The following is a 197584-nucleotide window of genomic DNA, read 5'->3' as shown; positions in this document are numbered from 1 at the left end:
AGCGTCAGATGTGTATAAGAGACAGGAGCTATGGATGCAAATGGCGGTGAGGCGGGGATTCGAACCCCGGATGCAGCTTTTGACCGCATACTCCCTTAGCAGGGGAGCGCCTTCAGCCTCTCGGCCACCTCACCAACACGCCTCTTGCGAGTGCTTCGAGATTCTCGTTAAGAGCTTCTCGTCGCTGCGTGGCGCACATATTACTTTCTGGGACTTATAAGTCAAACAATTTTCCGCAGATTTTTATCGATTGCACATTTCACACGCAATAAGGCGTTAAAAAAGGCAAAACGGGCGTTTTATCAACAGATAAATTGCGATTACCGCCGTAAAACGACATCACGAAAATACGGCACAGAGTGAGATTATAGTGACGAAAACAACGGACAGAGGGAGAGAAGAGAAAGATTGAAGCAGAAAATGGGGAGAGTGGCGTCTCACCCGCTGGGTGAGACGCGAGAACTTAGTAACTGGACTGCTGGGATTTTTCAGCCTGGATACGCTGGTAGATCTCTTCACGGTGAACGGAGACCTCTTTCGGGGCATTTACGCCGATGCGTACCTGGTTACCCTTCACCCCTAAAACTGTCACAGTGACCTCATCTCCGATCATGAGGGTTTCACCAACTCGACGAGTCAGAATCAGCATTCTTTGCTCCTTGAAAGATTAAATGAGTCGGGTCTCTCTGTATCCCGGCATTCTCCATCATATAACGCCAAAAGGTCAGCGATGACAAACACCTTATGTGTAAGCAGTCACGGCATCACATTCTGTTAAATGTAAGTCTAGCCGATTTACATGACTTCAACCTGACTTTATCGTTATCAGTACCGCATATGCAAGGCGCCTTAACGTAGAACGTTAAGGCGCCCGCATGCGATTATCGTTATTACAATTTAGCGCTTACCCAGCCTTTCACGCTGGCCAGTGCAGCAGGGAGAGCAGACGCGTCGGTACCACCAGCTTGCGCCATATCCGGACGACCGCCCCCTTTACCGCCCACCTGCTGGGCGACCATACCAATCAGTTCACCTGCTTTCACACGGTCGGTCACATCTTTAGACACACCAGCAATCAGAGAAACCTTACCTTCTTCGACTGTCGCCAGCACGATGATGGCAGAACCCAGCTGGTTCTTCAGATCGTCGACCATGGTACGGAGCATTTTAGGCTCAACGCCCGCCAGCTCGCTTACCAGTAGACTAACACCATTGATCGTCTCCGCTTTGCTGGAAAGGTTTGCGCTTTCCTGTGCAGCCGCTTGCTCTTTCAGCTGCTGCAGCTCTTTTTCCAGCTGACGGGTACGTTCAATGACGGTACGTACTTTTTCAGTGACGTTGTGGCTATCACCCTTCAGCAACTGAGCGATATCGCTTAAACGATCGCTTTGTGCGTGCAGAGTCGCAATTGCACCTTCACCGGTTACCGCTTCAATACGACGCACGCCTGCCGCCGTACCGGATTCGGAAACGATACGGAACAGACCGATATCACCGGTACGTGAAGCGTGAGTACCACCACACAGTTCGGTAGAGAAGTCACCCATGCTCAGCACGCGCACGTGGTCATCGTATTTCTCACCGAACAGCGCCATTGCGCCCTTCGCTTTCGCCGCTTCGAGATCCATGATGTTGGTTTCGATAGGCAGGTTGCGACGAATCTGAGCGTTGACCAGATCTTCAACCTCACGAATTTCTTCCGGTTTCATGGCTTCGTTATGCGAGAAGTCGAAGCGCAGAATTTTGTCGTTAACCAACGAGCCTTTCTGCGCCACGTGGGTACCCAGAACCTGACGCAGCGCTGCGTGCATTAGGTGGGTTGCTGAGTGGTTCAGACGGATACGTGCACGACGAGCGTCATCCACGTCAGCCTGTACCGCATCGCCCACTTTCAGCGCGCCGTTAGACAGCTTACCGAGATGGCCAATCGCCTGACCGTATTTCTGGGTGTCGCTGACCGCAAAGCTAAAGCCCGCGCCTTTCAGCTCGCCCTTATCGCCAACCTGGCCGCCGGATTCTGCATAGAATGGAGTCTGGTCGAGAACAACAACCGCTTCCTGACCGGCAGCGATAGACTCGACGGCTTTACCATCAACAAACAGCGCGGTGACTTTGCCGTTCAACTCCAGATGGTCGTAGCCTTTAAATTCAGATGCACCGTCAACGCGTATCATCGCGTTGTAGTCTGCACCGAAACCGCTGGACTCACGCGCACGACGGCGCTGTTCTTCCATTGCCGCTTCAAAGCCCGCTTCGTCAACCTTGATGTTGCGCTCACGACAAACGTCTGCAGTCAGGTCAACCGGGAAGCCATAGGTGTCGTACAGACGGAATGCCGTTTCGCCGTCCAGCGTATCGCCGGAAAGCTTAGACAGTTCTTCATCAAGCAGTGCCAGGCCGCGTTCCAGAGTACGAGCAAACTGCTCTTCTTCCGTTTTCAGAACCTGCTCAACCTGTGCCTGCTGGCGTTTCAACTCTTCGCCTGCGGAACCCATCACTTCAATCAGTGGGCCAACCAGCTTGTAGAAGAAGGTCTCTTTCGCGCCGAGCATGTTGCCATGACGGATTGCACGACGAATGATGCGGCGCAGCACGTAGCCACGGCTTTCGTTTGATGGCATCACGCCGTCGGCAATCAGGAACGCACAGGAACGGATATGGTCAGCGATAACGCGCAGAGATTTATTCCCAAGATCAGTCGCGCCGGTCACTTTAGCAACGGCGTCAATCAGCTTACGGAACAGATCGATTTCATAGTTAGAGTTAACATGCTGCAGAACAGCAGTAATACGCTCTAAGCCCATGCCGGTATCGACGGATGGCTTCGGCAGCGGTTCCATCGTGCCGTCAGCTTGACGGTTGAACTGCATGAAGACGATGTTCCAGATCTCAATGTAGCGATCGCCATCTTCTTCAGGGGTTCCTGGAGGGCCACCCCAGATGTGGTCGCCGTGATCATAGAAAATCTCGGTGCACGGGCCGCATGGGCCAGTGTCACCCATCTGCCAGAAGTTATCAGAAGCAAACGGCGCGCCTTTGTTGTCGCCGATGCGGATAATGCGCTCACGAGGGATGCCGACTTCTTTTTCCCAAATTTCGTAAGCTTCATCATCGGTTTCGTATACGGTAACCCACAGACGCTCTTTCGGCAGGGCGAACCAGTTTTCACCGGTCAACAGTTCCCATGCGAACTGGATTGCATCGTGTTTGAAGTAGTCACCGAAGCTGAAGTTACCCAGCATTTCGAAGAAGGTGTGGTGGCGCGCGGTATAACCGACGTTTTCCAGGTCATTGTGCTTACCGCCTGCACGTACGCAACGCTGCGCGGTGGTCGCGCGCGAATAATTACGCTTGTCGAGGCCAAGGAACACGTCCTTGAACTGGTTCATCCCGGCATTGGTAAACAGCAGAGTAGGGTCGTTATTCGGCACCAGGGAGCTGCTATCGACTACCTGATGGCCTTTACTTTGGAAAAAGTCGAGAAACGCCTGACGGATCTCAGCGGTGCTCTTGCTCATAATTATCCTGAAATCAAGCTAAGGGATATTCGTCGCAGAGGCGAGTCGTTGCAAAAACAACCCGCCCCGGACGGAAAAAGTGGGAATAAGATAAGTTTTCTTTAAAGGGAAGTAAAATCCCCAGTGCAGTCAATCAGCAAAATTTCGCCATATTTCCTGGATATCTTCCATCTGATAGCCGCGGTAGAGCAAAAAGCGCTGGATTTTAACCTTTTCAGGAAAAGTGGTTGGCAGCGGGTCACCGTATTTTCGTATCGCCTGGTCACGCGCCAGTAGCATCCAGTCAATCTCGCATTCGCGCATCGCGTGCTCAATGGCCTCGCGGGCAATGCCTTTTTGCCCCAGTTCCTGACGGATTCGCGCGGGGCCATATCCTTTGCGGCTGCGTCCGGCCATAAACTGCTGCACAAAACGGCTATCGTCGAGATAGCGGTTTTCAAAGCACCAGGCAACCACCTTTTCAACCTCCTCTGGCGGTGCGTCGATGGGCTCTGGACCATTCTTCCCCATCACCGGGGCAGTCAGTTTACGTCGCAGTTCCTGTTCGCTGTGGTCGCGCATCGCCAGAATACGAATAGCGCGATCTAACAGACGCGCATAGGCAGAACGGCGCGGGGTATTTTCAGTCATTCTCTTCCTGCCGTAGTGATAAATGCAAAAGGGCTGCATAAGCAGCCCTTCGTTTTATTCTGAATTCCGAGGTTATCAGAAGTCTTCTTTGGTTTCTTCCACGCTGTCGTTATCAACAGCAAAGTCTGGCGTAGAGTCCTGGTTATTGAGCAGCAGTTCACGCACTTTCTTCTCAATTTCTTTTGCCGCAGCCGGGTTCTCTTTAAGCCAGGAGATAGCATTTGCTTTACCTTGACCAATCTTGTCGCCGTTGTAGCTGTACCAGGCGCCCGCTTTTTCAATCAGCTTCTCTTTGACGCCCAGATCAACCAGTTCACCGAAGAAGTTGATGCCTTCGCCGTAGAGGATCTGGAACTCAGCCTGTTTAAACGGAGCCGCAATTTTGTTCTTCACAACCTTCACGCGAGTTTCGCTGCCGACGACGTTGTCGCCCTCTTTCACCGCGCCAATACGACGGATATCCAGACGAACGGATGCATAGAATTTCAGCGCATTACCACCGGTAGTCGTTTCCGGGTTACCGAACATCACACCAATTTTCATACGAATCTGGTTAATGAAGATCAGCAGCGTATTGGACTGTTTCAGGTTACCGGCCAGCTTACGCATTGCCTGGCTCATCATACGTGCCGCAAGGCCCATGTGAGAGTCGCCGATTTCGCCTTCAATTTCCGCTTTTGGCGTCAGCGCCGCAACGGAGTCAACCACGATAACGTCTACTGCGCCGGAACGCGCCAGCGCGTCACAGATTTCCAGAGCCTGTTCGCCGGTATCTGGCTGAGAGCACAGCAGGTTGTCGATATCAACGCCCAGTTTGCGCGCATAAACCGGATCCAACGCGTGTTCAGCATCGATAAACGCACAGGTTTTACCTTCACGCTGCGCCGCGGCGATAACCTGCAGCGTCAGGGTGGTTTTACCGGAGGATTCTGGCCCGTAGATTTCGACGATACGACCCATTGGCAGGCCGCCTGCGCCCAGCGCGATATCCAGTGAAAGCGAACCGGTGGAGATAGTTTCCACATCCATGGAGCGGTCTTCACCCAGACGCATGATGGAGCCTTTACCGAATTGCTTTTCGATCTGGCCCAGCGCTGCCGCCAACGCTTTCTGTTTGTTTTCGTCGATAGCCATTATTACTCCTGTCATACCGGGTGTTACCGGATAGTGAATTCTGTTCTGTTGAGGCAATTATACTGTATGGTCATACAGTATCAAGTGTTTTGTAGAAATTGTTGCCAGAGAAGATTGAGCGCATAAGCCGTTGCCTGTCGGCGCACCGATTCGCGGTCACCGGAGAAACATTCACGCTGGGTAACGCCCTGTCCGTTGGCGCTGGCGACGCCAAACCATACGGTTCCTACCGGTTTTTCTGCGCTGCCGCCATCAGGCCCGGCAATACCACTGACCGATACCGCGAAGTCAGCACGGGCTGCGCGTAATGCGCCAATCGCCATCTCCACCACCACCGGTTCACTGACCGCGCCATGTTGCTCAAGCGTGACTTCCCGCACGCCAATCATCTGCGATTTAGCTTCATTGCTGTAGGTCACAAATCCGCGTTCAAACCACGCAGAGCTACCGGCAATATCGGTGATTGTTTTGGCAATCCAGCCGCCGGTGCAGGACTCTGCTGTGGTCATCGTTGCGCCGCGCGCCTTAAGCGCCAGGCCAATCTGTTCGCTCAGCTGCATTAATTCGGAATCCGTCATTATCACTCCGCAGTCGCCAAATAAAGAGGCCATCAAAGATAGCACTTTCAGGGGATATATGGGGACGGGATAACAATTTTACGAGGGGGATTCAGAAAATGATCGAGATGCGGAAAGCCCCGCTTTCGGATAGCTGCCCAAGCGCGCGGGTGGCACAATCGAGCGACACAAGGAAGGCTCCTTAGCGAGGTTATCAGGAATGGTTAATACAGTGTTCAACTCAAACGAACTCAAAAAAGCGATCCGGCTACGCAGCATTTTAATCGCCTGCGGTATTTGCATATTACTGACCGTCGTTCTGCATCTATTCACTCGCCCCTTTGACATATTGTTTGAAGGTATTGAGACGCTACTCGGCGTGAGCAGTCTGGTGATGGGGATTAAGCAGAACAAAACCGTCCAGGCGTTGCGGGAAAAGCAGCCCATACCATAGAAAAACCGGCCCAATGGACTAACACAGTGAGTTTAAGAATGAGATATCAGGGCGATCACCAGGTTTGGCGTCCCTCCGGAGACCCAATCCCGGCATTTTCCCTAATCGCTTCGCTTAAATAAACGGTGCTAGCCCATTGGGCCGGTTGACTTTAGCGCATACTGGCAGCAATCAGCTCCACATTATGGCGCAGCATCTTCACATAGCTATCCGCTACGCCGCCCGGTTTTGATAGTGCTTCCGGGTACAGTTCACCGCCTGGCTGAGAGCCCGTGGCTGTCGCAATTTGCTTCACCAGACGCGGATCGAGCTGGTTCTCCATAAACCAGGTGTGCACGCCATCGGCTTTAATTTGCGTAATAAGTGCGGCCACCTGCGCGGCGCTAGCTTCGCTTTCCGATGATAGCCCCTGCGGCGCCAGGAAGGTCACCCCGTAGGCATGAGAAAAATAGCCAAAAGCATCGTGGCTGGTTAACACTTTACGCTTAGCTGCTGGGATACCGTCGAACTGTTTTTTAGCCCAACCGTCAATTTCATTAAGCTGGCCGATGTAGCGTTCACCGGATGCTTTCAGCGCCGCGCTATCCTGCGGGTCCGCCTTCACCAGTCCATTAAGGATATTCTGTGCGTACAGCGCTCCATTTGCCGCACTGTTCCAGGCGTGTGGATCGGTGACCGTTTTCCCCTCTTCATCCAACGTATGGGTCTTCACGCCGGTTGAAGCCACCACCAGTTCACCTTTAAAACCGGACGCTTTAATAAGTCTATCCAACCATCCTTCCAGCCCCAGTCCATTCACCACCACCACATCGGCCTTACTGAGCAGTGCGCTATCTTTCGGCGATGGTTCAAAGGTGTGCGGATCGCCGTCCGGGCCAACCAGCGTATCCACATGCACATGTTCACCACCAACCTGTTGCACCATGTCCCCCAACACCGAAAAACTGCTGACAACGTTAAGCGTTTTCGCCATCGCCCCCTGTGCGGCAAGGCTTAATGCCAACGCCAGAAAAATTCCACTACGTTTCATCTCTTTTCCCTCATCCCATTAATTTTCGCCAGCCAACGGTCAACCGGCTATGCGTGCCAAAAAACACAGAAACAAAAAAGACGCCGCTGGCGGTGAGGACGATGGACGGTCCTGCGGGCAGATTCGCCGCCCACGACAGACTCAGCCCCAGCCATGCACAGACGCTGCCCATGCCAGCGGCCAACAGCAGAATGACGGGCAACGTTCGCGCCCAGCAGCGCGCCGCGATGGCAGGCAGCATCATCACCCCCACCGCCATCAACGTGCCGAGCACCTGGAATCCTGCCACCAGATTAAGCACCAGCAGCGCCAGAAACAGACCATGCAGCGCCACCGGTAGCCAGCGAGCATTAACCTGCAGCCAGTCGCTGTCGAAAGCCTCGCTCACTAAACCGCGATAAAACAGCGCAATGCAGATGAGCGTCAGGCTCGCGACGCCGACCACAAACAGCGCAGCATCGTTGTCCACCGCCAGAATTGAGCCAAACAGCAGATGCAGGAGATCGACGTTTGAGCCACGCAGTGAAACCAGCGTGACGCCCAACGCTAGCGAGCCCAGATAGAAACCGGCAAAGCTGGCATCCTCTTTTAGCGGTGTACGTCGACTCACCCATCCCGCAACCAGCGCAACGATAATACCGGCGATAAACCCGCCAATGGTCATCGCCAGTAGCGACATCCCGCTCACCAGATAGCCTACCGCCACGCCGGGTAATATCGCGTGCGACAGCGCATCGCCCATCAGGCTCATCCGCCGTAGCAGTAAAAAGACGCCGAGGATCGTGGTACTTAATGACAGTGCCAGGCAGACCACCAGTGCACGGCGCATAAAGCCAAACTCAATAAACGGTTGAAAAAAGGTATGCCAGATCATGCCAACCTCGCGGTTTGAAAGGCTGGGAGAACATCGGAAGTATGCCCCCAGCAGGCATTGTTCGGCGTCAGCAGCAGTGTTTCCGGGAAGTAATCCGCCACGCGTTGATTGTCGTGCAACACCGCCAGCACCGTTTGCCCCTGCCGGTGCATCTCCTGAATCACCCCCATCAGGTCATGGCTGGTCGCTTCATCGATACCGGTGAAAGGCTCATCAAGCATCACCAACGGCGCCCGCTGTACCAACACGCGAGCGAAAAGCATCCGCTGAAACTGACCACCAGAGAGTGCCTCTATCGGCGCTTTGGCCAGCGCTGCCAGCCCCACTCTCACCAGCGCGGTATGAATACGTTCACGCACCTCACTGCGCAGGCCTCGTAGCAGCGAAACCCGCGGCCACGCGCCCTGGCTCACCACGTCCAGCACCGTCAGCGGAAACTGCGACTCCAGCGAGTGACGCTGCGCCAGCCAGCCGATAACAGGCCGCGATGGCGTCCAGCGAACAACGCCGCTAACGGGAGGAATAAAACCGGCCAGCGTTTTTAGTAACGTGGATTTGCCACAGCCATTCAGACCAACAATCGCCGTCATGCTGCCTTTGGGAATTGTGCCGCTCAGCGATGGCGTAATCGCCATGCCTTCATAGCCCGCTACCAGATTGTCCAGTTCGATCATGGCAGCGCTACCGCCCACCAAACCGCAAGCCACAACAGCAATAGCAATGCGCAGGCCAGCGCCAGCCGCGCCATGGCTGACGCCATAAAAACAGAAGTGAACATCTTTGCCTCGTTATTTGATGTTATAACATAACAATATGAGATTGGCGCTTAGATGTAAACGGTAGGAAATGATGCAAAATGTAACAGGCACCTCTCCGGCGGGAGAGATGCCGAAGGAAGGATTTACTGCCCGCGAGCCTGTGCGACCGACAGCCCCAACTGCCAGACAGCCATCGCATAGTGAGTACTATGGTTATAACGGGTGATGGTGTAGAAGTTTGGTAGACCGTACCAGTATTGGTAGCTAGTCCCGACATCCAGACGCAATAGGCTTGCCTGCTGGTGATTACCCAGCGACTGCATCGGTGTTAAGCCCGCCGCTGCCAGCTGTGATACGCTGTATTTGGTTTTAAAGCCATTATCCAGCCCTGGAGCCTGGCCCATCGCCTGCACCGCCACCGTATCGCCGCTCACCCAGCCGTGCTGTTTGAAGTAGTTGGCTACGCTGCCGATAGCATCTTCAGGATCCCACAGGTTGATGTGCCCATCGCCGTTGAAATCAACGGCATACTGTTTATACGAAGACGGCATGAACTGGCCGTAACCCATCGCCCCAGCGAAAGAACCTTTGAGATCCAGCGGGTCATCTTTTTCATCACGCGCCATCAGCAGGAAGGTTTCCAGCTCGCCGGAGAAGTATGCGGCGCGGCGCGGGTAGTTGAAGGAGAGCGTCGCCAGTGCGTCAAGAATACGCGTTTTGCCCATCACGCGGCCCCAGCGGGTTTCAACGCCAATAATCCCAACGATAATTTCCGGCGGCACGCCGTAAACCTGCTGAGCGCGCTGCAGTGCGGCCTGATGCTGGTTCCAGAATGCCACACCGTTTTGCACGTTATCCGGGGTAATAAACTGTTTGCGATAGCGCAGCCAGGCACCGTTCGGGCCGGTTGGCGGCAGGCCGGTCGGTGCCTGTCGGTCCATCAGACGCAAAACATAATCCAGACGTTTGGCCTGCGAGAGGATTTCGTGCAGCTGCTGTCGGTCAAATCCGTGCTTGCTCACCATCTTATCGATGAACTGCTCTGCCGCCGGGTTATTGGCGAAATCACCAGTCGGAATCAACGCATTATGCTGGGGTTCAAGAAGAAAACCGCCGGAGGTAGTTGCCGGTGATTCAGCCGTTTTCGGCTTGCTGCTACAGGCAGCGAGCAGGACACACAGTGGGAGTAAAGCCAGAACGCGACGCTTCAACATGAGACTTCCATTTAACAATATCAGCAAGAGTTAAATATGGTAAAGCATCCGCCGCTACACAAGGAAGCGCTGGAAGGGCTGACTGGAAAAAAAAGTCCAGAGATACACTATCCATGATGCAATCGATACTCTGACACGGTTCAATGCTTTATCATCGCCGCGCAAAACTGGACCGTTTGACGCGCTAATTATCGGAGAAAGTCATGAGTGATTTTTTGTTAGAGGCCGGGCGAAAGGCCCTGTTACTGGAATTACAGGAAGCAAGCCGCCTACCCGACCGTCTTGACGAGACCTTTGTTCAGGCCGCCAACGCCGTACTGAACTGCAAAGGTAAACTGATCGTATCCGGCATGGGCAAATCCGGTCATATTGGCAAGAAACTGGCGGCCACTTTTGCCAGCACCGGCACCCCCGCCTTCTTTGTTCACCCGGCAGAAGCACTGCACGGTGACTTAGGCATGGTGGAAAGCCGCGACGTGATGCTATTTATTTCCTACTCCGGCGGCGCGAAAGAGCTCGACCACATTATTCCTCGTCTGAAAGAAAAATCCGTGGTGTTGCTGGCGATGACCGGCAAAGCCAACTCTCCGCTGGCGCTGGCGGCCGACGCGGTGCTGGATATCGCCGTCGAACGCGAAGCCTGCCCGATGCACCTTGCTCCCACCTCCAGTACCGTCAACACGCTGATGCTGGGCGATGCGCTGGCCATCGCCGTGATGCAGGCACGCGGTTTTAACGAAGAAGATTTTGCCCGTTCACATCCAGCCGGTGCGCTCGGCGCGCGTCTGTTAAATCGCGTACATCACCTAATGCGTCAGGGCGACGATATTCCGCAGGTCACCATCCACGCCAGTATCATGGATGCGATGATGGAGCTGAGCCGTACCGGGATGGGGATGGTTGCCGTCTGTGACGACCAGTCTCGGGTGCAGGGGATCTTTACCGACGGTGACCTGCGCCGCTGGTTGGTTGGTGGCGGCGCGCTGACTGATATCGTCACCGCGGCAATGACCAAAGGCGGCGTAACGCTTAACGATCAAGCACGCGCCATTGATGCCAAAGAGCAACTGATGAAGCTGAAAATCAGCGCCGCTCCGGTGGTGGATGAAAACCACCGTCTGGTCGGCGCCATTAACCTGCAAAACTTCTATCAGGCCGGGATCCTTTAATCCTTGAGCCCCAGACGCTTCGCCAACCGATGCAGGTTGGCGACGTCTGTCTCTAAAGCCCGCGCGCTCGCTGCCCAATTCTGTCGATGCGTCTCCAGCGCATTGCGGATCATCTCCCGCTGAAAATGCTCAGTGGCTTCACGCAGATTGTTGACGGCAACGATGGACGCTGACGCAGGCACTTCGGCAACGGCTGTACTCATCGCCCCTTCCTGAAACGCAAAATGCTGTACTTCCAGCACCACGTCACCGCTGCTGCGCGTCGCCCGCGCCAGTACGACGGCACGATGCACCGCATGTTCCAGCTCGCGCACATTGCCCGGCCAGCCGTAGCGTTGCAGATGAGTCCGCGCGGCAGAACTTAGCACCACGCGCGACAATCCTAAACGCAGCCGACACTGTTCGCAGAAATAACCCGCCAGTAGCACCACATCGTCTCCACGGTCGCGCAGCGGCGGCACAAACAGCGGAAACACGCTGAGACGATGGAACAGGTCGGCGCGGAAATTGCCCGCCAGCACTTCATCACGCAGGTCGCGGTTGGTGGCGGCCAGCACCCGCACATCCACACGCAGGCTGCGATCGTCGCCCACGCGCTGAATATCGCCGTATTGCAAAACGCGCAGCAGCTTGGCCTGCAGCGCCAGCGACAGCTCGCCGATTTCATCAAGGAACAGCGTGCCGTTATCCGCCATTTCAAACTTGCCGCTGCGGTTACTGATAGCGCCGGTAAACGCACCTTTCACGTGGCCAAATAGCTCGCTTTCGGCGACGCTTTCCGGCAGCGCGGCGCAATTCAGGTATACCAGCGGGCTGACCGCACGCGGCGAACCCTCATGAATCGCTTTCGCCACCAGTTCTTTACCGGTGCCGGTTTCACCGCTGATGAGCACGTTCAGATCCGAGGCCGCAACAATTTCGATCTCTTTTTTCAGCTGCATCATGCCCGGCGACAGACCAATCATCTGCGTCTCTTTGACCTGCTCAAAATCGCTCGCCGAGCCGGGCAGCATATTCTGGCTTTCCAGCTGTTCAATCAGTAGCGCATTGCTTAACGCCCCCGCCGCCAGCGCGGCGATCAGCCGCAGCTCTTCATCACTGAACACGTCAAACTGATCTGGCGACATGCCGTCGAGAGTCAGCGCGCCAATTAAATTTTGTCCAGCAAACAGCGGCAGCCCAATGCAAGCGTGAACTTTCAGGCTTTCCTGGCCGGGGATCAGGCCATCGTATGGGTCGGGTAAATCACTGTCGGCGGGAAAACGCACCACGTCACCAGCACGGGCGATGGCCTCCAGACGCGGGTGACCTTCCAGCGTAAAGCGCCTGCCAAGCACGTCTTTGGCCAGCCCATCAATCGCCAGCGGAATAAACTGCCGCGCGTCATAGCGTAGCAGCGCCGACGCATCGCATTCCAGCACCTGGCGTAGCGTGGTAATCAGACGTTGAAATCTGTCCTGATGGCCCACGCCGCGTTGTAATTCAATGGCGATGCCTGCCAGCACGTCTACAGAAAAGCTCATGGAAACCTCACAGTCATTTTGACAACACATGATGTCATATTGACAATATTCAGCATAGTCATTTTGACTAACAATAAAGAAGTATTATTTATTAATTACATATAAATCAACAAATTAAAAAGTTGGCACGCAGCCTGCAATAAGCAAAACATCTTTTTTGAAAAACGCTGAATTAATTATTGAGGTTGCTATGTCTATTCTGGTTAAAAATAACATTCATTGGGTTGGCCAACGTGACTGGGAAGTGCGTGATTTCCACGGCACAGAATATAAAACGCTGCGTGGCAGCAGCTACAACAGCTACCTTATCCGCGAAGAGAAAAACGTTCTGATCGATACCGTCGACCACAAATTCAGCCGCGAATTCGTGCAGAACCTGCGCGGTGAAATCGACCTCGCTGATATCGACTACATCATCATTAACCACGCAGAAGAAGACCACGCGGGTGCGCTGACCGAACTGATGGCGCAGATCCCTGACACCCCAATTTACTGCACCGCTAACGCGATTGACTCCATCAACGGCCACCACCATCACCCTGAATGGAACTTCCATGTGGTAAAAACCGGCGACTCACTGGATATCGGTAACGGCAAACAGCTGATCTTCGTTGAAACGCCAATGCTGCACTGGCCAGACAGCATGATGACCTACATGACCGGCGATGCAGTGCTGTTCAGTAACGACGCCTTCGGCCAGCACTACTGCGACGAACGCCTGTTCAACGACGAAGTTGACCAGACAGAACTGTTTGAACAGTGCCAGCGCTACTACGCTAACATCCTGACGCCGTTCAGCCGCCTGGTGACGCCAAAAATCACCGAAATCCTCGGTTTTAACCTGCCGGTCGATATGATTGCCACCTCCCACGGCGTGGTATGGCGTGAAAACCCAACTCAGATCGTTGAGCTGTACCTGAAATGGGCCGCCGACTATCAGGAAGACCGCATCACCATCTTCTACGACACTATGTCCAACAACACCCGCATGATGGCGGATGCGATTGCTCAGGGCATTAACGAAGTCGACCCGAACGTGGCGGTAAAAATCTTCAACGTCGCCCGCAGCGATAAAAATGAAATTCTGACCAACGTATTCCGCTCAAAAGGCGTGCTGGTCGGCACCTCGACCATGAACAACGTGATGATGCCGAAAATCGCCGGACTGGTGGAGGAGATGACCGGCCTGCGCTTCCGTAATAAACGCGCCAGCGCCTTTGGTTCCCACGGCTGGAGCGGCGGCGCGGTAGACCGTCTGTCCACCCGCCTGCAGGATGCCGGTTTTGAAATGTCCCTGAGCCTGAAAGCCAAATGGCGTCCGGATCTTGATGCGCTGGAAGTGTGTCGCCAGCACGGCCGCGAAATCGCCCGCCAGTGGGCGCTGGCTCCGCTGCCGGAAGCCACTGCGAAAGTAGACACAGCCAAAGAGTCCTGCGCCTGTGCAGCCGCAGCGGCCGCCGACCTCGGTCCAAGCATGCAGTGCAGCGTTTGCCAATGGGTATATGACCCAGCAAAAGGCGAGCCAAACCAGGACGTACAGCCAGGCACGCCGTGGAGTGAAGTCCCGGACAACTTCCTGTGCCCGGAATGTTCATTAGGTAAAGATGTCTTCGACGTGATGGCAACGGAGGCAAAATGAATCATGGCATTGTGATCGTTGGCTCGGGCTTCGCCGCCCGCCAACTGGTGAAAAATATCCGTAAACAGGATACGAGCGTCAAATTGACGCTCATCGCCGCCGACAGTATCGACGAATACAATAAACCGGATTTGAGTCACGTCGTCAGCCGTGGGCAAACCGCAGCCGATCTCACCCTGCAAACCGCCGGTGAGTTCGCCGAACAGTACAACTTGAATCTGTTCCCGCAGACCTGGGTTACTGGAATCGACGCCGAGGCGCACGTGGTAAAAAGCCAAAACCACGAATGGCACTACGACAAATTGGTATTGGCGACCGGTGCGTCAGCCATTGTGCCACCGGTACCGGGCAAAGAGCTGATGCTGACCCTCAACAGCCAGCAGGAGTTCGGTGCCGCGCAAACGACGCTACGCGATGCCAAACGGGTGCTCATTATCGGCGGCGGTTTGATTGGTAGCGAACTGGCCATGGACTTCTGCCGGGCGGGTAAAGCGGTCACCGTGGTGGATAACTCTGCCAGCGTACTGGCTTCGCTCATGCCGCCAGAGGTGAGCAGCCGGCTGCAGCATCGTCTGACCGATATGGGCATTCACCTGCTGTTGAAAAGCCAGCTGCAAGGGCTGGAGCAAACTGCGAGCGGTATTCGCGCCAGCTTTGACCGCGACCGCCACGTGGAAGTCGATGCAGTGGTTGCCGCCACAGGTCTGCGTCCCGAAACGGCGCTGGCGCGGATGGCGGGTCTGGAGATTAACCGTGGCGTAAAAGTCGATAGCACGCTGCAAACCAGCAATCCGGATATTTATGCGCTAGGTGACTGCGCAGAAATCAAAGGCGCGGTGATGCCGTTCCTGCAGCCGATTCTGATGAGCGCTATGTGTCTGGCGAAAAATCTGCTCGGCCAGTCCGGCGAGCTGAAGCTGCCCAATATGCTGGTGAAGGTGAAAACGCCGGATCTGCCGCTGCACCTGGCGGGCGAAACCCGCCGTCAGGATCTGAACTGGGCCATTGAAACCCGCGCCGACGGTATGCTGGCTCAAGGCTATGATGCCAGTCAGCAGCTGCGAGCCTTTGTGGTCAGCGAAGAAAGAATGAAAGAAGCCTTTGGCTTATTGAAGTCGCTGGTCAGTTAATCAGTAAACCCTCAGTCCACTGTTTGACTTAACCTCATGCGCAAGGAAGCGCAAAGTCATATGTTTGCCCCGCTGCCCCGGGGCTTTTTTTTCTGGCGTTCGGTACCGGCTCTGACGCTAATCTTAACGCACCACCAGCGCGTCATAGTTGCGCCAGCGGTAGTTCACCATCGACACCAGCCAGCACAGCGCAAACAGGCCAATCACCACAAAGCCCGCGTTACCGAGGTTATCGCTTAGCAGCGCAACATCGCTCCACAGTCCGCCGGTTAAGTCGAATTTATCCATAATCAACCCCAGCGCTTCCAGCCCGCCGATAAACAGCGCCACCACAACAGAAGCCCCGGTAATAGTCATGTTGTAATAGAGCTTACGCTGCGGTTTATTGAAGGCCCAGCCGTAGGCGCCAACCATCAGAATATTATCGAGGGTATCCACCAGCGCCATGCCGCTAGCGAACAGCGCCGGGAAGACCATAATCGACCACATCGACATCCCACTGGAAGCGCTGGCCGCTGAGATCCCCAGTACGCCGATTTCGGTGGCAGTATCAAAGCCGAGGCCAAACAGAAAACCCACCAGGTACATGTGCCAGCTCTTACCAATCAGGCGGAAAGTGCGGCTAAACAGCGCGCTCATCAGCCCACCGCTCACCGGGGCGTCGGCATCAATCCACTCGCCCTTTTTCAAAGCCTGGAAACTGCGCCACACGCCGCGCAGAATAATCAGGTTCACCAGCGCCATTGCCAGCAGAAATATCGCCGAGACTGCCGTACCGATAATACTGCCGGTATCGTGGAACCAGCTCATCTTATGCTGGAAAGCGGTCGCCGTGGCGGCAATCGCTACCGACGCCAGCACTACAATGGAAGAGTGCCCCAGCGAGAACCAGGCGCCGACGCCGAACGGACGTTTGCCCTGCTGCATCATTTTGCGGGTGACATTATCAATCGCCGCAATGTGGTCAGCATCCACCGCATGACGCAGGCCGTAGCCCCACGCCAGCAGGCTGGCGGCCATCAGCGCGCCGTTATGACCAAACGCCTGCCATGCCCAGCCCCACGCCAATAAATTCGCCAGCAGCAAAACCAGCACCAGCAGCGACGCACGCGGCTGCTGGCGAAGCACATTCAACAACATGAGAACTCCTTACGCCTGACTACGGGCAGCAGCAACCACGGCTTGCCCAAATGAAATCGCCCCATCGCCAGCGGGTAAACGCTTGGGAAAGAGCAGAGTGAAATCGGATAAATAGTGTGAGAGACGGCTACGCAGCAGCGCGTTGTGCAGCACGCCGCCACCAAACGCCAGCGTAGAAATACCGGCCTGCTGCGCCTGCGCCCGCATCATAGCGGCCACGCCGCATGCCAGCGCATCATGAAATGCCCATGCTTTTTCGGCGGGCTCAGCCTGCCAGCACAGCCAGCTGTGCCAGAAAGTCGCCAGACACAGTTGATGGCCCACCACCGGCATCGTCACCGGGTGAACCACGCCAGGGCACGTGGCGGCGAGCGCTTCAAGACGGCAGGCCGCCTCCCCTTCATAACTCTGCGTTTCTGACGTACAGCCGAGCGCACAGGCCACCGCGTCAAACAGACGACCACAGGAAGAGGCCTGCGGACTGTTTATTCCACGCGTGATTGCCTGCGCCAGCAGCGGCCAGTTTTTTTGCTGCACGCTTTGGGTTTCAGCAAACGCCTGCCAATCCGGCACAAAGGCCAGACACTGCGCAAGCCAGTTACGCCATGGCTGACGCGCCGCCAGATCGCCGCCCGGCAGCGCCACCGCAGGCAGCCCGCCGAGATGCTCACAGTGACGATAGCTCACGCGCAGACACTCGCCGCCCCACAGCGCGCCGGATTCGCCCATGCCAATGCCGTCGAGCGCCATCGCAATCACTTCGCCGCCGTCCAGCGGCCAGTCGTGCTCCGCCAGGCAGGCGGCGATATGCGCATGGTGGTGCAGCACGTGCTGAACGGGCAGACCGCTCGCCAGCGCCCATTGCGACGAGCGATAACCGTCATGAAAATCGGCTACCACCGCTTGCGGAGTAAACTCATAAATCGCCTGCATCAGGCGCAGCGCCTGCTGCCATTGGCCTTCTACACCGTCATCGGTCAGGTCGCCGAAGTGCTGGCTAACCACCGCCTGATCGCCACGCGCCAGACAGAAGGTATTTTTCATATCCGCGCCGAGGCACAGCGTCGGCGGCACATCGTGAAAACCCGGCGGCAGCGGCAGCGCATCCGGCACATAGCCACGGGAACGACGCAGCATTTCACCGCTTTGGCGCACTACCGAGTCATCCATGCGCTGGACGATATCGCGATTGTGCAGCAGGAAACCATCAGCGATATCGGCGAGATCGTGCTGCGCCTGCTGATTGGTTAACGCCGGCGGTTTGCCACTCAGATTCCCGGAGGTCATCACCAGCGGACGCCCCAGCGCCTGCATCAATAAATGCTGCAATGGGTTAGCGGGCAGCATCACGCCCACTTCCGCCAGATCCGGCGCAATCCCGGCACACAGGCCAGAGACATTATGTTTCGCCACCAGCACAATCGGTGCGGCAGGCGTGGTTAAAAGCGATACGGCCTCTAGCGGCAGCGCATCGGCATTGGGTACCATCACTGCCAGCGGTTTCGCCGGGCGATGCTTACGAGCACGAAGCGTGGCAACTGCCCGTGAATTTCCTGCGTCGCAGGCCAGATGGAAACCGCCAATGCCTTTCACGGCGACGATACCGCCCGCTGTTAGCATCGCGACAGCGGCCTGTAATGCCGCTTCCTTTTGCAGTTTTTGCTCAGCGCTTTGCCACTTGAGCCACGGGCCGCATTCGGCGCAGGCCACCGGCTGAGCGTGGAAACGTCGGTCGTAAGGGTTGCGGTATTCCACCTCGCACCTCTTGCACAGCGGGAATGCCGACATCACCGTCAGCGGCCGGTCATACGGCATGGCGTTAATGATAGTGAAGCGCGGCCCGCAGTGGGTGCAGTTGATAAACGGATAGCGGTAGCGCCGCTCTCCGGGGTCGTTCATCTCCGCGAGACAGGCAGGGCACGTTGCCGCGTCGGGGACGATCTGCGTACTCATCGCCCCCGCGCCGCTCTCGCGAATGACAAAATCGGTAGGAATCGTCGCCCAGTCATAGGGCTCAACGTGGGTACTGTCAATGCGCGCAAGCGGCGGGCAGTGCTGATAGAGCGCGGTGATAAAGTCCGCGTCATCACCGTACAGACGCAGCAGCACGCCGGCGCTGTCATTACAGACATCGCCCAAGCGCGCACGCAGCTTAGCCTGTTGCCAAACGAAGGGGCGAAAACCGACCCCCTGAACTTTGCCGCAGATACGAATCTGCACTCCGTTTGCACGCATTTGTTTTACCCGAGCACCGCGACTTTCAGTCGCGTTTTCATCAACTGATAGCTTTCCAGCGCATAGTTTTCAGCCCAGTTCTGATCGTCAATCGCTTCCACTTTCACCGCGCAGTACTTGGTTTCCGGCGTTTTCGAAATCGGGTCGAGGTTATCCTGGGTCAGTTCGTTACAGGCGCCAATCCACCACTGGTAGGTCATGTAGACGCTGCCGTGGTTGATGCGTTCGCTGACGTTAGCGCGGCTAATCACCTTGCCGCGGCGTGAAGAGACCCACACCAGCTGCTGGTCGCGGATGTTCAGCAGTTCCGCATCCGTTGGGTTGATCTGTACAAAGCCCGGTTCGTCAGCCAGCGATTGCAACGCCGCGCAGTTGCCGGTCATCGAACGGCAGGAGTAGTGGCCCACTTCGCGCACGGTGCAAAGCACCAGTGGGAAATCGGCATCCGGAATTTCAGCCGGTGCACGCCACGGCGCGGCGAACAGATGGCCTTTGCCGTCCGGCGTCGCGAACTGGTTGTCTTCATACAGATACTGAGTGCCGGGATGGTCGAGCGTCGGGCACGGCCACTGCACGTGGCCCATGTCACCCATTTTTTCATAGGTGACGCCGTAGAACAGCGGGCACAGCTCGCGCATTTCGTCCCAGATTTGCTGGTTGTCGTCGTAATGCATCGGATAGCCCATCTCACTGGCCAGCAGGCTGATGATTTCCCAGTCCCGTTTCACGTTGTAGGTCGGCTCAATAGCTTTTTCAAAGCGCTGGAAGCCGCGATCGGCGCAGGTAAAGACGCCGCCGTGTTCGCCCCATGAAGTGGCGGGCAGCAGCACGTCCGCCTGCTCGGCGGTTTTGGTCATGAAGATGTCCTGCACCACCACAAAGTCGAGCGCCTCAAACCCTTTACGCACGAGGCCTAAATCAGCCTCAGTTTGCAGCGGATCTTCGCCCATGATGTAGTAGGCTTTCACCTTCCCTTCCAGAGCCAGATGCGGTACTTCGGTGATCCGCACGCCAACTTTGTCGTCCATCAAACTCGCGTCAATGCCCCATGCGTTAGCGAATTTCTCACGTACGGCAGGGTCAACCACATCCTGGTAGCCAGGGAACTGGTTTGGCAGTACGCCCATATCACAGGCGCCCTGGACGTTGTTTTGCCCACGAACCGGGCCAACGCCGACGCTTTCACGCCCAAGGTTACCGGTCAGCAGCGCGAGGCTTGCTAGCCCTTTCACCACGTCAACCGCCTGGCCAAACTGAGTCACGCCCATGCCCCACATAATGGTCGCGGACGGTGCGGCGGCGTAGGTTCGCATGGCCTGACGAACCTGCTGCGCCGGGATACCGGTGAGATGTTCCACCGCTTCCGGCGCGTAGTCTTTGACCACTTCACGCATCTCATCAAGCCCGGTGGTAAAGCGCGCCACGTACTCTTTGTCGTAGAGATTCTCTTCCAGCAGTACGTGGGCAAAGGCATTCACCAGCGCCATATTGCTGCCGTTGCGCATTTGCAGATGCTGGTCGGCGATACGCGCGGTTTCAATGCGTCGCGGATCGCAGACGATAATTTTGGCCCCTTTGTCTTTGGCCTTAATGACGCGTCGCGCCACGATCGGGTGCGAATCCGCACAGTTGTAGCCAAAGACCAGCAGGCAGCGCGAGTTTTCGATATCGCCAATACTGTTACTCATCGCGCCGTTGCCCAGCACATCCTGCAACCCTGCCACCGACGGGCCGTGGCACACGCGCGCGCAGCAGTCGACGTTGTTGGTATGCAGCACACCGCGGGCAAACTTTTGCATCACATAGTTGGTTTCATTGCCGGTACCGCGCGATGACCCGGTGGTCATAATCGCGCGCGGCCCGAATTTGGCTTTGATATCGCCAAGACGTTTCGCGGTGTAGCGAATCGCCTCATCCCAGCTCACTGGAGTGAATTTGCCGCCCTTCTCATAGCGGATCATCGGCTGTGTCAATCGTGGCGTCAGCAGCTTGGTATCGTTAAGGAAGTCCCAGCCGTAGTAGCCTTTCAGACACAGTTCGTTTTGGTTCGTTTGGCCGTCAGCGGCCTCGGCACGGATAATTTTACCGTTATCAACAACCAGCTTCAGCTTACAACCCGCGCCACAGTAAGGGCATACACTCGTGATTTTTTTCATCAGTAACAGACCTGTTAAAAGAGAAATTAAGGGATTTTAAAAAGAGATAGACGTCGCGACATCCAGCGCAGTACGGCGGCGTTTCTCCGCGCTCAACTGCTCGAGCTTGTCGCGGTCAACGCAGAACAGCGCGTGGGTCGGGCAGGCTTCCATACAGGCCGGGCCGGCTTCACGGTGGAAGCACAGGTCACACTTGTTGGCCTCGGCTTTTTCCGCACGAATTTTCAGTCCGGAACCGCTGTTACGCACGACAGGGCGCACCACCACTTCCATCGCGCCGTACGGGCACGCCACCACGCAGGTTTTACAGCCGATGCAGCGTTCCTGCATGACGTGAATAAAACCTTTGTCGCGGATGATCGCACCGTTCGGGCAGACGTTGGCGCACGGGGCGTCTTCGCACTGACGACAGGCGGTGGCGGTGGACACATCCATCCCTTTAATAACGTGGATACGCGGCAGGAAAGATTGTGGCGTCAGGGCTGCGCAGTCCTGATCTTCCTGGTGGGAAACCACACATGCGACTTCGCATGTCCGGCAGCCAATACATTTACTCGCATCAGCAATGATGAAACGGTTCATCAACTTCTCCAGCAATGACAATGAATTGTGCGGGAGAATGCATTAATCGAGCCAACTTTTATTAAGCTGATTATTAAGGATATTTTTTAGAAGCGGCTGCTGGAATGGCTGTCATCGTCATTAATGACGATGACAGCTGACGAGATTAGGCGTGAGGGCCAGAAACGATTGAATCGCGCTCAATGAGTTCGCCGGGAAAGGTTTGTTGATACTTAAAGTCACCGCCGTCAAGCATGAAGATAAGCCGGTTGATGGTCTCTTTAATCATCTCCGTCACCGGTATGCGTACGCTCGATAGCGCCGGGATCATATACGGTGCCAGGGTGATGTCATCAAAACCAATCACCGACACCTGCTGGGGAACGCTGACGCCATGGGCGTGAAGCTGTTTGATAGCGCCTACTGCCATATCGTCATTGCTGGCGACCAACGCGCTAAAGCTGACCCGACGTTCGCGCAGCGTATCTACGCCCGCCGCACCGGTCGCCGGAGTCCATTTCCCTTCAACAATCAGCTCATCACGAACCGCAATACCGTGCTTCGTCAGGGCATCTTTATAGCCGGAAAGGCGCTCAATACCAGTAGGCGAATCCAGTGAACCGGTGATAAACGCAATATCGCGATGGCCGCGGGCAATGAGTTTTTCCACCGCCTGTTGGCTAGCCGATTTCTGATCGCAATAGACGCAGTGGCTGCTGTTGCGTCGTAACCGGCGGTTAATTACCAGCACCGGCTGTTGCTGCTGTTGAATAATATCGTCAATCTCGTCGACGCTTAAAAAGCGCGGATAAATAATGATGCCATCGCAGCGTAGATCGAGCAGATACTGAATCGCCTCACGCTCTTCTTGTGCGCTGTGTTTACCATCGGCCAGAATCAGCCGCCGCCCCTGCGCTTCGGTCATGCTCGCGGCATGAAACAAGAGCTCACTAAAGTAGACGCCGTGATACAGCGTGTTAGTCACCACCAGCCCCAGCGTTTGGGTCTTTTTGGTCGCCAGATTACGCGCCAGCAGATTCGGCCGATAGCCGCTCTCTTCTATCGCCAAAAACACCCGGTCTTTGGTTTCCTGGCTTACGTAGCCGTTACCCGATAGCACCCGGGAGACGGTGGCTTTCGAGACGCCCGCCCGTCGCGCCACCTCCAGCATCGTCGTCATGATCGATATCCTTGAAAAATCATTTGGCAGCAGTGTACTTCACCGTTTAGCGATTTTCAGCAACAGCGAAAGCGGTTAGTTTTTAATCACGCCTGTTTTATGTGATCGGTTTCACGAATAAATTAAAAACAAATTTTAGATCTTGAGATCACAAAATAAACACAAGATGATTATGTGGAACCGGTTTCCTATACAACGTTTCCTTCCCGCGCAGCTTCCGGTGATGGACGAAAAGTACCCTACTGATAAAACAGGATAAAATCCGATGTCTAAAAATTATGCGGCCCTGGCGCAGTCCGTCGTCGGCGCGCTTGGCGGCGTGGATAACATCACCGCCGTCACCCACTGTATGACGCGTCTGCGTTTCGTGCTGAAAGACGATACGCGGGTGGATAGCGCGAGCCTCAAAGGCATCAGCGGCGTGATGGGCGTGGTACGTAACGAAAATCAGTGCCAGGTGATTATCGGCAACACCGTGTCACAGGCGTTCCGCGAAGTCGTGAGCCTGCTGCCGGGTGATATGCAGCCTGCCGCGCCGGTTGGGAAACCGAAACTCACGTTAAAACGCATCGGCGCGGGGATCCTCGACGCGCTGATCGGCACCATGTCACCGCTGATCCCCGCCATTATCGGTGGATCAATGGTGAAACTATTGGCGATGATCCTTGAGATGACCGGCGTGCTGCCAAAAGGCGCCCCGACATTAACCATTCTGACGGTAATCGGCGACGGCGCGTTCTTCTTCCTGCCGCTGATGGTTGCCGCCTCTGCGGCCGTTAAATTCAAAACCAACATGTCGCTGGCCATCGCGATCGCCGGGGTACTGGTGCACCCGAGCTTTATCGAATTGATGGCGAAAGCCGCGCAGGGCGAACACGTTGAATTCGCCTATATCCCGGTGACCGCGGTGAAATATACCTACACGGTAATCCCGGCGCTGGTGATGACCTGGTGTCTGTCTTACATCGAGCGCTGGGTTGATAAAATTACCCCGGCGGTGACCAAAAACTTCCTCAAACCGATGCTGATTGTGCTGATTGCCGCGCCGCTGGCGATCCTGCTGATCGGCCCTATCGGCATCTGGATCGGTAGCGCTATCTCCGCGCTGGTATACACCATTCACGGCTATCTCGGCTGGCTGTCCGTCGCTATTATGGGCGCGCTGTGGCCGCTGCTGGTGATGACCGGGATGCACCGCGTCTTTACGCCAACCATCATTCAAACCATTGCCGAAACCGGCAAAGAAGGGATGGTGATGCCATCTGAAATTGGCGCCAACCTGTCGCTCGGCGGTTCATCGCTGGCGGTTGCCTGGAAAACCAAAAACCCGGAACTGCGCCAAACCGCGCTGGCGGCCGCCGCATCCGCCATTCTGGCCGGTATTTCGGAACCTGCGCTTTACGGCGTCGCCATTCGTCTGAAGCGCCCGCTGATTGCCAGTCTGATTAGCGGCTTTATCTGCGGCGGTATCGCAGGAGCCGTTGGCCTTGCCAGCCATTCAATGGCCGCACCGGGTCTCTTCACCAGCGTGCAGTTCTTCGACCCATCAAACCCAATGACCATCGTCTGGGTCTTCGGCGTGATGGCGCTGGCGGTTGTACTGTCCTTCGTGCTGACGCTGATTCTGGGCTTTGAAGATATTCCGGTTGAAGACGCTGCCGCCGAGGCACGCAAGCGTCAGGCCACTCAACCTACTGGCGTCACAGCACCACAAATTTCCTGATTGTTTAAGCGAGGTAACGCATGTCGACATTTCCGCAAGGCTTTCTCTGGGGCGGCGCACTAGCCGCCAACCAGGCCGAAGGGGGCTATCTTGAGGGCGGCAAAGGGCTGACCACCGTGGATATGATCCCCCACGGAAGCAACCGCCTGCCGGTCAAACTCGGCCAGGAAAAGCGCTTTGCGCTGCGTGACGATGAGTTCTACCCGAGCCATCAGGCGATCGATTTCTATCATCGCTACAAAGAGGATATTGCCCTGATGGCTGAGATGGGGTTTAGCGTATTTCGCACCTCCATCGCCTGGAGCCGTCTGTATCCAAATGGCGATGAGCTGACGCCAAACGAAGAGGGTATTGCCTTCTATCGTGACCTGTTCCGCGAATGCAAAAAGTACGGTATCGAACCGCTGGTCACTCTGTGCCACTTCGACGTACCGATGCATCTGGTCACCGAATATGGTTCATGGCGTAACCGCAAAATGGTGGAGTTTTTCACCCGCTATGCGCGCACCTGTTTTGAAGCCTTTGACGGGCTGGTGAAATACTGGTTGACCTTTAACGAAATCAACATCATGTTGCACAGCCCGTTCTCCGGGGCCGGGCTGGTGTTTGAAGCGGGCGAGAATCAGGATCAGGTGAAGTATCAGGCAGCACACCACGAACTGGTGGCGAGCGCGCTGGCGACCCAAATCGCCCATGAGGTGAACCCGCAAAATCAGGTAGGCTGTATGCTGGCCGGCGGGAATTTCTATCCTTATTCCTGCAAACCGGAAGACGTATGGGCCGCGCTGGAAAAAGACCGTGAAAACCTGTTCTTTATCGACGTACAGGCACGCGGTGCTTATCCATCGTACTCGGCACGCGTGTTCCGCGAAAAAGGCGTAACCATCGCCAAAGAGCCTGGAGATGACGAGGCACTGAAGCACACCGTCGATTTCGTGTCGTTTAGCTACTACGCCTCGCGCTGCGCGTCGGCGGAGATGAACGCTAACAATACCAACGCAGCAAATATCGTTAAATCACTGAAAAACCCGTACATTGAGGCCAGCGAATGGGGCTGGGGCATCGACCCGCTTGGCCTGCGTATCACCATGAACATGATGTATGACCGCTACCAGAAGCCGCTGTTTCTGGTGGAAAACGGGCTCGGGGCGAAAGACGTGGTGGAAGCCAACGGCGAGATCAACGACGACTACCGCATCAGCTATCTGCGTGAGCACATCCGCGCCATGGGTGATGCCATTGAAGATGGGATTCCGGTGATCGGCTACACCACCTGGGGCTGTATTGACCTGGTGGCCGCCTCGACCGGCGAAATGAGTAAACGCTACGGGTTTGTCTACGTCGACCGTGACGACGCGGGCAACGGCACGCTGGCGCGTACGCGCAAGAAATCGTTCGGGTGGTATAAGAAGGTGATTGCCAGCAACGGCGAGGATTTGGCTTAAATCCCCATCAACGTAACGCCCGATGTTGTGCATTTAAGATTGAGATACTCGGGGCGACCACCGGGTTTGGCGTCCCTCCGGGAACCCCATCCCGGTATTTCCCCTCATTCATTCGCTTAAGTGGACGATATTGGGTGTGACACAGGGTAAAAATCCGTCTGAATATGGCATCATAACGCGTAGAACATGTTGAATTCAGGGGTAATGAGTGTGAAACCGGTAACGCTATACGATGTTGCAGACCATGCGGGGGTCTCTTATCAGACCGTCTCTCGCGTAGTGAATCAGGCTCGCCATGTTTCCGCCAAAACCCGTGAAAAAGTCGAAGCTGCCATGGCTGAGCTAAATTACATTCCCAACCGTGTTGCCCAACAGCTGGCTGGCAAACAGACGCCGCTTATCGGCGTTGCCACCAGCAATCTTGCGCTACATGCGCCGTCACAGATTGTCGCGGCGATTAAATCCCGTGCCGACAGTTCAGGTGCAAGCGTAGTCATCGCGATGGTGGAACGTAACGGCCTGGAAGCCTGTAAAGCCGCAGTGCATAACCTGCTGACGCAACGGGTAACCGGTTTGATCGTTAACTACCCGCTTGATGAAAATGATGCTCTTGACGTTGCGGCAAGTTGTGGCAACGTGCCGGTACTGTTTCTTGACGTTTCTGACGAATTCCCGATTAACAGCGTGATTTTTTCCCACGATGAGGGGGCGCGTTTGGGAGTTGAGCATCTGGTCGAACATGGGCATCAGCGCATTGCGCTGCTGGCCGGGCCGCACTCATCGGTTTCGGCGCGACTGAGGCTCGCAGGATGGCATAAATACCTGGCGCATTACCAACTACAGCCAGTTGCAGAAACAGAAGGAGACTGGAGCGCAATGTCCGGTTTTCAGCAAACTTTACAGATACTGAATAGCGGCACCCTACCAACCGCGATGCTGGTCGCGAACGATCAGATGGCCCTTGGCGCGATGCGGGCAATCAGCGAGTTCGGTCTGCGCGTAGCGAACGACATCTCAGTAATTGGCTATGATGATACTGAGGACAGCGCCTGCTATATCCCGCCGCTGACTACCATCAGACAGGATTTTTCGCTGCTCGGTAAAACGAGTGTAGACAAACTGCTACAACTCTCTGGCACTGAACCCGCCACTAACAACCAGTTACTGCCCGTTTCACTGATTCAACGTAAAACAGTTTGTCCGCCCAATACCCACGTGGCCTCCCCTGAGGTATTAGCCAGTTCACTCATCCAGCTAGCCCGGCAGATCTCTCAGCTTTCACCCAAAAAGTGATCGCGTAAAATTGTGTGAGTGAGTTCACTTATTACCCATCTCATCCTTTACAGAAATAACACTCCGCCCCTATTTTAACAAAAATTGTGAGCGGATAACAATTTCTATAAGGATACAGATATGTCCCTGAACACCGATTCACTCGCCGCCGTATTGAAACGTCGCGACTGGGAAAACCCTGGCGTAACACAGCTCAACCGTCTGGAAGCACACCCTCCTTTTTATAGCTGGCGAAATGCCGATGATGCTCATTCCAGACGAGAATCGCCACAAAAGCGCAGCCTGAACGGGCAATGGAAATTTAGCTGGTTTGCCGCCCCTGAAGCCGTTCCGGAAAGCTGGCTGTCCCACGACTTGCCTCAGGCAGATACCATCAACGTCCCCTCCAACTGGCAGATGGACGGTTATGATGCCCCTATTTACACCAACGTGACTTATCCCATTCCGGTTAATCCGCCGTTTGTTCCGGCCAGCAACCCCACCGGATGTTACTCGCTCACATTCAATATTGATGAGACCTGGCTTCAAGAAGGCCAGACGCGGATCATTTTTGACGGCGTGAACTCAGCGTTCCATCTTTGGTGTAACGGACGCTGGGTGGGCTACGGACAGGATAGTCGCCTGCCGTCTGAATTCGATCTCAGCCATTATCTGCTTAGCGGTGAAAACCGCCTGGCGGTCATGGTGCTGCGCTGGAGCGATGGCAGCTATCTGGAAGATCAGGATATGTGGCGGATGAGCGGGATTTTCCGCGATGTTGCTTTGCAACATAAACCCGCCACGCATATCAACGACCTGCGAATTAACACCCATTTTAATGACGACTTCAGCCGTGCCGTTCTGGAAACGCAAGTTCGGGTCGCCGGTGAGCTGCACGATGATTTACGCGTGACGGTGCAACTGTGGGATAACGAAACGCTAATCGGTGAAAGCACTGGCCCGTTGGGCAGTGAAATTATTGATGAGCGCGGAGCCTATCACGACCGCATTACCCTGCGTCAGAACGTCAAAGAACCCGCGCTGTGGAGTGCGGAGACGCCAAATCTTTATCGTGCCGTGGTGAAGTTGCATACCGCCGACGGCGCGCTGATAGAAGCGGAAGCCTGTGATGTCGGCTTCCGTCAGGTCCGCATTGATAACGGTCTGCTGCTGTTGAATGGTAAACCATTGCTGATACGCGGCACCAACCGTCATGAGCATCACCCGGTAAATGGTCAGGTGATGGACGAGGCAACGATGGTGCAGGATATCGTGCTGATGAAGCAGAACAACTTCAACGCCGTGCGCTGCTCTCATTATCCCAATCACCCACTGTGGTACACGCTGTGCGATCGTTACGGTCTGTATGTGGTGGATGAAGCGAATATTGAGACCCACGGGATGGTACCCATGAATCGCCTGACCGACGATCCCGACTGGCTGCCTGCCATGAGCCAGCGCGTCACCAGAATGGTACAACGTGACCGTAATCATCCAAGCATTATCATCTGGTCACTGGGTAACGAGTCAGGCCATGGGGCCAACCACGATGCGCTCTATCGCTGGCTGAAGTCAGAAGATCCCTCCCGGCCGGTGCAATACGAAGGCGGCGGAGCAAATACTGCCGCCACCGACATCATCTGTCCGATGTACGCGCGTGTCGATCAAGATCAGCCCTTCCCTGCTGTACCAAAATGGTCAATCAAGAAATGGTTGTCATTACCTGGCGAGCAGCGCCCGCTGATCCTGTGCGAATATGCCCACGCCATGGGAAACAGTTTCGGCGGTTTCGCCAAATACTGGCAGGCATTCCGTCAATATCCACGCCTGCAGGGCGGCTTTGTCTGGGACTGGGTGGATCAGTCGTTAATTAAATATGATGAGAACGGCAATCCTTGGTCAGCCTACGGCGGCGATTTTGGTGATACGCCAAACGACCGCCAGTTCTGCATGAATGGGCTGGTTTTCGCCGACAGGACGCCGCACCCGGCATTGTATGAAGCCAAGCATGAACAGCAGTTTTTCCAGTTTGTATTGTTGCCGGGATCCACATACCAGATTGAAGTCATCAGCGAATACCTGTTCCGCCATAGCGATAACGAAGTGCTGCACTGGGCGCTGACGCTGGACGGTAAACCGCTGGCTTCAGGCACGACGACGCTGGATATCTCGCCACAAGGACGCCAGGTCATCACCCTACCAGAACTCCCGAAACAAGAGGATGCCGGTGAGCTGTGGCTGACAGTCCGCGTCGAGCAACCGCAGGCCACCGCATGGTCAGAGGCGGGACATACTTGCGCCTGGCAACAATGGAAGGTTGGCGAAAAACTCTGCGCGCAGCGGTCAAAACCTGCCGGGCACGCTCCCCAGCTCACCACTCGTGAGGACGGATATAGCATCACCGTCAGCAATAAACGCTGGGAGTTTAGCCGCCAACTGGGCCTGCTCACACAGTACATGATTGGCGAAGAAGCACAGCTGTTGACGCCGCTCGTCGATCAGTTTACCCGCGCACCGCTAGACAACGATATCGGCGTAAGCGAATCAACCCGCATTGACCCTAACGCCTGGGTAGAGCGCTGGAAGGCCGCCGGTCACTATCAGCTTGAGGCGACCTTACAGCAATGCGAGGCGGACGCGCTGGCAAGCGCAGTGCTCATTACCACCACGCATTCGTGGCAGTACCGCGGAGAGACGCTGTTTGTCAGCCGCAAAACGTACCGCATTGACGACCAAGGCGAGATGCAAATCAGCGTGAATGTTGAGGTTGCCAGCGGCACACCGCACCCGGCGCGTATCGGTCTGACCTGCCAGCTTGCGCTGGTGGCGGAGCGGGTCAACTGGCTGGGATTAGGCCCACATGAAAACTATCCGGACCGACTTTCCTCCGCCTGCGTTGATCGTTGGGATCAGCCACTGGAAGCAATGTATACCCCCTATGTTTTCCCATGTGAAAACGGCCTACGTTGTCACACCCGCGAGCTAAGCTATGGCGAGCACTCCTGGCGCGGTGATTTCCAATTCAACATCAGCCGTTATGGTCAGAAGCAACTGATGGAGACCAGCCATCGCCATCTGCTGCAACCGGAAGCGGGGACCTGGCTCAATATTGATGGCTTCCATATGGGTGTAGGTGGCGACGACTCCTGGAGCCCTTCTGTATCACCGGAATATCAACTGAGCGCCGGACGCTACCACTACCAGCTTATCTGGGGTTAAAAGTAATAAGCTGGCAGGTTGCCCCCTGCCAGCATCCTTCGAAAGGAAGTTCATCATGTATTATTTAAAAAATACTAATTTCTGGATGTTTGGCCTTTTCTTCTTCTTTTACTTTTTCATTATGGGTGCCTATTTCCCCTTCTTCCCTATCTGGTTACACGATATAAACCATATCAGTAAAGGGGATACTGGTATTATCTTCGCTTGTATTTCTCTGTTTTCGTTGCTGTTCCAGCCTATTTTCGGTTTGCTTTCTGACAAGCTTGGCCTGCGTAAACATCTACTGTGGGTGATTACCGGAATGCTGGTGATGTTTGCTCCGTTCTTTATTTACGTCTTTGGTCCGTTATTACAAACCAATATTTTACTGGGATCGATTGTCGGCGGTATTTATCTCGGCTTTATTTACAATGCCGGCGCCCCTGCGATTGAAGCCTATATTGAAAAAACCAGTCGCCGGAGTCACTTCGAATTTGGGCGCGCACGTATGTTTGGTTGCGTAGGCTGGGCGCTATGCGCCTCGATTGCCGGAATTATGTTTAACATCAATAACCAGTTTGTCTTCTGGCTGGGCTCTGGCTGTGCGGTCATTCTAGCCTTGTTGTTGTTCTTTTCAAAAACAGAAGCCCCTTCTTCTGCACAGGTCGCGGACGCGGTGGGCGCTAACCATTCTGCCTTCAGCCTTAAGCTGGCTTTGGAACTGTTTAAGCAACCAAAGCTTTGGTTTCTTTCACTCTACGTGGTCGGCGTCTCCTGTACATATGACGTGTTTGACCAACAGTTTGCCAACTTCTTCACCTCGTTCTTTGCCACCGGCGAACAGGGCACCCGCGTGTTTGGCTATGTCACGACCATGGGAGAATTACTCAACGCCTCCATCATGTTCTTTGCGCCATTGATTGTGAATCGCATCGGGGGCAAGAACGCACTACTGCTGGCAGGAACGATTATGTCGGTGCGAATTATCGGTTCCTCATTCGCGACCTCTGCGCTAGAAGTCGTTATCCTGAAAACGCTGCATATGTTTGAGATACCGTTCCTCATCGTCGGCTGCTTCAAATACATCACCAGCCAGTTTGAGGTGCGTTTCTCCGCGACGATTTATCTGGTGTGCTTCTGTTTCTTCAAACAGTTAGCGATGATTTTTATGTCGGTACTGGCTGGCAACATGTATGAAAGCATTGGTTTCCAGGGCGCTTATCTGGTTCTGGGAATGATTGCACTGACCTTCACAGCCATTTCAGTGTTTACCCTTAGTGGCGCAAAACCTTTTTCCCATTACATCATGAAAAGTAGCCAGGAAATTTAAACTTGAATTTAAGGATGAAATAACGCCAATGACAATTTCCATGAGAGATAGAATAAAATCAGGCATGCTGTACACGGATATGTGTGAAGGATTGCCAGAGGAACGATTACGTGGAAAGGAGTTAATGCATGACTTTAATAATACACGGCCATCCGAAGATAAAAAAAGAATTGAACTCATTTACCAAATGTTCGGTAAAGTGGGGAAAAACCCCTGGATTGAACCACCAATACACTTTGCCTACGGCAGTAATATTTTTATTGGTGACTGCTTTTATGCCAACTTCAATTTCACCATTGTTGATGATCATACGGTGACGATTGGCGATAACGTCCTGATTGCTCCTAACGTCACAATTTCCGTCACCGGACACCCAGTCCATCATGAGTTGAGAAAAAATGGCGACATGTTCTCTTTCCCGGTGACAATAGGAAACAACGTGTGGATCGGTAGCAATGTTGTTATCAATCCTGGGGTAACGATTGGCGAGAATACCGTTATCGGTGCGGGCAGCGTAGTTACAAAAGATATCCCCGCAAATGTCGTGGCGGCAGGTGTTCCATGTAAAGTCATCAGAGAGATTACCGACCGGGATAAAGAGTATTACTATAAAGACTTTAAAGTCGAAACGGCGAATTAAATGTATCAGCACCATAGAGATACCATTGATAAAGCCATCAAGAAGCTCAGCAAGGATAAGAAGATTCTCGCTGCCATTCTTGGCGGGTCTGTTGCTCATGGCTTTGCTGCTGAATCTTCCGATATCGACTTAATGCTTGTTTTGTCTGAGGAAGATTACCAGCAGGCAATTCATCATGGAGACCTGCACTATGTCGATAAGGAATCGGCCGACTATCCAGGAGGGTATGTCGAAGGCAAATATATAAGCGAATCGTTTATCAAAGCGGTTGCGGAAAAAGGCAGTGAACCCGCCCGCTTTGCCTTTAAGGATGCCATCCTACTCTATTCTTATTTGGATAATATTAATGGTTTAATTTCTGCGGCATCGGCATATCCCCGTCACAATAAGGCCGATAAATTAGAGAAATTTCATGCCCAGTTTGACGGCTGGAACTGGATGTATCATGAAGGATTAAAAACAAACGATCTTTACGTCATTAATTATGCCGTCACTCATCTTTGTCTTTTTTCCGGACGTCTATTACTGGCGCACAATGAATTACTCTACCCTTATCACAAATGGTTTTTGAAGGTATTGGAAACCGCTCCCGATAGACCCAGAGATATCATTAAAATAATAAACTCAGCCTTAATAACAAAAAGCGAAAGCGATGTGAGTCATTTATACCAATCAGTCAAAAACTTTCATGACTGGCCGCAATATCAACATGGTTGGGTCGCTAAGTTTGTTATAGATAGTGAGATAAACTGGCTCAATGGGCCAGTTCCCATTGCTGATTTATAATGATGATGTCTGTGCTTAATCCTTCGGGCAACCCGGGTATTCACTCGCTGCCCTGCTGCTTGAAGAGTTTTGTGTACAACTCATTTCCCACACGGTCTCTTGAGGCGACAATCAGCTCAAGAGACCATTTATCCTGAGAGGAAGCGCGAAGGAAAACTACTCTTCTTCTTCAACCGCTAACGGTTCAAAACCGCCATTCCCTTCCCAGCCTTCAAGACGCTGGTAAACCACGTCCACCGCATCTTTAATCGCTTGGGTCATCGGGTAATAAAAACCAACAATATCCGGCTGAATGCCGAGGAAAATCACCTCGCCCACATCCTCTTTAAGCTGGTCGATAAGGTAATTCAGCGGCATGTTATGGGTGGTCATCATAAACATCTCGGCGATGTCGTCCGGGTCGATAATCCGTATCTCGCCGGGATTGAGCCCCATATCGGTCGCATCAACCAGCAGCAGACGCGACGGGTTCAGTTCGCGGATAGCGACGATATCATTCTCCGGCGCGCTGCCGCCGTCGATCACAACCCACGCCCCTTTCGGCTGGGCCGCGCACATTTCTGCCAGCAGCGGGCCCGCGCCGTCGTCGCCCATCATGCTATTGCCGACACAGAGTAAAACGTCAGTCATGTTGATTCCTCAATCGTTAAAATTCAGTCGCGCAGGCGACGCACCATCAGATAGATAGCGCTCTCCTGGTGGATGGCGTGCAGCATATTGAGCATCGACTGGCTCCACTCCTGCTGCGCTGGCGTTTGGGACGCACGCGCTTTATCAAACGCGTTCGCCAGCATCGACACATGGTTGCTGTCGATAACAATCTCACCGTATTTCGGCACACCTTCCATTTTACGCCGCGCCGTACTGTCCGCTTCGAGCGTGCCAATCCACGCCAGATACTCATCCCACGGGCAGGTTAGCGCAGCTTCGAGGCAGTCGATGACCCCGAGGTGGTGGCCAATCGCCAGGCTGTAATAGACAACCTGCTGCGCCTCATCAGGCGTGGCATCGTTCTCATCAATAAATTTACGGCTCAGTTGACTGAACACCACCTGTTCGCTCATCGAATACGTGCCTCTTCTACTACGTGACTCAGTTGCGTGACGATTTCCGTCAGACGCGGATCGTTTTCCGTGGCCAGCCATTGCTGTACCTGGGTTTCCCCCTGGTTCAGACGCAGCATATAGTCGTCGGCAATTTGGCGACCATAGCGGTAACCAGCCAGACGACGCGCGGCGCGGTCAATCTGCACGCGCAGCGGCTGGACCATATCCGGATGCAGAATTTCTGCCGGCTGTGCGTCCAGTTCTCCCGGCGCACGGGCATGAATTTTCTGCTCCAGCAGGCCCAGCGCCATGGCGAAACCGTACAGCGTCGCAGCAGGCGTTGGTGGGCAACCAGGAATATACACGTCGACCGGCACTATTTTGTCGGTGCCGCCCCAGACGCAATACAGGTCGTGGAAGATACCGCCGCTGTTACCGCAGGCCCCATAGGAGATGCAGATTTTTGGGTCCGGCGCGGACTGCCAGGCGCGAAGCGCCGGCGAACGCATGGCGCGGGTCACCGCACCGGTGAACAGCAGAATGTCGGCGTGACGCGGCGATGGCACCACTTTGATGCCAAAACGTTCGGCATCGAACAGCGGTGACAGGGTGGCGAAAATTTCAATTTCACAGCCGTTACAGCCCCCGCAGTCGACGCGGTAAACGTAGGCGGAACGCTTAATATTTTGTAGCAGCGACGCTTTCATGCTGGCGATAGACTCATCTACCGTCATCGGCACCGGCATGCCGTTGTCGTCGCGTGGCCCGATTAAGTTGCTCATCAGATAGCCCCTTTCATGTGGCGAGTCAGGTCAATACGGTCGGAAGGCACCAAACATTTCTGACGCTTACATTCCGGGCAGGTCTCAAAGCTCTCGCGGTGATTTTCCGCGCGGCTGTCGCCATTGTGTTTTAACAGCGCAATGGCGTAATCAATCTCTTTTTGCACGGCAAACGGACGCTGGCAGACACGACAGTTGCAGATATCAAAGCGCGACTGCTGGAGGAAATCCTCTTTTTTCCACACCGCCAGCTCATATTCCTGCGACAGCTTGATGGCTGCCGTTGGGCACACTTCTTCACAGCGGCCGCAGAAGATGCAGCGGCCGAGGTTGAACTGCCACGCCAGCTGGTTGGTTACGCGGTCGGTTTCCACCGTCAGCGCATTCGACGGGCAGGCGTTAACGCACGCCGCGCAGCCGATACACTGCTGCGGATTGTGTTCCGGCTTGCCGCGAAAGTTTTTATCAACCGGCATCGGCTCCAGCGGATAGGACGATGTCGTCACGCCGGTTTTTATGGCTTTTTTAATAAAGGTAAACATAGTTGCTCCCAGCTTGTGTGCGGTGCTTTACCCTCACCCTAGCCCTCTCCCTACAAGGGAGAGGGGACAAAACGGCGTGGTCGGTTAACCCGGACGCTGCCTGCCCTTCCCCCTCGCCCCTATGGGGAGAGGGCCGGTGTGAGGGGCCCCTCACACAAAGGCCCAATTATTTCAGCGGCGAGTTCTTACGCTCGATGCTGTAGCGCTCAAGCTCTTTGTACGGCACGACCTTGCTCTTTTTCTTACGTACATCGACCACGGTCATGCGGTCGGTACAGGAGTAACAAGGGTCGAGGCTACCGATAATCAGCGGCGCATCGGAGACGGTGTTGCCGCGCAGCATGTAGCGCAGGGTCGGCCAGTTAGCGTAGGTCGCCGCGCGGCAGCGCCAGCGGTACAGCTTCTGGTTGTCACCGGTCATGCTCCAGTGGATATCGTCACCGCGCGGTGCTTCGGAGAAGCCAAGCGCAAAGCGGTGTGGAATATAGGTGAAACCTTCCACCGCCAGCGGGCCGCCCGGCAGGTTATCAAGACCGTAGTCAATCATGTTCAGCGCGGTGAACACTTCGTTGATACGCACTTTCAGGCGCGAGATAACATCGCAACCCTGCTCGCTATGCACTTCCATTGGCAGCAGACCGTAGCCGACAAACGGGTGATCGGCGCGGGTGTCACGGGCGTGACCGCTGGCGCGAACCATTGGGCCGACGTTACTGAAGTCGCGGGCGATTTGCGGATCCAGGCGGCCGATGCCGACGGTGCGCTGTTCCATGTTTGGCGTGCTAAGCAGAATATCCACCAGATCCTGGACGTCACGACGCATCTGCTGTGCCAGTTGACGGGTCTGAATCATGTCGTCTTTCAGGAAGTCGCGACGGATACCGCCAATCAGATTCAGGCCGTAGGTTTTACGCGCACCGGTGAGGATTTCTGCCATTTTCATGGAGGCTTCACGGACGCGGAAGAACTGCATAAAGCCGGAGTCGAAGCCGGTGAAGTGACAGGCCAGGCCGAGGTTCAGCAGGTGCGAGTGCAGACGTTCAACTTCCAGCAGAATGGCGCGAATCATCTGCGCGCGTTCCGGCACCACGATACCCATCGCGTTCTCGACGGAAGTGGTGTAAGCGGTGCTGTGGGCAAAGCCGCAGATGCCGCACACGCGGTCTGACAGGAAGGTCACTTCGTTGTAACCCATCCGGGTTTCCGCCAGTTTCTCCATGCCGCGGTGGACGTAGAACAGACGGTAGTCGGCGTCGATAATGTTTTCGCCATCGACGAACAGGCGGAAGTGGCCCGGTTCATCAGAGGTCACGTGCAGCGGGCCAATTGGCACTACGTTGTTTTTCTTGGTACCCAGTTCGTTGATGAACTCATAGGTCTCGGCATCGGTGGTCGGCGCCGGGCGCTGACGATAGTCCATGCTGTCTTTACGCAGCGGATACAGCTCGTCCGGCCAATCGTCCGGCAGCACCAGGCGACGCTCGTCCGGCAGGCCGACCGGGATCAGGCCGTACATATCGCGCACTTCACGCTCGCCCCAGACCGCAGCCGGCACGCGCGGCGTGACGGACGGATATTCGAGGGTGTTAGCGTCCACTTCTACGCGCACGGTAATCCAGCATTTGGTGCCACTTTCCATCGACAGCACGTAGTAGACGGCATAGTGACCGTTCAGCTTACGTTCATCGTTGCCGAATAACACCGACAGCCAGCCGCCCTGCTGGTAGTAAAGAAACTCGACGACTTCCGGCAGGTAGTTGACCTTCACGGTAATCGTTAACTGGTCTTTGGTCTGCCAGGCTTCGTCAAGCACTACGCCCGGGAAGGCCTGGTGCAGCGCTGCGAGGTAGTGTTGACCCACTTTTTCTTCAGACATGCTCAAAACTCTCTTATCACGCCACCAGCAAGGAGACGAATGCTAAAAAGGCCAAACCGAATCCGGTCCAGGTGATACGGCCGGTAATATCCAGACGCAGACGCGCCATGCTGTTTTCGAACAGCGCGATAATCAGTACGCCCACCACCAGCTTGACGATGGCGGCAATCACCGCCAGTACCAGACCGCCAACGCTAAAGCTGGTCATCTGGCCCCACGGGATAAAGACGCCGACAAACATCTGCAGCACCACTAGCTGTTTCAGGCTGATGCCCCACTTCAGCACGCCGAAACCGCTACCGCTATACTCGGAAAGCGGGCCTTCCTGCAGTTCCTGCTCTGCTTCCGCCAAATCGAACGGCAGCTTGCCCATTTCGATAAAGGTGGCAAAAGCACAGGCGCAAAACGCCAGCACCAGTGGAATGCTGCGGCTGACAGGCCAGTGATAGATGGCATCAGTGATATTGCTGATATGGGTAGACCCCGCCACCAGCGCCGCAACCCACAGACCGAGCAGCGGCATCGGCTCTACCAGCACACCGAGCATCGCTTCGCGACTCGCACCGATCGCCGTAAACGGGCTACCGGTATCCAGCCCAGCAATGGCGAAGAAGAAACGCGCCACGGCGAACAGGTAGATAAGCGTAATCAAATCGCCCAGGCCCGGCAGCGGCGACGCGACGGTCACCACCGGCAGCGCGGTGGCAATCGTCAGCATCACGCCCACCATCACAAACGGCGTCAGGCGGAAGACCCAGCCGGAAGCGTCCGGGCCAATGCTCTGGCGCCCCAGCAGTTTGATGATGTCGCGATACTCCTGCATCACGCCCGGCCCGCGACGGTTATGTAACCGTGCGCGCAGCACGCGGGTAATGCCAGAAAGCAGCGGCGCGACGGCAAACAGCACCAGCGCCTGCAATAAAGCAAATAAGACCGTCATGTTCAGGCTCCTTGAGAGATGACAATCACGACCAGAACCGCCAGTTCAACCAGCGCCAGACGAGCGAACAGCGGTGCTGCCGCCGCGTTCTGCCAGCCCGGAACCAGGGAGACCGGGTTAAGCCACTGACGCATTTTCAGAACCGGGGCAAAGGCCTGTTTCACCGGCATAGCAAAGCCGTGCGCGGTAATGACCATTGACTGCTCGTGGTCGTAACCACAAACCCAGGCCGCACCGCGAGAACGGCTCGGCAGGCGGTTGCCTTTGAGCAGGGCGAGAATGATGAACGGCAGCAAAGGACAGGCAATCAGCAGCAGCGTAATCATTGGCTGAGAGACCACGGTATGCGCGGTTTCGACTGGCAGCGGTACGGCTGAACCCAACAGCGGCAGCAGCCACGGCGCAGCAACACCACCGACGATGCACAGCAGCGCCATCACCACGGTGCTCACCGCCATCAGCAGCGGCGCGCAGCAGGCGTTTTCCGCCTCTTTAGTCCGCGGCGCGCCAAGGAAGGTCACGCCGTACACTTTCGCCATACACATCACCGCCAGTGCGCCGGTAATGGCTAAGCCAACGGCCAGCAGCGGCCCCAGCAGGCGCCCGACAAACGCGCCGCTATTGCTCAGCTTGAAGAAAGATTGATAGATAACCCACTCACCGGCAAAACCGTTCAGCGGCGGCAATGCGGCCATCGCCATCAGGCCAACCAGCATAGCGAGCGAAATCACCGGCATGCGTTTACCGATACCACCCAGTTTCTCGATATCACGGTGACCGGTACGGAACCAGACCGCACCCGCGCCAAGGAACAGCGTGGTTTTAAACAGGCTGTGGTTGAGCAAATGATACAGCCCCCCCACTAATCCCAGCGCGACCATCACCGGCTGTTGTAATGCCAGACCAGTAATGCCCACACCTAAACCGAGCAGGATGATGCCGATATTTTCCAGAGTGTGATACGCCAGCAGACGCTGGATGTTGTGCTCCATCAGCGCATACAGGCCGCCAACGAAAGCGGTGATCATGCCAAGAACCAGCAGCGCAATACCCCACCACAGCGGCTGCGTATTACCCAGCAGCGACACGGTCAAAATACCAAGTAAGCCCACTTTCATGACCACAGCGGAGAACAACGCCGCCGCCGGTGCGCTCGCATTAGCATGCGCCTGTGGCACCCAACCGTGCAGTGGGATAATCCCGGCCAGCAGGCCAAAGCCCAGTACGCTCAGCACCCAGATATCGGAGCCGAGTGGCAGCATCTGCGCGCGTTCGTTCAGCAGTGGCAGTTCCAGCGTGCCGTAGCGTTGCCACACCAGCAGGCAGGCAATCGCCAGCAAAATGGTGCCCAGGCGACCCAGTGCAAACCACAGTTTGCCGGAAGAGACACAGCCGGTGAGGAAGGCGCCACACAGCGCCATGATTTCCGCCATCACCACCAGCGAGCCAAAGTTGCTCGCAACAATGGCGCAAACGGCAGCCGCCAGCAGAACGTTCACCAACAGACCGTTATTCTTGACGTTGGGATGACGATGCCAGTCGATGTTGTACAGGCTGACAAACAGGCCGCACAGACCCAGCGCAATCAGCCAAACCGCATTCAGCGGCGTGACCAGCACGCTGAAATGAACCAGCGACAATCGGCCAATCACCGGAACAGCGTGAATCAGTACCTGAATCCCGGCAAGAGCGGCGCACAGGCTACCCAGCGCACCGCCAACCCCAGCGATAAAACCACTCAGGGATTTCTTGAATGACAGCAAAAAGGAGATCACGGCGGCAAAGGCAAACCACGCCACTGCGTTATTGATTAAGGTCATCACGCTCATTTCACCTCTCCTTGTTGCGCCTGGAACAGTGACAGATCGCCTAAATCGGTGTGGAAAGTCAGTTCGCGTTTACGGCGGCTGGCGCGGGCGATATCGGTGTTATTAACCAGATGCAGTGCTTTCGTCGGACAGGTGCGAACGCAGGCCGGGCCTTGTTCGTCGAAATGGCACAGGTCACATTTCACCGCGATAGCGCGTACGCCCGGCACCCAATCGAGCAGCGTACTGACGCGTGCAGGCGCCGGAGGTGCCGGCAGCGCTTTCGGTGAGTTGGCATTCGCCGGGATATCCAGCGGGCGGCTGCCGGAAAATTCAATCGCGCCAAACGGGCAAGCGATACCGCAAAGTTTGCAGCTGACGCACAGGCTTTCATTAAGCTGTACGGCACCATCAACGCGGGTAATGGCATTCACCGGGCACACCCCGGCGCACGGCGCGTCTTCGCAGTGGTGGCACATCTGCGGCGCGGATTCTTTTTCATTGAGCATTACTCTAAGCCGCGGCATCGATTGCAGGCCGTGATGGCGATGCGTTTCCGCGCAGGCCGCTTCACAGGTGCGGCAACCGATACAGACGGTAGAGTCAGCAATTACAAAACGATTCACCAGGTCTTCCTCAGGTGATAGTCATTTTTGACGAAATCATGCAGAGCAGGTGTCATTTCGACACCCGTCGACACACCGATAATTCAGGCAAGATTTGCCCGTTGAGGCTCACGTGCCAACTGGCCGAAATTGACCGGGCTGTCGCTCTCTAGCGCGGCATACAAGATGTTGTATACCGGAGAAATTTTATCCAGGTAGTGTTCCAGCACCTGCTCGCGGTCGCGGATATTGACGGTCCCGTCGATAAAACCACTGGCGTTGAGTTCAGCGCGCGCAACGCACTCTTTATTCAGGCCATCACGCGTTTCCACGTAGTACTCAACGGTGTGGCTGTTGAAGCCGTCGGACAGGCTTACGGATACCACGAAGTGCTCAAACAGCACGAAGCTCAGCTCTTTCTCCGGCGCGCAGTTCATGGCGTGATGCAGACGCGCTTTTGACAACGTGATCCCCTGAACCAGAGAGTTGCAGTACACACGCCATTGATCCTGATGGCGGCGGTGACGATCGGCGATAAAGTCGGCCTTTTCGCTAATTTCCCAAATAGTCATGTCGGTTACCCGGTTAATAGAAACAAGCCTCCTAAGCACTTTTCATGCCACATTTTTAACATAATGATTTTTATGATTTTTGTTCAAATGACATGTCTGTTGTGACATGTCATTTCGTCAAAGTGACATCGTCATCGACAGTCTTTGAAGCGGCTTTACTATCTCTGGCATCGTTATTGCATTACGTCTGCGAGAAATGAAAACAGGAGGCGTTATGCACGAAATTACGCTCTGCCAGCGCGCGCTGGAGATTGTCGAACAGCAGGCCATGCAGAATGGCGCCAAACGCGTCACCGGCGTCTGGATTAAAGTCGGCGCGTTTTCTTGCGTAGAGATCAGCGCAATGACCTTTTGTTTTGACCTGGTGTGCCGCGGCACGCTGGCTGAAGGCTGTGAACTCCACGTTGAAGAGCAAGAGGCGGAGTGCTGGTGTGAATCCTGCCAGCAGTACGTCCAGCTGGTATCGGTACACGTGCGGCGTTGCCCGCAGTGCAACAGCGATAACCTGCGTATCGTCGCCGACGACGGGTTACAGATTCAGCGAATTGAAATTGATCAGGAGTAAAGTATGTGTAGCACCTGTGGTTGTGCCGAAGGCAACCTCTATATAGAGGGCGATGAACGTAATCCGCATTCCCTGTTCCGCAGCGCCCCCTTCGCACCGGCAGGCCGTCCAGCTCTGTCGATTACCGGCGTCCGAACCCAAGAATTCCAGCCGCAGGCGGCCGATAACGGCGACCTGCACTACGGCCACGGCGAAGCAGGAACCCATGCGCCAGGCATGAGCCAACGGCGGATGCTGGAAGTGGAAATCGACGTGCTGGATAAAAACAACCAGATTGCCGCCCGCAACCGCGCGCGTTTTGCCGCCCGCGAACAGCTGGTGCTAAACCTGGTTTCCAGCCCCGGCTCCGGTAAAACGACCCTGCTCACCGAAACCCTGATGCGTCTGAAGGATCGCGTGTCCTGCGCGGTTATTGAAGGCGACCAGCAGACGGTCAACGACGCCGCGCGCATTCGCGCCACCGGCACGCCGGCGATTCAAGTCAACACCGGTAAAGGCTGCCATCTTGACGCGCAGATGATTGCCGATGCCGCACCGCGTCTGCCGATGGAAAGCCACGGCATTCTGTTTATCGAAAACGTCGGCAACCTGGTGTGCCCGGCCAGCTTTGATCTCGGCGAACGCCATAAAGTGGCGGTGCTATCGGTCACCGAAGGCGAAGACAAGCCGCTGAAGTATCCGCATATGTTTGCCGCCGCGTCGGTGATGCTGCTGAACAAGGTCGACCTGCTGCCGTATCTGAACTTCAACGTCGAGCAGTGCCTGGCCTGCGCCCGGGAAGTGAACCCAAATATTGAAATCATCCTGATTTCCGCGACCAGCGGTGAAGGGATGGATGAGTGGCTTAACTGGCTGGAGGCGCAGCGATGTGCATAGGCATTCCTGGACAAATCTCCGCCATTGACGGCGTACAGGCCAAAGTCGACGTTTGCGGGATTAAACGTGACGTCGACCTGACGCTGGTGGGTGCGGTGGACGAAAACGGCCAATCGCGCATCGGCCAGTGGGTGCTGGTGCACGTGGGTTTTGCCATGAGCATCATTAACGAAGAAGAAGCGCGCGACACCCTCGCGGCGCTGGAAAATATGTTTGAAGTCGAGCCGGACGTCGGCGCGCTGTTGTTCGGTGAGGAACGGTAATGCGTTTTGTTGATGAGTACCGTGCTCCTGAGCAGGTGATGCAGCTGATTGCTCACCTGAAAACGCGTGCGCAGCAGTTGGCCTATACCGCCGAGCGCCCGCTGCGCATTATGGAAGTGTGCGGCGGCCACACCCACGCGATTTTTAAATTCGGCCTCGACCAACTGCTGCCGGAAAATATCGAGTTTATCCACGGCCCTGGCTGCCCGGTATGCGTGCTGCCGATGGGCCGCATCGACACCTGTATTGAAATCGCCAGCCACCCCGAGGTGATTTTCTGCACCTTTGGCGATGCCATGCGCGTGCCGGGAAAAAACGGTTCACTGATGCAGGCGAAAGCGCGCGGCGCGGATATTCGTATCGTCTATTCGCCGATGGACGCGTTAAAGCTGGCGCAGCAAAACCCAGAACGCAAAGTGGTGTTCTTCGGCCTAGGCTTTGAAACCACCATGCCGACCACCGCCATCACGCTGCAACAGGCGAAGGCGCACAACGTCAGCAACTTCTTCTTTTTCTGTCAGCACATTACGCTTATCCCAACGCTGCGCAGCCTGCTCGACCAGCCGGATAACGGTATCGACGCGTTCCTTGCGCCGGGGCACGTCAGCATGGTTATCGGCACTCACGCTTACGGATTTATCGCCAGCGACTATCATCGTCCGCTGGTGGTCGCGGGCTTTGAGCCGGTCGATCTGCTGCAAGGAGTGAACATGCTGGTGGAGCAAAAAATTGCTGAGCACAGCTGTGTTGAAAACCAATACCGTCGCGTGGTGCCGGACGATGGCAACCTGCTGGCGCAACGAGCGATTGCCGACGTCTTTGCGGTCAAAGGCGACAGCGAGTGGCGCGGCCTGGGGTTAATTAACGACTCCGGCGTGCAGCTGACGCCCGCCTATCAATCCTTTGATGCCGAAGCGCATTTTAAACCGCAGCCACAGCGTGTTTGCGATGATCCGCGCGCCCGCTGCGGCGATGTGCTCACCGGGCGCTGTAAACCACATCAGTGCCCGCTGTTTGGCGCGACCTGCAATCCGCAGAGTGCATTTGGCGCGCTGATGGTCTCCTCTGAAGGAGCCTGCGCCGCCTGGTATCAATATCGCAGTCAGGAAGCAGAAGTATGAAAAGCATTCAGTTAGCCCACGGCAGCGGCGGCCTGGCCATGCAGCAGTTAATCGATGGCCTGTTTATGAAGGCCTTTAGTAACCCGTGGCTGGCAGAGCAAGAAGATCAGGCGAGGATTTCGCTAGCCACCCTCACCGCCCACGGTGACCGGTTGGCCTTCTCCACCGACAGCTACGTGATTGACCCACTGTTCTTTCCCGGCGGCAACATCGGCAAACTGGCCGTGTGCGGCACCGCCAACGATGTGGCGGTGAGCGGCGCGATTCCACGCTACCTCTCCTGCGGTTTTATCATTGAGGAAGGTCTGGACATGGAGACGCTGGAAGCGGTGGTCAACAGCATGGCGGTTACCGCCAAAGCTGCCGATATCGCTATCGTCACCGGCGACACCAAAGTCGTCGGACGCGGCGCGGCGGACAAGCTGTTTATCAATACCGCCGGAATGGGCGCGATTCCGTCAGATATTCATTGGGGCGCGGCGACCTTAACGCCCGGCGATGTGCTGATCGTCAGCGGTACGCTCGGCGATCACGGTGCCACTATTCTTAATTTGCGCGAGCATCTGGGTCTGGATGGCGAACTGCAAAGCGACTGCGCGGTACTCACCCCTCTAATCCAGGCGCTGCGCCCAATTACTGGGGTTAAAGCGCTGCGCGATGCCACCCGCGGCGGCGTTAACGCCGTGGCCCACGAGTTCGCGGCCACCAGCGGATACGGCATCGAAATTCAAGAACAGACGCTTCCACTTAAGGATTCCGTGCGCGGCGTGTGTGAATTATTGGGACTGGACGCGCTTAACTTCGCTAATGAGGGTAAACTGTTGGTCGGCGTCAGCCGGGAAGCAGCCGATGAAGTGCTGGCGGCGATGCGCGCTCACCCATTGGGCCGCGATGCGGCAATCATTGGCGAAGTCACCGAACGCCGTGGCGTCCGCGTTGCCGGGTTGTACGGTGTGAAACGTACTTTAGACCTTCCACACGCGGAGCCGCTTCCCCGAATTTGTTAACAGACCTCTCAAGGTCTGAATTTTATTATTATTATTATACCTTATGGATTTCGCGCAGCAGGGATTCGGGTGAGCAAAAGCCGCCGATACCTACCGCGTGAAAACCGATGGGTTTTATTCTTTATTGCGCCCAGCGTGGCGCATTTATAGGCACGTGACATGTCGTATACACCGATGGGCGATCTCGGGCAGCAGGGGCTGTTTGATATCACCCGGACGCTTCTCCAACAACCCGATCTCGCCGCGCTCAGCGAAACGCTAGCTCAGTTGGCGAAACAATCTGCGCTGGCGGACAGCGCGGCCATCATTCTGCTTCAGCCGGGTAACCAGCGGGCGGGCTATTACGCAACGCGTGAAGATGGCATCACGCTGGCTTACGAAGACGACAACCTGCTGGCTAACGGCCCCGTCAGGCGCTTACTGTCGCGTCCCGATGCGCTGCACTGCAGCTACAGCGAGTTCAGCGAAGCCTGGCCGCAGCTGGCTAAAAGCGAGCTCTACTCCCCGTTTGGTCACTACTGCCTGCTGCCGCTAGCCGCCGAAGGGCGTATTTTTGGCGGCTGCGAGTTTATCCGTCATAACGACCAGCCGTGGACGGAAAAAGAGTATCAGCGCCTGCACACCTTTACGCAGATTATCGCCGTCGTCACCGAGCAGATTCAAAGCCGGGTGACCAATAACGTCGACTACGATCTGCTGTGCCACGAACGCGATAACTTCCGCATTCTGGTGGCAATCACCAACGCCGTGCTGTCGCGTCTGGATATGGACGAATTAGTCAGTGCGGTGGCAAAAGAGATCCACTACTACTTCAATATTGACGCCATCAGCGTGGTGCTACACAGCAACCGTAAAGGCAAGCTGAATATCTACTCGACGCACTATATCGACGTGAACGATCCGGTCCACGATCAGAGCGAAGTGAATGAGTCCGGTACCTTGACCGAACGGGTGTTCAAGAGCCAGGAAATGCTGGTGCTCAATCTGAATGAGCAAGATAAACTCGCCCCGTACGAGCGTCATTTGTTTGAGATGTGGGATGATAAAATCCAGACGCTTTGCCTACTGCCGCTGATGTCAGGCGACAAAATGCTCGGCGTGTTAAAGCTTGCCCAGTGCGACGAAAAAGTCTTTTGCGCGGCTAACCTCAAGCTGCTGAAACAGATTGCTGAACGCGTATCGATTGCCGTCGATAACGCCCTCGCCTATCAGGAAATTCACCGCTTAAAAGAGCGCCTGGTGGACGAAAACCTGGCGCTGACTGAACAGCTGAACAACGTGGACGGCGAGTTTGGTGAAATCATCGGCCGCAGCGAAGCCATGTTCAACGTACTTAAACAAGTTGAGATGGTGGCTCCCAGCGACAGCACGGTGCTGATCCTCGGTGAAACCGGCACAGGGAAAGAGCTGATTGCCCGCGCCATTCATAACCTGAGCGGCCGTAACAGCCGCCGGATGGTGAAAATGAACTGCGCTGCCATGCCAGCGGGCCTGCTGGAAAGCGACCTGTTCGGCCACGAACGCGGCGCGTTCACCGGTGCCAGTACCCAGCGCATTGGCCGCTTTGAGCTGGCGGATAAAAGCTCAATGTTCCTCGATGAAGTCGGCGATATGCCGCTCGAGCTGCAGCCGAAACTGCTGCGCGTGTTGCAGGAGCAGGAATTTGAACGGCTGGGCAGCAATAAGCTGATCCAAACCGACGTGCGCTTGATCGCCGCTACCAACCGCGATCTCAAGCAGATGGTGCTGGATCGCGAATTCCGTAGCGATCTCTACTACCGTCTCAACGTCTTCCCGATCCACCTGCCGCCGCTGCGCGAACGCCCAGAAGATATCCCGCTGCTGGTGAAAGCGTTCACCTTTAAAATCGCCCGTCGTCTGGGGCGCAATATCGACAGTATTCCTGCCGAAACCCTGCGCACCCTCTGCCAGATGGAGTGGCCGGGCAACGTGCGTGAGCTGGAAAACGTCATTGAGCGGGCGGTGCTGCTAACCCGCGGCAGCGTCTTACAGCTGTCGATGCCTGAACTCGCGTTTGCCAGCGAAGAGCCGGAACCGACACCGGTTGCCGAAGCGGCGAAGGATGGTGAGGATGAATATCAGCTGATCGTTCGCGTGCTAAAAGAGACCAATGGCGTCGTCGCCGGAGCCAAAGGTGCAGCGCAACGATTGGGGCTGAAGCGCACAACATTGCTGTCACGAATGAAGCGCCTGGGCATTGATAAAGATGCACTAATGTAACGGCTATGACTATACTGACCGCTGATTCGATAAATCATGAATGGAGGCAGTATCGTATGGCAGTTTCAGCACGTAACCAATTAACCGGTACCATCAGCGCCGTCGCCACCGGCGCGGTCAACGACGAAGTCGAACTCACCCTGCCGGGCGGCGCAAAGCTCGTTGCTATCGTCACTCACAGCAGTAAAGAAGCGCTGGGTCTGGTCAATGGTAAGGAAGCCATTGCCCTGATCAAAGCGCCGTGGGTCACCCTGGCAACCGAAGACTGTGGCCTGAAGTTCTCTGCCCGCAACCAGTTTGCCGGTAAGGTCACCCAGGTGACTGAAGGCGCGGTGAATGCAACAGTGCACATCAAAGCCGATGCCGGTTTTGATATCGTGGCGGTGATCACCAATGAAAGTCAGCATGAGATGAAACTGGCTGTCGGCAGCCGCGCCATTGCCTTAATCAAGGCGTCGGCCATTTTGCTGGCAACCCGCGCGTAATTTTATCTCCGCCGGAGAGGGCATTTTTGTCGTCTCCGGTAAGATGTAGCGCTACTGTTGATGGCGCTGCGCCTGCCTCTCCTGTCTATCTCTTCTCTTGATGTTCCGCATAGAACTCACAGCATTTTGTTTCTCTATTTATGAAACATCGTTTTGTGAATCATTTCGCGTTCTCTCCGGCTAATGGATGATAAATAAGCGTTTTCCCTGGGAGATGCTTATGATTCGCTTACCGCTGGCCGCCACCATGACGTTGCTCTTTTCCGCCCAGACGGCCTTCGCCGCCCTGCCCACATTCACGTTCTGGCCCGGCGGTGAAGCGCCGGGCGCGAAAAACAGCCCGGTCAGCTTCTCGTTGGTAGAACGTAGCCAGGACCCCACGCTGCCTGACCGCGCGGTCACCGGCATTCGCGCCCCGGAAATCACCGTTTATGCTCCTGAACACCCTAACGGCGTCGCGCTGTTGGTTACCCCTGGTGGCTCATATCAGCGAGTGGTGCTTGATAAAGAAGGCAGCGATCTCGCCGCCCCCTTTAATGCTCAAGGTTACACCCTGTTTGTGATGACCTACCGCATGCCAGCCGATGGTCATGCGGAAGGTGCCAACGCGCCGCTGGCGGATGCGCAACGGGCTATTCGTACCCTTCGTGCCCGCGCCGGGGAGTGGAAAATTAACCCGCAGAAAATTGGCGTGATGGGCTTTTCAGCCGGTGGGCACGTGGCGGCAAGTCTTGAGACGCGCTACGACGAATCGGTTTATTCCCCACTGGATGCCGTCGATAAGCAAAGCGCCCGGCCTGATTTCGTTGTGCTCGGCTACCCGGTGATTTCAATGGATAACGCCATCGCCCATCCAGGCTCACGCAAGGCATTGATTGGCGACACGCCGAACGCAGAGCAAATTACGCGCTATTCGCCGGAGCGGAACGTAACCCCACAAACACCGCCGACCTTTATTATGCATGCGGTTGATGACCCGTCGGTGCCGGTAGATAACTCACTGGTGATGTTCAACGCCCTGCGTGCTCATAAGGTGCCAGCGGAGCTGCATCTGTTTGCCGAAGGCAAGCACGGCTTCGGTATTCGTGGAGCGAAAGGATTACCCGCCGCCGAATGGCCGCAGTTGGCGATGAACTGGATTACTTCACTGCCCTAGTTAACGCCCCAAGTGATACCCGGCGAAGCGCAGCGACGCCGGGTTTTACCCAGACAAAACTTAGATCCCACTTTTCAATTTTGATCACAATAATCCAGTAAATCGCCCCATTCTCTTCTGTCTCCCCTCGCCGCATTTACCTAACGTAGAAGCCATAAGAAACGTCGGGTTAATTTCCCAAGGAGCCAGCACAATGACCACTCGAATCCAGCGCCTGAAAGACGCCCTGTTTGCCAAGCCACGTGAAATTTCGCTTGAGCGCGCCGTGTTGTACACCGAAAGCCATCGCCAGACCGAAGGCGAGCCGGTGATTATCCGCCGCGCTAAAGCCACCGCGCATATTCTCGACAACGTCGCCATTAGTATTCGCGACGACGAATTGATTGCCGGTAACCGCACCATCAAACCGCGCGCCGGGATCATGTCGCCGGAGATGGACCCCTACTGGCTGCTAAAAGAGCTCGACCAGTTCCCAACTCGCCCGCAGGATCGTTTTAACATCAGCGATGATGACAAGCGCCTGTACCGCGATGTGCTGTTCCCGTACTGGGAAAAGCGCTCAATGAAAGACTTCATCAACGCGCAGATGACCGATGAGGTCAAAGCTGCCGTCAGTACGCAGATTTTCAGCGTGAATCAGACCGATAAAGGCCAGGGCCACATTATCATCGACTACCCGCGACTGCTGAATAACGGCCTCAATGCGCTGGTTAGCGAGATGCAGACGCATCTGCGTCAGCAGCCGGATAACGTGTTTTATCACGCGGTGTTGATTCTGCTCGAGGCTTCCCAGCGCCATATCCTGCGCTATGCCGCGCTGGCGGAAGAGATGGCGGCCGCGTGTAACGAGCCACAGCGCCGTCAGGAGCTGGAAACCATCGCCCAGGTTTCGCGCCATAACGCAGAGAGGAAGCCGCAGAACTTTTGGCAGGCCTGTCAGCTGTTCTGGTACATAAACATCATTTTGCAATATGAGTCCAACGCCAGTTCCATTTCGCTCGGTCGCTTCGACCAGTACATGCTGCCGTTCTGGCAGACATCGCTGAACCATGGTGAAGACCCGGCGTTTATGCAGGAGCTGCTGGAATCACTGTGGGTGAAATGCAACGACATTGTGCTACTGCGCTCCACCAGCAGCGCGCGCTATTTCGCCGGCTTCCCGACCGGCTATACCGCCCTTTTAGGCGGCCTGACCGAAAACGGGCGCAGCGCGGTCAATATCCTTTCCTTCACCTGTCTCGATGCCTATCAAAACGTCCGCCTGCCGCAGCCTAACCTTGGCGTGCGGGTCAACGAACTGATTGACCGGCCGTTCCTGCGTAAAACGGCAGAAACCGTGCGCTTAGGTACCGGCATTCCGCAGATTTTTAACGATGAAGTGGTGGTGCCCGCATTCCTCAACCGCGGCGTGTCGCTGGAAGATGCCCGCGATTACGCGGTAGTTGGCTGCGTGGAGCTGTCGATCCCCGGCCGTACCTACGGACTGCACGACATTGCGATGTTCAACCTGCTGAAGGTGATGGAAATCGTCATGCTGGAGCACGAAGGCGATGAGCAAATTAGCTACGATAGCCTGCTGGTCAGCATTCGCGACAAAATTCAGCACTACATCAAGCTGATGGTGGTAGGCAGTAATATCTGCGACATCGGCCACCGCGACTGGGCACCAGTGCCGCTGCTCTCCTCATTTGTGGAGGACTGTATTGCCAACGGCAAAGATATTACCGAAGGCGGCGCGCGCTACAACTTCTCAGGCGTACAGGGGATTGGGATTGCCAACCTCAGCGACTCGCTTCACGCGCTGAAAGGCATGGTATTTGACCAGCAGCGCATGAGCTTTGACGAATTACTGGCGGTGCTGAAGGCCAACTTCGCGACACCTGAAGGAGAGAAAGTTCGCGCCCGCTTGATTAACCGCTTCGAGAAGTACGGCAACGACATTGACGATGTTGACAATATCAGCGCCGATCTGCTGCGTTTTTACTGCAAAGAGGTGGAAAAATATCGTAATCCGCGCGGCGGACAATTTACGCCGGGTTCATATACCGTGTCGGCCCACGTGCCGCTCGGTTCGGTCGTGGGTGCAACACCGGATGGGCGCTTTGCCGGCGAACAGCTGGCGGATGGCGGCCTATCGCCGATGGTGGGCCAGGACGGCCAGGGGCCGACGGCGGTGCTGAAATCAGTGAGCAAGCTCGATAACTATCTGCTCTCAAACGGCACGCTGCTCAACGTCAAATTCACCCCCGCAACGCTGGAGGGTGAGAGCGGCCTGAACAAGCTGGCGGATTTCCTCCATGCGTTTACCAAGCTGAAACTACAGCATATCCAGTTTAACGTGGTGAACGCCGAGACGCTTCGCGAAGCCCAGCAGCGGCCGCAGGATTATGCCGGGCTGGTGGTGCGTGTGGCGGGCTACAGTGCCTTCTTTGTCGAGCTGTCGAAGGAGATTCAGGATGACATTATCCGCCGCACCGCGCATCAGCTGTGAGGTGATTGAAACGCGCGCCGACACGGCGCGCATTTTCAACATTCAGCGCTATTCATTAAACGACGGCCACGGCATCCGCACGGTGGTGTTCTTTAAAGGTTGCCCACATCGCTGCCCGTGGTGCGCCAACCCGGAATCCATCTCGCCAAAAATCGAGACCGTGCGGCGGGAGAGTAAGTGTTTGCACTGCGCGACCTGTCTGCGGGATGCCGAAGAGTGTCCTTCCGGCGCATGGGAACACATCGGCCGTGATGTCACGCTGGAATCGCTTGAGCGAGAAGTGCTTAAAGACGAGGTATTTTTCCGCGCTTCGGGCGGCGGCGTCACGCTCTCCGGCGGAGAGGTATTGATGCAGGCTGCATTCGCCAGCCGTTTTTTACAGCGCTTAAAACAGTGGGGCATTCGCACCGCCATCGAAACAGCAGGCGATGCGTCCCCTCAACGCCTGCTGCCGCTGGCGCAAGCCTGTGATGAAGTGCTGTTCGATTTGAAAATCATGGATACAGAGGCGGCCCAGCGTGTGCTTCATATGAATCAACCGCGTGTACTGGAGAACTTTCGTTTGCTGGTCGACAAAGGTATCAATGTGATCCCGCGCCTGCCGCTGATCCCAGGCTTTACCCTCAACGAAGACAACCTCACGCAGATTCTGGATTTTCTGACACCGCTATCGGTGAAAGAGGTCCATCTGCTGCCGTTTCATCAATACGGTGAGCCGAAGTATTCGCTGCTAGGAAGTGAATGGGCAATGGCGGGAATAAAAGCGCCAGAGCCTGAAGAGATTGCGCTCATTCAGGCCAGAATCGAACGGGCGGGATATCGGGTGGTGGTTGGGGGATGAGCCTCGGCGTTCCCCCTCTCCCTAAAAAGGGAGAGGGTTGTCGGTTCCTGAATGTCACTCCACATCCAGCAGCCATTTCTGCGCCGGTGTTAGGCGGCTAGCCGTTTCCGGCGTCAGCCAGCGGCGCTGATCCTGCTGAGCTGTGTCGGCGCGGTCGATATACAAACCATGCAGCACGCGGCGGCGTGAACCTTCACGATTGGTGGTACCGCCATGCCAGGCGTGAGCGTTATATATCATCACGCTGCCCGCAGGGGCTTCAAAGATCACCTCATCTGGATGCGGTAATCCAACATCCTCCAGTACCTCTTCCGGCAGCTCCGGTCGGAGATGGGTGGCCGGAATAATTCTTGGTGCACCGTTAGCGGCGTAGAGATCGTCAATGGCCCAGATGGTGTTAACGAGGTGGACTTTCGGGAAGTCCGGACGCGGTTTTTTCCAGTCAGCGTGCAGCGGTTGATGGCCGCCGTTGTAGAGCGCTTCGCGGGCGTTGAGGCTGGAGATTTTAAACTCGCCCTCAAAGATATAGCGACACGCCGAGAGGATCAGTGGATGCGACCATACCTTTTCCCATACCACGCCTTTATTCACCAGGTTCGCGACGCGGGTGGCGGTCTCCTCCTGATGGTGTTCAACCGCCAGATTCTCCCCTTCTTTTTCGACCAGGAAATCAATGCGTTCACGCATCGCCGCCAGCCAATCGGCATCGACCACGCCGTGCACAATCGTGTAGCCCTGGGTATCCAGTTCGTGTTTCATGATGGCTGACAGTTCGCCGTTGGCGCCCAGTGCCTCCAGCCAGAATGCCGCTTGCTTGTCCATATCGCCTCTCTTTTGTTAACCATTTCACAACATGTATGAAAAGTTACTGCACGCGGCCGCGGCATTCTGTATGAGATAGCTACACAACACTGGATTTTTGTGTACAGCAAAATAAAGTGTGATGAGATTCAAAATCCAGAATAATAACCAGGACATGAGCATGTCAGAGCAATCCCTCGTCCCCGTGCTGGAGCAGCTATTACGCCAGCAGGGAGACCTTGTCGTGCGTTTCCCACAAACCGCCCAGCCGGCACCAGAGCTGGCGATGAGCCTGTCATTTCCCCGTCTGGAAATTGTGCTGGAAGGTGAGCTGACCGATGGCTGCCTTGACGCCCCGCTCGGCCCACTAGAGGCGTTGTATATTCCCGGTGGACGCTGGAATGCCCCGCAATGGAAGGGACCCGCCACGACGCTAAGTATTTTATTCAGCAAGCAGAAACTGGGGTTCAGCCTACAGCGTTTTGATGGCCAAAAATTTGTCGAGATCCGCAAGCAACATGTCGCGCGCTTAGGGCCGCGCGTGGGGTCATATCTTTTGCTGGCGCTAAACGAACTGGCGATTCGTCCGGTGATGCCGACGGCGCAGATTGTGCTCAGCGGGCTGCTCAGCCACTGCATCGATCAGCTCACCCATCTGGCAGATACGGTGAGCAAAAGCAAAGAGCTGTTTATGGCGATTCAGGAGTATATCGACGAGCATGCCGCCGAAGCGCTCAGCAGGGAGACGGTGGCGAGAAAATTCCACATCACCCCGAACTATCTGTCGCACCTGTTTCAGAAATCCAGCACCGTGGGGTTCAACGAATACCTGACCGCCGTGCGTCTGGAGCTGGCGAAGAAATTACTGCGCGGGTATGAGATGAAAATTAAAGAGATTGCCCATCACTGTGGCTTTGAGGACAGCAACTATTTCTGCCGAATTTTCCGTAAGCATACGGCGCGGTCGCCGTCGGAGTACCGCCGCCACTGCCGCACGATGTGAACATTATTTTTTCGGCCGATATTTTTCCGGCAGTTCCGGCACCGGACGCCTGTCGTCAATCAGATGGCGAATCGTGAGGACTGGGTGGCGCCAGAGCATTCGCGGCCCCGCCCAGCGCATGATCTGCTTCATCTCTTCACGCTTCGCGGGCTGATAGCAGTGAACTGGACACTGTTTACAGGCCGGTTTCTCTTCACCAAAGACACATTTATCCAGGCGTTTATCGGCATAGTCGTTTAGCGCCTGATAGTGCGCGGCATCGTTGTGCGCATCCGGGCAGCGACGCTGATACAGCGTAATCATGCTGCGGATAGTCAGTTTTTCACGATCGATGCGTTTGCCAGCCATAGCCTGTTCCTCACCAATAAAGATGCATTAATAATACACTTTTAATAATACCTTCGCAGCCGCTTTATCCGGCGCTTTTATCTACATGCCCTAGTGGTTTTTCCGGGAAGCTGACGTCACGCACCCGGCGCTTAAGCTCTGCAGCATCGGGAAAACCGTCGTCACGTTTACGATCCCAAATCAGTACATCGCCAACGGTAATGGTGAAAATTCCCCCGGTGCCTGGAATCAAGGTGACCGAACCAATATCAGTGTTAAAAGTATGTAACAACTCCTGAGCCATCCAGCTGGCGCGCAGCATCCAGTTACACTGGGAACAGTAGGTAATGGTGATTGCAGGCTTGTTCATCAGCAATTTCTCGTATCAATGCATGAAAGGAAACGATAACAAGATATCGTTTTATAAGGGAAAATTTTGACGACTTCGCGATAATTTTGCTTTAGACACAGATTTACGAAAAAGTTCTTGATGAGAATGATTATCTTAACGATAATCATTACCGATTTTACAAATTGTCATCATTTCACAGCGGATGTACCCAATATGCACGAACCAACGGCAGCCCAAAAAAAAGAAAATGCGCCGCTTTCTCCTTCCCGTTCCAAGCCTATGGTAAAGAGCAAAGATTTACTGGGCGAAGAAGGATGGGTGCTGATCGAACATAACGATCAACACTATCTGCTTCGTCAGACGCAATCCGGCAAGCTCATTCTGACTAAATAAACAAACGAAATTCAATCAATACCGCCAGCCACCCAGGTTATCCCAGGCAGCAAGCGCTTTTCAATTTTCTCACGGAGAGTTGTTATGTTACGCCTGCAATACGCCTCACTGCGCCCTTCACTGTTAGCGCTGGCTATCGGTAGTCTTCTTCCTGCCTCAGCCTTAGCTGAATCAGAAACCCTCACCGTTACCGCGACCGGTAACGCACGCAGCTCCTTCGAAGCGCCAATGATGGTCAGCGTGATCGACGGTTCGGCACCAGAAAGCAAAACCGCCAGCTCGGCGGCAGATCTCCTGCGCAGCGTGCCAGGCATCATGCTTAGCGGCACGGGCCGCACCAATGGCCAGGACATTAGCATGCGCGGTTACGACCGCCGCGGTGTACTGATTCTGGTTGACGGCGTACGCCAGGGAACCGACACCGGCCACCTCAACAGTACCTTCCTCGACCCAGCGCTCATTAAGCGTATTGAAGTGGTACGTGGGCCATCGGCCCAGCTGTACGGCAGCGGCGCATTGGGCGGCGTGATCTCCTACGATACTGTTGATGCGAAAGATCTGCTGGCGGAAGGCCAAAACAGCGGCTTCCGCGTGTTTGGTATGGGCGCAACGGGCGACCACAGTATCGGTATGGGTGCGAGCGCCTTTGGCCGCACCGATAATCTGGATGGTTTGGTTGCATGGTCCAGCCGCGATCGGGGGGATATCAGCCAGAGCGACGGTTCTACTGCACCAAACGATGAAGCTATCAACAACATGTTGGCGAAAGGGACGTGGCAGATGGACGAAGCACAGTCGCTCTCCGGCTCGTTCCGCTACTACAACAACAACGCCCAGGAACCGAAAAACCCACAGGAAATTGAGGCGTCAACCGCCAGCAATCCCATGGTTGATCGTTCCACTATCCAGCGCGATGCGCAGCTCTCCTACAAACTGGCACCACAGGGCAACGACTGGCTGAACGCCGATGCGAAAATCTACTGGTCTGAAGCGCGCATCAACGCGCAAAACCTTGATAACACCAATGAGTACCGCGAGCAGACCACCAAAGGCGGCAAACTTGAAAACCGCACCCGTCTGTTTAGCGATTCATTTGCCTCTAACCTGCTGACCTACGGCGGCGAGTATTATCGCCAGGATCAGAGCCCAAGCGGTGCCACCACTGGCTTCCCGGACGCCAAAATCGACTTCAGCTCCGGCTGGTTACAAGATGAGATCACCCTGCGCGACCTACCGGTCACCCTGCTGGGCGGTACGCGCTTCGATAGCTATCGCGGCAGCAGCGACGGCTACGAAGACGTCAATAAAGATAAATGGTCCTCCCGTGCAGGGATGACGGTCAGCCCGACCGACTGGCTGATGGTATTTGGCTCTTACGCTCAGGCCTTCCGTGCACCGACCATGGGCGAGATGTACAACGACGCCAAGCACTTCTCCATCGGTACTCGCTATACCAACTACTGGGTGCCAAACCCGAACCTGCGCCCGGAAACCAATGAAACGCAGGAATACGGTTTCGGTCTGCGCTTTGACAACCTGGCGCTGGCCAACGATGCGCTGGAGTTCAAGGCCAGCTACTTCGATACCAAAGCGAAAGACTACATTTCGACCACCGTCGACTTCGCCGCAGCGACAACCATGTCCTATAACGTTCCTAACGCCAAAATCTGGGGCTGGGACGTGATGACCAAATATACCGCCGATCTGTTCAGTCTCGATGTGGCCTATAACCGCACCCGCGGTAAAGACACCGAGACCGGAGAGTATATCTCCAGCATCAATCCGGACACCGTCACCAGCAAACTGGATATCCCGCTGGCACAAAGCGGCTTCTCAGTGGGCTGGATTGGAACCTTTGCTGACCGCTCCACGCATATCAGCAGCTCTTACAGCAAGCAGCCGGGCTATGCGGTTAACGACTTCTACGTCAGCTACCAGGGACAACAAGCTCTGAAAGGAATGACCACCACGCTGGTGCTGGGCAACGCCTTCGACAAAGAGTACTGGTCACCGCAGGGGATCCCACAGGACGGCCGTAGCGGCAAAGTTTTCGTCAGTTATCAATGGTAATCACTCGGCCCGGCATTTTGCCGGGCCACTATCTGGAAGGAAGAGACAATGAACCACTACACCCGCTGGCTTGAGTTAAAAGAACAAAATCCAGGAAAGTACGCGCGTGACATCGCAGGTTTAATGAATATCAGTGAAGCCGAACTGACCTCCGCGCGCGTGGGCCACGATGCCAAACGCCTGCAGGGCGAAGTCCGCGATATTTTAGGCGCACTGGAAAGCGTGGGCGAAACCAAGTGCATCTGCCGCAACGAATATGCGGTACATGAGCAGGTTGGCGCATTTACCAATCAGCAGTTGAGCGGCCACGCCGGGCTGGTGCTAAACCCGCGCGCCCTCGATTTACGTCTGTTCCTGCATCAGTGGGCCAGCGTTTTCTTTATCAAAGAAGCCACGGCTCGCGGTGAACGTCAAAGCATTCAGTTCTTCGACCATCATGGCGATGCCCTGCTGAAAGTTTACGCGACTGACAATACCGATACGTCCGCGTGGGCGGACGTGCTACAGCGCTTTATCAGCGAAGAAAACGCGCCGCTGGTACTGAAAGCAAAAGAGACCGCAGCGTCTACCGCTCAGGCTGATGCGCAGATCGTCGATCAAGAGTGGCGCGCCATGACCGACGTGCATCAGTTCTTCATGCTGATGAAACGCCATAACCTGACGCGCCAGCAAACCTTCGAACTGGTGGGCGATGACCTCGCGTGCAAAGTATCGAATGATGCACTGGCTCAGGTGCTAAACGCTGCGCATCAGGAAGGCAACGAAATTATGGTCTTCGTCGGCAACACAGGCTGCGTGCAGATCTTTACCGGCAACATTGAAAAAGTCGTGCCAATGAAAGGCTGGCTGAATATCTTCAACCCACAATTTACTCTGCATTTGATGGAAGAGCACATTGCGGAAACCTGGGTCACCCGTAAACCAACGGTTGACGGTCACGTCACCAGCCTGGAGCTGTTTGCCAAAGATGGCACCCAGATTGCTCAGCTGTTTGGTCAACGTACCGAAGGCCAGCCGGAGCAGACCCAGTGGCGCGCTCAGGTTGACGCTCTGACGGCAGAAGGACAGCCTGCATGAAACGCCTGCTTGCCCTAATTGCTACGCTTCCTCTGATGGCGTTTGCCGCCGCGCAGGAGAGAATTATTACCCTCGGCGGCGATGTCACCGAGATTGTCTACGCACTTGGGGCAAAGTCGGCGCTCGTCGCTCGCGACAGCACCAGCCAGTGGCCGTCGGAGACGGCCGCTCTGCCCGACGTCGGTTATCTGCGTCAGCTCAATGCCGAAGGCATTCTTTCCCTGCGCCCGACCCTGGTTCTCGCCAGCAGCCAGGCACAGCCGTCCCTCGTGCTGCAAAAGGTCCAGGACAGCAAGGTGAAGGTGGTCAACGTGCCGGGTGGCTATGATGCCCACGCGATGGACAGCAAAGTCAGCGTGATTGCCGATGCGCTTGGCAAACAGGCGCAAGGGGAAACGCTTCGCCAGACGCTGCATGCTGAGATGGCGAAAATTCCAGCTAAAAAGCTGAACACGCGCGTGCTGTTTATTCTCAGCCACGGCGGTTCCGGCGCCATGGTCGCTGGCCAGCAAACGGCGGCGGATAGCGCAATTCAGCTTGCCGGTCTGCAGAATGCTATGCAGGGCTTTGACCACTACCGCACGATGTCGCAGGAAGGGGTCATCGCCAGCTTGCCGGACCTGGTGGTTATCTCCGCCGACGGTCTGAAAGGCATGGGCGGCGAGGCCTCATTGTGGAAACTACCGGGCCTGGCGCTGACGCCAGCCGGCCGTAACAAGCAAGTCCTGGTGGTTGATGATATGGCACTGTTGGGCTTTGGCCCTCGCACGCCGCAGGCACTGCTGCAGCTGCGGCAAAAAGCGGAGCAGCTACCCTGATGTTCATGACCGTCTCCCGCCAACTGTGGCTGATGGCCATTGCGTTGATTGGCCTGACGCTATTTGCCACCACGCTCGGCGCTATGCGTCTACCGCTCGCCAATCTGTGGAGCTCAGGCGATGAAGTGCTGCGCCATATCTGGCTCACGATTCGTCTCCCCCGCGTTTTGCTGGCGCTGCTGGTGGGCAGCGCGCTGGCGCTTTCCGGCTGCGTTATGCAGGGGCTGTTTCGCAACCCTCTTGCCGACCCCGGGCTTTTGGGGATCAGCAGCGGCGCGGCTCTTGCGGTGGCGTTTTGGTTGGTCCTGCCGCTAACGGTTCCGGCCATTGTGGCGCTGTATGCCCCGATGCTGGCGGCGTTTATCGGCAGTCTGGCGGTGATGGCGGTTATTTTTGTACTCAGCAAAGCGGGAGATGGTTCACTCTCCCGCCTGCTGCTCGTCGGTATTGCGATTAACGCTCTGTGCGGCGCGCTGGTAGGCATGCTGTCGTGGATAAGCAACGACGCACAGCTGCGTCAGCTTTCGCTATGGGGCATGGGCAGCCTGGGGCAGGCCGAGTGGTCAACGCTCATCGTGGCCGCCACGCTGATCATCCCCGCGTCGCTGGCGGTGTGGTGGTTGGCATCACGCCTCAACCTGCTGCAATTAGGGGATGAAGAAGCCCATTATCTTGGCGTTAACGTGCGTCTGATGCAGCGTATTTTGCTGCTGTGCAGCGCCGTGTTGGTGGCTGCCGCCGTGGCTATCAGCGGTGTGATTGGATTCATCGGCCTGGTCGTTCCGCATCTGATGCGCATGTGGCTGGGGCCAGACCACCGTGGACTGGTACCCGGTTCACTGCTGGCGGGTGCGATTTTACTGCTTATCGCTGACACCCTCGCCCGCACCATTGCCGCGCCGGCAGAAATGCCGGTAGGCCTGTTAACCAGCGTGCTCGGTGCACCGTGGTTCCTGTGGCTCATTTTCCGCCAGCAGAGGTCGTCTCATGGATAACCATTACACCGCACGCTCACTGTCGCTGCGCCTTGGAAAACGCCGGATCATCGACAACGTTTCACTGCAGCTGCGCCGCGGCGAAGTCACCGCGCTGATTGGTCCCAACGGCGCAGGAAAATCCACTTTGCTGCGCCTGCTGACCGGTTTTTTATCCCCTGACAGCGGTGAACGCACTATCGAAGGCCGGCCGCTTACTGAGTGGTCAGCCAACGCCCTCTCCCGCCGACGTGCGGTGATGCTGCAACGTACGCAACTTAACGCCAACTGGCCGGTGGAAACGGTCATCGCCATGGGGCGCGCGCCGTGGGGGAGCGAGGTTGATACTGCGCTTATCCAGCGAGTGATGGCAGAAACGGGCTGTAGTCATCTGGCAGGCCGCCCTTACCCTGCACTCTCCGGTGGTGAACAGCAGCGCGTGCAGCTGGCACGCAGCCTGGCGCAGCTATGGCAGAACGATGGCCCACAGGGCTGGCTGTTTCTTGATGAGCCCACGTCGGCGCTGGATCTGTTCTATCAACAGCACCTGCTGCGGCTGTTGAAAAAGCTCAGCCGCCGTAATGCGCTGCATGTCTGCATTGTGCTACACGACCTCAATCTTGCCGCACTGTGGGCTGATACCATTTTGCTGCTGCACCAGGGCGCGCTGGTTGCCGAGGGCACACCACAGGAAGTGATTCAGCAATCGGTGATTCATCGCTGGTACGGCGCGGACATCAGCATGGGACATCACCCGGAAGCCTCAGTACCGCAAGTCTATCTCGCCCCTTAGCCACCCAGGGCGCTCCCTGCGCCCAATAATTAATACCGCCAGTCATTATTTTTCAAATTATTAAGTGCAGACTAAACAACAATCTATAACTACGTAGAAATAATCAATCGTGACCAATTTCACAATTGACTAAACAGTCAATAGACAAACAAAATAAATATAATAATGTATGGCGTGTCTAATGGAGAACGTACATTATGAACAACTTAAATAGAACGTATAAGATTTCAAAATGGTTTAATATTGACAATGTCATTGTCAATCACCGTCCTTAAGTCCTCAAACGCCTCCGCATTAATATCACATCAGGCAGGTTAACTCTCTGCTGGTGATACCCCATACGAATTTTATGATTCTGAGCTCGCGACAGCAATCGACTTACGCGTGTATTTAACACGTCTACGTTAAATATTGCAGTGGTGACCAGATGTCAGGAAATAGCATTCGTATTGCGCAGAATCAGTGGTTTTCATTACCCATGAATACCCGCGGGACGAGTGCGTCTAAATTTAAGGATTACGCCATGAACAACTTTAAACATCTGCCAGAACCTTTCCGTATTCGCGTTATTGAGCCCGTAAAACGCACCACGCGTGAACACCGCGATAGCGCCATCATCGGCGCTGGCATGAACCCATTCCTGCTTGATAGTGAAGATGTTTTTATTGATTTACTTACCGACTCCGGCACCGGTGCTGTCACGCAAAATATGCAAGCGGCGATGCTGCGGGGTGACGAAGCCTATAGCGGAAGCCGCAGCTATTACGCATTGTGCGATGCGGTAAAAGATATTTTCGGCTATCAATATACTATTCCGACTCACCAGGGACGTGGTGCCGAGCAAATTTACATCCCGGTATTAATTAAAAAACGCGAGCAGGAAAAAGGTCTCGACCGCAGTAAAATGGTCGCTTTCTCCAACTATTTCTTTGATACTACTCAGGGCCATAGCCAAATCAATGGCTGTACCGTGCGTAACGTTTATATTAAAGAAGCCTTTGATACCTCCGCACGTAATGATTTTAAAGGTGACTTTGATCTCCAGGGGTTAGAAAACGGTATTGAAGAAGTCGGCCCCAATAATGTCCCTTATATTGTCGCGACAATTACCTGTAACTCCGCGGGCGGCCAACCGGTTTCTCTGGCCAACCTAAAAGCGATGTATAACATTGCGAAGAAATACGATATTCCGGTGGTCATGGATTCCGCACGCTTTGCTGAGAATGCCTATTTTATTCAGCAAAGAGAGCCGGGATATCAAGACTGGACAATTGAGCAAATCACCCGCGAAACTTACAAATACGCGGATATGCTCGCCATGTCGGCGAAGAAAGATGCCATGGTGCCGATGGGAGGCCTGCTGTGCATCAAGGATGATGGTTTCTTTGACGTCTACACCGAGTGCCGCACCATTTGCGTGGTGCAGGAAGGTTTCCCAACCTACGGTGGTCTGGAAGGAGGCGCGATGGAGCGTCTGGCCGTCGGTCTGTACGATGGGATGAATCAGGATTGGTTGTCCTATCGCATCACGCAGATCCAGTATCTGGTTGATGGCCTGGAAGCGATTGGCGTTACCTGCCAGCAGGCGGGAGGACACGCGGCATTTGTTGATGCCGGCAAACTGTTGCCACACATTCCGGCCGAGCAGTTCCCGGCGCAGGCACTGGCCTGCGAGCTGTACAAAGTCGCTGGGATCCGCGCGGTAGAAATTGGTTCCTTCCTGCTGGGCCGCGACCCGAAAACCGGTAAGCAACTGCCGTGTCCGGCAGAACTGCTGCGTTTAACCATTCCACGTGCCACCTACACCCAAACGCATATGGATTTCATTATCGAAGCGTTTGAGCACGTGAAGAAAAACGCCGCCAACATTAAGGGCCTGACCTTCACCTATGAACCCAAAGTATTGCGCCACTTCACCGCAAAACTAAAAGAAATTTAACTTTCAATAATTCCAATGGCTATATCTCTGATATAGCCATTTTGGATTCTGACACCTGGCATCATTTTTTATTCCTGACGCAGTATCAATTTCGCTGTTATCAATAAGGGAAGGCCATGGACGAAAACTCGAATGCAAAACATTCCTCATTCTGGGGAATTATGGTTATTGCCGGCACCGTTATTGGTGGCGGAATGTTTGCTTTGCCGGTTGACCTCGCCGGCGCCTGGTTTTTTTGGGGTGCATTTATTCTTATCATTGCCTGGTTTTCAATGCTCCATTCCGGATTGCTATTATTAGAAGCCAATCTTAATTATCCGGTGGGTTCAAGTTTTAACACGATTACCAAAGATTTAATCGGTAATAAATGGAATGTGGTTAGCGGTATTACGGTGGCTTTTGTACTGTATATTCTCACCTACGCTTACATCTCTGCTAACGGCGCCATCATCAGCGAGACCATTGCCATCAATACGGGGACGCACGTGAACCCGCGAATTGTCGGCATTGGTAGCGCCATCTTTGTCGCCAGCGTACTGTGGGTGAGTTCACTGGCCGCAAGCCGTATCACCTCTTTATTTCTCGGCATTAAGATTATCGCCTTTATTGTCGTATTTGGTTCTTTCTTCTTCCAGGTCGACTACTCGATTCTCCGTGATATTGCTGCCCCGGAAGATAACAGCCGCTATTTCCCATATATTCTGATGGCAGTTCCCGTTTGCCTGGCCTCGTTTGGTTTCCATGGTAATATTCCCAGCCTGATCATTTGCTACGGGAAACGTAAAGATAAGCTGATTAAAAGCATTGTCTTCGGCTCCATTCTGGCGCTGGTAATTTATCTGTTCTGGCTTTATTGCACCATGGGAAATATTCACCGCAGCAACTTTAAAGACATTATCGCCTCAGGCGGAAATGTCGATTCACTGGTGAAATCGTTCCTCGGAACCAATCAGCACGGCGTAATTGAGTTCTTCTTGCTGATCTTTTCTAACCTCGCGGTCGCAAGCTCATTTTTTGGCGTCACGCTCGGGCTATTCGATTACCTCGCAGATCTATTCAAAATGGACAATACGCCGTGGGGACGATTTAAGACGCTGTTATTGACCTTTTTACCCCCGGCGGCTTTATATCTTATTTTCCCGAACGGGTTTATTTACGCCATCGGCGGTGCCGGGCTATGTGCCACTATCTGGGCAGTCATCGTACCGGCGTTCCTGGCGCTGAAATCACGCGAGCGGTTTCCGGATAAAAGCTTCACCGTTTGGGGTGGCAAAGCCATTCCTGCGGTGGTCATTGCATTTGGCGTGATGGTGATTCTGTGCTGGTTTGGCAGCACGCTGAACCTGTTGCCGCGGTTTGGGTAAAAAAACGTGCTCTCGCCGGGCGGCGAGAGCGACGTCTTATTTCTGAATCAGATAGCGAATGGTTGGCCCATCCTGCTGAATGTCCAGCACCGTGTAACCATGGTTTTTGGCATCCAGCGGGATGTTGTTAATCGACTGCGGACAGTCGCTAACCACTTCCAGTATTTCGCCTTTTTTCAGCTGCGGCATCGCTTCAAGGGTGGCCACGGCAGGATATGGGCAAGGCTCACCCACCATATCCAGACGGTAATCAGGCACTATCGTGTTCATACGCTCTCCTTCGCAGTAACGTTAGCGGTGGCTGTACGGCGGAAGAAACGCTTTTCCCAGCCAATAATCAGCAGCAGTGCAATCAATAATAGACCGTAGGTGACCAACAGGCCGCCAAGTGGACCAAAGGTGTTCAGCAGGTTAACTTTATCCCAGTTGGTCGCCAGCGTAGGTGAGATGTCATCCCAGTAGTAGGCCAAAATTGTTGAACCCACCACGTTACCCAGCCCTACCCACCAGTAGTGCACCTGGCCTTCTACCGCACGGTACATCCAGCCGGTTTCACAACCACCGGCCAGTACGATACCAAAACCAAACAATAATCCACCGATGACGGCATTCGGACCGGCCCACATGATTTTTGGTGCCACGCCCAGCTGGACATAACTGAAGATACCGATGGCGCTGACCGCCATCCCAAAGATAATGGCTTTCGCCATTTGCGTGCGCCCGGTGATCCACAGGTCTCGGAACGCCGAGGTAAAGCAGATTTGCGCACGTTCAATCAGCAGACCGAAGCCCACGCCAAACAGCATCGCCAGACCCAGTTTTGGGCTGCCAACCGCCGTTAACAGCGCCCAACCCACCATACCAACAAAAATCAGCATCCCCAGACGGAAGCGGCGGCGCGCCTGATCCGGACGTTGCGTTAACGGGGAAGCCGCAGAGACTTTGACCATTTTTACCGGGATGCGGAACATCGGCAGCAGCGTAAAGCGGGCACCAAACCATGAACCAATCGCCGTCGCCAGCGCAAAGAACCAGGCGTGAAGCGAGAACTGAGGAATACCGGTAAAGAAGGCCGCGAGGTTACAGCCCATCGCCAGACGTGCGCCAAACCCGGCAATCATCCCACCGATAATCGCCTGGAAAATACGGATACGGCTTTTTGGCAAACGCAGTTTCACGTTGTTTGCCCACAGCGCTGCGGCAAAGCAGCCGCCGAACATACCGATAATCATCATGCCGTCGATACGCGTCAGCGGTGTACCTTCAAGGCCAATCAGTTTGTAATAACCCCAGGTTTCAGCGTGAACGCCCGCCAGTTGCAGCAACTGTCCGCCCCAGCGGGTAAATTCGCCGGTCACGGCCCAGAAGGTCCCGGTGATGCCAAAGTAATAGGTTGCGAGAATACCGGCGGCGATCACGGCCGGCACCGGTGACCAGAATTTGATCAAGAAGGTGTGTTTGAATTGTTGCCAGGTCATAACGATGTGCCTCTGAACTCAGAAGGATGGTAGTGCGGAAAGTTGGGGATTATAGCGGGATTATCAGACGTAATAATGACAACCGCAGCAAAAGATCGCTTAGATCAATTTATCACAGACCAGGATTAACGGCGGCCGAACAGCTTTTCATCGAGATACCTTCTCTGCTGTTTTCCTGACATTCAGACTCCGTTATCATGCAGCCTACGTACTCATGAAAAACGATCCGGATCGGTTGCGATCCTGCAAATCAAATGAGTCTGCAAGAGAACCTTCAAGATTTCTAAGTAAATGGACATCATAAACGGATGAGTACAATCGACAATCTCGACGCCCACACGCCGATGATGCAGCAGTACCTGAAGCTGAAAGCGCAGCATCCTGAAATTCTGCTGTTCTACCGGATGGGTGACTTTTACGAGCTGTTTTATGACGATGCGAAACGCGCATCGCAGCTGCTGGACATCTCCCTCACTAAACGCGGTGCCTCGGCCGGTGAGCCTATCCCGATGGCGGGCATCCCGTATCATGCCGTAGAAAACTACCTTGCCAAGCTGGTCAATCAGGGTGAGTCCGTCGCCATTTGCGAGCAGATCGGCGACCCGGCCACCAGCAAAGGGCCAGTAGAACGTAAAGTCGTGCGTATCGTCACGCCCGGCACCATCAGTGACGAAGCGCTGTTACAAGAGCGTCAGGACAACCTGCTGGCCGCAATCTGGCAGGACAGCAAAGGCTTTGGCTACGCCACGCTGGATATCAGCTCCGGGCGTTTTCGCCTGAGCGAGCCCGCAGACCGCGAAACTATGGCCGCCGAACTGCAGCGCACCAACCCGGCCGAGCTGCTGTATGCCGAAGATTTTGCCGAAACCTCCCTGATTGAAGGCCGTCGAGGCCTCCGTCGTCGCCCCTTGTGGGAGTTTGAAATCGATACCGCGCGCCAGCAGCTGAATATGCAGTTTGGCACCCGCGACCTGATTGGCTTCGGTGTTGAAGGCGCGCCTCGCGGCCTGTGCGCCGCAGGCTGCCTGCTGCAGTACGTGAAAGACACCCAGCGCACCTCGCTGCCGCATATTCGATCTATCACCATGGATCGTCAGCAGGACAGCATCATTATGGATGCTGCCACCCGTCGTAATCTGGAGATTACCCAAAATCTGGCCGGTGGGCTGGATAATACCCTCGCGTCGGTGCTTGATTGTACCGTGACGCCGATGGGCAGCCGTATGTTGAAACGCTGGCTGCATATGCCCGTGCGTGACACCAAGGTGCTGACCGAACGTCAGCAAACCATCGGCGCATTACAGGACGCGACGGCGGATTTGCAGCCGATACTGCGTCAGGTGGGCGATCTGGAACGTATTCTGGCGCGTTTAGCGCTGCGCACCGCCCGCCCACGCGATCTGGCGCGTATGCGTCATGCCTTCCAGCAACTCCCTGAACTGCGGGCACAGCTAGAAAGCGTCGACAGTGCGCCGGTGCAGGTGCTGCGCGAAAAAATGGGTGAATTTGCTGAGCTGCGCGAGCTGCTGGAACGCGCAATCATCGATGCGCCGCCGGTGCTGGTGCGCGATGGTGGCGTGATTGCTCCGGGCTATCATGAAGAGCTGGATGAGTGGCGTGCGCTGGCCGATGGCGCGACCGATTACCTCGATCGTCTGGAGATCCGCGAGCGTGAACGTACCGGCCTTGATACCTTAAAAGTCGGCTTTAACGCGGTACACGGTTACTACATCCAGATCAGCCGTGGGCAAAGCCATCTGGCGCCAATTAACTACGTGCGCCGCCAGACGCTGAAAAATGCCGAACGCTACATTATTCCTGAGCTCAAAGAGTACGAAGACAAAGTTCTGACCTCCAAAGGCAAAGCGCTAGCGCTGGAAAAACAGCTGTACGATGAGCTTTTCGACCTGCTGCTGCCACATCTTGCCGACCTGCAGCAAAGCGCGAGTGCGCTGGCTGAGCTGGACGTGCTGGTCAACCTGGCTGAACGCGCCTATGCCCTGAACTACACCTGCCCTACGTTTAGCGATAAACCGGGGATCCGGATTATTGAAGGCCGACATCCGGTGGTGGAACAGGTGCTGAACGAGCCGTTTATCGCCAACCCGCTCACGCTCTCACCACAGCGTCGTATGCTGATTATTACCGGCCCGAACATGGGCGGTAAAAGTACCTATATGCGTCAAACCGCGCTGATTGCACTGCTGGCCTATATCGGCAGCTATGTCCCGGCGCAGAGCGTAGAGATTGGTCCTATCGATCGTATCTTTACCCGTGTTGGCGCTGCGGATGATCTGGCTTCCGGGCGCTCAACTTTTATGGTGGAGATGACCGAAACTGCCAATATTCTGCACAATGCCACTGAACAGAGCCTGGTGCTGATGGATGAAATTGGCCGCGGCACCTCGACCTATGATGGTCTGTCACTGGCCTGGTCCTGCGCAGAAAACCTGGCAAATAAGATTAAAGCGCTGACTCTGTTCGCGACCCATTATTTCGAACTGACGCAGTTGCCGGAGAAGATGGAGGGCGTGGCCAACGTGCATCTCGATGCGCTTGAGCATGGCGAAACTATCGCCTTCATGCACAGCGTGCAGGATGGCGCGGCCAGCAAGAGCTACGGTCTTGCGGTTGCGGCGCTGGCGGGTGTTCCAAAAGAGGTGATTAAGCGTGCGCGTCAGAAACTGCGCGAGCTGGAAAGCCTGTCGCCTAACGCCGCTGCCACGCAGATTGATGGTACCCAGATGTCGCTGCTATCCGTGCAGGAGGAGGTTTCACCGGCGGTTGAAGCGCTTGAAAATCTGGATCCAGACTCTCTGACTCCACGTCAGGCGCTGGAGTGGATCTATCGTCTAAAAGGCATGGTGTAAATTCCTCCATGTTCAAAGCCGAGCCAGTAAAATGGTTCGGCTTTTATTATCGTTTTCTTTTCATGCATTCTGCTAAAGCCATGTCTCACGTATTAACCCAAACGATTTACGCGTCAACAGAACAACCCTACGTTCAGATAACACCTCGCAGAAGTTCTCTTTTTTACCAGCAGGTCATCCTTTCCCATGGTTCCGTATCAACACAATTAAAACAACCATTATCACAATGAGTTTTAATTTATCAATTTGACACTCCCCATGAAATATTCATTAACAGTTCCCTCGCACGGCCAACATATTTTATATAACGCTCACAATTATTCACTGCCAAATATTCCATTTCACTTAATGGCGTAATTATTGCCTGTTCTTCCTATTGACCAGAGGATACTTATCTTAAGGGGAGTGAAATGGAAGCACGAGAAACGACCGCAGTTGGCGATAGATGCATGCGCGTCGACGCTATTGCCAAGGTCACTGGGAAAGCGCGGTATACCGATGATTATGTAATGGCAGGGATGTGCTATGCGAAGTATGTCCGCAGCCCTATCGCGCATGGCTACGCCGAGAGCATTAACTGTGATGAGGCCAGAAGCCTGCCCGGCGTACTGGCTATTTTTACCTGGGAAGATGTTCCTGATATTACTTTCGCCACGGCGGGTCACGCGTGGATGCTTGATGAAAGCAAACAGGACGTTGCCGATCGCCAACTGCTCACTCGTCACGTCAGGCATCACGGTGACTCAGTCGCCATCGTGGTAGCTCGCGATGAACTCACGGCAGAAAAAGCCGCGCAGTGCGTCAACGTCAACTGGCAGCCGCTGCCGGTGATCACCACGCCCGAAGCCGCGTTAGCACCGGATGCCGTCAACATCCACCCCGGAGGCAATTTGCTTAAACAAAGCGAAATGTCGACCGGCGACGTACAAAAAACTATCGACCAGGCTGACTACAAAATACAGGGCCGCTACCAGACGCCGGTTATTCAGCATTGTCATATGGAGGGCGTGACCTGTTTTGCCTGGATGGAAGAGGATGCCCGCATCACCATCGTATCCAGTACGCAGATTCCACACATTGTGCGGCGCGTGGTGGCACAATCGCTCGGGCTATCGTGGTCGCAGGTGCGTATCATCAAGCCCTATGTTGGCGGCGGTTTTGGCAACAAACAAGATGTTCTCGAAGAACCAATGGCCGCGTTCCTGACCAGCAAACTCGGCGGTATTCCGATTAAAGTCTCTTTGAGCCGCGAAGAGTGCTTTCTGGCCTCACGCACGCGACACGCCTTTACGCTTGACGGTCAACTGGGGCTAAATCGTGATGGAACCTTAACAGGCTTTAGCCTGGACGTGCTTTCCAATACCGGGGCATACGCCTCTCACGGCCATTCCATCGCCTCCGCCGGGGGGAATAAAGTCGCCTACCTTTATCCGCGTAGCGCCTATGCTTACCGGGCAACCACCTGCTACACCAACCTCCCCTCCGCAGGTGCGATGCGCGGATACGGTGCACCGCAGGTTGTCTTTGCTCTTGAAGCCATGCTCGATGATGCGGCCGCTGCCTTAAATCTCGACCCTGTCGAGGTTCGCCTGCGTAATGCCGCACGCGAAGGCGATACCAATCCGTTTAGCGGCAAAACCATCTACAGCGCAGGGCTACCTGAGTGCCTGCAAAAAGGTCGGGCGCTATTCGAATGGGATAAGCGACGCGCGAAGTGCCTCAATCAGCAGGGACGAATTCGTCGCGGCGTCGGTGTCGCCTGCTTCAGCTATACCTCCAACACCTGGCCCGTGGGCGTAGAGATTTCGGGCGCTCGCCTGCTAATGAATCAGGATGGGCGCATTCATGTCCAGAGCGGCGCAACGGAGTTAGGCCAAGGGGCTGACACCGTATTTTCGCAAATGGTGGCTGAAACCGTCGGCGTTCCCGTCAGCTATGTTCATGTGATATCTACCCAGGACACCGACGTTACGCCTTTTGATCCCGGCGCATTTGCCTCACGACAAAGCTACGTCGCCGCCCCGGCGCTGCGCAAAGCTGCACAAATGTTGAGAGCGAAAATCATCGACTATGCGGCGGTGATGCTCCATCAGTCGGCCCTGAATCTGACTCTCATCAACGGTAATATCGTGTTGACCGACGCGCCACAAATACCGCTTCTCACGCTCGCAGATCTGGCGATGGACTCTTTCTATCACCCGGAGCGCGGCGGCCAACTGTCGGCAGAAAGCTCCGTCAAAACCACCACCAATCCTCCAGCTTATGGCTGTACTTTCGTTGATCTGAGCGTCGACATCGACCTGTGTAAGGTCACCATTAATCGCATTCTCAACGTTCATGATTCGGGGCGCATTCTCAATCCACTGCTGGCCGAAGGACAGGTTCATGGCGGGATGGGGATGGGTATCGGCTGGGCGCTGTTTGAAGAGATGATTATTGATGCCGAAAGCGGCCTTGTGCGTAACCCTAACCTGCTGGATTACAAAATGCCGACCATGCCCGACATCCCGGCATTGGAAAGCGCGTTTGTTGAAACGCAGGAACCGCAATCCGCGTATGGCCATAAATCGTTGGGTGAACCGCCGATTATTCCGGTCGCTGCCGCGATCCGTAACGCCGTACGCATGGCGACAGGCGTTGCCATAAACACGCTGCCGCTGACGCCAAAGCGTCTGTTTGAGGCGTTTCACGAGGCCGGTCTGGTTTAAGGATAACACCATGTTTGATATCGCAACTTACCATCGTGCCGCCACGATGGCTGAAGCCGTTAATTTGCTCAGTAACCATCCACAGGCAAAATTGCTCGCTGGGGGAACCGATGTACTGATTCAACTTCATCATCACAACGCCCGCTACCGCCACATAGTCGACATTCATGCCTTGCCTGAACTGCGTGGGATTGCGTTCACGTCTGAAGGGGCATTACGTATTGGTTCAGCAACCACCTTTACTGAATTGATTGAACATCCATTAACGAAGCAGCATCTCCCAGCCCTATGCGCCGCCGCATCGTCCATCGCCGGCCCGCAGATTCGCAACGTCGCCACCTACGGCGGCAATATCTGTAACGGAGCCACCAGCGCTGACTCCGCCACGCCCACGCTGATTTATGAGGCTTTACTCGAAATCCATTCACCAAAGGGCACACGGTTTACTCCTATCCAGGGGTTTCATACCGGCCCCGGTAAGGTTGCGCTGGAACATAATGAGATCGTCGCCGCATTTCATTTTCCTGTGTTTTCGGATGCGCACGTTGGCAGCGCGCATTTTAAATATGCCATGCGCGAAGCGATGGATATCTCAACCATCGGCTGTGCGGCTCGTTGCCATCTGTTGGAGAACACGATGGCGGAACTCCGCCTCGCCTTCGGCGTTGCCGCCCCCACCCCCATCCGCTGCCAACACGCTGAGCAAACCGCGAAAGGGGCTCCATTAACACCAATAACGCTGGATGCAATTTCTGAAGCCATTCTTCTGGACGTTGCACCACGTTCATCCTGGCGAGCCAGCAAAGAATTTCGTCTCCATCTTATTCAAACCATGGCCCGAAAAGTCATTACCGAAGCCGTCATCGCGGCGGGAGGGAAGCTGTTATGAAGTACACCGACAGAATCATGCTTGAATGCACAATTAACGGCAGGGCATTTGAAAGCGATATCATTCCGGGCATGCCGCTGGCAGATCTGCTCCGCGAACAGGGATTACTCAGCGTTAAGCAAGGCTGCTGCGTAGGGGAGTGCGGGGCATGTACCGTTCTGGTTGATGATATTGCGGTGGACAGCTGCCTCTATCTGGCAGTCTGGGCTGCGGGTAAACAGATCCGTACGCTGGAGGGAGAAACACGTGGCGAACAGCTGTCGCCCCTCCAACAAGCCTATGCCAAATCGGGTGCGGTACAGTGTGGTTTCTGTACGCCAGGATTTATCATGGCCACGAAAGCAATGCTGGCGAAACCTCACGATACGCCGCTCACTATTCTTGAAATTCGCCGGGGCCTGGCTGGAAATCTCTGCCGCTGTACGGGCTATCAAACGATAGTGAATACCGTGCAGAGTTATGAGCAAGAGAATAAATAGCAAAATGGAGACAAGGACGTCCCCCCCAGCTTATTGTATTTTCGCCATCGCCACGCATTTATCATTATCATAATGAGATAACACCAGCCAACCCGCTATTCTCAAAAATAATAAAAGGCTATCAATTAGAACAGCAGACGTTTTTTGCTTCCGCCAAAAGTTAAATGATGCCATTCACAAAGTCCCTTCAGAATTAGAACTCCCTCACATAATTCCATCTTTATTCTCCTGACCCGTAAGTGTGGTATGGACGTTGCTGCATATAGCCCAAATTTACTTGCGCTTCGATTTACTCCCGGTCGAAAAGGCCGCTACCGATACAGTCTCTCAGTTATTTCTAAAGAGAGGAGCATAAGGACAGTTTATGATCGAACAATTCTTCAGGCCCGATTCTGTCGAACAGGCTCTTGAGCTTAAACGCCGCTATCAGGGCGAGGCCGTTTGGTTTGCTGGCGGCAGCAAACTCAATGCTACGCCAACGCGCACCCAAAAGCGTATTGCCATCTCGCTTCACGATTTAGAACTGTCGTGGGTTGATTGGGACAACGGGACGCTGCGTATTGGCGCGATGACCTCACTACAAATGCTGCGCGATACCCATTTCATCTCTTCCGCACTGCACGACGCGCTGGGTTTTGTTTACTCCCGGCACCTGCGCAATCAATCAACCCTCGGCGGAGAAATCGCGGCTCGTCAGGAGGAGTCCGTTTTACTCCCCGTCCTGCTCGCGCTCGACGCGTTGTTGCTCTTCGGAGACGGAGAGATGCAATCGCTGGAAGATTATCTGGCCAATCCAGAGGACCGTTTGATAACGGAAATCGTGATTAAAGATCCCTATCGCCGCTGTGCTACGCGCAAAATCAGCCACTCGCAGGCCGGGCTCACCGTGGTCACTGCCGCCGTCGCGCTCACCGAACATGAAGGGATGCGAATTGCACTTGATGGCGTCACGCCTCGCACACAGCGCCTACGCGATGTCGAAGCACAAAACCTGGATGGCGAAGTCCTGGAGCGTGCCGTCGCCGCCGCTATATTCCCGCAGCCAGATCTGCGTGGCAGCGTGGCTTATAAACGCTATATCACCGGCGTCGTCGTGGCTGATCTCTATGCCGACTGCCAGCAAATGGGAGAGGAAATAGCATGATGGTCCACTTTACGCTTAACGGCATTGCTCAGGAAAAAAGAGTAGATGCGGGCGAAAACGTCCAGAAACTCCTGTTTAAGCTCGGCATGCATTCAGTACGCAACAGTGACGACGGTTTTGGCTTTGCCGGCTCTGACGCCATTCTTTTTAACGGCCATATCGTTAACGCATCATTACTTATCGCCGCCCAACTCGAGCAGGCTGAAATTCAAACGGCGGAATCTCTGGGAAAATGGAACGAACCAAGCCTTGTCCAGCAGGCGATGATCGACGTTGGCGTCGTGCAATCCGGTTATAACGATCCCGCCGCGGCGCTGATTATTACCGAACTTCTTAACCGAATTGCAGCCCCAACCCGCGATGAGATTGATGATGCACTTTCTGGTTTGTTCAGCCGTGATGCTGGTTGGCAGCAGTACTATCAGGTTATCGAACTCGCCATTGCCCGCAAAGCCGATCCCCATGCGACTACCCAGGTTGCCCCGACCTTCCGCCCGGATCTTACGGTGATAGGCAAACTGCATCCCAAATCGGATGCCGCCGTAATGGTCCAGGCCAAGCCCTGCTACGTTGAGGATCGTGTTACTGACAATGCCTGCATCATCAAAATGCTGCGCAGCCCGCATGCGCATGCGCTGATTACCCATCTCGACGTCAGCCAAGCGGAGGCTTTGCCCGGCGTGGTGCATGTCATCACCTACCGTAACTGCCCGGATATCTACTACACCCCAGGCGGGCAAAGTGCACCGGAACCCTCACCTTTAGACCGCCGCATGTTTGGCAAGAAATTACGCCACGTTGGCGATCGCGTTGCCGCTGTGGTGGCCGAGAGTGAAGAGATTGCGCTGGCGGCGCTCGCCCTTATCAACGTTGAATACCAGGTGCTTAAACCGGTGTTGTCGATTGATGAAGCCATGGCGGATAACGCGCCCATCGTCCACGACGAGCCCGTCGTCTACGGCGTTGGCGCACCCGACACGCTGGAAGAAGACAACGCGCATGCCACCCAGCGCGACGAGCATATGATCATTAACTTCCCCATCGGTGCTCGCCCACGCAAGAACATTGCCGCCAGCATCCACGGCCATATCGGCAACATGGAGAAAGGATTTGCCGACGCCGACGTGGTGATTGAAAGAACTTATCACTCGACCCAGGCACAACAATGTCCGACGGAACCGCATATTTGCTTCACCCGCATGGATGGCGATCGCTTAGTGATTCACGCCTCCACCCAGGTACCGTGGCACGTCCGTCGCCAGGTCGCGCGCCTGGTTGGCATGAAGCAGCATAAAGTACACGTCATCAAAGAGCGCGTTGGCGGTGGTTTCGGATCGAAACAGGACATTTTGCTCGAGGAGGTCTGCGCCTGGGCAACCTGCGTAACGGGACGGCCGGTCTATTTCCGCTATACCCGTGAAGAGGAGTTTATTGCCAACACCTCTCGTCACGTGGCGAAAGTCACGGTGAAACTGGGGGCCAAAAAAGATGGTCGCCTGACCGCAGTGAAAATGGATTTCCGCGCCAACACCGGGCCATACGGCAACCACGCGTTGACCGTACCCAGCAATGGGCCCGCCCTTTCCCTGCCATTATATCCTTGTGATAACGTCGATTTTCAGGTCACCACTTACTACAGCAATATTTGCCCTACGGGCGCTTACCAAGGCTACGGCGCACCAAAAGGCAACTTCGCCATGACCATGGCGCTTGCGGAGCTGGCCGAGCAGCTACAAATTGATCAGCTAGAGATTATCGAACGCAACCGCGTTCACGAAGGCCAGGAGCTTAAGATCCTTGGCGCAATCGGGGAAGGTAAAGCGCCAACGTCCGTCCCTTCTGCCGCCAGCTGTGCGCTTGAAGAGATCCTGCGCCAGGGCCGGGAAATGATCCAATGGTCGTCGCCTAAGCTGCGCCAAGGCGACTGGCGGATCGGCCGTGGGGTAGCCATTATCATGCAGAAATCAGGCATCCCGGATATCGATCAGGCCAACTGCTTAATCAAGCTGGAATCCGACGGTACCTTCATCGTGCAGTCCGGCGGCGCGGATATCGGTACGGGCCTGGATACGGTGGTCGCCAAACTCACCGCTGAAGTACTGCATTGCCCGCTGTCCGATGTACAGGTCATCTCCGGCGATACGGATAGCGCCCTTTTTGATAAAGGCGCCTACGCCTCCTCGGGCACCTGCTTCTCCGGTAACGCCGCGCGGAAAGCGGCAGAAAACCTGCGCGATAAAATCCTGTTCCACGGTGCAGAGATGCTCAATGAGCCACTAGTCGATGTCACGATTGCGGCACCGGGAGTCGTGCGCGGCAAAACGGGAGAAGTGAGTTTTGGCGACATTGCACATTTGGGCGAAACCGGAATGGGCTTTGGCGCCCTCTCTGCAACCGCCTGCTATATCACGCCTGATTTTGCGTTCCCTTATGGCGCAAACTTTGTCGAACTGGGAGTGAATATCCGAACAGGTGAAGTCCGCCTTGATAAATTTTATGCGCTACTCGACTGCGGCACGCCGGTTAACCCAGAGCTGGCGCTGGGGCAAATCTATGGGGCAACCATGCGCGCCATCGGCCACAGCCTGAGCGAGGAGATTATCTACGATACCAAGGGGAATCCGCTCACCCGCGATCTGCGCAGCTACGGGGCCCCTAAAATCGGCGATATTCCGCGTGATTTCCGTGCAGTGCTGGTTCCAAGCGACGATAAGGTCGGCCCTTTCGGTGCGAAATCAATTTCCGAAATTGGCGTTAACGGTGCCGCACCGGCTATCGCCACCGCCATTCATGATGCCTGCGGCGTTTGGCTGCGCGAATGGCACTTCAGCGCAGAAAAAATTCTGCGTGCTTTAGGAAATATATAACCATCGCGGGCCGCTTTTGCGGCCCGTTGATACCCCTCGCTGTTTATCAGGATGACGTGTTTAGCGAATTGAGATAACGCATTCTCAGGGGCCTCTACGCCTCAAATTCGCCAATGTGTTCCGCGGAATCAGATGATCAAATTTGCTTTAAAAGGAGTAAAGGGATGTCTGATATAACTCGTACGAACTCCGATCTGATATATGAGTTGGAGGATAAGCCCCCGTTTTACCAGGCGATTATTGGCGCAATTACGCACTTATTAGCGATCTTTGTTCCCATGGTCACACCAGCATTAATCGTCAGTGCAGCATTGCAGCTTTCCACCGACACCACCGCTTATCTGGTCTCCATGGCCATGATCGCCTCAGGTATCGGCACATGGCTGCAGGTCAATCGCTATGGCATCGTGGGCTCCGGCCTGCTTTCCATTCAGTCCGTTAATTTCTCTTTTGTCACGGTGATGATTGCGCTCGGCAGCAGCATGAAGATCGATGGTTTTCATGAAGAGTTGATCATGTCATCACTGCTCGGCATCTCGTTTGTGGGCGCATTTTTAGTGGTCGGAGCGTCATTTATCCTGCCTTATTTGCGCCGGGTTATTACCCCCACCGTCAGCGGCATTGTGGTATTGATGATTGGTCTGAGCTTAATCAAAGTCGGCATTATCGATTTCGGCGGCGGCTTTGCGGCGAAAAGCAGCGGTACCTTCGGCAGTTATCAACATATTGGCGTCGGTCTGCTGGTTTTAATGGTGGTCATTGCGTTCAACTGTTGCCGCAGTCCCCTACTACGTATGGGCGGCATTGCGATTGGGCTATTCGTTGGCTATCTCGTTTCATTATGTTTAGGCATGGTCGATTTCAGCGGGCTGAAAAATTTGCCCCTCATCACCATCCCCTCCCCCTTTAAATATGGGTTTCATTTTAGCTTTCACCATTTTCTGGTGGTTGGAACGATTTATTTACTCAGCGTATTAGAAGCCGTTGGTGATATTACGGCAACAGCCATGGTTTCTAATCGCCCGATTCAAGGTGAGGAGTATCAATCTCGTTTAAAAGGCGGTGTGCTGGCCGATGGCATTGTCTCCGTCATTGCTTCCGCCGTTGGCTCACTACCGCTCACGACATTTGCGCAAAATAATGGCGTCATTCAAATGACCGGTGTCGCCTCACGCCATATTGGCCGGATCATCGCCATAATTCTGGTGATTCTGGGGCTATTCCCGATGATTGGCGGCTTCTTCACCACCATCCCCTCTGCGGTATTGGGTGGCGCCATGACGCTAATGTTCTCGATGATCGCCATCGCCGGTATCTGCATCATTATTACTCATGGTCTGAAACGTCGCGATACCTTAATCGTCGCTACCTCCTTAGGTTTGGGACTTGGCGTGTCCTACGACCCTGAGATATTCAAAATTTTACCGGCCTCAATTTACGTGCTGGTGGAAAACCCCATTTGCGCGGGGGGATTAACCGCCATCGTTCTGAATTTAATTTTGCCCGGCGGCTATCGGCCAGAGGAAATATTACCCGCCGTCTCATCCGCGAAGGATACGAATTAAATAATAAAGGAATGCATCATGTCTGAAGAAAAAAAGATAAAAGCGGTTCGTGGAAGCTTTATTGATATCACGCGCACCATTACGCATCCGGAAGAAATCGAGTCGGCGCTGCGCTTTATTGAAGACGGCTTACTGTTAATCCGTAACGGTAAAGTTGAGTGGTTTGGGGAGTGGAAAGAGGGAAAGCACCTGATCCCAGAAACCATCCGCATTCGCGATTATCGCGGCAAACTGGTGGTGCCGGGATTTGTCGATACGCATATCCACTACCCGCAAAGCGAGATGGTCGGCGCCTACGGCGAACAGCTGCTGGAATGGCTCAATAAGCACACATTTCCGACGGAACGACGCTATCAGGATCTCGACTACGCCCGGGAGATGTCGACCTTTTTCCTCAAGCAGCTTCTGCGGAACGGCACCACTACCGCATTGGTCTTTGGCACCGTGCATCCGCAATCGGTCGACGCGCTGTTCGAAGCGGCAAGCCATATTAATATGCGCATGATTGCCGGTAAGGTGATGATGGATCGCAACGCGCCCGATTATCTCCTTGATGATGCGCAGAGCAGCTACCTGCAAAGCAAAGCATTGATCGAACGCTGGCATAAAAATGGTCGCTTACTGTATGCCATTACTCCTCGCTTCGCCCCCACCTCCTCGCCTGAGCAGCTGGCTATGGCGCAGCGGCTGCGTGAAGAATATCCCGACACATGGGTGCATACCCACCTGTGCGAAAACAAAGATGAAATCGCCTGGGTCAAAGAACTGTACCCCGACCACGATGGCTACCTCGATGTCTACCACCAGTTTGGGTTGACCGGTAAGAACTGTGTTTTCGCCCACTGTGTGCACCTGGAAGAAAAGGAGTGGGACCGTCTGAGCGAAACAGATTCCAGCATCGCTTTTTGTCCGACATCCAATCTCTACCTCGGCAGCGGGCTATTCAATCTCCAAAAAGCGTGGCGCAAAAAGGTCAATGTTGGCATGGGAACGGACATCGGCGCGGGGACCACCTTCAACATGCTGCAAACCCTGAACGAAGCCTACAAAGTGGTGCAGCTACAGGGATACCGTCTCTCCGCCTATGAAGCCTTTTACCTCGCCACGCTCGGCGGGGCAAAAGCATTAGGGCTGGACCATCTGATTGGTAACTTCAACGTGGGCAAAGAGGCCGACTTTGTGGTTCTCGAACCGACCGCCACACCGTTGCAACAGCTGCGCTATGACAACTCCGTCACGCTGGCAGACAAGCTGTTTGTGATGATGACGCTGGGTGACGACCGCTCCATCTACCGAACCTATGTTGATGGCCAATTAGTGTATGAACGCAGCTAACTCATTGTAAACCCCTACTCACACTCTTTGAGGGCACCATTATGTCTGGAGAAATGCATCAAACTCCCGCTTCCTCATCATTGCACGGTGCGTTAGATAATTTTTTTCACATCTCCGCACGCGGCAGTAGCGTCCGCCAGGAGATCCTCGCTGGGCTCACCACGTTTTTAGCCATGGTGTATTCCGTCATCGTTGTTCCTAGCATGCTGGGCAAGGCCGGTTTTCCGCCCGGAGCGGTATTTGTCTCCACTTGCCTGGTGGCGGGCTTTGGCTCGCTGTTAATGGGCCTGTGGGCGAACCTGCCTATGGCGATCGGCTGCGCCATCTCACTGACCGCTTTTACCGCGTTTAGCCTGGTCCTTGGACAACACATTAGCGTCCCCGTGGCCCTCGGCGCCGTTTTCCTGATGGGCGTTATCTTTACCGCGATTTCCGTCACCGGCGTGCGTACCTGGATTCTGCGTAATTTGCCGATGGGCATCGCGCATGGTACCGGGATTGGCATTGGGCTGTTTCTCCTGCTGATCGCGGCAAATGGAGTGGGAATGGTGATTAAAAACCCACTGGAGGGATTGCCCGTCGCCCTTGGTGCCTTTGATTCATTCCCCGTCATTATGAGCCTGCTCGGCCTGGCGGTGATTTTTGGTCTGGAGAAGTGCCGGGTCCCCGGTGGAATTCTGCTGGTTATTATTCTTATCTCGATTATCGGCCTTATTTTTGATCCTGAGGTGAAATATCATGGCCTTGTCGCGATTCCGAGCCTCAGCGATGCCGACGGCAACTCCTTAATTTTCAGCCTTGATATCATGGGCGCACTCAATCCAACCATTTTACCGAGCGTACTGGCGCTGGTCATGACCGCAGTCTTTGACGCAACCGGCACTATCCGCGCGGTTGCTGGTCAGGCCAATTTGCTGGATAAGAACAACCAGATAATCAACGGCGGTAAAGCGCTGACCAGTGACTCCATCAGTTCCGTCTTCTCGGGCCTGGTGGGAGCTGCTCCGGCCGCCGTGTACATTGAGTCGGCGGCGGGGACTGCTGCTGGCGGAAAAACCGGGTTAACGGCTACCGTGGTTGGCGGCCTGTTCCTGGTGATTCTCTTCCTCTCACCGCTCTCATTCCTGATCCCAAGTTATGCCACTGCGCCGGCACTGATGTACGTCGGCCTGTTGATGCTGAGCAACGTGTCAAAGCTTGATTTCAATGATTTTATTGATGCGATGTCGGGGTTAGTTTGCGCAGTCTTTATCGTCCTGACCTGCAATATTGTGACCGGGATTATGCTGGGGTTTGTTACCCTGGTGATTGGGCGACTGGCCGCGCGTGAGTGGCAAAAACTCAATATCGGCACGGTGATTATCGCGGTTGCTCTGGTGGCGTTTTACGCGGGGGGATGGGCAATTTAATGCGATGGCCACTCCATACGCTATCGTGTGGAGTGGCTGGTTAACTTAGCGTTTATCCTGCGCTAACAGCGGCGGGATACTCGGCACCATCGGGGCTTCATCGATATCCTTCTGCGTCATGCGGAAAGCTTCCGGATAGTGCTCACGGCTGGTGCGACGCAGCGGCTCGGTATCGCGCCAGGTGTACAGGCAGTGCTGGCACTGATAGACAGTCCAGACATCTTTTACAGGCGATTTCGCCATCACTTCAATATGTTCATCGGCGCAACGTGGACAAATCATCTTTTCCTCCTTACTTACGGTTAGCCAGCATAGCGGTCAGTTTTTCAGCCCAGGCTTTGGTTTCAGGCAGATCCTGTACCGGCTGGCTGTAGTGGCCACGATTGTCCGGCGCAACCGGTGTGGTCGCGTCAATAATCATCTTATCGGTGATCCCCGCAGGGCTTGAGCCAGGGTCCAGTTCCAGCACGGACATATTCGGCAGCTGGACAAGATCGCCCGCCGGGTTAACTTTCGACGACAGCGCCCACATCACCTGCGGCAGGTTGAACGGGTCGACATCTTCATCAACCATAATCACCATTTTCACGTAGCCCAGACCGTGCGGCGTAGTCATGGCGCGCAGCCCAACCGCACGGGCAAAGCCACCATAGCGTTTTTTGGTCGAGATAATTGCCAGCAGGCCGTGGGTGTACATCGCGTTAACCGCCTGTACTTCGGGGAATTCTGCTTTCAGCTGCTGATACAGCGGTACGCAGGTGGCCGGGCCCATCAGGTAGTCAATCTCGGTCCACGGCATCCCCAGATAGAGGGATTCAAAAATAGGTTTAGTACGATAAGAGACTTTATCGATACGGACCACCGTCATGTTACGGCCGCCCGAATAGTGACCAGTGAACTCGCCAAACGGCCCTTCAATCTCACGTTTACGCCCTTCAATCACCCCTTCCAGGATCACTTCTGAACCCCACGGGACATCAAAGCCGGTCAGCGGTGCGGTGGCAATCGGGTACGGGCTTTCACGCAGCGCACCGGCCATCTCATATTCTGACTGGTCGTATTTCAGCGGAGTCGCCCCCATCAAGGTGATGATCGGATCGTTACCGAGGGTGATGGCAATGGGCAAGTCTTCCCCACGTTCTTCAGCTTTATGCAGATGCAGCGCGATATCGTGCATCGGCACGGGCTGCAAGCCGAGCTTACGTTTGCCCTTCACTTCCATCCGGTAAATACCGACGTTCTGTTTGCCGAAGTTATCCGGATCAAGCGGATCGCGTGACACTACGCAGGCCTTATCGAGATAAAAACCACCATCACCGTCGTTCAAGCGAAACAGCGGCAGGATATCAAACAGGTTAATCTCTTCACCATCGACGGTATTCTCAGCCCAGGCCGGGTTGGCACGACGTTCTGGCGCAATCGGGAAATGGTCCCAGCGGCGGATAAATTCATCGATCTGTTTTTTGACCGGCGTGTTCATCGGCAGGCCCATCGAGATCGCATGGTTCTGCCACGATCCAATGGTATTCAGCGCCACGCGCGCATCGGTAAAGCCACGAATATTATCGAACCACAGCGCCGGCGCACCGTCACCAATACGTCCCGTTGCGTTGGCCGCGGCCGCCAGATCCGGCTCCGCATTTACCTCTTCACTGATTTTGAGCAGTTGCCCCTGATCTTCCAGCGCTTGCAAAAAACTGCGTAAATCATCAAAAGCCATTATGCATTCTCCTGTGACAATTTCTCAGCCCGTAACCCGCTCCAGCGCCGTGCCTGACGGTGTTCAAGGCCAAACTGATCCAGCACCCGCGTAACAACGTGATGCGTGACATCATCAATGGTCTGCGGATGGTTGTAATACGCGGGCATAGGCGGCACCATCGCCACCCCCATGCGCGAGAGCGCCAGCATGTTTTCCAAATGAATGGTGCTGAGTGGCATTTCACGCGGCACTAACACCAGCTTGCGCCCTTCTTTGAGCACCACATCGGCTGCGCGCCCTACCAGTCCCTCAGCATATCCAGCACGGATCCCCGCCAGCGTTTTCATGCTGCACGGGATAACAATCATGCCGTCGGTACGAAATGAACCCGATGAGATAATGGCGGCCTGATCGGCGGGGCTGTGGGAAAAATCGGCCAGGTCGGTGACATCGCGGACGCTATACGGGGTCTCAAGCTCAATTGTCGTTTTGGCCCATTTCGACATCACCAGGTGGGTTTCTACATCCGGCATGTCACGCAGTGCCTGGAGTAGAGCCACACCGAGCGGCGCGCCGGTCGCACCGGTCATTCCAACAATCACTCTCATACTTACCTCTAAATTTGTTCGTGTACGAACATTTAAAATGAAAATACGCCTGAATATCGTCGATGGCAATATCGTTCGTACACGATCGCACTTAAAGCTCAAAGATGGAGGATTAAAAAAGATGGCAGGAGCGGCTATCATAAAGAACATGTTTTTGAAGATGGGGTTTTCATGGAGTTAAGAAACGAAGCATTTCACCTGCTACGCCAGCTTTTTCAGCAGCATACGGCGCGCTGGCAGCACGAATTGCCGGAGCTGACCAAACCCCAATATGCGGTTATGCGCTCCATTGCCGAACATCCGGGTATTGAGCAGGTCGAACTCACCGAAGTGGCCGTCAGCACAAAAGCTACCCTGGCAGAGATGCTGAGCCGGATGGAAAGCCGGAATTTGGTCAAGCGCGAGCACGACCCGGCGGACAAACGCCGGCGATTTGTCTTTCTCACTGCGGAAGGTGAAGCGCTGCTCAATGCCAGTAAGCCTATCGGCAACGGCGTTGATGAGGAGTTTCTTGGCAGATTAAGCGATGAAGAACGCGCACAGTTTACGCGGCTGGTTCGAAAAATGATGAGCTAAAAGACCCTGTCTTTCGTCGGCCACCAAGTTATGGGCAATCAGAAATCTCGTGCGACAAAAGAAAAAGGCCAGTCGATGACTGGCCTTTTTGACGAATGTTCACTTACTCGCGGAACAGCGCTTCAATATTAAGCCCCTGACCCTGCAGGATTTCCCGCAGACGGCGCAGACCTTCAACCTGAATCTGACGTACGCGTTCGCGGGTCAGACCGATTTCACGGCCCACATCTTCAAGGGTTGCCGCTTCATAGCCCAGCAGGCCAAAACGACGCGCCAGCACTTCACGCTGCTTGGCGTTCAGTTCGAACAGCCATTTGACGATGCTTTGTTTCATATCATCGTCCTGCGTGGTGTCTTCCGGGCCGTTTTCATTTTCATCGGCCAGGATATCCAGCAGCGCTTTCTCAGAATCCCCGCCCAAAGGCGTATCAACTGAGGTGATGCGTTCATTAAGACGCAGCATCCGGCTAACGTCATCAACGGGCTTATCGAGCTGTTCAGCTATCTCTTCGGCGCTCGGCTCGTGATCCAGTTTATGCGACAGTTCACGCGCGGTACGCAAATAGACGTTCAGTTCTTTAACGATATGGATTGGCAGACGGATTGTACGGGTTTGGTTCATGATAGCCCGTTCAATAGTCTGACGGATCCACCACGTGGCATAGGTCGAAAAGCGGAACCCACGCTCCGGGTCGAACTTCTCTACGGCACGAATCAGCCCCAGGTTGCCCTCTTCGATAAGATCCAGCAGAGCCAGACCACGATTGCCATAGCGGCGAGCAATTTTCACTACCAGACGAAGGTTACTTTCAATCATCCGGCGGCGTGAGGCGACATCGCCACGCAGAGCACGGCGAGCAAAGTAGACTTCTTCTTCTGCGGTTAATAATGGAGAATAACCGATCTCACCCAGATAAAGCTGAGTCGCATCGAGTACACGTTGAGTGGCACCCTGCGAAAGTAGCTCCTCTTCGGCGAGTTCGCTGTCACTGGGTTCCTCTTCATTCAGGACTTTCTCATCGAAAGTCTCTGCTCCATTCTCATCAAACTCCGCATCTTCATTTAAATCATGAACTTTCAGCGTATTCTGACTCATTAAGGTGGCTCCTACCCGTGATCCCCAGGCAATGCACCTTATCATGTCACTTTTCAGGTAGCCCCTGCGGCTGCCGACGCCACCTGAAAGCGTTCATGTGAAGTACTTTGCCGAATTATCGCTGCGGTAAATACTGCAGCGGGTTGACGGATTTCCCCTTGTAACGAATTTCAAAATGCAAACGTGTCGAACTTGTTCCTGTGCTACCCATGGTAGCGATTTTCTGCCCCGCCTTGATATCTTGTTGCTCTTTTACCAGCATCGTATCGTTATGAGCGTAAGCACTCAGGTAATCATCGTTGTGTTTGATGATAATAAGATTACCGTAGCCGCGCAGTGCGTTACCGGCATAGACGACGCGCCCATCGGCGGTTGCGACGATTGCCTGTCCTTTACTGCCCGCAATATCGATACCTTTGTTGCCACCGTCGGTGCCGCTAAAGTTTTCGATAATCTTGCCGTCAGTAGGCCAGCGCCAGGAAGAGATTGGCGAACTGGTTGATGTACTGCTGGCAGTCGCTACGGTTGTGCTCGTGGTTGGGGCCGTTACAGGCGCTGTGACAGTCGTCGCAGGCTTGTTATTAGGCAACATTTTATTAGCACTTTGTTCACCTGAATCCTCAGAATACGTAATTGTCGAAGTCGACGCAACAGCTCCGGTTGAATTTTGTGCAGGTTTTGAGACTAATCCGGAATTTCCGCTACTGGTCTGCGCACTGGCTACAGCCACCGGGTTATTGCCGGTAATCGGCTGGCCGGAGGCATTGCCAACCTGCAGCACCTGGCCGACGTTCAACGCGTAAGGTGCGGCGACATTGTTACGCTGCGCCAGGTCGCGGAAGTCGTTGCCGGTCACCCAGGCAATGTAGAACAGCGTATCACCATGCTTCACCGTATAGGTGCTGCCGCCCGCGTAGCTGCCCTTTGGAATATCACCGTATTTACGGTTATAGACGATATGGCCATTTTCCATTTGTACCGGCTGCTGTGCGACCGGCTGAACAACGCGCTGCTGAGGTTGAATCTGTTGCGTCTGAACCGGCTGTACCGGTTGAATCTGAGGTGTTGACTGCGCCGTGCTGCCCATTTTAGGTGGCGGCGTAATCAGCATGCCGGAACTCGTGCTGCCAGAGCCGTTACTGTTGCTGTTGACGGAGCTAACTGGCGCTGGTGCGTTATTCGATGAAGAACAACCGGCCAGCCAAAGTGAAATCAGTGACAACGCCACTACACGATTAACGGTAAATTTAGGGCTTCCCGCGCTCATTTATCCCCCAGGAATAGGTTAACTGCCAGTGACTTAATACCGCGCAACGCACGTCATGAACACTGGAAAATGTGTTCACCATACGCTGAATCGAGCCGAAAACTCTCAGAAAAATCCGGGTCTCAGGCCAGTTCCCCCTTCACGAGAGGAACGAAGCGAACGGCCTCGACGGTATCAATAATGAATTCGCCTCCCCGCCGATGAACGCGTTTCAAATATTGCTGATCATCGCCCACGGGCAAAACGAGAATGCCGCCTTCATCCAGCTGCGACATCAGTGCAACCGGGATCTCCGGCGGTGCCGCCGTCACGATAATGGCATCAAATGGAGCGCGAGCCTGCCACCCCAGCCAACCATCACCATGACGGGTAGATACATTATGCAAATCAAGCTGCTTCAGGCGACGCCTTGCGTGCCATTGCAGACTTTTAATCCGCTCTACCGAGCAGACGTGGTGAACCAGATGCGCCAGAATCGCCGTTTGATAGCCCGAGCCGGTGCCAATCTCCAGCACTCTCGACTCTGGCGTCAACTCCAGCAGTTCGGTCATACGCGCCACCATATACGGCTGCGAAATGGTCTGTCCCATCCCAATGGGCAGCGCCACGTTATCCCACGCGCTGTGTTCAAACGCTTCATCAATAAACTTTTCACGCGGCACTTGCGCCAATGCATCTAGCACCCGCTCATCGCGGATGCCAAGCTGATGAAGCTGATTCAACAGACTCTGGATGCGTTTGCTAACTACCATTGCGCGTCGACCCTCGCCTGCTCCAGCCAATCGGACACCACCTCATTCGCACTATGGGCGGTAAGATCTACGTGCAGCGGAGTCACGGAAACATATCCCGCATCAACGGCGGCAAAATCCGTATCCGGACCCGCATCGCATTGCGCGCCCGGTGGACCAATCCAGTAGAGCGTATTCCCGCGCGGATCCTGCTGCGGAATCACTTTATCCGCGGGATGGCGGCTGCCACAGCGGGTGACGCGGATACCTTTGATTTGGTCGAGCGGCAAATCGGGAACATTGACGTTCAGAATGCGTCCGGTGCGCAGCGGTTCGCGGGCGAGCGCCCGTAGCAGCGAACAGGTCACGGCGGCTGCCGTCGCATAATGCTGATGACCATTTAGCGAAACGGCAAGTGCGGGAAAACCTAAATGACGGCCTTCCATTGCAGCCGCCACGGTACCGGAATAGATAACATCATCGCCCAGATTTGGCCCGGCGTTAATCCCGGACACCACGACATCCGGACGCGGACGCATGAGCGCATTAACGCCCAGGTAGACGCAGTCCGTCGGCGTGCCCATCTGTACGGCAATGTCACCATTATCAAACGTGAAGGTACGAAGCGAAGACTCCAGGGTCAGCGAATTTGATGCGCCACTGCGGTTACGATCGGGTGCAACAACCTGAACCTCGGCAAACTCCCGTAAGGCTCTGGCCAACGCCTGAATACCTGGCGCATGAATCCCGTCATCGTTACTCAGCAATATTCGCATAATCACCTGTTGTATTGATAAGTTCCCTTACCACGCTGGTTGCAAAGCTGCCGGCGGGGAGCCAGAAACGCAGTTCGACAGTGACATCGTCCCACCAGTTCCAGCTCATTTGCTGCGGATAGAGCAGCATGGCGCGGCGAGCAGCCTCGACTTTTTCACGCTCCAGCAAGGACTGCAGCGCGGTTTCTTCAGCCAGCACGGTTTTTTCAAATTCCAGCGCATCGCGCTGGGTTCCCCAGTCGCCGCTACCCGGCAGCGCTGCGGTAATCATCAATTCACGCGCGTCGACGCGAGCCTGCAGGGTTTCCCGTTCTTCAACGCTTGCGACAAACCAGCTGCCACGCCCGGATAATTGTAGCGCATCGCCGTCAACAACTTGATTAAAGTCCGGTTTTTTTAGGCGTTCACTCACAATCTGATTAAACAACGCGCTACGGGCCGCCGACAACCAAAAACTGCGTTTATTACGATCGCGAACCGGGGCCCCGCTTTCCGCCCAGCGCAGCGCGCCCAACAGGTTACTGCCGCCAATGCCGAAACGCTGAGCGCCAAAGTAGTTAGGTACACCGCGTTCAACAATCGCCTGTAAACGGGCTTCGACATCGTCGCGCCCCCTGACTTCACGCAGCACCAGCGTGAACTGGTTACCTTTCAGCGCACCTAAACGCAGCTTACGCTTATGGCGGGCATATTCCAGTACCTGACAGCCTTCCAGCTGAAACTGGGTTAAATCCGGCATTTCTTTGCCCGGCACTCGCGCACACAGCCACTGTTCAGTGACCGCATGCTTATCTTTTTGCCCAGCAAAGCTCACTTCACGAGCGTGTATTTTAAGGAATTTAGCCAGCGCATCAGCGACAAATCGCGTGTTACAGCCATTTTTCAGAATGCGAACCAGAATATGTTCGCCTTCGCCGTCCGGTTCAAAACCTAAGTCTTCAACCACGAGGAAATCTTCCGGGTTGGCCTTCAACAGACCCGTCCCCTGCGGTTGGCCGTGCAACCAGGTCAATGAATCAAACGCAATCATGACGCCGCCTTATTCAGCAACGCAACAGCTTCACAGGCAATACCTTCCCCACGGCCGGTGAAGCCCAGCTTCTCGGTGGTCGTTGCTTTCACGTTGACATCATCCATATGGCAGCCAAGGTCTTCGGCAATAAACACGCGCATTTGCGGGATATGTGGCAGCATTTTCGGCGCCTGAGCGATGATGGTGACATCAACGTTACCCAGCGTATAACCCTTAGCCTGTACACGCTTCCACGCCTCACGCAGCAGAGCGCGGCTGTCCGCACCTTTAAAGGCCGGATCGGTGTCAGGGAACAGTTTACCGATATCCCCCAGCGCCGCGGCGCCCAGCAGTGCATCGGTCAGAGCATGGAGCGCAACGTCACCGTCAGAGTGTGCCAGTAACCCTTTTTCATAGGGGATACGCACGCCGCCAATAATAATTGGGCCTTCGCCTCCAAAGGCGTGTACATCAAAACCGTGTCCAATTCGCATTATGCTTTCTCCGGGTTACCCGTGCGGGTGAGGTAAAATTCAGCAAGCGCCAGGTCTTCCGGGCGAGTCACTTTAATATTATCAGCACGTCCGGCAATCAACTCGGGGTGAAAGCCGCAATATTCTAAAGCTGACGCTTCGTCGGTTATCGTCGCCCCTTCGTTCAATGCGCGAGTCAGACACTCGAGCAATAATTCACGAGGGAAAAACTGTGGCGTCAGCGCATGCCACAAATCGTTACGATCAACCGTATGGGCGATCGCTGTTTTGCCTGGTTCAGCGCGTTTCATTGTGTCGCGTACGGGGGCGGCAAGAATACCGCCAACACGGCTGGTTTCGCTAAGGCTTAGCAAACGCGCTAAATCATCCTGATGCAGACACGGGCGCGCAGCGTCATGTACGAGCACCCATGGCGCATCGATAGCGGCGCGTAGGCCTGCTAAAACGGAGTCTGCACGTTCAGCGCCGCCGTCAACGACGATAATCTGCGGATGTTGGGCAAGAGAGAGTTGCTGGAAGCGTTCGTCTCCGGGGGAGACGGCGATAATCACTCGCTGAACGCGGGCATTAGCCAGCAGCGCATCCACCGAGTGTTCAAGAATCGTTTTGTTACCGATTGAGAGATATTGTTTTGGGCAATCCGTTTGCATGCGGCGGCCAAATCCGGCTGCCGGCACCACGGCGCATACGCCCGGAAAAGTTACGGCCATGTCGTCATCCTGGAACTGATTATCGATTAGTTTGCGTTTGCCCCGCGCTCTGGTTGCGTCTGGACGCATCCGGCACCAGACGATAAAACGTTTCGCCCGGGCGGGTCATACTCAGTTCATTACGAGCACGTTCTTCGATAGCTTCTTGCCCGCCGTTGAGGTCATCAATTTCGGCGAAAAGCTGATCGTTGCGCGCTTTTAATTTTGCGTTGGTTGCCTGTTGTACAGACACATCGTCGTTGACCCGGCTGAAGTCATGAAGACCATTTTTGCCGAACCATAAGGAATATTGTAGCCAGACCAGCAAAGCCAGTAATAGCAGCGTTAATTTACCCATCCTGCCCCCTGAAAAACGGCACTATCATCCCATAACTTGCCGTCATACTCCACTCCGGCCGCAGGTGATACTGCATATCGCCGGGAATGTACCACATTTCACGTGTGTACAGGCATGTCTTGTGGCAGTCAATCAAGCGGATGACACCTAATGCAATCGCACTAACTCATAATCCACAGAAATAACAAACCGCACAGTACGGCGACCGTCGCCAGAGTTGTCACAATGGTGTAACCCAGCTTACCTTTTACCAGCGAGTGAAAGGCAACACCGATAACGACCGCGACAGGCATCAGCGCCAGGAAGAAAGGCCACGTGTACAGAAAGAAGAATAGCGTGTTATTGCCATAGTGCAGATAGGGGATACCCAGCGCCATTAACCACGCGACAAAGCCGACAAAAGCCCCTGACAGAGACCAGGTGGTCTCGTCATAAGCGGGGGCCAGTGACTCGGTGTGGGTCACGTTGAGGTTCTGAGTATTACGCATAAATAATCCTGTTAGGCCGACGTCAACCAACGCCGGCACCTTTTCAGGATCTGATAATATCGCTCTGCCTCAGCAGATCTAATAATTGCGCAACCAAATTTGTTACTAATTGTTCACCATCCAGATGAATAGCAGGCTGCTCTGGAGATTCATATACTGAATCAATCCCGGTGAAATTACGCAGTTCGCCGGCACGCGCTTTTTTATATAACCCTTTCGGATCGCGCGCTTCACAGGTCGCCAATGATGTATCGACAAAAACTTCAAAGAAGCGATCGTCCCCCACCCGCTCACGCACCATCTGGCGCTCTGCGCGATGCGGCGAAATAAACGCGGTCAACACCACCAGTCCGGCATCAACCATCAGCTTTGCGACTTCACCGACACGGCGGATATTCTCTTTACGATCGCCGTCGGTAAAACCAAGATCGCTGCACAGACCGTGGCGCACGTTATCACCATCAAGCAGGTAGGTGCTTACGCCCAGCTCATGCAGCGCCTCTTCCAGTGCGCCCGCGACGGTTGATTTCCCCGAGCCCGAAAGCCCGGTAAACCACAATACAACTCCACGATGACCGTGGAGTTGTTCGCGCTGCTGCGAAGTGACAGGATGGGCGTGCCAGACGACGTTTTCGTCATGCTGAGCCATTATTTTCCTCCCAGCAGATCGCGTGCGCCCCAGTGCGGGAAGTGCTTGCGTACCAGCGCGTTAAGTTCCAGCTCAAAAGCGCTAAACTCGGACGCCACGCCAGCTTCCTCGGTATTTGGTTCACGAACCATCCCTGCACCCACGGTGACATTGCTTAAGCGATCGATAAAGATCAAACCGCCGGTCACCGGGTTTTCCTGATATTTGTCGAGCACCAGCGGCTCGTCAAAAGTGAGATCCACCAGACCAATGCCGTTGAGCGGCAGTGCGTCAACCTCACGCTGAGTCAGGTTGTTGATATCCACCTGATACTGAATACCGTCAACGCGAGCGCGGGTTTTCTTGCCTGCAACTTTGATGTCGTAGCTCTGTCCCGCAGCCAGCGGTTGCTCGGCCATCCACACCACGTCAACGGAAGCACGCTGCACCGAAGGCAACGCGTCCTGCGCATCCAGCAGCAGGTCACCGCGACTAATGTCAATTTCATCTTTAAGCACCAGCGTCACCGCTTCACCGGCAGCGGCTTCCTGCAGATCGCCATCAAAGGTCACAATACGCGCCACGCTGGACTCAACGCCCGACGGCAGCACTTTAATTCGTTGCCCCACCTTCACACTGCCGGAGGCAATCGTGCCGGAGAAGCCGCGGAAATCGAGGTTTGGACGGTTCACATACTGCACCGGGAAGCGCATTGGCTGAGTTTCAACCGTGCGACGAATCTCAACAGTTTCCAGCACTTCCAGCAGCGTTGGACCGCTGTACCAGGGAATGTTCGCACTCTGGCTAGCCACGTTATCGCCTTCCAGCGCCGAAAGCGGCACAAAGCGAATATCGAGATTACCCGGCAGTTGCTCAGCAAAGGTCAGATACTCTTCACGGATGCTATTGAAGGTCTCTTCGCTATAGCCAACGAGATCCATTTTGTTGATCGCCACCACCAGGTGTTTGACGCCCAGTAGCGTCGAAATGAAGCTGTGACGACGGGTCTGATCCAGCACGCCTTTACGCGCATCGATAAGCAGGATCGCCAGATCGCAGGTGGAAGCGCCGGTCGCCATATTACGGGTGTACTGTTCGTGCCCCGGGGTGTCGGCGATGATAAATTTACGCTTCTCGGTGGAGAAATAACGGTAGGCCACGTCGATAGTGATGCCCTGCTCGCGCTCGGCCTGCAAACCATCCACCAGCAATGCCAGATCGAGTTTCTCACCCTGGGTACCGTGGCGTTTGCTGTCGTTATGCAGCGATGACAGCTGATCTTCATAAATCTGGCGAGTGTCGTGCAGCAGGCGGCCAATCAGCGTACTTTTGCCGTCATCCACGCTGCCGCAGGTCAGAAAGCGCAGCAGGCTTTTATGCTGCTGGGCGTGCAGGTACGCTTCAACCCCGCCTTCATCGGCGATTTGTTGTGCAATAGTGGTATTCATGGCGGCTCCTTAGAAATAACCCTGACGTTTTTTAAGCTCCATGGAGCCAGCCTGGTCGCGGTCAATCATGCGCCCCTGACGTTCACTGGTGGTCGAGACCAGCATCTCTTCAATAATTTCCGGCAGCGTCTGCGCTTCAGATTCAACTGCACCGGTCAGCGGCCAGCATCCCAGGGTACGGAAACGCACCATCCGTTTTTTGATAACTTCACCAGGCTGCAGATCAATTCGGTCATCATCAATCATCATCAACATGCCATCACGCTCCAGTACCGGGCGTTCTGCGGCCAGATACAGCGGAACGATCTCAATATTTTCCAGGTAGATGTACTGCCAGATATCCAGTTCGGTCCAGTTGGACAACGGGAAGACGCGGATGCTTTCGCCTTTGTTAATCTGGCCGTTATAGTTATGCCACAGCTCCGGGCGCTGGTTTTTCGGATCCCAGCGGTGGAAACGGTCACGGAAAGAGTAAATACGCTCTTTCGCACGTGATTTCTCTTCATCGCGGCGTGCACCACCGAAAGCCGCGTCAAAACCGTATTTGTTCAGCGCCTGCTTCAGCCCTTCGGTTTTCATGATATCGGTATGCTTCGCGCTACCGTGGACAAACGGGTTAATTCCCATCGCCACCCCTTCCGGGTTTTTATGCACCAGCAGCTCACAGCCGTAAGCTTTGGCCGTACGGTCACGGAATTCGTACATCTCGCGGAATTTCCAGCCGGTATCCACGTGCAGCAGCGGGAACGGCAATGTGCCTGGATAAAACGCCTTGCGCGCCAGATGCAGCATCACGCTGGAATCTTTGCCGATGGAGTACATCATCACCGGATTGGAGAATTCGGCGGCCACCTCACGGATGATATGGATGCTTTCCGCCTCCAGTTGCCGCAGGTGAGTAAGTCGTTTTTGGTCCATAACCATTCCTTAAGCCTGATTCATCGCATGTCTGTTGTGTGTTGGGATTTGCTAGCGTCGTCAGCACGTTGGGTTTGTTGTGGCGGGCGTGATGCTACAACTCGCTAACAATCAGCAATAGAGGGACTATAGGGGGAGGCTAAGACCAAATGAAATTACGAAAAGGAATGAGTTGTTACTGAAAGGAATAACGGCATAGAAAAGCAAATATCAAAAAGTGCTTAACACGCTATTTTTCCGGCATTTAAGAGCATTTGAAATTGTGTAATGAAAACCACGGTTTCATACTAGGGGCGTCTATTTTTTTGCTCTGTTGTAAGGATTATCTATGTTCTCCGCACTGCGCCACTGCATAGCAGCCCTGGCGCTCGGCGTATGTATGACTCTCCCGGCACACGCGGCCACCACCTCGCTGGGATCTATCGCCAATACTCAGGCTCGTTATATCGCCACCTATTTCCCCGGACGCATCACCGGTACGCCAGCTGAAATGCTTTCTGCTGACTATATCCGCCAACAGTTTGCCCAAATGGGCTATCAAAGTGATATCCGCACCTTCAGCAGTCGCTACATTTACACCAGCAAAGACAATCGTAAAAACTGGCATAATATTACTGGCAGCACCGTTATCGCGGCGCATGAAGGTAAGTCCAGCCAGCAAATTATCGTCATGGCGCATCTTGATACCTACGCCCCGCGTAGCGACAGTGATGTTGAAAAAAATCTCGGCGGACTGACTCTTCAGGGCATCGATGATAACGCGATGGGCCTCGGCGTCATGCTGGAACTGGCCGAGCGTTTTAAAAATATTCCTACCGAATACGGCATCCGCTTTATCGCCACCAGCGGTGAAGAAGAAGGAAAACTCGGCGCTGAAAATTTATTAAAGCGCATGAGCAGCGGCGAGAAGAAAAATACGCTGCTGGTCATTAACCTCGACAATCTGGTCGTCGGTGACAAAATCTATTTTAACAGCGGTGTAAAAACGCCGGCCTCAGTGCGTAAGCTCACCCGCGATCGGGCGCTGGCTATCGCCCACAGTCGAGGCGTCGTCGCCGCGACAAATCCTGGACTTAACCCCCAGTATCCACAGGGTACCGGCTGCTGTAACGATGCAGAAGTCTTTGATAAAGCGGGGATCCCCGTGCTTTCCGTTGAAGCGACTAATTGGTCGCTGGGCAAAAAAGACGGGTTCCAGCAGCGGGCAAAAAACGCCAGCTTCCCGGACGGCACCAGCTGGCATAGCGCTCACCTCGATAACCAGCAATATCTTGATAAAGCGCTGCCGGGACGAATTGAGCGCCGTAGCCGCGAGGTAGTTCGAGTGATGATGCCGCTGATGAAAGAGCTGGCAAAAGCCCAAAAACGCAGCTAGTCAGTAAGATGGGTGCTGAGGATAAAGCTAAACAGCCAATACGCGGGGATGTCTCCCCGCGTTGTTGCTACTTCTTCGGTTCGTAAGCGAGAATAGCCTTAAACTCCATACCCCGCTCCCGGATACTCAATTCGCACAGCGAATCGCGCACCATCAGCGTGAATCCTAATGCCGTTATGCACAGCACGATGATCGCCACCAGGGCGTACTTTGTCAGCATATCTTGCCTCCCTGCAAAGAAGAGGCTAACATTTGAACTGTCGGGTTCATACGCTGGCCTCAGGTTGATAGAAATATCGCCTGGGGCTTTCGTCTTTCTGGAACCCTGCAAATGCCCAAAGCCCAAAAAGCCTCAAGCACCCGGCGAGATTCTATAATCTAAACGCATGCGCTGACGCGACGTTTAGCCATATCTGGAAGCATGCTCGCACGGTAACTCACGGGTAAAAAAATGCCCCCGGCGATTAAGCCGGAGGCCTTAATTTCTGCGACGCGATATTAGCCTTCGTGAAGACCACACTCGCGTTTAAGCCCAAAGAAACGAGTCTCTTCTTCCGCCATACCCGGCTCCCATTTACGAGTGGTATGCGTATCGCCGACCGACAGGTAGCCCTGGTCCCACAGCGGATGGTATTTCAAACCGTGTTTTTGCAGGTACTGATAAACCGTCCGATTGTCCCAGTCGATGATTGGCAGCACTTTAAACACCCCGCGCTGGATAGCCAGCACCGGTAGCGTCGCGCGGCTCCCCGACTGTTCACGACGAAGTCCAGCAAACCAGGTTTGCGCATTCAACTCTTCTAGCGCGCGATTCATTGGCTCAACCTTGTTGATGTCATTGTATTTCTCAATACCATCAACGCCCTGCTCCCACAGTTTGCCGTAGCGCGCCTCCTGCCAGGCCGCACTCTCTTTCGCGCGGTAAACCTGCAGGTTGAGTTTGAGTTTGTCCGCTAACTCGTCAATAAACTGATAGGTCTCCGGGAACAGATAGCCGGTATCGGTCAGAATCACCGGAATATCCGGGCGAACCTGGTTCACCAGATGCAAACTGACCGCTGCCTGGATGCCAAAGCTGGAAGAGAGAACATATTCACCGGGCAGATTTTCCAGCGCCCAGGCAACACGCTCTTCGGCAGTCAGCTTTTCCAGCTGGGCGTTGGTTTCCGCCAGCGCCAGCACGCGGTCAACTTTCGGCAGTTCGTTTAGCGCGTTTAGATCGAGTTTGGACATAGGTTCCTCACAGTTTGCGTTGCCGGGTGGCGCAATGATGCCCCCACCCGGCCATTCAGGTTATTCCCAGAAATCACGCGCCGGATCGAGCACCGGGCGAATGATGCCCGCACGCACCGTAAAGTCGCCGAAGCCTTCACCCGCTTCACGCTCTTTCGCCCAGCGCCCAACCAATTCATCAATCGAGCCAAGGATTTCCGACTCGGTGATATTTTCACGATACATACGCGGAATACGCGACCCGCTGCGATTCCCCCCGAGATGCAGGTTGTAACGGCCCGGCGCTTTCCCCACCAGACCAATTTCCGCCAGCATCGCACGGCCGCAGCCGTTCGGGCAGCCGGTCACACGCATGACGATATGCTCATCAGGAATACCGTGTTTCTCCAGCACGGCTTCCACTTTATCGGTGAATGACGGCAGGAAACGTTCGGCTTCTGCCATCGCCAGCGGGCAGGTAGGGAACGACACGCAGGCCATCGAGTTTTCACGCTGCGGTTTCACCGCATTCATGAGCCCATGGTCACGCGCCAGCTTCTCGATTGCCGCTTTCTGACTTTCCGGAACGCTAGCGATGATCAGATTCTGGTTGGCGGTAATGCGGAAATCACCTTTGTGGATCCTGGCGATTTCAAGCAGGCCTGTTTTCAGCGGACGGCCCGGATAATCCAGGATACGGCCGTTTTCAATGAACAGCGTCAGGTGCCAGTTTTTGTCGATTCCTTTCACCCAACCAATACGATCACCACGACTGGTGAATTCGTACGGACGAATTGGCTCGAATGTGATCCCTGCGCGGCGCTCTACTTCGGCTTTGAAGGTGTCGACGCCGACGCGCTCAAGGGTGTATTTGGTTTTCGCATTTTTACGATCGGTACGGTTGCCCCAATCACGCTGAGTGGTCACTACCGCTTCAGCCACCGCCAGGGTGTGTTCCAGCGGCAGGAAGCCGAATTCACTCGCCGTACGGGCATAAGTTTTCTTGTTGCCGTGCTCAATAGATAAGCCGCCACCCACCAACAGGTTAAAGCCTACCAGTTTGCCGTTTTCAGCAATCGCCACGAAGTTCATGTCGTTGGCGTGCAGATCGATATCGTTCTGCGGCGGGATGACGACCGTGGTTTTAAACTTACGCGGCAGATAGGTCGCGCCGAGGATCGGCTCTTCGTCAGTGGTCGCCACTTTCTTCTGATCGAGCCAGATCTCTGCATAAGCGCGGGTACGCGGCAGCAAGTGTTCTGAGATCTTCTTCGCCCACTCGTACGCTTCAGCATGCAGCTGCGACTCGTACGGGTTGGAAGTACAAAGCACGTTTCGGTTCATGTCGTTGGCCGTCGCCAGCGCATCAAGGCCGACCGAGTGCAGCATCTGGTGCACCGGCTTGACGTTCTTTTTCAGAATGCCGTGGAACTGGAAGGTCTGACGGTTAGTCAGACGAATACTGCCGTAGATGGTGTTATCGGCAGCAAATTTATCGATTGCTTTCCACTGGGTCGGCGTGATCACTCCACCCGGCAGGCGGCAACGCAGCAGCATCGCATGACGCGGCTCCAGCTTCTGCGCGGCGCGTTCTGCGCGGATATCGCGATCATCCTGCTGGTACATACCGTGAAAACGGATAAGCAAGAAGTTGTCGCCGTGGAAGCCGCCGGTCAAGCCATCGTTAAGATCTTCCGCAATGGTGCCGCGCAGGAAGTTACTCTCACGCTTCATGCGCTCGGCGTCAGTCAGTTTGCCTTCGACCACTAAAGGCCCTGGGTATTTTTCGCTCATTAGTAGACATCTCGCTGATAACGGCGCTCAACGCGCAGCTCACTTAAAAATTCATCCGCCGCTTCGATGTCCATAGCACCGAATTCAGCAATCACTTCCAGCAATACCTGCTCAACGTCTTTCGCCATGCGATTGGCGTCGCCGCAGACATAAATATGGGCACCATCATTGATCCAGCGCCACAGCTCTGCGCCCTGTTCGCGCAGTTTGTCTTGTACGTAGACTTTTTCTTTTTGATCGCGAGACCAGGCCATATCAATACGGCTCAGCACGCCTTCTTTTACGTAACGCTGCCATTCAACCTGATAGAGGAAATCTTCGGTGAAGTGCGGGTTACCGAAGAACAACCAGTTTTTACCTTCTGCGCCATCGGCCGCACGTTGTTGCATAAAGGCGCGGAATGGCGCAATACCGGTACCAGGCCCAATCATAATGACCGGCGTTTGCGGGTTAACAGGCAGACGGAAGTTGTCGTTATGCTCGATAAACACGCGCACTTCGCCCTCTTCTTCCACGCGGTCTGCAAGGAAGCTGGAGGCACCGCCCGCACGGGCACGGCCTTCGATATCATAGCGAACCACGCCCACGGTGACGTGCACCTCACTCTCCACTTCAGCTTGTGCTGAAGCGATAGAGTACAGGCGCGGCGTGAGTGGTCGCAGCAGGCCAATTAACGCTTCGGCATCGAGCTGCGCCGGAGAGAAACGCACCATATCGACGATGGGCGTCGTTGCCGCATACTGCTGCAGCTGCGCCTTATCGCCCACCAGCGGCAGCAGAGATTCACTACGGGTCAGCGTGGCATAGTTTTCCACGATATTGGCAGTGTTGACCGTCAGTTCGAAATGCCACTGCAGCGCTTCCGCGAGCGGCAGCGTTTTACCATCAACCGTGACGGTTTCATCACCTTTCAGCCACAGCAACTCAACCATTTCTTTAACCAGCTCAGGATCGTTCTGATACCACACGCCCAGCGCGTCGCCCGGCTGATAACGCAGACCGGAATCACCCAAATCGATTTCAATATGGCGAACATCTTTTTCTGAGTCGCGGCCGGTAATTTTCTGGTTGACCGACAGTGCAGCGGTTAATGGCGCTTCTTTGGTATACGGGCTGCTATGAATGTCATTCACCGCTCCGCTTGCCGCTGCGGCTACAGATGTCGCGGCTGGCGCACGGGCTTTCAGGACATCAACCAGACGCGCACGCCATTCGGCTGCCGCCGGCTGGAATTCCACATCAGCATCCACGCGGTCAAGCAGGCGCTCACCACCCAACTCAGCCAGCTTGCTGTCGAAGTCTTTACCAGCCTGGCAGAAGAATTCATATGAGGTATCGCCAAGACCCAGTACGGCAAAAGCAGTACCGTCAAGCTTCGGTGCTTTTTTCGAGAACAGGAATTTATGCAGCGCGACCGCTTCTTCTGGCGCTTCCCCTTCCCCCTGTGTGGAAGCCACGATGACCAGCAGTTTTTCTGACGCGATTTGTTTGAATTTATAATCCCCGGCGTTGACCAGGTTCACGTTCAGTTTTGCTGCCAGCAGGTCATCACGCAGCGCTTCCGCCACCCGACGAGCATTGCCCGTTTGCGAGGCGGAAATAAGCGTAATGGCCGGCGTCTCAACCTCAGCAGGCGCGGGCGTTAATGCCGCTGCGCCCGGTTGCTGGTTAAGCACGCCCCAAAAATAGCCGGAAACCCAGGCAAGCTGGGTCGGTGTTAAATCAGTGGTTGCCGCCTGGAGGCGAGCCAGCTGTTCCGTATTGAGCGGAAGCAAAGCTGAAGGGGGAGACTGTGTTGTCATGCGTTGTTATGTTCCAGTAGCAAAGCGGTTTTCTAAACAAGAAAAACGAAACCCTAAATTATTCGGATTGCAGAAAAGCGGCGAAGGAAAGAATCCCCGGCAGCGTACAAAAGTACGTGACTGGGGTGAACGAACGCGGCCAACACATCTGCAATCTGAAGAATGACGGATAAACTGAATGTAAGGTTAACGACGACGATAATAACAATTAAAGAAGGGATAGAAATATCAAATAACCAAATGGACTAACCTGTTTTCCTGGTAGTTTATAACGATAAAACAGGTTGAATAACTAATTGATATAAATTAAAAATAATTATTCACACGAGTGATTTTTATACTCATTGCCTATTTGGCCGTTTTAGTTAATGCAGAAAAATGTGCTTTCCGGTACTATGCGGCGTTTTTTTCCGCAAGACTGAGAGTTCATGATGTCCACTACACTGTTTAAAGATTTCACCTTCGAAGCCGCCCACCACCTGCCGCACGTACCGGAAGGACACAAGTGCGGGCGCCTGCACGGGCACTCGTTCATGGTGCGTCTTGAGATTACCGGTGAAGTTGATCCGCATACCGGCTGGATCATGGATTTCGCCGAACTGAAGGCGGCGTTCAAGCCGACCTACGATCGTCTGGATCACTACTATCTAAACGATATTCCGGGCCTCGAGAATCCGACCAGCGAAGTGCTTTCTCGTTGGATCTGGGAACAGGTTAAACCGGTTGTGCCGCTGCTGAGCGCGGTGATGATAAAAGAGACCTGCACCGCTGGCTGCGTCTATCGCGGCGAATAATTTCGCCCGCACGCGGGGAGCCCATTCGTGACTCCCCCTCCCCTTTCTGAATTTCGCTATCACATTCATTTATCTAATTTTTCATTATGCGGCACGTGACCCGGAAAAAGGCTGAAGTTGTGCCAGACTCATTGGGTTGGTCAATATATAATGAGGAAATAGGGATGAAGAAAACGTTTCTTGCCGCGGTACTGCCCGCACTGTTTTTCGTTTCTGGCGTATCTCAGGCACAGACACCACCGGACGGCTACCAGCTCCAGCAGGTTCTCATGATGAGTCGTCATAACCTCCGTGCACCGCTAGCCACCAACGGCAGCGTACTTCAACAGTCCACGCCGAAAAGCTGGCCTGAATGGGAGGTTCCTGGCGGCCAGTTGACCACCAAAGGCGGCGTGCTGGAAGTCTATATGGGCCACTATATGCGCGAATGGTTGGCTCAACAGGGGTTAGTCACCAGTGGCGAATGCCCTGCCCCCGAAACGGTTTACACCTACGCCAATAGTCTGCAGCGCACCGTTGCCACCGCCCAGTTCTTTATTACCGGCGCCTTCCCGGGCTGCGATATCGTCGTTCATCACCAGGATAAAATGGGCACCATGGACCCGACGTTTAACCCGGTGATCACCGATGAATCCGCCACTTTCCGTGATAAAGCAGTCCAGGCGATGGAAAAAGAACGACATAGCCTGAAGCTTGATGAGAGCTATAAGCTGCTGTCGCAGATGACTGATTATCAGAACTCACCGGCCTGCAAAGAAAAGCAGGCGTGCTCATTGAGCGATGCGAAGGATACTTTTAGCGCCAACTATCAAAAAGAGCCTGGTGTGAAAGGGCCACTGGCCATCGGCAACTCGTTGGTTGATGCTTTTACGCTGCAATATTATGAAGGGTTCCCGCTCGACCAGGTGGCATGGGGCGAAATCAAAACCGACCAGCAGTGGCGTGTGTTGTCGCAGCTGAAAAACGGTTATCAGGATAGCCTGTTTACCTCTGCCGAAGTCGCACGCAATGTGGCAAAACCGCTGGTGAAATATATCGATAACGCGTTGGTCACCGATGCCGCGAAGACGCCAAAAATCACCGTATTGGTAGGGCATGACTCCAATATCGCGTCAATGCTGAAAGCATTAGATTTCGATGCTTATACCCTGCCGGGGCAGTATGAACGCACGCCGATTGGCGGGAAAATTGTGTTCCAGCGCTGGCACGATACGAAAGACAATCGTGAATTGATGAAAATTGAATACGTTTATCAAAGCACGGAGCAGCTGCGCAACGCCGATAAACTGACGCTGGAGACCCCGCCGCAGCGCGTCACGTTGGCCCTGAAAGGCTGTCCGGTTGATGCCAACGGCTTCTGCCCAATGGACACGTTCGCGAAAGTGATGAATGATGCCGCGAAGTAGCGTTTGATTGAGATGATTCCCGAAGTCGGCGCAATCCGCCGGCTTCGGGCGACGATTCGGTCAGTCAGACCAAATGCGTTGAGCGATGCCGAAATCAGGCGATATTTAGGTACTTGTGCGTCTGCATCGACAGCCGCCAGTTGCGCACAATACAGGTTTCAATGCACAGGCGTGTCGCATCCTCTTTCTGACTGATTGGCTGCAGCGCAATAATGCGCGGCTTATCATCAGCAAGCGTTTCCAGCAGTTCGTCTAGTGCTTCAATATCACGTACGCGCCCCACCGGGTGTTTGATTTCATCGGCGCGGACCAGCGCCTGTGACAGCACATCATAGCCACCGCGCATATTGACCTTCGGCGACACGGTTACCCAAGTATTATGGCTGCAGCGCACTTCATGGGTGCCGCTGGTTTCAATCTGGCAGCTGTAGCCATTTTGCTCCAGCAGTTCCGTCAGCGGGGTTAAATCGTGAATACATGGCTCACCGCCGGTGATCACCACATGCCGTGCGGTCCAGCCCTGACGGCCAATGATCGCCAGCAGATCTTCGCTGCTCGCAGCGCCCCATTTGTCGCTCTCTTTGGTTTTCGCCAGGATACTGAACAGTGACACTTCCCGATCGCTAAGCTTTTCCCAGGTATGTTTGGTATCACACCAGGCACAGCCTACCGGGCATCCCTGTAGACGAATAAAAATGGCGGGGACGCCGGTAAAATAGCCTTCACCCTGCAGGGTCTGGAACATTTCGTTAATCGGGTACTGCATCATCGACTCTTCAGTAGTAGTAAACCGTTATTATTGCATACTTCGCGCCAACTATCCCCCGCACTTCTTGCGCAACTTTCGGCACTCCCTTATATCACGCTCTTGATAACACAGCGCTCGCGGCGATGTTCTGTGATGGAAGCGTTTTTTTTCATGAAAAGTAACATTTTAATTACACAAACTTTTGCAGCTTTTCACTGTTCAGCAAGTTCAGACGTCAATCAAATTGGTATGACACATTTGCAAATGTAATATCCACGACCGGATACATATCATACCAATTATAATTTTTGACAAGGAAAAAGGATGAACGCGTTCGCTGAAGCTCTGCCGGTGATCTGGGTCGCCCTGGGCGTTGTACTGCTACTTATTCTCAATATGAAGTTTAAAATCAATGGCATGCTTGCACTGCTGCTCGCCGCTATTTTTGTCGGCGTCTGTGAAGGGCTGCCGCTGGAGGCCATCGGCAAATCCATTGAAACAGGTATCGGCAGCACCCTGGGCCATTTAGCGCTGATTATTCTGTTCGGCGCCATTTTGGGCAAACTGATGGTTGATTCCGGCGCTGCACAGCGCGTTTCCTCCACGCTGCTACAAACCTTTGGTCCGAAAAAGGTGCAGTGGGCCATTATGGTCATTGGCCTGATTTTCGGTCTCGCCATGTTTTATGAGGTCGCATTCCTGATCCTGGCCCCTCTGGTTATTAGTATCGCCCGCGAGGCAAAAATTCCGTTCCTGAAGCTAGGCATCACCATGGTCGCGGCTGCCACCACTGCGCACAGTTTATTCCCGCCACAGCCGGGCCCCACTGCGCTGGTTGCGGCGTTCCATGCGGATATGGGCATGGTCTATATCTATGGCATTATTGTCGCCATTCCCACGGTCATCTGCTCCGGTATTCTGCTGCCTAAACTGCTGGGTAATCTGGATCGCCCCGTTCCACAGCTGCTGGAATCACAAAAGGTGTTTAGGGATGATGAAATGCCGTCCTTCGCTACCAGCCTGCTGGTACCGCTAATCCCGGCTATCATTATTACCGGTGTGACCGTTATTAAGCTGTTTATTCCCGCAACGACCAGCATGACGTCATTCCTCAATTTTATCGGCAGTGCGCAGGTTAGTATGCTGATAGCCGTCCTGGTGGCACTGTACGCGTTCGGTACCGCACGCGGCAGATCCATGACCGAGGTGATGAGTTCCTACTCTACAGCCATTGAGAAAGTGGCACTGGTGGTCTTTATCATCGGTGCGGGCGGCGCGTTCAAGCAAATAATTATGGATACAGGGGTGGGTGATTACATTGCCGATATGATGCGAACCTCTTCGGTTTCGCCCCTCATCATGGCGTGGTTTATTACCGTACTGTTACGTCTGGCAACCGGTGCAGGCACCGTCTCTGCGATCACCGCGGCTGGGATCGTCGGCCCGATGATCACCACCTTTAACGTTGATCCTGCTCTGATGGTGCTGGCAACTGCGTCAGGCAGCAACACGCTGACTCACGTTAATGATGCCGCATTCTGGTTGTTTAAAGAGTATTTTGGGCTATCGATTAAAGACACCTTTAAAACCTGGGGTCTTTTAGAATTAACTAACTCCGTTGTCGGTCTATTGATTGTTTTATTACTCAATTTAATCATCTAAACCAATATAATTTCCTCACCTCCTCTAACCCGTAGTTTTTGGCTACGGGTTATCTATTTTAAACATTCTAAATCCTCATATTTGGTGTAACAAAAAATGTTTATTTTTACAGTTAGGAAATAATAATTAAGAATGTAAATTCATTTTAAAACAACACCTTATTTTTTTATTGAATCTTTTTAAATCATTAACTGTCGAATAAAATCCATATAATCACCGAACCTTAAAATTGTCTTAAGATGCCCTTTCACCCCGCTACTAGTTATTTAATCGCCGTTTACTTTTCTCATCCTAGAATCCGAAAAACCAACCATGATGAGAAAATACTCATGAACACATTATTAATCACAGGCGTTACCGGTTTTCTGGGCGGAGCGGCGCTGGAAGCTATCTTTAACAGCCAGCAGCACTTTACCCTACTGCTATTAGTGCGTGCGCAGGACGTGGAGGCGGGCCTGGAGCGAGTTAGGGAAAACATGCGGAAATTCAACGTCAGTGAACGTGAATTGGCACAATTAAGCGTGGAGAATATCCTGCTCGGTGACCTGGCCGCGCCTGAAGGCTTTCTTGACGACCCGCGGCTAGAGCAGACCACCCATGTGCTGAATTGCGCGGCGGTCGCCTCATTTGGTAATAATCCACTCATCTGGAAAGTGAATGTGGAAGGCACACTGCTGTTTGCTCAACGTATGTCGCAGGTTAAGGGGCTTCAGCGTTTTTTACATGTCGGGACCGCCATGTCATGCTCACCGCAGCCAGATACTCTGGTAGCGGAAAACGCAGAACTACGTGAACGCGCAGAGCATCTGGTTGAATACACCCATTCCAAATCGACCATTGAGCAACTGATGCGAGAGCGCTGCCCATCACTCCCGTTGGTGATTGCCCGCCCTTCTATTGTGGTCGGACACACCCATCACGGCTGCCAGCCTTCCAGCAGTATTTTTTGGGTGTTCAGCATGGGGCTGATGCTGCAAAAATTTATGTGTTCCATGGAAGACCGAATCGATGTTATTCCGGTGGATTACTGTGCCAGCGCGCTGCTCATGCTACTTAACGCACCAATGGCTCAGGGAGAAGTCGTCCATATTTCGGCCGGAGAAGAAAACAGCGTCAGATTTGGCGATATTGATAACGCCATGGCAGCTGCACTAGAGCAAGCGCCGGTTGGTGATAAATATGCGCAGGTGGGTTATGAAACGCTGGTGAAGATGCGTCGTGAGTTAAAAACCATTTTCGGCCCCTGCAATGAACGCCTGATGCTCAAAGCCATGCGTCTGTACGGGGCTTTTGCCACTCTCAACGTCCGCTTCAGCAATGATAAGCTGCTGAGCATGGGAATGCCGAAACCGCCCCGCTTTACCGACTATATTGGGCGCTGCGTGCAGACCACTCGCGGACTGTCGATCCCTCAGCAGATGGCTGTCGATTTTAAATAAAAAAAATGCCAGCCCAAGGGCTGGCATTTTCAAATCAAAGAAAGCTTAGGCTTATGCCTGGCCTTTGATCTCTTTACGACCGTTGTATGGCGCGTGTTCACCCAGAGCTTCTTCGATACGAATCAGCTGGTTGTATTTAGCAACACGGTCAGAACGGCTCATAGAACCAGTTTTGATCTGGCCTGCAGCGGTACCAACAGCCAGGTCAGCAATGGTAGCGTCTTCAGTTTCGCCAGAACGGTGAGAGATGACAGCGGTGTAGCCAGCGTCTTTCGCCATTTTGATCGCAGCCAGAGTTTCGGTCAGGGAACCGATCTGGTTGAATTTGATCAGGATGGAGTTAACGATGCCTTTTTCGATGCCTTCTTTCAGGATCTTGGTGTTGGTTACGAACAGATCGTCACCAACCAGCTGGATTTTGTCGCCCAGTACTTTGGTCTGGTATGCGAAACCATCCCAGTCAGATTCGTCCAGGCCATCTTCGATGGAGACGATTGGGTACTGTTTGGTCAGGTCTTCCAGGAAGTGAGTGAATTCTTCGGAGGTGAATGCTTTGTTGCCTTCACCAGCCAGAACGTATTTACCGTCTTTGTAGAATTCAGATGCTGCACAGTCCATCGCCAGAGTGATGTCGGTGCCCAGGGTGTAGCCAGCAGCTTTAACAGCTTCAGCGATAACAGCCAGAGCTTCAGCGTTAGAACCCAGGTTTGGCGCGTAGCCACCTTCGTCACCAACTGCAGTGTTCATACCTTTAGCTTTCAGAACTTTAGCCAGGTTGTGGAACACTTCGGAACCCATACGTACGGCTTCTTTCAGGGATTTAGCGCCAACTGGCTGAATCATAAATTCCTGGATGTCGACGTTGTTGTCAGCGTGCTCACCACCGTTGATGATGTTCATCATCGGAACCGGCATGGAGTATTTGCCTGGAGTGCCGTTCAGTTCAGCAATGTGCGCATACAGTGGCAGGCCTTTGGCAGCAGCTGCTGCTTTGGCGTTAGCCAGGGACACAGCCAGAATGGCGTTAGCACCGAAGTTGGATTTATTTTCAGTACCGTCCAGATCGATCATGATCTTGTCGATGCCAGCCTGATCTTTAGCATCTTTACCCAGCAGAGCCTGAGCGATTGGGCCATTTACTGCGCCAACTGCTTTCAGTACGCCTTTACCCATGAAACGGGATTTGTCACCATCGCGCAGTTCCAGTGCTTCACGGGAACCAGTAGAAGCACCTGATGGGGCTGCTGCCATACCGACGAAACCACCTTCCAGGTGAACTTCTGCTTCAACAGTCGGGTTACCACGGGAGTCGATGATTTCACGACCGATGATTTTAACGATTTTGGACATTAGGTTTTCCTCAGTACAAGTTAAACTAAAACTCCAGACAAACAACGCCCCTCGTGGGGCGCTGCCGTTCTAACTTTTCTTACTTCGCTTGACGCTTCTGGTACTCGCCTGCGGCTTTCACAAAGCCTGCAAACAGCGGGTGTCCATCACGCGGCGTGGAAGTAAACTCCGGATGGAACTGACAAGCAACGAACCACGGGTGATTCGGAACTTCGATGATCTCGACCAACTGATCATCACCGGAACGGCCCGCAACGCGCAGACCTGCAGCTTCAATAGGTTTCAACAACATGTTGTTGACTTCATAGCGGTGACGGTGACGTTCAACAATGGTTGGTTCGCCGTACAGCTGGCGTACCAGGCTGTCATCGCCAAGCTGGCACTGTTGTGCGCCAAGGCGCATTGTGCCACCGAGGTCGCTTTCATCAGAACGAACTTCGACATTGCCTTCTTCATCACGCCATTCAGTAATGAGCGCCACGACCGGGTACTTACAGTCTGGCACAAATTCCGTAGAGTTGGCGTTGTCCATCCCCGCAACGTTGCGCGCGAACTCAATCAGCGCAACCTGCATACCCAAGCAAATACCCAGGTAAGGAATTTTGTTTTCACGCGCATAGCGTGCGGTAGCGATTTTACCTTCAACACCACGGTAGCCGAAGCCACCAGGGATCAGGATAGCATCCAAATCTTTCAGAATTTCGACACCACGCGTTTCCACATCCTGCGAGTCAATCAGCTTGATGTTAACGGTCACGCGGTTTTTCAAACCACCGTGTTTCAGCGCTTCAATCACTGACTTGTAGGCATCTGGCAGCTCAATATACTTGCCAACCATACCAATCGTGACTTCACCTGCCGGGTTAGCTTCTTCGTAGATAACCTGTTCCCATTCGGCCAGGTTAGCTTCCGGGCAGTTCAAGCTGAATCGTTTACAAATATAATCGTCAAGGCCCTGAGATTTCAACAGGCCTGGAATTTTATAAATGGAATCGACATCTTTCATCGAAATAACGGCTTTTTCTGGCACGTTACAGAACAATGCAATTTTTGCACGTTCGTTAGCCGGAATCGCACGATCGGAACGGCACACCAGAATGTCAGGCTGAATACCGATAGACAGCAGTTCTTTTACAGAGTGCTGAGTCGGTTTGGTTTTAACTTCACCCGCTGCCGCCAGATAAGGAACCAGGGTCAGATGCATGAACAGCGCGTGTTCACGACCAATATCTACCGCCAGTTGGCGAATCGCTTCAAGGAACGGTAAGGATTCGATATCACCAACGGTACCGCCGATTTCAACCAGCACTACGTCGTGACCTTCGCCACCCGCCAGCACGCGCTCTTTGATCGCGTTGGTGATGTGTGGAATAACCTGCACGGTTGCACCCAGGTAGTCGCCACGGCGCTCTTTGCGCAGGACTTCTGAGTAAATACGACCGGTAGTGAAGTTATTGCGGCGAGTCATTTTAGTGCGGATGAAGCGCTCATAGTGACCCAGGTCCAGGTCGGTTTCAGCGCCGTCTTCAGTAACGAACACTTCCCCGTGTTGGATCGGGCTCATGGTGCCAGGATCGACGTTGATATACGGATCCAGTTTCATCATGGTGACGTTAAGGCCACGGGCTTCAAGAATGGCTGCCAGGGATGCTGCGGCAATGCCTTTACCCAGAGAGGATACGACCCCGCCGGTCACAAAAATATAGTTCGTTGTCATGCTGGACCTGAGAAGTTAGGGTGAAACGATGGAATAACCAAGACGGGAAAGTAGTATACCCGAACATGGCGAGCGCCACAAACTTTCATTCTCGCTCCTCAATCGCCGCAGAAACAAACATGGGGAGTGAGAAAATAGCCCCTTTTGGGTAAATGTTTTTGACGCAAATCAAGCGCTTGTCATTTAAGATTTCGCACTTTTCGCCCTTACACACAAAAATTCTTTAGAGATCATATTCCTGCCGTTTTACCTGCTGCCAAACTTCTTCCATGACATCCAGATCCACACCGGTCATTTCCAGGCCACGAGCGGCGACAATACGTTCAACCTCGCGGAAGCGGCGCTCAAACTTTTCATTGGCTTTTTGTAATGCGGTCTCGGCTTTTACCCCTAAATGACGAGATAAATTAACCGTCGCGAACAGCAAATCACCAACTTCCTCCTCCAGTTTAGCTTCATCCACCACGGCCTGCCTGGCTTCATCCATGACTTCATCAATTTCTTCGTACACTTTGTCGACAACCGGCCCCAACGTCTTCCAGTCAAAACCCACCGCCGAGCAGCGCTGCTGAATTTTGTGCGCCCGCATCAGCGCCGGGAAAGCGCGCGGGATGTCATCCAACGCCGAATGCTGTGCCTTTTCAGCACGCTCAGCGGTTTTAATTTGCTCCCAGCGGGTAAGCACTTCCTGGCTGTTACTGGCGCTGGCATCGCTAAAGATATGTGGGTGGCGACGTTCCAGCTTGTCGCTAATGGCGGCGCAAATATCGTTAAAATTAAAACGCCCTTCTTCCTGTGCCATCTGCGCGTAAAACACCACCTGGAATAACAGGTCGCCCAGTTCACCGCGTAGATCGTCAAAGTCTTCGCGCGCAATCGCATCCAGCACTTCGTAGGTTTCTTCTAATGTGTATGGCGCGATAGAACTGAACGTCTGCTCTTTGTCCCACGGACAGCCGTTTTCCGGGTTACGCAGGCGCTGCATAATTCCGAGCAGTCGGTCGATTTGGTTCATGGTGAATCCTTGCAAAATAAGTGTGTTTACCCTCTCCCGGCAGGGAGAGGGTGAAGGGAGGAATTAACCGCCGTGCAAACGACGGGCATCAATCACGTCAGGCACCTGATTGAGCTTGCCGAGCACGCGGCCCAGCACCTGCAGATTGTAAATTTCGATAGTCATATCGATAGTCGCCATCTGCTGCTTGGTATCGCTGCGGCTGGCCACGCCCAGCACGTTTACCTTCTCGTTGGCGAGAATAGTGGTGATATCACGCAATAATCCGCTGCGATCGTTCGCCTGAACGCGAACCACCAGCGAATAACCCGCCGAGTAGCTTTCGCCCCAAACTGCATCAACGATGCGCTCCGGCGCATGCGATTGCAGTTCTGCCAATTGGTCACAGTCCGCACGGTGCACGGAAATACCGCGCCCCTGGGTGATAAACCCAACAATTTCGTCGCCCGGAATAGGCTGGCAGCAGCGTGCAATGTGGTGCATCAGGTTACCTACCCCTTCTACCACAACGCGGCCATTGTCTTTGCTACGGTTGTTCTGCGGCGTATAGCTTTTCTGCTGTAGCTGTTTCAGCGCTGCGGCATCCTGTTCGGCGGCGCTTGGCTTATTAAACTGTGCCTGCAGGAAGTTAACCATCTGGTTGAGACGAATATCGCCGCCGCCGATGGCAGCCAGTAGCTCTTCGACTTCATTGAAGTTATAGCGTGGCAGCAGGTGTTTTTCAGCCTCTTTGAGGCTGATACCCAGATGTTCTAACTCGTCATCGAGGATTTGACGCCCTGCCAGCACGTTCTTGTCTTTGTCCTGCTTGCGGAACCAGGCGTGGATTTTCGAGCGCCCGCGGCTGGTTGTCACATAGCCAAGGTTCGGGTTCAACCAATCACGACTTGGGTTAGGTTGTTTCTGGGTGATAATTTCAATCTGGTCGCCCATCTGCAACTGATAGGTGAACGGCACGATACGGCCGCCAATCTTCGCCCCGATACAGCGGTGCCCGACATCGCTGTGAATGTGATAAGCAAAGTCGAGCGGCGTGGAGCCCGCCGGCAGGTCCACCACATCGCCTTTTGGCGTAAACACATACACCCGGTCGTCAAAGACCTGGCTGCGGACTTCATCCAGCATTTCGCCAGAATCTGCCATCTCTTCCTGCCACGCAATCAGCTTACGCAGCCAGGCAATACGGTCTTCGTAGCCAGAACGCAGACCCGTTGCGGTGCCTTCTTTGTACTTCCAGTGCGCAGCAACGCCCAGCTCGGCATCTTCATGCATCTGTTTAGTACGAATCTGGATTTCTATGGTTTTACCATTCGGCCCCAGCACCACGGTATGGATGGACTGATAGCCATTGGGTTTCGGGTTCGCGACGTAGTCATCGAACTCATCCGGCAGGTGGCGATAGTGAGTGTGCACTATCCCCAACGCGGCATAGCAGTCCTGCAGACGCTCAGCCACGATACGCACCGCGCGCACATCAAACAGCTCGTCAAAGGCGAGGTGTTTTTTCTGCATTTTGCGCCAGATGCTGTAGATATGTTTTGGGCGACCGTAAACTTCGGCTTTGACCCCTTCCGTTTTCATTTCACTGCGCAGGTGGCCGACAAAATCATTGATGTACGATTCGCGGTCGATACGGCGTTCGTGCAGCAGTTTGGCGATACGTTTGTATTCTGCAGGGTGCAGGTAGCGGAAACAGTAATCTTCCAGCTCCCATTTTAGCTGACCGATACCCAAGCGGTTGGCGAGCGGCGCATAGATGTTGGTGCACTCTTTTGCCGCCAGCACGCGCTCATCTTCCGGCGCATCTTTCACTTCGCGCAGATGGGCAATACGCTCGGCAAGCTTGATAACAACGCAGCGGAAATCATCGACCATCGCCAGCAGCATCCGGCGGACGTTATCGACCTGTTCAGAAGAGACGGCATCGGTATGCGTGGCTTTCAGTTGACGGATGGCCGCCATATCGCGAACGCCGTGAATCAGTGCCACCACCGACTGCCCAGCGCTTTCACTCAGCACCTCTTCGCTCACCACGTTAGCATCAACTAACGGAAACAGCAGCGCCGCGCGCAGCGTGTCGTTATCCATGCTCAGCGTAGAGAGGATTTCGACCATTTCTACACCGCGCCACAGCATCAGCTCGGCGTCGGAGCGCCCCACGGTTTGGCGACGACAATAATCCCAGGTTTCGGCTAAGCGCTCACACGACTGCTGGCTGGAAATTCCCAGACTAGTGATCCATTTCTGCGGGTCAAATTCCCCAGCTTTGTTTAAATGTGCACTTCTTACCGCAACCATTGTCCTCTCCTTTCAGGGACAGGCCTGCCGAAGTCGGCAAGCCAAGTTATAACTTACGCTCAAACAACACCATCGATTCCAGGTGCCCAGTGTGCGGGAACATATCAAGCATTGCCAGACGCTGAATTTGGTAACCTGCACTCAGCAATGCCTCGCTATCGCGCGCCAGCGTTGCCGGATTACAAGAGACATAGACCACCCGCGTCGGCGCTAATTTTATAACATGCTGCATCACGCCCGGTGCGCCAGCACGGGCAGGATCGAGTAAAACTTTGTCAAAGCCGTGCTTAGCCCACGCCTGTAGCGTGACGTCATCTTCCAGATTCTCGTGGAAGAAGGTGACATTCTGCAGGAGGTTCTGCGCTGCATTCTCGCGGCCTTTTGCAACCAGCGCTGGTACGCCTTCCACTCCGACAACGCTCGCCGCCTGCTTCGCTAACGGCAGCGTGAAATTACCCATGCCGCAGAATAGATCCAGCACCCGATCGGTCGGCTGAATATCCAGCCATGCCAGAGCGGTAGCCACCATCTGCTGATTGACGCCGTCATTGACCTGAATAAAATCGCGTGGGCTGAAGGTTAAGCGTAGCCCGTCTGAGGAATACCAGGGGGATTCACCCGTAACGCGTTCAAGTATCTCGCTTTCCGGCGCCAGATAAAGCGCAACGCCCGAAGAATGCGAAAAGCGTTCCAGTTTTTCTTTATCTTCCGCAGTTAATGCCGCCGTGTGCCTCAGCACCATCAGCGGGCCGTTGTCAGCACTGACTAACTCCACGTGCCCTAACTGACGCTTACCCTTCAACCCGCTCAAACATTCGCGTACCGCAGGCAATAGCGCCTCAAGGCTGGGCACCAAAACGGGGCACTGCACCACTTCGATGATTTCATTTGAATTAGCCTTGCGAAACCCCATCTGCAATTGTTGGGTCTTTGGCTGATAATTCAAGCTTAACCGCGCGCGACGACGGTAGCCCCAAGGCTCTCCAGCAATGACGGCGTCGACGTCATGTTTCATTAAACGATTCAGTGCCGCACGCTTGCTGCGCTGTTGTAGTGCAACCGACGCATGCTGCTGCTGGCAGCCGCCGCACACACCAAAATGTGGGCAACGCGGGGTTTCGCGTTCAGAACTGCTGCTCAGACGACGTTTAACCTGCCCGCGTGCGTACTGTTTTTTATCTTCCGTGATGGTGATTTCTGCACTTTCCTCAGGAAGTAACCCGTTGATGAATAATGCTTTACCGTTGTGGCGCGCCACTCCTTGCCCGAAGGGATCAAGATCGTTGACTGTCACGGTTATGATCTGGCGCGTCGTCACGCGCCGTTTTGCAGAGTAGAATTGCGCCATCGTAGAGATTTTTCTCAATCAAAAATATTGCACTGATTCTCCCACAACGGACCTCCATGACCAACTACAGCCTTCGTGCAAGAATGATGATTTTGATCCTGGCACCAACCGTATTAATCGGTTTACTGCTCAGCATCTTCTTCGTCGTACACCGCTATAACGACCTGCAGCGTCAACTGGAAGACGCCGGCGCCAGCATTATTGAGCCGCTTGCCGTCTCCAGCGAATACGGTATGAATTTACAAAACCGTGAATCGATCGGTCAGTTGATTAGCGTACTTCACCGCCGGCACTCCGATATCGTGCGCGCGATTTCCGTCTACGATGAACACAATAAACTGTTCGTGACCTCCAACTATCAGTTGGACCCTGGCGATTTACAGCTGCCGCGCGGCATGCCGTTCCCCCGGAGGCTGAGCGTGACGCGTCATGGCGATATCATGATTCTGCGCACGCCAATTATTTCGGAACACTATTCGCCGGATGAATCACCTCAGTCAGATGCTAAAACGCCAGTCAATATGCTGGGCTACGTCGCGCTTGAGCTGGATCTCAAATCAGTACGTCTTCAGCAATACAAAGAGATCTTTATTTCCAGCGTGATGATGCTGTTTTGTATTGGTATTGCACTGATCTTCGGCTGGCGACTGATGCGGGACGTCACCGGGCCGATACGCAACATGGTCAACACCGTTGACCGTATTCGCCGTGGGCAGCTCGATAGCCGCGTTGAAGGCTTCATGCTCGGCGAGCTGGATATGCTGAAAAACGGCATTAACTCGATGGCGATGTCGCTTGCCGCCTACCACGAAGAGATGCAGCACAACGTCGATCAGGCAACGTCGGATCTGCGCGAAACGCTGGAGCAGATGGAGATCCAGAACGTCGAGCTGGATCTGGCTAAAAAGCGCGCCCAGGAAGCGGCGCGTATCAAGTCTGAATTCCTTGCCAACATGTCGCATGAGCTGCGCACGCCGCTTAACGGTGTGATTGGCTTTACCCGTCTGACGCTAAAAACCGAGCTGAATCCGACGCAACGTGACCATCTGAGCACCATCGAACGCTCGGCAAACAATTTGCTGGCCATCATCAATGACGTTCTCGATTTCTCAAAGCTCGAAGCCGGCAAACTGCTTTTGGAAAGTATTCCGTTCCCACTGCGCAATTCGCTTGATGAAGTGGTCACGCTACTCGCCCATTCCGCCCACGATAAAGGACTGGAATTAACGCTCAGCATTAAAAACGATGTGCCGGATAACGTCATTGGCGACCCGCTCCGCTTACAGCAGGTCATCACTAATCTGGTCGGTAATGCCATCAAATTTACCGAGAATGGCAACATCGATGTGCTGGTTGAACAGCGTGCCATCAGTAACAACAAAGTGCAGATTGAAGTGCAAATCCGCGACACCGGCATCGGTATCCCGGAACGCGATCAATCGCGTCTGTTCCAGGCATTTCGTCAGGCCGATGCCAGTATTTCTCGCCGTCACGGCGGTACCGGGCTGGGGCTGGTTATCACCCAAAAACTGGTGCGCGAAATGGGCGGCGATATCTCCTTCCACAGCCAGCCAAACCGGGGCTCGACCTTCTGGTTTAACATTAATCTCGATCTGAACCCTAACGTGGTGTCCGATGGCCCTGATACCAGCAGCCTAAAAGGAAAACGCATCGCCTACGTGGAAGCCAACGCGGCGGCGGCTCAGGCCACGCTGGACATGCTAGCCTCCACACCGCTGGAAGTGGTCTATGCGGTCAGCATTGCCGCCTTACCGGTAGAGTTTTATGACATCCTGCTGGTTGCTGTCCCGGTCTCGGTACGCGACCTCAGCATGCATCAGGAAAAACTCAATATCGCCCTCGGCATGACCGAACTGCTGGTGCTGGCACTGCCGTGCCATGCTCATGTCGACGCGGAAGCGCTGAAGAAAAACGGCGCTGCGGCCTGTCTGCTAAAACCGCTGACCGCCACTCGTTTACTGCCCGTGCTGCTGGAGTTTAGCCGCAGCGCGCCCTCTTTGATTGAACTGCCCAACACCGAACATCGTCTGCCAATGACGGTGATGGCGGTTGATGACAATCCCGCGAACCTGAAACTCATTGGCGCACTACTTGATGATCAGGTCCAGCACGTTGAGCTGTGCGAGAGCGGGCAGCAGGCAATTGAGTGCGCCAAACAGATGAAGTTCGATCTCATTTTGATGGATATTCAGATGCCGGATATCGATGGCATCCGCGCCTGTGAACTCATTCGCCAACTACCGCACCAGCAACAGACGCCGGTGATTGCCGTCACCGCGCACGCCCTCGCAGGGCAAAAAGAGAAGCTGCGCGCAGCCGGGATGAACGATTATCTGGCGAAGCCGATTGAAGAAAATCGGCTGCATGATTTGCTGTTGCGCTATAAGCCCGGCGTCAATACGCCACCACGTCCTTTACAACAAGAACCAATCGAGCCGCCGATTGATCTAAACGCTACGCTCGACTGGCAGCTGGCGTTACGTCAGGCCGCCTACAAACCGGATTTGGCGCGTGAAATGCTGCAAATGCTGGTTGCTTTCCTGCCGGAAATCCGCAACAAAGTGGAGGAGCAACTGGTGGGAGAGGAACCGGAAAATCTGGTCGATGCCATCCACAAACTCCACGGAAGCTGCGGATACAGCGGTGTGCCGCGGCTGAAGCACTTGTGCCAGTTAATTGAAGGCCAGCTGCGCAGCGGCACCCCGGCAGAAGATCTGGAACCTGAGTTGCTTGAACTACTGGATGAGATGGACAATGTCACCCGGGAGACCCGGAAGATTTTGGGATAGCACCTACCCGGCAGCGCGCAGTGTTGCCGGGTGACGCTAGTTAGGCCGGCTCAAATAAAACGCCCCTACGAAATTCTGTTTCGTATTGCCGTGGGCATTAGGCAACGCTGTCGGGAAAAACTCTACAGCGTCTGCCCTATCTTGATCGCGGCCGCAATGTTCCGCGCCGCCATCCGCACATTATCACCTGCCTGAGCTAAGGCATCTTCAAGCGAACAAATGCGGTAGAGAACGCTAAATACCGCATCCACCCCGTGTTGATGCACCACGCCGACATCCTCCGTCAGACTGCCAGCGATGCCAATAACTGGAATATGATGACGTTTGGCCACTCGCGCTACGCCCACAGGAACTTTACCGTGAATGGTCTGACTATCCATCCGTCCCTCGCCGGTGATCACCAGATCCGCACCCGCCACCAGCGCCTCTAAATGCAGCGCGTCAGTAACGATATCGATACCGGGCCGCAGCTTTGCGCCACAGAAGGCATACAGCGCGGCGCCCATCCCTCCGGCAGCACCACCACCTTCCAGTGTCAGTACATCGATGGCTAAATCCTGTTTCATCCGCTGAGCAAAATGCATCAGCGCATCATCCAGTTGGACCACCATTTCCGGTGTTGCCCCTTTCTGCGGGCCAAACACCGCAGAAGCCCCGTCGTCACCCGTCAGCGGGTTAGTGACATCGCAGGCCACGTCTATCTGACAGTGTGCCAAACGGCTATCCAGCCCACTGACATCAATCTTTGCCAGCGTTGCCAGGCCAGCGCCACCGTAGGCAATTTGCTGATTTTCAGCCGTCAGCAGTTTCGCGCCTAGCGCCTGAACCATCCCCGCACCGCCGTCATTGGTGGCGCTGCCGCCTAAACCGATGATGATCCGCTTTACGCCCAGATCCAGGGCGTGACGAATCAACTCACCGGTTCCCCATGACGTGGTTTTCAGTGGGTTACGCTTTGCAGCCGTTAAGAGTTCAAGGCCGCTTGCCGCCGCCATTTCAATAAACGCGCACTGCTCGTCACCCGACACACCGTAAAATGCCGCCACCGTCTCACCCAGCGGCCCGGTCGCCTCGACGTCAATAATGCGCCCTTGTGTCGCCGCGACCATGGCTTCCACGGTACCTTCGCCCCCGTCAGCTACCGGAATCTTTACGTATTCAGCGTCGGGGTAAATTTCCCGAAAGCCCGATTCAATGGCGCTTGCGACATCAAGTGCACTCAGACTTTCCTTGTAAGAATCCGGGGCAATCACAATTTTCATGGGCTGTCCTTATGCGGTTAGCAGCAGTGTTCTACACACCCTCATGTGTAGAACACTGCCGGCTCCTGTTGGAACCGGCATTAATTTTAGCGCACCATACACGGGCGTTTGTTATCAAAGGTCCAGTTTGGGATCAGGTACTGCATTCCCATCGCATCATCACGCGCACCAAGACCGTATTTTTTATACAGTTCATTGGCTTGCATAACCTGATCCATATCCAGCTCTACCCCCAGACCCGGTTTGTTTGGCACCTGAACCATCCCGCCGTTAATCTCAAACGGCTCTTTAGTTAGGCGCTGATTCCCCTCCTGCCAGATCCAATGGGTATCGATAGCGGTGATTTTACCCGGAGCGGCGGCGGCAACATGGGTAAACATCGCGAGCGAAATATCAAAGTGGTTGTTGGAATGCGATCCCCAGGTCAGGCCAAACTCATGGCACATCTGCGCCACGCGAACCGAGCCCTGCATAGTCCAAAAATGCGGATCGGCAAGCGGGATATCCACCGACTGAAGGGCCAGGGTATGGCCCATCTGACGCCAGTCGGTGGCAATCATATTGGTGGCGGTCGGAAGGCCCGTCGCGCGGCGGAACTCTGCCATCACCTCACGCCCGGAGAACCCTTGCTCAGCGCCGCACGGATCTTCAGCGTAGGCCAGCGTCCCCTTCAGGTATTTACCGATTTTAATCGCTTCATCCAGCGACCACGCACCGTTTGGATCAAGGGTGACGCGCGCCTGCGGGAAGCGTTTCGCCAGTGCTACTATAGACTCGGCTTCTTCTTCACCGGCCAGCACCCCGCCCTTGAGTTTAAAATCGTTGAAGCCGTATTTTTCATATGCTGCTTCCGCCAGGCGTACCACCGCATCCGGCGTCATCGCCTCGTCATGGCGCAGACGATACCAGTCGCAGCGCTCATCTGGCTGGCTCTGATACGGCAGCGGCGTCGCGTGACGGTTGCCGACAAAGAACAAATAGCCGAGCATTTCCACTTCGTTACGCTGCTGACCGTCGCCCAGTAACGAGGCCACATTGACGCCCAAATGCTGGCCTAACAGATCGAGCATCGCAGCTTCAATACCGGTGACCACGTGGATCGTCGTACGCAGGTCGAATGTTTGCAGGCCACGACCGCTAGAATCGCGATCGGCGAAGGTACTGCGGACGGTATTCAACACGTTTTTATACTCGCCGAGGGTTTTCCCCACGACCAGCGGAATGGCGTCTTCCAGCGTCAGTCGAATCTTTTCACCGCCCGGAATTTCACCTACGCCCGTATGGCCCGCGTTATCGTTGATAATCACAATATTGCGGGTAAAAAACGGCGCGTGCGCCCCGCTCAGATTCATTAGCATGCTGTCACGCCCGGCAACCGGGATCACCTGCATAGATGTCACGATGGGCGTTGAAGAGGAAATGGTCATGGCTTAATCCTTGTTAACTGTAACGACTGCCGTAAGCACAGTGACTCAGCGCCTCGACTCGTCGACTAAAAGCAGTATAAGAAGCAATAGATAAGCGCTCATCGTGCATATGCACAATATTGGAGGGGATTATTGTTTACTTGTATGGCCAACGAACAAATAGCAACCGGTACAAACCTGTTGTACCGGTTGAAAAAAGAAGAGAGTGCTCTATTTAAGCAATGTCGCCCACTGCTCAACCCACGGATTAGAAACGCTTTCCGGCTCTGGGTCTTCTGAAGCGTCAATCATCAGCATGTCGCCAACGCGCTGAGCGCTTTGTTCTTGTAGCAGCGCATCAAAGCGTTTACCGCCACCGCAAAAATTAGCGTAGGTGCTATCTCCCAGCGCAATAATGCCGTAGCGTAAATGTGGCTGATACATGTCCTGAAGATCGTTGTACAGCGGTACGATGCTGTCAGGCAAATCGCCCTGTCCGGTTGTGGAAGTCACGACCAGAACGTATTTCCCGGTGTAACTTTCCCAATCGCCCACCATCGGATCTTCAAAGACTTTTGCCTGGTGGCCGAGACCGGTCAGAATGGTTTCCGCTTCTTCCGCCACCAGCAGCGAATTGCCGTACATGGTACCTACAAAAATCCCGACTTCTGCCATGATTTAACTCCCTGTTTACTTCTGGATAGCTTCATCCTGACCGCTGTCGGCAACAAACTCAACCCTTTCATTCTCAGGGAGAAGTCCGCGCCAGCCGAAATGTGATAAAGCCTGCATCCAGACGTCATCCAACCCGGCTCGAATCACTAGAGGTTCACCCGTGAACGGATGAGTCAGCGACAGCTGGCTGGCGTGCAGCATCAGCCGACTACAGCCAAAATGCTCGAGCGCGCTGCGATTCTGACGTAAATCACCGTGCTTGCTGTCGCCTATCATCGGGTGGCGAAGATGGGACATATGGCGGCGCAGCTGATGCTTACGGCCCGTTTTCGGATCCAGTTCCACCAACCCATAACGCGTCGTCGGATAACGCCCGGTCGCCACCGGCATTTCCACCGTCGCCAGGCCGCGATAGTGGGTTACCGCAGGCTGCGGTTCTTTATTCTCGCGAGCGAACTTATCGGCGATTTTATCCAGCTCTTCTACCAGCGGATAGTCGAGCACCGCGTCGTCAGTGAGCCAACCACGCACAATCGCGTGGTAACGCTTTTGAATCAGGTGCTGTTCAAACTGCTGAGACAAACGGCGGCCCGCTTCGCTGGAAAGCCCCATCAACAGGACACCTGACGTTGGCCGATCAAGACGATGGGCGGTAAAAACGTGCTGACCAATTTGGTCACGCACCGTTTGCATCACGACCACTTTTTCATCGCGATCGAGCCAGCTGCGATGAACCAACCAACCGGACGGCTTGTTGACCGCCACCAGCCATTCATCCTGGTAAATAATTTCCAGCATCAGCGCGCGTCGTCCGCGAAGAAAGTGTCCAGCTCGCTCAACGGTGGCAGGATAATCTCGCGCAGCGGATGGGCTGTATCGAGAGCCATCTCATAGTAGGGTGCGATGGCGAAATCTTTTGGTAGCGGCATGCCGCTATCCAGTAGCTGATGCATACGCGGGATCAACACCCACTGTAGCCACTCAAGCGGCTCCAGCGTATCCATGCAAAAAGGCTGATCGCTGGCGAAAGCGCTGTCGTGCGGGGCGGTCTCTTGCCAATGCTGATGCTGACGAAGCAGAGTTTCAATTAGCAGGAGTTGGTCGCGTAGGCTGTCGTGGCGTGTCATGGAAACCTCAGAGGAAACAAAATCGGGCGCAGAATACCACTTCTGGTTGGCGAGAAACAAAAAAAAGGGAGCACTGTATAAACAGTGCTCCCGGTTCGTTTCGCAGCAATCCAGCTACTTTTGGTGCTCCCTGCTCGTCCGTGACAACTTTTCCTATGGTCTCCTGACCTGTTCGTCCATAAACGGCTGCTTCCTGCATCACACCACCCCGATGTGATTTCACCCAATCCTTGAGTGTGTCCCGATCTTCCTGATCCACCAGATATCCTGTCTGGCTCTCATTCTCCGTCCTGGAGGTGTCCTTTAACGCGTTCCTGCGTGATCCTGCGCTTCATCCTGAAGCCTTTCCTTGTATCACCTTCCCGGTGTGTCCTATGAAGTGTCATCATCCTGATGTTCACTTCACTGTGCGACTCCCTGTCGACGTAGATAGAATCCGCTATTCCGCCCCGTCTTACAAGTGCCTCACAGGAAAACCCTTAAGGCTTACACGATTAAAAAATAGCAGAATAAAAACTCATCTAATTGATATAAAAAGAAATAGTTAATTTAACGTGATGAGTATCCTACTTACATTCTGGCGATCTCCTACAGTACGTGTAAGAGATCTCTCACAAAGTGACGGGCAAACTGTCTTACAGAAGTGGATTAAGTTGAGTCAGGAAACTCGCAAGGGAGGAGGCTAGCGGCAGGCGGTTACGGGTTCCGAGGGTCTCTTTGACCACTTCACCGGTCACGTTACACACGGAAATCACATCCAGTTCACTGTCCAGCGTCGCAATAAACAGAGTCGGCGAAAGCTTCAAACGCTTCTGCGTGACCAGGTGACCAATCAGGTTCTCCTGCACACGGAGGAAATCGTCGCGGCTCCATGCCTGCAGCAATGTCAGGGTTTCCCCCATAAACAGCGCCTGCATATCACCCGCATACTGGGTGGTATAATAACTGTGAATGGGTTGTTGTACCACGATACCCATAGCACGCTCAACGCCATTTACATTTTGCTCGCCGTCAAACGGCTGTGGCTGCCAGAATACGGCATCATCAGTGGTCGACACCTGACACGGCGATGGGATGCCATAAAGCTCTTCGCTTCGCGGCAGGCTATTGTGGTCGCGCTGCCAGGCATCGCAATAGCGTTGGGTAAAGGCATGTAATGCTTCTGCAGTCTGCTGATCCACGAATTTCTCTCTTCAGGTTAGCCAGGATACACTAGGTACAATAGTGTACCTGCTTTATAACGGTGAAACATGTCTTCTTATGAGAACCATCAGGCGCTCTCGGGCCTGACGCTGGGTAAAACCACAGATTACCGCGATACCTACGATGCCAGCCTGCTTCAGGGCGTGCCGCGCAGCTTAAATCGCGATCCGCTTGGCCTGCATGCCGATTCACTGCCCTTCCACGGCGCTGATATCTGGACCCTGTACGAACTCTCCTGGCTCAACGCTAAAGGGTTACCGCAGGTTGCCGTGGGTCACGTCGAGTTGAGCCATGAAACGGTGAATCTGGTCGAGTCAAAAAGCTTTAAGCTTTATCTCAATAGCTTTAACCAGACCCGTTTTGCCAACTGGGAAGCTGTTCAGGAAACGCTGGAGCGCGATCTCAGCGCCTGCGCACAGGGCAAAGTGACCGTCGCGCTGTATCGTCTTGATGAGATTGAAGGCCAGCCGATTGCGCATTTCCACGGTAGCTGCATCGACGAGCAGAATATTGAGATCGAGAGCTATCAGTTCAATGCCGACTATCTCGAAGGCGCAGCCGGAGAAAAAGTGGTGCAGGAGACGCTGGTCAGCCATCTGCTGAAGTCCAACTGTCTGATCACTCACCAGCCGGACTGGGGCTCCGTACAGATTCAGTATCGTGGTCCGCAGATCGACCGCGAAAAGCTGCTGCGTTATTTGGTCTCTTTCCGCCACCACAATGAATTCCACGAACAGTGCGTCGAGCGTATTTTCAACGACATTCTGCGTTTCTGCGCGCCGGAAAGCCTGAGCGTCTACGCGCGTTATACCCGTCGCGGTGGGCTGGATATTAACCCTTGGCGTTCGAATACCGATTTTGTCCCGGCAATTGGTCGTCTGGTACGCCAGTAATCTGAACAATTTCTCAATACTGCGCACATTGTTCCGCGCATGAGGTTGTCGTAACCGGGCCTGCGAGGCTATTGTAATCACTAAGGAAGACGATTTTCGTCCCATAAGGAGTTCCCTTGATTACACATATTAGCCCGCTAGGCTCGATGGATATGTTGTCACAGCTGGAAGTGGACATGCTTAAGCGCACGGCCAGCACTGACCTGTACCAATTGTTCCGTAATTGTTCACTGGCCGTACTGAACTCAGGCAGCCTGACCGATAACAGCAAAGAGCTGCTATCCCGCTTTGAAAGTTTTGATATCAACGTGCTGCGTCGCGAACGTGGCGTCAAACTCGAACTGATTAACCCGCCGGAAGACGCTTTCGTCGACGGGCGGATTATTCGCTCGTTACAGGCCAACCTGTTTGCAGTACTGCGCGATATTCTGTTCGTTTACGGACAAATTCATAACACCGTCCGCTTTCCGAATCTCGATTTAGAAAGCTCAGCGCATATCACTAACCTCGTCTTCTCCATCCTGCGTAACGCCCGCGCGCTGCATGTCGGCGAAGCGCCAAGCATGGTGGTCTGCTGGGGTGGTCACTCCATCAATGAAAACGAATACCTGTACGCTCGCCGCGTCGGTAATCAGCTGGGTCTTCGCGAGCTGAATATCTGCACGGGCTGTGGCCCAGGTGCGATGGAAGCTCCGATGAAAGGCGCCGCGGTAGGTCACGCGCAGCAGCGCTACAAAGAAGGCCGCTTTATCGGCATGACCGAACCCTCCATCATTGCCGCTGAGCCGCCTAACCCACTGGTGAATGAGCTCATCATCATGCCAGACATCGAGAAGCGTCTGGAAGCGTTTGTCCGTATTGCCCACGGTATCATTATCTTCCCAGGCGGCGTGGGCACGGCAGAAGAGCTGCTGTATCTGCTGGGGATTTTGATGAACCCGGCCAACAAAGATCAGGTTCTACCGCTGATTCTCACCGGGCCGAAAGAGAGCGCCGACTACTTCCGCGTACTGGACGAATTTGTGGTGCATACGCTGGGTGAAGGCGCGCGACGTCACTACAAAATCATCATTGATGATGAAGTGGAAGTGGCGCGGCAGATGAAAAAAGCGATGCCGCTAGTGAAAGAAAACCGCCGCGACACCGGGGATGCATACAGCTTCAACTGGTCGATTCGAATTGCGCCTGACCTACAGATGCCATTTGAACCATCGCACGAGAACATGGCGAATCTGAAGCTCTATCCTGACCAGCCGGTTGAAGTACTGGCTGCCGATCTGCGCCGCGCCTTCTCAGGCATTGTGGCCGGTAACGTAAAAGAGGTGGGGATTCGTGCCATTGAAGAGTTTGGTCCCTATAAGATTCACGGCGATAAAGAGATGATGCGCCGGATGGACGAACTTCTGCAGGGCTTTGTGGCCCAGCACCGTATGAAACTTCCTGGCTCTGCCTACATTCCTTGCTATGAAATCTGCGCCTAAGTCTCCCTCTTAGCGTATTTCACTCCCACCCCGGCGATATTCTTCGCCGGGATTTCATCAAATGACGCGAAATAAATGCTTTCCTACAGCCCAAGCCAATCGTTTGCGTAATAGAGGTGACCGCACATTATCAGCAATAGTTATGATTGGGCGCTAAAAAACGCCACTTTCTCTATTTTTATCAGCAAAAACATCGTATTTACTCCCTTCCCCATTTACCACTCATACTGCCAATGTTAGCCTTCGCGCCCATAAATTTTCGCATAAAAGCTAATCACAGGGTAAAGACCTGCAATAACCTACTTCAAAAGTGGATTATTACATTTGCGATCATGATCACTGATAGATTGACCAGTTAAATGTACATTTGCGCTCGCCAAAAACGGCGTTGGGTAAAAATCATAAAAAAACCGACGCGTATAAAATTTAATATTGTGTTTATCGTTATTTTTACTTTATTTGACTAAAAAATTAGCATTTTTCCTTCCTCCAGGAGATACAGATGGAAAACACTCAAACCAGCACTATCGTCACAGCAGAATCTGCTAGCGGATGGCGCAAAACAGATACAATGTGGATGCTGGGTCTTTACGGCACTGCAATCGGCGCGGGCGTACTGTTCCTGCCGATTAACGCCGGCGTAGGCGGCATGATTCCGCTTATCATTATGGCAATCCTTGCTTTCCCAATGACCTTCTTCGCCCACCGCGGCCTGACTCGTTTCGTGCTGTCCGGTAAAAACCCTGGCGAAGACATCACTGAAGTGGTTGAAGAACACTTCGGCATTGGCGCAGGTAAACTGATTACCCTGCTTTACTTCTTCGCTATCTACCCAATTCTGTTGGTATACAGCGTCGCCATCACTAACACCGTCGAGAGCTTCCTGGCTCATCAGCTGCACATTACGCCGCCACCGCGTGCGCTTCTGTCGCTGATCCTGATCGTCGGTATGATGACCATCGTTCGCTTCGGTGAGCAGATGATTGTGAAAGCGATGAGTATCCTGGTATTCCCATTTGTTGCCGCACTGATGGTGCTGGCTCTGTACCTGATTCCCCAGTGGAGCGGTGCGGCGCTGGAAACGCTGTCCTTCAGCAGCGCAGCATCTACCGGTAAAGGCCTGTGGATGACTCTGTGGCTGGCAATCCCGGTCATGGTGTTCTCCTTCAACCACTCACCGATCATCTCTTCCTTCGCGGTTGCTAAGCGTGAAGAGTACGGCCAGGGCGCAGAGAAAAAATGCTCCTCCATTCTGGCTCGCGCTCACATCATGATGGTGTTGACCGTCATGTTCTTCGTCTTCAGCTGTGTACTGAGCCTGTCCCCAGCGGACCTGGCTGCGGCGAAAGAGCAGAACATCTCTATCCTGTCTTACCTGGCAAACCACTTTAACGCGCCGGTTATCGCATGGATGGCACCAATCATCGCGATTATCGCTATCACCAAATCCTTCCTCGGCCACTACCTGGGCGCACGTGAAGGCTTTAACGGGATGGTTATCAAGTCTCTGCGCGGCAAAGGCAAAACCATCGAAATCAGCAAGCTGAACAAAATCACTGCGCTGTTCATGCTGGTTACCACCTGGATTGTGGCAACCCTGAACCCAAGCATCCTCGGTATGATTGAGACCCTGGGCGGCCCAATCATCGCGATGATTCTGTTCCTGATGCCGATGTATGCCATTCAGAAAGTACCGGCAATGCGTAAGTACAGCGGTCACATCAGCAACGTCTTCGTTGTTCTGATGGGTCTTATCGCTATCTCCGCAATCTCCTACTCTCTGTTCAGTTAATCCCCTGCGCCGCCTTCGGGCGGCGCACCTCGTTACACAATGGACGCCTCATGATTAGCGTATTCGATATTTTCAAAATCGGCATTGGTCCTTCCAGCTCACATACCGTCGGGCCAATGAAAGCAGGCAAACAATTCACGGACGACTTGATTGCGCGTGGGATCCTCACTGATATCACTCGCGTAGTCGTCGATGTTTACGGCTCACTGTCTCTGACCGGTAAAGGTCACCACACCGATATCGCCATCATTATGGGCCTGGCAGGAAACCTGCCGGATACCGTCGATATCGACTCCATCCCGGCATTTATCCAGGATGTGAATACCCACGGTCGACTGTTGTTGGCTAACGGCCAGCATGAAGTAGAGTTCCCGGTTGATCAGTGTATGAATTTCCATACCGACAACCTCTCTCTGCACGAAAACGGCATGCGTATCACCGCGCTAGCAGGTGACAAAGCGGTTTACAGCAAAACCTATTATTCCATCGGCGGTGGTTTTATCGTCGATGAAGAGCACTTTGGTCAGGAAACTGAGGCCCCGGTTGCGGTCCCTTACCCGTACAACAACGCCGCCGACCTGCAGCGTCATTGCAAAGAAACCGGTCTATCGCTGTCCGGGCTGATGATGCAAAACGAACTGGCGCTGCACAGCAAAGAAGAGTTGGAAAAACACTTTGCTGATGTTTGGGCGGTGATGAAAGGCGGAATTGAACACGGCATCACCACCGAAGGCGTATTGCCAGGTAAGCTGCGTGTTCCACGCCGTGCCGCCGCGCTGCGCCGTATGCTGGTAAGCCAGGATAAAGTGAACAGCGACCCAATGGCTGTCGTTGACTGGATCAACATGTTCGCGCTGGCAGTCAACGAAGAGAACGCCGCTGGCGGGCGCGTTGTCACCGCACCAACCAACGGTGCCTGCGGTATCGTTCCGGCGGTGCTGGCCTACTACGACAAGTTTATCCGTGAAGTGAACGCTAACTCGCTGGCGCGCTATATGCTGGTTGCCAGCGCGATTGGCTCACTGTACAAGATGAACGCCTCTATCTCGGGCGCCGAAGTCGGTTGCCAGGGCGAAGTCGGCGTAGCCTGCTCTATGGCGGCAGCGGGTCTGGCAGAGCTTCTGGGCGCAAGCCCGGCGCAGGTCTGCATCGCGGCGGAAATCGGCATGGAACACAATCTCGGTCTGACCTGTGACCCGGTTGCCGGTCAGGTTCAGGTGCCGTGCATTGAGCGTAACGCGATTGCTTCCGTGAAGGCGGTCAACGCTGCGCGTATGGCACTGCGTCGCACCAGCGAGCCGCGCGTGTGTCTCGATAAGGTTATCGAAACCATGTACGAAACCGGCAAAGATATGAACGCAAAATACCGCGAAACGTCTCGTGGCGGTTTAGCGATGAAAGTTTCCTGCGATTAAGCATTTCCCAGAGGCCTCGTTTTGCGAGGCCTCTTCCCGTTTTATCCCCCATCAATAGCCTCATCTGGCCGTGAATGTTACCCTTAGCACCCGTTCAGTTAAGGAGAACACCGCGTGGCCGTTCATTTGCTTATCGTTGACGCGCTCAATTTAATCCGCCGAATCCACGCCGTTCAGGGTTCACCCTGCGTGGAAACCTGCCAGCACGCGTTAGATCTGCTGATCGTTCACAGTCAGCCAACGCATGCGGTGGCGGTGTTTGATGACGAAGCCCGTAACAGCGGCTGGCGGCATCAGCGACTCCCGGACTATAAAGCGGGGCGGGCCCCCATGCCCGATGCGCTACACGCGGAAATGCCCGCCCTGCGCGCGGCATTCGAACAACGCGGCGTACAGTGCTGGGTTTCAACCGGCAATGAAGCCGATGATTTGGCCGCTACTCTAGCGGTAAAGGTGACTCAGGCGGGGCACCAGGCAACTATCGTGTCTACCGACAAGGGTTACTGCCAGTTGCTATCACCGACGCTACAAATCCGCGATTATTTTCAAAAACGCTGGCTGGACTCCCCATTTATCGAAAAAGAGTTTGGCGTGTTGCCACAGCAACTTCCCGACTTCTGGGGGCTGGCAGGGATAAGCAGTTCAAAAGTCCCTGGCGTGGCAGGCATCGGTGCCAAAAGCGCCACCCAACTGCTGGTACAGTTCGGGACTCTGGAAGCACTGTATGAGCGTTTGGAAGACGTGCCCGAAAAGTGGCGCAAGAAACTCGTGGAGCATCGGGAAATGGCGTTTTTGTGCCGGGATATCGCGCGCCTGCAAACCGATCTCCATATCGACGGGAATTTACAGCAGCTAAGGCTGCCTCGCACAGCCTGAAAAACATAAAGCCATCAGACAAGCTGATGGCGTTGATATGCCGAATACAACACTACCAGGCAGTATGATACAGCTCGACAATATCAGAAAGACGGGCTTCGCGCGGGTTTCCCCCCGTACACACATCTTCAAACGCCGCCTGTGCCAGCGCCGGGATATCTTCCTTGCTGACGCCAACATCGCGCAGATGTAGCGGGATGCCAACATCCTGGTTTAACGCAAAGACAGCATCAATTGCCGCAGTTCGCGCAGCCGTAAGGCTTAGCCCTTCCACCTTAATCCCCATTGCCCGTGCGATATCACGAAACTTCTCGCCGGTAGACTCCGCGTTAAAACGCATGATGTGGGGTAGCAAAATAGCATTCGCCACGCCGTGCGGAGTGTTATAAAACGCCCCCAGCGGATGCGCCATACCGTGAACCAGCCCCAGCCCGACATTCGAAAACCCCATCCCTGCCACGTATTGCCCCAGCGCCATCGCTTCACCGGCATCGCGCTCACCCGCGACGGAACCCCGCAGCGCCCCGGCAATAATCTCAATCGCCTTGATGTGCAGAGCATCGGTCAATGCCCAGGCGCCACGAGTAATATAGCCTTCAATCGCATGGGTCAGCGCATCAACACCTGTTGCGGCTTTCAGTGAAGGCGGCATACCATCCATCATGTCGGCGTCAATAAAGGCGACCTGCGGAATGTCGTGGGGATCGACGCATACAAACTTACGCCGCTTCTCTTCATCGGTGATGACATAGTTAATGGTCACTTCAGCCGCCGTTCCCGCCGTCGTAGGGATTGCCATGACGGGAACGCTAGGTTTACGGGTAGGTGACAGCCCTTCGAGGCTACGAACATCCGCAAACTCAGGATTATTACTGATAATACCAATCGCCTTGCAGGTATCCTGCGGTGACCCACCGCCAATCGCGATGAGATAGTCCGCACCGCTATGCTGGAAGACGTTCAGCCCCTCTTGTACAACACCGATCGTCGGATTGGGAATTACGCCAGAGTAGATCTCCCACGCCAAACCTGCCTCATCCATTTTACCCGTCACCTTTGCCACCACTCCGCACTGCAGCAGCGTTTTATCGGTGACGATTAACGCCTTGCGATAGCCGCGGCGTTTAACCTCATCACAAAGCGACGAGACCGCCCCACGGCCAAACCACGCCGTTTCATTCAGAATCATTCTGTTAGCCATTGCCCTTCTCCCGTGTGTCTCGCGACATCACTCTTCAATACGCAGCCCGTAGGTTTTGAATTTTTCCAGAACGATGGCGATCGCCTCATCGCTAAGCGCCGGAACCGGATCGGTAATCGCCAACGTGCTGAGATATAGCTGTGCCAACACTTCAACTTCATGTGCCAGCCATAAGGCTTTTTCCAGATTATCCTCGCAGGCGATAAGCCCATGGTGCTGCAGCAGCGTCGCTTTACGGTTTTTCAGGGCAACGGCGACGTACTCGGACAGCTCACGCGTGCCAAAGGTGGCATACGGGGCACAGGGGATGGAGTTCCCTCCGGCGGCAGCAATCATGTAATGAATGGCCGGGATAGGCCGGTTAAGAATAGAAACAGCGGTACAGTGCACGGCATGGTTATGCACCACCGCATGTGCATCCGGGCGCGTCTGATAGGCAGCCATATGGAAGCGCCATTCGCTTGATGGCAATTTGCCCTCTTCATGATGCCCCTCGGCATCGATATAAACGATGTGCGCTTCAGTCAGCTTCTCATACGGGATCCCCGTTGGGGTGATAAGCATCCCCCCCTGATAACGCACGCTGACGTTACCTGCAGTGCCCTGATTTAATCCCAGACGCGTCATTTCCAGGCAGGTATTAATAATCTGCCGTGCTAGTGTATTTCGTTCCATTTATGACCTCTCTTGATGATGCTAATGCCACAACAGAATAACGTTGCTGATTCTGTTGAATTAACCGTCCACTTACTCACCATCATCATATTGAAGAGCCATAATGGAATTCCCTGGGTTTTATTTTGTGACCACCATCAATTAATCCCCTAAAATACTTTGCTGCACTTAAAAAATCACCGTGATAAAAATGACCGCTCTTAGCAATATTTATAGAAACGGGCATTTTCTTTCCACAACCAATAAATGCCCGTTTTCACAACAATAAATTAAATCGGTCATACCGACTGTGGGTTTTAATATTTATTTTCTCAAACGGGCATTGTTTACAGGAAATTAAAGTGACAGCTATCACATAAAAATATCAACATATCGCCAAATGTGACCGTCATCATATTAAAGAGCCTTTTTTACTCGAAAATGAATTCACGAGTTCATTCCTGACCATCACTTTACCTCAGGTAAGAAAAGCGAACTCTTTTGTTTTTACGGTCTGATCGCTAAAAAGGACCACACTCTGACGCTTCTGAATCAATGAGGATGTTATGGGAAATACAACAATACAAACGCAGAGCTTTCGTGCAGTGGATGCAGGACAAGCTCAGCGCTACATTATTCCTTTTGCTCTGCTTTGCTCACTGTTTTTTCTTTGGGCAGTCGCGAATAACCTAAACGACATTTTATTACCCCAGTTTCAGCAGGCCTTTACCTTAACTAATTTCCAGGCCGGGTTGATTCAATCTGCATTTTACTTCGGTTATTTTGTCATTCCTATCCCTGCTGGGATCCTGATGAAAAAGCTGAGTTATAAAGCCGGCATCATTACCGGGTTATTCCTATATGCCTTCGGCGCAGCACTATTCTGGCCAGCAGCTGAAGTCATGAATTACACACTATTTCTAATTGGACTATTTATTATCGCCGCAGGGCTAGGTTGTCTTGAAACAGCAGCGAACCCATTTGTAACGGTATTAGGCCCTGAGAACGGTGGTCACTTCCGCCTAAATCTGGCGCAAACATTTAATTCATTTGGCGCTATTATTGCGGTTGTATTTGGGCAAAGTCTTATTTTGTCTAACGTGCCACATAAATCCCAGGATGTGCTCGATAAAATGTCGCCAGAGCAGCTCAGTACCTATAAACACAGTCTGGTGTTATCGGTACAGACGCCTTATATGATCATCGTGGCAGTTGTCCTGCTGGTTGCCCTGCTGATCATGTTCACTAAATTTCCAGCTCTACAAAGTGACGACCACTCAGAGACCACACAGAGTTCATTCTCCGCGTCTATTTCCCGCCTGGTGCGTATTCGCCACTGGCGCTGGGCGGTGCTGGCACAGTTTTGCTATGTCGGTGCGCAAACAGCCTGCTGGAGTTATCTGATTCGCTACGCCATTGAAGAGATCCCCGGCATGACACCCGGTTTTGCCGCTAACTATCTGACCGGCACGATGGTGTGCTTCTTCATCGGCCGCTTTACTGGCACCTGGCTTATCAGCCGCTTCGCGCCGCATAAAGTGCTCGCCACCTATGCTTTGCTGGCGATGATTCTATGTCTAATTTCCGCCTTAAGCGGCGGCCACTTTGGCCTGTTAGCGCTAACGCTGTGCAGTGCATTTATGTCGATTCAGTACCCCACCATCTTTTCCCTGGGGATCAAAAATCTGGGACAGGACACCAAATATGGCTCCTCTTTCATCGTCATGACCATTATCGGCGGCGGTATCGTGACGCCGGTTATGGGCTTCGTCAGCGACGCCGCAGGCAATATCCCAACCGCAGAATTGGTTCCGGCCCTGTGCTTCGCCGTCATCTTCATCTTTGCCCGTTTCCGTTCACAAACGGCAACGCATTAATCTTTTATCCGAATAACGTGAGGGATCTGTAATGAAAAAAATCAGCTTACCGAAAATTGGTATCCGCCCGGTGATTGATGGCCGTCGTATGGGCGTCCGTGAATCGCTGGAAGAGCAGACCATGAACATGGCAAAGGCGACCGCGGTACTTATCACGGAGAAACTCCGCCACGCCTGCGGCGCGCAAATTGAGTGCGTCATTGCCGATAGCTGTATCGCCGGTATGGCGGAATCGGCCGCCTGTGAAGAGAAATTCAGCGGTTTGAACGTTGGCGTGACTATCACCGTGACACCATGTTGGTGCTACGGTAGCGAAACCATCGATATGGATCCAATGCGCCCGAAAGCAATCTGGGGCTTTAACGGCACTGAGCGCCCTGGTGCCGTTTATCTGGCGGCCGCGCTGGCAGCACATAGCCAAAAAGGCATTCCGGCATTCTCTATCTACGGTCACAACGTTCAGGATGCGGATGACACCTCTATTCCTGCCGACGTTGAAGAAAAATTGCTGCGCTTCGCCCGCGCCGGTTTGGCGGTAGCCAGCATGAAAGGCAAAAGCTACCTCTCCGTTGGCGGCGTATCGATGGGGATTGCGGGTTCGATTGTTGACCATAACTTCTTTGAATCCTGGCTTGGCATGAAGGTACAAGCGGTAGATATGACCGAACTACGCCGCCGCATCGACCAGAAAATCTATGACGAAGCGGAACTCGAAATGGCGCTCGCGTGGGCGGACAAAAACTTCCGCTACGGCGAAGATCAAAACGCTCAGCAATATAAGCGCAACGAGGCACAAAGCCGCGCAGTGCTCAAAGAGAGCCTGCTAATGGCAATGTGCATTCGCGACATGATGCAGGGTAATAAAAAGCTGGCGGATAAAGGGCTGGTTGAGGAGTCGCTCGGCTATAACGCCATTGCGGCGGGCTTCCAGGGCCAGCGCCACTGGACCGATCAATACCCTAACGGCGATACCGCCGAAGCGCTACTGAACAGTTCCTTTGACTGGAACGGCGTGCGCGAACCGTTTGTCGTCGCCACCGAAAACGACAGCCTTAACGGTGTAGCCATGTTGATGGGCCACCAGCTTACCGGCACCGCGCAGGTCTTCGCCGACGTCCGCACCTATTGGTCACCAGAAGCAGTACAGCGTGTTACCGGAAAACCCCTCAGCGGGTTGGCTGAGCACGGTATTATCCATTTGATCAACTCTGGCTCAGCGGCACTGGACGGTTCATGCAAGCAGCGCAATAGCGAGGGCAAACCGACCATGAAGCCGCACTGGGAAATCAGCCAGCAGGAAGCCGATGCTTGCCTCGCGGCCACCGAGTGGTGCCCGGCGATTCATGAATATTTCCGCGGCGGCGGTTTCTCCTCTCGCTTCCTTACCGAAGGTGGCGTGCCGTTTACGATGACCCGCGTCAATATCATTAAAGGTCTGGGTCCGGTACTCCAGGTTGCCGAAGGCTGGAGCGTGGCGCTGCCAAAAGAGATGCATGACCAGCTTGATGCACGCACCAACTCCACCTGGCCAACCACCTGGTTTGCACCGCGCCTGACCGGTAAAGGGCCGTTCACTGATGTCTACTCGGTGATGGCTAACTGGGGGGCTAACCACGGCGTGCTGACTATTGGTCACGTCGGCGCTGACTTTATTACGTTAGCCTCAATGCTGCGCATTCCGGTCTGCATGCACAACGTGGAAGAGTCGCAGATCTATCGCCCTTCTTCCTGGTCGGCACACGGCATGGATAGCGAAGGTCAGGATTATCGTGCCTGTCAGAACTACGGCCCGCTGTACAAACGTTAATACGCAGCGCCCTTCCTGATACAGGAAGGGCGCTATTTTGGGCAGCATTGTTAGCTGGATTCTCCAGAGATGTTTCAGGAGTCTTTATGAAACAAGATGTTATCCTGGTTCTCGACTGCGGCGCGACCAACGTCAGGGCAATTGCCGTCAACCGCCAGGGAAAAATTGTCGCCCGTGCCGCTACCGTAAACGCCAGTGAAATGGCGGCAGAAAACAGCACCTGGCATCAGTGGTCGCTAGAGGCCATCTTACAGCGCCTGGCAGACTGCTGTCAGACGCTAGCGACCGAATTAGCAAACTGCCGGGTGCGAGGCATTACGGTCACCACATTCGGCGTCGATGGCGCGCTGGTCGATGAAAATGGCCAGATCCTCTATCCCGTTATCAGTTGGAAGTGTCCGCGTACCGCTGAAGTGATGAAAAATATCGAACGGCTACTTCCACAACACAGGCTTCAGGAGCTTTCTGGTGTCGGCGCGTTTGGCTTCAACACGCTCTATAAACTGGTGTGGCTGAAAGAAAATCACCCACAACTGTTAGAACAGGCGCACGCCTGGCTATTTATCTCGTCGTTGATTAACCATCGCCTGACCGGTGAATTCACCACCGATCTCACCATGGCGGGAACCAGCCAGATGCTGAATATTCATCAACGCGACTTTAGTGAGGAAATATTGCAGGCCGCTGACCTGCCGCGCCGGTTGTTCCCGCGTCTGGTAGAAGCCGGTGAACTCATCGGTACACTTCAGCCTGCCGCCGCCGCGCTCCTGGGACTTCAGGTCGGGATCCCGGTCATTTCAGCCGGGCACGATACACAGTTTGCCCTCTTTGGCGCAGGAGCCGAGCAGGATGAACCCGTGCTCTCTTCTGGTACCTGGGAAATCCTGATGGTGCGTAGCAACCAGGTCAGCACCTCGCTGCTTAGCCAATACGTGGGATCGACCTGCGAGCTGGATAGCCAACCGGGGCTTTATAACCCAGGCATGCAGTGGCTGGCTTCAGGCGTGCTCGAATGGGTGCGCAAGCTACTGTGGACGCCACAAACCCCCTGGCAAACCCTCATTGAAGAGGCTCGCCTGATTCCGGAAGGGGCTGAGGGGGTGAAAATGCACTGCGAACTCCTGACAAACCACAATGCCGGATGGCAGGGAGTCACGCTAAACGCGACTCGCGGTCATTTCTATCGCGCAGCGCTAGAAGGGCTCAGCGAACAGCTTGCGCAAAATCTGCGCACGCTGGAGCAAATCGGCCACTTTAAAGCCACGGAGCTTTTGATGGTGGGTGGAGGAAGCCGTAACACGCTGTGGAATCAGATCAAAGCCAACATGCTCGACATGCCCATCAAGGTGCTGGATGACGCCGAAACCACAGTGGCGGGCGCGGCGATGTTTGGTTGGTTCGGCGTGGGGGAATTTTCCAGCCCGGAACAGGCCAGAGCGCAGGTGCACTATCAATACCGATACTTCTATCCACAAACCGAACCCGAACTGATTAAGGAAGCTTGAAATGCTGAAAACGATTTCACCATTAATCTCCCCAGATCTGCTGAAGGTATTGGCCGAAATGGGCCACGGCGATGAGATCATTTTTTCTGACGCCCATTTTCCAGCGCACAGTATGGGGCCGCAGGTTATTCGCGCCGACGGTTTGAAGGTTAGCGAGCTACTGCAGGCCATCATTCCACTGTTTGAACTCGACAGCTATGCACCACCGCTGGTGATGATGGCGGCGGTAGAAGGCGATTCTCTCGACCCCAGCGTAGAAGCTCGCTACCGCGAGGCGCTTTCCCTCCTGTCCCCCTGCCCAGAAATATCCCGCATTGACCGCTATGCGTTTTACGAGCGGGCGCAAAAAGCCTTTGCGATCGTTATCACAGGTGAGTGTGCCAAGTATGGGAATATTCTTTTAAAAAAAGGAGTAACACCGTAGTCTCATGCCGGTGCGCCCGCCCGATGCGGGCGCGTATCGAATGATGGGGTGAAAAAGATGAAAACGGCACGCCAGCAAGCGATAGTAGACCTGCTCATTCAGCACAAAAGCATGACAACTGATGCTTTGTCCGCTCAGCTTAACGTCAGCAAAGAGACCATTCGTCGCGATCTCAGCGAACTCCAGACGCAGGGCAAGGTGCTACGCAACCATGGACGGGCGAAGTATATCCATCGAGAAAATCAGGATAGCGGCGATCCTTTCCACATGCGGCTGAAAAGCCACTTTGCGCACAAAGCCGATATTGCCAGGGAAGCACTCGCCTGGATAGAAGCCGGCATGGTCATTGCCCTCGACGCGAGCTCAACGTGTTGGTATCTGGCGCGACAGCTGCCTGATATCGACCTGCAGGTTTTTACCAATAGCCACCCTATCTGCCTTGAGCTAGGAAAGCGCGAGCAGATTCAGCTTATTAGCTCCGGCGGCCAGCTTGAACGAAAGTATGGCTGCTACGTGAATCCCTCCCTGGTCTCACAGCTAAAACCATTAGATATCGACCTGTTTATTTTTTCCTGCGAAGGGATCGATCGTGAAGGCGGGCTTTGGGATTCCAATACCGTTAACGCCGACTTTAAGTCGTTACTGCTTAAACGGGCATCACAATCATTGCTGCTGATTGATAAAAGCAAATTCAACCGTTCGGGCGAAGCGCGCATCGGTCACCTCGATGATGTGACCCACATTATTTCCGATGCCAGGATGGAGGCCCGACAAACGCTTATCATTTGAAACAAAAATGGCCCACCAAGGCGGGCCATTTGGCGAAAGAAATAAAACTTAACGCTCGTCGCGACGACCGCCTACGGAAGCCCACAGGCGGCGAACGTGAACGGTCACTTCCTCGCGATCGTGGTACAGCTGACGCGCCTGGATTTGCGCATTAATGCCATTCTCGTCAAGTTTCTCCTGGATATACGCCAGGTTGTGAGACAGCTCCTCATAGCGTTTTTTCATCGGCAGCTTGAGGTTAAAGATAGTTTCACGGCACCAGCCGTTGACCAGCCATTCAGCCATCAGCGCGGCCACTTTCGCTGGGCGCTCAACCATATCGCACACCATCCACGAGATGTTGTTGCGGGTTGGGCGGTAGCGGAAACCATCTTCACGCAGCCAGGTCACCTGGCCGGTGTCCATCAGGCTCTGCGCCATCGGGCCGTTATCCACGGAAGAAACCCACATGTTGCGTTTCACCAACTGATAGGTCCAGCCGCCTGGGCAGGCACCTAAATCGACCGCGTACATACCGTTGGCCAAACGCTCGTCCCACTCGTCGGCAGGGATAAAGACGTGGAACGCCTCTTCCAGTTTCAAGGTCGAGCGACTTGGTGCGTCGGACGGAAACTTCAGACGCGGAATGCCCATATAGAACGGCGAGTTATTGGTGCTGTAAGAATAACCGGTGTAGCAGCAGCCCGGAGCGATAAAGAACACATGCACGACTGGGCGTTTGGTTGTCTCATACGCAGCTAAGACTTTAGCTTCACGCAGCGCCGAGCGCAGAGGCACGGTGAGCTTACGGCAGAATTTCATCAGCTCTTTGCTTTCGTTGGTGTCAGCCACTTCAACACGCAGATCGCCACCTTTCTCCACCACACCTTGCAACATGCCTACGATAGGCGTCACGCGGTCTTCCGGCGGCAGATCTTTTAACAGCTCACCCACCACAATCATCTGACGGGCAAAGACCAGCGAGCTAAACGGCAGATCACGCGCCAACTTGTCAGCATCGCCTTCCTGATAGCATTCGAAGATCACGTAGCCAGAGTTATCTTTGACGCGCGCAAAGCCAAATACTTCGCGACGCCCGGCTTTGTCCGTAATCTCTGCAGCACACTCTTTCTCAAACCCAGGGCGGCAATACAGCACAACCTTATTCATGAACCACACCCTTACGCTTAAGTCGAATCGCACCAATCAACATCAAAACCCAGCCGGCGAGGAAGCTCACGCCACCTACCGGAGTCACAAACGCCCACAGGCGGAGATGGGAGAGCGCCAGGCAATACAGGCTACCGCTAAACAGCACGGTACCCAGCGCCATGAATACGCTGCTCCAATAGAACCAAATACTAATACGGCGTTGCATCGCCACGGCAAGGCCAAAAATCGCCAGGGTGTGAAATGCCTGGTACTCCAGACCGGTCTGGATCCAGCCCATCTCAACAACGCCTAACGATTTGCTCAGCACGTGTGCGCCGAACGCGCCCAGTGCCACAAAAATAAAGCCACTGATTGCGGCAAATATCAGCATAAAACGGCTGGTCATGGTATTACCCTAAATTCATTTATTGATCGTATCGAAAACGAAAAGTTTCTTGCTCATGAGCCGCTTTCGCCAGAATCCACTGACGAAAGGCCGCTATTTTACCCAGTTCTGCCTGACTGTCATGACAAACCAGATAAAAAGCATTTTTGCTCACGAGGACATCGTTAAACGGGCACACCAGGCGGCCCGCTTCAATTTCAGATTGCGCCATGACGTTATTCGCCAGCGCAACGCCCTGTCCATGGATGGCAGCCTGCAGCACCATTGCGCTATGGCTGAAAATAGGCCCCTGCTGAACGTTGATGTGGTTAAGGCCGAGCTGGCGCGTATACGTTTGCCAGTCGCGGCGAGATGCATCGTGCAGCAGCGTGTGTTTTGCCAAGTCAGCAGGTGTTTTCAACGCTTTATCGCCGGTAAGCAGCAGCGGAGAACAGACGGGGAGTAAATACTCGGCGTACAGTTTTTCCACTCTGAGCCCCGGCCAGTTGCCGCGACCATAAAAAATAGCAACGTCGACATCGTCCGCCAGCTTGTCTTCCTGACGGTCTACGGCCTGGATTCTGACATCAATTCCCGGATAAGCTGAGTTAAAGCTTGAGAGACGCGGCACCAGCCACTGAATAGCAAAACTGGGCAATAAACTGACGGTTAACGCCCCTTTCGCGCTTCGTGCCTGTAGTTTACGCGTTGCCTCCGTTAATTGCGAAAAGATCTCTTTGATGTCCTGAAAATAGCTCTGCCCTTCTTCGGTCAAAAGCAGAGAACGATTGCGCCGCCGAAACAGCTTCAACCCCAGAAAATCCTCAAGAGACTTGATTTGGTGGCTTACTGCGGCCTGCGTCACAAAAAGCTCATCGGCCGCGCGAGTGAAGCTTAAATGGCGTGCGGCTGCATCAAATACACGTAATGCATTAAGTGGTGGCAAACGCTTTGACATGGTCCCAGAACTCAATTGTTAATTGATTTTAACAAATAGGAAACAACAGTTAACCTATTAGTTTTTTTTATCTGAGCCATTATAATTTGTCCGTTGAGCTTCTACCAGCAAATACCTATCATGGCGGCACTTCCTGAGCCGGAACGAGAAGCTTTTTTTGGAATGCGTGTTCTGAAGGGCTTTTGGCTTACGGTTGTGATGTTGTGTTGTTGTGTTTGCAATTGGTCTGCAATTCAGATCACGGTAGCAAGGCTACCCTTTTTCACTTCCTGTACATTTACCCTGTCTGTCCATAGTGATTAATGTAGCACCGCCTAATTGCGGTGCTTTTTTTTGCCTGGACGATCGTCTCTTTATTTCTCCAGCGCAACCATCTCTTTCACTTCGCTGTGGTTAATCTGCTGTTTCACACCGTTCGCATCTTTATACGAAATCAAACCGGTATCATTATCCGTCTGCGGTTTCCCTTCAGACACGATGCTTCGGCCATCATTGGTGTGTATCACGTAGTTCGGCCCCGCGCAGGCGCTCAGCGCGAAAGTCAGCATACAAGCAGAGAGTACGGCGGCAGTCTTTTTCATTTTTTTCTCCTTAAAGCGACTTATGCTATTCAATATTAGATTAACAACAGGGATTAATATTTCCCCAACACTAAACAGCATAAGACACTGACACGGCTTCGTATGCAGTTCCGGATAATTCCGACGATGAGCACAAGCCTTGTATCAACGCGCATTTTGCGCGACGATCTCCTTATTGATATGAGGAATTCCATGAACGCGTTCTCCCCCGCGCAGTTTCGCGCACAGTTTCCCGCCCTGCACGATGCCGGGGTTTACCTTGATAGCGCCGCTACCGCGTTAAAGCCGCAGGCCGTTATCGAGGCAACAAATCACTTTTACTCGCTCAGCGCCGGTAACGTTCATCGCAGCCAGTTCGCCGAGGCGCAGCGCTTAACCGAGCGATATGAAGCCGCGCGTGATCAGGTCGCGCGTTTACTCAATGCGCCGAGCGGGAAAGATATCGTCTGGACGCGCGGCACCACCGAAGCCATCAATATGGTAGCGCAGTGCTACGCCCGTCCGCGGCTACAGCCGGGCGATGAGATTATCGTCAGCGTTGCCGAGCACCACGCTAACCTGGTGCCGTGGCTGATGGTCGCCGAACAGACGGGGGCGAAAATCGTCCAGTTGCCGCTGGCTGACGACCGGCTGCCAGACGTTGCGCAACTCGCCACGCTTATCACGCCGCGGAGCCGCATTTTGGCGCTCGGGCAGATGTCCAACGTCACCGGTGGATGTCCGGATCTGGCCCGTGCCATTGTTCTTGCCCATCAGGCTGACATGGTAGTCATGGTCGACGGTGCGCAGGGTGCGGTCCATTTCCCCGCGGACGTTCAGGCGCTGGATATCGATTTTTACGCTTTCTCCGGCCATAAGCTCTACGGGCCAACCGGCATCGGTGCGCTGTACGGCAAAAGCGAGCTGCTCGACGCCATGACCCCGTGGTTAGGCGGCGGGAAGATGATCAGTGAAGTGACGTTTGACGGCTTTACCACCCAGCCGGTGCCATATCGCCTGGAAGCCGGTACGCCAAACGTTGCGGGCGTCATTGGCCTGAGCGCGGCGCTGGAATGGCTGGCAGAGATCGATATCCAACAGGCCGAATCCTGGAGCCGAGGGCTGGCGACGCTGGCGGAAGAAGAGCTGGCGAAACGCCCGGGTTTCCGGTCATTCCGCTGTCAGGACTCCAGCCTGCTGGCCTTCGATTTTGCTGGTGTACACCATAGCGACATGGTGACGCTGCTGGCCGAGTACGGTATTGCGCTGCGCGCCGGTCAGCACTGTGCTCAGCCGCTGCTGGCAGCATTAGGCGTGAGCGGTACGCTACGCGCCTCGTTCGCCCCTTATAACACGCAAGACGACGTGCACGCGCTGGTCAGCGCCGTCGATCGGGCGCTCGAACTTCTGGTGGATTAATGACAACAACGTTAAAAGCCGAGCATCCGTTTGGCACTGAGATAACGCCTGAAACCTTGCGCCAGCAGTTTGCGGCGCTTTCGCAGTGGGAAGATAAATACCGCCAGCTGATTCTGCTGGGTAAAAAGCTGCCAACACTGACGGATGAACACAAAGCCCAGGCGCAGGAAATTCCAGGCTGTGAAAATCGCGTCTGGCTGGGGTATACGCAGGAAGCAAACGGTGCGCTGCACTTTTTTGGCGACAGTGAAGGAAGGATTGTACGTGGTCTGCTGGCCGTGCTGTTGACCGCCGCAGAAGGCAAGCAGCCAGCGGAGATTCTAACATCCGAGCCGCTGGCGCTGTTTGATGAACTGGGCCTTCGCGGCCAGCTTAGCGCCTCACGCAGTCAGGGCCTGGCAGCCCTGAGCGAGGCAATGACCCAAGCTGCCCGTCAAGCGCTGGCCTGACGCTCCGCTTTTGCCATCATCTTTTTCAAGGCATGGGATACCGCGACAAAGCCAAAGGTTGCGGTGACCATCGTCGCCGCGCCAAAACCGGACGCACAGTCCATACGTTTTGGCCCTTCCGCCGTACTCTTCATCGCGCATACTGAACCGTCCGACTGCGGATAAACCAGCGCTTCGGTGGAAAATACGCAATCAACGCCGAGTTTGCCTTTACTGTTCTTCACCACGCCGAAGTCGCTTTTCAGCCGCTCGCGGAGCTTCGCTGCCAGCGGATCCTGGATGGTTTTCGCTAGATCGCTGACCTGGATCTGCGTCGGATCAATTTGCCCACCCGCACCGCCGGTGGTGATTAGCGGCACTTTGAAGCGACGACAGTAGGCAATCAGGGCCGCTTTCGGTCGCACGCTGTCAATCGCATCGACGACATAGCTGTAGCCTACGCTCATATATTCCGCCACATTATCAGGGGTGACGAAATCGTCGATCACCGTGACGCGACACTCAGGGTTAATCAGTCGGATACGCTCCGCCATCACCTCGGCTTTCGCTAAGCCGACGTTGCCGCCCAGGGCATGAATCTGGCGGTTGGTGTTGGTGACGCACACGTCGTCCATATCAATCAACGTGATGGCACCAATGCCGGTACGCGCTAGCGCTTCCGCCGCCCAGCTGCCGACGCCGCCAATACCCACGACACATACGTGCGCCTCGGCAAAAACCTGAAGAGCTTTTTCACCGTATAAACGCGCCGTGCCGCCAAAACGCTGACGCCAGGCGTCACTGATAACAGACATAAAACCTCAAATTTCTTCATTAATGCCTCCCCGGCATCGGCAAACCTCAGCCGGGGAGATAACGGACTTAGCCGCTAAAAACATTGCCTGCGTTGCTTGCTGTCTTCAGCACCCACACGCGGCCGTAGTGATTATACCAGCCCGCGCGATGCCCGGCATCTGCACCGATACCCTGGTAGATGTCAAAGTGCTGGCCTTTAATCGCGCCGCCCACATCCAGCGCCACCATTAAGCGAAGCTCATACTGACCGTTAAACTTACCGTTATTATCAAGCTGCGGGACTTCCGCTAGCAGGGTGGTGCCCGGCGGGATAATGCTGCGGTCGGAGGCCACCGATGCGCGGCCAATCAGCGGCACGGCGCTCGCACCTTTCACCGGCGCGAAAGATTGTGGTTTAAAGAAGACGAACGATGGGTTCTGCTCCAGCAGTTCACGAACCTCCGCTTCGCTGTGAGTTTCGCCCCAGTGACGGATCGCCTGCATCGACATATCTTCACGCTTCACTTCACCGCGATCGATAAGTACTTTACCGATGCTTTTATATGCCCAGCCGTTTTTCCCGGCATAGCTAAAGAAGTTAAGCGGTGAGCCATCACCAAAATCAATGTATCCGCTGCCCTGCACATCCATGATGAAGTTATCCATCAAGGAGTTGCTGTAGGCCAGCACGTAGTTATCGCTCAACTCCCCGGCATAAATTCCGGCACGAGATGGCAGCTTGCCGCGCTTCGGCGGCATGCGGTAAAGCGGATACTGGAACTCGCCCTGACGCGTATGGCGCGCCTGCACTACTGGCGTGTAGTAGCCAGTGAATTGGACGTTGCCGTAATTATCGGTGCCTTCCATCTGCCAGGCATCGAGGCCATACTGGCGCATAGTGCGCGTATCGCCACCGGAGAGCAGCCACTGCTGCACGGCGCTATAAAGGTTGCTCTGGTTGCCGTACAGGCGCGGAGAGGCGTTACGAATCTGGTTTACCTGCTCGGCGAAGTCGCCCGCATTAATCGGTGCGCCGACAGCATCAGGTTGATTGACCAGTGAGAAAGGCTGGGTGAATTTCCCGTCTTTATACTGTTGACCGCGATCGGTCGGTTTTGACGAACAGGCTGCCAACATCGCCAGCATTGCCCCGGTTGCTACATACTTAACCCAACGTCCTTTCATGGTGTCTTCTATTTTCCGCATAATCGAAAGTGCCCGAAGAAGATAACAAACCGCCAGGGGTATTGAAATGCGATTACGCCAGCCAGCAATAATTTTGTACAAAAAATAATCCAATCGTGTCGTATACATACAACCTATAAAAAAATGAGTGATTTATCTCAAAAATGAGTTGCATCAAAAGCTCAGCAGAGTATAGTGCGCATCCACGGACGCGGGGTGGAGCAGCCTGGTAGCTCGTCGGGCTCATAACCCGAAGGTCGTCGGTTCAAATCCGGCCCCCGCAACCAATTAAAAAGAAGTGAAAATCAGAAGCAACGTTACTCGATGGAAGAGTAATGACGGACGCGGGGTGGAGCAGCCTGGTAGCTCGTCGGGCTCATAACCCGAAGGTCGTCGGTTCAAATCCGGCCCCCGCAACCAATTACAATCTGATGCAAGTTTACTCGATGGAAGAGTAAAGACGGACGCGGGGTGGAGCAGCCTGGTAGCTCGTCGGGCTCATAACCCGAAGGTCGTCGGTTCAAATCCGGCCCCCGCAACCAATTAAAATGACACCCTACTGGGTGTTTTTTTTTGCCTGTCATAAACTGCTGGTGCCACTCTCACGAATGGCACGTCATTGCCGCTACGGCTCCTGATGCTCCCGCATAATCGTATAAATCTTTTCAATATCAATATGCTGACGCATAGACTCCGCCAGAATATCAAACTGCTGTGCTTTGTAATGGGCGTAGTGGAAGTCGCCGTCCAGTGCCATTAACCCTTTGCGTTTGCGCAGACCATTAACCAACGCACGAGTAAACGCATCGCTATCAAACAGGCCATGAAGGTAGGTGCCAAATACCAGGCCATCTTCGCTTGTTGCACCATCAGCGTGATGTTGACCATCTTTGCACAGCTGCATCAAAGGGCAAACACCATCCAGCAGCGTGGTCTCCCCCATATGAATTTCATAACCGCGTAGCGCCATTCCCGATACCGCCGCCAGCCAACCCGGCAGTGCGTCATTGAGTATGGCCGTTGCCTGAGTGGTGATTTTAGTCGGTGCAAAACGGGTCACGGTATTGAGCAGCCCTAACCCCGGCAGCGTCCCCAGCCCTGACTCCACCTCATCAATCAGCGTATCGCCCAGTATCTGATAACCACCGCAAATTCCCAACACCGGTACGCCCTGTCGCTGGGCCTGCAAAATACCGTGCGCGAGCGCGTTTTCCTGAAGCCACAGCAGGTCGCCGAGGGTATTTTTGCTGCCCGGTAGGATGATCATGTCGGCCCCAGCCAGATCGTCGGCGTGGCGGACATAGCGCACGCGCACATCCGGCTGTGCTGCTAAGGCGTTAAAATCGGTAAAATTAGAAATATGCGGTAGCTGTATCACCGCAATATCAACTTCACGCTGGCTGGCACCCCGATATTTACCTTTTTGCAGCGCCACGCCGTCCTCGTCTTCAAGGTCGACCTCCAGCCACGGCATTACCCCCAGCACAGGCACGTTGGTTAAGGCCTCAATTTGTTCTATACCGGAGTAAAGCAGCGCTACGTCACCGCGAAACTTATTAATGATGACGCCCTTTACCCTGGCCCGCTCATGGTCATGCAGCAGCGCCAGCGTGCCGAAGATGGATGCGAAAACGCCACCCCGGTCGATATCCGCAACCAGGATGACCGGGCACTGTGCCATCTCCGCCATGCCCATATTGACGATATCGCGGTCGCGCAGGTTTATCTCCGCTGGGCTACCCGCCCCTTCCAGCACCAGCACGTCATACTCTTGCGCCAGGCTTTGGTAAACCTCAAGGATCTGCTCCCGCAGCCGCGGCTTGTAATCGTGATAGCTAACGGCATCCATGTTGGTGGCCACCTCGCCCATCAACACAATTTGCGCTTTACGGTCGCTGGTTGGTTTAAGCAGAATCGGGTTCATACGTACATCCGGCGCAATCCCGGCGGCTTCGGCCTGAAAAATTTGCGCCCGCCCCATCTCTTTGCCATCCGGAGTAATTCCAGAGTTAAGCGCCATATTCTGCGATTTAAACGGCGCGGTGCGCAGGCCATCCTGATAAAAAATCCGGCACAGCCCCGCCACCAGCATACTTTTGCCGACGTCGGATGCCGTGCCCTGCAGCATAATGGCCTGGGTCATACGTTTCCTTTTTCACGCATACGGCGGAAAAACTCCGCCTCGGTTTTACACAGCGGCAGCCCAAGCTCCGCGTGCAACTTAACTAGCCACGGCTGGCTTAGGCCGGCCTGTTCAATCAGCTCGCGTCGGGAAAATACCTCACCCGGCGTGCCTGCCGCCAATACTTCGCCACCGCGCAGCACGTATACCGCGTCGCTGACTTCATAAATCAAATCAATATCGTGGCTGGAAATTACCACATGATTGCCCTGCGCGACGATACGCTTAATGATGTCAATCATCTGCGTCCGCCCGGAAGGGTCCAGCCCGGCGGTCGGTTCATCCAATAATAGATAGCGCGCCCGCAACACCAGCGCCCCGGCAATCGCCACGCGTTTTTTCTGCCCGTGGCTTAGGCATTGAATCGGCTGCTGGCGAAAATGCTGGGCATCGACCAGCGTCAATGCGTCATCAATGCGCCGCGCGATCTCATCCTCCGCCACGCCCAGATTGCGCAAGCTAAAGGCAATATCGCTATCGATATCGGTATAAAAGATTTGCTGATCCGGATCCTGGAATACCGTGGTCACCTGCTGACGCAGCGCCAGCAGCCCACGTTTGCTGTAATCCAACGGTTTTCCCTGCCACAACACCGCCCCCTGCTGCGGGCGCAGCAGGCCACTGAGATTCATAAACAGCGTTGATTTCCCGCAGCCGTTCGCCCCCACCAGACCGGTGACGGCCTGACGAGAAAAATCCAGCGTCAGCCCTTTGAGCGTCGGTGCGTCCTGGTAACGAAACCAGAGGTCGCTGGTCGCCAGCATGGTATTCCTTACAGGTGAAAATCACCCTGATACAGTTTGATATCAAGCGCCGTGCTCATCTGTTGATAGCGAATGAGTACGCGGGTAAACAGCAGCCCGACCAGCATCGATAGCGAGCGGTAGCCCAGGCGGACATTGCGGTAGCCAAAGCGCAGCGTTTGCGCCCGATGAATGGCCATCGCCTCATCCAGCAAAATAAAAATAAAGCGCCAGGTCAGCAGGATTTGCTCGGTGAGCAGGCGCGGCACGCGCGCCCGTTTGAGCAGAACAATAAGCTGCGGGAACGGCAAATTGAGTACCAGCCAGAATGTCGCTGACAGCGCTGCCAGGCTGCGCCAGAAGGTCTCATTGGCGGTAGTCAGCCCAACCTGGGTAATGCCCAGGTGAAACCCGCCAAGCGATACGCTCGCCAGCAGCGTATGCGCATCGCGGCTCACGCTAAACACAATCGTCAGCACGCCCACCAGCAGAAACCCTAGCGGCAGGGCCATCCAGCGACACCAGCGCCACAAAGAGATACGCAGCAGCCAGCAGGTCAGCGCCGCCGTTCCCGCCATCAGCAGGGCCTGCCCCAACGGCGGCAGGCTGAAAGCCAGAATCATCAGCAGCAGCCAGAACAGGAATTTCCGTTCTGGCGCGATGTGAAACCAACGGCTTTGGTAGCTGAGTCGGTCAAGCCCGGTCATCATTGCGCTGACGGCCTTTGTAGTAGCCCAGAATGTAGAAAATCACCGCTGCCCCCAGCGATCCCTGCAGGGTAAACAGCAGGCTTTCGATTTCCCCACTCGCGGGTTCATACAGCGGCTGGAACCATGGTTCATAGTGCGGCGCAACTGCCTGGATCTGGTTTTCCGCTTCGCCGTCAGAGCCACCGTATTCACCGCCGTGATTGATAAAGAACGGCAGGACCACCAACGCAATTACCATTGCCAGCAGGATCAATGTCTTTTTCATCTTAATGTCCTCGTGCGGGGATCAACTGACGCTTGGTCAACTGGTCGTAGATCATCACCGTCAGCAGCCCTTCGGCAATGGCGATCGGGATCTGCGTCAAACAGAAGATCCCCATAAATTTCAGGCTCGATCCGGCAAAACCACTCTGCGGATCCGGGAAAGCGGCTCCCAACTGAAGCGAGGTGACAAAATAGGTGGCCAAATCCGCCAGCATGGCGCAGAGGAATACCGACACATCGCGACGGAATCCGGCCTTACAGGCCATTTTCCACACCAGATAGCCGACAATAGGCCCAATCACCGCCATCGACATACCGTTAGCACCCAGCGTTGTCAGCCCGCCGTGTGCCAACAGAAGCGCCTGGAACAGCAGCACGATGGCCCCAAGGATCGCCACCACGCCAGGCCCAAACAGGATCACCGCCAACCCCACGCCCGTTGGGTGCGAGCAGCTACCGGTCACTGACGGGATCTTCAGCGCCGAGAGGACAAAAATAAACGCCCCGCACAGCGCCAACAGTACCTTCTGGTTGCTGTCGTCCTGCACGATGCGGCGCAGCCGTACCAGTCCGTACCACAGGCACGGCAGGAATAGCAGCCACCATGCCAGCGCCCACATCGGCGGCAAAAAGCCCTCCATAATGTGCATCGCAAAAGCCTGTTCCGGCACCACCATCAGCAATAACGCGGCTCCCACACCGCTTAACGATAGCTTTTTAAGCTGTTGTTCAAGATTCACTGTCCCTGCCCCCACTGTTTATTCACCAAAATGGTTGAGAAATAAGGCAGCGCCTGGTCGTCGCTCACCTCTGCAAGATTTCGCCAGCACTGTTCACCGGGCAGCGTTGCCTCGGCCATTAACACGGCATGGTCCAATACCCCGGCGCTCGCCAGCAGCGCTTTGATGCGCGGGAAACGGCCATAAACCTTCATCAGTACCAGACTGTCGTGCTGCGCCAACGCGCGCTCAATCTCTGCCTCCGGTGCGGTGCAAGCGACCACGGCCAGCGACTGTTGTTCCATCGCCAACGGCATCTGTGCACGGGCGGCAATCGCCGCAAATGAGGTCACGCCGGGCACAATCTCCAGCCACTGCGGGCTGCCAATACGTTGCAGTAAAAAGACCCAGGTGCTGAAGAGCATGGCATCACCAAGAGTGATAAATCCGACCTGTTTGCCGGCTTCCACTTCCTGTACCAGCGCGCGGGAAACGTCATCCCACACCGCCTCTTTTTCCGCGCTGTCAGCACTCATCGGGAAGTGGCAACAGCGCACTTCGGTATGTTCACCTAAATATTCGCGCACGATGGAGAGCGCGAGGCTGTCACCACCTTTGCGCCCTGCCGGGGCGTAGAGAATATCGAGCGTTCCCAAAATACGCGCCGCACGGACGGTAATCAGATCGGACGCGCCAGGCCCGGTGCTCAGGGCATACAGTTTCCCGCTCATGCGACCTCCAGCGACTGTTGCAGATGGTCGACAAACATCGCCCGTACCGCCGGATTCTCGCCCAGCCCTTGCAGCCACGGCGTTGCCGGGATGCCTGCGGCGATAAACAGCGTTTTCCACGAGTCTTCTTCATCGGAGGCCATATCGTTAATCGCGTGGTCACCCGCTACCAGCATCAGCGGCATCAAGTGCACACCGCGCACACCTTCCTGATTCAGGCTTTCAATCAGCACGTCAACTTCCGGGTAGCTCTCTACCGCGCCAACTCGTGCTGGAAAACGCTGAACACTCATCATGTGGTCAAGGCAGGCGTAGGCGGCAAAGGCGTGGTGGCTGGCGCCGTGGCCCATAAACACCACTTTTTCGTCAGCGTTAAGCGACGGCATTTGCTGCTCCAGCGCCTGCATCAACCGCACGTAGTCGTCATGACCGCTCAGCAGCGGCGTGCCGATCGTCAGACGACGAAACAGCGGGCGCAGGCTCTGTACTTCGCGGGCAATCTTCTCGTATTCATCGCCATTGATGATATGCAGCGACTGTACCGCCACGTCTTCGTAGCCCTGCTCGGCCAACTTTTGCAGCGCCTCCAGCGGCGTGTCGGTTTCGATGCCGTCTCGCTGTTTCAGCTTGCGGATAATCATGCCGGAGGTGAAGGCGCGAAACAGGTCACGGTCGGGGCAACTTGCCGCCAGTTCACGTTCGCAGGCGACGATATTTTTCTCACAGGTATCGTGATAGCTGGTGCCGAAGCTCACCACCAAAAGTGCTTTTTTCATTGTTGTTTCCTTAATTCCGTGGCCTGCCAGCGGGCTAAACGCTCGGCAAACGCAGTCAAACTATCCAGTCGTTCATCGCCGGTCACTAGCGGTGCCGGGCGGGTAATCACCACGCAGGGAATGCCAGCATCGAGGCAAGGCTGAACCTTTTCCCGATAGCCGCCTTCCGCACCGGAAGCCTTGGTGACCATCACATCAGCGCGGCAGTGGCGGTAGAATGCCGCGTTAAACTCGGCGCTAAATGGTGCACAAATGGCAAAAATCTCCGCGACGCCAAAACCCAACTCCGCGCACTGCTGGACGACTTCGGGGACCGGAAGTACACGAGCGAGCAGCGTTTTTTCCGGCAGCCCTGCGCGCCACAGCGCGAGGTCTTTACTGCCGGTAGTGAGCAGGACGCGATTTCCCATCCCGTGAATCAATTCACAGGCCTCAGCGAGGCTAGCCACGTAGTGCAGCAGGGGATGCGTTAGCGCATCAAGCTGGTCTGGACGCTGATAGCGACTCAGCAATACGCCGGTCTGCTCGCAAGCTGCCTGCACGTTGCGGCTCACCACCTCGGCGTAAGGGTGCGAAGCGTCAATCACCCAGCGGGTTTTCTGCTCACGCAGCCAGGCGGCCATTTCCGCCAGTTCCAGCCGCCCGCAGCGCACCTGCCCCTTAATATCACCCGCCAGCGCGGCACCGGTTGGCGTGGCAACCGACACGGTATAGAGCACCTGCGCGGCGTCCAGCTGTAAACAAATCGCCCGCGCATCGCTGGTGCCACCCACCACCAGAACATCGCCGTAATTCACAGCACGTAGCCTCGCGGGGTAATCATCAGGCCGTCCTGTATGTAGGTCGTTTTATTGCCGACAATCACCAGGCTGGTCATATCCACGGGCGCAAAGTCCATCTCACCCAGCGTGGTCAGCCATTTTTCCTGTTTCTTCCGCCCGGCAGATTTCACGACACCGACTGGCGTATCCGCACTTTTGCTGGCAGCGAGCAGCTCAAAGGCGCGCGCCAAATGCCCTTCACGGCCGCGGCTGCGCGGGTTATAGAAACAGATAACGAAATCCGCTTCCCCGGCGGCGATAATGCGTTTTTCAATCACTGGCCACGGCGTCAGCAGGTCGCTAAGGCTGATATGGCAGAAATCATGCATCAGCGGCGCGCCCAGAAGCGATGCGGCGGCAATGCTGGCGGTCATGCCAGGAATCAGGCGTACTTCTACGTCCAGCTTCTGCTTACTCACCAGTTCCAGCACCAGCCCCGCCATACCGTAAATCCCAGCATCGCCGCTGCTGATAAGCGCCACGTTGTGTCCGGCCTGCGCCAGCTCAATCGCCGCCTGGCAGCGTTCAATCTCTTTGCACATCCCGGTTTTTATCACCTGCTTATTGCCGGTAAAGGCTTTCACCAGGTGGGTATAGGTTTTGTAGCCGACGACAATTTCTGCAGCCTGCAAGGCCTCAACGGCCTCCATGGTCATCATCGCCTGTGAGCCAGGGCCGATTCCAATTACGCTTAACATCAGTGTGTAACTCCCAAAGTGATAGTGACGCCCTGTTCTCGCAGGTTCTCGCCAATAAGATGTCCATTGCTCAGCAGCCACGCCGCCGGGCCAGAAACGCTGCCAACGCCCACCGTTTGTTTCACAAACAGTGAGGAGGGAAAGCGATGCTCGTGCGCGCTCAGTTCGGCCACGCTAAAAATTTCAAACGGCACGTCGAAGTCGCTCGCCAGTTGGATAAGCCCCAGCTCATCCTGCTTTACCACGATGCTGCCGATGGCCTTCAGGGCTAATGGGTCAAGCCGCTGAGAAGCCAGCTGGCGCAGCAGCAGATCGGTGATGACACCGCAATCGGTACCGCGTCGACAGCCGATACCGGCGACAATACGTCGCGGTACCAATTTCCAGTGGGGAAGCGACAGCTCAGGTAATTCATCGCGCAGCGTGATACACACCAGCGCGTCCAGTTCCGGAAGGCGCTGAAGATCGGTGACGGTGATAAACCCGCGACGATCGCAGCGGCTGACCTCTTCGGTCAGCGACTCATCCCACCACAGCCCCACTCGCTTCTGGCTCACCAGCATCTGGTTAACGGTCTTCACCGCCAGACGAAACCCCGTCATTCGCGCATCAAGCTGGCAGGCCAGGGTATCGAGGGCCGCCACGTCATTAACGTCGGTGGCGGTCGTGATGACCGGGTCAACGCCGAGAATGCCCGCCAGATGGCGCGCCAGCGCATTGGCGCCGCCAATATGCCCGGAAAGCAGGCTGATGACGTGTTGACCCCGCTCATCGATAACCACTACTGCCGGATCGTGGAATTTATCCACCAGCAGCGGTGCCAGCACGCGCACGGCAATGCCGGTCGCACCGATAAAAATGAGCGACGAATAGCGAGTAAATGCTTGCTGCACACTGTGAGCAAAGCTACCGTCAAACGCCACGAAGCCATCCTCAACCAGCGTTTCGCGGGTCATACAGGTCATCGGCAGTGCCGCGCTAAGCCGCTTCGCCAGAGCGACACCGCCGGGCGTCAGGCAAAACAGCGCGATGCCATCAGGCTTTACGGTATTCATGGCTGAAATCCGCCGCGTAGAGCCGCGAGTAGTGGTATTCGTCGCCCAGGAAGTTGCCGACCAGAATCAGCGCCGTTTTGCGAATATTCGCGTCGCGCACTTTGTCGGCGATATCCGCCAGCGTGCCTCGCACCGTCTGGCTTTCAGGCCAGGTCGCCTTATAGACCACTGCCACTGGCGTGGCGGCGGGATAGCCGCCGTCAATCAGCCGCTCCGCCACTTTATGGATGCGCTGCACCGAGAGGTAAATCGCCATCGAGGTTTGGTGTTGGGCAAAGGATTCCAGCTGCTCGCGCTTCGGCACCGGCGTGCGCCCTTCCAGACGGGTGATAATCAGACTCTGCGATACTTCCGGCACGGTGTATTCAACGCCAAGCTCTGCCGCCGCACCCAGGAACGCGCTCACGCCCGGTACCACCTGGAATGGGATACCGCGACGCGTCAGTTCTTCACCCTGCTCGCGTACCGAACCGTACAGAGAGACATCGCCGGTTTGCAGGCGTACCACCGTTTTTCCGGCTTTCACGCCCTCTTCCATTAGCGTGAGGATCTGCTCCAGATGCAGTTCGGCACTGTCGTGGCATTCCGCCTCCGCCGGGCAGTACTCCAGCAACTCAGTATTAATTAACGATCCGGCGTAAATCACCACCTGCGCCTGTTGTAGCAGGCGATAGCCCTTGAGGGTAATCAGGTCGCGGTCACCGGGGCCGGCACCAACGAACCAAACGCAGCGTGAGTCAAAGGCTTCAGCCATGGTTTTCTTCCTTCTGGCAGGCAATCACAAAAACGGGGTTATGCGGTTTGAAATAGTGGCCGCTGCCCAGCGCGGTCAGCGCTGAGACATTGAGCTGCTGGCAGTCCACGTTGCTGATACCCGACTGGCGCAAATGGTCGAGGGCGCAATACAGGTTCTCCTGCAGGATAAAGGTCATCACCAACCGTCCGCCGGGGCGCAGTTGGCGCAGCGACCAGTCAATCAGTTCGCGCAGATGGCCGCCGCTGCCGCCCATAAAGACCGCATCGGCGGGCTCTTCAATCGTCACCGGAGCCTCACCGTCGACGATTCGCACGTTGTCGCAGGCAAAATGCCGGCAGTTTTCCGCCAACAGTCGCAGCGCCGCCGGGTTACGCTCAATCGCGGTCACCCTCAGCGTCGGATTTTGCAGCGCTGCTTCAATCGACACGCTGCCGGTTCCGGCTCCGATATCAATCAGATGTTGCGCCTGATGCAGTTGCAGCTTCGACAGCGCCAGCGCCCGCACGGCCTCTTTGGTCATCGGCACCTTTTCACCGCGCAAAAACAGCTCATCTTTCATCGAGGATCACCACCGTGTTCATCTCATAGTCCTGCTCCACCGCGCTGACCGGCAGCCAGTGGATCCGTTCGTCGTCCTGCGCCAGGTTCTCGCCAATAACCATCCAGCAATGCCCCTTACCGCGCGCCACCAGTTCGGCGGCAATGGCTTTTGGGCCGCAGCGTTTATCGGTCACCATCGCCACTTTGCGATGCGCGGCGAGCACGTCAAAGTCGACCTCACGTCCGTGGCTGCTGGTGAGCCACATGTCGTTCATGTCGATTCCGGCCCGCGCGCACAGGTACTGCACGGCGCTGACGCCGGGGATCACCTGCACGTTGTCACGGCCAAAATGGGTCATCAGCCGCGTGCCGATGCCGTAAAACAGCGGGTCGCCGGACGCCAGCACCACCACGTTCTGTGCCTGACGCTCGCCAATCCATGCCAGTACTTCAGTAATGTTGGCCCCCAGCACACAGCGTTCGCCGGAAAACTCCGCGAACTGCGCCAGATGTCTCGCGCCCCCCACCAGCGCATCGGCGCGTTGTACCGCTTCTTTGGCCAGCGGCGTCATCAGCTGTACGCCCGCTGGGCCCATGCCCACCACCGTCAGCATTGCATCGCCTCCACAATCTCACTCACCGGGCGGTTACTGCCGAGGATCTGGTTATCAAACGAGAACATGATGGCGTCACAGACCGGCGGCGTTTTGGTGAAGCGCAGGCGCTGCATCACGCGCTGGCAGATACGTTCGGCGAGGTGGTTGTAAATCCGCTGGAAACCAAACGCATCGATGTGCTCCATCGCGGCTTCGGTGGTGTCGCAGTCGCTGACCAGCCTTAACAATTCCAGCGGTGCGCCAAGCAGCGCCAGATGGGCGACCAGCGTTTCCATGCGCGCATCGGCAATGTGGCTGTGGGTATGGAATATTCCGGCGGCAATTTTAATCAGCTTGCCCGGATGGCCAATCAGCACAATCTGGCGGAAACCAAGGCGTACGGACTCTTCAATCATGTAGCCCACGAAGTTACTCATGGTGACCACCACCTGTGAATCGATGCCCATCTGCTCACGCACAAAGCGTTCGCCATGGTTGCCGGGCACCAGTACTACGCGCTCCAGTCCCGCCGCGCGCTTCATCTCCAGCTCCAGCGCCAGCGAGCGTTTCCAGCTTTCTTCCGACATCGGTGTCACGATACCGGTGGTACCGATTATCGAAATACCGCCCAAAATACCGAGCCGCGAGTTATAGGTTTTCTGCGCCCGTTCTTCCCCTTCCGGGGCAAAGATTTCCACCTCTGCACCGCGCGCCGAGCCAATGGCCTCGCGAACGGCGGTTTCGATGGTGTGGCGCGGAGTGCGGTTAATGGCCGAACTCCCAATGGGCAAGCCGATGCCTTTGCGGGTCACGGTGCCTACGCCCTCGCCGCCGCGCAGCGTAATTTCACCGCTGTCATTTAAGGTCACGCGGGCAAAAATCAGCATGCCGTGGGTGGCGTCGACATCGTCGCCGCCATCTTTACGAATTGCGGCGATCCCCTGCTGGCCCTCAACGTGCGGCGATTCGACGTTCAGGTTTAGCGTCACGCCGGAAGGAGTAACAATCGACACCTGGTGAATGAGGTGCTGGCGCATCACCATCAGCGCGGCGACTTTGGCCGCCGCCGTGGCGCAGGAGCCGGTGGTGTAGCCTTTGCGCAGCGCTTTACCGTTATGCCATACCGGGGCGTCGAAAGCGGGTTCGCTCATTGGCCGGCCTGCAGCTGATAAAGAATGGCGTTGACGATAGCCGCCGCGACGTTGCTGCCGCCTTTACGTCCCAGCGCGGCAATCCCCGGCAGGCCGCTGTGGCTCAGCGCCTCTTTCGACTCTGCCGCGCCGACAAAACCGACCGGTACGCCAATCACGCCGCCGACTTCCAGCGCTTTGTGCTCCAGCAGTCGGAACAGCGCCGTCGGCGCATTGCCGAAAACAAACACCTTATCGCCCTCTTCTTTCGCAGCAATATCCACCGCCGCCATCGAGCGGGTAATGCCCTGGGCTTTGGCCTCGCGCACCACGCGCGGGTCGCTGATATAGCAGCGGCATTCGCCGCCAAAGGTCGCCAGCAGATTTTTATTGATGCCAGAGAGCGCCATGGTGGTGTCGGTATATAGCGTGCACGGCCGGCTTAACGACGCGCTCAGGCGGGTCAACGCATCCGGGGCGAACCACAGAATATCCAGCCATTCAAAGTCGGCGGTGGTGTGAATCACCCGCTTGATAATCGCTTCGTGCAGCGGGCTTTCGAAGCGGTACTCAGGGCGAGTTTCCGCGATAATCTCGCTGATGATCTCAAAGCTTTTACGCTCAATCGCCTGCGGTTGCTGGATATAGTTCATTACTGCTCTCCTCAGGCCGCGCCAATCAGCCAGAACCTGACCGCCATAAACAGCAGCAGGGCCAGCGTTGACGCCACCCACATCAGTCGAATCGTTCGGGAAATATCATCAATGGCGATATCGCGTCGGGCATCGCCAATCCACGGCTTGTCCACGCGCTGGCCAAAATAATCGTTAGGGCCACCAAGGCGGATCCCCAGCGCTCCAGCCACCGCCGCCTCGGACCAGGCGCAGTTAGGGCTGCTGTGGTTATAGCGGTCGCGCCAGCCGATACGCAGCGCGTGCGCGGCATCCAGGCGGCAAAGAAAAGCGGCGGCGCTGATTAGCAGCCAGCTCAGGCGGGCGGGAATAAAGTTAGCGACATCGTCCAGGCGGGCGCTGACCATGCCGATGGCGCGGTATTTTTCGTGCTTATAGCCGACCATCGAATCGAGGGTGTTCACCGCTTTGTAGGCCATCGCCAGCGGCGCGCCGCCAAGCAGCAAAAAGAACAGCGGCGCGATAATGCCGTCAACGGTGTTTTCCGCCACCGTTTCCACCACCGCCCGGTTAATCTGCTCAGGCTGCAGCGCGGAGGTATCGCGACCGACAATCCACGACAGTTTGAGGCGGCTTTCGGCCAGATCGTTCTCACGCAGCGGTCGCGCTACCTCTTCGGCGGAGCGCGCCAGGCAGCGCCCGGCCAGCACGGTGAAAATCATCCACACTTCAACGCCCCAACCCAGCCACGGATGCACCCATGCAGCAAGCGTTAACACGCTCCAGGCCACGCTATACGTTAGCCCGACCACCACCAGCCACATCACGCCGCCGCCAATGCGCAGCGCGCGGTCGCTGCGGCACAGGCGGCGAACCGTACGCTGCACGGCGTTAATCAGATTGCCAATCCAGCGCACCGGATGCGGCCAGCGCTGCGGGTCGCCGATGACAAAATCAATCAGCCATGCCAGGCTCCAGGCGAGCAGCGTCATTGCGCGCTCCTTGCGGCAGCAAACCAGTGGTTAAGCATCGCCGGACGCTGGGCAAAATGCACATGCAGATAGCTGGCAAACGTGTTGCCCATCTGCCAACCGCCTTGCCACTGCTGGAGAACCGCACCATCGCGGACTTTACGGCAGGACATCACCGCCGAAAGCTGTGGGGTAAAATCGGAGTAGTGAAATTCATGCCCGCGCAGCACATCGCCGGGCGCAGCCAGCAGAGTCTGGTGTTCAGCCTGCGCTTCGCAGTAGCCAAAGCGGGTCAGCCGTTTGCCCATTTTGCTCACGCCGGGAAGAATATCGGCCATCGCGTGAACATCGCCCTGCGCATCTTCCAGCGTGCTGCCGAGGTACATCAGCCCGCCGCATTCCGCATAAATGGCGACGCCACGTCGGTGCGCCGCGCGCAGCTGTTCCAACATTGGCGTATTGGCCGCCAGCGTCCGGGCATGCAGTTCCGGGTAGCCGCCGCCCAGCCACAGCATCTGGCAATTCGGCAGCGCGCTGTCGTGCAGCGGACTAAAACGGACAATCGTCACCCCCGCCCGTTCCAGCAATGCCAGATTGTCCGGGTAGTAGAAATTGAAGGCTTCATCATCGGCCAGCGCCAGCGTTAGCCCTTCACCGTGAAGCGAGGTGCTCGGCCATTCTCCGACCGGAAGCTCCGCCAGCTCGCTCAGCGCTAACAGCCTGTCGATATCGAGTGTGCGTTCAAGACCGGCGGCAAAATCAAGCCACGGCTGGCTATCCAGCGTTGATTCGCGGGCGGTGACCAGCCCCAGATGGCGTTCAGGCAGCGACACGCCTTCGGCGCGCGGAACGTAGCCCAGCACCGGTAGATCACAGTAGCGCTCGATGGCGCTTTTCAGCAGTTGAAAGTGGCTGTCGCTATTGACGCGGTTGACGATAACCCCGGCGATATTAAGACTCGGGTCGAAGTGCTGAAAACCCATCACGGTAGCGGCAATCGAGGTGGAAACGGCCTTGCCATCCACCAGCAAAATTACCGGGCAGCCCAGTTGTTTCGCCATCGCCGCGCTGCTGCAATAGTTTGGGTCGGTACCATAGCCGTCGTACAGCCCCATCACGCCTTCAATCACGGCGATATCGGCCTGCTGCATGTGTTCGCAGAACAGCGCATTGAGAATGGCAGGAGGCAGCATAAAGCTGTCGAGATTACGTGAGGGGACGCCGCACAGCGCGGTATGCCAGCCGGTATCAAGATAGTCAGGGCCAACTTTGTACGGCTGAACCCGCAGCCCGCGCCGCTGGAGCAGTTTAAGCAGGCCAAGCGTGACCGTGGTTTTACCACAGCCGCTGCCGGTACCTGCGAGAACAAATGCGTGCTGCCTGGCTGACATACCCTGACCCTTTTCAGGCAGGACTGGATATAGCCGTACATCTGCCCGGCCAAACGACCGTGCAGCGCAAAGCAACCCACTTCCCACCGAAGTTGTTGTTAATGGCCAACAGGCAGGTCTTCTGGCTTAGCGTCATCCTCACCCGTCCTTCCCGATCTGGCGATCAGTGGTGTTTACGGGGTCGTCAGCATCACAGCAGCGGGGGCTGCGGAGGATTTATACACGGGTGTATTCACCTCCTTCCCTGACACATAATGTGTCGAACCTGTTGGTTGCAGATTTATGCCGGCGCAGCGCCCGCATAAAATAAGAGCACTTTACTCTAGCGCCGTGGATGAATGATTTCGTTGCGCTATGACAATACCGGTATATTTATTTACGGTAGTTATATTTCGTTCAACAAGACAAGGACAATCATGAGCGTGGCAAGCTGTCCCGGTTCCTGCGGGGAACTCATTCAGGGCTGGATTCTGGGCGGTGAAAAACTGGTCTCCTGCCCGATAGACTGGTACAGCACGGTTGAAGTACGCGACGGTGCACCGCTGCCAAACGAGCGTCCGCTGACGCGGGCGATGATTCGCGCGCTGCTCGCCCACTTCGGATACCCGCAGGAGATAAACGAGACGCTGCGTATTGAAGTACACTCGACGCTACCGATTGCCAAAGGGATGGCCAGTAGTACCGCCGATATCGCCGCCACCGCCGTGGCCGCCGCTCACCACCTCGGCCATTCGCTGGATGAAACCTCGCTCGCCGCGCTGTGCGTGGTGCTGGAGCCTACCGACAGCACGCTGTTTCGTCAGTTGACGCTGTTCGATCACCATCACGCGGGCACGCAGATTGCCTGCGCCCCCGCCCCGCATTTTGACCTGCTGGTACTGGAAAGCCCGGTGATTTTACGTACCGAGGATTACCATCGTCTTCCGCGAGAGGCTGCTTTAAAGGCGCATGCTGGAGAGTTGGAGCTAGCCTGGGGAAAAGTGCAGAATGCCTGCATGCAACAGGATGCCAGCCTGCTTGGCGAGGCGGCAACCCTGAGCGCGATTGCCAGCCAGGCGCTGCTGCCTAAACCGGGGTTTGATGCGCTGATGGCGTTGGTCGAATCTTGTGGCTTATACGGACTGAATGTGGCGCACAGCGGCAGCGTGGTTGGGCTGATGCTCGACCGGCATCGTCATGATGTGGAATATTTGACGTGGGCGCTGACGCAGAAAAAGCTGACCGACCACTGGCCGAAACAGCATTTACTCAGCGCGGTGGCTGGGGGTGTTCAGCTTAGCACCTGACGCAGCGCCGTCAGCAACAGTTGGTTTTCCACCTCACTGCGAATCGCGACGCGGAAGTAACGTGCGTCGAGACCAGGGTAATTGGCACAGCTGCGAATCAGTACGCGCTGTTGCAGCAGCGCATATTGCAGTTCAATCTCCGCACGTTCACAGCGCACAAACAGATAGTTCGCGCGCCCCGGATAGACGGTCAGGCCGTTAATTTCGCCCAGCGCCTGATACAAACGCTGGCCTTCCCGCGCCAGCCAGCGCTGGGTCGACTGTTGATAATCGTGGTCGTTAAGCACGTGCTCGCCAGCCAGCGCGGCAAACGCGTTGATTGACCACGGCATCTGATACTTACGCAGGTGCGCCACCGCCTGTTCATCGCCGTTGAGCAAATAGCCCAGCCGCAGGCCAGGAATGGCGTAAAACTTGGTGAGCGAACGCAGCACCCAGATGTGCGGATTGTATTGAAGCTCGCCGATAAAGCCCGGTTCATCGGCAATAAAGTCGATAAAGGCTTCGTCGAGAATCAGTGCAATATTGAGCGTCCGGCAGCGCGCCGCGATGGCTTCCAGCAGCGCCCGCTCTGGCAGTAGCCCGGTGGGGTTGTTCGGTGTGCACAAAAACAGGCAGTCGAGTTCCGCCGTCAGCGCCGACAAAATACGCTCGGTAAGCTGCCAGCCGTCTTCCTCACGCAGAGCGTAGGTTTCTATTTCGCAATCGATCGTTTCGAGCGCCCGGCGATACTCCGCAAAGCCCGGCGCCACCACCATTGCCCGACGCGGCCTGAGGCTGTGAACAAGGGTAAAAATTGACTCGGTTTCGCCGTTACCGGCCAGTATCCACGACGCGGGTACGCCGTGATGCGCCGCCAGCGCCTGATGCAGCTGCTGATACTCTACGTCGGGATAGCGCTCGACGCAGGCGAGATTATCAATTATCGCCTGCTTGAGACTTTCCGGCATGCCCAGTGGGTTAATATTGGCGCTGAAATCCAGCAGCGTATCGGCAGGAATACCCAGCAGGGCCGCCGCTTCGCGGATATTGCCGCCGTGGGCACTCTTTAACCGTGACATCTCTGATTACCCGCGTCTTGCCAGCGTTGCGCCGTCGGCAAAATAGGCTTTAATCCCCGCAAGAATCGACTCCGCAACTTCCTGCTGGAACTTGGCGGTCTTCAGCTTACGTTCTTCTTCAACGTTACTGATAAACGCCGTTTCGACGAGAATCGATGGAATATCCGGGGCTTTCAGCACTGCAAAGCCGGCCTGCTCCACCTGATTTTTATGTAGGTTGTTGACCTGTCCCAGACGTTTGAGTACCGCTTTACCAAATTTCAGGCTGTCGGTAATCGTCAGCGACTGCACCATGTCGAACATGGTGTGGTCTACATAGCGGTCACCGCTCTTGCTCACGCCACCTACTAAGTCGGCGGCGTTCTGCGTTTGCGCGAGGTATTTGGCCGCCGTACTGGTGGCCCCTTTGGTCGACAGCGCAAAGACCGACGAACCGCTCGGCTGACGGCTGGTGAAAGCATCGGCGTGAATGGAGACAAACAGGTCGGCACGCTGCTTTTGCGCTTTCGCCACCCGCACCTTCAGCGGAATAAAGATATCTTCGTTGCGCGTCATGTAGGCTTTCATATTGCCTTCTTTCTCAATCAGCGCACGCAGGCGACGGGCGATTTGCAATACGACGTCCTTCTCCCGCGTTTTATACAGACCGACCGCACCGGAGTCTTCCCCACCGTGTCCGGGGTCTAACATGATAACAATCGGGCGGTCGCGCCCGGCTTTGCCCGGCTGTGGGCCACTTTGGGCCGGTGGGACCTGCGTTTCGAGGCCGTCTTTGTTGTACTCTTCCAGCAGCGCCAGTAAAGGATCCTGCACATCTTTACTGCTGGCAGGATAGAGATCCATCACCAGGCGCTCTTTAAACCCGGCGACCGGGGCCAGCGCAAACAGCTGCGGTTTGACGTCCTGCTTGAGCTCAAACACCATGCGCACGGTTTGCGGGTCAAACTGCCCCACGCGGGCCGATTTGATGTAGGGATCGTCGCCGCGAATTTGCGCCCCCATGCCTTTGAGCACCGAGTTCAGATTGACCCCTTCGAGATCCACCACCAGACGGTCGGGATTGCTCAACGCAAACTGTCGATACTTAATCACCCGGTTGGACTCTACCGTGACGCGCGTGTAGCTGGACGCAGGCCAGATGCGCACGGCCACCACCTGACTAACGGCAGCAAAACCCACCTGACTCACGCTCAACAACCACATGGCGCCCGCCCCTTTTAATAGGCGGCGACGACTTAACGACTGACTTCCCGACATGCTCCATCCCAGGCAAAAAAAGATAATTTCGGTTTACGCATAATACGATTGACCGAAAACTTTAACCAAAGGCGAATAAACTGTCATCTATAAAAGGGTAAACATTCGTAGGATCAACGAAATTGGCGGCAAGCTTTTCCGCTATTTAGGCAAATTCCGGCTTGCGTTTCCGGCAAAAACAGAATAAAAATACATTAATTACGAATAATCATGCATTGAGGGTTGTGCCGTGGTGAAGGAACGTAGAACCGAATTGGTAGAGGGGTTTCGTCATTCAGTCCCCTATATTAACGCCCACCGGGGGAAGACGTTTGTCATCATGCTTGGCGGCGAAGCCATTGAGCATGAAAACTTTTCCAGCATCGTCAGCGATATTGGCCTGCTTCACAGCTTAGGCATTCGCCTGGTGCTGGTCTATGGTGCACGCCCGCAAATTGACGCTAATCTGGCAGAGCACCACCACGAGCCAACGTACCATAAGCATATTCGCGTTACGGATAGCAAAACGCTTGAGCTGGTCAAGCAGGCGGCCGGTCTTCTGCAATTAGATATTACCGCTCGTCTGTCGATGAGCCTCAATAACACCCCGCTACAGGGTGCACATATCAACGTGGTGAGCGGCAACTTTATTATCGCTCAGCCTCTCGGCGTGGACGATGGTATCGACTACTGCCACAGCGGGCGTATTCGTCGTATTGATGAGGAAGCCATTCACCGCCAGCTCGATAACGGTGCGATTGTGCTGATGGGGCCAGTCGCGGTATCGGTGACCGGCGAAAGCTTTAACTTGACCTCGGAAGAGATCGCCACTCAGCTGGCGATTAAGCTCAAAGCCGAGAAGATGATCGGTTTTTGCTCCTCGCAAGGGGTGTACAACGAGAACGGCGATATCGTTCCTGAACTGTTCCCTAATGAAGCGCAGGCGCGCATCGAAGAACTGGAGCAGGAAGGCGACTACCTTTCCGGCACCGCGCGTTTCCTGCGTGGCGCGGTGAAAGCGTGCCGCAGCGGCGTACGTCGTAGCCACCTGATAAGTTACCAGGAAGACGGTGCGTTGTTGCAGGAACTGTTCTCCCGCGACGGTATCGGGACGCAGATTGTGATGGAGAGCGCCGAGCAAATTCGCCGCGCCACCATTAACGATATCGGTGGGATTTTGGATCTGATTGCGCCGCTGGAGCAGCAGGGGATTCTGGTGCGCCGCTCTCGTGAGCAGTTGGAGATGGAGATCGACAAGTTCACCATTATTCAGCGGGATAACACCACCATCGCCTGCGCCGCGCTGTATCCGTTCCCGGAAGAGAAAATTGGCGAGATGGCCTGTGTAGCGGTTCATCCGGACTACCGCAGCTCATCGCGCGGTGAAGTGCTACTGGAGCGTATCGCCGCGCAGGCGAAACAGATGGGCTTAAACCACCTGTTTGTGCTGACCACCCGCAGCATTCACTGGTTCCAGGAACGCGGCTTTAAGCCGGTTGACGTGGAGCTACTGCCGGAAAGCAAGAAGCAGCTGTATAACTATCAGCGCCGCTCGAAGGTACTGATGACAGACCTGGCGTAACGCCGGGCTCGGAGTCAAACCCTCACCCCAGCCCTCTCCCTTAAAAAGGGAGAGGGAGCACTGCGTGCCCACACTCTTATCTGAATAGCACTCTAACACCAAGGCACTACCAGTCCCCTCGCCCCTTTGAGGAGAGGGCACACAGCGGGCCGTATTCTCATCTGAATTCCGTTATAACACCGAGGCACTATCAATCCCCTCGCCCCTTTGGGGAGAGGGCGTAGAGCGGGCTGTATTCTCATCTGAATTCCGTTATAACACCAAGGCACTATCAGTTCCCTCGCCCCTTTGGGGAGAGGGTTAGGGTGAGGGGATGTTCCGAGCTAAGCCATTTCGGCGAAAATCGCCGCCAGCCCACTGCGCCGTTCGGTACGGGTGGCAATGGCCTGCGCCAGCAGATTTTCATCGGCATACATCGACAAACGGGCTTTCGCACGCGTAATGGCGGTGTAAATCAGCTCGCGGCTTACCACCGGCACAACCTGCGTCGGCAGCACCAGGGCGGCGTGGGTAAACTCAGAGCCTTGGGATTTGTGCACGGTCATGACCCATGCGGTATCATGCTCCGGCAAGCGGCTAGGCTGCACGGATTTAATGGTGCCGTCCGGCATCGGGAACCAAACGCGCGTCCCCTGCCCCCTCTCCAATGCGATACCGATATCACCGTTAAACAGCCCGAGCGCGCTGTCGTTGCGCGTAATCATTACCGGACGGCCCTCATACCAGCGCGAATGGCGCTGCGGCACAATTTGTCGATGGCGCGTCAATATCTGTTCAAACTGTGTATTCAGACCTGCGACGCCCCACGGCCCCTCGCGCAAAGCGCAGAGCAGCTGGTATTCACCAAATGCGGCCAGGATCACCGATGGCTCCGCTTTTTCACGCAGCAGCTGGAGATAATGCCCGTAGCCCGCACGCGCGTCGTCAAGCATCGCGCTGTAATCTTCAGTTGTGCGCAGCGGCTTGAGTTCGATATCGCTAAACCCACGCACGAAGGCCTCACCGACGGCTTTTTTATCTCCGCGGTTTACCGCGCTGGCAAGCTGCCCGATACCGGAATCGCTGCCGAAACGATAGCTGGTGCGCAGCAGGCACAGGCTGTCGCGCAGCGCACTCGCTGCATAACCCTCTCCAGCTGGTACCTCAGCCCCGACTAAGCGGCTCAGCTCACACGCTCGTTCTTCGGTATAGCCTGCGCTCACCCAGCTACAGATATCGCCCAGCACCGCTCCGGCTTCGACCGATGCCAGCTGATCGCGATCGCCGAGAAAAATCACCCGCCCATGCGGCGGCAGCGCATCAATCAGCCGCGCCATCATCGGCAGGTCAATCATGGAGGCTTCATCCACCACCAGCACGTCCAGGTGCAGTGGGTTATCCGCGTGGTAGCGCAGCCTCTGGCTACCGGGCTGCGCGCCCAGCAGACGGTGCAGCGTGCTGGCATCAGTTGGCAGCATTGCCTTTTGTTCATCGCTCAGGTCTAGCTTACGCAGCGCGGCTCCCAGTGATTCGGTGAGTCGGGCCGCAGCTTTCCCGGTGGGCGCCGCCAGACGGATTCGGCACTTTTCCGTACCAGACATCTGCACCAACGCCGCCAGCAATTTGGCAACGGTGGTCGTTTTACCGGTACCCGGGCCACCGGAAATCACCGAAATACGCCGCGTCAACGCAACGGCGGCCGCCACTTTTTGCCAGTCCACCGTTGCGCTTGCCGGAAACAGCGCGTTTAGCGTTGTCGCCAGCCGTTCTTCATCGACGGCAAACGGTGCCTGGGTATCGCTAAAGAAGCGGGCGACGGTCAGTTCGTTGTGCCACATGCGGTTCAGATACAGGCGTTCACGGCTTAAAATCAGCGGTGATGGGCGCTCTCCATTGCTGACCGCCTGCGAATCCAATAGCAACGTTTCCCAGTCTTCAGGCGCAGCGGCATCCGCAAACAGTTGTTGCCACAACTCACGCGCACGGCCCTTTGGTTGCATCGCTGGATTCAGGTGTGAAAGCGGCAGACAAACGTGCCCTTCGCCGGTATCGTGGCTCAGCATGGCGGCCGCCAGCATCACTGCCGGATGTTCATTCTGCGCCACCATTAGCGCAAACTGCACGTCCAGCGGTCGCAGCAGCTTAAGTTCGACGGCCTCCAGCAGGCGTTGTTCGAGCGTCATGCGTTTAACTCCTCTCCGGCAAACAGCGCATCCATTGCCGTAATCAGTGCCGGATCGGGCCGGGTGGTGAATATTCCCTGCTGTCCTGCCTCACCGTCTACACCGCGCAGGAACAGATAAATCACACCGCCGAAGTGACGTTGATAGTCGTAGTCGGCAATGCGGTGGCGCAGATAGCGGTGCAGCGCCAGGGTATAGAGCTGATACTGCAGGTCATAGCGGTGCGCCTGCATGGCTTGCGCCATCGCCTGTTGGGTGTAGGCTTCGCCGTTTTCCCCCAGATAGTTGGACTTGTAGTCCAGCAGGTAATAACGCCCGTCGTGGCGGAAAACGAGGTCGATAAAGCCCTTCAGCATGCCGCGAACCTGACGGAAATCGAGCTCCGGACAGCCTGCGGATAGGGGGTCGTAGCGACGAGTTAGCGCGTCCAGCGCTCGCGCATCGAGGGTTTTACCAATTGGCAGATAAAACTCCATCTCCACCTGTTTTTGCCGGGCGCTGAGCTGATTGAGCGCAATCCCGCTTTCTGCTAGCGGGGCCGCCAGCACCTGCGAAATCCACTGAGTCAGCACTGGCTCCCACTCTTCGCCGAAGCCGTTGCTTTGCAGTTTTTCACGCATCCAGACGGGATCAATCGGCTGGGTAAAGTCGAGATCTTCAAACAGGCTATGCAGGAAAGTCCCCGGCGACGCCCCACGCGGGAAGTTGTGCGGTGTCATCGCAGGCTCCGGCTGAGTATCACCGGTACCCACGGCATCAATATCCAGACGCGGCAACAGATCCTGTGCCACGCTGTGCCCGCTCTGTTGCAGGCCGGAATAGCTGGTGACTCGCCAGTCATCAAGCACGCGTCGCAGTACCTGGCGCGCTGCCAGCTCCGGCATCTCTGCCTGTACCGGCTGCCAGCGAGCATCATCCGGTGTCGTGACGGGCGTCAGTGCGATATGTTCGTCGCACAGCGCACGCAGGCAGGATTCCAGCCCTGCGGCGGTCAGCACCTCGCCTTTTTGCAGCAGCCTTCCCGGCGCACTGTGATGTAATTCGGTATCGGTGGGTTTATCGCTGCGGCGCGCGGTTAACGGCGCAATACCAAGACTGCAGTGCCATACCGCGCGGGTTAAGGCCACATACAGCAGACGCAGATCCTCTGCCAGACGTTCGGCTTCCGCCAGCTCCAGGCTCTCATCGCTTTCGTTAAGATCGAGCACCGCAGCAAACGACTCGCGGTCATGATAAAACGCCTGTTTCTCTTTACGGAAGCGAGCGATAAACGGCAGCCAGACCAGCGGATACTCCAGCCCTTTCGATTTGTGAATGGTGACAATCTGCACCAGGTGTTTGTCGCTCTCCAGACGCATTTGCTGGCTAGAGGCGTTAGTATCCGGTTCAGCCACCTGCTGATTCAGCCAGCGCACCAGCGCATGCTCGCTCTCAAGTTGGGTAGCCGCCTCTTGCAGTAGCTCGCTGAGATGTAGGATATCGGTTAAACGCCGCTCGCCGCCGTGCGTCGCCAGCAGGTTTTCCGCCAGCGAACGGGCATTCATCAGGGCACGAATCATCGGCATCACCCCGCGCCGCTGCCAGATATTGCGGTATTCGCTAAATTCTTCCACCAGCGCATCCCAGGCATTTTCATCCTGGTTTAGCCGCTCAATATCCAGCGCATTGAGGCCAAACATTGATGTTGCCAGCGCGCTGCGCAGGGTGTTTTCCCGCTCCGGCGTCAGTACCGCCTGCAGCACCCACAGCAGCTCCTGCGCCTCAGGAGTTTCAAACACGCTGTCGCGGTTTGACAGATACACCGAGGGGATTGCCAACGCGTTTAAGGCATCCCGGATAAGCGACGCCTCCTGGCGGTTACGCACCAGCACGGTGATATCGGAAGCCTTCACCGGATGAGCTTTGTCGCCACGCCACAGCAGCGCGGTACCGCCCTGTCCTGCGGTAAGCCAGTCGCGAATTTGCGCCGCGCACTGCTGGGCCATCACATTCTGATAATCCCCCGCGCTGACCCCTTCACCGGGCATCAGCCACAGGTTCATCGCCGGCTGTTTTTCTCCGTCAACCTCAAAGCGCAGCGCGGCGTTTTTATCCGCCGATTTGACGGGCAGGAACGGAATATCGCGGAACATAAAGGGGTTATCAACCAGCCCAAACAGGCGGTTGACGCTTTCCACCATGCCCGGCGCGGAACGCCAGTTGGTGTCGAGCGTGTAATGTGCGGCAACGTCGCCGCGCGCGCGCATGTAGGTGAAGATATCGGCGCCGCGGAAGGCATAGATAGCCTGTTTCGGGTCACCAATCAGCAGCAGCGCGGTCTCCGGCTGCTGCCGCCAGATGCGGCGAAAAATTCGATACTGCTGCGGGTCGGTATCCTGGAATTCATCGATCATCGCCACCGGGAAACGCTGGCGAATGGCGGCAGCCAATGCATCACCGCTGTCCCCGTACAAGGCTTCATCGAGCCGGCTCAGCATGTCGTCAAAGCCCAGTTCACCGCGACGCCGTTTCTCGCGTGCCACCGCCTCACGAATTTCCGTCATCGCCTGAGCAATCACCAGATCGTTGAGCGTCAGCGGTGAATCCAGCAGCCGTTCGATAGCGCTGAACAGAGAGTGTGTGGGCACTTCCCCGCCTGCTTTGGTGCGTTCAACCAAAAACGGCTGGCTGAATTTTTCCAGCGCGTCGGGCAACTGGTAGTTTTGTGTCTCTTCTTGCGCCCAACTGCTGATTTTGTCGATCCATTTCCCCTGATTACCGCGGTTAAACTTGCGGCGATCAATACCTGAGTTTTCCAGCAGCGCATCCAGTTCGCCAACGTGCGTTAGCCACAGCTGTTTGATCTCGCAAATCTGCGCGAGGATCTTCTGATGGCGGGATTCCAGCGTTTCCGCATCGCTTATCGGCATTTTCAGCTGTGGCGCTTCGCCCTGCAGGTAACGATCGATAGACTTCAGCAGATCCTGAGGCCCTTTCCACGACTCGACAATCACCTGCGCAATATCGCGGTTCAGCGGGTAGCAATGACGTCGCCAGAAGTCGGCGCAGGCCTGGTAACGCAGTTGAGATTCGTCTTCGATCAGCTGCTGTTCAAACAGCATGCCGGACTCAAAGGCGTTAAGACTGAGCATCCGCTGGCAGAAGCCGTGAATGGTAAAAACCGCGGCATCATCCATCTGACGTTCAGCCAACAGCAATACGCTCGCCGCTTGCTGGAGATCGTCGATTTCCGCCAGCAGACTGGCATAGAGGGGATTATCGGTGGCGTTACGCAGACAGGCGACGCGCAGTTCATGAATATTGCTACGAATACGCCCGCGCAGCTCTTCAGTGGCGGCTTCGGTGAAGGTCACCACCAGCAATTCTTCGACGTTGACCTGCCGGGGATAGGCGGCCTCGCCGCCAAGCCCCAGCAGAAGCCGCAGGTAGAGTGCGGCGATGGTGAAGGTTTTTCCGGTGCCCGCTGAGGCTTCAATCAGGCGCTCACCAAGAAGGGGCAAGCGCAGGGGATCAAGGGACTCGGCGGTATCGGTCATTCGTTCTCTCGTCTTAAGGGTAAGGATTGCTGCAACGCGGTGATACTCTGCCACACCTTCCAGCCTTCAGGGTGCGCGTAGTCACCTTTGCCATTTTGGCTACCGGAGACCTGCGACAGTACCGTCATGCCCTGTGGTGCTACCACCGTCTGGTGGAAGAAATCGGCCAGTTTTTGCGGCGTTAACAGTTTAATTTGGGCCACTACTTTAGCACGTGAATCGAAGGCCATATTACCGCGATCGAAATCTTTGCTCAGCTGCGAGGCTTCGTCACCCAGCGTTTGCGGCGCTTGCAGCATATCGGCAATGACCGCCTGCTGGATCTGCGCGAACTCTTCCGGTTTCATCGCCCGAAGCTTTTGTTCTGCCGTCGGGAAGAAGGCCTTAAAGCGATCCCACAGGAAGGCCGGCTGTTTTTCGTTACTTTGCAGCAGGAAGCCCATGCCCCACTGGCGGCCAATGTTCATGGAGAAGGCAAATACCGCATAGCCCAACTGCTCTTCGGTACGCAGTTGAGTGTAGAACCACGGCTGGACGATTTGCGCCAGCATAGAACTTGCCGCCGAGCTTGAGAACTCATCCACGTTTGGCGGAACAAATACCGCCGCCAGCGCGGAGTCGGTGCTGCTTCCGGCTTTTTCAAAGATAGCGTTCTGCTGTTTATCAACCAGCACATCTTTATTGCGGCACCATTCATTGCCGTGGGCGCCAAGCTGCGTCTGCACGTCGCGCGCAAGCGTGGTCGACTGTTCACGGCTCAGGTTGCCAATCACCATAAACTCAGGACGTCCGCCCGCTTTAAGCTGGTCGCGATAATCCATCACCTCTTTTAACGTAATGGATGGCAGCAGCGCTTTGCGCTCGTCACGCTGGAAATACGGTACCTGCGAGACCATCTGAATCGGCATAATCGCCTGTTCGTAGGCTTTGCCTTTCTCCGCCGAATCCATCATCTGCTTGTACCAGGACTTGGCCTGCTCAAGCTGTTCTTCGGTTGGCGTGTAGCTGAAATAGCCCTGCAGCAGCGCGTCGAACAGTTGAGGCAGACGCTGGGTGTAGCCATTGGCGTTGAGCATCAGACCATTGTTGGCACCGGTCGAGAAGCTAATGCCACCCACAGCGGCCTGGTTGCTGAGCTGATCCAGCGCAATACCTGCCAGGTAGTCATTGAGGGCAAACATCACCTGGCTTTTCGCGCTGTCCATGGCCTGCGGGTTACGCAGAATCATCGTGATATCGGCTTTCGGCTCACTCGCAAAGTAGCGGCTCGGCATATACACCAGGCGCAGCTGCGGCTCATCGACGATAAGCTGCGGGCGCTCGGTGCTTTTCTCAGGCTTAATCAGCGTGAAGTCATCCGGAATATACGGGTTCAGCTTCGGTAAGTTGAGGTCAATCGCGCTGGAAGCCTTCTGCCATTTGGTAAAGGTCTCCGCGCCGATTTTGTCGACCTGGTACGGGGCATCCACAAAATAGGCCACTTTGTTATGCGGCTCTTTCGGGCTGATGTACCAGATACGGGCATTCTGCGGAGTCATCATCGCCAGGCGATCTTTAACCGCTTGCGCATCGTAACGGTCGGCGATATTCACCGCGTCCAGCGTATGCTGAACCGGAACGCGGATCATGGTATCCGCCAGCCATTCAACGTAATCCATGTTGCGGTTAATCGACGGATAGCGGAAGTCGAGATCCAGCACGTGGGCCAGTTCATCAAAGTAGCTTTTGTCGATACCTTTCTCACGCATCACATCGAGGTAGCGGAAAATGGCGGCAACGACCTCATCGCGGTGCGCGAGGCCTTTATCGGTCAGGGTCGCAGAGATAGCCAACACACCGCTGTTGCCGTTAACCACCGGATCGGAGTCAGCGCGAATACCTTCCACCAGCCCTTGTTTTTGCAGCCAGTCGGATAAGGTACCCGGGGTACGGTTACCGATCATATAGGTGATCAGCTCATCCGTTTTGCTGCGGAACTGGTCAGAGTTATTGTCGATACGGAACTCGACGCGCAGCACTTTGCGCGGCAGCGCCGGGACGTAGTGAATAACAATGCCTTTTTGCGCATCGGTCACCACCGGAACGGTGATTTCCGGGCGTTCAATCGATTTGTTCGGTACGCGGCCGTAGGTCTGCGCGGCGATTTTAGCCAGCTCAGGCAGCGGCTTATTGCTGTAAATCACGGCCTTCATCAGGTTGGCAGAGTAGTACTTATCGCGAAACGCCAGTAAGGCATCGTAGACCGGGCTATCCGGTTTATCGCTCAGCGTTTCAAGATTGCCGCCGGAGAAGCGTGCGCCGGGATGCTCAGGGTTGATGGTTTCTGCGCTCACCTGCGCCATACGCATACCATCACGAGTACGGGCCATGGTCAGCTCGGCATTTACCGCATTGCGCTCACGATCGACGTATTTTTTATCCAGCAGCGGTGCGGCAATGGCATCAGCAAGCCGGTCCACCGCCCCCTGCAACGCATCGTTCTCGACTTCCAGATAGAAGGCGGTGCGATACGGTGCTGTACTGGCATTGTGGCTACCGCCGTGCATTTTTAAGAATTCGGCAAGATTGTCAGGCTGCGGGTAGTTTTTTGAGCCCATCAGCGTCATGTGCTCAAGATAGTGCGCAAGACCCGGATGAGAATCAGGATCTTCAAGCGAACCAATAGGCACCACCAGCGCCGACAGTGATTTCACCGCCTGAGGATCGGAAACCAGCAGGACAACCATGTTGTTATCCAACGTAATGGCCTGATACTGGCGAGTGTCCTTTTCGCTTTTGCGGATGGTTTCCTTAATCGGTTGCCACCCGGTGTCTGCCTGACCAACGGTCGCCCAAAGGGCTGTGACGAATACAACAATACTTAACCAAATACTGCGGGGCATTCACGGACCTCACCATTAACAAATACTGCTAAAAATCTTAATGCTTGTGCAGGTAGCCCGGTCTGCGCCTTACCGGGGACGTCCCGAAGCAGGGCAAATTGCCTGATCCGGGCTACCTCTCATCAGTCCGTGACGCGATGCGCATAGTAAAACAACCGCTCAACTTGCGCAATTTTTATACAATCAAACTGACTGATTGAAGTGAAATACAGGGAGTAGATAAGGCGTCGTTTGCTCAACGATCGCTTCATACTGTGCGGGCTCCAGGGTACGCCACAGGCGTTGATACCAGACATCAGCCCCTTCACCGCTCACCACCATATTGCCTTCGTACGCCTGCAAAAATTTACTACGCGCTTTTTGCAGGGTCTCTTCATCCCTTAAGATGGCATCATTTTCGGCATCGTAACAGGCTTTTATCCATGCCCCGCCGCTCTCGGGTAAAAACAGCAACGGTTGGCACATCCCCTGACGATAGCCTTGAACCAACTGAGCCAGATAGGCGTTAGCCTCCTCAGACGCCAGCGGAGGGAAGCACCATTCCCCCTCTTTTCTTAGCAGCAGACGACTTTCGCCGTTGCCGCCGCTAGCACAGTAGACAAGGTGTTCCAGCCAAAGTTGCATCCCTTGTGAAACGCTAAGCAAAGATGGCCGCCAGCGCAACAGTCCATTCTCCTGAACCTGCGGTAACCATCCGGTTATGTTAACCCCGTCGCATTCAAGGTCGATTTCCATACTCTGACCGGCACGCCGATACTCGATAACCCGGCTGGCCAGCGCGGTCATCTCCTGACGCTGCGCCTCCCAGGCAATTTCGCCAAACGGGCCATAGGGCAGTTCGCCCGCGGCACGATAGCGGCGATACATTCGCTCCGGTTCCTGTTGCTCAATCAGGGTGTTGAGTAATTGCTGGTTCAGCTGATAACGCGTGAGCCCTTCAAGGGTGAACGGTTCTGTATCAGGGATATCGCTCTCTTCACTACGGAAATTAACCTGCAGCCGTAGCTGGAAGAATGCGCGTACCGGGTGACGCCAAAAGCGCTGCAGCTGTTCCAGCGGCAGCGTAGTGAGTTCCAATGGTTCAAGTGGCTGAATAAAATCGGCGTGGGCTTCGCCCTGCTGGCTGGCCGCCGCCAGCCACTCATGGGCATAACTTTGCTGCTCATCAGCACGATAGTTTTCGGCGTCAAACGGCATGCGGCTATGCAGATGCATAATGTGATTCTTCACCCGCTGTTCGCTTTCGTCGCAATTCAGCGACTCGTCACCCTCCAGGCAATGGCTCTGGCCGATATAGTCTAAAAGTTCCTGCACCAGCACCGACGGATAACGTTCGCTGTTGTCCTGAATCGAACGGCCGATATAGCTGATATAAAGTGCCTTCTCTGCAGACATCACCGCTTCAAGGAACAGATAGCGGTCATCGTCACGACGGCTGCGGTCACCGCGCACGGGTTTCTGACTCATCAAATCAAAGCCAAGCGGTGCGAGCGCGCGTGGGTAGATACCATCGTTCATTCCCAGCAGGCAAACCACTTTGAAGGGAATAGAGCGCATCGGCATCAGGGTACAAATATTGATAGGCCCGGCAAGGAAGCGTTGGCTAATACGCTCCTGGTCCAGACGCTGCGCCAGCTCATCGCGCAGCAGAGACAGCGGCACTTCGCCACCATACTGCGACTGTACGCCCTGGGCGATGATTGCCTGCCACTGCTGTTCAATCAGCGTCAGCGCCGCTTCGGTATCCTGATCGGGTAAGAAGAAATCGTTGAGCATTTCGCGGCACACCGGCAACCACTCTTCCAGCGAACGCGCCTGCGTCAGCACCTGCCGCCAGCGATTGAGCTGCATCAGCAGCGAGGCCAGATGGCCGACCAGTTCGGCAATCAGGCCGCTGGATTCGTCGTATGGCAGGACATCCTGCCACTCACCCTGACTGCTCTCCATCGCATAACCCAACAGCATACGCGTCAGACCAAAACGCCAGGTGTGTTGCCCGGTGGCTGGCAGATCCAGTTCGCGGACGTTATCGTCGTCCATCCCCCAGCGCACACCAGATTCATTAACCCATTGACGAAGATACAAAAGCCCCGCCTCATCAATATTAAAGCGCGCGGCCAGTACCGGAACGTCGAGCAGCGCCAGCACATCTTCACTGGTAAAGCGGCTATCCGGCAGCGACAGCAGGGTGATAAAGGCCTGCATTGCCGGGTGTGCCTGGCGGGCGCGACGGTCGGAAATGGCGTACGGCAGATAGCGCTCACCGGTAGCGCTACCAAATACGGCCTGAATAAATGGACTGTAGCTGTCGATATCCGCCACCATCACGATGATGTCACGCGGCGTCAGCGTGGGATCCGCTTCCAGCATTGCCAACAGACGATCGTGCAGGACTTCCACCTCACGCTGCGGGCTGTGGCAGACATGGACGGTCAGACTGCGGTCATCCAGCGCCAGCGATCGTTTGTCACCGCTGTGGGCGAACTCTTCGGCGGTCCGCCCAGCAATGGCGCTGTTTTTCAGCTCCAGTACGTCATATTGAAGGTTGTGCAGCAGGTTATCTGGCTCGACATCAACAAACGCATCCAGCTCCTGATAGCGTTCAAGCCCTGCTAGCAAATAGATATAGTCGCGGCCCAGCTTGCCCCAAGAAGCCAGCATTGGGTTGCCGACATCCTGCTCGCCGTCGTCATTAAACAGCCCCGGCGCGGTTTGAGAATCCTGGAACAGAGGAAGTTCACGCTGTTCACGGTAATGCCGACGCTGCCGCGCCATTAATCTGGCGAGAAATGCGGGGTCTTTGATATCGCCCCAGTAGTAGCGGCAGGGATTAGTGAACAACACGTAGATATCGATGTGCTTGCCCAGTGCCTGAAGCGCATGCAGATACACCGGCGGCAGCGCGGAAATACCGCAGATAAATACCCGTGGCGGCAAACCGGCCGGCGTTTCGCTGCTGTTTTCCAGCGTATCGATAAAACGTTGGTAGAGGTTGGCACGGTGCCACTGCGGTTGTCCAAGCGCCGCGGTATGCTCCACCAACGCTTTCCACAGCGGTGCCTGCCACTGCTGGGCATCGCCCACGCCATCAACCAGCAACCCTGCTTCCCACTGGGTCAGCCACTCGGGGCGATAGACCAGATACTGGTCATAGAGGTCAGCAACGCGGGAAGCCAACTGGAACAGCTTGCGCTTGTCGGCGTCATCCGTCAGGTAATGGCGCAGCGGGGTGAAGGCTTCATCATCAAGCATCCCCGGCAGCAGCGTCATTAGCTTCCAGCTCATACCTTGCTTGTTAAAGGCGCTTTCGCCGGGGATCTCAGGTAATACGCGCGTAAACATATCCCAGATAAAGCTCGCGGGCAGCGGGAAATCGATGTTCGCCGCAATACCAAAGCGCTGAGACAGCGTCATTTGCAGCCACTGCGCCATCCCGGTACTTTGTACGAGGATCATTTCAGGCTCGAAGGGGTCAGCCAGACGGTCCTGCTCAACGATAAATTCCATCAATGCTTCCAGCACATCCAGACGGTTGGAGTGGTAGACCCGTAACATATTGGCTCCTGACTACTGACTGACCGGACAATGCAAGCGCGTCATGCGCCCCTGCCTGCCCATAGGGGTGATAATAGTAGCATTGATGCTGACACAAGATGCTGACGATGTCTGTATCCGCTGGCTTTGCCAGCCGTCAGGCACCACCATCGACTGCTGCTGCGTCTGTACCCAAGCCTGGCGCCACATCTGACGATACTGGCTAAGCTGCAAACTTGTCGTCGCCAGCCCACGATAATAACCGCCCAGCGCCGTCACCACGCTGACCATCAGAAACATCGCCAACATCACTTCGGGCAGACTGAAACCGCGCGATTTTACTGTGGCTGACATAACGCCACCTCCTTTAAGGGGCAAAAATCACTCCAGCCATGTGCTGAAAAATGAAGCTTGCCTGTGGCCCTCAAACCCGATTGCCAGAGCCTTAGCCCTTCACTTTGCGCAATCAACAGCACGGTACCATCAACGAAAAAGCGCAAACAAACCCGACTGGTTTCGTCGTAGTTCAGACACTGCAGCCCTACAGCCACAGACCATGGCTGCACTTTTCCCCACTGGAGCGCAGAGTGAACGATCGCCGTTTTTCGAAGCGCACGGGTTTCGTCATTGACCATGGCTAGCTGCTGTCGCTGCACCTGATTTAGCCCTTGCAACATCAGGCTTCCCAATAGCAAGAGCATTAACACCATCGCCAGCGAAGAGACGCCCCGCTCCCGGTTCATTGGTTATAGCCCGTCACGCTGTACTGCGCGTTCGCCGACTCACCCCTCTCGCTAGTCGCCGACAGCGTAAGGAAAAACTCTGGAGGGAAACCGCTGTGCGCATTGCGGATAACCTGAAAACGGGTAATGGTCATGCTCGCAGGGTCACTCATTTTGTACCAGCCATTGCCCTCACAGTTCGCCGCGCCACGCTGTGTTTCTAGCATCCCCGATTTAAGGCGAAAACCAATGCTATCGGCATCATCGGCAGGTACTGTTTCCCAGCGGCCATTGCTATTAGCATCCCAGCGAGCAATGAGGCACTCACCATTTGCCGCGAGATACAGAGGCTCGCTGCCACATCCATCTCCCGCACAGTATCCTGCGCGCTGCAGATGCTTTGCTACCGTAAAAATCTGCTGCCAGAGGTCCTCCTCCAGCGCCTGCTGGCGCATCTGCTGCATAATGCCAAACTGTAAGGCGGGTAAAAAACGAGAGGCACCCAATAGCAAAATACTGCTAATCGCCATGGCAATCAGGACCTCCAGTAATGTAAAACCGCGCATTAACATAGTGTCGCCTCACACAAACGAACTCGCCCCCAGCCAGAAACCACTACGCTCCAGCGGCCCGCTGCACTTGCGAGCGTGACACTCCCCGCCCAGGCGGTATTACGCAGGCCAAAAAAGGCCAAATTAGGGGTGATGTTGCTGACAGACACTTCAGCCCACAGCGGGCGAAAAACGGCAGGGTTTCCCGAAGGACATCCTGCTTGCACCACATCATCAGCCACCAGGCACCAGCCGGCTCCCTGTCGGTTAACCCGCAGCCGTCGGTCAACGTTGTGCCAGTTGGCATCGCTTCGCAGATAAAGCATATATTCCCGTAGCGCGCTGGCGGTTTGCCATAGCCGCTGCGATTGCTGCCAGCTTTGCCAACCGTAAAGGCCGGATACGCAGAGGATGAGCACTAAAGCCATCGCCACCAACGTTTCTATCAGGGTAAAACCACGTTGTCTGTTCATGACGATGAGTATGTCGAGAGAAGGATTGTCACTCGAGAGAAGGATTTCATTTTCACGTGGCGTGACGGAACAAGAAGTCAGAGTTGCTGTAAAGGCTGATTCAACCTGGAATCCGCTACGCAAAATAATACAGAAGCCCGCTTTCGCTAGCCCGTTCTACAGACATAAAAAAACCGGCGCAAAGTGCGCCGGTTGATAGTGCTTGCTCGGTTAAATCGCGACCGGTGCTTTGATACCCGGATGCGGGTCGTAGCCTTCAATTTCGAAGTCATCAAAGCGGTAGTCAAAAATTGACTCTGGTTTACGCTTAATCACCAGCTTCGGCAGCGCACGCGGTTCACGCGTTAACTGTAGCGCAGTCTGCTCCATGTGGTTGCTGTACAGGTGGGTATCGCCACCGGTCCAGACGAAATCACCCACTTCCAGGTCACACTGCTGCGCCATCATGTGTACCAGCAATGCGTAGCTGGCGATGTTAAACGGCAGGCCGAGGAACACATCGCAGGAGCGCTGGTAGAGCTGGCAGGAAAGCTTGCCGTCCGCTACGTAGAACTGGAAGAAAGCGTGGCACGGCGCCAGCGCCATTTTGTCCAGCTCGCCGACGTTCCAGGCAGAAACGATAATGCGGCGCGAGTCCGGATCATTTTTCAGCTGATTGACGACGGTGGTGATCTGGTCGATATGACGGCCATCCGGCGTCGGCCATGCACGCCACTGTTTACCGTATACCGGGCCCAGGTTGCCATTTTCATCAGCCCATTCGTCCCAGATACTGACGTTGTTTTCCTTCAGGTAGGCGATGTTGGTATCGCCCTGCAGGAACCACAGCAGTTCATGGATGATAGAACGCAAATGGCAGCGCTTGGTGGTCACCAGCGGGAAACCATCTTTCAGGTTAAAGCGCATCTGGTGGCCAAAAATAGAGATCGTACCGGTACCGGTGCGGTCATTCTTCGGAGTGCCCTCATCGAGCACCTTTTGCATCAGTTCGAGATACTGTTTCATGCTTCCTCAGGAAATCTGTTTCTGCGGACGGCGAAACGCCCAGACCATCATAATGATACCCGCAAGAACCATCGGTACGGAAAGGATTTGCCCCATGCTGATGAACTGAACCCATTCGCCGGTGAACTGCGCATCCGGCTGGCGGAAGAATTCGCAGATGATACGGAACATACCGTAACCAATCAGGAACAGGCCGGAGACCGAGCCCGCCGGGCGCGGCTTGCGAATAAAGAAGTTCAGGATCAGGAACAGTACGATGCCTTCCAGCGCCAGCTCATAGAGCTGAGACGCATGACGTGGCAGCGAGCCATAGGTATCAAACAGGGTTTGCCATTCTGGGTGAGATGGCAGCAGCGCGATATCTTCCGCGCGAGAGCCCGGGAACAACATGGTGTAGTGGAAGCTCGGGTCAACGCGGCCCCACAGTTCACCGTTGATAAAGTTGCCCAGACGGCCGCAGCCTAAGCCAAACGGAATCAGCGGCGCGATGAAATCGGAGACCTGGAAGAAGGTACGCTTGGTGCGTTTGGCGAAGATAATCATCACCACGATCACCCCAATCAGGCCGCCGTGGAAGGACATCCCGCCGTCCCAAACGCGGAACAGATAGAGCGGATCTTGCAAGAACAGGTCAAAGTTGTAGAACATGACGTAGCCGATGCGCCCGCCGAGGAAGACCCCGAGGAAGCCCGCATACAGCAGGTTTTCAACTTCGTTTTTGGTCCAGCCGCTGTTCGGGCGATTCGCGCGACGCGTAGCCAGCCACATTGCAAAGATAAAGCCCACAAGGTACATCATGCCGTACCAATGCAGGGAGACCGGTCCAATGGAAAAAATTACCGGATCAATGTCCGGGAAACGCAGATAACCACTATTCATCTGTCACCACAAATGCTTGTTATTCCGCCGAAAGTGGACAGCGGTAGAGATGCGCGCCGAAGGCTTCAGACGCTCCAAAGGTGCGAATAATAGCACAAGGGGGATGAGAGATGATGCGTGGAAGATGTAAAAGATATGTATAGCGCGCAGACTCCGCTCTCCCATGGGGAGAGGGAATCGTTAGAGACCGCCGCGAATCAGGCCGCCGAGACCGCGACGTTCCATAAACGCCGCTACCTGATGACGCACTTCGGTCGCCATCTGCGCTTCGAGACTGCGCTGCGCCAGCGTTTGCGCATCCTGCAGGTCGATATGACGTAGCAGGTATTTCACACGAGCCACTGAACGACCGTTCATCGACAGGTGACGGAAGCCCAGGCCAATCAGAATCGTGACGCACATCGGGTCACCCGCCATTTCACCGCACAGGCGCAGATCGATACCGTAGCGCTCCGTTTCCTGGACTATCATCGACAGCACGCGAATCATGCCAGGGTGCAGACTGTCGTAAATGCTCGCCACCCGAGTATTGTTGCGATCCACTGCCAGAACATATTGGGTCAGGTCGTTGGTGCCAACCGAGATAAAATCGATGCGGTTTGCCAGATTTGGCAGCATAAACACCATCGACGGCACTTCCAGCATGATCCCCAGACGCGGCTTCGGAATGGCATAACCGATCATCTCTTCCACTTCACGACCGGCACGATCGATAAGCCGACGAGCCTCATCCACCTCTTCGAGGCTGGTGATCATCGGCAGCAGAATACTTAAATTACCGGTGGCGGCATTAGCACGCAGCATAGCCCGCACTTGAACCAGGAAGATCTCCGGCTGGTCGAGCGTAATGCGGATACCGCGCCAGCCAAGGCACGGATTCTCTTCACTAATCGGCATATACGGCAGCTGCTTGTCTGCGCCCACGTCCAGCGTACGCAGCGTGACCGGCTTGTCGTTAAACATTTGCAGCATGCCCTGATACTGCGCCACCTGCTCCTCTTCGGAAGGGAAGCCGCTTTGCAGCATAAAAGGTATTTCAGTGCGGTACAGGCCGATGCCGTCAATACGGCGCCCCAGCATTTGCTCGTGCTCAGGGCTTAGGCCCGCGTTGAGCATCACTTTGACCCGCTCACCGCTTTTCAGCTCGGCAGGGCGATCGACGTCCCCTTCCGCCAGGCGGCTGAGTTCATTCTCTTCGCTGATGAGGCGCTGATATTCCTGAATGAGGATCTGTTCCGGATCAACCAGCAGTTCACCGCGATAGCCATCCACCACCAGCGTGCGCCCATGAAGGATTGACGGCTGAATATCTGCGCCCATAACGGTCGGAATGCCCAGCGCGCGCACCATGATCGCCGCATGGGAGTTAGCGGCACCATCGCGAACGACGACACCCGCTAAACGATCCTGCGGCAGTTCAGCAAGCGTGGCGGCAGAGAGTTCATCTGCCACCAGGATAAAGCGTTCCGGCCAGGCATTAGCCCCGGTGGTGGTGTCATCGAGATGGAACAGCAAGCGCTGGCCCAGCGTGCGGAGATCGCCGGCACGCTCTTTCAGGTAACCATCGCGCAATGCAGCAAACTGCTCAGCAAATTTCTCGACGATCTTCTTCACCGCCCATTCCGCCACCGCGCCTTTGTCAACTTCGGCAAACAGTTCGCGGCGCAAGCTGGCGTCGGATAATAGATGCGAGTAGAGATCGAAAATAGCCGCCATCTCTTTTTGCGCACCGGCGGCAAAACGTTTGCTGTAGCGACGAAATTCGTTGGCGGCTTCTTCCAGCGCGCCGGTCAGGCGTTCACGCTCAAGCGCGGTGTCGAGCGATGACGCTTCATACACCTGCTCCATCAGCGGCAACGTCGCATCCATCCAACCTTCGGCAATCGCCACGCCCGGCGAGGCAGGCAACGCACGTACGCGCGTCTGGCGGTACTGCCCGAATAACGCAGTGAGCTGAGACAACGAAAGAATGGCCGCCATCTGCGTGGCCAGAGTCACGAGGAAAGATTCTTCACTTTCATCAAACTGTCGCAGTTCACGCTGCTGTACCACCAGTACGCCTAAAAGCTGGCGACGCTGAATGATCGGCACGCCAAGGAAAGCGCGGAAACGCTCTTCTTTTACCGAAGGAATGTATTTATAGCTGGGGTGTTTTTGCGCATCAGCGAGGTTGATAGGTTCAGCCAGGCGGCCAACCAGGCCAACGATGCCTTCATCAAAGGCGAGCGTGATGGTACGACCGCGCGGTTTTTTGAGGCCGCGGGTCGCCATCAGGTAGAAGCAGCGTCGATCGTTGTCGGCAAGATAGACTGAGCAAACCTCTGTCTCCATTGCCTGGCAGACATCGGTAACCAGAATATCCAGCGCCTCGTTCAGCCGAGGCGCACTCGCGACCTTCTCAACAATTTCGCGTAAGCGAGTGAGCATAATGTGCGTGGCTTAACCTCTTTTGCGTCGATAAGCAGGCGCGGGCTGCGGTTTTGGCGCGCTCTCCGCAAGCGCCATGACTACACTGGCGAACTCTTTCATCACCCGGCGGTAGACGTCGCGTTTAAACGAAACGACCTGGCGCACCGGATACCAGTAACTCACCCAGCGCCAGCCATCAAATTCCGGCGTGCTGCTGGTCTGCATATTGATATCCGCGTCATTGCCGATCAACTGCAAGAGAAACCACTTTTGCTTCTGGCCGATACAAACCGGCTTAGTGTCCCAACGCACCAAACGTTTTGGTAACTTGTAACGCAACCAGTTTCGGGTCGAAGCGAGGATCCGTACATCCTTACGGCTTAATCCTACTTCTTCGAACAGTTCCCGATACATCGCCTGTTCTGCTGTCTCACCGGGGTTTATGCCCCCTTGCGGGAATTGCCAGGAGTGCTGACCATAGCGCCGGGCCCACATAACCTGACCCTGACGATTGCAAATTACAATACCAACATTTGGGCGGTAGCCATCGTCATCAATCACCGGACTACCTCAAAATAAGCTTCAATGTGAATGATTGTTTCACACTCGCTGGAAACGGTAAACCACTCTATTGCACTGCCTCATCACGAATAACATTTGAATAACTCACAGTAATCATCAGAGTTATAAACAGCAAAGCGTGACAACGACCGATTTTATTCACTTTTTCTGTGGATAGAGTTGTGAAGAAGTGGGGGTTTACCCAGGGAAAACCCAGAGTACTCTGAATAATCGCACGCCTGGCGGTTTCAGTAAAACGCTATTTTTCATTATGTTATTAGTATTCATACGCCAGGATGATGCTATAACGTGATGATCGTCACATAGGCGATCCTTCCATTGATGAAAGATCGAGCAACGTCGGTTTTATCCACAGATTGTGCCAACATCTTAGACACCTTTTGTGCAAAAATTCGATTTTCGTCGCACGTCAAGGCTGTAAATTGAAACAGTAGTGGGGCTTTTCCCCAGTTATCCCACTTTTCTGTGGATAACATGGTGTAAGATCCTGTTCATTGTCAGTGACCAGATTTGGAAAACCTTTTTTTTCGCCGTTTTTTACCCGTGAATAATTAAAAAAACACCATACTAATCATTACGTTGTCATATTTACCCAGAAAAAGTTAAACTCTGTCCACACCCGGTGAATTTACCGTTCATTTTTTAAGCGAAAGGCGCGTTATGATGTCTACCCTTGCTCCACTCCCTTCCTCACCGAAAACGCAGGCCGAACTGCTCGCTCAGGCGCAGCGCCTGGCAGGCTATTCGCTGGGTGAACTGGCGGCGATGGCAGGTATGGTGGCACCGAAGGATTTAAAGCGAGACAAAGGCTGGATTGGCATCCTGCTGGAAATCTGGCTCGGCGCAAGTGCCGGCAGCAAACCCGAGCAGGATTTTGCCGCGCTAGGGGTTGAATTAAAAACTATCCCCATTGATGCCCTGGGCCGTCCGCTGGAGACCACGTTTGTTTGCGTTGCCCCGCTGACCGGTAACTCTGGCGTCACCTGGGAGAACAGCCACGTTCGCCACAAGCTCAAACGGGTGCTGTGGATCCCTGTTGAAGGCGAGCGGGCAATTCCACTTTCAGAACGTCGGGTCGGTTCTCCTCTTCTATGGACGCCAAGCGCTGACGAGGAGCACCAGCTCAGGATGGACTGGGAGGAGCTGATGGATCTTATCGTGCTAGGTCAGGTCGAACGGATTACCGCGCGCCACGGCGAAGTGCTGCAACTGCGCCCGAAGGCGGCAAACAGCAAAGCATTGACCGAAGCCATCGGGGCGAAGGGCGAACGCATCATGACGCTTCCGCGCGGTTTCTACCTGAAGAAGAATTTTACCGCCGCCCTACTGGCCCGTCACTTTATGCCTTAAGTGCATTAATTTTTTGTCCTGTCGCGCTGCGGGCTTATAATCACTCCAGCTATTCATCGTAAATTCGCCGGTTTTCCTTTGCTTTCCCCCGTCTCGACAGGGATCCGTTTCTGGGGTGAGCCTTGCCTGCGTCCCGCTGAGTAGACATTCAACGTACATCAATTAACGCTTCGTTTTTTTGGCAGGACTTATCTAATGTTATTTGCATGGATCACCGACCCCAACGCCTGGCTCGCGCTCGGCACTCTGACGCTGTTAGAGATAGTTCTGGGAATCGATAATATTATTTTCCTCTCTCTGGTTGTCGCTAAGCTCCCTACTGCCCAACGCGCCCACGCCCGTCGAATTGGGTTAATGGGGGCGATGATTATGCGTCTGGCGCTGCTGGCCTCCATCGCCTGGGTCGTCAAACTGACCAATCCGCTGTTCACCGTGTTCGATCAGGCCATCTCTATTCGCGACCTGATTTTGCTACTTGGGGGATTATTCCTTATTTGGAAAGCCAGTAAGGAAATTCACGAGTCGATTGAAGGTGATGAAGAGAGCATTAAGACCAACGTACACTCCTTTATCGGCGCTATTGTGCAGATTATGCTGCTGGATATCATCTTCAGCCTCGATTCGGTCATCACCGCCGTTGGCCTCTCTGACCATCTGTTCATCATGATGGCGGCCGTGGTGATTGCGGTGGGTGTGATGATGTTTGCCGCGCGTTCGATCGGCGAATTTGTTGATCGCCATCCCTCCGTGAAGATGCTGGCCCTGTCGTTCCTGATACTGGTCGGCTTTACGCTCATTCTGGAAAGCTTCGACGTGCACGTACCGAAAGGCTACATCTACTTCGCGATGTTCTTCTCCATCTCGGTTGAAAGCCTCAATCTCCTGAGAAACAAGAAAAACCCACTGTAATCTGCTACCGATGGCCTCCTTTTGGGGGCCATGTCTGATTTTTTTAAGATTTTCCTGCTTTATGCTGTTCTCTGAGTCGGTTATTACTAGACTATTGAGAGTGCGGTGATGGAGGGGATAACGATGACAAAATGGGCAGTATTGATTTCCGCAGTGGGTTTAGCTTTCGCAGTTTCCGGCTGTAGCAGCGATTACGTCATGGCGACCAAAGATGGCCGTATGATTCTTACGGATGGTAAACCAGAAGTTGATGACGACACGGGCCTTATCAGCTATGAAGATCAGCAGGGTAATCAGATGCAGATCAACCGTGACGACGTATCGCAAATCATTAAACGATAAACGTATACATTCGTCATACTCCAGGTTGCATGCGCGTTGGCAGCGTTTGCTCACCCGAATCACTTACTCGAGTAAGCACATCGGGATTCTCTCACTTGCCGCCTTCCTGCAACTCGAATTATTTTGTGTATAGGTCAGCCGCCAGCTGGCCTTTTTAATTTTTTACTTCCCCTTTTTCTTCCCCTCTGCCATTTTGATATTCCTTTGTCAGGACTCTTTCCTGACGCTGTTGATAAAAGGAAGCCGGCTTATGCAGTACCACCGTATCCCCCACAGCTCGCTTGAGATAAGCACTCTTGGGCTGGGCACAATGACGTTTGGTGAACAGAATAGCGAAGCCGACGCCCATGCACAGCTTGATTACGCCGTAAGCCAGGGCATCAATCTGATTGATGTCGCTGAAATGTACCCCGTCCCGCCGCGCCCGGAAACCCAGGGGCTGACTGAAACCTACGTTGGTAACTGGCTTGCCAAACACGGCAACCGCGAAAAGCTGGTGATTGCCTCAAAGGTCAGCGGGCCGACGCGTAATAACGACAGCGGCATCCGTCCTAATCAGGCGCTTGACCGTAAAAACATTCGCGATGCGCTGAACAACAGCTTAAAGCGTCTGCAGACCGACTATCTCGATCTGTATCAGGTGCACTGGCCGCAGCGCCCAACCAACTGCTTTGGCAAGCTGGGCTACGCCTGGGCCGATTCGGCGCCGGTGGTTTCACTGCTGGAAACGCTGGAAGCACTCACCGAGTACCAGCGCGCGGGTAAAATTCGCTATATCGGTGTCTCAAACGAAACGGCATTTGGCGTGATGCGCTATCTGCATCTGGCGGACAAACACGACCTGCCGCGCATTGTCACTATCCAGAACCCGTACAGCCTGGTGAACCGCAGCTACGAAGTGGCGCTGGCGGAAGTCAGCCAGTTTGAAGGCGTGGAGCTGCTGGCTTATTCCTGTCTGGCGTTCGGCACGCTGACCGGCAAATATCTCAACGGCGCGAAGCCAGCCGGAGCCCGCAATACGCTGTTTAGCCGTTTCACCCGCTACAGTGGTGAGCAGACGCAAAAAGCGGTCGCGGCCTACGTCGATATCGCCAAGCGTCATAGCCTTGATCCGGCACAGATGGCGCTGTCTTTCGTACGTCGTCAGCCGTTTGTCGCCAGCACGCTTTTAGGGGCGACCACCATGGAGCAGCTCAAAACCAACGTTGAGAGTTTGCATCTGGAGCTAAGCGAAGAGGTATTGGCGGAAATTGAAGCGGTGCATCAGGTTTATACCTATCCGGCACCGTAACGTTTCAGGGGCGCAATGGCGCCCCTGAGTTTTTCTATTGTGGCGACAACCGCTAGCGCCGTTTTCCCCACAGCCACAGCACAATAATGGCTAGCGCAAACAGCACCCCGAAGCCCACGCCGACGCCGACCACCGGAATGCCCACCGCTACCGCCAATGAATACAATCCCAGCATAATCAGCATCGCGCTGTTCTCGCCGAGATTCTGCACCGCAATCGCGTTACCAGATCCCACGGTGTGCTTACCGCGATCCTGCAGCAGCGCATTGAGCGGCACGATAAAGAAGCCACCGCAGATACCAATGATAAACAGCAGAACGTAGGCCGGCAGAATGGCATGTTGTAGGGCAAAAATCGCCACCACTACGCCAATGAGCACGCCCGCAGGCATGCAGCGGGCCACAGTTTCCAGCGTCACTAGCTTCGCCGCGGCGCCAGCCCCCACCACAATCCCGACGGCAACCATGGCATTGAGATAGGTTGGCGTGGCGTTATCGGTTAATCCCAGCACCAGCGGCACCCACAGCACCAGCAGGAAACGCAGGGTCACGCCTGCGCCCCAGAACAGGCTGGTGCCAAGCAGTGAGAACCGCGTTTCACTGTTGTTCCACAGCTCGTTGCAGGCGTTGAAAAAACTGGCGGTCATTGGACGAAAACGCCAGGACTGCCCAGGGCGTGCCGCAGGCAGCTTGGGAATAAAGATATTCGCCACCACTGCGCCACCGTACACGATAGCGCAAAGCGCCAGCGCGCCCACCACGCTCATGTCAGCAACAATCCCGCCAGCCACCGAGCCCAGTAGAATCGCTGCAATCGTCGAGGCCTCCATCAGGCCGTTGGCCTTGACCAGCTTATCGCCGGTGGTGATTTCCCCCAAAATGCCGTATTTCGCCGGGGAATAGGCAGCTGCGCCAATCCCCACCAGCGTATAGCCGACAAACGGGTTAATCCCCACGCAAATTGTCGCTGCGCCCACCAGCTTCAGGCCGTTGGCAAACATCATGACCCGGCCCTTGCCAAAGCTGTCCGCCACCTGGCCGACGAACGGTGCAAAAATGATGTAAGCACCCACAAACACCATCTGCAGCACCGGCTGGCTCCAGTCCGGGTAGAACTGCAGCTTCATCAGCGCTAAAGTCGCAAACAGCAGCGCGTTGTCGCCAAAAGCCGAGAGGAACTGGGCAAAAATAACCGCCATCATGCCTTTCGACCAAATAGATGGGTTAGTGTGTACTGACTCACTCATTCGGGTGTTCCGTCTCTGCAACCATACTTTTAAGGGTAACGAAATCCGGTTTACCGCTGCCCAAAAGAGGCAGCTGTTTCAGATAGCGGATATCGCGAGGAACCGCCAGCTCAGGTACGCCGTTTGCCCGGGCATACTGCAGAAGCCTCTCGCGGGTCAGTTCATTATCGGTGGTAAATAGCACCAGCGCCTCGCCTTTGCTGGCATCCGTTTTCACCGCCGTGCCGTGCATTTTATCCGGCGATACGCCTAGCGCCATCAGCTCAACCATCTCCAGCGAAACCATCTCGCCGGCGATTTTGGCGAAACGTTTGGCACGGCCTTGAATTTGCACAAACCCCTGCGCGTCAAAAGCCACGATATCGCCGGTGTCATACCAGCCAGTTTCCAACTCTCCGTGCTGATTTTCCGCCGTCGGCACTTCCAGCACGCCTGGGTTTTCAACGCGCAGATAGCCTGACATCACGTTCGGCCCTTTCACCTGCAGGCGTCCGCCCTTCTCGATACCTGGAATTTCCAGAAGCCTTGCATCCATCCCCGGCAGAATACGGCCGACCGTGCCCGGTTTCGCCGCCATCGGCACGTTAATGGAGACCACCGGCGCACATTCCGTCACGCCGTAGCCTTCCAGAATGCGCAGGCCAAATTTGTCCTGCCACAGCTCTTTCGTACTCTGCTGGAGCTTTTCCGCCCCGGCCACCACATAGCGTAGACGATAGAAATCGTACGGGTTGGCGAAGCGAGCATAGTTACCCAGGAACGTTGACGTACCAAACAGGACGGTGCAGTTACGGTCATAGACCAGCTCCGGCACGACGCGATAATGCAGCGGGCTTGGATAGAGAAACACTTCCGCGCCGGTCAATAACGGGGTGAACAGCCCGACCGTCAGCCCAAATGAATGGAACAGCGGCAGTGCCGACATAAAGCGGTCGTTGGCGGTGAAGTCGGCGATGGTTTTAATCTGCTCGACGTTGGCCAGAATACTTTTATGGCTGTGTACGACGCCTTTTGGATGGCCTTCTGAGCCGGAGGTAAAGAGCACAATCGCCGGGTCTTCCGGTTTCTGAGCGACCTGCGCCAGATGCGGCATCAGCACGCGGGAGAAAATCCACAGCTTATCGGCGGTGGTCACGTCGCCTTTTAAATCTTCGAGGAATACCCAGCGCACCTGGGTCAACTGCTCGGTCAGATACCAGAGTTTGCCTTTATCAAGGAAGGTACGGGAGGTGAAAATGGTGCCAATCTGCGCCGCAGTGATAGCGCTGGTGAGCCCTTTCACGCCAGCCGTGTAGTTCATCATTGCCGGGATGCGCCCGCGAGCAATGGCACCAAAAATCACCGCTGCACTGATACCAGCATTGGGCAGCATTAAACCGATCTTTTCGCCCTTCTGGCTGTATTTTTCCAGAATTCGCGCCACAAACAGCGTTTTAGTCAGTAATTTTCGATAGTTGTCCGGCTGGAAGTTAATGTCTTCTATGCACGTTTTTTTCTCGCCGTAACGACGCATTGCCGACAGCAGCGATTCATACAGCGTTTCGCGCGGACGCACCGCCATCCGCGCTTCCATCATAATTTGATGCAGCATCTCACCGGCAATCTTACGGCGGTCACGGGCACGCGGCGCTTCCGGCATCGGCAGCGTCGTAGGCGGTAACAGGTGCAGTTGGATGCGGGGGAATAACCGGCGTTTTACCAGCCCTTTCAGACGACTGAAATAGGTCAGCTCCGCCCCTTCGATACGCACCGGGATAATCGTGGCCCCGGACTTCGCCGCCACAAAGGCCGCGCCGTCATAAATTTTCATCAACGAGCCGGAAACCGAAATGCGCCCTTCGGGGAAAATCACCACTGGACGGCCCTTCTCAATCAAGCGAACCAGGTGTTTGATTGACATCGGTTTTGTCGGATCAAGCGGCACAAAATCGATAATTGGTGCTAGCCAGCGCATAAACCATTTTTCAGAAATCGAGCTGTAAACGGCAAACACGGGGCGAACAGGGAGAAACAGCGCCAGTAGGACGCCATCAAGGAATGAAACGTGATTAGGCGTGATCAGCACTTTTGGCTGACGAAGCGAGTCGGTGTTGCCGGTCATCCTTACACGGAATAACACCTTAAAAATCTGTCGAAAGAACCCCAGAAGCATATCAACTCCATTTGTCGTCGTTTTGTCATTTCAGGGTACACGAGAAAACTGGGGAAATGCAGCAAACGGGCCGGCGGAGGCAAAAAAAAACCTGCGCATCTGCGCAGGTCGGTGTAAGTGATGGCGTGTGCAAAGCACACATTAAAACATTCACCAATCAATACCTCTGGGACCACAATTGTCTCTTTCAGCGCCGCGGGCAACCAGCGAAAAAGCGCAAGAGAGTGAGCGTAAGTGCAACGAGGTATTGCGATTATCGAGAACTGTTACAGGACGAGAGACGGGTAAAAAAAAACCTGCGCATCTGCGCAGGTTGGTGTAATCAAGTGATCAACCTTTAGGGCCGACTTCACCTATCAATACCTCTGGGAGAGTCAGATTATCAATTCGCATCCCAGGTGCTCCAGCAGACATTCGCAACAGCGTTTCGCAAAGTGTAAGCAAACATTTGAATATTCCCTTTTGCTTGCATAACCGCAGTGTAACGCACTAAAAAAACGTCACCGACGCCTCAATATTGTGCATTTCCCCACAGAGTCATCCTTGAATACAACAGGGATTTCCGTAACACTGTTATGGTGTAAACGTTTACCCACCGAAAGAACATGAAGGCATATTATGGCGACAATAAAGGATGTGGCACGGCTTGCAGGCGTTTCCGTCGCAACCGTATCTCGCGTCATCAACAACTCCCCCAAAGCCAGCGATGCTTCACGTCAGGCCGTCAACTCTGCCATGGAGTCATTGAACTACCATCCTAATGCTAACGCACGCGCGCTGGCGCAGCAGTCAACGGAAACCGTAGGTTTGGTGGTGGGTGATGTATCCGATCCTTTTTTTGGCGCCATGGTGAAAGCCGTGGAGCAAGTCGCCTATAACACCGGCAATTTCCTGCTGATTGGCAACGGCTACCATAATGAAGAGAAAGAGCGTCAGGCCATTGAACAACTGATCCGCCATCGCTGCGCGGCGCTCGTCGTCCACGCCAAGCTTATTCCCGATGCCGAACTGGCCGGGTTGATGAAGCAAATCCCCGGCATGGTGTTAATCAACCGCATTCTGCCCGGTTTTGAAAAACGCTGCGTGGCGCTGGATGACCGCTACGGCGCCTGGCTAGCGACTCGTCACCTGATTCAACAAGGGCATACCCGTATCGGCTATATTTGCTCTAACCACGCGATTTCAGATGCGGAAGACCGCCTGCAGGGCTATTACGATGCGTTAAGAGAACACGGTCTACCGTGTAACGACCGATTGGTGACTTTTGCTGAACCGGACGAGAGCGGCGGCGAACTGGCGATGACCGAACTGCTGGGCCGCGGTAAACAGTTTACCGCAGTAGCCTGCTATAACGATTCGATGGCAGCAGGGGCCATGGGCGTGCTCAATGATAATGGCATTGATGTACCGCAGGAAATTTCGCTGATGGGGTTTGATGACGTACTGGTGTCGCGCTATGTGCGTCCGCGTTTAACCACCATTCGCTACCCGATTGTCACTATGGCAACTCAGGCGGCTGAGTTGGCGCTGGCACTGGCGGAAAAACGCCCTCTACCGGATATTACTCACCTGTTTAGCCCAACGCTGGTGCGCCGTCATTCAGTGATTACGCCAGCCGATACGCCAAAATCGTAACGATACAGATGCACGGTGGTGTCCGGGTAATCCAGGCCATCACCGATATACTGCCAGCCAAATCGCTCATAAAAATCACGACAGGCCGAATAGAGATACAGCGCATCAAAGCCCAGCCCTTGGGCATATTCTTTGACGTGCAGCTGTAACTCGCCGGCTAAACCACGCCCGCGCGCGGATTCATCGACATAGAGCGCCGCCATCCACGGCCACAGATCCTGACGGGTAATGAGATCACAGCGCCAAAGCCCTACCGTCCCCAGCAGCCTGTCACCCTCGGTCGCCACAAACGTTATCGGCAGCGCGTCTGGCGTCATGCTGTGATGAATGATACTTGCAAAAAACGTGGCCGATAGCCCTTCACCAAATTCCTGCCACAGCCAGCGGCTGACTTGTCCCGCATGCTGCGGAGCAGCGTAGAGCGGCTGGATAATCACAGCTGTTTTCCCTGGAAGATAGGCACCGACTCAAACAGATAGCCGTCGAAATCCGGCGCATCTTCGTCGGAAAGCTCCAACAGGCTATTTTTGACATTTTCCAGATGCTGCCACGTCGCCTGCCAGGCCCCCATCACATCTCGACGGCGTAGCGCAGCAAGAATGGTTTGCCGGTCACCAAGCCATTTCAGGCGATAGGCGCGACTGGCGATATGCACATTAAACTGCTGCCACAGCGGGCTGCTGTCCATCTGCAGCCAGACGCGTTCGATGGTCGCCAGCAACATCTGGTTTTGCGTCGCCCCAGCTAGCACTAGATGGAACAGGCGGCTGTTGTCCTGGCTGGTATCATTCATGGCGATCGCACGCTGCTCCCGTTCGATAATCTGCTTGAGGTTATCGATATCCGCACGGGTCGCCATTTTGGCGGCAAAGGCCGCGATGTTGCTTTCCAGCAGCTGTCGCGCCTGCAAAATTTCAAACGGCCCGACGTCGCTGCTGAGCATCTGCTCTTCTTCGCCATCATCCTCCTGCGGGACACGCATGACGTAAACGCCGGAGCCCTGACGAATATCGACCGTGCCCTGCAGTTCCAGCATCAGCAAAGCTTCACGCACGATAGTTCGGCTGACGCCATAAGTTTCAGCGATATTGCGCTCCGGTGGCAGGCGTGACCCGACGGGATAGCGCCCCTGCATTATCTGAGCGCGCAAATCTTCGCCAATCTCCTGATACGGCTTCTTTTCCGGCGGGACGGTTGCCTTCTCCACGATATCACCTGTACGTTAAGCTTATTCCGCCGCTATCTTAGCAAAATTTAGCGCCACTCATCATCGATATCCACAGTCAGTTCGCGGCTTTCGCGCAGCTGGCGGAACCAGTTGGCTGAGGCTTTAGGACGGCGCGCGCGGTCATTTTGCAGATCAATCTCAATCAGCCCGTAGCGATTTTTAAACGCATTCATCGGCGAGACGTTGTCGGTAAAGGCCCACAACATATAGCCATGGCAGTTAGCGCCATCTTCCCGCGCCCGCAACGTTTGCCATAAATGCTCGCTGATAAAACGAATTCGATAATCATCGGCAATCACGCCGTCGGCGTTACGGAACTGACCTTCGTTCTCCACGCCCATTCCGCTTTCGGCAACAAACCACGGAATATTGCGGTAGTCGTTCTTTATCCGCATCGCCATATCGTAAACAATGCGTGGATAAATCTCCCAGCCGCGGGAGTTATTCATCTTCCTGCCGGGAAGTTCGAAGGGCTCGTAGTACCAGGCCGGGTGGAACGGCGTGTCGGGATGCCACGCTCGCGATGGCGCTTTTACCCGGTGCGGATAGTAAAGATTAATCCCCAACTCATCGACAGTGTTATCGCGGATGATCGCCAATTCTTCGGCGCTGTAGTCCCAGGCCACGCCGTGTTTCTCCAGCAGCGTGAATAGCTCCTGCGGATAGGCACCGTGTACGAAAGGATCGAGGAAAACACGGTTATAGAACAGGTCGTAAATCTCCGCAGCACGCCTGTCGTGCGCGGCGCTAGAACGCGGATAGGTCACTTCCGGATTGAGAATACAGCCCACCGTGCCCCGATAACCTTTCGCGCGGAACAGTTGAACCACTTTGGCCGTTGCCAACACTTTGTGGTGGTTCCATTGCATCCAGGTCGCGGTATTTTGTTCATACGGCCAGCGCAGCGCATCAAGATAGACGCGAGTTTGCACCACAATCGGCTCATTAAAGGTGAACCAGCGCGTCACTTTATGGTGGTAGCGAGCAAAGACCTGTTCAACATAGCGAATGTACAGCTCAACCACCTTTTTGCTGGCCCAGCCACCGTATTGCTCCAGCAGATAGCCCGGCAGCTCGTAGTGTTCCAGGCAAATCATTGGCTCAATTCCGTTAGCCAACATCTCGTCGAACAGTTGGTCATAGTAGGCTGCGTATTCTTCATCTACCGTTACCGTTTCATAGTCGACCAGAAAGCGCGACCAGTTAATCGAGGTACGGTAGTGGGTCAAACCTGCCAGCTTCATCAGCTGTACATCTTCACGGAAGCGGTTGATAAAATCGGTCGCAATCGCCGGGCCATAGCCGTTATGCCAGACATGGCGATCGTTCTTGTACCAAAGATCTGGCCATGAATCCTGGCCTTCTTTCTTGCCGCTCCAGCCTTCCGTTTGCCAGGCCGAAGCCGCCGCGCCCAGGATAAAGTCCTGTGGGATAGTCATCCGTTTTATGCTCATAGCGTCCTCACAGGGTATCGGTAGCGGGGGATTTCTCTGCCAACCGCTCGGAGATCTCTGCGCGACGGGAAGCAATTTTGACGAACGGCAGATAGATCAGCACCGCAACCACAATACAGATAAGCTGAGTGACCACTGCCCCCATCGATCCGGCCGTCGACAGCCAGGCGTTAATCAGCGGCGGCGTAGTCCACGGCACCATCACCACGGCTTTGCCCGCAAAACCGGTCACCGTCGCAAAATAACCGATACTGCCAGTTACCAGCGGCGTGATGATGAAAGGAATAGCGAGAATGGGATTAAGCATGATCGGCATACCGAAGATTACCGGTTCGTTGATGTTAAAGATCCCCGGTCCTATCGAAAGTTTGGCGATCTCTTTCATCTCTTTGCGTTTGGTGGCGATCATGACTGCGATTAAGAGACCTATGGTCAGGCCGGATCCCCCGATGCTCATATAAACATCCCAGAACGGCATGGTGATGATATTCGGCACCTCTTTGCCCTGCTCAAAAGCGCTCATGTTGACGGTGATCGCCCCCAGCAGCAGGGGCTCACGGATCGGTTTGATCATCTGGTTACCGTGAATACCGATAACCCAGAAGATCTGCGCGACAAACATCAACAGCAAGATGCCCGGCAAACTCTGCATAACCCGTTCAAGCGGCTGCTGCACAACCTGATACACCGCATCGTAGAGATACATGCCGGTTATCTGGTGGAAAACGAAGCCGAAAGTGGCGATGGCCGTGGTGGTGATAATCGCCGGAATCAGCGCCGAGAACGAAGCTGCGACGTTGGGTGGCACCGTGTCCGGCATTTTGATCTTCAGGCCTTTTCGCGCCTCCAGCCAGCAGTAGATTTCAACCGATAAAATGGCGATAAACATACCGAGGAACAGGCTGCGGGTATCGGAGAACTGGCGTAGCAGAACATCTTTCACCTCGCGCATTTGCCCATCGACCATCATTTCAACGGTCGTCGGCGTGACGCAGATAAAGCAAATGACTGCCAACAGACCGGGAAACAGCGTCTTAATACCATTGATACGCCCGAGCTCAATGCCTATCAGGAAAACCGCACCGATATTAAGGAAGTTAAGCGTGGCATAGTTTAGCGCGCTGGTAATCGGTTTGAGCGTGGCCAGAAACGACAGTGACTGGAAGCTGGCAAGACCGTTTTTGGGATCCAGCACCATATTGGAAATCAGTACCGAAAATGCCCCAACAATGATCACTGGCATCAGGGTAATGAAGGCGTGTTTGATCGCCATAATATAGCGGTAGCTGTTGAATTTCGTAGCGAAACTCCCCAGAGAATCAATTAGTTTTTCCTGTAATGCCATAGAGGATACCTCGGGTTAAGGACTATTTAGCGCACCAGGTGTACGGCCAAACACCTTTTGGCATACCAAAAATAGCTATTGCTGCAAAAACGTTCTGTGATTGAGCTCTCAACCTCTAATTTGGTATTCCAGAATAAGATTAATTTGATTATTGGCATACCACATTCTTATCGTGGCTTTTTTAGGACGGGATACTGCAAAAGCGTGATCGCGATAGGTTTTTTACCCCCCAGGCAGTTCACTTAACCCCGCAGTGTCTGTGGTAGACTGCGACGTATTACGGAGTCTCAGGAAATAATAATGGCAACGATGCTGGATGTCTCAATACACGCGGGCGTCTCTAAGGCGACGGTATCTCGCGTGCTTAATGGTACGGGTCAGGTTAAAGAGAGCACTCGTCAGCAGGTGTTCAAAGCGATGGAAGAGTTGGGTTATCGGCCAAACTTTCTGGCGCGTTCGCTGGCAAACCGGACCAGCAACAGCATCGGCCTTGTGGTTTCGACCTTCGATGGTTTCTACTTTGGCCGCCTGCTTCAGCAGGCCTCCCGCCAGACGGAAGCCTGGGGCAAGCAGCTTATCGTCACCGATGGACACGACACGCCCGAGCGTGAAGAACAGGCGGTGCAAATGCTCGCCGATCGCCAGTGTGATGCCATCGTGCTCTACACGCGCCATATGAGCGAGAAAGCCATTATGTCACTGGTGAATAACACGCCGATGCCATTGGTGGTTATCAACCGCGACGTCAGCCAGGCTCGCGATCGCTGCGTGTTCTTCGAACAGCAGGACGCGGCATTTCAGGCCGTCGAGTATTTGATTTCTCAGGGGCATCGGGATATCGCCTGCATTACCGTTCCTATCCATACGCCAACCGGTAAGGCCCGTTTGGAAGGCTATCGCCGGGCGCTGGAGCAAAATGGGATCGCGTGGGATCCGGCAAAGGTCAAACACGGTGACTCAACCATGAACTGTGGCTATGACATGTGTAATGCCTTGCTGGCTGAGAAAGTGACGTTTAGCGCCCTGTTCGCGTGCAACGATGATATGGCACTCGGCGCTTCAAAAGCACTGCATCAGGCGGGGCTGCGTATTCCGCAGGATATTTCGCTGTTTGGTTTTGATGATGCGCCTAGCGCAAAGTGGCTTGAACCCGGATTGTCGACCGTCTATCTGCCGATCGACAACATGATCGTGACCGCTATTGACCAGGCGATTAAGCTGGCCAGCGGCGAAGAGATCGAAACCATTCCGCCATTTACCGGCACTCTGGTACTGCGCGACTCGGTGACCACCGGGCCGTATTACGGATCGTAATGTCCTATTCCGGGTGCGGTACGCACCCGGAAGCGCCTCTTGTTTAGATTAATTCCAGCGCTAACAGCTCTTCAATCGTCTGACGACGACGGATCAGTCGCGCCACACCGTTATCAAACAGCACTTCCGGCAGCAGTGGACGGCTGTTGTAGTTTGATGACATCGACGCGCCGTACGCACCAGTATCATGTAGCACCAGAAAATCCCCCGGCACAACTTCTGGCAGCAGGCGCGTTTCCACTTTACCACCCTCCTGCTGAGTGAACACATCGCCCGATTCGCACAGAGGCCCGGCGACAACCGTTTCAATTTGCGGTGTCTGTTCCAGGGAACGGCCATCGCCCGCCAGTGCGGAAATATGATGATAACTACCGTACATCGCCGGGCGCATCAGATCGTTAAAGCCTGCGTCGATCAGGACAAAGTGACGGCTGCCCATCTCTTTGACGCTACGCACCTGCGCCACCAGCACACCGGCTTCTGCCACCAGGAAACGCCCAGGTTCGATTTCCAGCTTCACCGGGTGTCCCAGATGTTTGGCGATCTCCTCACGCGCGCGGTTCCACAGGCCAAAGTAGTGATCGGCGTTGATCGACTCTTCCCCTTCACGATAAGGAATAGATAACCCACCGCCCGCCGAAATCGCTTCCAGATCCTGGCCGAATTCCACCACCTGGCGCACCATCGCACCACAAACCTGCTCCAGATGACCGTAGTCCACACCG

Annotated in this window: 175 protein-coding genes, 4 tRNA genes and 1 riboswitch (1 of these 180 cut by a window edge); of the genes, 71 read left to right on the top strand and 108 right to left on the bottom strand. The window is 54.9% G+C overall.

Annotated features, from left to right (window positions below; genetic code table 11):
- Nucleotides 1–41 precede the first annotated feature (41 nt).
- The 6 genes from KP80_RS03620 to pncC form a co-directional block, all read right to left on the bottom strand.
- Nucleotides 42–134: transfer RNA gene (locus tag KP80_RS03620), tRNA-Ser, on the bottom strand.
- A gap of 329 nt (nt 135–463) precedes the next feature.
- On the bottom strand, nt 464–649 hold the full coding sequence (csrA, locus tag KP80_RS03615) for a carbon storage regulator CsrA (RefSeq protein ID WP_000906486.1): 186 nt from the start codon (nt 647–649) through the stop codon (nt 464–466).
- A 241-nt stretch (nt 650–890) separates the two neighbouring features.
- The gene (gene alaS / locus KP80_RS03610; RefSeq protein WP_052282215.1) at nt 891–3518 is read right to left on the bottom strand and encodes an alanine--tRNA ligase; all 2628 of its coding nucleotides are present in this window, start codon (nt 3516–3518) and stop codon (nt 891–893) included.
- A gap of 129 nt (nt 3519–3647) precedes the next feature.
- The gene (gene recX, locus KP80_RS03605) at nt 3648–4148 is read right to left on the bottom strand and encodes a recombination regulator RecX (RefSeq protein WP_052282214.1); all 501 of its coding nucleotides are present in this window, start codon (nt 4146–4148) and stop codon (nt 3648–3650) included.
- 75 nt (nt 4149–4223) lie between these two features.
- Complete coding sequence (gene recA / locus KP80_RS03600; RefSeq protein ID WP_052282213.1) at nt 4224–5282, bottom strand: recombinase RecA; 1059 nt, start codon at nt 5280–5282, stop codon at nt 4224–4226.
- Nucleotides 5283–5362: 80 nt separating this feature from the next.
- Complete coding sequence (gene pncC, locus KP80_RS03595; protein WP_052282212.1) at nt 5363–5860, bottom strand: nicotinamide-nucleotide amidase; 498 nt, start codon at nt 5858–5860, stop codon at nt 5363–5365.
- Between the two features lie 199 nt (nt 5861–6059).
- Between pncC and KP80_RS03590 the strand changes: the two genes are divergently transcribed.
- On the top strand, nt 6060–6293 hold the full coding sequence (locus KP80_RS03590) for a hypothetical protein (RefSeq protein ID WP_052282211.1): 234 nt from the start codon (nt 6060–6062) through the stop codon (nt 6291–6293).
- 151 nt (nt 6294–6444) lie between these two features.
- Here the strand turns inward: KP80_RS03590 and KP80_RS03585 are convergent, their stop codons facing one another.
- The 4 genes from KP80_RS03585 to mltB form a co-directional block, all read right to left on the bottom strand.
- On the bottom strand, nt 6445–7323 hold the full coding sequence (locus KP80_RS03585) for a metal ABC transporter substrate-binding protein (protein WP_052282210.1): 879 nt from the start codon (nt 7321–7323) through the stop codon (nt 6445–6447).
- A gap of 10 nt (nt 7324–7333) precedes the next feature.
- Entirely contained in the window at nt 7334–8197 is an 864-nt protein-coding gene (locus KP80_RS03580) for a metal ABC transporter permease (RefSeq protein WP_052282209.1), read from the bottom strand.
- Complete coding sequence (locus KP80_RS03575) at nt 8194–8904, bottom strand: metal ABC transporter ATP-binding protein (RefSeq protein ID WP_197276137.1); 711 nt, start codon at nt 8902–8904, stop codon at nt 8194–8196. Before KP80_RS03575 ends, KP80_RS03580 begins: the two co-directional genes overlap by 4 nt.
- 194 nt (nt 8905–9098) lie before the next feature.
- Nucleotides 9099–10169 carry a lytic murein transglycosylase B gene (mltB, locus tag KP80_RS03570; protein ID WP_052282207.1) on the bottom strand — a complete coding sequence of 357 codons (1071 nt, stop codon included), beginning with the start codon at nt 10167–10169 and terminating at the stop codon, nt 9099–9101.
- Between the two features lie 203 nt (nt 10170–10372).
- On the opposite strand from mltB, the gene gutQ reads away from it, so the two are divergent.
- Nucleotides 10373–11338, top strand: a complete 966-nt coding sequence (gutQ, locus tag KP80_RS03565; protein WP_052282206.1) for an arabinose-5-phosphate isomerase GutQ — start codon at nt 10373–10375, stop codon at nt 11336–11338.
- Here the strand turns inward: gutQ and norR are convergent.
- The gene (gene norR / locus KP80_RS03560) at nt 11335–12861 is read right to left on the bottom strand and encodes a nitric oxide reductase transcriptional regulator NorR (RefSeq protein ID WP_052282205.1); all 1527 of its coding nucleotides are present in this window, start codon (nt 12859–12861) and stop codon (nt 11335–11337) included. The genes gutQ and norR overlap by 4 nt on opposite strands.
- 190 nt (nt 12862–13051) lie before the next feature.
- On the opposite strand from norR, the gene norV reads away from it, so the two are divergent.
- On the top strand, nt 13052–14500 hold the full coding sequence (gene norV, locus KP80_RS03555) for an anaerobic nitric oxide reductase flavorubredoxin (protein WP_052282224.1): 1449 nt from the start codon (nt 13052–13054) through the stop codon (nt 14498–14500).
- Nucleotides 14497–15630 carry an NADH:flavorubredoxin reductase NorW gene (norW, locus tag KP80_RS03550; protein ID WP_052282204.1) on the top strand — a complete coding sequence of 378 codons (1134 nt, stop codon included), beginning with the start codon at nt 14497–14499 and terminating at the stop codon, nt 15628–15630. Before norV ends, norW begins: the two co-directional genes overlap by 4 nt.
- A gap of 123 nt (nt 15631–15753) precedes the next feature.
- Here norW and KP80_RS03545 read toward each other — a convergent pair whose 3' ends face one another.
- The 5 genes from KP80_RS03545 to KP80_RS03525 form a co-directional block, all read right to left on the bottom strand.
- A complete protein-coding gene (locus tag KP80_RS03545; RefSeq protein ID WP_052282203.1) occupies nt 15754–16770 on the bottom strand; it encodes a HoxN/HupN/NixA family nickel/cobalt transporter in 1017 nt (338 codons plus the stop codon).
- Between the two features lie 9 nt (nt 16771–16779).
- A complete protein-coding gene (gene hypF, locus KP80_RS03540) occupies nt 16780–19005 on the bottom strand; it encodes a carbamoyltransferase HypF (protein WP_052282202.1) in 2226 nt (741 codons plus the stop codon).
- 5 nt (nt 19006–19010) lie between these two features.
- The gene (gene fdhF / locus KP80_RS03535; protein WP_052282201.1) at nt 19011–21161 is read right to left on the bottom strand and encodes a formate dehydrogenase subunit alpha; all 2151 of its coding nucleotides are present in this window, start codon (nt 21159–21161) and stop codon (nt 19011–19013) included.
- Nucleotides 21162–21197: 36 nt separating this feature from the next.
- Nucleotides 21198–21743: an electron transport protein HydN gene (hydN, locus tag KP80_RS03530; RefSeq protein ID WP_052282200.1), complete on the bottom strand. Its 546-nt coding sequence runs from the start codon at nt 21741–21743 to the stop codon at nt 21198–21200.
- 145 nt (nt 21744–21888) lie between these two features.
- On the bottom strand, nt 21889–22902 hold the full coding sequence (locus KP80_RS03525; protein ID WP_052282199.1) for a LacI family DNA-binding transcriptional regulator: 1014 nt from the start codon (nt 22900–22902) through the stop codon (nt 21889–21891).
- Between the two features lie 265 nt (nt 22903–23167).
- Between KP80_RS03525 and ascF the strand changes: the two genes are divergently transcribed.
- The 7 genes from ascF to KP80_RS03490 all read left to right on the top strand — a co-directional run bounded on the left by ascF (nt 23168) and on the right by KP80_RS03490 (nt 33296).
- The gene (gene ascF / locus KP80_RS03520) at nt 23168–24625 is read left to right on the top strand and encodes a PTS cellobiose/arbutin/salicin transporter subunit IIBC (protein ID WP_052282198.1); all 1458 of its coding nucleotides are present in this window, start codon (nt 23168–23170) and stop codon (nt 24623–24625) included.
- A gap of 20 nt (nt 24626–24645) precedes the next feature.
- On the top strand, nt 24646–26070 hold the full coding sequence (locus KP80_RS03515; RefSeq protein WP_052282197.1) for a 6-phospho-beta-glucosidase: 1425 nt from the start codon (nt 24646–24648) through the stop codon (nt 26068–26070).
- A 210-nt stretch (nt 26071–26280) separates the two neighbouring features.
- Nucleotides 26281–27363: a LacI family DNA-binding transcriptional regulator gene (locus tag KP80_RS03510; protein WP_052282223.1), complete on the top strand. Its 1083-nt coding sequence runs from the start codon at nt 26281–26283 to the stop codon at nt 27361–27363.
- A 120-nt stretch (nt 27364–27483) separates the two neighbouring features.
- Nucleotides 27484–30561 (top strand): beta-galactosidase, encoded by a 3078-nt coding sequence (locus KP80_RS03505; protein ID WP_052282196.1) that lies wholly within the window; start codon nt 27484–27486, stop codon nt 30559–30561.
- Nucleotides 30562–30616: 55 nt separating this feature from the next.
- Nucleotides 30617–31870 carry an MFS transporter gene (locus tag KP80_RS03500; protein WP_052282195.1) on the top strand — a complete coding sequence of 418 codons (1254 nt, stop codon included), beginning with the start codon at nt 30617–30619 and terminating at the stop codon, nt 31868–31870.
- Between the two features lie 28 nt (nt 31871–31898).
- Nucleotides 31899–32510: a galactoside O-acetyltransferase gene (gene lacA / locus KP80_RS03495; protein ID WP_052282194.1), complete on the top strand. Its 612-nt coding sequence runs from the start codon at nt 31899–31901 to the stop codon at nt 32508–32510.
- Nucleotides 32511–33296 (top strand): nucleotidyltransferase domain-containing protein, encoded by a 786-nt coding sequence (locus tag KP80_RS03490; protein WP_052282193.1) that lies wholly within the window; start codon nt 32511–32513, stop codon nt 33294–33296.
- 156 nt (nt 33297–33452) lie between these two features.
- On the opposite strand, the gene hycI is transcribed toward KP80_RS03490, so the two are convergent.
- The 9 genes from hycI to hycA all read right to left on the bottom strand — a co-directional run bounded on the left by hycI (nt 33453) and on the right by hycA (nt 41467).
- Nucleotides 33453–33926 (bottom strand): hydrogenase maturation peptidase HycI, encoded by a 474-nt coding sequence (gene hycI, locus KP80_RS03485; RefSeq protein ID WP_052282192.1) that lies wholly within the window; start codon nt 33924–33926, stop codon nt 33453–33455.
- Between the two features lie 23 nt (nt 33927–33949).
- Complete coding sequence (locus KP80_RS03480; protein WP_052282191.1) at nt 33950–34360, bottom strand: formate hydrogenlyase maturation HycH family protein; 411 nt, start codon at nt 34358–34360, stop codon at nt 33950–33952.
- Nucleotides 34357–35124, bottom strand: a complete 768-nt coding sequence (locus KP80_RS03475; RefSeq protein ID WP_052282190.1) for an NADH-quinone oxidoreductase subunit B family protein — start codon at nt 35122–35124, stop codon at nt 34357–34359. The genes KP80_RS03480 and KP80_RS03475 overlap by 4 nt, the downstream gene beginning before the upstream one ends.
- The gene (locus KP80_RS03470; RefSeq protein WP_052282189.1) at nt 35124–35666 is read right to left on the bottom strand and encodes a formate hydrogenlyase complex iron-sulfur subunit; all 543 of its coding nucleotides are present in this window, start codon (nt 35664–35666) and stop codon (nt 35124–35126) included. Before KP80_RS03470 ends, KP80_RS03475 begins: the two co-directional genes overlap by 1 nt.
- A gap of 166 nt (nt 35667–35832) precedes the next feature.
- The gene (gene hycE / locus KP80_RS03465; protein ID WP_052282188.1) at nt 35833–37542 is read right to left on the bottom strand and encodes a formate hydrogenlyase subunit HycE; all 1710 of its coding nucleotides are present in this window, start codon (nt 37540–37542) and stop codon (nt 35833–35835) included.
- A gap of 16 nt (nt 37543–37558) precedes the next feature.
- Nucleotides 37559–38482, bottom strand: a complete 924-nt coding sequence (locus tag KP80_RS03460; RefSeq protein ID WP_052282187.1) for a respiratory chain complex I subunit 1 family protein — start codon at nt 38480–38482, stop codon at nt 37559–37561.
- 2 nt (nt 38483–38484) lie between these two features.
- Nucleotides 38485–40311, bottom strand: a complete 1827-nt coding sequence (gene hycC, locus KP80_RS03455; RefSeq protein ID WP_052282186.1) for a formate hydrogenlyase subunit 3 — start codon at nt 40309–40311, stop codon at nt 38485–38487.
- Nucleotides 40308–40916: a 4Fe-4S dicluster domain-containing protein gene (locus KP80_RS03450; protein WP_052282185.1), complete on the bottom strand. Its 609-nt coding sequence runs from the start codon at nt 40914–40916 to the stop codon at nt 40308–40310. The genes hycC and KP80_RS03450 overlap by 4 nt, the downstream gene beginning before the upstream one ends.
- 83 nt (nt 40917–40999) lie before the next feature.
- Complete coding sequence (gene hycA / locus KP80_RS03445) at nt 41000–41467, bottom strand: formate hydrogenlyase regulator HycA (protein ID WP_052282184.1); 468 nt, start codon at nt 41465–41467, stop codon at nt 41000–41002.
- Between the two features lie 214 nt (nt 41468–41681).
- Here hycA and hypA point away from each other — a divergent pair, with 214 nt between their 5' ends.
- The 10 genes from hypA (at nt 41682) to KP80_RS03395 (ending at nt 52513) form a co-directional block, all read left to right on the top strand.
- A complete protein-coding gene (gene hypA, locus KP80_RS03440; protein ID WP_052282183.1) occupies nt 41682–42032 on the top strand; it encodes a hydrogenase maturation nickel metallochaperone HypA in 351 nt (116 codons plus the stop codon).
- A 3-nt stretch (nt 42033–42035) separates the two neighbouring features.
- Nucleotides 42036–42908 carry a hydrogenase nickel incorporation protein HypB gene (gene hypB, locus KP80_RS03435; protein ID WP_052282182.1) on the top strand — a complete coding sequence of 291 codons (873 nt, stop codon included), beginning with the start codon at nt 42036–42038 and terminating at the stop codon, nt 42906–42908.
- Nucleotides 42899–43171, top strand: a complete 273-nt coding sequence (locus KP80_RS03430) for a HypC/HybG/HupF family hydrogenase formation chaperone (protein ID WP_035892574.1) — start codon at nt 42899–42901, stop codon at nt 43169–43171. Before hypB ends, KP80_RS03430 begins: the two co-directional genes overlap by 10 nt.
- A complete protein-coding gene (gene hypD / locus KP80_RS03425; protein WP_052282181.1) occupies nt 43171–44292 on the top strand; it encodes a hydrogenase formation protein HypD in 1122 nt (373 codons plus the stop codon). Before KP80_RS03430 ends, hypD begins: the two co-directional genes overlap by 1 nt.
- Nucleotides 44289–45299 (top strand): hydrogenase expression/formation protein HypE, encoded by a 1011-nt coding sequence (hypE, locus tag KP80_RS03420; RefSeq protein ID WP_052282180.1) that lies wholly within the window; start codon nt 44289–44291, stop codon nt 45297–45299. Before hypD ends, hypE begins: the two co-directional genes overlap by 4 nt.
- A gap of 159 nt (nt 45300–45458) precedes the next feature.
- Nucleotides 45459–47540, top strand: a complete 2082-nt coding sequence (gene flhA / locus KP80_RS03415; RefSeq protein ID WP_052282179.1) for a formate hydrogenlyase transcriptional activator FlhA — start codon at nt 45459–45461, stop codon at nt 47538–47540.
- Nucleotides 47541–47596: 56 nt separating this feature from the next.
- Nucleotides 47597–48025 carry a TOBE domain-containing protein gene (locus KP80_RS03410; protein WP_052282178.1) on the top strand — a complete coding sequence of 143 codons (429 nt, stop codon included), beginning with the start codon at nt 47597–47599 and terminating at the stop codon, nt 48023–48025.
- 220 nt (nt 48026–48245) lie between these two features.
- A complete protein-coding gene (locus KP80_RS03405) occupies nt 48246–49181 on the top strand; it encodes an alpha/beta hydrolase (protein WP_052282177.1) in 936 nt (311 codons plus the stop codon).
- A gap of 193 nt (nt 49182–49374) precedes the next feature.
- The gene (locus tag KP80_RS03400; protein ID WP_052282176.1) at nt 49375–51672 is read left to right on the top strand and encodes a formate C-acetyltransferase; all 2298 of its coding nucleotides are present in this window, start codon (nt 49375–49377) and stop codon (nt 51670–51672) included.
- Nucleotides 51638–52513: a [formate-C-acetyltransferase]-activating enzyme gene (locus KP80_RS03395; protein ID WP_052282175.1), complete on the top strand. Its 876-nt coding sequence runs from the start codon at nt 51638–51640 to the stop codon at nt 52511–52513. The genes KP80_RS03400 and KP80_RS03395 overlap by 35 nt, the downstream gene beginning before the upstream one ends.
- Before the next feature lie 54 nt (nt 52514–52567).
- On the opposite strand, the gene KP80_RS03390 is transcribed toward KP80_RS03395, so the two are convergent.
- Entirely contained in the window at nt 52568–53335 is a 768-nt protein-coding gene (locus KP80_RS03390) for a phytanoyl-CoA dioxygenase family protein (protein ID WP_052282174.1), read from the bottom strand.
- A gap of 160 nt (nt 53336–53495) precedes the next feature.
- Here KP80_RS03390 and KP80_RS03385 point away from each other — a divergent pair, with 160 nt between their 5' ends.
- Nucleotides 53496–54317, top strand: coding sequence for a helix-turn-helix transcriptional regulator (locus KP80_RS03385; RefSeq protein WP_052282173.1), 822 nt, complete (start codon nt 53496–53498; stop codon nt 54315–54317).
- A 3-nt stretch (nt 54318–54320) separates the two neighbouring features.
- Here KP80_RS03385 and KP80_RS03380 read toward each other — a convergent pair whose 3' ends face one another.
- Both KP80_RS03380 and KP80_RS03375 read right to left on the bottom strand, forming a co-directional pair.
- Complete coding sequence (locus KP80_RS03380) at nt 54321–54665, bottom strand: nitrous oxide-stimulated promoter family protein (protein ID WP_052282172.1); 345 nt, start codon at nt 54663–54665, stop codon at nt 54321–54323.
- A gap of 64 nt (nt 54666–54729) precedes the next feature.
- Entirely contained in the window at nt 54730–55017 is a 288-nt protein-coding gene (locus KP80_RS03375) for a SelT/SelW/SelH family protein (RefSeq protein WP_052282222.1), read from the bottom strand.
- A gap of 192 nt (nt 55018–55209) precedes the next feature.
- On the opposite strand from KP80_RS03375, the gene hemP reads away from it, so the two are divergent.
- The 9 genes from hemP to tnaB all read left to right on the top strand — a co-directional run bounded on the left by hemP (nt 55210) and on the right by tnaB (nt 64424).
- On the top strand, nt 55210–55389 hold the full coding sequence (hemP, locus tag KP80_RS03370; RefSeq protein WP_052282171.1) for a hemin uptake protein HemP: 180 nt from the start codon (nt 55210–55212) through the stop codon (nt 55387–55389).
- A gap of 84 nt (nt 55390–55473) precedes the next feature.
- Nucleotides 55474–57459, top strand: a complete 1986-nt coding sequence (locus tag KP80_RS03365) for a TonB-dependent hemoglobin/transferrin/lactoferrin family receptor (RefSeq protein WP_052282170.1) — start codon at nt 55474–55476, stop codon at nt 57457–57459.
- 48 nt (nt 57460–57507) lie between these two features.
- The gene (locus KP80_RS03360; RefSeq protein ID WP_052282169.1) at nt 57508–58536 is read left to right on the top strand and encodes a hemin-degrading factor; all 1029 of its coding nucleotides are present in this window, start codon (nt 57508–57510) and stop codon (nt 58534–58536) included.
- The gene (locus KP80_RS03355; RefSeq protein WP_052282168.1) at nt 58533–59354 is read left to right on the top strand and encodes a heme/hemin ABC transporter substrate-binding protein; all 822 of its coding nucleotides are present in this window, start codon (nt 58533–58535) and stop codon (nt 59352–59354) included. Before KP80_RS03360 ends, KP80_RS03355 begins: the two co-directional genes overlap by 4 nt.
- Nucleotides 59354–60349 (top strand): FecCD family ABC transporter permease, encoded by a 996-nt coding sequence (locus KP80_RS03350; RefSeq protein ID WP_052282167.1) that lies wholly within the window; start codon nt 59354–59356, stop codon nt 60347–60349. The genes KP80_RS03355 and KP80_RS03350 overlap by 1 nt, the downstream gene beginning before the upstream one ends.
- Nucleotides 60342–61121, top strand: a complete 780-nt coding sequence (locus KP80_RS03345; RefSeq protein ID WP_052282166.1) for a heme ABC transporter ATP-binding protein — start codon at nt 60342–60344, stop codon at nt 61119–61121. Before KP80_RS03350 ends, KP80_RS03345 begins: the two co-directional genes overlap by 8 nt.
- A 197-nt stretch (nt 61122–61318) precedes the next feature.
- Nucleotides 61319–61396 (top strand): tryptophanase leader peptide, encoded by a 78-nt coding sequence (gene tnaC / locus KP80_RS23420; protein ID WP_072129038.1) that lies wholly within the window; start codon nt 61319–61321, stop codon nt 61394–61396.
- A gap of 248 nt (nt 61397–61644) precedes the next feature.
- Entirely contained in the window at nt 61645–63060 is a 1416-nt protein-coding gene (gene tnaA / locus KP80_RS03340; RefSeq protein ID WP_052282165.1) for a tryptophanase, read from the top strand.
- 116 nt (nt 63061–63176) lie between these two features.
- Nucleotides 63177–64424 (top strand): low affinity tryptophan permease TnaB, encoded by a 1248-nt coding sequence (tnaB, locus tag KP80_RS03335; protein WP_052282164.1) that lies wholly within the window; start codon nt 63177–63179, stop codon nt 64422–64424.
- A 36-nt stretch (nt 64425–64460) separates the two neighbouring features.
- Here tnaB and yedF read toward each other — a convergent pair whose 3' ends face one another.
- The gene (yedF, locus tag KP80_RS03330) at nt 64461–64694 is read right to left on the bottom strand and encodes a sulfurtransferase-like selenium metabolism protein YedF (protein WP_052282163.1); all 234 of its coding nucleotides are present in this window, start codon (nt 64692–64694) and stop codon (nt 64461–64463) included.
- Nucleotides 64691–65902, bottom strand: coding sequence for a selenium metabolism membrane protein YedE/FdhT (yedE, locus tag KP80_RS03325; RefSeq protein ID WP_052282162.1), 1212 nt, complete (start codon nt 65900–65902; stop codon nt 64691–64693). Before yedE ends, yedF begins: the two co-directional genes overlap by 4 nt.
- A gap of 308 nt (nt 65903–66210) precedes the next feature.
- Between yedE and mutS the strand changes: the two genes are divergently transcribed.
- The 9 genes from mutS to KP80_RS03280 all read left to right on the top strand — a co-directional run bounded on the left by mutS (nt 66211) and on the right by KP80_RS03280 (nt 81168).
- Entirely contained in the window at nt 66211–68772 is a 2562-nt protein-coding gene (mutS, locus tag KP80_RS03320) for a DNA mismatch repair protein MutS (protein WP_052282161.1), read from the top strand.
- 410 nt (nt 68773–69182) lie between these two features.
- On the top strand, nt 69183–71480 hold the full coding sequence (xdhA, locus tag KP80_RS03315) for a xanthine dehydrogenase molybdenum-binding subunit XdhA (protein WP_052282160.1): 2298 nt from the start codon (nt 69183–69185) through the stop codon (nt 71478–71480).
- 10 nt (nt 71481–71490) lie between these two features.
- Nucleotides 71491–72369 carry a xanthine dehydrogenase FAD-binding subunit XdhB gene (xdhB, locus tag KP80_RS03310; RefSeq protein ID WP_052282159.1) on the top strand — a complete coding sequence of 293 codons (879 nt, stop codon included), beginning with the start codon at nt 71491–71493 and terminating at the stop codon, nt 72367–72369.
- Nucleotides 72366–72848 carry a xanthine dehydrogenase iron sulfur-binding subunit XdhC gene (xdhC, locus tag KP80_RS03305; RefSeq protein ID WP_052282158.1) on the top strand — a complete coding sequence of 161 codons (483 nt, stop codon included), beginning with the start codon at nt 72366–72368 and terminating at the stop codon, nt 72846–72848. Before xdhB ends, xdhC begins: the two co-directional genes overlap by 4 nt.
- 364 nt (nt 72849–73212) lie before the next feature.
- Complete coding sequence (gene ygfM / locus KP80_RS03300) at nt 73213–73992, top strand: molybdopterin-dependent oxidoreductase FAD-binding subunit (protein ID WP_052282157.1); 780 nt, start codon at nt 73213–73215, stop codon at nt 73990–73992.
- Complete coding sequence (locus KP80_RS03295; RefSeq protein WP_052282156.1) at nt 73989–76859, top strand: molybdopterin-dependent oxidoreductase Mo/Fe-S-binding subunit; 2871 nt, start codon at nt 73989–73991, stop codon at nt 76857–76859. Before ygfM ends, KP80_RS03295 begins: the two co-directional genes overlap by 4 nt.
- A 164-nt stretch (nt 76860–77023) precedes the next feature.
- Entirely contained in the window at nt 77024–78424 is a 1401-nt protein-coding gene (locus tag KP80_RS03290) for a nucleobase:cation symporter-2 family protein (RefSeq protein ID WP_052282155.1), read from the top strand.
- A gap of 18 nt (nt 78425–78442) precedes the next feature.
- Entirely contained in the window at nt 78443–79759 is a 1317-nt protein-coding gene (gene guaD / locus KP80_RS03285) for a guanine deaminase (protein ID WP_052282154.1), read from the top strand.
- Nucleotides 79760–79800: 41 nt separating this feature from the next.
- A complete protein-coding gene (locus KP80_RS03280; RefSeq protein WP_052282153.1) occupies nt 79801–81168 on the top strand; it encodes an NCS2 family permease in 1368 nt (455 codons plus the stop codon).
- A 45-nt stretch (nt 81169–81213) separates the two neighbouring features.
- On the opposite strand, the gene KP80_RS03275 is transcribed toward KP80_RS03280, so the two are convergent.
- Genes KP80_RS03275 through KP80_RS03265 form a run of 3 tightly spaced genes read right to left on the bottom strand, consistent with a single transcriptional unit; the run spans nt 81214 to nt 83478 of the window.
- Complete coding sequence (locus tag KP80_RS03275; RefSeq protein ID WP_052282152.1) at nt 81214–81450, bottom strand: non-oxidative hydroxyarylic acid decarboxylases subunit D; 237 nt, start codon at nt 81448–81450, stop codon at nt 81214–81216.
- Nucleotides 81451–81460: 10 nt separating this feature from the next.
- Nucleotides 81461–82888, bottom strand: coding sequence for a non-oxidative hydroxyarylic acid decarboxylases subunit C (locus KP80_RS03270; protein WP_052282151.1), 1428 nt, complete (start codon nt 82886–82888; stop codon nt 81461–81463).
- Complete coding sequence (locus tag KP80_RS03265) at nt 82888–83478, bottom strand: non-oxidative hydroxyarylic acid decarboxylases subunit B (RefSeq protein ID WP_052282150.1); 591 nt, start codon at nt 83476–83478, stop codon at nt 82888–82890. The genes KP80_RS03270 and KP80_RS03265 overlap by 1 nt, the downstream gene beginning before the upstream one ends.
- A 171-nt stretch (nt 83479–83649) precedes the next feature.
- On the opposite strand from KP80_RS03265, the gene KP80_RS03260 reads away from it, so the two are divergent.
- Nucleotides 83650–84054 (top strand): MarR family winged helix-turn-helix transcriptional regulator, encoded by a 405-nt coding sequence (locus KP80_RS03260; protein WP_052282149.1) that lies wholly within the window; start codon nt 83650–83652, stop codon nt 84052–84054.
- A 103-nt stretch (nt 84055–84157) separates the two neighbouring features.
- Here KP80_RS03260 and rpoS read toward each other — a convergent pair whose 3' ends face one another.
- The 12 genes from rpoS to cysD all read right to left on the bottom strand — a co-directional run bounded on the left by rpoS (nt 84158) and on the right by cysD (nt 93959).
- Nucleotides 84158–85150 (bottom strand): RNA polymerase sigma factor RpoS, encoded by a 993-nt coding sequence (rpoS, locus tag KP80_RS03255; protein WP_052282148.1) that lies wholly within the window; start codon nt 85148–85150, stop codon nt 84158–84160.
- Nucleotides 85151–85265: 115 nt separating this feature from the next.
- Nucleotides 85266–86363, bottom strand: a complete 1098-nt coding sequence (nlpD, locus tag KP80_RS03250) for a murein hydrolase activator NlpD (RefSeq protein WP_231625902.1) — start codon at nt 86361–86363, stop codon at nt 85266–85268.
- A 176-nt stretch (nt 86364–86539) separates the two neighbouring features.
- On the bottom strand, nt 86540–87169 hold the full coding sequence (locus KP80_RS03245; RefSeq protein ID WP_052282146.1) for a protein-L-isoaspartate(D-aspartate) O-methyltransferase: 630 nt from the start codon (nt 87167–87169) through the stop codon (nt 86540–86542).
- A complete protein-coding gene (gene surE / locus KP80_RS03240; protein WP_052282145.1) occupies nt 87163–87924 on the bottom strand; it encodes a 5'/3'-nucleotidase SurE in 762 nt (253 codons plus the stop codon). Before surE ends, KP80_RS03245 begins: the two co-directional genes overlap by 7 nt.
- A complete protein-coding gene (gene truD, locus KP80_RS03235; RefSeq protein WP_052282144.1) occupies nt 87905–88954 on the bottom strand; it encodes a tRNA pseudouridine(13) synthase TruD in 1050 nt (349 codons plus the stop codon). Before truD ends, surE begins: the two co-directional genes overlap by 20 nt.
- Nucleotides 88951–89430: a 2-C-methyl-D-erythritol 2,4-cyclodiphosphate synthase gene (gene ispF, locus KP80_RS03230; protein ID WP_052282143.1), complete on the bottom strand. Its 480-nt coding sequence runs from the start codon at nt 89428–89430 to the stop codon at nt 88951–88953. The genes truD and ispF overlap by 4 nt, the downstream gene beginning before the upstream one ends.
- Nucleotides 89430–90140 carry a 2-C-methyl-D-erythritol 4-phosphate cytidylyltransferase gene (ispD, locus tag KP80_RS03225; RefSeq protein ID WP_052282142.1) on the bottom strand — a complete coding sequence of 237 codons (711 nt, stop codon included), beginning with the start codon at nt 90138–90140 and terminating at the stop codon, nt 89430–89432. Before ispD ends, ispF begins: the two co-directional genes overlap by 1 nt.
- Nucleotides 90141–90159: 19 nt before the next feature.
- Nucleotides 90160–90477: a cell division protein FtsB gene (gene ftsB, locus KP80_RS03220; RefSeq protein ID WP_052282141.1), complete on the bottom strand. Its 318-nt coding sequence runs from the start codon at nt 90475–90477 to the stop codon at nt 90160–90162.
- A gap of 161 nt (nt 90478–90638) precedes the next feature.
- Nucleotides 90639–90965: a DUF3561 family protein gene (locus tag KP80_RS03215; protein WP_052282140.1), complete on the bottom strand. Its 327-nt coding sequence runs from the start codon at nt 90963–90965 to the stop codon at nt 90639–90641.
- Between the two features lie 43 nt (nt 90966–91008).
- Nucleotides 91009–91614: an adenylyl-sulfate kinase gene (gene cysC, locus KP80_RS03210; RefSeq protein ID WP_052282139.1), complete on the bottom strand. Its 606-nt coding sequence runs from the start codon at nt 91612–91614 to the stop codon at nt 91009–91011.
- Nucleotides 91614–93041 (bottom strand): sulfate adenylyltransferase subunit CysN, encoded by a 1428-nt coding sequence (gene cysN / locus KP80_RS03205; protein ID WP_052282138.1) that lies wholly within the window; start codon nt 93039–93041, stop codon nt 91614–91616. Before cysN ends, cysC begins: the two co-directional genes overlap by 1 nt.
- Nucleotides 93042–93050: 9 nt before the next feature.
- Nucleotides 93051–93959 (bottom strand): sulfate adenylyltransferase subunit CysD, encoded by a 909-nt coding sequence (gene cysD, locus KP80_RS03200; protein WP_052282137.1) that lies wholly within the window; start codon nt 93957–93959, stop codon nt 93051–93053.
- Between the two features lie 328 nt (nt 93960–94287).
- Here cysD and KP80_RS03195 point away from each other — a divergent pair, with 328 nt between their 5' ends.
- Nucleotides 94288–95334 (top strand): aminopeptidase, encoded by a 1047-nt coding sequence (locus tag KP80_RS03195; protein ID WP_052282136.1) that lies wholly within the window; start codon nt 94288–94290, stop codon nt 95332–95334.
- A 67-nt stretch (nt 95335–95401) separates the two neighbouring features.
- On the opposite strand, the gene KP80_RS22170 is transcribed toward KP80_RS03195, so the two are convergent.
- The 4 genes from KP80_RS22170 to cysJ all read right to left on the bottom strand — a co-directional run bounded on the left by KP80_RS22170 (nt 95402) and on the right by cysJ (nt 100142).
- Nucleotides 95402–95554, bottom strand: a complete 153-nt coding sequence (locus KP80_RS22170) for a Hok/Gef family protein (protein ID WP_015964762.1) — start codon at nt 95552–95554, stop codon at nt 95402–95404.
- Between the two features lie 278 nt (nt 95555–95832).
- Nucleotides 95833–96567 carry a phosphoadenosine phosphosulfate reductase gene (gene cysH, locus KP80_RS03190; protein WP_052282135.1) on the bottom strand — a complete coding sequence of 245 codons (735 nt, stop codon included), beginning with the start codon at nt 96565–96567 and terminating at the stop codon, nt 95833–95835.
- 60 nt (nt 96568–96627) lie between these two features.
- Complete coding sequence (cysI, locus tag KP80_RS03185; protein ID WP_052282134.1) at nt 96628–98340, bottom strand: assimilatory sulfite reductase (NADPH) hemoprotein subunit; 1713 nt, start codon at nt 98338–98340, stop codon at nt 96628–96630.
- On the bottom strand, nt 98340–100142 hold the full coding sequence (gene cysJ / locus KP80_RS03180; protein ID WP_052282133.1) for an NADPH-dependent assimilatory sulfite reductase flavoprotein subunit: 1803 nt from the start codon (nt 100140–100142) through the stop codon (nt 98340–98342). The genes cysI and cysJ overlap by 1 nt, the downstream gene beginning before the upstream one ends.
- A 428-nt stretch (nt 100143–100570) precedes the next feature.
- On the opposite strand from cysJ, the gene queD reads away from it, so the two are divergent.
- Both queD and agp read left to right on the top strand, forming a co-directional pair.
- Complete coding sequence (gene queD, locus KP80_RS03175; RefSeq protein WP_197276136.1) at nt 100571–100936, top strand: 6-carboxytetrahydropterin synthase QueD; 366 nt, start codon at nt 100571–100573, stop codon at nt 100934–100936.
- 164 nt (nt 100937–101100) lie between these two features.
- Complete coding sequence (gene agp, locus KP80_RS03170) at nt 101101–102342, top strand: bifunctional glucose-1-phosphatase/inositol phosphatase (protein WP_052282132.1); 1242 nt, start codon at nt 101101–101103, stop codon at nt 102340–102342.
- A 94-nt stretch (nt 102343–102436) separates the two neighbouring features.
- Here agp and queE read toward each other — a convergent pair whose 3' ends face one another.
- A complete protein-coding gene (gene queE, locus KP80_RS03165) occupies nt 102437–103108 on the bottom strand; it encodes a 7-carboxy-7-deazaguanine synthase QueE (RefSeq protein WP_052282220.1) in 672 nt (223 codons plus the stop codon).
- A 306-nt stretch (nt 103109–103414) separates the two neighbouring features.
- On the opposite strand from queE, the gene KP80_RS03160 reads away from it, so the two are divergent.
- Together KP80_RS03160 and KP80_RS03155 are read left to right on the top strand one after the other, a co-directional pair.
- The gene (locus tag KP80_RS03160; RefSeq protein ID WP_052282131.1) at nt 103415–104752 is read left to right on the top strand and encodes a gluconate:H+ symporter; all 1338 of its coding nucleotides are present in this window, start codon (nt 103415–103417) and stop codon (nt 104750–104752) included.
- A 329-nt stretch (nt 104753–105081) separates the two neighbouring features.
- Nucleotides 105082–106191, top strand: coding sequence for an SDR family oxidoreductase (locus KP80_RS03155; RefSeq protein ID WP_052282130.1), 1110 nt, complete (start codon nt 105082–105084; stop codon nt 106189–106191).
- 51 nt (nt 106192–106242) lie between these two features.
- On the opposite strand, the gene eno is transcribed toward KP80_RS03155, so the two are convergent.
- The 5 genes from eno to rlmD form a co-directional block, all read right to left on the bottom strand.
- Nucleotides 106243–107541 carry a phosphopyruvate hydratase gene (gene eno, locus KP80_RS03150; RefSeq protein WP_052282129.1) on the bottom strand — a complete coding sequence of 433 codons (1299 nt, stop codon included), beginning with the start codon at nt 107539–107541 and terminating at the stop codon, nt 106243–106245.
- A 79-nt stretch (nt 107542–107620) separates the two neighbouring features.
- The gene (gene pyrG / locus KP80_RS03145) at nt 107621–109258 is read right to left on the bottom strand and encodes a glutamine hydrolyzing CTP synthase (RefSeq protein WP_052282128.1); all 1638 of its coding nucleotides are present in this window, start codon (nt 109256–109258) and stop codon (nt 107621–107623) included.
- A gap of 223 nt (nt 109259–109481) precedes the next feature.
- Entirely contained in the window at nt 109482–110273 is a 792-nt protein-coding gene (gene mazG / locus KP80_RS03140) for a nucleoside triphosphate pyrophosphohydrolase (RefSeq protein WP_052282127.1), read from the bottom strand.
- A gap of 63 nt (nt 110274–110336) precedes the next feature.
- The gene (gene relA / locus KP80_RS03135; RefSeq protein ID WP_052282126.1) at nt 110337–112571 is read right to left on the bottom strand and encodes a GTP diphosphokinase; all 2235 of its coding nucleotides are present in this window, start codon (nt 112569–112571) and stop codon (nt 110337–110339) included.
- A 46-nt stretch (nt 112572–112617) separates the two neighbouring features.
- Nucleotides 112618–113919 (bottom strand): 23S rRNA (uracil(1939)-C(5))-methyltransferase RlmD, encoded by a 1302-nt coding sequence (gene rlmD / locus KP80_RS03130; protein ID WP_052282125.1) that lies wholly within the window; start codon nt 113917–113919, stop codon nt 112618–112620.
- Nucleotides 113920–113975: 56 nt separating this feature from the next.
- Between rlmD and barA the strand changes: the two genes are divergently transcribed.
- Nucleotides 113976–116729 carry a two-component sensor histidine kinase BarA gene (gene barA / locus KP80_RS03125; RefSeq protein ID WP_052282124.1) on the top strand — a complete coding sequence of 918 codons (2754 nt, stop codon included), beginning with the start codon at nt 113976–113978 and terminating at the stop codon, nt 116727–116729.
- 122 nt (nt 116730–116851) lie between these two features.
- Here barA and KP80_RS03120 read toward each other — a convergent pair whose 3' ends face one another.
- From KP80_RS03120 to syd, 7 genes are all read right to left on the bottom strand, one after another.
- The gene (locus KP80_RS03120) at nt 116852–117991 is read right to left on the bottom strand and encodes a glycerate kinase (protein ID WP_052282123.1); all 1140 of its coding nucleotides are present in this window, start codon (nt 117989–117991) and stop codon (nt 116852–116854) included.
- 86 nt (nt 117992–118077) lie between these two features.
- Nucleotides 118078–119418 carry a glucarate dehydratase gene (gudD, locus tag KP80_RS03115; protein WP_052282122.1) on the bottom strand — a complete coding sequence of 447 codons (1341 nt, stop codon included), beginning with the start codon at nt 119416–119418 and terminating at the stop codon, nt 118078–118080.
- Between the two features lie 210 nt (nt 119419–119628).
- On the bottom strand, nt 119629–120072 hold the full coding sequence (locus tag KP80_RS03110; RefSeq protein ID WP_052282121.1) for a flavodoxin: 444 nt from the start codon (nt 120070–120072) through the stop codon (nt 119629–119631).
- 15 nt (nt 120073–120087) lie between these two features.
- Nucleotides 120088–120870 (bottom strand): tRNA pseudouridine(65) synthase TruC, encoded by a 783-nt coding sequence (gene truC, locus KP80_RS03105; RefSeq protein ID WP_052282120.1) that lies wholly within the window; start codon nt 120868–120870, stop codon nt 120088–120090.
- A complete protein-coding gene (locus tag KP80_RS03100; protein WP_052282119.1) occupies nt 120870–121199 on the bottom strand; it encodes a YqcC family protein in 330 nt (109 codons plus the stop codon). Before KP80_RS03100 ends, truC begins: the two co-directional genes overlap by 1 nt.
- 7 nt (nt 121200–121206) lie before the next feature.
- Complete coding sequence (locus KP80_RS23215; RefSeq protein WP_052282118.1) at nt 121207–121458, bottom strand: hypothetical protein; 252 nt, start codon at nt 121456–121458, stop codon at nt 121207–121209.
- A 376-nt stretch (nt 121459–121834) separates the two neighbouring features.
- Nucleotides 121835–122380 (bottom strand): SecY-interacting protein, encoded by a 546-nt coding sequence (gene syd / locus KP80_RS03090; protein ID WP_052282117.1) that lies wholly within the window; start codon nt 122378–122380, stop codon nt 121835–121837.
- Between the two features lie 69 nt (nt 122381–122449).
- On the opposite strand from syd, the gene queF reads away from it, so the two are divergent.
- The 5 genes from queF (at nt 122450) to xni (ending at nt 128859) form a co-directional block, all read left to right on the top strand.
- Nucleotides 122450–123295 (top strand): NADPH-dependent 7-cyano-7-deazaguanine reductase QueF, encoded by an 846-nt coding sequence (queF, locus tag KP80_RS03085; protein ID WP_052282116.1) that lies wholly within the window; start codon nt 122450–122452, stop codon nt 123293–123295.
- Between the two features lie 116 nt (nt 123296–123411).
- Nucleotides 123412–124776: a nucleotide 5'-monophosphate nucleosidase PpnN gene (gene ppnN / locus KP80_RS03080; protein WP_052282115.1), complete on the top strand. Its 1365-nt coding sequence runs from the start codon at nt 123412–123414 to the stop codon at nt 124774–124776.
- 502 nt (nt 124777–125278) lie between these two features.
- Nucleotides 125279–126568: an HAAAP family serine/threonine permease gene (locus KP80_RS03075; RefSeq protein WP_052282114.1), complete on the top strand. Its 1290-nt coding sequence runs from the start codon at nt 125279–125281 to the stop codon at nt 126566–126568.
- Nucleotides 126569–126618: 50 nt separating this feature from the next.
- The gene (locus tag KP80_RS03070) at nt 126619–127983 is read left to right on the top strand and encodes an L-serine ammonia-lyase (RefSeq protein WP_052282113.1); all 1365 of its coding nucleotides are present in this window, start codon (nt 126619–126621) and stop codon (nt 127981–127983) included.
- A gap of 114 nt (nt 127984–128097) precedes the next feature.
- Complete coding sequence (xni, locus tag KP80_RS03065) at nt 128098–128859, top strand: flap endonuclease Xni (RefSeq protein ID WP_052282112.1); 762 nt, start codon at nt 128098–128100, stop codon at nt 128857–128859.
- A 52-nt stretch (nt 128860–128911) separates the two neighbouring features.
- On the opposite strand, the gene fucO is transcribed toward xni, so the two are convergent.
- The gene (gene fucO, locus KP80_RS03060) at nt 128912–130060 is read right to left on the bottom strand and encodes a lactaldehyde reductase (RefSeq protein WP_052282111.1); all 1149 of its coding nucleotides are present in this window, start codon (nt 130058–130060) and stop codon (nt 128912–128914) included.
- 27 nt (nt 130061–130087) lie between these two features.
- The gene (gene fucA, locus KP80_RS03055; RefSeq protein WP_052282110.1) at nt 130088–130735 is read right to left on the bottom strand and encodes an L-fuculose-phosphate aldolase; all 648 of its coding nucleotides are present in this window, start codon (nt 130733–130735) and stop codon (nt 130088–130090) included.
- Between the two features lie 545 nt (nt 130736–131280).
- Here fucA and fucP point away from each other — a divergent pair.
- The 5 genes from fucP to fucR all read left to right on the top strand — a co-directional run bounded on the left by fucP (nt 131281) and on the right by fucR (nt 137116).
- Complete coding sequence (gene fucP / locus KP80_RS03050; protein ID WP_052282109.1) at nt 131281–132591, top strand: L-fucose:H+ symporter permease; 1311 nt, start codon at nt 131281–131283, stop codon at nt 132589–132591.
- A gap of 31 nt (nt 132592–132622) precedes the next feature.
- On the top strand, nt 132623–134398 hold the full coding sequence (fucI, locus tag KP80_RS03045; RefSeq protein WP_052282108.1) for an L-fucose isomerase: 1776 nt from the start codon (nt 132623–132625) through the stop codon (nt 134396–134398).
- Between the two features lie 86 nt (nt 134399–134484).
- On the top strand, nt 134485–135903 hold the full coding sequence (gene fucK / locus KP80_RS03040) for an L-fuculokinase (RefSeq protein WP_052282107.1): 1419 nt from the start codon (nt 134485–134487) through the stop codon (nt 135901–135903).
- Between the two features lies 1 nt (nt 135904).
- Nucleotides 135905–136327, top strand: coding sequence for an L-fucose mutarotase (gene fucU / locus KP80_RS03035; protein WP_052282106.1), 423 nt, complete (start codon nt 135905–135907; stop codon nt 136325–136327).
- 57 nt (nt 136328–136384) lie between these two features.
- Nucleotides 136385–137116: an L-fucose operon activator gene (gene fucR / locus KP80_RS03030; RefSeq protein ID WP_052282105.1), complete on the top strand. Its 732-nt coding sequence runs from the start codon at nt 136385–136387 to the stop codon at nt 137114–137116.
- Between the two features lie 48 nt (nt 137117–137164).
- Here the strand turns inward: fucR and rlmM are convergent, their stop codons facing one another.
- The 4 genes from rlmM to KP80_RS03010 all read right to left on the bottom strand — a co-directional run bounded on the left by rlmM (nt 137165) and on the right by KP80_RS03010 (nt 140171).
- Complete coding sequence (gene rlmM, locus KP80_RS03025; protein ID WP_052282104.1) at nt 137165–138265, bottom strand: 23S rRNA (cytidine(2498)-2'-O)-methyltransferase RlmM; 1101 nt, start codon at nt 138263–138265, stop codon at nt 137165–137167.
- Nucleotides 138258–138653: a DUF423 domain-containing protein gene (locus KP80_RS03020; RefSeq protein ID WP_052282103.1), complete on the bottom strand. Its 396-nt coding sequence runs from the start codon at nt 138651–138653 to the stop codon at nt 138258–138260. Before KP80_RS03020 ends, rlmM begins: the two co-directional genes overlap by 8 nt.
- Before the next feature lie 19 nt (nt 138654–138672).
- The gene (gene gcvA, locus KP80_RS03015) at nt 138673–139590 is read right to left on the bottom strand and encodes a glycine cleavage system transcriptional regulator GcvA (protein ID WP_052282102.1); all 918 of its coding nucleotides are present in this window, start codon (nt 139588–139590) and stop codon (nt 138673–138675) included.
- Between the two features lie 353 nt (nt 139591–139943).
- The gene (locus KP80_RS03010; protein WP_035892822.1) at nt 139944–140171 is read right to left on the bottom strand and encodes a YgdI/YgdR family lipoprotein; all 228 of its coding nucleotides are present in this window, start codon (nt 140169–140171) and stop codon (nt 139944–139946) included.
- 192 nt (nt 140172–140363) lie between these two features.
- Between KP80_RS03010 and csdA the strand changes: the two genes are divergently transcribed.
- On the top strand, nt 140364–141569 hold the full coding sequence (gene csdA, locus KP80_RS03005; protein ID WP_052282101.1) for a cysteine desulfurase CsdA: 1206 nt from the start codon (nt 140364–140366) through the stop codon (nt 141567–141569).
- Nucleotides 141569–142018, top strand: a complete 450-nt coding sequence (csdE, locus tag KP80_RS03000; protein WP_052282100.1) for a cysteine desulfurase sulfur acceptor subunit CsdE — start codon at nt 141569–141571, stop codon at nt 142016–142018. The genes csdA and csdE overlap by 1 nt, the downstream gene beginning before the upstream one ends.
- Here csdE and tcdA read toward each other — a convergent pair.
- Both tcdA and mltA read right to left on the bottom strand, forming a co-directional pair.
- Nucleotides 142003–142812: a tRNA cyclic N6-threonylcarbamoyladenosine(37) synthase TcdA gene (tcdA, locus tag KP80_RS02995; RefSeq protein WP_052282099.1), complete on the bottom strand. Its 810-nt coding sequence runs from the start codon at nt 142810–142812 to the stop codon at nt 142003–142005. The genes csdE and tcdA overlap by 16 nt on opposite strands.
- A gap of 67 nt (nt 142813–142879) precedes the next feature.
- Nucleotides 142880–143977, bottom strand: a complete 1098-nt coding sequence (gene mltA / locus KP80_RS02990; RefSeq protein WP_052282098.1) for a murein transglycosylase A — start codon at nt 143975–143977, stop codon at nt 142880–142882.
- A gap of 210 nt (nt 143978–144187) precedes the next feature.
- Here mltA and KP80_RS02985 point away from each other — a divergent pair.
- The 3 genes from KP80_RS02985 (at nt 144188) to KP80_RS02975 (ending at nt 144519) form a co-directional block, all read left to right on the top strand.
- Nucleotides 144188–144264: transfer RNA gene (locus tag KP80_RS02985), tRNA-Met, on the top strand.
- A gap of 56 nt (nt 144265–144320) precedes the next feature.
- A tRNA-Met gene (locus KP80_RS02980) sits at nt 144321–144397 on the top strand.
- Between the two features lie 45 nt (nt 144398–144442).
- Nucleotides 144443–144519: transfer RNA gene (locus KP80_RS02975), tRNA-Met, on the top strand.
- Between the two features lie 83 nt (nt 144520–144602).
- On the opposite strand, the gene KP80_RS02970 is transcribed toward KP80_RS02975, so the two are convergent.
- From KP80_RS02970 to KP80_RS02890, 17 genes are read right to left on the bottom strand one after another with little or no spacing between them, the layout of a single operon-like run.
- Nucleotides 144603–146120 (bottom strand): cobyric acid synthase, encoded by a 1518-nt coding sequence (locus KP80_RS02970; RefSeq protein WP_052282097.1) that lies wholly within the window; start codon nt 146118–146120, stop codon nt 144603–144605.
- Nucleotides 146117–146923 carry an energy-coupling factor ABC transporter ATP-binding protein gene (locus KP80_RS02965; RefSeq protein WP_052282096.1) on the bottom strand — a complete coding sequence of 269 codons (807 nt, stop codon included), beginning with the start codon at nt 146921–146923 and terminating at the stop codon, nt 146117–146119. The genes KP80_RS02970 and KP80_RS02965 overlap by 4 nt, the downstream gene beginning before the upstream one ends.
- A gap of 8 nt (nt 146924–146931) precedes the next feature.
- Complete coding sequence (locus KP80_RS02960; protein WP_052282219.1) at nt 146932–147609, bottom strand: energy-coupling factor ABC transporter transmembrane protein; 678 nt, start codon at nt 147607–147609, stop codon at nt 146932–146934.
- Nucleotides 147596–147877, bottom strand: a complete 282-nt coding sequence (locus tag KP80_RS02955) for an energy-coupling factor ABC transporter substrate-binding protein (RefSeq protein ID WP_052282095.1) — start codon at nt 147875–147877, stop codon at nt 147596–147598. The genes KP80_RS02960 and KP80_RS02955 overlap by 14 nt, the downstream gene beginning before the upstream one ends.
- A gap of 1 nt (nt 147878) precedes the next feature.
- The gene (cbiM, locus tag KP80_RS02950) at nt 147879–148616 is read right to left on the bottom strand and encodes a cobalt ECF transporter S component CbiM (protein ID WP_052282094.1); all 738 of its coding nucleotides are present in this window, start codon (nt 148614–148616) and stop codon (nt 147879–147881) included.
- A complete protein-coding gene (locus KP80_RS02945; RefSeq protein WP_052282093.1) occupies nt 148613–149326 on the bottom strand; it encodes a cobalt-factor II C(20)-methyltransferase in 714 nt (237 codons plus the stop codon). The genes cbiM and KP80_RS02945 overlap by 4 nt, the downstream gene beginning before the upstream one ends.
- Complete coding sequence (gene cbiK / locus KP80_RS02940) at nt 149323–150102, bottom strand: sirohydrochlorin cobaltochelatase (protein ID WP_052282092.1); 780 nt, start codon at nt 150100–150102, stop codon at nt 149323–149325. The genes KP80_RS02945 and cbiK overlap by 4 nt, the downstream gene beginning before the upstream one ends.
- Nucleotides 150099–150899, bottom strand: coding sequence for a cobalt-precorrin-6A reductase (locus KP80_RS02935; protein WP_052282091.1), 801 nt, complete (start codon nt 150897–150899; stop codon nt 150099–150101). Before KP80_RS02935 ends, cbiK begins: the two co-directional genes overlap by 4 nt.
- Nucleotides 150896–151621 carry a precorrin-3B C(17)-methyltransferase gene (locus KP80_RS02930; protein WP_052282090.1) on the bottom strand — a complete coding sequence of 242 codons (726 nt, stop codon included), beginning with the start codon at nt 151619–151621 and terminating at the stop codon, nt 150896–150898. The genes KP80_RS02935 and KP80_RS02930 overlap by 4 nt, the downstream gene beginning before the upstream one ends.
- Entirely contained in the window at nt 151621–152676 is a 1056-nt protein-coding gene (cbiG, locus tag KP80_RS02925; RefSeq protein ID WP_052282089.1) for a cobalt-precorrin 5A hydrolase, read from the bottom strand. The genes KP80_RS02930 and cbiG overlap by 1 nt, the downstream gene beginning before the upstream one ends.
- A complete protein-coding gene (locus KP80_RS02920; protein WP_052282088.1) occupies nt 152657–153430 on the bottom strand; it encodes a cobalt-precorrin-4 methyltransferase in 774 nt (257 codons plus the stop codon). Before KP80_RS02920 ends, cbiG begins: the two co-directional genes overlap by 20 nt.
- Nucleotides 153423–153992 (bottom strand): decarboxylating cobalt-precorrin-6B (C(15))-methyltransferase, encoded by a 570-nt coding sequence (locus KP80_RS02915; RefSeq protein ID WP_052282087.1) that lies wholly within the window; start codon nt 153990–153992, stop codon nt 153423–153425. Before KP80_RS02915 ends, KP80_RS02920 begins: the two co-directional genes overlap by 8 nt.
- Nucleotides 153982–154587, bottom strand: a complete 606-nt coding sequence (locus tag KP80_RS02910; protein WP_052282086.1) for a cobalt-precorrin-7 (C(5))-methyltransferase — start codon at nt 154585–154587, stop codon at nt 153982–153984. Before KP80_RS02910 ends, KP80_RS02915 begins: the two co-directional genes overlap by 11 nt.
- A complete protein-coding gene (gene cbiD, locus KP80_RS02905; protein WP_052282085.1) occupies nt 154581–155720 on the bottom strand; it encodes a cobalt-precorrin-5B (C(1))-methyltransferase CbiD in 1140 nt (379 codons plus the stop codon). The genes KP80_RS02910 and cbiD overlap by 7 nt, the downstream gene beginning before the upstream one ends.
- Entirely contained in the window at nt 155717–156352 is a 636-nt protein-coding gene (locus KP80_RS02900) for a cobalt-precorrin-8 methylmutase (RefSeq protein WP_052282084.1), read from the bottom strand. Before KP80_RS02900 ends, cbiD begins: the two co-directional genes overlap by 4 nt.
- A gap of 11 nt (nt 156353–156363) precedes the next feature.
- Nucleotides 156364–157323: an adenosylcobinamide-phosphate synthase CbiB gene (cbiB, locus tag KP80_RS02895; RefSeq protein ID WP_052282083.1), complete on the bottom strand. Its 960-nt coding sequence runs from the start codon at nt 157321–157323 to the stop codon at nt 156364–156366.
- A complete protein-coding gene (locus KP80_RS02890; RefSeq protein ID WP_052282082.1) occupies nt 157320–158693 on the bottom strand; it encodes a cobyrinate a,c-diamide synthase in 1374 nt (457 codons plus the stop codon). The genes cbiB and KP80_RS02890 overlap by 4 nt, the downstream gene beginning before the upstream one ends.
- Before the next feature lie 93 nt (nt 158694–158786).
- A riboswitch (cobalamin riboswitch) is annotated at nt 158787–158977 on the bottom strand.
- A 132-nt stretch (nt 158978–159109) separates the two neighbouring features.
- Between KP80_RS02890 and KP80_RS02885 the strand changes: the two genes are divergently transcribed.
- Nucleotides 159110–159979: a GHMP kinase gene (locus tag KP80_RS02885; protein ID WP_052282081.1), complete on the top strand. Its 870-nt coding sequence runs from the start codon at nt 159110–159112 to the stop codon at nt 159977–159979.
- On the opposite strand, the gene cobD is transcribed toward KP80_RS02885, so the two are convergent.
- Together cobD and amiC are read right to left on the bottom strand one after the other, a co-directional pair.
- Nucleotides 159964–161040: a threonine-phosphate decarboxylase CobD gene (gene cobD, locus KP80_RS02880; protein ID WP_052282080.1), complete on the bottom strand. Its 1077-nt coding sequence runs from the start codon at nt 161038–161040 to the stop codon at nt 159964–159966. The two genes, KP80_RS02885 and cobD, sit on opposite strands and share 16 nt — an antisense overlap.
- Nucleotides 161041–161046: 6 nt before the next feature.
- Nucleotides 161047–162297, bottom strand: a complete 1251-nt coding sequence (amiC, locus tag KP80_RS02875) for an N-acetylmuramoyl-L-alanine amidase AmiC (RefSeq protein WP_052282079.1) — start codon at nt 162295–162297, stop codon at nt 161047–161049.
- Nucleotides 162298–162526: 229 nt separating this feature from the next.
- Here amiC and argA point away from each other — a divergent pair, with 229 nt between their 5' ends.
- Nucleotides 162527–163858 carry an amino-acid N-acetyltransferase gene (gene argA, locus KP80_RS02870; RefSeq protein WP_052282078.1) on the top strand — a complete coding sequence of 444 codons (1332 nt, stop codon included), beginning with the start codon at nt 162527–162529 and terminating at the stop codon, nt 163856–163858.
- A gap of 323 nt (nt 163859–164181) precedes the next feature.
- Here argA and recD read toward each other — a convergent pair whose 3' ends face one another.
- The 12 genes from recD to rppH all read right to left on the bottom strand — a co-directional run bounded on the left by recD (nt 164182) and on the right by rppH (nt 182572).
- Entirely contained in the window at nt 164182–166020 is a 1839-nt protein-coding gene (recD, locus tag KP80_RS02865) for an exodeoxyribonuclease V subunit alpha (RefSeq protein ID WP_052282077.1), read from the bottom strand.
- A complete protein-coding gene (gene recB / locus KP80_RS02860; RefSeq protein ID WP_052282076.1) occupies nt 166017–169556 on the bottom strand; it encodes an exodeoxyribonuclease V subunit beta in 3540 nt (1179 codons plus the stop codon). The genes recD and recB overlap by 4 nt, the downstream gene beginning before the upstream one ends.
- The gene (gene ptrA, locus KP80_RS02855; RefSeq protein ID WP_052282075.1) at nt 169553–172438 is read right to left on the bottom strand and encodes a pitrilysin; all 2886 of its coding nucleotides are present in this window, start codon (nt 172436–172438) and stop codon (nt 169553–169555) included. Before ptrA ends, recB begins: the two co-directional genes overlap by 4 nt.
- Before the next feature lie 183 nt (nt 172439–172621).
- Complete coding sequence (recC, locus tag KP80_RS02850; protein ID WP_052282074.1) at nt 172622–175993, bottom strand: exodeoxyribonuclease V subunit gamma; 3372 nt, start codon at nt 175991–175993, stop codon at nt 172622–172624.
- A 12-nt stretch (nt 175994–176005) separates the two neighbouring features.
- Nucleotides 176006–176326: a prepilin-type N-terminal cleavage/methylation domain-containing protein gene (locus KP80_RS02845; protein ID WP_052282073.1), complete on the bottom strand. Its 321-nt coding sequence runs from the start codon at nt 176324–176326 to the stop codon at nt 176006–176008.
- A complete protein-coding gene (locus tag KP80_RS02840) occupies nt 176311–176715 on the bottom strand; it encodes a DUF2509 family protein (RefSeq protein WP_052282072.1) in 405 nt (134 codons plus the stop codon). The genes KP80_RS02845 and KP80_RS02840 overlap by 16 nt, the downstream gene beginning before the upstream one ends.
- Nucleotides 176712–177266, bottom strand: a complete 555-nt coding sequence (locus KP80_RS02835) for a prepilin peptidase-dependent protein (RefSeq protein ID WP_052282071.1) — start codon at nt 177264–177266, stop codon at nt 176712–176714. Before KP80_RS02835 ends, KP80_RS02840 begins: the two co-directional genes overlap by 4 nt.
- Nucleotides 177260–177718: a prepilin peptidase-dependent protein gene (locus KP80_RS22165; RefSeq protein WP_072129036.1), complete on the bottom strand. Its 459-nt coding sequence runs from the start codon at nt 177716–177718 to the stop codon at nt 177260–177262. The genes KP80_RS02835 and KP80_RS22165 overlap by 7 nt, the downstream gene beginning before the upstream one ends.
- A 210-nt stretch (nt 177719–177928) precedes the next feature.
- Complete coding sequence (gene thyA, locus KP80_RS02830; RefSeq protein WP_052282070.1) at nt 177929–178723, bottom strand: thymidylate synthase; 795 nt, start codon at nt 178721–178723, stop codon at nt 177929–177931.
- A 6-nt stretch (nt 178724–178729) separates the two neighbouring features.
- Complete coding sequence (lgt, locus tag KP80_RS02825; RefSeq protein WP_052282069.1) at nt 178730–179602, bottom strand: prolipoprotein diacylglyceryl transferase; 873 nt, start codon at nt 179600–179602, stop codon at nt 178730–178732.
- 180 nt (nt 179603–179782) lie between these two features.
- On the bottom strand, nt 179783–182029 hold the full coding sequence (ptsP, locus tag KP80_RS02820; protein WP_052282068.1) for a phosphoenolpyruvate--protein phosphotransferase: 2247 nt from the start codon (nt 182027–182029) through the stop codon (nt 179783–179785).
- 12 nt (nt 182030–182041) lie between these two features.
- Complete coding sequence (rppH, locus tag KP80_RS02815) at nt 182042–182572, bottom strand: RNA pyrophosphohydrolase (RefSeq protein ID WP_052282067.1); 531 nt, start codon at nt 182570–182572, stop codon at nt 182042–182044.
- 454 nt (nt 182573–183026) lie between these two features.
- On the opposite strand from rppH, the gene KP80_RS23275 reads away from it, so the two are divergent.
- The 5 genes from KP80_RS23275 (at nt 183027) to KP80_RS02790 (ending at nt 186485) form a co-directional block, all read left to right on the top strand.
- Nucleotides 183027–183140, top strand: a complete 114-nt coding sequence (locus KP80_RS23275; protein WP_231625899.1) for a hypothetical protein — start codon at nt 183027–183029, stop codon at nt 183138–183140.
- 116 nt (nt 183141–183256) lie between these two features.
- On the top strand, nt 183257–183943 hold the full coding sequence (gene mutH / locus KP80_RS02805) for a DNA mismatch repair endonuclease MutH (RefSeq protein ID WP_052282065.1): 687 nt from the start codon (nt 183257–183259) through the stop codon (nt 183941–183943).
- Between the two features lie 195 nt (nt 183944–184138).
- Entirely contained in the window at nt 184139–184852 is a 714-nt protein-coding gene (locus KP80_RS02800; RefSeq protein WP_052282064.1) for a TerC family protein, read from the top strand.
- A gap of 123 nt (nt 184853–184975) precedes the next feature.
- Complete coding sequence (locus KP80_RS02795) at nt 184976–185194, top strand: YgdI/YgdR family lipoprotein (protein ID WP_052282063.1); 219 nt, start codon at nt 184976–184978, stop codon at nt 185192–185194.
- A gap of 250 nt (nt 185195–185444) precedes the next feature.
- Nucleotides 185445–186485: an NADP(H)-dependent aldo-keto reductase gene (locus tag KP80_RS02790; protein WP_052282062.1), complete on the top strand. Its 1041-nt coding sequence runs from the start codon at nt 185445–185447 to the stop codon at nt 186483–186485.
- A gap of 52 nt (nt 186486–186537) precedes the next feature.
- Here KP80_RS02790 and lplT read toward each other — a convergent pair whose 3' ends face one another.
- Nucleotides 186538–187731, bottom strand: a complete 1194-nt coding sequence (lplT, locus tag KP80_RS02785) for a lysophospholipid transporter LplT (RefSeq protein ID WP_052282061.1) — start codon at nt 187729–187731, stop codon at nt 186538–186540.
- A complete protein-coding gene (gene aas, locus KP80_RS02780; protein WP_052282060.1) occupies nt 187724–189883 on the bottom strand; it encodes a bifunctional acyl-ACP--phospholipid O-acyltransferase/long-chain-fatty-acid--ACP ligase in 2160 nt (719 codons plus the stop codon). Before aas ends, lplT begins: the two co-directional genes overlap by 8 nt.
- Before the next feature lie 618 nt (nt 189884–190501).
- Between aas and galR the strand changes: the two genes are divergently transcribed.
- Nucleotides 190502–191518, top strand: a complete 1017-nt coding sequence (gene galR, locus KP80_RS02775; protein WP_052282059.1) for an HTH-type transcriptional regulator GalR — start codon at nt 190502–190504, stop codon at nt 191516–191518.
- Here galR and KP80_RS02770 read toward each other — a convergent pair.
- Genes KP80_RS02770 through KP80_RS02755 form a run of 4 tightly spaced genes read right to left on the bottom strand, consistent with a single transcriptional unit; the run spans nt 191479 to nt 195545 of the window.
- Nucleotides 191479–191955 (bottom strand): GNAT family N-acetyltransferase, encoded by a 477-nt coding sequence (locus KP80_RS02770; RefSeq protein ID WP_052282058.1) that lies wholly within the window; start codon nt 191953–191955, stop codon nt 191479–191481. The genes galR and KP80_RS02770 overlap by 40 nt on opposite strands.
- Nucleotides 191952–192725: a GntR family transcriptional regulator gene (locus tag KP80_RS02765; protein ID WP_052282057.1), complete on the bottom strand. Its 774-nt coding sequence runs from the start codon at nt 192723–192725 to the stop codon at nt 191952–191954. The genes KP80_RS02770 and KP80_RS02765 overlap by 4 nt, the downstream gene beginning before the upstream one ends.
- Nucleotides 192726–192772: 47 nt before the next feature.
- Nucleotides 192773–194200, bottom strand: a complete 1428-nt coding sequence (locus KP80_RS02760) for a glycoside hydrolase family 1 protein (RefSeq protein WP_052282056.1) — start codon at nt 194198–194200, stop codon at nt 192773–192775.
- A 7-nt stretch (nt 194201–194207) separates the two neighbouring features.
- Nucleotides 194208–195545: a PTS sugar transporter subunit IIC gene (locus tag KP80_RS02755; protein ID WP_052282055.1), complete on the bottom strand. Its 1338-nt coding sequence runs from the start codon at nt 195543–195545 to the stop codon at nt 194208–194210.
- A gap of 300 nt (nt 195546–195845) precedes the next feature.
- Between KP80_RS02755 and KP80_RS02750 the strand changes: the two genes are divergently transcribed.
- Nucleotides 195846–196859: a LacI family DNA-binding transcriptional regulator gene (locus KP80_RS02750; RefSeq protein WP_052282054.1), complete on the top strand. Its 1014-nt coding sequence runs from the start codon at nt 195846–195848 to the stop codon at nt 196857–196859.
- Between the two features lie 43 nt (nt 196860–196902).
- Here the strand turns inward: KP80_RS02750 and lysA are convergent, their stop codons facing one another.
- Nucleotides 196903–197584: the 3' portion of a diaminopimelate decarboxylase gene (gene lysA / locus KP80_RS02745; RefSeq protein WP_052282053.1), read on the bottom strand. 575 nt of this gene lie beyond the right edge of the window; 682 of the gene's 1257 nt are visible here — the last part of the coding sequence; its start codon lies off the right edge, out of view; the stop codon is at nt 196903–196905.

This window comes from Kluyvera genomosp. 1 (assembly GCF_001266615.1).
Taxonomy (GTDB): Bacteria; Pseudomonadota; Gammaproteobacteria; order Enterobacterales; family Enterobacteriaceae; genus Kluyvera; species Kluyvera cryocrescens_A.
The sequence above is the reverse complement of the archived record's forward strand: the minus strand, read 5'-3'. Positions and strand labels throughout refer to the sequence as shown.

Bases quoted from the DNA above. Each gene is read 5' to 3' on its own strand.
- csrA (WP_000906486.1), bottom strand. From the start codon at position 649: ATGCTGATTCTGACTCGTCGAGTTGGTGAAACCCTCATGATCGGAGAT.
- alaS (WP_052282215.1), bottom strand. From the start codon at position 3,518: ATGAGCAAGAGCACCGCTGAGATCCGTCAGGCGTTTCTCGACTTTTTC.
- recX (WP_052282214.1), bottom strand. From the start codon at position 4,148: ATGACTGAAAATACCCCGCGCCGTTCTGCCTATGCGCGTCTGTTAGAT.
- recA (WP_052282213.1), bottom strand. From the start codon at position 5,282: ATGGCTATCGACGAAAACAAACAGAAAGCGTTGGCGGCAGCGCTGGGC.
- pncC (WP_052282212.1), bottom strand. From the start codon at position 5,860: ATGACGGATTCCGAATTAATGCAGCTGAGCGAACAGATTGGCCTGGCG.
- KP80_RS03590 (WP_052282211.1), top strand. From the start codon at position 6,060: ATGGTTAATACAGTGTTCAACTCAAACGAACTCAAAAAAGCGATCCGG.
- KP80_RS03585 (WP_052282210.1), bottom strand. From the start codon at position 7,323: ATGAAACGTAGTGGAATTTTTCTGGCGTTGGCATTAAGCCTTGCCGCA.
- KP80_RS03580 (WP_052282209.1), bottom strand. From the start codon at position 8,197: ATGATCTGGCATACCTTTTTTCAACCGTTTATTGAGTTTGGCTTTATG.
- mltB (WP_052282207.1), bottom strand. From the start codon at position 10,169: ATGTTGAAGCGTCGCGTTCTGGCTTTACTCCCACTGTGTGTCCTGCTC.
- gutQ (WP_052282206.1), top strand. From the start codon at position 10,373: ATGAGTGATTTTTTGTTAGAGGCCGGGCGAAAGGCCCTGTTACTGGAA.
- norR (WP_052282205.1), bottom strand. From the start codon at position 12,861: ATGAGCTTTTCTGTAGACGTGCTGGCAGGCATCGCCATTGAATTACAA.
- norV (WP_052282224.1), top strand. From the start codon at position 13,052: ATGTCTATTCTGGTTAAAAATAACATTCATTGGGTTGGCCAACGTGAC.
- norW (WP_052282204.1), top strand. From the start codon at position 14,497: ATGAATCATGGCATTGTGATCGTTGGCTCGGGCTTCGCCGCCCGCCAA.
- KP80_RS03545 (WP_052282203.1), bottom strand. From the start codon at position 16,770: ATGTTGTTGAATGTGCTTCGCCAGCAGCCGCGTGCGTCGCTGCTGGTG.
- hypF (WP_052282202.1), bottom strand. From the start codon at position 19,005: ATGCGTGCAAACGGAGTGCAGATTCGTATCTGCGGCAAAGTTCAGGGG.
- fdhF (WP_052282201.1), bottom strand. From the start codon at position 21,161: ATGAAAAAAATCACGAGTGTATGCCCTTACTGTGGCGCGGGTTGTAAG.
- hydN (WP_052282200.1), bottom strand. From the start codon at position 21,743: ATGAACCGTTTCATCATTGCTGATGCGAGTAAATGTATTGGCTGCCGG.
- KP80_RS03525 (WP_052282199.1), bottom strand. From the start codon at position 22,902: ATGACGACGATGCTGGAGGTGGCGCGACGGGCGGGCGTCTCGAAAGCC.
- ascF (WP_052282198.1), top strand. From the start codon at position 23,168: ATGTCTAAAAATTATGCGGCCCTGGCGCAGTCCGTCGTCGGCGCGCTT.
- KP80_RS03515 (WP_052282197.1), top strand. From the start codon at position 24,646: ATGTCGACATTTCCGCAAGGCTTTCTCTGGGGCGGCGCACTAGCCGCC.
- KP80_RS03505 (WP_052282196.1), top strand. From the start codon at position 27,484: ATGTCCCTGAACACCGATTCACTCGCCGCCGTATTGAAACGTCGCGAC.
- KP80_RS03500 (WP_052282195.1), top strand. From the start codon at position 30,617: ATGTATTATTTAAAAAATACTAATTTCTGGATGTTTGGCCTTTTCTTC.
- lacA (WP_052282194.1), top strand. From the start codon at position 31,899: ATGACAATTTCCATGAGAGATAGAATAAAATCAGGCATGCTGTACACG.
- KP80_RS03490 (WP_052282193.1), top strand. From the start codon at position 32,511: ATGTATCAGCACCATAGAGATACCATTGATAAAGCCATCAAGAAGCTC.
- hycI (WP_052282192.1), bottom strand. From the start codon at position 33,926: ATGACTGACGTTTTACTCTGTGTCGGCAATAGCATGATGGGCGACGAC.
- KP80_RS03480 (WP_052282191.1), bottom strand. From the start codon at position 34,360: ATGAGCGAACAGGTGGTGTTCAGTCAACTGAGCCGTAAATTTATTGAT.
- KP80_RS03475 (WP_052282190.1), bottom strand. From the start codon at position 35,124: ATGAGCAACTTAATCGGGCCACGCGACGACAACGGCATGCCGGTGCCG.
- KP80_RS03470 (WP_052282189.1), bottom strand. From the start codon at position 35,666: ATGTTTACCTTTATTAAAAAAGCCATAAAAACCGGCGTGACGACATCG.
- hycE (WP_052282188.1), bottom strand. From the start codon at position 37,542: ATGTCTGAAGAAAAAGTGGGTCAACACTACCTCGCAGCGCTGCACCAG.
- KP80_RS03460 (WP_052282187.1), bottom strand. From the start codon at position 38,482: ATGACGGTCTTATTTGCTTTATTGCAGGCGCTGGTGCTGTTTGCCGTC.
- hycC (WP_052282186.1), bottom strand. From the start codon at position 40,311: ATGAGCGTGATGACCTTAATCAATAACGCAGTGGCGTGGTTTGCCTTT.
- hycA (WP_052282184.1), bottom strand. From the start codon at position 41,467: ATGACTATTTGGGAAATTAGCGAAAAGGCCGACTTTATCGCCGATCGT.
- hypA (WP_052282183.1), top strand. From the start codon at position 41,682: ATGCACGAAATTACGCTCTGCCAGCGCGCGCTGGAGATTGTCGAACAG.
- hypB (WP_052282182.1), top strand. From the start codon at position 42,036: ATGTGTAGCACCTGTGGTTGTGCCGAAGGCAACCTCTATATAGAGGGC.
- KP80_RS03430 (WP_035892574.1), top strand. From the start codon at position 42,899: ATGTGCATAGGCATTCCTGGACAAATCTCCGCCATTGACGGCGTACAG.
- hypD (WP_052282181.1), top strand. From the start codon at position 43,171: ATGCGTTTTGTTGATGAGTACCGTGCTCCTGAGCAGGTGATGCAGCTG.
- hypE (WP_052282180.1), top strand. From the start codon at position 44,289: ATGAAAAGCATTCAGTTAGCCCACGGCAGCGGCGGCCTGGCCATGCAG.
- flhA (WP_052282179.1), top strand. From the start codon at position 45,459: ATGTCGTATACACCGATGGGCGATCTCGGGCAGCAGGGGCTGTTTGAT.
- KP80_RS03410 (WP_052282178.1), top strand. From the start codon at position 47,597: ATGGCAGTTTCAGCACGTAACCAATTAACCGGTACCATCAGCGCCGTC.
- KP80_RS03405 (WP_052282177.1), top strand. From the start codon at position 48,246: ATGATTCGCTTACCGCTGGCCGCCACCATGACGTTGCTCTTTTCCGCC.
- KP80_RS03400 (WP_052282176.1), top strand. From the start codon at position 49,375: ATGACCACTCGAATCCAGCGCCTGAAAGACGCCCTGTTTGCCAAGCCA.
- KP80_RS03395 (WP_052282175.1), top strand. From the start codon at position 51,638: ATGACATTATCCGCCGCACCGCGCATCAGCTGTGAGGTGATTGAAACG.
- KP80_RS03390 (WP_052282174.1), bottom strand. From the start codon at position 53,335: ATGGACAAGCAAGCGGCATTCTGGCTGGAGGCACTGGGCGCCAACGGC.
- KP80_RS03385 (WP_052282173.1), top strand. From the start codon at position 53,496: ATGTCAGAGCAATCCCTCGTCCCCGTGCTGGAGCAGCTATTACGCCAG.
- KP80_RS03380 (WP_052282172.1), bottom strand. From the start codon at position 54,665: ATGGCTGGCAAACGCATCGATCGTGAAAAACTGACTATCCGCAGCATG.
- hemP (WP_052282171.1), top strand. From the start codon at position 55,210: ATGCACGAACCAACGGCAGCCCAAAAAAAAGAAAATGCGCCGCTTTCT.
- KP80_RS03365 (WP_052282170.1), top strand. From the start codon at position 55,474: ATGTTACGCCTGCAATACGCCTCACTGCGCCCTTCACTGTTAGCGCTG.
- KP80_RS03360 (WP_052282169.1), top strand. From the start codon at position 57,508: ATGAACCACTACACCCGCTGGCTTGAGTTAAAAGAACAAAATCCAGGA.
- KP80_RS03355 (WP_052282168.1), top strand. From the start codon at position 58,533: ATGAAACGCCTGCTTGCCCTAATTGCTACGCTTCCTCTGATGGCGTTT.
- KP80_RS03350 (WP_052282167.1), top strand. From the start codon at position 59,354: ATGTTCATGACCGTCTCCCGCCAACTGTGGCTGATGGCCATTGCGTTG.
- KP80_RS03345 (WP_052282166.1), top strand. From the start codon at position 60,342: ATGGATAACCATTACACCGCACGCTCACTGTCGCTGCGCCTTGGAAAA.
- tnaC (WP_072129038.1), top strand. From the start codon at position 61,319: ATGAACAACTTAAATAGAACGTATAAGATTTCAAAATGGTTTAATATT.
- tnaA (WP_052282165.1), top strand. From the start codon at position 61,645: ATGAACAACTTTAAACATCTGCCAGAACCTTTCCGTATTCGCGTTATT.
- tnaB (WP_052282164.1), top strand. From the start codon at position 63,177: ATGGACGAAAACTCGAATGCAAAACATTCCTCATTCTGGGGAATTATG.
- yedF (WP_052282163.1), bottom strand. From the start codon at position 64,694: ATGAACACGATAGTGCCTGATTACCGTCTGGATATGGTGGGTGAGCCT.
- yedE (WP_052282162.1), bottom strand. From the start codon at position 65,902: ATGACCTGGCAACAATTCAAACACACCTTCTTGATCAAATTCTGGTCA.
- mutS (WP_052282161.1), top strand. From the start codon at position 66,211: ATGAGTACAATCGACAATCTCGACGCCCACACGCCGATGATGCAGCAG.
- xdhA (WP_052282160.1), top strand. From the start codon at position 69,183: ATGGAAGCACGAGAAACGACCGCAGTTGGCGATAGATGCATGCGCGTC.
- xdhB (WP_052282159.1), top strand. From the start codon at position 71,491: ATGTTTGATATCGCAACTTACCATCGTGCCGCCACGATGGCTGAAGCC.
- xdhC (WP_052282158.1), top strand. From the start codon at position 72,366: ATGAAGTACACCGACAGAATCATGCTTGAATGCACAATTAACGGCAGG.
- ygfM (WP_052282157.1), top strand. From the start codon at position 73,213: ATGATCGAACAATTCTTCAGGCCCGATTCTGTCGAACAGGCTCTTGAG.
- KP80_RS03295 (WP_052282156.1), top strand. From the start codon at position 73,989: ATGATGGTCCACTTTACGCTTAACGGCATTGCTCAGGAAAAAAGAGTA.
- KP80_RS03290 (WP_052282155.1), top strand. From the start codon at position 77,024: ATGTCTGATATAACTCGTACGAACTCCGATCTGATATATGAGTTGGAG.
- guaD (WP_052282154.1), top strand. From the start codon at position 78,443: ATGTCTGAAGAAAAAAAGATAAAAGCGGTTCGTGGAAGCTTTATTGAT.
- KP80_RS03280 (WP_052282153.1), top strand. From the start codon at position 79,801: ATGTCTGGAGAAATGCATCAAACTCCCGCTTCCTCATCATTGCACGGT.
- KP80_RS03275 (WP_052282152.1), bottom strand. From the start codon at position 81,450: ATGATTTGTCCACGTTGCGCCGATGAACATATTGAAGTGATGGCGAAA.
- KP80_RS03270 (WP_052282151.1), bottom strand. From the start codon at position 82,888: ATGGCTTTTGATGATTTACGCAGTTTTTTGCAAGCGCTGGAAGATCAG.
- KP80_RS03265 (WP_052282150.1), bottom strand. From the start codon at position 83,478: ATGAGAGTGATTGTTGGAATGACCGGTGCGACCGGCGCGCCGCTCGGT.
- KP80_RS03260 (WP_052282149.1), top strand. From the start codon at position 83,650: ATGGAGTTAAGAAACGAAGCATTTCACCTGCTACGCCAGCTTTTTCAG.
- rpoS (WP_052282148.1), bottom strand. From the start codon at position 85,150: ATGAGTCAGAATACGCTGAAAGTTCATGATTTAAATGAAGATGCGGAG.
- KP80_RS03245 (WP_052282146.1), bottom strand. From the start codon at position 87,169: ATGGTAGTTAGCAAACGCATCCAGAGTCTGTTGAATCAGCTTCATCAG.
- surE (WP_052282145.1), bottom strand. From the start codon at position 87,924: ATGCGAATATTGCTGAGTAACGATGACGGGATTCATGCGCCAGGTATT.
- truD (WP_052282144.1), bottom strand. From the start codon at position 88,954: ATGATTGCGTTTGATTCATTGACCTGGTTGCACGGCCAACCGCAGGGG.
- ispF (WP_052282143.1), bottom strand. From the start codon at position 89,430: ATGCGAATTGGACACGGTTTTGATGTACACGCCTTTGGAGGCGAAGGC.
- ispD (WP_052282142.1), bottom strand. From the start codon at position 90,140: ATGGCCGTAACTTTTCCGGGCGTATGCGCCGTGGTGCCGGCAGCCGGA.
- ftsB (WP_052282141.1), bottom strand. From the start codon at position 90,477: ATGGGTAAATTAACGCTGCTATTACTGGCTTTGCTGGTCTGGCTACAA.
- KP80_RS03215 (WP_052282140.1), bottom strand. From the start codon at position 90,965: ATGCGTAATACTCAGAACCTCAACGTGACCCACACCGAGTCACTGGCC.
- cysC (WP_052282139.1), bottom strand. From the start codon at position 91,614: ATGGCTCAGCATGACGAAAACGTCGTCTGGCACGCCCATCCTGTCACT.
- cysN (WP_052282138.1), bottom strand. From the start codon at position 93,041: ATGAATACCACTATTGCACAACAAATCGCCGATGAAGGCGGGGTTGAA.
- cysD (WP_052282137.1), bottom strand. From the start codon at position 93,959: ATGGACCAAAAACGACTTACTCACCTGCGGCAACTGGAGGCGGAAAGC.
- KP80_RS03195 (WP_052282136.1), top strand. From the start codon at position 94,288: ATGTTCTCCGCACTGCGCCACTGCATAGCAGCCCTGGCGCTCGGCGTA.
- KP80_RS22170 (WP_015964762.1), bottom strand. From the start codon at position 95,554: ATGCTGACAAAGTACGCCCTGGTGGCGATCATCGTGCTGTGCATAACG.
- cysH (WP_052282135.1), bottom strand. From the start codon at position 96,567: ATGTCCAAACTCGATCTAAACGCGCTAAACGAACTGCCGAAAGTTGAC.
- cysI (WP_052282134.1), bottom strand. From the start codon at position 98,340: ATGAGCGAAAAATACCCAGGGCCTTTAGTGGTCGAAGGCAAACTGACT.
- cysJ (WP_052282133.1), bottom strand. From the start codon at position 100,142: ATGACAACACAGTCTCCCCCTTCAGCTTTGCTTCCGCTCAATACGGAA.
- queD (WP_197276136.1), top strand. From the start codon at position 100,571: ATGATGTCCACTACACTGTTTAAAGATTTCACCTTCGAAGCCGCCCAC.
- agp (WP_052282132.1), top strand. From the start codon at position 101,101: ATGAAGAAAACGTTTCTTGCCGCGGTACTGCCCGCACTGTTTTTCGTT.
- queE (WP_052282220.1), bottom strand. From the start codon at position 103,108: ATGCAGTACCCGATTAACGAAATGTTCCAGACCCTGCAGGGTGAAGGC.
- KP80_RS03160 (WP_052282131.1), top strand. From the start codon at position 103,415: ATGAACGCGTTCGCTGAAGCTCTGCCGGTGATCTGGGTCGCCCTGGGC.
- KP80_RS03155 (WP_052282130.1), top strand. From the start codon at position 105,082: ATGAACACATTATTAATCACAGGCGTTACCGGTTTTCTGGGCGGAGCG.
- eno (WP_052282129.1), bottom strand. From the start codon at position 107,541: ATGTCCAAAATCGTTAAAATCATCGGTCGTGAAATCATCGACTCCCGT.
- pyrG (WP_052282128.1), bottom strand. From the start codon at position 109,258: ATGACAACGAACTATATTTTTGTGACCGGCGGGGTCGTATCCTCTCTG.
- mazG (WP_052282127.1), bottom strand. From the start codon at position 110,273: ATGAACCAAATCGACCGACTGCTCGGAATTATGCAGCGCCTGCGTAAC.
- relA (WP_052282126.1), bottom strand. From the start codon at position 112,571: ATGGTTGCGGTAAGAAGTGCACATTTAAACAAAGCTGGGGAATTTGAC.
- rlmD (WP_052282125.1), bottom strand. From the start codon at position 113,919: ATGGCGCAATTCTACTCTGCAAAACGGCGCGTGACGACGCGCCAGATC.
- barA (WP_052282124.1), top strand. From the start codon at position 113,976: ATGACCAACTACAGCCTTCGTGCAAGAATGATGATTTTGATCCTGGCA.
- KP80_RS03120 (WP_052282123.1), bottom strand. From the start codon at position 117,991: ATGAAAATTGTGATTGCCCCGGATTCTTACAAGGAAAGTCTGAGTGCA.
- gudD (WP_052282122.1), bottom strand. From the start codon at position 119,418: ATGACCATTTCCTCTTCAACGCCCATCGTGACATCTATGCAGGTGATC.
- KP80_RS03110 (WP_052282121.1), bottom strand. From the start codon at position 120,072: ATGGCAGAAGTCGGGATTTTTGTAGGTACCATGTACGGCAATTCGCTG.
- truC (WP_052282120.1), bottom strand. From the start codon at position 120,870: ATGCTGGAAATTATTTACCAGGATGAATGGCTGGTGGCGGTCAACAAG.
- KP80_RS03100 (WP_052282119.1), bottom strand. From the start codon at position 121,199: ATGACACGCCACGACAGCCTACGCGACCAACTCCTGCTAATTGAAACT.
- queF (WP_052282116.1), top strand. From the start codon at position 122,450: ATGTCTTCTTATGAGAACCATCAGGCGCTCTCGGGCCTGACGCTGGGT.
- KP80_RS03075 (WP_052282114.1), top strand. From the start codon at position 125,279: ATGGAAAACACTCAAACCAGCACTATCGTCACAGCAGAATCTGCTAGC.
- KP80_RS03070 (WP_052282113.1), top strand. From the start codon at position 126,619: ATGATTAGCGTATTCGATATTTTCAAAATCGGCATTGGTCCTTCCAGC.
- fucO (WP_052282111.1), bottom strand. From the start codon at position 130,060: ATGGCTAACAGAATGATTCTGAATGAAACGGCGTGGTTTGGCCGTGGG.
- fucA (WP_052282110.1), bottom strand. From the start codon at position 130,735: ATGGAACGAAATACACTAGCACGGCAGATTATTAATACCTGCCTGGAA.
- fucP (WP_052282109.1), top strand. From the start codon at position 131,281: ATGGGAAATACAACAATACAAACGCAGAGCTTTCGTGCAGTGGATGCA.
- fucI (WP_052282108.1), top strand. From the start codon at position 132,623: ATGAAAAAAATCAGCTTACCGAAAATTGGTATCCGCCCGGTGATTGAT.
- fucK (WP_052282107.1), top strand. From the start codon at position 134,485: ATGAAACAAGATGTTATCCTGGTTCTCGACTGCGGCGCGACCAACGTC.
- fucU (WP_052282106.1), top strand. From the start codon at position 135,905: ATGCTGAAAACGATTTCACCATTAATCTCCCCAGATCTGCTGAAGGTA.
- fucR (WP_052282105.1), top strand. From the start codon at position 136,385: ATGAAAACGGCACGCCAGCAAGCGATAGTAGACCTGCTCATTCAGCAC.
- rlmM (WP_052282104.1), bottom strand. From the start codon at position 138,265: ATGAATAAGGTTGTGCTGTATTGCCGCCCTGGGTTTGAGAAAGAGTGT.
- KP80_RS03020 (WP_052282103.1), bottom strand. From the start codon at position 138,653: ATGACCAGCCGTTTTATGCTGATATTTGCCGCAATCAGTGGCTTTATT.
- gcvA (WP_052282102.1), bottom strand. From the start codon at position 139,590: ATGTCAAAGCGTTTGCCACCACTTAATGCATTACGTGTATTTGATGCA.
- KP80_RS03010 (WP_035892822.1), bottom strand. From the start codon at position 140,171: ATGAAAAAGACTGCCGCCGTACTCTCTGCTTGTATGCTGACTTTCGCG.
- csdA (WP_052282101.1), top strand. From the start codon at position 140,364: ATGAACGCGTTCTCCCCCGCGCAGTTTCGCGCACAGTTTCCCGCCCTG.
- csdE (WP_052282100.1), top strand. From the start codon at position 141,569: ATGACAACAACGTTAAAAGCCGAGCATCCGTTTGGCACTGAGATAACG.
- tcdA (WP_052282099.1), bottom strand. From the start codon at position 142,812: ATGTCTGTTATCAGTGACGCCTGGCGTCAGCGTTTTGGCGGCACGGCG.
- mltA (WP_052282098.1), bottom strand. From the start codon at position 143,977: ATGAAAGGACGTTGGGTTAAGTATGTAGCAACCGGGGCAATGCTGGCG.
- KP80_RS02970 (WP_052282097.1), bottom strand. From the start codon at position 146,120: ATGACCCAGGCCATTATGCTGCAGGGCACGGCATCCGACGTCGGCAAA.
- KP80_RS02965 (WP_052282096.1), bottom strand. From the start codon at position 146,923: ATGCTGGCGACCAGCGACCTCTGGTTTCGTTACCAGGACGCACCGACG.
- KP80_RS02960 (WP_052282219.1), bottom strand. From the start codon at position 147,609: ATGACCGGGCTTGACCGACTCAGCTACCAAAGCCGTTGGTTTCACATC.
- KP80_RS02955 (WP_052282095.1), bottom strand. From the start codon at position 147,877: ATGAAAAAGACATTGATCCTGCTGGCAATGGTAATTGCGTTGGTGGTC.
- KP80_RS02945 (WP_052282093.1), bottom strand. From the start codon at position 149,326: ATGAGCGGGAAACTGTATGCCCTGAGCACCGGGCCTGGCGCGTCCGAT.
- cbiK (WP_052282092.1), bottom strand. From the start codon at position 150,102: ATGAAAAAAGCACTTTTGGTGGTGAGCTTCGGCACCAGCTATCACGAT.
- KP80_RS02930 (WP_052282090.1), bottom strand. From the start codon at position 151,621: ATGTTAAGCGTAATTGGAATCGGCCCTGGCTCACAGGCGATGATGACC.
- cbiG (WP_052282089.1), bottom strand. From the start codon at position 152,676: ATGAATACCGTAAAGCCTGATGGCATCGCGCTGTTTTGCCTGACGCCC.
- KP80_RS02920 (WP_052282088.1), bottom strand. From the start codon at position 153,430: ATGGCTGAAGCCTTTGACTCACGCTGCGTTTGGTTCGTTGGTGCCGGC.
- KP80_RS02915 (WP_052282087.1), bottom strand. From the start codon at position 153,992: ATGAAAGATGAGCTGTTTTTGCGCGGTGAAAAGGTGCCGATGACCAAA.
- KP80_RS02910 (WP_052282086.1), bottom strand. From the start codon at position 154,587: ATGCTGACGGTGGTGGGCATGGGCCCAGCGGGCGTACAGCTGATGACG.
- cbiD (WP_052282085.1), bottom strand. From the start codon at position 155,720: ATGAGCGAACCCGCTTTCGACGCCCCGGTATGGCATAACGGTAAAGCG.
- KP80_RS02900 (WP_052282084.1), bottom strand. From the start codon at position 156,352: ATGAACTATATCCAGCAACCGCAGGCGATTGAGCGTAAAAGCTTTGAG.
- cbiB (WP_052282083.1), bottom strand. From the start codon at position 157,323: ATGACGCTGCTCGCCTGGAGCCTGGCATGGCTGATTGATTTTGTCATC.
- KP80_RS02890 (WP_052282082.1), bottom strand. From the start codon at position 158,693: ATGTCAGCCAGGCAGCACGCATTTGTTCTCGCAGGTACCGGCAGCGGC.
- KP80_RS02885 (WP_052282081.1), top strand. From the start codon at position 159,110: ATGAGCGTGGCAAGCTGTCCCGGTTCCTGCGGGGAACTCATTCAGGGC.
- cobD (WP_052282080.1), bottom strand. From the start codon at position 161,040: ATGTCACGGTTAAAGAGTGCCCACGGCGGCAATATCCGCGAAGCGGCG.
- amiC (WP_052282079.1), bottom strand. From the start codon at position 162,297: ATGTCGGGAAGTCAGTCGTTAAGTCGTCGCCGCCTATTAAAAGGGGCG.
- recD (WP_052282077.1), bottom strand. From the start codon at position 166,020: ATGACGCTCGAACAACGCCTGCTGGAGGCCGTCGAACTTAAGCTGCTG.
- recB (WP_052282076.1), bottom strand. From the start codon at position 169,556: ATGACCGATACCGCCGAGTCCCTTGATCCCCTGCGCTTGCCCCTTCTT.
- ptrA (WP_052282075.1), bottom strand. From the start codon at position 172,438: ATGCCCCGCAGTATTTGGTTAAGTATTGTTGTATTCGTCACAGCCCTT.
- recC (WP_052282074.1), bottom strand. From the start codon at position 175,993: ATGTTACGGGTCTACCACTCCAACCGTCTGGATGTGCTGGAAGCATTG.
- KP80_RS02845 (WP_052282073.1), bottom strand. From the start codon at position 176,326: ATGTCAGCCACAGTAAAATCGCGCGGTTTCAGTCTGCCCGAAGTGATG.
- KP80_RS02840 (WP_052282072.1), bottom strand. From the start codon at position 176,715: ATGAACCGGGAGCGGGGCGTCTCTTCGCTGGCGATGGTGTTAATGCTC.
- KP80_RS02835 (WP_052282071.1), bottom strand. From the start codon at position 177,266: ATGTTAATGCGCGGTTTTACATTACTGGAGGTCCTGATTGCCATGGCG.
- KP80_RS22165 (WP_072129036.1), bottom strand. From the start codon at position 177,718: ATGAACAGACAACGTGGTTTTACCCTGATAGAAACGTTGGTGGCGATG.
- thyA (WP_052282070.1), bottom strand. From the start codon at position 178,723: ATGAAACAGTATCTCGAACTGATGCAAAAGGTGCTCGATGAGGGCACT.
- lgt (WP_052282069.1), bottom strand. From the start codon at position 179,602: ATGAATAGTGGTTATCTGCGTTTCCCGGACATTGATCCGGTAATTTTT.
- ptsP (WP_052282068.1), bottom strand. From the start codon at position 182,029: ATGCTCACTCGCTTACGCGAAATTGTTGAGAAGGTCGCGAGTGCGCCT.
- mutH (WP_052282065.1), top strand. From the start codon at position 183,257: ATGTCTACCCTTGCTCCACTCCCTTCCTCACCGAAAACGCAGGCCGAA.
- KP80_RS02800 (WP_052282064.1), top strand. From the start codon at position 184,139: ATGTTATTTGCATGGATCACCGACCCCAACGCCTGGCTCGCGCTCGGC.
- KP80_RS02795 (WP_052282063.1), top strand. From the start codon at position 184,976: ATGACAAAATGGGCAGTATTGATTTCCGCAGTGGGTTTAGCTTTCGCA.
- KP80_RS02790 (WP_052282062.1), top strand. From the start codon at position 185,445: ATGCAGTACCACCGTATCCCCCACAGCTCGCTTGAGATAAGCACTCTT.
- lplT (WP_052282061.1), bottom strand. From the start codon at position 187,731: ATGAGTGAGTCAGTACACACTAACCCATCTATTTGGTCGAAAGGCATG.
- aas (WP_052282060.1), bottom strand. From the start codon at position 189,883: ATGCTTCTGGGGTTCTTTCGACAGATTTTTAAGGTGTTATTCCGTGTA.
- galR (WP_052282059.1), top strand. From the start codon at position 190,502: ATGGCGACAATAAAGGATGTGGCACGGCTTGCAGGCGTTTCCGTCGCA.
- KP80_RS02760 (WP_052282056.1), bottom strand. From the start codon at position 194,200: ATGAGCATAAAACGGATGACTATCCCACAGGACTTTATCCTGGGCGCG.
- KP80_RS02755 (WP_052282055.1), bottom strand. From the start codon at position 195,545: ATGGCATTACAGGAAAAACTAATTGATTCTCTGGGGAGTTTCGCTACG.
- KP80_RS02750 (WP_052282054.1), top strand. From the start codon at position 195,846: ATGGCAACGATGCTGGATGTCTCAATACACGCGGGCGTCTCTAAGGCG.